This is a genomic window from Bradyrhizobium sp. USDA 4354 (assembly GCF_054060315.1).
The window spans coordinates 6,297,982-6,522,702 of the sequence record NZ_JBSSDC010000001.1 but is presented as its reverse complement, the minus strand read 5'-3'; the positions used below and the strand labels follow the sequence as shown (position 1 = coordinate 6,522,702).

216 protein-coding genes and 4 pseudogenes (2 of these 220 cut by a window edge) are annotated in these 224,721 nt (G+C 64.8%); 118 read left to right on the top strand and 102 right to left on the bottom strand.

Annotated features, from left to right (window positions below):
- A protein-coding gene (locus ACVIIV_RS30490) for a TonB-dependent receptor (RefSeq protein WP_456747479.1) crosses the window boundary here: on the top strand, positions 1 to 1,564 show its 3' portion. 749 nt of this gene lie to the left of the window's left edge; 1,564 of the gene's 2,313 nt are visible here — the last part of the coding sequence; its start codon lies beyond the left edge, outside the window; the stop codon is at positions 1,562 to 1,564.
- Positions 1,565 to 1,629: 65 nt separating this feature from the next.
- On the opposite strand, the gene ACVIIV_RS30485 is transcribed toward ACVIIV_RS30490, so the two are convergent.
- From ACVIIV_RS30485 to ACVIIV_RS30415, 15 genes are all read right to left on the bottom strand, one after another.
- Complete coding sequence (locus ACVIIV_RS30485; RefSeq protein WP_456747478.1) at positions 1,630 to 2,694, bottom strand: UDP-glucuronic acid decarboxylase family protein; 1,065 nt, start codon at positions 2,692 to 2,694, stop codon at positions 1,630 to 1,632.
- 11 nt (positions 2,695 to 2,705) lie between these two features.
- Positions 2,706 to 3,830 (bottom strand): CgeB family protein, encoded by a 1,125-nt coding sequence (locus ACVIIV_RS30480; RefSeq protein ID WP_456747477.1) that lies wholly within the window; start codon positions 3,828 to 3,830, stop codon positions 2,706 to 2,708.
- Complete coding sequence (locus tag ACVIIV_RS30475; RefSeq protein ID WP_456747476.1) at positions 3,827 to 4,915, bottom strand: CgeB family protein; 1,089 nt, start codon at positions 4,913 to 4,915, stop codon at positions 3,827 to 3,829. The genes ACVIIV_RS30480 and ACVIIV_RS30475 overlap by 4 nt, the downstream gene beginning before the upstream one ends.
- Positions 4,912 to 6,042, bottom strand: a complete 1,131-nt coding sequence (locus ACVIIV_RS30470; protein WP_456747475.1) for a CgeB family protein — start codon at positions 6,040 to 6,042, stop codon at positions 4,912 to 4,914. The genes ACVIIV_RS30475 and ACVIIV_RS30470 overlap by 4 nt, the downstream gene beginning before the upstream one ends.
- Positions 6,039 to 7,151 carry a glycosyltransferase family 4 protein gene (locus tag ACVIIV_RS30465; RefSeq protein WP_456747474.1) on the bottom strand — a complete coding sequence of 371 codons (1,113 nt, stop codon included), beginning with the start codon at positions 7,149 to 7,151 and terminating at the stop codon, positions 6,039 to 6,041. The genes ACVIIV_RS30470 and ACVIIV_RS30465 overlap by 4 nt, the downstream gene beginning before the upstream one ends.
- Positions 7,148 to 8,434, bottom strand: coding sequence for a TIGR04295 family B12-binding domain-containing radical SAM protein (locus ACVIIV_RS30460; RefSeq protein WP_456747473.1), 1,287 nt, complete (start codon positions 8,432 to 8,434; stop codon positions 7,148 to 7,150). Before ACVIIV_RS30460 ends, ACVIIV_RS30465 begins: the two co-directional genes overlap by 4 nt.
- Positions 8,431 to 9,492: an SDR family NAD(P)-dependent oxidoreductase gene (locus ACVIIV_RS30455; protein WP_456747472.1), complete on the bottom strand. Its 1,062-nt coding sequence runs from the start codon at positions 9,490 to 9,492 to the stop codon at positions 8,431 to 8,433. The genes ACVIIV_RS30460 and ACVIIV_RS30455 overlap by 4 nt, the downstream gene beginning before the upstream one ends.
- A complete protein-coding gene (locus ACVIIV_RS30450) occupies positions 9,492 to 10,604 on the bottom strand; it encodes an NAD-dependent epimerase/dehydratase family protein (RefSeq protein ID WP_456747471.1) in 1,113 nt (370 codons plus the stop codon). Before ACVIIV_RS30450 ends, ACVIIV_RS30455 begins: the two co-directional genes overlap by 1 nt.
- A 198-nt stretch (positions 10,605 to 10,802) precedes the next feature.
- Positions 10,803 to 12,008: a phosphopentomutase gene (locus ACVIIV_RS30445; protein WP_456747470.1), complete on the bottom strand. Its 1,206-nt coding sequence runs from the start codon at positions 12,006 to 12,008 to the stop codon at positions 10,803 to 10,805.
- The gene (locus tag ACVIIV_RS30440) at positions 11,996 to 12,946 is read right to left on the bottom strand and encodes a beta-xylosidase (RefSeq protein ID WP_456747469.1); all 951 of its coding nucleotides are present in this window, start codon (positions 12,944 to 12,946) and stop codon (positions 11,996 to 11,998) included. The genes ACVIIV_RS30445 and ACVIIV_RS30440 overlap by 13 nt, the downstream gene beginning before the upstream one ends.
- Positions 12,943 to 13,710: a TIGR04290 family methyltransferase gene (locus ACVIIV_RS30435; RefSeq protein ID WP_456747468.1), complete on the bottom strand. Its 768-nt coding sequence runs from the start codon at positions 13,708 to 13,710 to the stop codon at positions 12,943 to 12,945. Before ACVIIV_RS30435 ends, ACVIIV_RS30440 begins: the two co-directional genes overlap by 4 nt.
- A complete protein-coding gene (locus tag ACVIIV_RS30430; RefSeq protein WP_456747467.1) occupies positions 13,707 to 14,507 on the bottom strand; it encodes a nucleotidyltransferase family protein in 801 nt (266 codons plus the stop codon). The genes ACVIIV_RS30435 and ACVIIV_RS30430 overlap by 4 nt, the downstream gene beginning before the upstream one ends.
- A 2-nt stretch (positions 14,508 to 14,509) precedes the next feature.
- Positions 14,510 to 15,613, bottom strand: a complete 1,104-nt coding sequence (locus ACVIIV_RS30425; RefSeq protein WP_456747466.1) for a CgeB family protein — start codon at positions 15,611 to 15,613, stop codon at positions 14,510 to 14,512.
- The gene (locus tag ACVIIV_RS30420; protein WP_456747465.1) at positions 15,610 to 16,206 is read right to left on the bottom strand and encodes a histidine phosphatase family protein; all 597 of its coding nucleotides are present in this window, start codon (positions 16,204 to 16,206) and stop codon (positions 15,610 to 15,612) included. Before ACVIIV_RS30420 ends, ACVIIV_RS30425 begins: the two co-directional genes overlap by 4 nt.
- A complete protein-coding gene (locus ACVIIV_RS30415; protein ID WP_456747464.1) occupies positions 16,206 to 17,306 on the bottom strand; it encodes an inositol-3-phosphate synthase in 1,101 nt (366 codons plus the stop codon). The genes ACVIIV_RS30420 and ACVIIV_RS30415 overlap by 1 nt, the downstream gene beginning before the upstream one ends.
- Before the next feature lie 329 nt (positions 17,307 to 17,635).
- On the opposite strand from ACVIIV_RS30415, the gene ACVIIV_RS30410 reads away from it, so the two are divergent.
- The 6 genes from ACVIIV_RS30410 to ACVIIV_RS30385 all read left to right on the top strand — a co-directional run bounded on the left by ACVIIV_RS30410 (position 17,636) and on the right by ACVIIV_RS30385 (position 23,302).
- On the top strand, positions 17,636 to 17,923 hold the full coding sequence (locus tag ACVIIV_RS30410) for a hypothetical protein (RefSeq protein ID WP_456747463.1): 288 nt from the start codon (positions 17,636 to 17,638) through the stop codon (positions 17,921 to 17,923).
- 15 nt (positions 17,924 to 17,938) lie between these two features.
- Positions 17,939 to 18,859, top strand: a complete 921-nt coding sequence (locus tag ACVIIV_RS30405) for a hypothetical protein (protein WP_456747462.1) — start codon at positions 17,939 to 17,941, stop codon at positions 18,857 to 18,859.
- A 74-nt stretch (positions 18,860 to 18,933) separates the two neighbouring features.
- A complete protein-coding gene (locus ACVIIV_RS30400) occupies positions 18,934 to 20,706 on the top strand; it encodes an SDR family oxidoreductase (protein ID WP_456747461.1) in 1,773 nt (590 codons plus the stop codon).
- Positions 20,707 to 20,905: 199 nt separating this feature from the next.
- Positions 20,906 to 21,124 (top strand): DUF6894 family protein, encoded by a 219-nt coding sequence (locus tag ACVIIV_RS30395; protein WP_456747460.1) that lies wholly within the window; start codon positions 20,906 to 20,908, stop codon positions 21,122 to 21,124.
- Between the two features lie 14 nt (positions 21,125 to 21,138).
- Positions 21,139 to 21,609 carry a metallophosphoesterase family protein gene (locus ACVIIV_RS30390; protein WP_456747459.1) on the top strand — a complete coding sequence of 157 codons (471 nt, stop codon included), beginning with the start codon at positions 21,139 to 21,141 and terminating at the stop codon, positions 21,607 to 21,609.
- A 796-nt stretch (positions 21,610 to 22,405) separates the two neighbouring features.
- Positions 22,406 to 23,302 carry an SIR2 family NAD-dependent protein deacylase gene (locus ACVIIV_RS30385; RefSeq protein ID WP_456747458.1) on the top strand — a complete coding sequence of 299 codons (897 nt, stop codon included), beginning with the start codon at positions 22,406 to 22,408 and terminating at the stop codon, positions 23,300 to 23,302.
- On the opposite strand, the gene ACVIIV_RS30380 is transcribed toward ACVIIV_RS30385, so the two are convergent.
- From ACVIIV_RS30380 to ACVIIV_RS30365, 4 genes are all read right to left on the bottom strand, one after another.
- On the bottom strand, positions 23,299 to 24,309 hold the full coding sequence (locus tag ACVIIV_RS30380) for a patatin-like phospholipase family protein (RefSeq protein ID WP_456747457.1): 1,011 nt from the start codon (positions 24,307 to 24,309) through the stop codon (positions 23,299 to 23,301). The two genes, ACVIIV_RS30385 and ACVIIV_RS30380, sit on opposite strands and share 4 nt — an antisense overlap.
- A 36-nt stretch (positions 24,310 to 24,345) precedes the next feature.
- A complete protein-coding gene (locus ACVIIV_RS30375) occupies positions 24,346 to 24,582 on the bottom strand; it encodes a DUF3551 domain-containing protein (protein WP_456747456.1) in 237 nt (78 codons plus the stop codon).
- A gap of 275 nt (positions 24,583 to 24,857) precedes the next feature.
- The gene (locus tag ACVIIV_RS30370) at positions 24,858 to 26,276 is read right to left on the bottom strand and encodes a cytosine permease (RefSeq protein ID WP_456747455.1); all 1,419 of its coding nucleotides are present in this window, start codon (positions 26,274 to 26,276) and stop codon (positions 24,858 to 24,860) included.
- A 265-nt stretch (positions 26,277 to 26,541) separates the two neighbouring features.
- On the bottom strand, positions 26,542 to 26,985 hold the full coding sequence (locus ACVIIV_RS30365) for a MarR family winged helix-turn-helix transcriptional regulator (protein WP_456747454.1): 444 nt from the start codon (positions 26,983 to 26,985) through the stop codon (positions 26,542 to 26,544).
- A gap of 251 nt (positions 26,986 to 27,236) precedes the next feature.
- Here ACVIIV_RS30365 and ACVIIV_RS30360 point away from each other — a divergent pair, with 251 nt between their 5' ends.
- The 10 genes from ACVIIV_RS30360 (at position 27,237) to ACVIIV_RS30315 (ending at position 38,170) form a co-directional block, all read left to right on the top strand.
- Positions 27,237 to 28,514, top strand: coding sequence for an amidohydrolase/deacetylase family metallohydrolase (locus ACVIIV_RS30360; RefSeq protein ID WP_456747453.1), 1,278 nt, complete (start codon positions 27,237 to 27,239; stop codon positions 28,512 to 28,514).
- Positions 28,515 to 28,523: 9 nt separating this feature from the next.
- Entirely contained in the window at positions 28,524 to 30,917 is a 2,394-nt protein-coding gene (locus tag ACVIIV_RS30355) for a xanthine dehydrogenase family protein molybdopterin-binding subunit (RefSeq protein ID WP_456747452.1), read from the top strand.
- Positions 30,914 to 31,750 carry an FAD binding domain-containing protein gene (locus ACVIIV_RS30350; RefSeq protein ID WP_456747451.1) on the top strand — a complete coding sequence of 279 codons (837 nt, stop codon included), beginning with the start codon at positions 30,914 to 30,916 and terminating at the stop codon, positions 31,748 to 31,750. The genes ACVIIV_RS30355 and ACVIIV_RS30350 overlap by 4 nt, the downstream gene beginning before the upstream one ends.
- Entirely contained in the window at positions 31,747 to 32,931 is a 1,185-nt protein-coding gene (locus ACVIIV_RS30345; protein ID WP_456747450.1) for a xanthine dehydrogenase family Fe-S subunit, read from the top strand. The genes ACVIIV_RS30350 and ACVIIV_RS30345 overlap by 4 nt, the downstream gene beginning before the upstream one ends.
- A gap of 76 nt (positions 32,932 to 33,007) precedes the next feature.
- Positions 33,008 to 34,162, top strand: a complete 1,155-nt coding sequence (locus tag ACVIIV_RS30340; RefSeq protein ID WP_456747449.1) for an ABC transporter substrate-binding protein — start codon at positions 33,008 to 33,010, stop codon at positions 34,160 to 34,162.
- 282 nt (positions 34,163 to 34,444) lie between these two features.
- Complete coding sequence (locus ACVIIV_RS30335) at positions 34,445 to 35,317, top strand: branched-chain amino acid ABC transporter permease (RefSeq protein WP_456747448.1); 873 nt, start codon at positions 34,445 to 34,447, stop codon at positions 35,315 to 35,317.
- Positions 35,314 to 36,360: a branched-chain amino acid ABC transporter permease gene (locus ACVIIV_RS30330; protein WP_456747447.1), complete on the top strand. Its 1,047-nt coding sequence runs from the start codon at positions 35,314 to 35,316 to the stop codon at positions 36,358 to 36,360. The genes ACVIIV_RS30335 and ACVIIV_RS30330 overlap by 4 nt, the downstream gene beginning before the upstream one ends.
- On the top strand, positions 36,360 to 37,142 hold the full coding sequence (locus ACVIIV_RS30325; RefSeq protein WP_456747446.1) for an ABC transporter ATP-binding protein: 783 nt from the start codon (positions 36,360 to 36,362) through the stop codon (positions 37,140 to 37,142). Before ACVIIV_RS30330 ends, ACVIIV_RS30325 begins: the two co-directional genes overlap by 1 nt.
- Complete coding sequence (locus ACVIIV_RS30320; protein WP_456747445.1) at positions 37,135 to 37,839, top strand: ABC transporter ATP-binding protein; 705 nt, start codon at positions 37,135 to 37,137, stop codon at positions 37,837 to 37,839. Before ACVIIV_RS30325 ends, ACVIIV_RS30320 begins: the two co-directional genes overlap by 8 nt.
- A complete protein-coding gene (locus ACVIIV_RS30315) occupies positions 37,832 to 38,170 on the top strand; it encodes a Rieske (2Fe-2S) protein (RefSeq protein ID WP_456747444.1) in 339 nt (112 codons plus the stop codon). The genes ACVIIV_RS30320 and ACVIIV_RS30315 overlap by 8 nt, the downstream gene beginning before the upstream one ends.
- Positions 38,171 to 38,290: 120 nt before the next feature.
- On the opposite strand, the gene ACVIIV_RS30310 is transcribed toward ACVIIV_RS30315, so the two are convergent.
- Complete coding sequence (locus tag ACVIIV_RS30310; protein ID WP_456747443.1) at positions 38,291 to 39,151, bottom strand: alpha/beta hydrolase; 861 nt, start codon at positions 39,149 to 39,151, stop codon at positions 38,291 to 38,293.
- A 381-nt stretch (positions 39,152 to 39,532) separates the two neighbouring features.
- On the opposite strand from ACVIIV_RS30310, the gene ACVIIV_RS30305 reads away from it, so the two are divergent.
- From ACVIIV_RS30305 to cydB, 10 genes are all read left to right on the top strand, one after another.
- Positions 39,533 to 40,585 (top strand): catalase family peroxidase, encoded by a 1,053-nt coding sequence (locus tag ACVIIV_RS30305; RefSeq protein ID WP_456747442.1) that lies wholly within the window; start codon positions 39,533 to 39,535, stop codon positions 40,583 to 40,585.
- The gene (locus ACVIIV_RS30300) at positions 40,582 to 41,142 is read left to right on the top strand and encodes a cytochrome b (RefSeq protein ID WP_456747441.1); all 561 of its coding nucleotides are present in this window, start codon (positions 40,582 to 40,584) and stop codon (positions 41,140 to 41,142) included. Before ACVIIV_RS30305 ends, ACVIIV_RS30300 begins: the two co-directional genes overlap by 4 nt.
- 107 nt (positions 41,143 to 41,249) lie before the next feature.
- Positions 41,250 to 41,750 (top strand): Dps family protein, encoded by a 501-nt coding sequence (locus ACVIIV_RS30295; protein WP_456747440.1) that lies wholly within the window; start codon positions 41,250 to 41,252, stop codon positions 41,748 to 41,750.
- Positions 41,751 to 41,793: 43 nt separating this feature from the next.
- The gene (gene fdhD, locus ACVIIV_RS30290; protein WP_456747439.1) at positions 41,794 to 42,630 is read left to right on the top strand and encodes a formate dehydrogenase accessory sulfurtransferase FdhD; all 837 of its coding nucleotides are present in this window, start codon (positions 41,794 to 41,796) and stop codon (positions 42,628 to 42,630) included.
- Positions 42,554 to 43,327 carry a YoaK family protein gene (locus ACVIIV_RS30285; protein WP_456747438.1) on the top strand — a complete coding sequence of 258 codons (774 nt, stop codon included), beginning with the start codon at positions 42,554 to 42,556 and terminating at the stop codon, positions 43,325 to 43,327. The genes fdhD and ACVIIV_RS30285 overlap by 77 nt, the downstream gene beginning before the upstream one ends.
- Positions 43,328 to 43,472: 145 nt before the next feature.
- The gene (gene fumC / locus ACVIIV_RS30280) at positions 43,473 to 44,909 is read left to right on the top strand and encodes a class II fumarate hydratase (protein ID WP_456747437.1); all 1,437 of its coding nucleotides are present in this window, start codon (positions 43,473 to 43,475) and stop codon (positions 44,907 to 44,909) included.
- Between the two features lie 27 nt (positions 44,910 to 44,936).
- Entirely contained in the window at positions 44,937 to 45,341 is a 405-nt protein-coding gene (locus ACVIIV_RS30275; RefSeq protein WP_456747436.1) for a hypothetical protein, read from the top strand.
- On the top strand, positions 45,236 to 46,927 hold the full coding sequence (gene mqo / locus ACVIIV_RS30270; protein ID WP_456748862.1) for a malate dehydrogenase (quinone): 1,692 nt from the start codon (positions 45,236 to 45,238) through the stop codon (positions 46,925 to 46,927). Before ACVIIV_RS30275 ends, mqo begins: the two co-directional genes overlap by 106 nt.
- Positions 46,928 to 46,946: 19 nt before the next feature.
- On the top strand, positions 46,947 to 48,356 hold the full coding sequence (locus tag ACVIIV_RS30265; protein WP_456747435.1) for a cytochrome ubiquinol oxidase subunit I: 1,410 nt from the start codon (positions 46,947 to 46,949) through the stop codon (positions 48,354 to 48,356).
- Between the two features lie 2 nt (positions 48,357 to 48,358).
- Positions 48,359 to 49,345: a cytochrome d ubiquinol oxidase subunit II gene (gene cydB / locus ACVIIV_RS30260; RefSeq protein ID WP_456747434.1), complete on the top strand. Its 987-nt coding sequence runs from the start codon at positions 48,359 to 48,361 to the stop codon at positions 49,343 to 49,345.
- Positions 49,346 to 49,429: 84 nt separating this feature from the next.
- Here the strand turns inward: cydB and ACVIIV_RS30255 are convergent, their stop codons facing one another.
- Complete coding sequence (locus tag ACVIIV_RS30255; RefSeq protein WP_456747433.1) at positions 49,430 to 50,677, bottom strand: oxalate decarboxylase family bicupin; 1,248 nt, start codon at positions 50,675 to 50,677, stop codon at positions 49,430 to 49,432.
- A 248-nt stretch (positions 50,678 to 50,925) separates the two neighbouring features.
- Here ACVIIV_RS30255 and ACVIIV_RS30250 point away from each other — a divergent pair, with 248 nt between their 5' ends.
- A complete protein-coding gene (locus tag ACVIIV_RS30250; RefSeq protein ID WP_456747432.1) occupies positions 50,926 to 53,238 on the top strand; it encodes an FdhF/YdeP family oxidoreductase in 2,313 nt (770 codons plus the stop codon).
- A gap of 69 nt (positions 53,239 to 53,307) precedes the next feature.
- Here the strand turns inward: ACVIIV_RS30250 and ACVIIV_RS30245 are convergent, their stop codons facing one another.
- Positions 53,308 to 54,849 (bottom strand): ATP-binding protein, encoded by a 1,542-nt coding sequence (locus ACVIIV_RS30245; protein ID WP_456747431.1) that lies wholly within the window; start codon positions 54,847 to 54,849, stop codon positions 53,308 to 53,310.
- 8 nt (positions 54,850 to 54,857) lie between these two features.
- Positions 54,858 to 55,232 carry a response regulator transcription factor gene (locus tag ACVIIV_RS30240; protein WP_456747430.1) on the bottom strand — a complete coding sequence of 125 codons (375 nt, stop codon included), beginning with the start codon at positions 55,230 to 55,232 and terminating at the stop codon, positions 54,858 to 54,860.
- A gap of 177 nt (positions 55,233 to 55,409) precedes the next feature.
- Here ACVIIV_RS30240 and ACVIIV_RS30235 point away from each other — a divergent pair, with 177 nt between their 5' ends.
- Both ACVIIV_RS30235 and ACVIIV_RS30230 read left to right on the top strand, forming a co-directional pair.
- A complete protein-coding gene (locus tag ACVIIV_RS30235) occupies positions 55,410 to 56,930 on the top strand; it encodes an ATP-binding protein (RefSeq protein WP_456747429.1) in 1,521 nt (506 codons plus the stop codon).
- Complete coding sequence (locus ACVIIV_RS30230; protein ID WP_456747428.1) at positions 56,927 to 57,577, top strand: response regulator transcription factor; 651 nt, start codon at positions 56,927 to 56,929, stop codon at positions 57,575 to 57,577. Before ACVIIV_RS30235 ends, ACVIIV_RS30230 begins: the two co-directional genes overlap by 4 nt.
- Positions 57,578 to 57,598: 21 nt before the next feature.
- Here the strand turns inward: ACVIIV_RS30230 and ACVIIV_RS30225 are convergent, their stop codons facing one another.
- The 5 genes from ACVIIV_RS30225 to ACVIIV_RS30205 all read right to left on the bottom strand — a co-directional run bounded on the left by ACVIIV_RS30225 (position 57,599) and on the right by ACVIIV_RS30205 (position 63,330).
- Complete coding sequence (locus tag ACVIIV_RS30225; protein ID WP_456747427.1) at positions 57,599 to 58,015, bottom strand: thioesterase family protein; 417 nt, start codon at positions 58,013 to 58,015, stop codon at positions 57,599 to 57,601.
- A complete protein-coding gene (locus ACVIIV_RS30220) occupies positions 58,002 to 61,145 on the bottom strand; it encodes an efflux RND transporter permease subunit (RefSeq protein WP_456747426.1) in 3,144 nt (1,047 codons plus the stop codon). The genes ACVIIV_RS30225 and ACVIIV_RS30220 overlap by 14 nt, the downstream gene beginning before the upstream one ends.
- Positions 61,142 to 62,314: an efflux RND transporter periplasmic adaptor subunit gene (locus ACVIIV_RS30215; RefSeq protein ID WP_456747425.1), complete on the bottom strand. Its 1,173-nt coding sequence runs from the start codon at positions 62,312 to 62,314 to the stop codon at positions 61,142 to 61,144. The genes ACVIIV_RS30220 and ACVIIV_RS30215 overlap by 4 nt, the downstream gene beginning before the upstream one ends.
- Positions 62,315 to 62,335: 21 nt before the next feature.
- On the bottom strand, positions 62,336 to 62,803 hold the full coding sequence (locus tag ACVIIV_RS30210) for a hypothetical protein (protein WP_456747424.1): 468 nt from the start codon (positions 62,801 to 62,803) through the stop codon (positions 62,336 to 62,338).
- 167 nt (positions 62,804 to 62,970) lie between these two features.
- Positions 62,971 to 63,330 carry a hypothetical protein gene (locus ACVIIV_RS30205; RefSeq protein WP_456747423.1) on the bottom strand — a complete coding sequence of 120 codons (360 nt, stop codon included), beginning with the start codon at positions 63,328 to 63,330 and terminating at the stop codon, positions 62,971 to 62,973.
- Between the two features lie 254 nt (positions 63,331 to 63,584).
- Here ACVIIV_RS30205 and ACVIIV_RS30200 point away from each other — a divergent pair, with 254 nt between their 5' ends.
- From ACVIIV_RS30200 to ACVIIV_RS30160, 9 genes are all read left to right on the top strand, one after another.
- The gene (locus tag ACVIIV_RS30200; RefSeq protein WP_456747422.1) at positions 63,585 to 64,370 is read left to right on the top strand and encodes an alpha/beta hydrolase; all 786 of its coding nucleotides are present in this window, start codon (positions 63,585 to 63,587) and stop codon (positions 64,368 to 64,370) included.
- Between the two features lie 108 nt (positions 64,371 to 64,478).
- A complete protein-coding gene (gene mdcA, locus ACVIIV_RS30195; protein ID WP_456747421.1) occupies positions 64,479 to 66,125 on the top strand; it encodes a malonate decarboxylase subunit alpha in 1,647 nt (548 codons plus the stop codon).
- A gap of 9 nt (positions 66,126 to 66,134) precedes the next feature.
- On the top strand, positions 66,135 to 66,452 hold the full coding sequence (gene mdcC / locus ACVIIV_RS30190; RefSeq protein ID WP_456747420.1) for a malonate decarboxylase acyl carrier protein: 318 nt from the start codon (positions 66,135 to 66,137) through the stop codon (positions 66,450 to 66,452).
- The gene (locus ACVIIV_RS30185; RefSeq protein WP_456747419.1) at positions 66,449 to 67,387 is read left to right on the top strand and encodes a biotin-independent malonate decarboxylase subunit beta; all 939 of its coding nucleotides are present in this window, start codon (positions 66,449 to 66,451) and stop codon (positions 67,385 to 67,387) included. Before mdcC ends, ACVIIV_RS30185 begins: the two co-directional genes overlap by 4 nt.
- Entirely contained in the window at positions 67,374 to 68,096 is a 723-nt protein-coding gene (gene mdcE, locus ACVIIV_RS30180) for a biotin-independent malonate decarboxylase subunit gamma (protein WP_456747418.1), read from the top strand. The genes ACVIIV_RS30185 and mdcE overlap by 14 nt, the downstream gene beginning before the upstream one ends.
- Positions 68,071 to 68,751, top strand: coding sequence for a malonate decarboxylase holo-[acyl-carrier-protein] synthase (mdcG, locus tag ACVIIV_RS30175; protein WP_456747417.1), 681 nt, complete (start codon positions 68,071 to 68,073; stop codon positions 68,749 to 68,751). Before mdcE ends, mdcG begins: the two co-directional genes overlap by 26 nt.
- Complete coding sequence (gene mdcB / locus ACVIIV_RS30170; RefSeq protein ID WP_456747416.1) at positions 68,748 to 69,629, top strand: triphosphoribosyl-dephospho-CoA synthase MdcB; 882 nt, start codon at positions 68,748 to 68,750, stop codon at positions 69,627 to 69,629. Before mdcG ends, mdcB begins: the two co-directional genes overlap by 4 nt.
- Positions 69,626 to 70,576, top strand: a complete 951-nt coding sequence (locus tag ACVIIV_RS30165; RefSeq protein WP_456747415.1) for an AEC family transporter — start codon at positions 69,626 to 69,628, stop codon at positions 70,574 to 70,576. The genes mdcB and ACVIIV_RS30165 overlap by 4 nt, the downstream gene beginning before the upstream one ends.
- Before the next feature lie 9 nt (positions 70,577 to 70,585).
- Positions 70,586 to 71,524, top strand: coding sequence for an acyltransferase domain-containing protein (locus ACVIIV_RS30160; RefSeq protein ID WP_456747414.1), 939 nt, complete (start codon positions 70,586 to 70,588; stop codon positions 71,522 to 71,524).
- 241 nt (positions 71,525 to 71,765) lie between these two features.
- Here the strand turns inward: ACVIIV_RS30160 and ACVIIV_RS30155 are convergent, their stop codons facing one another.
- From ACVIIV_RS30155 to ACVIIV_RS30130, 6 genes are all read right to left on the bottom strand, one after another.
- Complete coding sequence (locus ACVIIV_RS30155; protein WP_456747413.1) at positions 71,766 to 73,043, bottom strand: biotin/lipoyl-binding protein; 1,278 nt, start codon at positions 73,041 to 73,043, stop codon at positions 71,766 to 71,768.
- 11 nt (positions 73,044 to 73,054) lie between these two features.
- Positions 73,055 to 73,258 carry a DUF1656 domain-containing protein gene (locus ACVIIV_RS30150; protein ID WP_456747412.1) on the bottom strand — a complete coding sequence of 68 codons (204 nt, stop codon included), beginning with the start codon at positions 73,256 to 73,258 and terminating at the stop codon, positions 73,055 to 73,057.
- A complete protein-coding gene (locus ACVIIV_RS30145; protein ID WP_456747411.1) occupies positions 73,255 to 75,111 on the bottom strand; it encodes an FUSC family protein in 1,857 nt (618 codons plus the stop codon). Before ACVIIV_RS30145 ends, ACVIIV_RS30150 begins: the two co-directional genes overlap by 4 nt.
- A 169-nt stretch (positions 75,112 to 75,280) precedes the next feature.
- Entirely contained in the window at positions 75,281 to 75,658 is a 378-nt protein-coding gene (locus ACVIIV_RS30140) for a response regulator transcription factor (RefSeq protein ID WP_456747410.1), read from the bottom strand.
- A 106-nt stretch (positions 75,659 to 75,764) separates the two neighbouring features.
- Positions 75,765 to 76,436, bottom strand: coding sequence for a response regulator transcription factor (locus ACVIIV_RS30135; RefSeq protein WP_456747409.1), 672 nt, complete (start codon positions 76,434 to 76,436; stop codon positions 75,765 to 75,767).
- The gene (locus tag ACVIIV_RS30130) at positions 76,433 to 78,310 is read right to left on the bottom strand and encodes a PAS domain-containing sensor histidine kinase (protein WP_456747408.1); all 1,878 of its coding nucleotides are present in this window, start codon (positions 78,308 to 78,310) and stop codon (positions 76,433 to 76,435) included. The genes ACVIIV_RS30135 and ACVIIV_RS30130 overlap by 4 nt, the downstream gene beginning before the upstream one ends.
- A 461-nt stretch (positions 78,311 to 78,771) precedes the next feature.
- Between ACVIIV_RS30130 and ACVIIV_RS30125 the strand changes: the two genes are divergently transcribed.
- The gene (locus ACVIIV_RS30125) at positions 78,772 to 79,626 is read left to right on the top strand and encodes a helix-turn-helix domain-containing protein (protein ID WP_456747407.1); all 855 of its coding nucleotides are present in this window, start codon (positions 78,772 to 78,774) and stop codon (positions 79,624 to 79,626) included.
- Complete coding sequence (locus ACVIIV_RS30120) at positions 79,623 to 79,877, top strand: hypothetical protein (RefSeq protein WP_456747406.1); 255 nt, start codon at positions 79,623 to 79,625, stop codon at positions 79,875 to 79,877. Before ACVIIV_RS30125 ends, ACVIIV_RS30120 begins: the two co-directional genes overlap by 4 nt.
- A 40-nt stretch (positions 79,878 to 79,917) precedes the next feature.
- On the opposite strand, the gene ACVIIV_RS30115 is transcribed toward ACVIIV_RS30120, so the two are convergent.
- Together ACVIIV_RS30115 and ACVIIV_RS30110 are read right to left on the bottom strand one after the other, a co-directional pair.
- Positions 79,918 to 81,285 (bottom strand): amidase, encoded by a 1,368-nt coding sequence (locus ACVIIV_RS30115; RefSeq protein ID WP_456747405.1) that lies wholly within the window; start codon positions 81,283 to 81,285, stop codon positions 79,918 to 79,920.
- A complete protein-coding gene (locus ACVIIV_RS30110) occupies positions 81,266 to 82,462 on the bottom strand; it encodes an MFS transporter (RefSeq protein WP_456747404.1) in 1,197 nt (398 codons plus the stop codon). Before ACVIIV_RS30110 ends, ACVIIV_RS30115 begins: the two co-directional genes overlap by 20 nt.
- A 26-nt stretch (positions 82,463 to 82,488) precedes the next feature.
- Here ACVIIV_RS30110 and ACVIIV_RS30105 point away from each other — a divergent pair, with 26 nt between their 5' ends.
- Positions 82,489 to 82,824, top strand: a complete 336-nt coding sequence (locus ACVIIV_RS30105) for a hydroxyisourate hydrolase (protein ID WP_456747403.1) — start codon at positions 82,489 to 82,491, stop codon at positions 82,822 to 82,824.
- Here ACVIIV_RS30105 and ACVIIV_RS30100 read toward each other — a convergent pair whose 3' ends face one another.
- From ACVIIV_RS30100 to ACVIIV_RS30085, 4 genes are read right to left on the bottom strand one after another with little or no spacing between them, the layout of a single operon-like run.
- Complete coding sequence (locus tag ACVIIV_RS30100; protein ID WP_456747402.1) at positions 82,825 to 83,640, bottom strand: ABC transporter permease; 816 nt, start codon at positions 83,638 to 83,640, stop codon at positions 82,825 to 82,827.
- Positions 83,640 to 84,503: an ABC transporter permease gene (locus tag ACVIIV_RS30095; protein ID WP_456747401.1), complete on the bottom strand. Its 864-nt coding sequence runs from the start codon at positions 84,501 to 84,503 to the stop codon at positions 83,640 to 83,642. The genes ACVIIV_RS30100 and ACVIIV_RS30095 overlap by 1 nt, the downstream gene beginning before the upstream one ends.
- 19 nt (positions 84,504 to 84,522) lie before the next feature.
- Complete coding sequence (locus tag ACVIIV_RS30090) at positions 84,523 to 85,569, bottom strand: ABC transporter substrate-binding protein (RefSeq protein ID WP_456747400.1); 1,047 nt, start codon at positions 85,567 to 85,569, stop codon at positions 84,523 to 84,525.
- A gap of 45 nt (positions 85,570 to 85,614) precedes the next feature.
- Complete coding sequence (locus ACVIIV_RS30085; protein ID WP_456747399.1) at positions 85,615 to 86,709, bottom strand: ABC transporter ATP-binding protein; 1,095 nt, start codon at positions 86,707 to 86,709, stop codon at positions 85,615 to 85,617.
- A gap of 96 nt (positions 86,710 to 86,805) precedes the next feature.
- On the opposite strand from ACVIIV_RS30085, the gene ACVIIV_RS30080 reads away from it, so the two are divergent.
- A complete protein-coding gene (locus ACVIIV_RS30080) occupies positions 86,806 to 88,194 on the top strand; it encodes an amidase (RefSeq protein ID WP_456747398.1) in 1,389 nt (462 codons plus the stop codon).
- On the opposite strand, the gene ACVIIV_RS30075 is transcribed toward ACVIIV_RS30080, so the two are convergent.
- Together ACVIIV_RS30075 and ACVIIV_RS30070 are read right to left on the bottom strand one after the other, a co-directional pair.
- Positions 88,195 to 88,944: an aspartate/glutamate racemase family protein gene (locus ACVIIV_RS30075; protein WP_456747397.1), complete on the bottom strand. Its 750-nt coding sequence runs from the start codon at positions 88,942 to 88,944 to the stop codon at positions 88,195 to 88,197.
- Positions 88,945 to 88,946: 2 nt separating this feature from the next.
- Positions 88,947 to 89,657 (bottom strand): GntR family transcriptional regulator, encoded by a 711-nt coding sequence (locus tag ACVIIV_RS30070; protein WP_456748861.1) that lies wholly within the window; start codon positions 89,655 to 89,657, stop codon positions 88,947 to 88,949.
- Positions 89,658 to 89,855: 198 nt separating this feature from the next.
- Here ACVIIV_RS30070 and ACVIIV_RS30065 point away from each other — a divergent pair, with 198 nt between their 5' ends.
- From ACVIIV_RS30065 to hydA, 5 genes are read left to right on the top strand one after another with little or no spacing between them, the layout of a single operon-like run.
- On the top strand, positions 89,856 to 90,860 hold the full coding sequence (locus ACVIIV_RS30065) for an ABC transporter substrate-binding protein (protein WP_456747396.1): 1,005 nt from the start codon (positions 89,856 to 89,858) through the stop codon (positions 90,858 to 90,860).
- Positions 90,844 to 91,695 (top strand): ABC transporter permease, encoded by an 852-nt coding sequence (locus ACVIIV_RS30060; RefSeq protein ID WP_456747395.1) that lies wholly within the window; start codon positions 90,844 to 90,846, stop codon positions 91,693 to 91,695. Before ACVIIV_RS30065 ends, ACVIIV_RS30060 begins: the two co-directional genes overlap by 17 nt.
- A complete protein-coding gene (locus ACVIIV_RS30055) occupies positions 91,695 to 92,471 on the top strand; it encodes an ABC transporter ATP-binding protein (RefSeq protein WP_456747394.1) in 777 nt (258 codons plus the stop codon). The genes ACVIIV_RS30060 and ACVIIV_RS30055 overlap by 1 nt, the downstream gene beginning before the upstream one ends.
- 10 nt (positions 92,472 to 92,481) lie before the next feature.
- Positions 92,482 to 93,213 carry a maleate cis-trans isomerase family protein gene (locus ACVIIV_RS30050; RefSeq protein WP_456747393.1) on the top strand — a complete coding sequence of 244 codons (732 nt, stop codon included), beginning with the start codon at positions 92,482 to 92,484 and terminating at the stop codon, positions 93,211 to 93,213.
- Positions 93,174 to 94,634: a dihydropyrimidinase gene (hydA, locus tag ACVIIV_RS30045; protein ID WP_456747392.1), complete on the top strand. Its 1,461-nt coding sequence runs from the start codon at positions 93,174 to 93,176 to the stop codon at positions 94,632 to 94,634. Before ACVIIV_RS30050 ends, hydA begins: the two co-directional genes overlap by 40 nt.
- A 27-nt stretch (positions 94,635 to 94,661) precedes the next feature.
- On the opposite strand, the gene ACVIIV_RS30040 is transcribed toward hydA, so the two are convergent.
- The 22 genes from ACVIIV_RS30040 to ACVIIV_RS29935 all read right to left on the bottom strand — a co-directional run bounded on the left by ACVIIV_RS30040 (position 94,662) and on the right by ACVIIV_RS29935 (position 118,984).
- Positions 94,662 to 95,288: an FMN-dependent NADH-azoreductase gene (locus tag ACVIIV_RS30040; RefSeq protein ID WP_456747391.1), complete on the bottom strand. Its 627-nt coding sequence runs from the start codon at positions 95,286 to 95,288 to the stop codon at positions 94,662 to 94,664.
- A 3-nt stretch (positions 95,289 to 95,291) separates the two neighbouring features.
- Complete coding sequence (locus ACVIIV_RS30035) at positions 95,292 to 96,866, bottom strand: isochorismatase family protein (RefSeq protein ID WP_456747390.1); 1,575 nt, start codon at positions 96,864 to 96,866, stop codon at positions 95,292 to 95,294.
- 19 nt (positions 96,867 to 96,885) lie between these two features.
- Complete coding sequence (locus ACVIIV_RS30030) at positions 96,886 to 97,734, bottom strand: MBL fold metallo-hydrolase (protein WP_456747389.1); 849 nt, start codon at positions 97,732 to 97,734, stop codon at positions 96,886 to 96,888.
- Positions 97,735 to 97,764: 30 nt separating this feature from the next.
- Positions 97,765 to 98,649 (bottom strand): amidohydrolase family protein, encoded by an 885-nt coding sequence (locus ACVIIV_RS30025; RefSeq protein WP_456747388.1) that lies wholly within the window; start codon positions 98,647 to 98,649, stop codon positions 97,765 to 97,767.
- The gene (locus ACVIIV_RS30020; protein WP_456747387.1) at positions 98,646 to 99,764 is read right to left on the bottom strand and encodes a vWA domain-containing protein; all 1,119 of its coding nucleotides are present in this window, start codon (positions 99,762 to 99,764) and stop codon (positions 98,646 to 98,648) included. Before ACVIIV_RS30020 ends, ACVIIV_RS30025 begins: the two co-directional genes overlap by 4 nt.
- Complete coding sequence (locus tag ACVIIV_RS30015) at positions 99,761 to 100,642, bottom strand: AAA family ATPase (protein WP_456747386.1); 882 nt, start codon at positions 100,640 to 100,642, stop codon at positions 99,761 to 99,763. Before ACVIIV_RS30015 ends, ACVIIV_RS30020 begins: the two co-directional genes overlap by 4 nt.
- 10 nt (positions 100,643 to 100,652) lie before the next feature.
- Complete coding sequence (locus ACVIIV_RS30010; protein WP_456747385.1) at positions 100,653 to 101,675, bottom strand: xanthine dehydrogenase family protein molybdopterin-binding subunit; 1,023 nt, start codon at positions 101,673 to 101,675, stop codon at positions 100,653 to 100,655.
- Position 101,676: 1 nt separating this feature from the next.
- Entirely contained in the window at positions 101,677 to 103,269 is a 1,593-nt protein-coding gene (locus ACVIIV_RS30005) for a xanthine dehydrogenase family protein molybdopterin-binding subunit (RefSeq protein WP_456747384.1), read from the bottom strand.
- 9 nt (positions 103,270 to 103,278) lie between these two features.
- Positions 103,279 to 103,755, bottom strand: coding sequence for a 2Fe-2S iron-sulfur cluster-binding protein (locus ACVIIV_RS30000; RefSeq protein WP_439400829.1), 477 nt, complete (start codon positions 103,753 to 103,755; stop codon positions 103,279 to 103,281).
- 6 nt (positions 103,756 to 103,761) lie between these two features.
- A complete protein-coding gene (locus tag ACVIIV_RS29995) occupies positions 103,762 to 104,580 on the bottom strand; it encodes an FAD binding domain-containing protein (RefSeq protein WP_456747383.1) in 819 nt (272 codons plus the stop codon).
- A gap of 3 nt (positions 104,581 to 104,583) precedes the next feature.
- Positions 104,584 to 105,027: an SRPBCC family protein gene (locus tag ACVIIV_RS29990; RefSeq protein ID WP_456747382.1), complete on the bottom strand. Its 444-nt coding sequence runs from the start codon at positions 105,025 to 105,027 to the stop codon at positions 104,584 to 104,586.
- Positions 105,028 to 105,029: 2 nt separating this feature from the next.
- Positions 105,030 to 105,467: an SRPBCC family protein gene (locus ACVIIV_RS29985; RefSeq protein ID WP_456747381.1), complete on the bottom strand. Its 438-nt coding sequence runs from the start codon at positions 105,465 to 105,467 to the stop codon at positions 105,030 to 105,032.
- 10 nt (positions 105,468 to 105,477) lie between these two features.
- Positions 105,478 to 108,396, bottom strand: a complete 2,919-nt coding sequence (locus ACVIIV_RS29980; RefSeq protein WP_456747380.1) for a flotillin domain-containing protein — start codon at positions 108,394 to 108,396, stop codon at positions 105,478 to 105,480.
- A gap of 27 nt (positions 108,397 to 108,423) precedes the next feature.
- Entirely contained in the window at positions 108,424 to 109,257 is an 834-nt protein-coding gene (locus ACVIIV_RS29975) for a phosphoenolpyruvate hydrolase family protein (RefSeq protein WP_456747379.1), read from the bottom strand.
- A gap of 3 nt (positions 109,258 to 109,260) precedes the next feature.
- Positions 109,261 to 111,471 carry a Tm-1-like ATP-binding domain-containing protein gene (locus ACVIIV_RS29970; RefSeq protein ID WP_456747378.1) on the bottom strand — a complete coding sequence of 737 codons (2,211 nt, stop codon included), beginning with the start codon at positions 111,469 to 111,471 and terminating at the stop codon, positions 109,261 to 109,263.
- Entirely contained in the window at positions 111,464 to 112,246 is a 783-nt protein-coding gene (locus tag ACVIIV_RS29965) for an ABC transporter ATP-binding protein (protein WP_036023786.1), read from the bottom strand. The genes ACVIIV_RS29970 and ACVIIV_RS29965 overlap by 8 nt, the downstream gene beginning before the upstream one ends.
- Positions 112,239 to 113,321 (bottom strand): branched-chain amino acid ABC transporter permease, encoded by a 1,083-nt coding sequence (locus tag ACVIIV_RS29960; RefSeq protein ID WP_456747377.1) that lies wholly within the window; start codon positions 113,319 to 113,321, stop codon positions 112,239 to 112,241. The genes ACVIIV_RS29965 and ACVIIV_RS29960 overlap by 8 nt, the downstream gene beginning before the upstream one ends.
- Before the next feature lies 1 nt (position 113,322).
- Positions 113,323 to 114,333, bottom strand: coding sequence for a branched-chain amino acid ABC transporter permease (locus tag ACVIIV_RS29955; protein WP_456747376.1), 1,011 nt, complete (start codon positions 114,331 to 114,333; stop codon positions 113,323 to 113,325).
- Between the two features lie 451 nt (positions 114,334 to 114,784).
- Positions 114,785 to 115,612 (bottom strand): AraC family transcriptional regulator, encoded by an 828-nt coding sequence (locus ACVIIV_RS29950; RefSeq protein ID WP_456747375.1) that lies wholly within the window; start codon positions 115,610 to 115,612, stop codon positions 114,785 to 114,787.
- 124 nt (positions 115,613 to 115,736) lie between these two features.
- Complete coding sequence (locus ACVIIV_RS29945; protein WP_456747374.1) at positions 115,737 to 116,987, bottom strand: ABC transporter substrate-binding protein; 1,251 nt, start codon at positions 116,985 to 116,987, stop codon at positions 115,737 to 115,739.
- A gap of 199 nt (positions 116,988 to 117,186) precedes the next feature.
- Positions 117,187 to 117,921, bottom strand: a complete 735-nt coding sequence (locus ACVIIV_RS29940; RefSeq protein WP_456747373.1) for an SDR family NAD(P)-dependent oxidoreductase — start codon at positions 117,919 to 117,921, stop codon at positions 117,187 to 117,189.
- 10 nt (positions 117,922 to 117,931) lie between these two features.
- Entirely contained in the window at positions 117,932 to 118,984 is a 1,053-nt protein-coding gene (locus ACVIIV_RS29935) for a LacI family DNA-binding transcriptional regulator (RefSeq protein WP_456747372.1), read from the bottom strand.
- Positions 118,985 to 119,175: 191 nt separating this feature from the next.
- Here ACVIIV_RS29935 and ACVIIV_RS29930 point away from each other — a divergent pair, with 191 nt between their 5' ends.
- The 8 genes from ACVIIV_RS29930 (at position 119,176) to ACVIIV_RS29895 (ending at position 127,510) form a co-directional block, all read left to right on the top strand.
- Positions 119,176 to 120,477 (top strand): ABC transporter substrate-binding protein, encoded by a 1,302-nt coding sequence (locus tag ACVIIV_RS29930; protein ID WP_456747371.1) that lies wholly within the window; start codon positions 119,176 to 119,178, stop codon positions 120,475 to 120,477.
- A 62-nt stretch (positions 120,478 to 120,539) separates the two neighbouring features.
- A complete protein-coding gene (locus ACVIIV_RS29925) occupies positions 120,540 to 121,427 on the top strand; it encodes a carbohydrate ABC transporter permease (protein ID WP_456747370.1) in 888 nt (295 codons plus the stop codon).
- A 4-nt stretch (positions 121,428 to 121,431) separates the two neighbouring features.
- On the top strand, positions 121,432 to 122,259 hold the full coding sequence (locus ACVIIV_RS29920; RefSeq protein ID WP_456747369.1) for a carbohydrate ABC transporter permease: 828 nt from the start codon (positions 121,432 to 121,434) through the stop codon (positions 122,257 to 122,259).
- 7 nt (positions 122,260 to 122,266) lie between these two features.
- Positions 122,267 to 123,271: a zinc-dependent alcohol dehydrogenase family protein gene (locus ACVIIV_RS29915; protein ID WP_456747368.1), complete on the top strand. Its 1,005-nt coding sequence runs from the start codon at positions 122,267 to 122,269 to the stop codon at positions 123,269 to 123,271.
- Positions 123,272 to 123,277: 6 nt separating this feature from the next.
- Positions 123,278 to 124,351 carry an ABC transporter ATP-binding protein gene (locus tag ACVIIV_RS29910; RefSeq protein WP_456747367.1) on the top strand — a complete coding sequence of 358 codons (1,074 nt, stop codon included), beginning with the start codon at positions 123,278 to 123,280 and terminating at the stop codon, positions 124,349 to 124,351.
- The gene (locus tag ACVIIV_RS29905) at positions 124,348 to 125,307 is read left to right on the top strand and encodes a sugar kinase (RefSeq protein ID WP_456747366.1); all 960 of its coding nucleotides are present in this window, start codon (positions 124,348 to 124,350) and stop codon (positions 125,305 to 125,307) included. The genes ACVIIV_RS29910 and ACVIIV_RS29905 overlap by 4 nt, the downstream gene beginning before the upstream one ends.
- The gene (locus ACVIIV_RS29900) at positions 125,304 to 126,341 is read left to right on the top strand and encodes a tagatose 1,6-diphosphate aldolase (RefSeq protein WP_456747365.1); all 1,038 of its coding nucleotides are present in this window, start codon (positions 125,304 to 125,306) and stop codon (positions 126,339 to 126,341) included. Before ACVIIV_RS29905 ends, ACVIIV_RS29900 begins: the two co-directional genes overlap by 4 nt.
- A 44-nt stretch (positions 126,342 to 126,385) precedes the next feature.
- Positions 126,386 to 127,510 (top strand): mandelate racemase/muconate lactonizing enzyme family protein, encoded by a 1,125-nt coding sequence (locus ACVIIV_RS29895; RefSeq protein WP_456747364.1) that lies wholly within the window; start codon positions 126,386 to 126,388, stop codon positions 127,508 to 127,510.
- Positions 127,511 to 128,395: 885 nt separating this feature from the next.
- On the opposite strand, the gene ACVIIV_RS29890 is transcribed toward ACVIIV_RS29895, so the two are convergent.
- The 6 genes from ACVIIV_RS29890 to ACVIIV_RS29865 form a co-directional block, all read right to left on the bottom strand.
- On the bottom strand, positions 128,396 to 129,232 hold the full coding sequence (locus ACVIIV_RS29890; RefSeq protein ID WP_456747363.1) for an ABC transporter substrate-binding protein: 837 nt from the start codon (positions 129,230 to 129,232) through the stop codon (positions 128,396 to 128,398).
- A gap of 71 nt (positions 129,233 to 129,303) precedes the next feature.
- Complete coding sequence (locus ACVIIV_RS29885) at positions 129,304 to 129,786, bottom strand: MaoC family dehydratase (protein WP_456747362.1); 483 nt, start codon at positions 129,784 to 129,786, stop codon at positions 129,304 to 129,306.
- 9 nt (positions 129,787 to 129,795) lie between these two features.
- The gene (locus ACVIIV_RS29880) at positions 129,796 to 131,379 is read right to left on the bottom strand and encodes an acyl CoA:acetate/3-ketoacid CoA transferase (RefSeq protein ID WP_456747361.1); all 1,584 of its coding nucleotides are present in this window, start codon (positions 131,377 to 131,379) and stop codon (positions 129,796 to 129,798) included.
- A 16-nt stretch (positions 131,380 to 131,395) separates the two neighbouring features.
- Complete coding sequence (locus ACVIIV_RS29875) at positions 131,396 to 132,538, bottom strand: acyl-CoA dehydrogenase family protein (protein ID WP_456747360.1); 1,143 nt, start codon at positions 132,536 to 132,538, stop codon at positions 131,396 to 131,398.
- Between the two features lie 14 nt (positions 132,539 to 132,552).
- On the bottom strand, positions 132,553 to 132,921 hold the full coding sequence (locus ACVIIV_RS29870) for a tautomerase family protein (protein ID WP_456747359.1): 369 nt from the start codon (positions 132,919 to 132,921) through the stop codon (positions 132,553 to 132,555).
- 3 nt (positions 132,922 to 132,924) lie between these two features.
- A complete protein-coding gene (locus ACVIIV_RS29865) occupies positions 132,925 to 134,022 on the bottom strand; it encodes a LacI family DNA-binding transcriptional regulator (RefSeq protein WP_456747358.1) in 1,098 nt (365 codons plus the stop codon).
- A 187-nt stretch (positions 134,023 to 134,209) separates the two neighbouring features.
- On the opposite strand from ACVIIV_RS29865, the gene dapA reads away from it, so the two are divergent.
- From dapA to dusA, 23 genes and pseudogenes are all read left to right on the top strand, one after another.
- Entirely contained in the window at positions 134,210 to 135,115 is a 906-nt protein-coding gene (dapA, locus tag ACVIIV_RS29860; RefSeq protein ID WP_456747357.1) for a 4-hydroxy-tetrahydrodipicolinate synthase, read from the top strand.
- 16 nt (positions 135,116 to 135,131) lie between these two features.
- Positions 135,132 to 136,322, top strand: coding sequence for a CaiB/BaiF CoA transferase family protein (locus ACVIIV_RS29855; protein WP_456747356.1), 1,191 nt, complete (start codon positions 135,132 to 135,134; stop codon positions 136,320 to 136,322).
- The gene (locus ACVIIV_RS29850; protein WP_456747355.1) at positions 136,319 to 137,482 is read left to right on the top strand and encodes an acyl-CoA dehydrogenase family protein; all 1,164 of its coding nucleotides are present in this window, start codon (positions 136,319 to 136,321) and stop codon (positions 137,480 to 137,482) included. The genes ACVIIV_RS29855 and ACVIIV_RS29850 overlap by 4 nt, the downstream gene beginning before the upstream one ends.
- A gap of 11 nt (positions 137,483 to 137,493) precedes the next feature.
- Positions 137,494 to 137,901: a MaoC/PaaZ C-terminal domain-containing protein gene (locus ACVIIV_RS29845; RefSeq protein ID WP_456747354.1), complete on the top strand. Its 408-nt coding sequence runs from the start codon at positions 137,494 to 137,496 to the stop codon at positions 137,899 to 137,901.
- Between the two features lie 3 nt (positions 137,902 to 137,904).
- Positions 137,905 to 138,336 carry a MaoC family dehydratase gene (locus tag ACVIIV_RS29840; RefSeq protein ID WP_456747353.1) on the top strand — a complete coding sequence of 144 codons (432 nt, stop codon included), beginning with the start codon at positions 137,905 to 137,907 and terminating at the stop codon, positions 138,334 to 138,336.
- Complete coding sequence (locus ACVIIV_RS29835) at positions 138,333 to 139,286, top strand: dihydrodipicolinate synthase family protein (protein ID WP_456747352.1); 954 nt, start codon at positions 138,333 to 138,335, stop codon at positions 139,284 to 139,286. The genes ACVIIV_RS29840 and ACVIIV_RS29835 overlap by 4 nt, the downstream gene beginning before the upstream one ends.
- Positions 139,287 to 139,297: 11 nt before the next feature.
- On the top strand, positions 139,298 to 139,600 hold the full coding sequence (locus ACVIIV_RS29830) for a hypothetical protein (RefSeq protein ID WP_456747351.1): 303 nt from the start codon (positions 139,298 to 139,300) through the stop codon (positions 139,598 to 139,600).
- 121 nt (positions 139,601 to 139,721) lie between these two features.
- Entirely contained in the window at positions 139,722 to 140,558 is an 837-nt protein-coding gene (locus ACVIIV_RS29825) for an ABC transporter substrate-binding protein (protein ID WP_456747350.1), read from the top strand.
- 19 nt (positions 140,559 to 140,577) lie between these two features.
- Positions 140,578 to 141,309 (top strand): amino acid ABC transporter permease, encoded by a 732-nt coding sequence (locus tag ACVIIV_RS29820; protein WP_456747349.1) that lies wholly within the window; start codon positions 140,578 to 140,580, stop codon positions 141,307 to 141,309.
- A complete protein-coding gene (locus ACVIIV_RS29815; RefSeq protein ID WP_456747348.1) occupies positions 141,306 to 142,106 on the top strand; it encodes an amino acid ABC transporter ATP-binding protein in 801 nt (266 codons plus the stop codon). The genes ACVIIV_RS29820 and ACVIIV_RS29815 overlap by 4 nt, the downstream gene beginning before the upstream one ends.
- Before the next feature lie 9 nt (positions 142,107 to 142,115).
- Positions 142,116 to 143,045, top strand: a complete 930-nt coding sequence (locus ACVIIV_RS29810; RefSeq protein ID WP_456747347.1) for a dihydrodipicolinate synthase family protein — start codon at positions 142,116 to 142,118, stop codon at positions 143,043 to 143,045.
- 468 nt (positions 143,046 to 143,513) lie between these two features.
- On the top strand, positions 143,514 to 144,026 hold the full coding sequence (locus ACVIIV_RS29805; RefSeq protein WP_456747346.1) for a sigma-70 family RNA polymerase sigma factor: 513 nt from the start codon (positions 143,514 to 143,516) through the stop codon (positions 144,024 to 144,026).
- Between the two features lie 107 nt (positions 144,027 to 144,133).
- Entirely contained in the window at positions 144,134 to 145,108 is a 975-nt protein-coding gene (locus ACVIIV_RS29800; RefSeq protein ID WP_456747345.1) for a FecR family protein, read from the top strand.
- Positions 145,109 to 145,187: 79 nt separating this feature from the next.
- Positions 145,188 to 146,000 (top strand): annotated as a pseudogene (locus tag ACVIIV_RS29795) (TonB-dependent receptor); the annotation flags it as partial.
- Between the two features lie 754 nt (positions 146,001 to 146,754).
- The gene (locus tag ACVIIV_RS29790; protein WP_456747344.1) at positions 146,755 to 148,665 is read left to right on the top strand and encodes a TonB-dependent receptor domain-containing protein; all 1,911 of its coding nucleotides are present in this window, start codon (positions 146,755 to 146,757) and stop codon (positions 148,663 to 148,665) included.
- 151 nt (positions 148,666 to 148,816) lie between these two features.
- On the top strand, positions 148,817 to 149,629 hold the full coding sequence (locus ACVIIV_RS29785; protein WP_456747343.1) for a hemolysin: 813 nt from the start codon (positions 148,817 to 148,819) through the stop codon (positions 149,627 to 149,629).
- A 12-nt stretch (positions 149,630 to 149,641) separates the two neighbouring features.
- Positions 149,642 to 151,465, top strand: coding sequence for a type I secretion system permease/ATPase (locus tag ACVIIV_RS29780; protein WP_456747342.1), 1,824 nt, complete (start codon positions 149,642 to 149,644; stop codon positions 151,463 to 151,465).
- Positions 151,452 to 152,762: an HlyD family type I secretion periplasmic adaptor subunit gene (locus tag ACVIIV_RS29775; RefSeq protein ID WP_456747341.1), complete on the top strand. Its 1,311-nt coding sequence runs from the start codon at positions 151,452 to 151,454 to the stop codon at positions 152,760 to 152,762. The genes ACVIIV_RS29780 and ACVIIV_RS29775 overlap by 14 nt, the downstream gene beginning before the upstream one ends.
- A 5-nt stretch (positions 152,763 to 152,767) precedes the next feature.
- Positions 152,768 to 153,391: a biliverdin-producing heme oxygenase gene (locus ACVIIV_RS29770; RefSeq protein ID WP_456747340.1), complete on the top strand. Its 624-nt coding sequence runs from the start codon at positions 152,768 to 152,770 to the stop codon at positions 153,389 to 153,391.
- 264 nt (positions 153,392 to 153,655) lie between these two features.
- Complete coding sequence (exbB, locus tag ACVIIV_RS29765) at positions 153,656 to 154,618, top strand: tonB-system energizer ExbB (protein ID WP_456747339.1); 963 nt, start codon at positions 153,656 to 153,658, stop codon at positions 154,616 to 154,618.
- Positions 154,619 to 154,623: 5 nt separating this feature from the next.
- Positions 154,624 to 155,110 (top strand): annotated as a pseudogene (exbD, locus tag ACVIIV_RS29760) (TonB system transport protein ExbD).
- On the top strand, positions 155,107 to 155,925 hold the full coding sequence (locus ACVIIV_RS29755) for an energy transducer TonB family protein (protein ID WP_456747338.1): 819 nt from the start codon (positions 155,107 to 155,109) through the stop codon (positions 155,923 to 155,925). The pseudogene exbD and the gene ACVIIV_RS29755 overlap by 4 nt, the downstream one beginning before the upstream one ends.
- Positions 155,926 to 156,188: 263 nt before the next feature.
- The gene (dusA, locus tag ACVIIV_RS29750) at positions 156,189 to 157,181 is read left to right on the top strand and encodes a tRNA dihydrouridine(20/20a) synthase DusA (RefSeq protein ID WP_456747337.1); all 993 of its coding nucleotides are present in this window, start codon (positions 156,189 to 156,191) and stop codon (positions 157,179 to 157,181) included.
- A 6-nt stretch (positions 157,182 to 157,187) separates the two neighbouring features.
- Here the strand turns inward: dusA and ACVIIV_RS29745 are convergent, their stop codons facing one another.
- From ACVIIV_RS29745 to ACVIIV_RS29725, 5 genes are all read right to left on the bottom strand, one after another.
- Positions 157,188 to 157,742: a TIGR02281 family clan AA aspartic protease gene (locus tag ACVIIV_RS29745; protein ID WP_456747336.1), complete on the bottom strand. Its 555-nt coding sequence runs from the start codon at positions 157,740 to 157,742 to the stop codon at positions 157,188 to 157,190.
- 28 nt (positions 157,743 to 157,770) lie between these two features.
- Positions 157,771 to 157,974, bottom strand: a complete 204-nt coding sequence (locus tag ACVIIV_RS29740; protein ID WP_456747335.1) for a DUF1289 domain-containing protein — start codon at positions 157,972 to 157,974, stop codon at positions 157,771 to 157,773.
- A gap of 44 nt (positions 157,975 to 158,018) precedes the next feature.
- Positions 158,019 to 159,614, bottom strand: coding sequence for a sensor histidine kinase (locus ACVIIV_RS29735; protein ID WP_456747334.1), 1,596 nt, complete (start codon positions 159,612 to 159,614; stop codon positions 158,019 to 158,021).
- A 164-nt stretch (positions 159,615 to 159,778) separates the two neighbouring features.
- Positions 159,779 to 161,182 (bottom strand): sodium:proton antiporter, encoded by a 1,404-nt coding sequence (locus ACVIIV_RS29730; RefSeq protein ID WP_456748860.1) that lies wholly within the window; start codon positions 161,180 to 161,182, stop codon positions 159,779 to 159,781.
- Positions 161,183 to 161,408: 226 nt separating this feature from the next.
- Positions 161,409 to 162,281 (bottom strand): NAD(P)-dependent oxidoreductase, encoded by an 873-nt coding sequence (locus ACVIIV_RS29725; protein ID WP_456747333.1) that lies wholly within the window; start codon positions 162,279 to 162,281, stop codon positions 161,409 to 161,411.
- A gap of 201 nt (positions 162,282 to 162,482) precedes the next feature.
- Here ACVIIV_RS29725 and ACVIIV_RS29720 point away from each other — a divergent pair, with 201 nt between their 5' ends.
- From ACVIIV_RS29720 to ACVIIV_RS29700, 5 genes are all read left to right on the top strand, one after another.
- Positions 162,483 to 162,920, top strand: coding sequence for a VOC family protein (locus ACVIIV_RS29720; protein ID WP_456747332.1), 438 nt, complete (start codon positions 162,483 to 162,485; stop codon positions 162,918 to 162,920).
- A gap of 53 nt (positions 162,921 to 162,973) precedes the next feature.
- Positions 162,974 to 164,110 (top strand): Mrp/NBP35 family ATP-binding protein, encoded by a 1,137-nt coding sequence (locus ACVIIV_RS29715; RefSeq protein ID WP_456747331.1) that lies wholly within the window; start codon positions 162,974 to 162,976, stop codon positions 164,108 to 164,110.
- A 206-nt stretch (positions 164,111 to 164,316) separates the two neighbouring features.
- A complete protein-coding gene (locus tag ACVIIV_RS29710) occupies positions 164,317 to 165,405 on the top strand; it encodes a TRAP transporter substrate-binding protein (protein ID WP_456747330.1) in 1,089 nt (362 codons plus the stop codon).
- A 167-nt stretch (positions 165,406 to 165,572) separates the two neighbouring features.
- Positions 165,573 to 166,661, top strand: coding sequence for a TRAP transporter substrate-binding protein (locus tag ACVIIV_RS29705; protein WP_456747329.1), 1,089 nt, complete (start codon positions 165,573 to 165,575; stop codon positions 166,659 to 166,661).
- A gap of 261 nt (positions 166,662 to 166,922) precedes the next feature.
- Entirely contained in the window at positions 166,923 to 167,273 is a 351-nt protein-coding gene (locus tag ACVIIV_RS29700; RefSeq protein ID WP_456747328.1) for a YunG family protein, read from the top strand.
- A gap of 74 nt (positions 167,274 to 167,347) precedes the next feature.
- Here the strand turns inward: ACVIIV_RS29700 and ACVIIV_RS29695 are convergent, their stop codons facing one another.
- Both ACVIIV_RS29695 and ACVIIV_RS29690 read right to left on the bottom strand, forming a co-directional pair.
- A complete protein-coding gene (locus ACVIIV_RS29695; RefSeq protein WP_456747327.1) occupies positions 167,348 to 167,557 on the bottom strand; it encodes a hypothetical protein in 210 nt (69 codons plus the stop codon).
- Between the two features lie 436 nt (positions 167,558 to 167,993).
- Positions 167,994 to 168,185, bottom strand: a pseudogene (locus tag ACVIIV_RS29690) (TRAP transporter large permease subunit); the annotation flags it as partial.
- Between the two features lie 273 nt (positions 168,186 to 168,458).
- On the opposite strand from ACVIIV_RS29690, the gene ACVIIV_RS29685 reads away from it, so the two are divergent.
- Both ACVIIV_RS29685 and ACVIIV_RS29680 read left to right on the top strand, forming a co-directional pair.
- The gene (locus ACVIIV_RS29685) at positions 168,459 to 169,133 is read left to right on the top strand and encodes a response regulator (RefSeq protein WP_456747326.1); all 675 of its coding nucleotides are present in this window, start codon (positions 168,459 to 168,461) and stop codon (positions 169,131 to 169,133) included.
- Position 169,134: 1 nt separating this feature from the next.
- The gene (locus tag ACVIIV_RS29680; protein ID WP_456747325.1) at positions 169,135 to 170,571 is read left to right on the top strand and encodes an ATP-binding protein; all 1,437 of its coding nucleotides are present in this window, start codon (positions 169,135 to 169,137) and stop codon (positions 170,569 to 170,571) included.
- 161 nt (positions 170,572 to 170,732) lie between these two features.
- Here ACVIIV_RS29680 and ACVIIV_RS29675 read toward each other — a convergent pair whose 3' ends face one another.
- The 4 genes from ACVIIV_RS29675 to ACVIIV_RS29660 all read right to left on the bottom strand — a co-directional run bounded on the left by ACVIIV_RS29675 (position 170,733) and on the right by ACVIIV_RS29660 (position 175,266).
- The gene (locus tag ACVIIV_RS29675; protein WP_456747324.1) at positions 170,733 to 172,388 is read right to left on the bottom strand and encodes a TRAP transporter large permease; all 1,656 of its coding nucleotides are present in this window, start codon (positions 172,386 to 172,388) and stop codon (positions 170,733 to 170,735) included.
- Between the two features lie 27 nt (positions 172,389 to 172,415).
- Positions 172,416 to 172,997 (bottom strand): TRAP transporter small permease subunit, encoded by a 582-nt coding sequence (locus tag ACVIIV_RS29670; RefSeq protein WP_456747323.1) that lies wholly within the window; start codon positions 172,995 to 172,997, stop codon positions 172,416 to 172,418.
- Positions 172,998 to 173,166: 169 nt separating this feature from the next.
- Positions 173,167 to 174,201: a GTP 3',8-cyclase MoaA gene (moaA, locus tag ACVIIV_RS29665; RefSeq protein WP_456747322.1), complete on the bottom strand. Its 1,035-nt coding sequence runs from the start codon at positions 174,199 to 174,201 to the stop codon at positions 173,167 to 173,169.
- 372 nt (positions 174,202 to 174,573) lie between these two features.
- Entirely contained in the window at positions 174,574 to 175,266 is a 693-nt protein-coding gene (locus ACVIIV_RS29660; protein WP_456747321.1) for an HAD family hydrolase, read from the bottom strand.
- Positions 175,267 to 175,423: 157 nt separating this feature from the next.
- Here ACVIIV_RS29660 and rpiA point away from each other — a divergent pair, with 157 nt between their 5' ends.
- Genes rpiA through gor form a run of 3 tightly spaced genes read left to right on the top strand, consistent with a single transcriptional unit; the run spans position 175,424 to position 178,123 of the window.
- On the top strand, positions 175,424 to 176,128 hold the full coding sequence (gene rpiA / locus ACVIIV_RS29655) for a ribose-5-phosphate isomerase RpiA (RefSeq protein WP_456747320.1): 705 nt from the start codon (positions 175,424 to 175,426) through the stop codon (positions 176,126 to 176,128).
- Positions 176,129 to 176,139: 11 nt separating this feature from the next.
- Positions 176,140 to 176,688, top strand: coding sequence for a DUF2059 domain-containing protein (locus ACVIIV_RS29650; protein WP_456747319.1), 549 nt, complete (start codon positions 176,140 to 176,142; stop codon positions 176,686 to 176,688).
- Positions 176,689 to 176,734: 46 nt separating this feature from the next.
- Positions 176,735 to 178,123: a glutathione-disulfide reductase gene (gene gor, locus ACVIIV_RS29645; protein WP_456747318.1), complete on the top strand. Its 1,389-nt coding sequence runs from the start codon at positions 176,735 to 176,737 to the stop codon at positions 178,121 to 178,123.
- A gap of 3 nt (positions 178,124 to 178,126) precedes the next feature.
- On the opposite strand, the gene ACVIIV_RS29640 is transcribed toward gor, so the two are convergent.
- Together ACVIIV_RS29640 and ACVIIV_RS29635 are read right to left on the bottom strand one after the other, a co-directional pair.
- Positions 178,127 to 179,266, bottom strand: coding sequence for a hypothetical protein (locus ACVIIV_RS29640; protein WP_456747317.1), 1,140 nt, complete (start codon positions 179,264 to 179,266; stop codon positions 178,127 to 178,129).
- A 349-nt stretch (positions 179,267 to 179,615) separates the two neighbouring features.
- Positions 179,616 to 179,801: a hypothetical protein gene (locus ACVIIV_RS29635; RefSeq protein WP_456747316.1), complete on the bottom strand. Its 186-nt coding sequence runs from the start codon at positions 179,799 to 179,801 to the stop codon at positions 179,616 to 179,618.
- 510 nt (positions 179,802 to 180,311) lie between these two features.
- Here ACVIIV_RS29635 and ACVIIV_RS29630 point away from each other — a divergent pair.
- The 5 genes from ACVIIV_RS29630 to ACVIIV_RS29610 all read left to right on the top strand — a co-directional run bounded on the left by ACVIIV_RS29630 (position 180,312) and on the right by ACVIIV_RS29610 (position 182,871).
- Positions 180,312 to 180,785 (top strand): tellurite resistance TerB family protein, encoded by a 474-nt coding sequence (locus ACVIIV_RS29630; protein ID WP_456747315.1) that lies wholly within the window; start codon positions 180,312 to 180,314, stop codon positions 180,783 to 180,785.
- A 2-nt stretch (positions 180,786 to 180,787) separates the two neighbouring features.
- The gene (locus ACVIIV_RS29625) at positions 180,788 to 181,150 is read left to right on the top strand and encodes a hypothetical protein (RefSeq protein WP_456747314.1); all 363 of its coding nucleotides are present in this window, start codon (positions 180,788 to 180,790) and stop codon (positions 181,148 to 181,150) included.
- Entirely contained in the window at positions 181,147 to 181,785 is a 639-nt protein-coding gene (locus tag ACVIIV_RS29620; protein ID WP_456747313.1) for a TerC family protein, read from the top strand. The genes ACVIIV_RS29625 and ACVIIV_RS29620 overlap by 4 nt, the downstream gene beginning before the upstream one ends.
- A 32-nt stretch (positions 181,786 to 181,817) precedes the next feature.
- Positions 181,818 to 182,402 carry a TIGR00645 family protein gene (locus ACVIIV_RS29615; RefSeq protein ID WP_456747312.1) on the top strand — a complete coding sequence of 195 codons (585 nt, stop codon included), beginning with the start codon at positions 181,818 to 181,820 and terminating at the stop codon, positions 182,400 to 182,402.
- Between the two features lie 205 nt (positions 182,403 to 182,607).
- Complete coding sequence (locus tag ACVIIV_RS29610; RefSeq protein ID WP_456747311.1) at positions 182,608 to 182,871, top strand: hypothetical protein; 264 nt, start codon at positions 182,608 to 182,610, stop codon at positions 182,869 to 182,871.
- Positions 182,872 to 182,878: 7 nt separating this feature from the next.
- Here ACVIIV_RS29610 and ACVIIV_RS29605 read toward each other — a convergent pair whose 3' ends face one another.
- A complete protein-coding gene (locus tag ACVIIV_RS29605; RefSeq protein WP_456747310.1) occupies positions 182,879 to 183,775 on the bottom strand; it encodes an alpha/beta hydrolase family protein in 897 nt (298 codons plus the stop codon).
- 181 nt (positions 183,776 to 183,956) lie between these two features.
- Between ACVIIV_RS29605 and ACVIIV_RS29600 the strand changes: the two genes are divergently transcribed.
- From ACVIIV_RS29600 to ACVIIV_RS29590, 3 genes are read left to right on the top strand one after another with little or no spacing between them, the layout of a single operon-like run.
- Entirely contained in the window at positions 183,957 to 185,345 is a 1,389-nt protein-coding gene (locus ACVIIV_RS29600; RefSeq protein ID WP_456747309.1) for a class II 3-deoxy-7-phosphoheptulonate synthase, read from the top strand.
- Positions 185,346 to 185,349: 4 nt separating this feature from the next.
- On the top strand, positions 185,350 to 185,703 hold the full coding sequence (locus ACVIIV_RS29595) for a diacylglycerol kinase (protein WP_456747308.1): 354 nt from the start codon (positions 185,350 to 185,352) through the stop codon (positions 185,701 to 185,703).
- A gap of 22 nt (positions 185,704 to 185,725) precedes the next feature.
- Positions 185,726 to 187,483, top strand: coding sequence for an NAD+ synthase (locus tag ACVIIV_RS29590; RefSeq protein WP_456747307.1), 1,758 nt, complete (start codon positions 185,726 to 185,728; stop codon positions 187,481 to 187,483).
- A gap of 227 nt (positions 187,484 to 187,710) precedes the next feature.
- Here ACVIIV_RS29590 and ACVIIV_RS29585 read toward each other — a convergent pair whose 3' ends face one another.
- From ACVIIV_RS29585 to ACVIIV_RS29565, 5 genes are all read right to left on the bottom strand, one after another.
- Positions 187,711 to 188,103, bottom strand: coding sequence for a cytochrome C oxidase subunit IV family protein (locus ACVIIV_RS29585; RefSeq protein WP_456747306.1), 393 nt, complete (start codon positions 188,101 to 188,103; stop codon positions 187,711 to 187,713).
- Positions 188,104 to 188,112: 9 nt separating this feature from the next.
- Positions 188,113 to 188,835, bottom strand: coding sequence for a heme-copper oxidase subunit III family protein (locus tag ACVIIV_RS29580; protein ID WP_456747305.1), 723 nt, complete (start codon positions 188,833 to 188,835; stop codon positions 188,113 to 188,115).
- Positions 188,836 to 188,849: 14 nt separating this feature from the next.
- Entirely contained in the window at positions 188,850 to 189,554 is a 705-nt protein-coding gene (locus ACVIIV_RS29575; RefSeq protein WP_456747304.1) for a cytochrome c oxidase subunit 3, read from the bottom strand.
- The gene (locus ACVIIV_RS29570; RefSeq protein WP_456747303.1) at positions 189,551 to 191,329 is read right to left on the bottom strand and encodes a cbb3-type cytochrome c oxidase subunit I; all 1,779 of its coding nucleotides are present in this window, start codon (positions 191,327 to 191,329) and stop codon (positions 189,551 to 189,553) included. Before ACVIIV_RS29570 ends, ACVIIV_RS29575 begins: the two co-directional genes overlap by 4 nt.
- A 77-nt stretch (positions 191,330 to 191,406) precedes the next feature.
- On the bottom strand, positions 191,407 to 192,240 hold the full coding sequence (locus ACVIIV_RS29565) for a cytochrome c oxidase subunit II (protein WP_456747302.1): 834 nt from the start codon (positions 192,238 to 192,240) through the stop codon (positions 191,407 to 191,409).
- A gap of 508 nt (positions 192,241 to 192,748) precedes the next feature.
- Here ACVIIV_RS29565 and ACVIIV_RS29560 point away from each other — a divergent pair.
- Positions 192,749 to 193,651, top strand: a complete 903-nt coding sequence (locus tag ACVIIV_RS29560) for a DUF2189 domain-containing protein (protein ID WP_456747301.1) — start codon at positions 192,749 to 192,751, stop codon at positions 193,649 to 193,651.
- 165 nt (positions 193,652 to 193,816) lie between these two features.
- Here the strand turns inward: ACVIIV_RS29560 and ACVIIV_RS29555 are convergent, their stop codons facing one another.
- Together ACVIIV_RS29555 and ACVIIV_RS29550 are read right to left on the bottom strand one after the other, a co-directional pair.
- Positions 193,817 to 195,001 carry a DUF2865 domain-containing protein gene (locus tag ACVIIV_RS29555; protein ID WP_456747300.1) on the bottom strand — a complete coding sequence of 395 codons (1,185 nt, stop codon included), beginning with the start codon at positions 194,999 to 195,001 and terminating at the stop codon, positions 193,817 to 193,819.
- 141 nt (positions 195,002 to 195,142) lie between these two features.
- Positions 195,143 to 195,448: a hypothetical protein gene (locus ACVIIV_RS29550; protein WP_456747299.1), complete on the bottom strand. Its 306-nt coding sequence runs from the start codon at positions 195,446 to 195,448 to the stop codon at positions 195,143 to 195,145.
- Between the two features lie 291 nt (positions 195,449 to 195,739).
- Between ACVIIV_RS29550 and cysS the strand changes: the two genes are divergently transcribed.
- The 4 genes from cysS (at position 195,740) to ACVIIV_RS29530 (ending at position 199,837) form a co-directional block, all read left to right on the top strand.
- Positions 195,740 to 197,122, top strand: coding sequence for a cysteine--tRNA ligase (cysS, locus tag ACVIIV_RS29545; protein WP_456747298.1), 1,383 nt, complete (start codon positions 195,740 to 195,742; stop codon positions 197,120 to 197,122).
- Positions 197,123 to 197,237: 115 nt separating this feature from the next.
- Positions 197,238 to 197,729, top strand: a complete 492-nt coding sequence (locus ACVIIV_RS29540; protein ID WP_456747297.1) for a GNAT family N-acetyltransferase — start codon at positions 197,238 to 197,240, stop codon at positions 197,727 to 197,729.
- A complete protein-coding gene (cimA, locus tag ACVIIV_RS29535) occupies positions 197,726 to 199,324 on the top strand; it encodes a citramalate synthase (protein WP_456747296.1) in 1,599 nt (532 codons plus the stop codon). The genes ACVIIV_RS29540 and cimA overlap by 4 nt, the downstream gene beginning before the upstream one ends.
- Positions 199,325 to 199,459: 135 nt before the next feature.
- Positions 199,460 to 199,837: a VOC family protein gene (locus ACVIIV_RS29530; RefSeq protein WP_456747295.1), complete on the top strand. Its 378-nt coding sequence runs from the start codon at positions 199,460 to 199,462 to the stop codon at positions 199,835 to 199,837.
- Here ACVIIV_RS29530 and ACVIIV_RS29525 read toward each other — a convergent pair.
- Positions 199,834 to 200,439, bottom strand: coding sequence for an LOG family protein (locus ACVIIV_RS29525; RefSeq protein WP_456747294.1), 606 nt, complete (start codon positions 200,437 to 200,439; stop codon positions 199,834 to 199,836). The genes ACVIIV_RS29530 and ACVIIV_RS29525 overlap by 4 nt on opposite strands.
- 201 nt (positions 200,440 to 200,640) lie before the next feature.
- On the opposite strand from ACVIIV_RS29525, the gene ACVIIV_RS29520 reads away from it, so the two are divergent.
- The 4 genes and pseudogenes from ACVIIV_RS29520 (at position 200,641) to ACVIIV_RS29505 (ending at position 205,180) form a co-directional block, all read left to right on the top strand.
- Positions 200,641 to 202,599 (top strand): ABCB family ABC transporter ATP-binding protein/permease, encoded by a 1,959-nt coding sequence (locus tag ACVIIV_RS29520; RefSeq protein ID WP_456747293.1) that lies wholly within the window; start codon positions 200,641 to 200,643, stop codon positions 202,597 to 202,599.
- A gap of 68 nt (positions 202,600 to 202,667) precedes the next feature.
- Positions 202,668 to 203,375: pseudogene (locus tag ACVIIV_RS29515) on the top strand (phosphatidylserine decarboxylase); the annotation flags it as partial.
- An 80-nt stretch (positions 203,376 to 203,455) separates the two neighbouring features.
- Positions 203,456 to 204,337 (top strand): CDP-alcohol phosphatidyltransferase family protein, encoded by an 882-nt coding sequence (locus ACVIIV_RS29510; RefSeq protein ID WP_456747292.1) that lies wholly within the window; start codon positions 203,456 to 203,458, stop codon positions 204,335 to 204,337.
- Between the two features lie 123 nt (positions 204,338 to 204,460).
- On the top strand, positions 204,461 to 205,180 hold the full coding sequence (locus tag ACVIIV_RS29505) for an RraA family protein (protein ID WP_456747291.1): 720 nt from the start codon (positions 204,461 to 204,463) through the stop codon (positions 205,178 to 205,180).
- Positions 205,181 to 205,197: 17 nt separating this feature from the next.
- On the opposite strand, the gene ACVIIV_RS29500 is transcribed toward ACVIIV_RS29505, so the two are convergent.
- Positions 205,198 to 205,491, bottom strand: coding sequence for a hypothetical protein (locus tag ACVIIV_RS29500; RefSeq protein WP_456747290.1), 294 nt, complete (start codon positions 205,489 to 205,491; stop codon positions 205,198 to 205,200).
- A 303-nt stretch (positions 205,492 to 205,794) separates the two neighbouring features.
- Here ACVIIV_RS29500 and ACVIIV_RS29495 point away from each other — a divergent pair, with 303 nt between their 5' ends.
- The 8 genes from ACVIIV_RS29495 (at position 205,795) to ACVIIV_RS29460 (ending at position 214,837) form a co-directional block, all read left to right on the top strand.
- Positions 205,795 to 206,568, top strand: a complete 774-nt coding sequence (locus tag ACVIIV_RS29495; protein WP_456747289.1) for a motility protein A — start codon at positions 205,795 to 205,797, stop codon at positions 206,566 to 206,568.
- A 24-nt stretch (positions 206,569 to 206,592) separates the two neighbouring features.
- A complete protein-coding gene (locus ACVIIV_RS29490; RefSeq protein WP_028145261.1) occupies positions 206,593 to 207,423 on the top strand; it encodes an OmpA/MotB family protein in 831 nt (276 codons plus the stop codon).
- A gap of 249 nt (positions 207,424 to 207,672) precedes the next feature.
- Complete coding sequence (locus tag ACVIIV_RS29485; RefSeq protein WP_456747288.1) at positions 207,673 to 209,574, top strand: potassium transporter Kup; 1,902 nt, start codon at positions 207,673 to 207,675, stop codon at positions 209,572 to 209,574.
- Between the two features lie 138 nt (positions 209,575 to 209,712).
- Positions 209,713 to 211,647, top strand: a complete 1,935-nt coding sequence (locus ACVIIV_RS29480; RefSeq protein WP_456747287.1) for a potassium transporter Kup — start codon at positions 209,713 to 209,715, stop codon at positions 211,645 to 211,647.
- 158 nt (positions 211,648 to 211,805) lie between these two features.
- Entirely contained in the window at positions 211,806 to 212,132 is a 327-nt protein-coding gene (locus ACVIIV_RS29475; RefSeq protein ID WP_025035596.1) for a rhodanese-like domain-containing protein, read from the top strand.
- Positions 212,133 to 212,140: 8 nt separating this feature from the next.
- Positions 212,141 to 213,319 carry an aminotransferase gene (locus tag ACVIIV_RS29470; protein ID WP_456747286.1) on the top strand — a complete coding sequence of 393 codons (1,179 nt, stop codon included), beginning with the start codon at positions 212,141 to 212,143 and terminating at the stop codon, positions 213,317 to 213,319.
- Between the two features lie 7 nt (positions 213,320 to 213,326).
- A complete protein-coding gene (locus ACVIIV_RS29465; RefSeq protein ID WP_456747285.1) occupies positions 213,327 to 214,433 on the top strand; it encodes a polyamine ABC transporter substrate-binding protein in 1,107 nt (368 codons plus the stop codon).
- Positions 214,434 to 214,489: 56 nt separating this feature from the next.
- The gene (locus ACVIIV_RS29460; protein ID WP_456747284.1) at positions 214,490 to 214,837 is read left to right on the top strand and encodes a DUF433 domain-containing protein; all 348 of its coding nucleotides are present in this window, start codon (positions 214,490 to 214,492) and stop codon (positions 214,835 to 214,837) included.
- Between the two features lie 101 nt (positions 214,838 to 214,938).
- Here ACVIIV_RS29460 and ACVIIV_RS29455 read toward each other — a convergent pair whose 3' ends face one another.
- The 6 genes from ACVIIV_RS29455 to ACVIIV_RS29430 form a co-directional block, all read right to left on the bottom strand.
- Entirely contained in the window at positions 214,939 to 215,871 is a 933-nt protein-coding gene (locus tag ACVIIV_RS29455; RefSeq protein ID WP_456747283.1) for a lipid A biosynthesis lauroyl acyltransferase, read from the bottom strand.
- An 8-nt stretch (positions 215,872 to 215,879) separates the two neighbouring features.
- Entirely contained in the window at positions 215,880 to 217,157 is a 1,278-nt protein-coding gene (locus tag ACVIIV_RS29450) for a beta-ketoacyl-ACP synthase (RefSeq protein WP_456747282.1), read from the bottom strand.
- 21 nt (positions 217,158 to 217,178) lie between these two features.
- A complete protein-coding gene (locus ACVIIV_RS29445) occupies positions 217,179 to 218,384 on the bottom strand; it encodes a beta-ketoacyl-ACP synthase (protein WP_456747281.1) in 1,206 nt (401 codons plus the stop codon).
- Entirely contained in the window at positions 218,381 to 218,851 is a 471-nt protein-coding gene (locus ACVIIV_RS29440) for a 3-hydroxyacyl-ACP dehydratase FabZ family protein (protein WP_122403819.1), read from the bottom strand. The genes ACVIIV_RS29445 and ACVIIV_RS29440 overlap by 4 nt, the downstream gene beginning before the upstream one ends.
- A 10-nt stretch (positions 218,852 to 218,861) precedes the next feature.
- Positions 218,862 to 219,149, bottom strand: a complete 288-nt coding sequence (locus ACVIIV_RS29435; RefSeq protein ID WP_007592476.1) for an acyl carrier protein — start codon at positions 219,147 to 219,149, stop codon at positions 218,862 to 218,864.
- A gap of 234 nt (positions 219,150 to 219,383) precedes the next feature.
- Positions 219,384 to 219,725: a hypothetical protein gene (locus ACVIIV_RS29430; RefSeq protein WP_212370723.1), complete on the bottom strand. Its 342-nt coding sequence runs from the start codon at positions 219,723 to 219,725 to the stop codon at positions 219,384 to 219,386.
- Positions 219,726 to 220,059: 334 nt separating this feature from the next.
- On the opposite strand from ACVIIV_RS29430, the gene ACVIIV_RS29425 reads away from it, so the two are divergent.
- Entirely contained in the window at positions 220,060 to 220,683 is a 624-nt protein-coding gene (locus ACVIIV_RS29425; protein ID WP_456747280.1) for a ParB-like protein, read from the top strand.
- 33 nt (positions 220,684 to 220,716) lie between these two features.
- Here ACVIIV_RS29425 and ACVIIV_RS29420 read toward each other — a convergent pair whose 3' ends face one another.
- Positions 220,717 to 220,872 (bottom strand): hypothetical protein, encoded by a 156-nt coding sequence (locus tag ACVIIV_RS29420; RefSeq protein WP_192859585.1) that lies wholly within the window; start codon positions 220,870 to 220,872, stop codon positions 220,717 to 220,719.
- Between the two features lie 265 nt (positions 220,873 to 221,137).
- Here ACVIIV_RS29420 and ACVIIV_RS29415 point away from each other — a divergent pair, with 265 nt between their 5' ends.
- Positions 221,138 to 221,281, top strand: coding sequence for a hypothetical protein (locus ACVIIV_RS29415; RefSeq protein WP_456747279.1), 144 nt, complete (start codon positions 221,138 to 221,140; stop codon positions 221,279 to 221,281).
- Positions 221,282 to 221,311: 30 nt separating this feature from the next.
- Here the strand turns inward: ACVIIV_RS29415 and ACVIIV_RS29410 are convergent, their stop codons facing one another.
- Positions 221,312 to 221,509 carry a hypothetical protein gene (locus ACVIIV_RS29410; RefSeq protein ID WP_456747278.1) on the bottom strand — a complete coding sequence of 66 codons (198 nt, stop codon included), beginning with the start codon at positions 221,507 to 221,509 and terminating at the stop codon, positions 221,312 to 221,314.
- Between the two features lie 131 nt (positions 221,510 to 221,640).
- A complete protein-coding gene (locus ACVIIV_RS29405; RefSeq protein ID WP_456747277.1) occupies positions 221,641 to 222,237 on the bottom strand; it encodes a hypothetical protein in 597 nt (198 codons plus the stop codon).
- A 429-nt stretch (positions 222,238 to 222,666) separates the two neighbouring features.
- Here ACVIIV_RS29405 and ACVIIV_RS29400 point away from each other — a divergent pair, with 429 nt between their 5' ends.
- A complete protein-coding gene (locus ACVIIV_RS29400) occupies positions 222,667 to 222,834 on the top strand; it encodes a hypothetical protein (protein ID WP_456747276.1) in 168 nt (55 codons plus the stop codon).
- Positions 222,831 to 224,721: the 5' portion of a cation-translocating P-type ATPase gene (locus ACVIIV_RS29395; RefSeq protein WP_456747275.1), read on the top strand. It continues 674 nt past the right edge of the window; only the first 1,891 of its 2,565 coding nucleotides appear in the window; its start codon is at positions 222,831 to 222,833; its stop codon lies off the right edge, out of view. The genes ACVIIV_RS29400 and ACVIIV_RS29395 overlap by 4 nt, the downstream gene beginning before the upstream one ends.

Sequence of the window (224,721 nt, the reverse complement as noted above, 5' to 3'; positions counted from 1 at the left end):
GATCGGTACCTATAACGGCCCGTGGGACCATCCGGACAATGTACGAAAGCTCAACGGCCTCGTGCGCTACAGCCAGGGCACCGCGACCGACGGCGTGTCCGTGACGGGCATGGCCTACGCCAACACATGGAATTCGACCGACCAGGTGCCGCAGCGCGCCATCACTGGCGGCCTGCTCGACAGGTACGGCTCGGAAGACCCGAGCGACGGCGGCAAGGCCAACCGTTTCGCGCTCTCCGGCCGCATCGCGCAGACCGACGACGTCGGGTCCTGGAAAGCCAACGGCTATGCGGTGAAGAGCCAGCTCGACCTCTTCAACAATTTCACATATTTCCTCGACGATCCCGTGCTCGGTGATCAGTTCCACCAGCACGACGACCGCCTGATGGCGGGCGCCAACGTCTCGCGCACGCTGAACGGCTCGTTGGCCGGCCTGCCGATGCAGACCACCTTCGGCCTGCAATCGCGTTATGATGCGATCGACCTCGCGCTCACCAAGACTTTCCGGCGCGGCTTCCTTGCGAACGTTCGCAGCGACAAGGTCGGCGAGGGCAGCGTCGGGGTCTATGCCGAAAGCACGGTGCGCTGGACCGACTGGCTCAGGACGACGGTGGGTTGGCGCGGCGACTATTATGCTGCGGACGTCACCTCTCTCTTCAATGCCAACAATTCCGGCCGCGCCGACGCCGCGCTCGGCAGTCCGAAATTCAGGATGGTGCTCGGCCCATTCAATCAGACCGAGTTCTTCCTCGGCGCCGGCTACGGCATGCATTCCAACGACGCCCGCGGCGCGACCACGACGGAGGACCCCACCGATCCCGCGACAAGGCTCACGCCGTCGCCGCTCCTGGTGCGCACCAGAGGCGCGGAGGTCGGTGTTCGCAGCAGGATCGTTCCCGGCCTCGATACCTCGCTCAGCCTCTTCATTTTGGATCAGGATTCCGAGATCCTGTTCGCCGGTGATGCCGGCGACACCTCGGCGACCCGCGCCAGCCGCCGCTACGGCTTCGAGTGGACCAACCACTACCGGCCATGGTCCTGGATCGACATCGACGCGGATCTTGCAATGACGCATGCGCGCTTTCGCGGCTATGACAGCGAGCAAGCGGAGGTCTATGCCTCGCTCGCCGGCTATCCCGAGGCGCAGATCGGCAATGCGCCTGGCAACTACATTCCCAACGCTCCGGCGATGGTGGCATCGGCCGGCGTCACGCTGGGCGAGAAGACCGGCTGGTTTGGAAGCTTGCGCTGGCGCTATCTGGCCTCGAGCCCTCTGACGGAGGACAATGCGTTCCGGTCTTCCGCGACCAGCATCTTCAACGGCCGCCTCGGTTATCGCATCGACAATGGCTGGCGGCTTCAGCTCGACGTGCTCAACCTCTTCAACACGAAGGCCAACCAGATCACCTATGCCTACGGCTCGCTGCTCAAGACCGACACGCTCTACAATCTCTGCACATCGGGCACCGCGCCGGCGGCCGTTTGTCAGAACGGCGTGATGGACTACGTGCTGCATCCGGTGGAGCCGCTGACGATCCGGGTCACTGTGGCCGGGACGTTTTAGGTTTGGTCAGGTCGCAGACCCTGCGCTAGCGCTCTGCGGCGGGGCACCCACCTCATGATCTGTCGTCACGCTTGATCGGACATCGTCAGCCGGTCGCGTGCCGGATGGCGCGCCTTGCGTGGGGCGATGGCCGGCACGAGCGGGGGCGACTCGCCGGCGAGACGTAGCGCAAAATAGGCAATGGTCGCTTGAAGACCGTCCTTCAGTGCCACCCGCGGACGCCATCCCAGAATCTTCTCTGCGGCATCGATCACGGGCTTCCGTCGCTTGGGATCGTCCTTTGGCAAGGCTTCGAAGCGCAGCGGGGAGGGCGATTCAGTGCAGGCCAGCACTTCGCGAGCGACCGCCTCGATCGTGACCTCGTGCGGATTGCCGAGATTGCATGGACCGGTGACCGAGGCGGGGCTCTCCATCAAGAGCTGAAGCCCCCGCACCAGATCGTCGACGAAGCAGAAGCTGCGGGTTTGCGTGCCCTGGCCGTAGATCGTGATCGGCTCTCCGCGCAAGGCCTGCACGATGAAGTTGGAGACGACGCGGCCGTCATTCTCGAGCATGCGCGGGCCATAAGTGTTGAAGATGCGCGCGACCTTGATCTCCGTCCCGTGCATGCGCCTGTAGTCGAACATCAGCGTCTCCGCGGCGCGCTTACCCTCATCGTAGCAGGCCCGCGGCCCGATCGGGTTGACGCTGCCGAGATAGGATTCCGGCTGCGGATGCACCTCCGGGTCACCGTAGACCTCGCTGGTGGAGGCTTGAAGGACCCGGGCGCGCTTCTGCCGCGCGAGTTCGAGCAGGTTGATCGAGCCGAGCACGCAGGTCTTCATCGTCCCGATCGGATCGGTCTGATAGTGCCGGGGTGAGGCCGGGCAGGCGAGGCTGTAGATCCGGTCGATATCGCCCTCGATCTCGATGGGATCGCGAACATCATGCTCGATGAAACGGAAGTTCGGGTGATTGAGCAGCGGCCGGATGTTGTCGGCCGTCCCCGTGAACAAATTGTCGAGGCAGATGACCATGCTGCCGCGTTGCAGGAGCGCGTCGCAAAGGTGCGATCCGATGAAGCCGGCACCGCCGGCGACCAGGATCGTCGGCGAGCGGCGGGAGGCGTGGATGCGGGTCTGGAGTGTCATGATATGGCCTTTCAGAGTTCTGCGACCTGCATGGGGCGAGCGACGGGAAGAGGCGCCGTCTTGCGGCGGCGCCGCGCGAATGCCTCGGCGTAATAGGTCTCCAGCTGCCGGGCACGATGCTCGGGGGTGTGATCGGCGAGAACCCGCCGTCGCGCGTTGTGAGCGATCGTGTGCCGTTGCTCGTCCGGCATGTCGCGCAGGATCTCGATGACCTCGCGTGGGCTGGATGCCAGCAGGATTTCGCGCGACGGCGCGAAGATCGTCTCGATCCCGGGCCATCGGTCCGAGATCACGGGCGTGCCCCAGGCGGCGGCCTCGAACAAGCGGACGCTCGGCGAGAAGCCCAGCGCCTTCATGTCTGCGCGGGTGGCGTTCAGGGAAAAGCGTTGCGCCGTGTAGAACGCCGGATGCTGCTTTGGCGGGAGATGCTCGATCCGGGCCACGTTGGCGGGCCAGGCAATATGCTCGGGATACTGCGCGCCGGCGACGACGAATTGTTCCGACGATAGCGTGCGCGCCGGTGCAAGCAGCAACTCGTCGAGAACCGGCTGTCGGTCCTCGCTGTAGGTTCCGAGATAGCCGAGTGCCCATTTCGGCTGCGCCCGCTTCGGTGCGTGGACCTCCGCATCTGCGCTGCAATAAAGGACACGCGCGAGCGGACTGCCGTAGCTCTGCTCGATCATTCCGGGCACCGGTCCGCCGGTGAAGGACAGATAAAGATCGAAGCGCGGGATCATTGCGGCGGAAAGATAATTGAGGCCCTGCTCGAGCCTCGCCAGTGTGACCGGCGTGTCGATGTCGTAGAATGCCGTGACGCCCCTCGCATGGGTCGTCGTCCATTCGGCAATTGGGATACCGTCAGGAACATAGGAGCCGATGATCACCAGATCGGCATCGCGGATCAGCTTGCCGAACCGGCGCGGAATATCCTTCAAGGATTGGTACAGCTCGACAGTCCAGGCAGAGGGCTTGGTCAGGTCGCGGTGATCCCGATACCAGGGCACGTCCCGCTCCAGAAACGTGACGCGGTGACCTCGTCGCGCCAGGGCTTCGATCAGGGCGCGGTAGGTCGTGGCGTGACCGTTGCCCCAGGACGACGTGACCGAAAGTCCGATGACGACGATGGAGAGGTTCATTCTGCTGCCTCGATTCGCGAGCTGCTGGCGACGAAGAGATCGTTGAACTGGCGGGCGCGCTGCCGATAGGTGTGCTGGCTCAGGATGCGCGCGCGGGCGCGGCGCGCGATCGACCGGGCCAACTCTGGATCCAGCGCGGCGAGGTGCTCTGCGACCTCGGCTCCGTCAGCGGCGACCAGCACCTCGCGGCCGGGCTCGAGAAAATGATCGATGCCGGCCCATTGATCGGTGATCAGGCAGGCGCCGGCGCCGATCGCTTCGAACACCCGGGTTGGCGGGGAGAAACCGTAGCGAGCCATGCTGTCGCGATTGACGTTCAGCGTCGCGAGAGCGGAGCCGAAGAACGCGTTGTGATCGGCGGTGCCGACATGGCCGACCTTGCGCAGATTGGCGGGGGCGTCCTTGTCGTCCCAGCCGGCGCCGCCGAGCACGAAGGATTTTTGGGGCAGGCGGCGCGCGACGTCGAGGAAGAATTGCTCGACGCGTGTCTCGCGATCAGGCAGACGGTTGGCCAGCAGGCTGAGATCGCATGCGAAGCGGGGATTGGGCGGCGCCGAAAAATGCGTGGCAGGATCGAGCGCATTGTAGATCGGCAAGCAGTCTCGCGCGCCCATCGCTCGGTAGGCCGACACGACGCCATCGCCGCCGCCATAGGTCAGGACCATATCATAGGACGGGATCGCGCGACGCAAATGATGCTGCGGGTCGCTCTCCATCGCTTCGAGCGTCGCGGGAGCATCGACATCCCAGAAGATCCGGATCAGCCGGGACGGCAGCGCAGCAATGGCGTTCTCCAGCTCTTGATCAAAGACGCCGACGCCGCTGGCCTTGACCAGCATGTCGGCCGATTGAGCCGCGGCATCGAGCGAGCGGCGCCAGCCGTCCGGGGTGGCGGGATAGACGATCACTCTGGCCCAATCCGGGTCGTCGATGTCGCGATGCGCCTGGCGCGCGAAGGCGTCAGGTTCGTAGAAGGTGATCTCGTGGCCGAGCGCCGCGATCTCCTTCAGCATGCCGCGGTAGTAAGTGGCGGCGCCGTTCCAGTAGGACGAGACGAGGCTGGACCCGAAGAAGCAGATCTTCATGCGACGGCTCCGATGTGATGCTGAGGCCGCGACGGGCGGCTTGAACTCCGGATGTCCGCCACGATGCCGACAAGCTGCTCCGCCCGATGGCGGCAAGTGTGACGCTCCCGGATCGTCTTCAGGCCGGTATCCACCATTGCGGAAGATAACTCCGGATCGTCGATAACCGCGCGAAGCGCACGCTTCATCTGCGCACCATCGGCGACGCTGAGATAAGCGTCATCCGGGAACAGCCCTTCCGCATCCGACCAGGGTGCCGAAACCAGGGGAATGCCGCAGGCCAGCGCTTCGAACACGCGGATGGTCGGAATGCCCGGAAGCAGGGCTACGTAAGGCCCGCGCGGCACATGGATCGTTGCGCGCGCGCCGGCGAAGGCGACGGGAGCCCAGTGCGCCGGCAGCCAGCCGCCATAGCGAATACCTGCGCTCCTGATGGTGTGCAGCGCATCGTCCGAATAGCGCACGCCATGGACGCTCGCGCGGAGCTTCAGCCCGGCCGCGGGCTCGACCAGAAACTCGATCAGTTCGGTGCTGCGCTCGCCATCTCCCCAATTGCCGATCCAGACCAGATCGTCTGTACGCTCAACCTGCGGCAGCGGATGATACAGCGCGACATCGGCTGCCTCGTGCCAGGTGAAGACCCGGTCGGCCCAGCCGAGCTTCAGATAGATCTGCCGAAGCACCTCGCCGAAGGCGAGCACGCCGTCGAATCCGTCGAGGTCGAATTGCGCAAGCTCTTCGGGCGCGCTGACGGCGCGGTGATGGGTGTCGTGGAACAGCAGGGTGAAGGGCGCGCCTTGCGCCCGCCTGCGCCCCATCTGCGCGATGAGATCGGGCGAATTCCATTCATGCACGATGACGAGATCGGCACCGTCCAGCGCCCGCTCGAGATCGAGGCTGGCCCCGTAGCGGCGGATGTCGATGCCGGGAAAGAGGGCGGGAATATCCTCCATCGCCTGACTGCCGCCTTCGCGGATGGCGTTCAGCCGGCTCCAGCCGCCAATGGGTTCGAACACGACGACCTCGTGCCCGAGCGCACGAAGCTCGCGCGCGTAGCCGCGCAGGAAATGCGCGTTGCCGTTGTTCCAGCAGGAGGTGAACGCATGATAGAACAGGACGCATTTCATGCGCGCACCTCGATCTGGCTGGCCGCCGCGCTCGTCCGGCTCGATGCGATCAGGTCCTGATAGAGACCAAGATAGGCGCTCGTCATGCGCGTCAGCGAATAGGTCAGGGATTGCTCATAGGCGGCGCGCTGCAGCCGTGCTCGACCCTTTTCGTCAGCGCAAAGCTCCGCGAGATTCCGATGCAGCGCATCGCTGTCGGCCGGATCGAAGAACAACGCGGCCCCGCGCCACAGCTCGCGGAAGGTCGGGATGTCGGAGAGAACCAGAGCGCAGCCCGCGGCAGCTGCTTCCAGCACCGCGAGGCCGAACGGCTCATAGAAGGCGGGGCTGACGAAGATCGCCGCGTGCTGCAAGCGCGCACCCATGACCTCGTGCGGCAGCTCTCCGAGCCAAGTGGCGCCAGATGATGGCCGTGCGTCGATAGGACCGGCCACCTCGACCGGCCAATCCAGTCCGGGTGTGGCCGCGGCGAGAGCCTCGATGTTCTTGGCGCGGTCCCACAGCCGTCCGGCCGCGAAGATCAAGTCCTGCTTCCGTCCAGAGGGGTCGCGAGGTGCAATTCCGTTCCAGATCACCGCGCCGCGCGATCGGGGACGGTAGATCGTCGTCATGTCGTCGTAGAAGGCCCGGCTTGGACACACCCAGGCCTGCGTCATGTCGAGGGCCGCGGCGACCCGTTCGGTATAGCGGCGCCATCGCAGCTCGCCGAGCCAGGCCGTATCGCGGCAGGCCACTGCCCAGGAATTCACGCAGGAATGCGCCACCAGCACCGTCGGAGCATGCCAGGCAAAGGTCGCTTCGCGAAAGCTGTTCAGATGCACGACATCAGGCATCAGCCTGGCTTCGAGATTGGCGAGCACGCGCCTTGCGTCGGAGACGTTCCGCCCTTCCGGGTCCTGCCATTCGAGTGCGAGGTCCGTTTCGATCAGATGGACCCGGGCGTCACACAGCATCCGGCGCTGATCGACGCGCGCTCGCGGGCCCAGCGTCACGAGCGTGACGTCGTCGCCCGACGCAGCGAGGCTGGATGCGAGGGCGCAGGAATAGGTCCATACGCCGCCAACCGTGTCGGTCGTCATCATGATACTGATGTCCGCGCCACGACTCATGAGGCCACCTGGAGTTCGAGAGTGTCGAGCGGGACCGGGCGATCGTTCTGCACGTCGCTGAACTGGTCGAACATCGCGAGATAGTGCCGGTGCGCACGCTCCCAGGCGAAATCGTCGGGCTCGCCCCAGAGCTTGCGGTAATCGGGAGAGCCGGGATAGGGATAGAGCGGCACCGGATCGTTTGCCCAGACGCCGGCATCCTGCATGGTGCGGCGCCAGCGCTGCACGACGGGATCGTCGTCCTCGGGCACCTCGATCAGATTGGCCTGCACGAACGGGATGTGGTGGCGGGCCTCGACCAGCCGGTCGGCGAGCTGATCGGTGGTCATCTTGCAGTTCTTGGCGAGTGCTGCGCGCCCCTCGACGGTCAGGCTCTCGATGCCGGCTTCGATCGAGACGCAGCCGGCACGGCCGAGCAGGGCGAGCATGTCGGGCTTCCACAGGTCGATACGCGTCTGCACGCCGAACTTCAGCCCGCGGGTTGTCAACCCTTCCAGCAGCTCGCGATTGGGAAGAAAGATCTCGTCGATGAAGTAGACGTACTCAATTTCCTGATCGCGCAGACGATCGATCTCATCGAGAATGACCGCTGGCGGCCGCTTGCGGTAGGCGTTGCGGAAATTCTCCTTGGCGCAGAACGTGCAGTTGTAGGGGCAGCCGCGCGAGGCCTCGACCTCGGCGCCGGGAGCTGCCGGCTCGGCCTCGAAGCGGTGATGGTGGTGATGGTGGCGCCGGATCATCTCGTCCGGCCAGTCGAGCGCGGGCTGGTCGCTGAACGCGACCGCCTGCGGGCCGCCATTGACCCGGAGCGCAGCACCGTCGGCGAAGCACAGGCCCGGAAAGTCCCGCTCGCCATTGGCGAGACGCAGCAGGGACGCCTCGCACTCGCCCATCACGACGATGTCGACGCCGAGCTTCCTCAAGGCGGTCTTCGGCGTGGTCGAGCCATGCGGGCCCACCGCGATCAGCGTCGGCGCAAGGTCCCGCGCCGCCAGTGCGAGCTGTTGCGGCACGCGAAGCTCCGGCGGCGCGCAGCGCCAGAACAGGTATGTCGGCGCGGTGGTGAAGACGATCTGGTCGGGACCGAAGGCGCGCAGCTCGGCTTCGATCTCGCGGACCGAGAGATCGAACATGTGCGCATCGAGCAGCAGCGTCTTGTGGCCAGCCGCCTTCAGATAGTGCTCGGAGATGCCGAGCTCGAGCGGAAGGTGAGGGGAGCGGCAGCCGAAATAGATGCTTCCGGCAAAATCCCAGTTCGGATTGATGAGGGCGATGCGCGTCATGCCAAGGCCTCGCGGTTGCCGGGTGATCCGAAGCGGCTGTCGAGCCAGGCGTGGAGCGAGCGCAGGCCGTCGGCGAGGGAGATTTGCGGCGTCCAGCCGAGCGCGGTGGCGAGCGCCCTTGTATCGGTCACGTACCAGGGCTGATCGCCCGGTCGCCAATCCGCAAAGCGGTAGGCGACATTGCGGCCGGTCAGCCCGGCGATGCGGTCGATCAACTCGAGCAGGCTGACCGCATTCGCCGGACCGCCGCCGAGGTTGAAGATGCGCCCGCGGGCCAGCGCGATGTGGTCGAGCGCTGCGAGCCAGGCGTTCGCCGCGTCCGACACGTGCAGCGCGTCACGGACCTGCTTGCCGTCACCGTAGATCGTCAGCGGATTGCCGCGGATGGCGCTGAGCAGGAAGTGTGCGATCCAGCCCTGGTCCTCGGTGCCGAATTGCCGCGGCCCGTAGATGCAGCTCATGCGCATCACCACGGTCTGGAGCCCGAACACCCGGGCGTAGTCGTGGACGTATTGATCGGCCGTGCCCTTGGAGCATCCATAGGGGCTGTAGAAATCCAGCGGGGCGTTCTCCGAGATGCCGCCGCTGAGCAAATCGCTGACTGGCGTGTAGCGGAGGCCTTTGGGCGTAATCTCGCTGTCCTCGATCAGGCGCCCGTAGACCTTGTTGGTCGAGGCAAAGATCACCGGCGCCGAGCTGTTATGCAGGCGAACGGCTTCGAGCACGTTCAACGTGCCGCGCGCGTTGATCTCGAAATCGGCCGAGGGATCGCTGACGCTGTCGGTGACGGCGACCTGGGCTGCGAGGTGCAGCACGGCCCGCGCCTCGCGCACGGCGTCGATCACCGGGATCGGGTCGCGGATGTCAGCCACCGTGATCGTGACGCGGTCGCCATGCCGGGATCTTAGCCATTGCGCGTTCTCGCGCACGCCGGCGCGGGCGAGATTGTCCAGCACCAGCACGCGATCGCCCCGCTCGGCGAGGCGGTCGGCGAGATTGCAGCCGATGAAGCCGCAGCCGCCGGTGACCAGGACGTGTCTGATGTCTCGTTCGTTCATCACGCGACCAACCCTCGTTGCAGCAGCTCACGGGTAGCCCGCTCCGCCTGATCGTCGGCGATCTGGCCGGCGAGGTACTCGGCCAGCTCTTCAAGACCGTCCTTGAACGCGACATGCGGCTCGAAGCCGAGCAGGTCGCGTGATTTGCCGATATCGGCAAAGCAGTGCCGGATGTCGCCGGCGCGGTATTTCCGCGTGATCTCGGGGGCGATCTCGCGCCGTCCCATCACCTGGGCCAGATCCTCGGCCACCGACAGAATGGTGCGGCTCTGACCCGAGCCGACGTTGAAGACGTCCTGGCTGTGGTCGGCTTCGAGCGCCATGCGGCAAGCGCGGGCGACGTCGTGCACGTGAACGAAGTCGCGCCGCTGCTGGCCGTCTTCGAAGACGAGCGGCGGCCGACCGTTGAGCAGCCGTGCGGCGAAGATGGCCAGCACGCCGGTATAGGGATTGGACAGGGCCTGGCGCGGACCGAACACGTTGAAGAAGCGCAAGCCGACGGTCGCAATGCCGTAGGCTTTGCCCGTGATCAGGCACATGCGCTCCTGCGCATACTTGTTCAGCGCGTAGATCGAGCTCAGCGACGGCTGCTTCGTTTCAGGGGTGGGCACGGGCTCGAGCGAATGGCCTGCGGTATCCCGCAATTCCCACTCTCCTTTGCGAAGCTGCTCGACCGGCCGTTCGTCGCACGCGACGACGCTCCCGGCGCCGTCACGATAGAGGCCCTCGCCGTAGATGCTCATCGAGGATGCCGCCACCAGCCGCGCGGCCGGACGCTTGGCCAGCGCCTGCAGCAGCACCGCGGTGCCGAGCTCGTTGGTCCTGACATAGGGCTCGATGTTGTACATGCTCTGGCCGACGCCGACGGCGGAGGCGAGATGCAGGACCATGTCGACCCCGCGCAAAGCCTGTTCGACGGCAACTGCATCGGTGACGTCGCCGACCACGAGCTCCGCATCGTCGGCGAGATAGGCAGGCCGCTGACGGTTGCCGCCGTGGACTTGCGGAGAGAGATTGTCGAGAAGGCGGACGTCATAGCCGGCCGCAAGCAGCACGTCGGCCGTATGCGAGCCGATGAATCCCGCGCCTCCAGTAATCAATACTCGCGTCATTCACCGCTCCGTGCCGCATTGGACCGATCCGTTCGGGATCGGTCGATGATGAGAGTTGAAGCGCGCTTTTGCTCGGTCGGGGCGACCCGCGCGCCAGTCACGTCTGGGAGTTAGAAGCGGTGCAAGGAATGTTCGTTCCTGCGAAGCGTACAAACGAAAGTTTCTCTAACCTGGATCAATAACTCAGGTGAATCGCGGCTAGAAATGCGCGCCATGAAGCGGCGCGGGCAGATCGAGATGTCTTGCTACGGTCGCACCGATATCGGCAAACCCCGCGCGTCGGCCAACCGGAGACGTTGATTGCGCGGTCGAGGCCAGGATCGGGACCTGCTCGCGCGTATGATCGGTGCCGTTCCAGGTCGGGTCGCAGCCATGATCGGCGGTGATGATCAGGAGATCGTCGCTTCGCAGCCGGCTCAGCAGTTCGGGAAGGCGGGCGTCGAAGGCTTCGAGCGCTGCTGCGTAGCCGGCGACGTCGCGACGGTGGCCGTACAGCGTGTCGAAATCGATGAAGTTCGCGAACAGCAGCCCGCCCTGTGCAAGGCTTGCCAGCCCATCGAGCGTGGCATCGAAAAGTGCCGCATTGCCGTCGCCGCGCAGGTTCCGCCCGGTGCCGCGATGGGCGAAGATGTCGTCGATCTTGCCGATCGTCACGATGTCGCGGCCGGAGATGTCCGCGAGGTCGAGGATGGTTCGTTCGGGCGGCGGAACGGAGAGATCTCGCCGGTGCGAGGTGCGCTTGAAGTTGTGCGCGTTTGATCCGACGAACGGACGCGCAATGACGCGGCCGATGTTCAGGGGATCGACCAGCCGCCTTGCAACCGTGCAGACCTCGTAGAGTCGCTCGAGCCCGAACGTCTCTTCGTGCGCCGCGATCTGGAACACGCTGTCGGCCGAGGTGTAGCAGATCGGCTCGCCACTTCGCATGTGGTGCTCGCCGAATTCGGCGATGATGTCGGTGCCGGAGGCGTGGCAGTTCCCGAGGATGCCGGGCAGTCCGGCTTGTTCGCACAGCTTCTCCACGAGATCGCGGGGGAAGCAGGGTTGGATCTTCGGAAAATAGCCCCACTCGAACGGAACAGGCACGCCGGCGATCTCCCAATGGCCCGACGGCGTGTCCTTGCCCCTCGATATCTCGCTGGCGCATCCAGAGCGCGCATGTTGTGTCCGGCCGTCGAGCCCGGGCGGGACCCGGCCTGTGGAGAGGCGGCAGGCCTCGCCAAGGCCAAGCGCCACGAGATTTGGCAGGCGTAGCGGCCCCTCCCGTTGCGGATTATTGGCATGGCCAGCCATGCACGCATCCGCAATGTGGCCGACAGTGTCAGCACCTTCGTCGCCGTAATTGGCAGCGTCGGGCGCCGCGCCGATTCCGACGGAATCCATCACCAGGATCAGGGCACGCATGTCGGCTCCCTGAGCGGCGGAGAGGCGCCAGCGGAGGAGGCGAGGCCGGTCTTCGTGCAGTAGCGCTCGACCATCAGCGCGCAGAAATCGGCGAACTCGTTCACGTCCTGCGGTGGGCTGGTGTGATGGGGTTCGAGGCCGCGGTGTTCCGGCGTGAAGCAGAAGGTCACCGTGACCTCGAACTCGGCCAACGCGTCCATCTGGCGGTCGAACCAGTCGAGCGCGTTGGGACGGAAGCTGTCGGCCCAGGACAGACCGGTTCGCAAGTGCCTCACGCCGAGGCGGCGCATCCAGCGCACGGCGTCATCAAGTCGATGGTCCTCGAAGTGAAACCACTGGCACAGGCCCATATCAGGCGCATATTGGCCGAACAGCTCCGCTGCGGCTTTCGGCGTTCCATCCTCGCGCAGCAGGCCCATGTGGAAATGCCGGTAATAGGAGGACCCCTCCGCCTCCTTGTGCCGGGTGGTCGCCTCCCAGGCCGAAGGGAGATCGTAAAGGCTGTACCAGTGGATCCGCGGCGCGCGGCCGATCAAGAGATCGGCGGTGCGCGACAGGCCCCAGGCCTGCACCTCCTCGGCGCCGAACGAAGAGACGCCGACCTCGGTCACCCAGACCGGGAGCGAGGTCACAGCCTTGATCTCCTCGATCTTGACGGGCCATTCCCCGATCTGCCACAAATTCCAGTCGAGCGGAAAGCCGTGCACGGCGACGGCGTCGACGTGATCGAGCACGCCGCGCGCCTGCATGCTGCGCACGAAGGATGGATCGATCGGCGAGATGCCGCCGAGCACGCGCGGCAATGTCGAATTCGCACTGCGGATGGCCCTGCCGGCGGCGAGCGCCAGGTTTGCGAACATCGCCCAGTCCGGGTCGATCAGGAGGTCCCAATGCGACTTGTTGTTGGGCTCGTTCCAGATCTTTGCGGCCTCGATCATTGGCCCGCCTCCCGCGACGGATAGACCGGGCCATCGGCCTGCGGCCGTGTCGTGCGCCTGCACAGATAGACTTCGTCCTCCGGATGGGCCGCGATGGCAAAGCCCGCGCTGCGCAGCATAGCCTCGACGCAGGCGCAATTGGGCACCCACCAATTGGTGGGGTCGTCGGCATATTTGTGCTCGATGAAGTGCAGCTTCGGGTAGCCTGACGAGTCGAATTGGTCGGTGGTCCAGAAGTCGTAATTCTTCTCGATCGGGTCGACGCGGCTGTCGCCGCGCTGCATCGATTGGAACAGCAGGAGATCGCTCGCGACGTGCTCATGGATCAGGTCCAGCGCGAGCAGCGGGTGCCGCAGGTGGTAGAGCACGCCCATGAAGATCACGAGGTCGAACCTTTCGCGGAGCTGCCCGACATCATAGGCCGACATCTTGCGGAACTCGATCCTGAGCCCGTTCACCTCGGCCGCGAAGCGGGCTTGCGCCAGGTATTCTTCGTCGGTATCGAGGCCGAGCACGCGTTCGGCGCCGCGCCGCTTCATTTCCATGGCATAGAAGCCGGCATTGCAGCCGATATCGAGCACGGTCTTGCCTTCGAGGCGGTCCGGAATGATGCCGGAGAAGCGTTGCCACTTCACGTTGGGATAGTCGCCGAGAAAGTGCGACGGCGCGGTCGGCACGCCCTTGAGGTCGAGATTGTGAAACCATGGTCCCAGCGCGTCGACGCGCTGGCGGATCTCCTCACGGGAGAGGGCACCTCCGGTCATGCAATCGCTCCGTTGTTCACTGTGACCGGACGGGTGCCGTCCGATGACGCGCGGGCTCGCAGCCTCGAACGGCCCTCGGCGCTCTCGGCGAGCAGAGCCATCGCCGTGCGATAGCCGTCGATGGTGCCGACATCGACGTAGGATTCGCCGGCCTTGACGCCGACGCCGCGGCCGCCGGCCGAAAGATAGGCGTTGACCAGCGTCCCGAAATATTCGTCGCGACGTTCGCGTGCGTTCCACAGCGACTGAAGCTCTCGGAAGCCGCGTGCCGACATCTTGAAGGCGCCCCAGATCCAGCGCGAGGTTGCGTTCGGCTGCTTGACCTGGATCTCCGTCACCTGCTCGCCGTCCAAGACCACTGCATCGAAGAATTCGGGATGCTCGACCGGGAACAGCAGGAACGAGAGGTCTGTATCGGGCAGGGATTGCAGGGCCGTTTTGGGAAACCACACGGTATCGGGCAGGCCGACCATGACCTCCTCGTGCTGCCCGACGACTGTGCTTGCCCTGAACACGGCGTCGCACAGGCCGGATGCCTCGGGCTGCACCACATAGGCGAGCTCGGCGCTGCCGTAATGGTCGCCGAAATATTCGAGGATGTCGGATTTGCCCGGCGAGATCACGAAGCAGATCTTGTCGGCGCCGCCGATGATGAGGCGCTCCAGGAGATATTCGGAGACCGCGCAGGGGCGGTCCGTACCGTCGTCACGTCGGCTGCCGACCGGCAGCAATTCCTTGGAGAAGGCGAGCGGCTGGATACGGCTGCCGCGGCCAGCGGCCGGAACGATGCCCCACATGATCAGGCCTCCTCGGGCTGTTGCCGGCCCACGCGGCTCGATGCCGTCTGCTCGAGCAGCACGACCAGTTCGTGCGCACGTTTGTCGGACGTATGCTGGTCCATGGTGCGTTCATAGGCGCGCCGGGCCATGCGTCGGAGTTCGGCATCCGTCATCGCGAGTGCGGCGAGCGCGTCATGCTCGTCGCGTGCGATCAGGATCTCCTCTCCGGGTGCGAAGAAGTCGGCTATTCCCGGCCAATCGTCGCTCAGCAGCGGCGCGCCGCAGGCCGCGGCCTCGAACAGCCGGCCGGACGGACACCAGCCCATTTCGGCCATGGCCCGCCGCGTGACATTGAGCGTCAGCCGCGATGAGGCAAAGAATGGTGCGTGCTCAGGCGGCGGCAGGTGCCGCACGAAATAGATGTTCGGCGACCATGGAAAGTTTTCGGGATACTGCGCTCCGCCGATCAGGAAACGGAGATCCCAGCGCGCCCGCGCGGGCGCGACGAAAAGCGTCTCGAGCGTGCGCTGGCGATCTTCGGAGTAGGTGCCGAGATAGGACAAATCGGCGCGATAATGCGGCTGGGACGCGACCGGCCGATGGATGTCGGTGTCGACATGACCATAGAGCGGCCGGGTGTCGCGTGCGCCCAGCCTGTCGCGGAATTCATCCGCGACGCGAGGTCCGCCGGTAAAGCTGAGCACCAGATCGAAATCCCGCAGGCCGCGCGGGCCGACATAAGGAACGGCTTCGCCGGCCAGGAGCCTTGCCAGCGTGATCGGAGTATCGAGGTCGTAGAACACGGGAACGGCGCGATCTTCGGAGAGGATCAGATCGGTTGCCGCAATCGCATCGGGGCAATAGGAGGTCACAATCGCGACGTCGGCGCTACGGACGTCGGCGCTTGCAGTCTGCCGCACATCGTCCCAGCTCGAGAACAGCCGGAGCTCGCCGCCGGGCAGTTCGTAGAGATCCCGGGCACCGGCATAGTAGGGAACGTCGCGCTCGAAGAAGACGACGCTATGTCCCGACCGTGCAAGATGCTTGCAGAGGCCGCGCCACAGGGTGGCGTGCCCGTTGCCCCAGGATGAGGAGATTGTCAGGCCGAAGATGACGATCTTCACGCCGGCACCCGCTGGTTGATCCCGGTGATCTTCATGCCGCGGCTGTCGGCGCGGAGCGTGCTGATGCTGGCAGGATCGATCTCGATCGCGAGAAACTCGTCGAGCGGCATCCGTGAATAGTGCAGGAGCGCGGCGCGGATCGGCTCGGCGTGGCTGACGGCGACGACGATGTCGAGATTGCGATCGCTGCGCAGTTGCTCCAGATGAGCAACGATGCGATTTTGAAGCGACCGCATGCTCTCGCCGCCGGGCGGTCGGCTCGTGCCGCGTCGCCCGTTCCAGCGCGACCATCGTGAATCAGGCGCCAGATCGTCGAACGATCGTCCGGTCCATTCGCCATAATCGAGCTCGTCGAGGGCGGGGACGATCTCGACCGGCAGTCTGAAATGCGCGGCGAGGATGCTGGCCGACTGCATGCACCGCCGCTGCGGGCTGGATTGAATGAGCGTTGGTCGGGGCGAAAGGGTCCCGACACAGCGAGCCATTTCCTCGCAGCCGAGATCGTCGAGCTCGACGCCCTTCATCCGGCCGCACAGAACGCGGCCGAGCAGGGCATGATGACCGTGCCGGGCGAGATGGATGATCCTGGCCATCACGCATACGCCTTGTCGTCGATGAAGGCGCGCGTCCGCCGTCCGGCCTCCTCGTCGGTAAACTGCTGCGGCGGCGACTTCATGAAATAGCTCGAAGGGCCTGTCAGCGCTCCGGCCTGGCCGCGATCCATGGCGAGCTTGGCGCAGCGCACCGCGTCGATCACGACGCCGGCCGAGTTCGGGGAATCCCAGACCTCGAGCTTGACCTCGGCGCTCAGGGGAACGCCGCCGAACGTCGTTCCCTCCAGGCGGATGAAGGCGAGCTTGCGATCGGTGAGCCACGGCACGTGGTCGCTCGGCCCGACATGGATGTTGTCTGGATCCATGGGGACGTCGAACTGGCTGGTCACGGCCTGGGTCTTGGAGATCTTCTTCGAGGTCAGGCGCTCCCGTTCGAGCATGTTCTTGAAATCGGTATTGCCGCCGACATTGAGCTGGTAGGTGCGGTCGAGCCGCACCCCGCGCTCGCGGAAGAGATTGGCGAGCACGCGATGGAGGATGGTGGCGCCGACCTGACTCTTGATGTCGTCGCCGACGATCGGCAGCCCAGCCTCCTCGAAGCGGCGCCGCCACCCCGGATTGGAGGCGATGAAGACGGGAATGCAATTGACGTAGCCGCAGCCCGCTTCGATGGCACGGGCCGCATACCACTCGCTGGCGCGTTGCGAGCCGACCGGAAGATAGGACACCAAAACATCAGTGCGGGACATCGCCAGGACTTCGGACACATCGGCCTGCGGCACGTCCGCAATCGGAACGTCGTCCGTCAGGTAGTGCCCGATGCCGTCCATGACCGGTCCGCGCTGCACGATCACGCCGGTGGGCGCGACGTCGGCGAAACGGTGCGTGTTGTTGGGCGGCGCGAAGATCGCATCGGCGACATCGCGCCCGACCTTGCTGGCGTTGACGTCGAAGGCGGACGCGATCTGGATGTCGCTGATATGGTAACCGCCGAGGTCGGCATTCATCAGTCCCGGGACCGGCTCGTTCGATTTGGCGTTCCGGTAATAGGCGAGGCCCTGGACGAAGGAGCTCGCGCAATTGCCGACGCCGACCAGCCCGACGCGAACGCGGCGCCTGTCTTGAAGACGGGAATGCATGGAATGAAGCCCTCCGGAAAACACGCGGCGTCGGTGTAAGTACGTCGGCGAACGTGCGGAAGGTTTGTTCGTTCCTGGGAGGAAGATGAGAGCGTCGCGTCGCGAGCAAATCAGGCCGTGAAAATGCGCCGAGCTTAACATGGGATAGAATCCGGGGCCGCCTGCAGGGAACGAAGAGCTTTCATGATGAAGATGAAGAAGATGATGCTGCGCGCACGAGTGTGCGTCGAGCTTCGAAAGAACAAATCCATGTGAGACGCGTTTGTTGGTCAACGGGCGGCGCGATGGCGATGCTCATCGCGCGGCTGTAGCAGCAAGCGAGGTGCGAAATGGCGTCCAGAGCACAGACTAGCGAAGGGCAACAGACAACCAATCATGACGTCATCCGGAAATGGACCGAAGAGCGGGGCGGCAAGCCGGCGACGGTGAAGGCAACGGAAGAGGGTGGGCATGCCGGCATCCTGCGCATCGATTTCGATCCGCCGGATGAAGCGCTCGACCGTATTGGCTGGGACGAATTCTTCGAGAAGTTCGATGCCGCCGGAATTGCGTTCCTGCATCAGGACCGGACCAAGGACGGCAAGCTGAGCCGATTCCACAAATTCGTGCGGCGCTAGCTCGGCAGCCGCGCGGTGACCGGTGGTTGGGCCGAGGCGATGCGGGCGGGTGACTTCGCGCGCGCCTGGGCGATCAGCGATCGTGACCTCGTGCAGATCGCGCATCCGCCCAAGCACACCGGCCCGAGGCATCTTCAGCGGATCTGGCGCGGTGAGGATCTGCGTGGCAGGCACGTGCTGGTTCGCTGCTACCACGGGCTTGGCGACACGATTCAGTTTCTGCGGTTCATGCGCCCGCTTCATGCGATCGCGCGCAGCGTCACCTTATGGTGTCAGGCCGAGCTGTTGCCGCTCGCTGCGCGGGCGGCGGGAGTGGACCGGGCCATTCCGCTCCATGATGGTGCGCCCGAGGTCGATTTCGAGGTCGACATCGAGATCATGGAGGTGCCGCACGCCATCAGGGCGCGAAGGGAGCAGGTCGAGATGTCCGCACCTTATGTCACGTTGCCCCCAGCGGGCGGACGCGTCTCGCCAACCGGGCGAGATCTGGCCGTCGGCCTGGTCTGGGAGGTTGGCGATTGGGACAAGCGGCGCGTCGTTCCCGTCGCGCTGTTGGGTCAGCTCGCCTTGGCGGGCGTCACGCTGTACTCGCTGCAGCGCGGGGCGCGCGCCGAAGAGCTTGCCGGGATCGCAGCGCGGGACCTCAGCACACCCGATATCGTGGCCCTCGGCCATCGCCTGCGGCGGCTCGATCTCCTCGTTTGCGTCGACACCATGGTCGCACATCTTGCGGGCGCGCTCGGATGCGAAGCCTGGATCTTGCTGCATGCGGATTGCGACTGGCGCTGGCCTCCATCCGGCGCGCACTCGCTTTGGTATCCGAGCCTGCGGCTGTTTCACCAAAGACGGCCAGGCGATTGGGGCAATGCCATCGCCGAGGTGCGCAACGCGCTGCGGGCGCGCCTTGAAGCGGATCAAGCGACCGCGGCGATGTGATTGGCAGGATATTGAGGAGGAACGAGGGTCGCCCACGCGATTTGGAGCAAAGTCCTCGCAATGGAAAGACGCGCATGCAAAGTTCCGACGCCGGCGTGTCGACTGCGTGCCTGTCGCGGGTGACAGACGACATCTGGACCGTGGACGATCAGCCGATCATCGCGGCCGGCCTGCAACTGCCCGTCCGCATGACCGTCATCCGCCTGTCGAACGGCGACCTCGTGCTGCATTCGCCGGTCAGGTATTCGCCGGATCTGCGCCAGGAGCTGGAGCGGCGGCTGGGCCCGATCAGGTACCTGCTGGCGCCGAACGTCGCGCACTGGATGTTCCTGCCCGGCTGGCAAAGGGAGCTGCCGCAGGCCGCCACATTTGCGGCGCGCGGCCTTGCGGCGCGCAAGCAGGTTCGAGCGGCCGGCCTCCGTATCGATCGCGAACTCGGTGACACGACACCTAAGGAGTGGACCGTCGACCTCGAGACCGTGTCGGTGAATGCCCCGATGTTCTCGGAGGTCGAGCTGTTCGACAAGCGGAGCCGGACGCTCGTCCTGACCGATCTCGTGCAGAACCTCGAGGCCCATCGCCTCAGCGCGTCCAATGCGGCCGCGGCGAACCTGCTCGGGATTACCAAGCCGGACGGGAAGGCGCCGGTCTATCTACGGCTTCTGCTGCGCCTCGGCGGCCGTTCGGCGCAGGCTGCGGCCGAGCGGCTGGTGAAGCTGGCTCCGGAGCGGGTGATCTTCGCGCATGGCGACTGGTTCGAAACACAGGGAACCGCGCGCCTGCGGCGATCGCTGCGCTGGCTGCTTCCCGCGGGCATCTCGGGAGCCGAGCCGGGGCGGATGGTCGGCACGCGCGTCGTCATCGCCGGCGCCTCCAGTGGAATCGGCCGTGCCGCGGCGCTGGCTTTTGCCCGCAACGGCGCAAGCGTGGTCCTCGCGGCACGTCGCGGCGAAGTCCTGACGCGCCTTGCTGGCGAATGTGAAGCGCTCGGAGGCCGCGCCTTGGCCGTTCCGACCGACGTCACCGATGCGGAAGCCGTGCAGCGTCTGGCCAGAGCGGCCGAAGAGGCGTTCGGCGGCATCGACGTCTGGATCAACAACGCCGGCACAGGCGTGTTCGGGGCCTATCAGGACGCGGATATCGCGCTTCATCGCAGGACGATCGAGGTCAATTTGCTCGGCACCATGCATGGCGCCTACGCCGTGCTTCCGATCTTCCTCCGCCAGAACCGCGGTGTCCTGATCAACAACATCTCACTTGGCGGCTGGGCGCCGACGCCCTTTGCCGCAGCCTACAGCGCCAGCAAGTTCGGCCTGCGCGGCTTCACCGCAAGCTTGCGTCAGGAGCTCCGTGCCCATCCCAATATTCACGTCTGCGGCGTCTTCCCCGCCATGGTCGATACGCCAGGCTTCGTCCACGTCGCCAACACCACCGGGCGGCGGCTCGATCCGGGTCCGCTGCTATATCAATCCGAGGACGTGGCGCAGACGTTCGTGCGCCTCGTCCGCGCGCCTCGTGACGAGGTGGCCGTTGGGTGGCCAGCGCGTGCTGGCCAATTGGCCTATGCGATTGCCCCTGAGATCACCGAGAACATCCTCGGAGCGGCATTCCGCTGGCTGCTGTCGCGCGCGCGTCCTGCACCGAGGAGCGAAGGCACCTTGATCGACGCTGGTCCGCAGGGCACCTCGGTTGAGGGCGGTTGGCTGGCGCGGAGGCAAATTCCACCCGCCGGCGTGCTCAGCATCGGGCTGGTGGTCATCGGGATCGCTGGCTGCCTGGCTCTCGCGGCATCGAGGGCGGGACGCTCGTCCGCACCTCGCGCCAGACTGAGGCGGCACCGCGCGTGAGGCGAGCAGCTCGGCTACGGCCGCCGCTCCGGCAAGGCGTAGGCCCGGACGCCGCGAGGTTGCGGCCGGTGCCGATGCTCGCTGTTGCAATGTCTTGGGATCCGCGATGTTCCTGTTGGCGGTCATAGGACCGTAGATGGCTCGTACGCCGGAACGAAGCTTCGAGACCACGCGTTCCTGCGGGAAACCGAGGCCAGACGTGCCGCGCTATCATTTTGATTTGGTGGATTCTAAAACCGTCGCAGACGAAGAAGGCGCCGAGCTGCCGGATGACATCAAGGCCATGGATGTCGCCGAAGAGATCGCCAGGCGCCTGCTCGAGAAGCGTCCCGAGCTCAAGGGCCGTCACTTCTCGATTTTAGTCACGAACGAGGATGGTGAGGAAATTGGCCGGCTGCCGCTGGACGTGCTGCATTGAAGCGATGATCTGACATGACGTTCAGGATTGGCGTGATCTCCGATACGCATGGACTGCTGAGGCCGGAAGCGGAGCGCTGCCTCGCCGGCGTCTCCCACATCATCCACGCCGGCGACATCGGCGCCCAGGCTGTCATCGACGCGCTTTGCCGGATCGCGCCGGTGACTGCGATCAGAGGAAATGTCGATTGCGGCGGGTGGGCTGAACGTTTTCCCGAAACGCAAACGGTCCGCCTCGGCGGCCGCTGCTTCTACGTCCTGCACGATCTCAAGGAGCTGGCGATCAGTCCGGCGGAGCTTGGGATCGACGTCGTGGTTTCGGGCCATTCCCACCGCGTGCGGATCGAGACCGCCGAAGGCGTGCTCTACCTGAATCCGGGGAGTGCAGGGAAGCGACGCTTCAAGCTGCCGATTACGCTGGCAACGCTCGAGCTCAATCGGCGCGGCCCGCTGCGGCCGATCATTCATGATCTCGACAGCTTATAGGAGCGTGCCGCTCATTGGCGCGCATTCGAGTTCTGCCGACGCTCCAGGTGACCGCCGGCCGCTCGTGTCGATCCGATCCTTTTCGGAATTCCTTGCGCCTTTTTATTCGTTCGCGCTGCGACGATTGGCTCGGGAACGACCCCACTGCCCAACTCATTGCTCCATGTGAAGGCTGCCCCACAAGTGGCCGTCGCCACGGGAGCTAAGAGCGATCAGGCCGGAGAAGTTCGATGCGGATACCGAATTCGGGTCTCATGCTGCTCGTTGCCCTGGCGACCGCTTCGACTGGCCCGGCGTCGGGGCAGGGGGACGGTAGCGGAGGAGCGAGTACGGGCGGCGGCGCAGCCACGGGTCCCGGAACCAACGCGGCCGGAACCGCCCAAGCTGGCGGTGGCGCTGGCCCACGGGGATCGACCACCGTGGGGCGACCCGGCAATCCAGCGGGGGGCGCCAACATCGGACGCATTGACGGCACCGTCACCGCGGGTCCCTCGCTGCAAGGCGACGACGAGATTCGGTCGGAGAGCTCGCGGGACTCCGACGTTGGTCGAAAGATCAAAAGCATCTGCAAGGGATGCTAGCGGATGATTGGGATGCCGGTATGTCAGCTGTCCAATCGTGATCTGCATCGTCGTAAGGTTCGGGCTCGGCAGAGCGGCGCGTCTGGTGCACAAGGCGTAGGTCCGCCGCATGCGCGTTCGCTTCGCGGCGCAAACGGAGGAACGCGTCCTCGCCGCCAGGCGGCAGCGGTGGTCATGCTCTAGGAACCCGCCGCCCGCCCAGTCATTCAAGCTGGATGGACCAACGAACCAGAGAGCTCATATCCGAGCAGCGGCCGCCCCATGAAATCCTGGCAACGGCGATCGAGCGACGCCGCGCGGTCTTGTTCGTCGGCGCCGGCGTCTCGATGACGGTCGGCCTGCCGTCCTGGCAGTACCTGATCGACCATCTGTTGGACGATCTCGGTCTCGAACGCAATGTCATCGACGGCATGCACGGCGGCTATCAGATGCTCGCGGAATACTATCGGCTGAAGCGCGGCGGAATCGGCCCGCTCCGCAGCTGGCTCGACCGCAATTGGCGTGTCGATCCCGAGAAGATCGCGGCATCAGAGCTTCACCGGATGATCGTCGAACTGGATTTTCCGGTCATCTACACCACCAACTACGACCGCAATCTCGAAACCGCCTTCGATGTCCTGAAAAGACCCTACACGAAGATCAGCAACGCGAAGGAGATCGCGAGCGCCGGCGCCGGTGTCACTCACATTATCAAGTTCCACGGCGACTTCGACGACGATGCCTCGCTCGTTCTGACCGAGACCGACTTTCTCAATCGGCTGGCCTTCAATTCCCCGCTCGATATCCGGTTTCGCGCCGATGCGCTCGGAAGCACGCTGCTCTTCATCGGATACAGCATGTCCGACCCGAATATCCGGCTACTGCTGCATCGGATCTGGCAGATCTGGGACGAGTCCGGGTACAGCCAGGACCGGCCGAAATCCTTCGTGTTCGTCGGGCAGCGCAACCCGGTGCAGGAGGCTGTGCTCGCGAACTGGGGCATCACCACCATTGCGCCGCCCGACGGCATTGCGGCCGATGACGGTCTCACGCGGCTGCTGCGCGACATTCGCCAGTGCCTCGACCGAAACATAGAGAGCAGCTCGCTCCCTGCCGTTGAGCGACATCGCTAAGGCCGCCGCACACTGCAGATCCCGTTCGGGATCGGGGCGAGGCGTGCCGCATACTGCATGTCCAGAAAGCCGGCCCGCCAGCGCTGTGCCATGGCCTCCTCCGACAGATCGAAGGATTTTTCGGGGCCTGCTTCCTCGCGGCCCGGCCGGTAACTCAGCAGATAGACCTCGTCGTCGTAGTCGAGGTCCTGAAGTTCGGCACGGAGCTGACGGGCCTCCAGGGCGTAGCCAAGGCGCTGGAAGGTCTGGTTGCCGAAGGTCAGGTCGCTCTTGCGCTCGGCCGCGGCCTCCAGCCCGTCAGGGACCTTGCCGTCGCGCGGAAAGAGATCGATGACATAGAGGCGGAGCGGGCCCGCAGTTTCGAGGACCGGGTCGAATGGCGCATTCAGCGAGAACCCGCCATCGCCGAGCCATCGGCCGGCGATCTGCACCGGAGCGAATTCAGGAAGGAATCCGCAGCTGGCCAGGATATGGTCGATTTCGATCCGCTCCGACGACGAGTCGAACAGCACGGCATCGCCGCTTTCGACGTCGGTGGCGCAGATCGTGATGCGCGGATCGCCGCCGTTCAGAAGCCCGAAATCGATCAAGCGCTGAAGGCGTTCGCGGGTCGGGCCGAGATCGTACAGGCCGCTGAAGTGAGATGCCGGAATCGGAAGGCGGGGATGGAAGAAGCCCGAGTGACCCAGCACGCGCGTGTTGATCGAGCTCAGCCAGGCGAACGTATGGCGGCCCGCGTTCGGCACTCTGGCTGGACCGCTTGGCGCATGCCAATAGCTGCGCAAATTGCGCAGCCGATCGGCGCTCGGGCTCCCCGCGATCAGTGCGGCGGTGATGGCCCCTGTCGATGACCCGGTCACCCAATCGATCGGCAACAAAAGGGAGGTAAGCGCTTCAAACACACCGCCATGATACGCGCCGAGGCCGAGACCGCCGGAGAACGCGATGGCGGTGAGAGGGCGCTCTGCGGCCGTCACGCCGCCCGGCTCAGCTGCACGGTCAGTCAAGACGGGCGCCAATTGCCGGTGTGGAGGCCGGGCTGATCACCGGTATCCCCAGTAACGGCGTGCATAGGCGTAGCGAGGATTGACGCCGCAATAGGCGTCCGTTCCCGATGCGCTTGCCATGCACTGACCGTAGCTGGCGAACTGGCAGTTGCCTGGATAGCCCCAGATCCGGCCCTGGAGGCAATAGCGATCTTGCGCGACCGCGGCACTCGAGGAGGCGAAGCCGGCCATGATCGCGAGAGCGGCGGTAACAGTGCGCAATCGATATTTCATCTCAAGTCTCCAATTTGGAGATTGAACGCCGCTCATGGCGCGGTGTTCCAAACGCGCGGCGCGCGTGCCCCGCCATTTGAGGCGAGACGACCGCGGAGCCTGTCATCGGGCCGCGCTCTGCGCGGACCCGGTGGCGGTCTCCCCGGGGATGAGGCTCCGCAGCATCGGTGCTCGTCGAGACGCTGCCACGCACTCGGCAGCACCTGGGCCCGGCGACATGATCGTGAGGCTTGGCCGGAAGGCCTGATCGCAGGACGAGGTCCCGTGCCCTGCCGCTACCTGCCGGCACTGCTCGCAACGACCGGTGAGGGGGAGGTCGCGAACTTGCCGAGCCCAAGATAGACGAGGCCCGCCACGCCAATTCCGAACAGCCAGCTCAGATCGGCGCCGCCGAGCAGGTTGATCGAGATCGGTCCCTGCAGCGCACCGACGAGGCCGTCCTCCACCAGCCATCCGGCAACGAGGCCCGCAAAGAAGGCGATCATGCCGGCCCAGTTGATGTCGCCATAGGCGCTGGTCTCCGGCGAGCGATAGAGCTCGGCGACGTCGATCTTGCCCTTGCGCTTGATGAAGAAGTCCGCGAGCACCACGCCGGCCCACGGGCTCATCCACAGCAAGAGGCTGATCATCCAGTTGTCGAACGCCTTCGCAAAGGACGGCGCGAAGATGAAGTAGAGCGTGACCAGATAGCCGGCGACGCCGACGATGACGGTGAGCCAGAAACGCGAGAACTTCAGTCCCGCGCTCAGCGCCGCCAGTGTCGCCGAATAGACGTTGAGGATGTTGGTGGCAATCGGGCCGTGCAGCACCATCAGCAAGACGAGGATGCTGACCGGCCCGCCGAACACCGCGCTGACCATTTTTGCGGGGTCTGTGTCCAGCGTCGTCGAGGCGATGGTCGCACCTAAGATGCCGAGCCAGACCGTCGGCACGAACATGCCGACATAGCTGTACCAGAACACGGACTTCGAGGATGTGCTGCGCGGCACGAAGCGCGAATAGTCGGAGGCCCAGGTGACCCAGGAAATGCCCCAGCCGACGCCGATCGCGGTCATCAGCAGCGTCAGCATCGCAAGATGCGCGCCCGGCGGCAGCGAGGTGGTCAGGCTCCAATTGACGACGCCCGGCCGCGTCCAGGCCAGCACGCTCATCAGCACCATGATGGCGATGGTCGGCGGCACCGTGTATTTCTCGAAAGTGCGGATTGCGTAGAAGCCGTAGATTCCGATCAGCACCTGCACTGCCATCACCAATGTGATGACGACGATCTCGACCAGCCAGGTGTCGGGCACGCCGAACTGGCCGAGGATGCCCATCGAGACCTTCACCGGGAAATAGGTGTTCACGCCGATCCAGCCCAGCGTCATCAGGAACATTAGGATGCTGGGCAGATAGGCGCCGCGGACGCCGAAGGCGGACCGGCTCAGCACCATCTGGTTGACGCCGGTCTTGTGTCCCATCACCGTGAACGTCGCGAAGATCGCGCATCCCACGATGTTGCCGAGCACGATGACCGCGATGGTCTCCATCAGGCCGAGCTTGAGGATGATGCCGAGCGCGCCGAGCGCCCAGTTGACCGGCGCGATGTTGGCGCCCGCCCAGATCCACATCTGCTGCGGCCCGGTCGAGTCCCGGTCCGCATCGGGAATTGGCTCGATGCTGTGAATATCAGCGCGAAGTTCGGAATCCGTCATGACATCCCCCAATACGAAGCACGCTTCGCATCATCGCAGCATAAATCGTGCCATTGAATTGAGGTGCAATCGAGCAGGCGGGATCGAAGCCGGCGGTCGCGCGCGTCGCGCCGGATTGCTCCTGCGTTTTCAAGCGCTGGCGGATCCCACGCGCCGGCTCGCCGCGGCACATCCGATGTGCAGGTGAGAGGCGGCGGACGTTGCACGCGCGGGCAGCGGTACGATGATAAATTGAGCAGCCCAACTCAAAAGCGCAGCAGCGCGTCTAGTCGAATAGGGCAGCGGAACTGTCGCGACTTGGGTTGCCGGCCACGATGCGCTGCATCATCTCGATGAAGAGGGCCCGTTCCCGCTGGCTCAAATCGCCAAGCGTCGCGCGATGCGCCCGCCGCGCTGCACCCTCGATCTTGACCAGCAGCGCGGCGCCTTCAGGTGTCAGGCGGCACAGGCGCGCGCGGCGATCGTCCTTGTTCACGGCGCGCTCGACCAGGTTCCGTGCGGCCAGCCGTTTCAAGGCTCCGGTCGTTGTCGTGCGATCCAGCGCAATATCGGCCGCCAAAGTGGTCTGATCGGCGGTTTTACGCACCGCCAGCGCCGAGAGCAGGCTGTATTGCAGCGGCGTGACCTCGAACGCGCCGCAGGCTTCCTGAAACAGCGCGACGTGAATCTGGTGCAGCCGGCGGATCAGATATCCGGGCCGTTCCGCCAATGGCCAGGGGCGGTGCCTGCTCCCGCTGCGACTTTTCCCGGCTTGCCGCAATGCACGCTCTCCCAACCCAAAACTCCGTCGCGCATAGCTCGATTCGGACGCGCTCGCCACAACAGGATCATGGCACGAAGCTTGCTTTTGTCAAAATACGAAGCATGCTTCGTATTGTCAAAATGCGAAGCATGCTTCGTAATGGAGCATGCTTCGTAACTCGGGCGAAGCCACTGCCCGTGCAAGGAGAGGAGAACGCCATGTCCGTCACAGCCAGCTTCGACCTTCTGCTGCGAGGCGGTCGCGTGATCTGTCCGGCCTCCGGCGTCGATGGCCTCAAGGACGTCGCCATCCGCAACGGCAAGATCGCGGCGGTCGCAGCGGACATCCTGCCGACCAGCGCGAAGGAGGTCGTCGACGTCGGCGGCAAGCTGGTGCTGCCCGGGCTGATCGACACCCACGCCCATGTCTATCAATATGTCTCCGGCCGCTTCGGCATGAACCCCGATATGGTCGGCGTGCAGTCGGGCGTGACGACGCTGGTCGACCAGGGCGGCCCGTCCTGCATGACGCTGCCGGGCTTTCGTCATTTCATCGCCGAGCCTGCTGCCTCGCGCGTCTATGCGTTTATCTCCGCCTATCTGGTCGGCGGCCTCGAAGGGCATTTCTATCCGCAGCTCTACAGCCCCGACGGCGTCGATATCGATGCGACCGTCAAGGCGGCGACGGCCAATCTCGACCTCGTGCGCGGGATCAAGGCGCATGCCGAGATCGGCGGCTTCGCGCGCTGGGGCATTCGCGTCATCGAGATGGCGGCGGAGATCGGCAAGCGCGCCGACCTGCCGGTCTATGTGCATTTCGGCCAGCTCTGGGGTCTGCCCGAGAGCGGCGCCAATGGGGAGGATGCCGACACCATTCTCACCCGCGTGATCCCGCTTTTGCGCGAAGGCGACATCCTCGCCCATCCCTTCACGCGCCATCCCGGCGGCTTCGTCAACCGCGAGGGCGAGGTGCATCCGGTGATCCAGGCCGCGCTCGACCGTGGCCTGAAGGTCGATGTCGGCCACGGCAGCCACTTCTCCTATCGGCTCGCCAGGAAGGCGATCGCCGCCGGCATCATTCCGACCACGCTGGGTGCCGACATCCACGGCTACAACACCCATGTGCCCGCGCCGGCCGGAACGCCCGACCAGCATGAGGATGACGAGAATCATCCCTTTGCGGGCCAGGCCAAGTTCAGCCTGGTGCAGGCGATGAGCTCGATGATGGCGCTCGGCCTGTCGTTGGAGCAGGTGGTGCCGATGGTCACCTCCAATCCCGCCAAGATGCTCGGCCGCAGCGCCGAGATCGGCGCACTCAAGGTCGGCATGGACGCCGATGTCTCCGTGCTCGCGGAGCAGAACGGCCGTTTCGTTCTCAAGGACAACGAGAAGAACGAGGTGATCGCCGAGCGTCTGCTGCAGCCCGCCTTCTGCCTGCGCGCCGGCACGCGCTTCGACGCGGTCGCGCCGATCCTGCCGCAAGCCGTTGCGGCATAAGGCCATGCGGTGAAGGAGGACGCGGAGTTGCGCAACGAGCGAGAGTTTCCTTCGGGCAAGTCCGGGCAGGGCGTGGGCGCACGGCTGCCATGCAAGGAGGACGACCGCCTGATGCGCGGCCGCGGCCAGTATGTCGGCGACGTCAGGCTCGCCGGCCTTCAGGACGTTGCTTTCGTGCGCAGCCCGCTGGCGCATGCGCGGATCCGCAGCATCCACGTGCCCGAGCGTCATCGCGGCAGTGTTTTCACTGCCGCGGACCTCGTCGGCATCAAGCCGATCCGCGCGGTGTCGGGACTGCCAGGCTTCAAGATTTCGGAGCAGCCGGTGCTGGCGACCGACAAGGTGCGCCAGGTCGGCGAGCTCGTCGCGATGTGCCTCGCGCCGACGCGCGCCGAGGCGGAGGACATCGCGGCCTCCGTGACGCTCGAACTGGAGGAGCTGCCGGCGATCCATGACATGCTGAAGGCGCGCGAGCCCGGCTCGGCGCTGGTGCACGAGCATTGGGGCGACAACGTCTTCCTCGAGACCAACTACGAGGTCGACATTTCCGCCGCCCTCGACGCGCCGATCAAGGTGTCGCGCGAAATCTCGACCGCGCGGCAATGCATGTCGCCGCTGGAAGGCCGCGGCGTAGTCGCGACCTTTGCTCGCCGGCTCGACCAGCTCACGCTGCATTCCGCGGCGCAGATGCCGCACATCACCCGCAGCGGCCTTGCCGAATGCCTCGGCATGGAGGAGGGGCAGATCCGCGTCATCTCGCCCGACGTCGGCGGCGGTTTTGGCCACAAGGGCATTTTGCTGCCCGAAGAGGTCTGCCTGTCCTGGCTGACCATGCGCTGCGGCCACCCGGTGCGCTGGCTCGAAGACCGACGCGAGCACCTCGTCGCCAGTTCCAATTGCCGCGAGCACCACTACAAGATCACGGTCTATGCCGACCGTGACGGCACGCTGCGCGGTATCGATTGCGAGGCGACCGTCGATTCCGGCGCCTATTCGTCTTATCCGTTCTCCGCCTGTCTCGAGGCTGCCCAGGTCGCGAGCATCCTGCCCGGTCCCTACAAGATGCCGGCCTATCGCTGCCGCACCTTCTCGGTCGCCACCAATAAATGCCCTATTCTGCCGTACCGCGGCGTGGCGCGCACCGGCGTCTGTTTCGCGCTGGAGCTGATGCTCGACCTCGTGGCGGCGGAAGCCGGCCTCGAGCCCGGTGAAGTGCGGCTGCGCAATCTGGTGCTGCCCGAGCAGATGCCGTTCGATAACATTACCAAGAAGCATTTTGACAGCGGCGATTATCCGGAAGCGATGCGTCGAGCGCTCACCGCGATCGACATCGATTCCGTTCGCGCAAAGCAAAGCCTGGGCGAGGCCGACGGCCGCCGCATCGGCGTCGGTGTCTCCATCTATTGCGAGCAGGCGGCGCACGGCACATCGGTCTATGCCGGCTGGGGCATTCCGATGGTGCCAGGCCATGAGCAGGCATCGGCCCGGTTGACGCCGGACGGCGGCCTTGAGCTCCGCGTCGGCGTGCATTCGCACGGGCAGGGCATGGAGACCACGCTCGCCCAGGTCGCGCATGAGATCCTCGGCGTCGACATCGCGAAGATCCGCATCATCCTCGGCGACACCGCGATGACGCCCTATTCGACCGGCACCTGGGGCTCGCGCTCGATGGTGATGGCGGGCGGCGCGGTCGCGACCGCCTGCCGCGAGCTCGGCGAACGCGCGCGGCGCATCGGGGCCAAATTGTTGCAGCATGATCCCGCGTCCGTGGTGTTGCATAACGGCGAGGTGCGCGGCGTCAACGGCAGCGTCAGCCTGAAGGCGATCGCCCACACCTGGTATCGCCGCCCGCAGGATCTGCCGGCCGACGTCGATCCGGGCGGGCTTGAGGTGACGCAAGGCTACAAGCCCGTACGCGACAGCGGCACCTTCAGCTACGCTGCCCACGCAGCGGTCGTCGCCGTCGATCCCGATCTCGGCGAAGTCGAGATCCTCGACTACGTGATCGTCGAGGACGGCGGCGTGCTGGTCAATCCGCTCGTCGTCGATGGCCAGATCTATGGCGGCCTCGCGCAAGGCATCGGCACCGCGCTCTACGAGGAAATGCCGTTCGATGCCTCCGGCCAGCCGCTGGCGACGACGCTCGCGGATTACCTGCTGCCCGGCCCGACCGAGGTCCCGGCCGCGCGCCTCGATCACATGGAGACGCCGTCGCCTTATACGCAGTTCGGTGTGAAAGGCATCGGGGAGGGCGGAGCGATCGCGCCGCCGGCCGCGATCGCCAACGCCGTCAATGACGCGCTGCGCCCGCTCGGCGTCGAGCTGATGCAGTCGCCGATCACGCCGCGTCGGATCGTCGCGGCGGTGCTGGCCGCGCGCGCGACTGAGAGGAGCGCGGCATGAAACCGGCTCCCTTCGCTTACGAGCGTCCGCGCGATCTCAATGCGGCGCTATCGATGCTGGCCGCGAGCAACGGGTCGGCGAAGATCATCGCCGGCGGCCAGTCGCTCGGTCCCATGCTCAATCTGCGGCTGGTGCAGCCGGAGCTGATCGTCGACATTTCCGGCCTTGCCGAGCTCAAGCGCGCCGAGATGTCCGGCAGCGAGCTTGTGCTCGGCGCCCTGGTCACCCATGCAGACATCGAGGACGGCCGCGCGGCCGACGTGACCCGCGGCGCCATGCGCGGCGTCGCGGCCAACATCGCCTATCGCGCCGTGCGCAATCGCGGCACCATCGGCGGCTCGCTCGGCCATGCCGATCCCGCCGCAGACTGGATCTCGGCGCTGGCGGCCTTGGGCGCGCGCGTGAGGCTGCGCAGCCTTGCCGGTGCGCGCTCGTTGGCGATCGAAGCCTTCATCGTCGGTGCGCTGGAATCCGCGCTGCACGCCGGCGAGATCGTGGAGGCGATCCACGTGCCGACGCGCGCGGCCTCGGCGCATTGGGGCTATGCCAAGAGCTGCCGCAAGACCGGTGAGTTTGCCCATGCTATCGGCGCAGTGCTGATTGATCCGGCCGCTGCCTCGGCGCGCGTCGTGATCGGTGCCATCGATACGGCGCCCATCGTCTTGACCGATGCAGCGGAGCTGTTCGGCGGCCGGATCGCCGCCGACTACAAGCAGCGTTTCGATGTCCGCGTCGCCGACGCCCTTCTCGCAAAAGCCGGCATCGACGACGCCGCGCGGCGCCATATCCATGTCAGCGTGTTGAAGCGCGCCGTGCAGGAGGCCGCGGCATGAATACGATCGCGCTTCAGGTCAATCGCCACGCGGTGGAGCTATCGGCCGAGCCGCGCACCAGCCTTGCCGATTTTGTCCGCGACAAGCTCGATCTCACCGGCACGCATCTCGGCTGTGAGCACGGCGTCTGCGGCGCCTGCACCGTGCTGCTCGACGGCGTGCCGGCGCGCTCCTGCATCACCTATGCGGTGGCCTGCGAGGGCGCCCACGTCACCACGATCGAAGGCCTCGACGAGGACGAGGTCACGGCCGAGCTGCGCGCCGCCTTCACCCGCGAGCATGCCCTGCAATGCGGTTATTGCACGCCCGGCATGCTGGTCTCTGCGCGCGACCTGGTGCTGCGTCTGCCCGACGCCGACGAGCGCCGCATTCGCATCGGCCTCAGCGGCAATCTCTGTCGGTGCACCGGCTATGTCGGCATCGTGCGCGCGGTGCAGTCCGTGATCAAGGCACGGCGCGCGCGCAACATCGCGCCGCAGGCAGGTAGCGGACGGACCTGCCTCGGCCCCGTCGGGTCGGGGCGCGCCACAACTGGCCGCAGCGAGCGGCCTGCGCAGCAGGCGTTGGCTCCGGCATCAGAGAGTGCCGCGCCGGGCAGCATCCCCGACTTCATCCCAGCAACCGTTCTCGACCAGCGTTTCATGCTTGCGCATCCGCCGGCCAACGTGTTCGCGATGTTTGAGGACATCGCAGGTATCGCGGCCTGCCTCCCCGGCGTATCGCTGACGGGAACACCGAGCCCTGAGCGCGTGGAAGGATTGATCCGCGTTAGGCTCGGGCCGATCGCCGCAGCCTTCGCGGGCGCCGCGCGGGTCGAGCGCGATCCCGCAACACTGTCCGGCCGCATCGTCGGCATCGGCACCGACCAGCGCAGCCATTCGGCGACGCAGGGCGAGATCCGCTATCGCCTGCTGCCGCTCGAAGGCGGTGCGGCGACCGCGGTCGAACTGTCGATCGGCTACACGCTCACGGGAATGCTGGCCCAGGTCGGCCGGCCCGGCCTGGTGCGCGATCTCGCCCGGCGCCTGACCGCGGACTTCGCCGCCAATCTCGATCGCCACATGTCCGGTGTGCCGTCAGGGCAGGGGACGCCGGCGGAGCTCAGCTTCTGGTCGATTGCATCAGACGTTTTGCGCGCACGGATCGCCCGCATCCTTGGCCGCCGGAGCGGGGCGGGGTGACGGTGTGCTCGCACATTGGGAAGCGACGAAGCCTGGACTGACTAGACATCAACAGCGTGGGATTTGGAGAGACAACATGACACGAGCACTCGGACTGGTTCGGACAATCGCGCTGGCGACGGCGTTGTTCGGCGGGACAGCAGGGGCGCAGACCATCAAGATTGGTGTCAACGAGCCGCTCACCGGCGCGTTCGCGGCATCGGGCACTTACGTCGTCAACGGCGCCAAGATCGCCGCCGACGAGATCAACGCCAAGGGCGGCATCCTCGGCAAGAAGATCGAGCTGGTGATCGAGGACAACAAGAGCAACCCGACGGAAGCTGCCGCTGTCGCCGAGAAGCTCATCACCAGCGACAAGGTGCCGGTGCTGATGGGCGCCTGGGGCTCGAGCCTGACGCTCGCGGTAATGCCGAAGCTGATTGAGTACGAGACGCCGATGGTGGTGGAGACCTCGTCCTCCGGCAAGATCACGACGACCGGAAATCCCTTCATCTTCCGCATTTCGCCGCCGTCAGCGGTGGAAGCGGCCGCGTTCAAAGGCATCGTCGACAAGCTCGCGCTCAAGAAGGTCGACTTCCTCGTCATCAACAACGACTGGGGCCGCGGCACCGCCGAGGATTTCAGCAAGATGATGAAGGACAAGGGCATCACCATTGGCCTCATCGAAACCATGGATCAGGGCGCGCAGGACATGAGCGCGCAGCTCTCCAAGATCAAGAGCTCGGATTCAGAGACGGTGATCGTCACCACCGCGGTCGATCAGCTCACCCTGATTTTCAAGCAGGCGGCTGCGCTCGGCCTGAAGAAGCGCATCATCACCACCGGCGGCTCGCAGAACCCGGATCAGATCATCGCCCAGGCGGGAGCTGCCGCCAACGGCACCATGCATCTGACGACCTTCCTGCCCTGGTTCCCGGACAAGACGCCGAACCCGGAAGCCACCAACTATTTCATCACGGAATGGAAGAAGCGCGGCTTCGAGTTCGCCGGCTGCACCGAGAGTTTTCGCGGCTATGACGGCATCCGCACTGCTGCAGCGGCGATCGAGAAGGCCGGCAAGGCCGAGCCTGCTGCGATCAAGGCCGCGCTTTGGCAGATCAACATCAAGGGGTTGAATGGCGACATCGTGTTCCGCAAGTCCGGGCCCGAGGGCAAGGAGAGCGGGCAGAGCCAGCCGAACGTCTATCTCATCGAGATCAACGACGGCAAGGTCGAGATGAAGACGCTTTAGAGCGCGATGAGATTGGGTTCGATGCAGCAACCAAGGAGGTGCGCTCCCTCGCCCGCTTGCGGGAGAGGGTTGGGGAGAGGGTGTCTCCGCAATGGGACAATCGCCAAGAGGAGAAAGCCCTCACCCGCGCCTTCGGCGCGACCTCTCCCGCAAGCGGGAGAGGTTGCACCGAGCCTCTGGCAATCGATCCAACCTAGAGCCATTCCGCTTTAGCATCAATCAATGCCGGCGAGGACGGCACGTCGCGGCCCTCGCCGACATCCAAAATATCCGGGAACGGCCTTGAGCGAATTCCTCCAGCATCTGATCAACATGCTCGTGCTCGGCGGCACCTATGCGCTGCTGGGCATCGGGCTGACCTTGATCTTCGGCATCATGAACGTCGTGAACTTCACGCACGGGGTGCTCTACACGTTCGGCGCCTACATCATGTTCATCGTGGTGCAGCAGCTCGGGCTCAACTTCTTTCTCGCTTTGCCCGTGGCCGTGCTGGCTGGATGGCTGTTGGGAGCGGCGATCGAATTGACCTTGCTGCGGCCGCTGCGCGGCTCCGATATCGACACCACCATGCTTGTCCTGATCGGCGCCTGGATCGCGATGCAGTCGGGCACGCTATGGATCTGGGGCGGCGTCGCCAAATCGGTGACGACGCCATTCCCTGAGGCGCCGCTGGTGCTCGGGCCGGTGTCGGTATCCTGGCTGCGGCTGTTCGTACTCGCTGCGGCGGCCATGTTGATCCTGGTGACGTATCTCCTGATCAACAAGACCAGCCTCGGCCGTGCGATGCGGGCGACGTTCCAGGATCACGACACGGCCTCGCTGATGGGCGTCAATGTCGACATGATCTACACCTCGACCTTCGCGATCGGCTCGAGCCTTGCCGCCGCCGCGGGCGCGCTGCTCGGGCCGGTCTACGTCATCTTCCCGCAGATGGGAGATCTCGCCGCCGTTAAGGCCTTCGCCATCGTCATCCTCGGCGGCCTCGGCAACATCACAGGCGCCGTGATCGGCGGCTTCATCCTCGCCTTGGCCGAAGAGCTCGGCGCCGGCTACGTTTCATCAGGCTACCGCGATGCCATGGGCTTTCTGATCATCATTGCCGTCCTGATCTTCCGTCCGACCGGCTTGTTCGCACGCGCGGAGCGGGTCGGATGAGGGCGATCATCACCATCCTCGCCGTCGCGGCGCTTGCCTCGGTGCCGCTCTGGCTACGTGATCCCTATCTGCTCAACGCGCTGATCACGACCGGCATCTTCGTCATCGGCGCGATGAGCCTCAACCTGCTGCTCGGCTTCACCGGCCAGCTCAGCCTCGGCCACATCGCCTTCTTCGGCATCGGCGCCTATGTCAGCGCGTTGACCTCGCTCGGCTTCGATATCGGCCTGCCCGGAGGTTTGCGGCTGGTTCACACGCCCTGGCCGCCGATAATAGGCTTCGTGCTCGCGATCCTGGTCGCCGGATTGTGCGGCTATTTCGTGGGTCTGCTCTCGTTCCGCGTCCGCGGCGCCTATTTCGTCATCGTGACGATCTCCTTTGCCGAGGTCGTCCGGCTGGTCGCGCTGAACTGGGTCGAGCTGACGCAAGGCCCGCTGGCGCTGACCAACATTCCCTCAATCGCGCTGCCCTTGGCCGGCATCGGCGAGCTGACGCTGCGTACCAAGATGCACAACTACTATCTCGTCCTGGTCGTGGCGCTCATGGCTTATCTCCTGATCGCGCGTCTCGTTCACTCCCATTTCGGCCGTTCCATGCGCGGGTTGATGGAGAACGAGACGTTGGCGGTCTCCGTCGGCATCGACGTCACCAGGACGCTGACGATTGCGGCGGTGATCTCGGCCGCGATCGCGGGTGCGGCCGGCAGCCTCTATGCGCATTACATCCGGATCATCGACCCTGAAGTGTTCGCCTTCATCAACACCGTCACCATGGTGATCATGGTCATCAGCGGCGGCAAAGGCTCGCTGGCGGGGCCCGTCGTCGGCGGCCTGATCTTCGGGCTGCTGCCGGTCGCGCTACGGCCGGTCATGGCGCCGGAAGCGCAATGGATCGCCTATGGCGGGGTGCTGATCGCGATCCTGTTCATGCTGCCGCGCGGCATCGTGCCTTCGCTTGCACAGCGGTTGACCCGGCGACGGAGCGGGACGGCGGCGCTGTCGCCCGTCACTTTGGCCGAGACTGCTGCCAAGGAGCCGGCGTGATGACGGCGCGCAGCATTGCCATGACCATCGATCAGGTCGCCGTCCGTTTCGGCGGACTGGTCGCGATCTCCGACATGAGCTTTACGGTCGGCGAGGGCGAGATCGTCAGCCTGATCGGTCCGAACGGCGCCGGCAAGACGACCGCCTTCAACGTCATGACCGGCTTCCTGACGCCGAGCGCGGGCCGTGTCACCTATCAGGGCACCACGCTGACCGGATTGAAGCCGCACAAGATCGCCGATCTCGGCCTGATCCGCACTTTCCAGCGCACCAGCGTGTTCCCCAACGACACCGTGTACGACAATCTCCTCATCGGCCTGCACCGTCAGGGCAGGGTGCGCCTGCTCGATGCCATCCTAGGTCTCCCGGGCGCGCGCGCCTCCGAGCGCAAGCTACGGCAGCGGGCGAGCGAGCTGCTCGAATGGGTCGGCCTCGAACGCCGTGCGCACGACGCAGCCGGCTCGCTCTCCTATGGCGAGCAGCGCCTGGTCGGCGTCGCGCTGGCGCTGGCGGCCGAGCCTTCGATGCTGCTGCTCGACGAACCCGTCTCCGGCATGAATGCCTCGGAGACGCATCGTTTCGTCGAGCTGATCCGTAGCATCCGCGACCGGGGCATCACCATTCTCCTGGTCGAACACGACATGCCCATGGTGATGACGGTGTCGGACCGCATCGTGGTGCTCAACTACGGCCGCATCATCGCGGAAGGCGCGCCCGATGTGATCCGCAACGATCCGGCGGTGATCGAAGCCTATCTCGGACATGGAGCGGGACGTGCTTGAGATCCGTGACATGGTCTGTGGCTATGGCGGCGTCACCGCGCTACGCGGCATTTCGCTCGACGTGAAGGCCGGCCAGCTGGTCGCCCTGATCGGCGCCAACGGCGCCGGCAAAAGCACGACGCTGCGGGCGATTTCCGGCCTGGTGCCGCCGCGCTCCGGGCAGATGCGGTTCGAGGGCATTGACATCACCGGCGCGAGGCCGCCGCGCGTGCTGGCGAGCGGCATCGCGCATTGCCCGGAAGGGCGGCGGGTGTTTCCGCACATGAGTGTCGAGGAAAATCTCGACATGGGGGCCTACCTCCGTCGTGGTTCGGGTGAGATCGCGGCCGATCGCGACCGCATCTACGCGGAATTTCCGCGGCTCGCCGAGCGGCGCCGGCAGGCCGCGGGCACGCTGTCCGGCGGAGAGCAGCAGATGCTCGCGATCGGGCGCGCCCTGATGTCGCGGCCGCGGCTGATCCTGTTCGACGAGCCCTCGCTCGGGCTCGCCCCCAACATCGTCGAGCGCACCTTTGCGATCATCCGCGGCATTCGCGATGCCGGCACCACGGTGCTGCTGGTGGAGCAGAACGCCTTCGCCGCGCTCGAGATGTGCGACCACGCCTATCTGCTCGAGAACGGCCGCATCGTGCTGTCGGGAGCCGGCACCGAGCTGATCGCGAACGAGCATGTGCGCAAGGCCTATCTCGGTGGATGATGCGGCCGGGTGGACTCCGGTCTGTGAGCTCGACCGGCTGAAGGCGGAAATGATCGTCCGCGTACACGTCGCGAGCCTCGACATGCTCGTGATCTGGAACGACGGCGATGTCGTCGCCTGCGATCGCGCGTGCCCGCACGAACAGGCGGATCTCGGCTTGGGGCAGGTGAAGGCGGGGCGGCTGCATTGCCCGCGTCACGCGGCATCGTTTGATCTGCGCGATGGAGCAATCACCGCGGGATGGCCGAGCCCGCCGCTGCGGCTTTATCCGGTGCGGATCACGGGCGAGCAAATCTGGATTGAAGTGCAGGAGCGGCAGCCGGGGCGATGATGGCACTATGCCCCTGTTTTGCCCGACGAGTCAAAGCGGCGGCAGCGTCGATCTGCCTTCAAGAATTTGCCTTTGAAAACAACGGCGTCTCTACTGTGCATGGGGTTGTTTTCGCGGTTTTTAGTCCAGCAGTCGCCGAACGGCGTCCACCAGGATGCCGTCTGGCCGCCGCAGCGCTTCGAGAATGGTGAAATGGTCGGCGCCTTCGACCGAGATGAGCTTGCCGGGCGCCTGCGCGGCCGCGCGCTTGTCGTAGAGATTGATTGAATCGCAGACGAGGGCCGGCAGCTCGTTGCTGCCATAGGCGATGTCGAGCCGCTTTGGCGTCACGGGCAGGCGCAGCGGCGACAGCCCGGCGATTTCCGCATCCGTCAGCTTCAGCGCGTTGTTGAGCCCGGTATCGCGGATCGGCGCGAGATCATAGACGCCTGATATCGCGAGCCCCGCGTGGACACGCGGATGATCCAGCGCCATCGCAACGAGGTGGGCACCGGCGGACCAGCCCGACAGCACGATCGGCCCGGCGATGCCGTAGGACGCGCCATGCGCGGCGAGCCAGTCGAGCGCGCGCGGGATCTCGGCGACGATGTCGGTGAGCGACACCTCGGGCGCCAGCGAATAGCCGGGGATCGCAACCGACCAGCCATGCGCAGCGACACCTTCGACCAGCGTGGCGAACAGCTGGCGCGAATTGCGCTGCCAATAGCCGCCATGCAGGAACACCAGGCAGGGCGCGTCAAGCGTCGCGGCCGGATAGAGATCGATCTTGTTGTTGGCCCGCTCGCCGTAGGGCAGGTCGAGATGGGACTTCAGCGTCCCCCGCATCCGCGCCGAAGCCTCGTTGCGCTCGGCGATCAGAGCCGCGCTGTTCTTGACGGCCGCATTGTTGTCATAGGCGGCGCTGCGTTCCGCCTGCGACAGCTCGGCCCACCTGCTGCGCGGATCGAGCGACTGAACTGTCGGGTGAGCGTCTTCAACCATGAAACTCTCCATTACGGCCCTGGATGGCGCGCCTGTCCAATTGGATCGGCGATTCCGTGCGTGGATGCAATCCGGCTCGCCTCACGCGATGCATCCGGCATGCCAGTATCCTCCAAAGATGACGCACAGGTGTCATCTGCGGCTGTCGGATCGGCCCGTCAAGGACCTCTAGAGGATCCCGACCGCGCGACGACCCGACCACGCGAGGTGATGGCGAGGGTGTGCGTCTCTCACGTCGGAGCATCGGCCGTGCCTTCGCGAAATTGACGGGGCGTTTGAGAAGATCGGCATAGCAGCGGCTCGCTAAGTTCGCCGGGTGTCATTGAGCGGAGGGCTGCGCGCGTCCGAGCGCAGGCGGCCGACGCGTTGCGAGGGGACTTGATGAATCAGCCGGGTAGATTGGAGCGTTCGAGCCTTGGATGGCTCATTTTGATTGCCGCCGTCCTTGGCGGCAGCGCTGCCGCCTTCGCCTACACGGCGGGGTGGCTCGCGCCGGGGCGTCTCACGCCGGATCGCATGATTGCAGCGTTGACGCCTCCGAGCGGCCCGCCGCTCGGACACCGGCGCAATCATGCCAAGGGAATCTGCTTCAGCGGCGCGTTCGAAGCGAACGGGAATGGTGTCGAGCTGTCCCGCGCCAAGGTGTTCGTGCAGGGCCGCTATCCGGTCCTGGGTCGCTTCAATCTCGGCACGGCCGATCCGAATGCGGTGGACGCGACTGTGCGCGTGCGCGGCATGGGGCTCCAGATATCGGCGGCGGACGGAGAGGAGTGGCGAATGGCGATGATCAACCCGCCGTTCTTCGCGGTGTCCACGCCTGAGGCGTTTCATGACCTGCTGGTTGCGGCTGGCAAGAAGGATCCGGAGGCGATGAAGACGTTCATCCGCGCAAATCCGGAGTTCGCCGCTTTCGCGGCCTGGTCCAAGGCCGCGCCCTGGACCGGAAGCTACGCGGAGGAGCCGTATAACAGTCTCAACAGTTTCGTCCTCACCAATGCGAAGGACGAAGAGCGTGCCGTGCGGTGGTCGCTGGTGCCCACCGCAGAGCCAACTTCCATCGCGCAGGCGGAGCTGCAAAAGCGCGGTCCGGATTTCCTTGAGCAGGAAATCACGGATCGGGTGCAGTCCGCGCCGCAACGATGGACCATGGTCATCACTGTGGCCGATCCGGGCGATCCGACCGCTGATCCCAGCAGAGCCTGGCCGGAGAACCGGCGCAAGGTGCAGGTCGGAACGCTCGTCGTGCAGCGAATTGAACCCGAGCGGGATGGGCCCTGCCGCGACATCAACTTTGATCCGACCGTGTTGCCGCAGGGGATCCGGGTGTCGGACGATCCCTTCCCGGCGGCACGCTCCTCGGTCTACCGCAAATCCTACGATCTGCGCGCGGCCGAAGCCCGCGACTATCCGAGAACCGAGGTTGCCAAGCCATGACCAGTGTCCCGCATCGTTTCGCCCCGATCCAGCGGCTGCTGCACTGGCTGATGGCGCTCTGCATCATCGCCATGCTCTTCATCGGTGTCGGCATGGTGTCCACCGTGGCGCCGAAATACCTGCCGCTCGTCCTGATCCACAAGACGCTCGGCGTTGCGCTTCTCGTACTCGTCCTGGTCAGGCTGGCACTGCGGCTTCATTTGGGCGCGCCGCCACTACCGGCCGACCTTCCGCCGGCGATGAAGCTGGGAGCGCGATTGTCGCATCTGCTGCTGTATGGCCTCATGATCGTCATGCCGTTGCTTGGTCTCGGCATGCTCTGGGCCGCCTCCTATCCGGTCGTCCTGTATGGCGGGATTCAAGTTCCGGCGTTGCTGCCGCAGAGCGACCGCGTGCATACGCTGCTTTGGAATGTCCATGTCTCTCTGGGCCTCGCGTTCTTCGCCCTCGTGCTGCTGCATCTGGCGGCAGCTTTGTTCCACGCCTTGGTCCGTCGCGATGGCGTGTTCGCGACGATTTCGCCCCTGCCGCAGCGGGAACGGACGAAGGCCGAATGAGCCACCGTGCCGGTAGGCGTGCAATCCGGAAACGATCATTCGGGACGGAAAGACCGGTTGCCCGCCGTCTGGCTAGAAATTTCCTACCTCCAGCAAGGATATCGACCATGACCAAAGCAGACCTGCAAAGCCCGACCGATCTGGGAGCCAATGCGAACCGGGACGTTCCGGCCGCGCTCCGAGCATTGCTGGCCGACGTTTTCGCGCTGTACCTGAAGACGAAGAACTTCCATTGGCATGTATCGGGCAGTCACTTCCGCGACTACCATCTCCTGCTCGACGAGCAGGCCGAACAGATCTTCGCCATGACCGACGACATCGCCGAACGCGCGCGCAAGATCGGCGGCACCACGCTGCGCTCGATCGGCCACATCGTCCGCGAGCAGCGCATTCTCGACAACGACGCGGATTATGTCGATCCGCAGGACATGCTGGCCGAGCTGCGCAGCGACAATCAGCAGCTGACACGGGAAATGCGCCGGGTCCACGAGCTCTGCGACGAATATGGCGATGTCGCCACCGCAAGCCTGCTGGAGAACTGGATCGACGAGACGGAGCGGCGGATCTGGTTCCTGTACGAGACCGGGCGGAGCGGCCCTAATTCGTAAGCGCAAGGAGCGAGCCATGACGGATCTATCGACGGTGTGAGCGATGATGACGGGTTCGACTTTCACGCGACACTCGGAGATTGCCTGGCGCGGCGGTCAGACGCGGTCGACCTCGCGGCTGATTGCCGAGGAGACGGCGATTGCGCTCACCTATAATGGCTCGACCCATGCGGTGATGATGGGAACGCCCGCTGATCTCGAGGATTTCGGTATCGGCTTCAGCCTCACCGAAGCCATCGTCGGACGAAGAAGCGAGATCAGGAGCATCGATCTGATCCCGAACGAACTCGGCGTCGAGGTGCGGATCTGGCTCGATGGCGACCGCGCGGCGTTCCTGGCCGCCCGCCGCCGCGCCATCAGCGGTCCGGTTGGGTGTGGGCTATGCGGCATCGAAAGCCTCGAACAGGCGCGCCGCGCCCCCTCGCGGGTGAAAGATCGTAGCATCGTCTTTCACGCACGGGATCTTCTGAACGCGATGCAGGCGCTGTCTCCGCTCCAGACATTGAATCAGCACACACGATCCGTTCATGCGGCGGCCTTCTGGACTCCTCGCACCGGCATCGGTCCGGTCAGGGAAGACGTCGGCCGGCACAATGCTCTCGACAAGCTCGCCGGTGCGATCCTCCGCGACGGCGGTTCGGCCTGCGAAGGCGCCGTGCTCCTGACGAGCCGCGTCTCGGTCGAGATGGTGCAGAAGGCGGCGATGATGGGCGCGCCGGTCGTCGTGGCCGTATCCGCTCCGACCGCGCTCGCCATCCAGACTGCGAAGGAAGCGGGCATCACGCTTCTGGCGATTGCCCGCGATGACGGGTACGGCGTGTTCACACACCCGCGACGCGTTCTGCTGCCCGACGAGGCTGCTCCGCGCGCGGAGGGCTGATTTTTGGGTCAATCAGCATGGCGATGCAAGCCGCATCTCCGGATCCCGTGGCCGAGCTGCGCGCAGTCGCTCATGCTCCGGAACGATCGCTCCTCGTTGCCGCTCTGCTAACCTTTTCGGGCGGCTTTCTCGTGCCTTCACCTGGCTCTCGCTCGGTGGTGTGTTCGCGAGCTCGCAGACCGGCAATGTCGTTTTCCTTGGCATCGACGCCCTGTCCGGGCGATGGCAGCAAGTGGCGCACCATCTGCTGCCGATCGCGGGCTTTCTTCTCGGCGCCTGGGTGGCGATCCGCATCCAGGCGCCGCTGCGTTGTCTCGTTGCGCATGTCGTCTGCCTCGCGGCAACAATGTTGTTGCTGCATTGGATCCCTGATCCGATCGTCATCTTCGGAATCTCCTTTGGTATCGCACTGCAGTCGGCCAGCTTCAGGCGCGTCGAGCGCTGGAGCTATCTCTCCGTCACCGTGACCGGCAACATGCTGCGCGCCATCGATGAGTTCGTGTCGACATCCGATCGCGACGCCTTGCGTGGCGCCGCGGCCATGCTCGTGCTCTGCCTCATGTTCCTCTGCGGCGCGGCAATCGGCGGCTATGCGACGACGCTGCTGGGCGCGGGCAGTCTTGCGGTGCCGATCGCCTCATCGGCATGCGCGCTACTGGTGTGTTGGCGGAACCGGATCTGTCGCGGTCCGGACTGAGAGGTCTCTCTTCGCGTGCGCTGTCACACCATGCCATTCGGCAAAGCGACGTTCGATCGTGGAAGTGGTCTCGCCGTGCGCGGCGTATCATCTTCAGCAAGTGCCGGGATGGGCGCTTCGACATGAACTGCCATGAGAGGCAAGGATGAACGACCTCCGCAAAGAGACAGACAGCCTCGGTGAAGTGTCCGTTCCCGCGGACAAGCTCTGGGGCGCGCAGACGCAACGTTCGCTCGAACATTTCAGCATTGGCAAGGACCTCATGCCGCGTGAGATGATCCAGTCCTATGCAATCCTGAAAAAGGCCGCGGCAATCACGAACTACGCTGGCGGTCGTCTCGACGGCGAGCGCCACAAGCTGATCGTCCAGGTCTGCGACGAGATCCTGGCCGGCCAGCACCACGACATGTTTCCGCTTCACGTCTGGATGACCGGCAGCGGAACGCAATTCAACATGAACGTAAACGAGGTGATCTCGAACCGGTGCTGCGAGCTTGCAGGCACCGCGCTCGGCAGCAAGCTGCCGGTTCATCCGAACGACCACGTCAACATGTCGCAATCGTCGAACGACAGCTTCCCCTCGGCCATGTATATCGCGGCCGCGCTGAACGTGACGGAACGCCTCGTTCCTGCTGTCGAGGCCCTGCATGACGCGATCGCGGCAAAATCGAGCCAGTGGAACGGCATCGTCAAGATCGGCCGCACCCACATGCAGGATGCCACCCCGCTGACGCTCGGGCAGGAGTGGTCGGGTTACGCAGGCATGCTCGCCGACGATCTGACGCGCATCGACGATGCGCTCAAGGGCGTCTTCCGGCTCGCGCTCGGCGGCACGGCCGTCGGCACCGGGATCAATGCGGCGCCGGGTTTCGCGGAGGCCGTCGCGGCCGAGATCGCGCGGTTGACCGACCTGCCGTTCGTCAGTGCCCCCAACAAATTCGCCGTGCAGGGCGCGCACGATGCCTTGGTGCAGCTGTCCGGCACGCTGCGCACGCTTGCCGGCTCGCTCTACAAGATCGCGAACGACATCCGCCTGATGTCCTGCGGACCGCGCGCGGGCTTTGCCGAATTGCTGATTCCCGAGAACGAGCCCGGCTCGTCGATCATGCCGGGCAAGGTCAACCCGACGCAGGCGGAGGCGCTGACGATGATCGCCGTGCAGGTGATGGCGAATGACGTCGCCGTCGGCTTCGGCGGCGCCGGCGGCTATCTCGAGATGAACGTCTACAAGCCGCTGATCATTCACAACATCGCGCAGTCCATCACGATACTCGCGGATGGCTGCACGAACTTCCGCACCTTCCTGGTCGAAGGCGCCGAGCCGAACCACAAGAAGATCCAGGAATATGTGGAGAGGTCGCTGATGCTGGTGACCGCGTTGGCGCCGGTGATCGGCTACGACAAGGCGTCGCGGATCGCGCACTACGCGATGGACAACGATCTCACGCTGAGATCGGCGGCGTTGAAGCTCGGCTTCGTGACCGAGCCGGAGTTCGACCGCATCGTCGATCCCGCCAAGATGGTGAGACCCTATGTCGCCGAGATCAAGGTGCCGCTCACGATCGGCGCCAAGGCCCTTTGAAACAAGACTGGCTGAAAGGAGACAACGATGATCCGTTGTGTACGCCTATGGACCGGACAGGACAACAACTCGCATTTCGAGGAAGGTGTCATCGAGCTGGAGGCCGGCCAGCGCGGCGACTTTCTCACCGGCAAGATCGATGCCGTCAGCGTCTCCTTCCAGGAGACCGAGTCGGGCGGCGCCTTCTCCTGGCACACCGCGCCGGTGCGCCAGCTCGTGATCACGTTGAGTGGAACGCTCGATTTCCAGACGCGTGACGGCCACCACTTCCTCATTCATCCCGGCAACGTCCTGCTGGCGGAAGACACCGCGGGCTCGGGTCACAGCTGGAAGCTGACGGACGATTCGTCCTGGCGCCGCGCCTACGTGGTGCTGCGGCCGGGAGCCGACGTGCCGTTCCGCGCCAAGGCGCGTCAGCCGGCGCGGGCCTGACCGAGCCCATTGAGAGCACAACATCGCCCACCAACCAAACGAAGAGAACTGCCATGCAAGGAACTTCCGAATCCGACGTCGTTCTCATTGGCGCAGGCATCATGAGCGCAACCCTCGGTGTTCTTCTCAAGGAGTTGGAGCCCTCGCTCACGATCCAGATGCTCGAGGTCCTCGAGGATTGCGCGCTCGAAAGCTCGGACGCATGGAACAATGCCGGCACCGGGCATGCGGCCAATTGCGAGATGAACTACACGCCGGAACGGCCCGACGGCAGCGTCGATATCTCGAAGGCGCTCCAGGTCAATGTCGAGTTCGACCTGTCTCGGCAGTTCTGGTCCTATCTGGTAGGGCGCGGCGCGATCGCCGATCCCAGATCCTTCATTCATCCCGTGCCGCATATGAGCTTCGTGTACGGTGGCGACAACGTCGCCTTCCTCAGGAAGCGGTTCAAGGCGATGGCCGCCCATCATTGCTATGAGGGCATGGAATACAGCGAGGATCCGGCCAAGATCGCCGAGTGGGCGCCGCTGGTGATGGAGGGCCGTGCCGGCGGCGATCCCGTGGCGGCCACGCGTATCGTCACGGGAACCGACGTCGATTACGGTTCACTGACTCATCTACTGGTCCATCATCTCGTCAGCCAGCCGGGCTGCGCCGTGCACTACAAGAGCTGCGTCACCGATCTCGTTCGCGAGCAGAACGGTCACTGGCGCATCGAGGTGCGCGACACCGACAGCGGCGAGACGCGGTCTGTTCGCGCGAAGTTCGCCTTCATCGGCGCCGGCGGCGGTGCCTTGCCGTTGCTCGAGAAGTCCGGGATTCCGGAAGGGCGCGGCTATGGCGGTTTCCCGGTCAGCGGGATTTGGCTGCGCTGCGACGACCCGGAGATCAACCGGCGTCACCATGCCAAGGTTTACGGCAAGGCCGCGGTCGGCTCACCGCCGATGTCGGTGCCGCATCTCGACACGCGCGTGATCGGTGGCCAGCGCTCGTTGCTGTTCGGTCCCTATGCCGGCTTCTCGAGCAAGTTCCTCAAGCACGGCTCGCTGCTCGACCTCTTCGAGTCGATCCGTCCCGCGAATGTCAAGCCGCTGCTTTCGGTGGCGCGCGACAATTTCGATCTTACCGAATATCTGGTCGGGCAGGTGCTGCAGTCCGAGAGCCACCGGCTGGCGGCACTCGACGAATATTTCCCGAAGGCCGATCCGAAGGACTGGAGGCTGCAGGTCGCGGGCCAGCGCGTCCAGATCATCAGGCCCGACGTCAAGCGGGGCGGCCTGCTCGAGTTCGGGACTGAGCTGGTCGGCGCGGAAGATCATTCGCTGGTCGCCCTTCTCGGCGCCTCGCCGGGCGCCTCCACCGCGGCATTCATCGCCATCAGCGTGCTGGAGAAATGCTTTGCCGGCGAGCTGACGGCGAGTGCCTGGCTGCCGAAGCTCAAGCAGATCATCCCGTCCTATGGCGTGTCGCTGATCGAGGACGCGGATTTCTGCCGCCAGATCCGCGCTGCGACGGCGGAGGTCCTCAAGGTCGACAACATCCCGCAGCCGGCCGCACGCGCGCCGGCGCTCTCGAAGCGAGCGTGAGAAGAGAGGGGGCTTGCCCATGGACCCGACGGCGCTTCTCCTCTCGCGGCTGCAATTCGCCTTCACCATCTCGTTCCACATCATCTTCCCGGCATTCACGATCGGGCTTGCCGCCTGGCTCACCGTGCTCGAAGCGATGCACCAGTACAGTGGCAGGCCCGTCTACCGGACCCTGTTCGAGTTCTGGCTCAAGATATTCGGCGTCGCCTTCGGCATGGGCGTCGTATCGGGCGTGGTGATGGCGTTCCAGTTCGGAACGAACTGGAGCGTGCTCTCGAAGATGTCGGGTCCGATCCAGGGGCCGCTGCTGTCCTACGAGACCTTCACCGCCTTCATGCTGGAGGCGGGCTTCATTGGGATTCTTATCTTCGGACGGCCTCGCGTGCCACCCTGGTTCTACCTGTTCTCGACAGCGATGGTCGCGCTCGGAACCACGCTGTCGGCGTTCTGGATCATGGTCAACAACAGCTGGATGCAGGTGCCGACCGGCTATGTCCTGCAGAACGGCCAGTTCGTGCCTGACGATTGGGCGCAGATCATCTTCAATCGTGTGGTCTGGGTTAGGTTTCCGCACATGCTGCTCGCCTCCTATCTCACCGGCGCGTTCTGCGTGGCGGCGACCGGCGCGTGGTATCTGCTGCGGCGGACCTATCGGGTCGAAGCGCATGTGATGCTGCGCATGGGCCTTGCGCTCGCGGCGGTGCTGCTTCCGGCCCAGCTCTTCATCGGACATCTCGTCGGCGACTATGTCCACGACTATCAGCCGGCCAAGTTCGCCGCGATCGAGGCGCGCTGGCATGACGAGCAGCCAGCCTCCGAGGTGCTGATCGCGATCCCGGATTCGAGCACTGAGTCGAACAGATACGCCGTCTCGATTCCGGTGCTCGGCAGCATCATCGCAAGCATGAGCCTGAACTCGAAGGAGGTAGGCCTGACCAGCTTCGCGCCGCAGGACCGGCCGCCGGTGGCGATCCCGTTCTTCGCCTTCCGCATCATGGTCGGCTGCGGCTTCGTGATGCTGGGGCTGGCCTGGCTCGGGACCTGGCTCGGGCTCAAGCATCGGCTCGCGCGCAGGCGCCTGCTGCTCTGGGGCATCTTCCTCAGCTTTCCATTGCCCTGGATCGCCATCCTCACGGGCTGGTACACCGCAGAGGTCGGCCGCCAGCCGTGGACCGTCTACGGCGTGCTGCGCACCGCCGACGCCGTGACGCCGTCTCTGACCGCGGCCGCCGCGACGGCTTCACTGATCCTATTTGTTGCGGTCTATGCGTTCATCTTCTCGTTCGGGACTTACTACATCTACCGGCTGCTGCGCGCCGGCCCGGCGGGACTCGGTGGCAAGCCCTTGCACGTTCCCGTCCTCAATCGGCCGATGTCGCTCGCCGATCAGGTGCCGGCCTCGCATAGCTATCTCGAAGCGGGAGAATAGACATGGTGATGTTCTGGGTTGCGCTGCTTGCCATCAGCATTCTGATCTATCTTCTGCTGGACGGGTTCGACCTCGGCGTCGGCATGCTGTTCGGCCTCGCCGATGGCGAGGCGAGGCGCGAGGAGATGCTGCGCACGATCGCTCCGGTCTGGGATGGCAACGAGACCTGGCTGGTCGTCGCCGGCGTGATCATGTGGGGTGCGTTCCCTGCAGTCTATGCCATGCTGATGCCGGCCTTCTACATCCCGGTCGTGGTCATGCTGCTGGGATTGATCCTGCGCGGTGTCGCGTTCGAATTTCGCGGCAAGGCCTCGCGCTCGCGTCGGATCTGGGACGTCAGCTTCACCGTGGGATCGTTCGCCGCAAGCTTCATGCAGGGCGCGATGGTCGGAGCGCTCGTCGAAGGACTGCAATTTTCGAACGGCGAATATGTCGGCGGAACATTCGGCTGGCTGACCGGCTTTTCGGTCTTGTGCGGGATCGGCCTGTGCTTCGGCTACGCGCTGCTCGGGGCCTGCTGGCTGGTGAGGAAGTGCGAGGGCCCGATCCGTGACGCGACACGGCGTCAGATCCCATTGCTCGCAGTCGCTGTGCTGGCCTTCCTCGTCGTCGTCTTCACGCATGCGCTTGTCGAGCATCTGCCAATCCTGCGTCGATGGATCGAGCGACCCTATCTGTTCGTGTTTCCCCTCATCGGCGCCGGTGCCGCCGCAATGCTCGCCACGAGTATCCTCCGCCAAGACGATTACTGGCCTTTCCACATGGTCGCACTGATCTTTGCGTCGGCCTTCGGCACGCTTGCCTTGTCGTTCTGGCCCTACATGATCCCGTTCGTCGTCACGATCGAGGAGGCGGCCGCGCCTCATGCGAGTCTCGCCTTCATGTTCTGGGGTGCGGGCCTGTTCGTGTTTCCGCTGATGCTGCTCTATGTCGCGGTGGGTTATCGCGTTTTTCGCGGCAAGACGGCTGCGGCGGCGGATCACTACTGACGGCTACAGGCTCGAACCGCGAATGAAAAGAAAGGCGCCGTTTCCGGCGCCTTTTCGTTGAGGGCTGTCGTTGAGCGGCGTCATTCAGGACTTGGGCATGACGCCCGGACTGTTGTCCGGCCATTGGGCGATCAGCTTCTCGTCGATGTTGAAGTGCTGGGCAACGAGCTTGGGCGGCGTGTGTGTCAGCCAGTTGGAGAGCGAGACCTCCTCGTAGCGCGGCGCGCGGAACACGCCGACGAACTGCAGGTCGGTGTCGCCGACATTTTCCACATAATGGCCGAGATTCCGCCTGACATAGCCGATGTCGCCCGCCGAGAAATCCGTCGTCAACGCGTTCGGACCGGTGTCGAACACCGTCATCCGCGCCTTGCCCTTGATGTAGTACTGCCATTCGTCGGCGTTCGGGTGCCAGTGCATTTCCCGGACCGCTCCCGGCGGCATCGTCACCAGGGCCGCGGCGATCGTGGTGGCCACCTTGAAGTTGCTGCTGTCGGCAACGCGAATGCTTCCGGCGGAGCTCTCCTTGACCGGGGTCGAGCTGCCGAGCGGGTGGACGAAGGGGTAGGGCGGCGCTTCGGCGTGCCTGGCGACTGCAGCGCGATCGGCGGCGAGATCGCCGGGCAACGTCCCCTGGAAGATCCAGAGATTGTGCAGCGGGATCTTCGCGAAGGCCTCGGCCGGGACGCCGAAATTCTTGGCCAGCACCTCGGGCGGGGTATGGGCGAGCCAATCCGTCACCAGCAGCGTGTTGAACTCATTGGCGTGGCCGTCATCGAAGCAGATCACGAATTCGCAGCCGTCGGGACCCAATCCCTGCAGCGAATGCGGCGCGCCCGGCGGAAAATACCAGAGATCGCCGGCTTTGAGGTCGGCGACATAGGGGCGTCCCTGGGTGTCGAGCACCGTGATGCGGCAGGTGCCATAAGTCATGATTGCCCATTCGGCGGCCTGATGCCAGTGCAGCTCGCGGATGCCGCCGGCGGACAGCCGCATGTTGACGCCGGAGATCTCCTTGGAGATGGCGAAGTCCTCGACGGTGACCTGACGGGCCCAGCCGCCATTCTGGATGCGCTTCGGTGCATTGTTGAATGAGGTCCAATCCATCGGCAGCCCGCCGACGTCGGTCGCCGGCGGGGTTTGCGCGGAGGGGAATTGCTTGGCCAGTGCGGGATTCTGCGGACCGGGATCGGTCAGGCTTCCCGGGCTCCTGGCGTTTACGGCGCCTTGCGGCGGCTCGTCCGGATTGCCGAAGGTTGCGGCTTGCGCGCTGGAGCCGACCATGGCGGCACCTGCCGCGGACATGGCCAGCAAGTCACGTCGTGAAAACATGTTGGGTCGCTCCTGAAGATTGTCGGAAGCCCTCTGTGGCGCTGGGGCTCCAACCGCCAACCCTAGCTTCCAGTTGTCGTTTCAGCTTCCGGGAACGGCGCTCTTTTTGCCGGAATGCACTGGCGCTGCGGCCGACCGTCCGGATTCGAACGTGTGCAATTGAGAAAATCGGCTTCGTTTTGAAAAGACGGTTTTGCCCGCACCATCCTTAACTGGCCCGGACAAGCGCAAGATCGAGAGATATCGAGATGAGTACGAAATCGGTTCGTCCCTACCGTGAACCCGCCGGCGGCTGGGGCGCACTCAAGGCGCTCAGCGAGGCGCTTCTGGTGCAGCGCGTGCCGCTGAAGGGCGCGGCGACGCTGAGCAGGATGAATCAGCCGCAGGGCTTTGATTGTCCCGGCTGCGCATGGCCCGATCCGAAACACACCTCCTCGTTCGAGTTCTGCGAGAACGGCGGCAAGGCAATCGCCTGGGAGGCAACCTCAAAGCGCTGCACTCCCGAATTCTTCGCCGAGCATACCGTCACCGAGCTCGCAAGCTGGAGCGACTATGATCTCGAAATGGTCGGGCGGCTCGCGCATCCAATGGCCTACGATGCCGCATCAGACCGGTACCTTCCGGTGGAATGGAGCGATGCGTTCGACATGATCGGACGTGAGCTAAAGGCGCTGCCGGATCCGAACATGGCGGAGTTCTACACCTCGGGACGGACCTCGAACGAGGCAGCCTTCCTCTATCAGCTCTTCGTGCGCGAATACGGCACCAACAACTTCCCCGACTGCTCGAACATGTGCCATGAGGCGACCAGCGTTGGCCTGCCGCAATCGCTCGGGGTCGGCAAGGGCACCGTGCTGCTGGAGGATTTCGACAAGGCCGATTGCATCTTCATCTTCGGCCAGAATCCGGGCACCAACAGCCCGCGGATGATGACCAGCCTGCGCAATGCGGCGCGCCGCGGTGCGTCGATCATGTCGTTCAACCCGTTCCGCGAACGAGCGCTGGAGCGATTCCAGGCGCCGCAGAGCCCGGTCGAGATGATCACGCTGACGTCGACGACCATCAGCTCGAAACTCTTCCAGGTGCGGGTCGGCGGCGATGTCGCCGTCCTCAAGGGGATCATGAAGATCCTGGTCGAAGCCGACGAGGCCGCCCGCGCTGCCGAGCGGCCGGAGATCCTGGACTGGGATTTCATTCGCGGTCACACCGTCGGCGTTGAAGCGCTGATCGACGACCTTAAGCGCACACAATGGCCCGACGTCGAACGTCAGTCCGGCCTGGCGCGCGAGGATATGGAGTATGCGGCTCGCGCGTACATGAAGGCGGAGCGTGCCATCATCGTCTACGGCATGGGCATCACCCAGCACTGGCGCGGCGCGCACAACGTGCAGCAGATCGCCAATCTCGCGCTGTTGCGCGGCAATGTCGGGCGCGAAGGCGCCGGCGTCTGCCCGGTTCGCGGTCATTCCAACGTGCAGGGCGATCGCACCGTGGGGATCACCGAGGTTCCCAAGGCCGACTTCCTCGAGCGCGTGGAGCAACGCTTCGGCTTCAAACCGCCGTCCGCGCCGGGACACAACGTCGTGACCGCGCTGGAGGCCATGATCCGCGGCGAGGTGAAAGCCTTCTTCGCGATGGGCGGCAATTTCGCCGCGGCCATTCCGGACTGGCAGGCGACCCAGGCGGCCCTTGGCAAGCTCGATCTCACCGTCCATGTCTCGACCAAGCTCAACCGCAGCCACCTGATCCATGGCCGCGCCGCGTTGATCCTGCCATGCCTCGGACGCACCGAGATCGACGTCCAGGCATCGGGACCGCAGTCGATCACGGTGGAGGACTCGATGTCGATGGTGCATGCATCCGGCGGCCGCAACAAGCCTGCGTCGGAGCATCTGCGCAGCGAGGTCGCGATCATCGCCGGCGTCGCCAAGGCGACGCTGGGCGAGCGCACGGTGGTCGACTGGGACGGCTTCGTTGCCGACTACGACCGGATCCGCGATGCGATCGAGGCGGTGTTCCCGATCTTCCAGGGCTATAATACCCGCATCCGTGTCCCCGGCGGTTTTCACCTTACCTCGACGGCGCGCGAGCGGATATGGGCGACGCCGTCGGGCAAGGCGAACTTCCTGGTCTTCCCGGGGTGCGGCGAAGACCCGCCGCAGAGCGATCCCGATTTCCTTTGGCTCACCACCATACGCAGCCATGATCAGTACAACACCACGCTCTATTCGATGTCGGATCGTTACCGCGGAGTGTTCGGCCAGCGCGACGTGGTCTTCCTGAACGAGTATGAGCTGAAGAAGCGAGGACTAGCCGACGGCGATCGCGTCGACCTGATCACCGCATCGACCGATGGGGCCGAGCGGATCGTGCGCAACTTCCGCGCCGTGGCCTATTCGTTCCCGACCGGCTGCTGTGCCGCATACTATCCGGAGACCAATCCGCTGGTCCCGCTCTATGCCCGGGACCCCCTCAGCTTCACGCCGTCATACAAAGGCGTTCCGATCCGGATCGTGCGCAGTGGCAACGTCGACGCAGATCAGCTTCCCACCGGCGAATAGGCTGAGATCGGGGTCTGACGCGTTCGCGGCATTGGACCGGCAGTACGTGATCGGGATCGCGCCCGAACATCAACCAATCGCGCCGGATGCAGATAAGTACGGCGGCGGCGATTGGCGCTCCGGGTTTCGGTCTCGCGCCTTCTCGAGCGCATAGGCTCGGGTCGAGTTGAGCAGCCGATACCGCGCACCGCTGTCGTCGACTTCAAACGAGATCAACGATTTCGCGACCAGCTTGTCGATGACATGGAACTCGCGCGAGGGTTCCCGCAGGGCCTGGCGCGCAATTTCGCACGCAGTATCGAGGCTGGAAAATCCGTCACGGGCGGAGAGCTGCTGCAGTACCGCGCGCTCGTCGTCACCGAGCAGGTCGTAGCTCCAGTCAATTGTTGCCGATATAGTCAGGTGGCGCGGCTGTGCTGTGCGTTGACCGCGCCAGAACAGCCAGATGGGGGTCTCCAGGGAGCGCGCGACTTCGGAAAGACCAAATGCCGGCACTCGCGCCGCCGCCATGTCGATTGCCAGTGGAAGGCCGTCCAGCTTGCGACAAATCCGCGCCACGGTCGGCGCGTCGGCGTCTTTCAACCGGAATCGATATCCGCTCGTAACGACGCGCTCGGCAAACAGGCGAGGCGCATCAAACGAAAAGATTCGCTCGGCCGACTGTTCTTCCTCATCCGATGGACAGTCGAGGCCCGAAAACCGAAACACGTGCTCACCGTCGACCCGCAGTATTTCCCTGCTGGTCGCAAGGATGTGTACCTGCGGCGCTGCATGGAAGAGTCTTTCAATCAACGCCGCCGCCGGTTCGATCAGGTGCTCGCAACTATCGAAGATCACCAGCATGCGACGATCTCGCAGGAGATCGAGCAGGTCCCGCGTCGGATCGTCGGATTGCACAGACAGTCCGAAGATTGATGCGATCGCGCCCGGCAGGAGACTCGCTTCCTTGATCTGCCCGAGATCGACAAAGTGAACGGCGTCCCCGAACAACGCAAGCTGGTTGTGGCCCACCGCAACAGCCGTCGTCGTCTTTCCGGCGCCTCCCGGGCCGTGGATGGTGACGAAGCGACTTGCCGCCAGCAGATCCGAAATCTTGCGGACAGCTTCGCCCCCGCCGATCATCTGACTCAACTGCATCGGGAGGCGCGGCGTGTGGCCGACCCTTATTTCCGCCTGTCGGCCGCTTTCGCCGGACAACTCCGGGCCACCGGCGGTCGCGACCAGGCAATATCCTCGCGCCGGGACAGTCTTGACGTAGGAGGCGTTCCCGCCTCCCTCGCCGAACGCCTTGCGCAGCCCGGCAATGTGAACCCTCAGGCTCCCTTCATCCACGGTAACGCTGGGCCAGACGCGGGCGATGAGCTCATTCTTGTCGACAACATCGCCCTGGCGCCGCGCAAGCGCGATCAGGATGTCAAGCGATCTGCTTCCCAGCTGAACGGGCTGGCCGTCCCTGAGCAGGAGCCTCCGGGAGGGGAAGAGCTGGAACGGGCCGAAGGAAAAGAAACTCCCGGCAACCTTCCCGGCTGCCTGCGCCTCCGGAAGTGTATTGACATGTCCCACCGGGCCTTCCACCAATACCTGCCGGGTTGTGACAGTGGCCGCGGTCATGGTAAGTCCTACGTTTGCCTGCCGAGCGCTGTTTGAATGCAGCCGAGCAGATCGTCCCGTCCAAAAGGCTTAGACAGGAAGCAGACGCCGCCTGCATGCATGGCTCGTTCGCGAATGCGCTTGTCGGGAAATGCGGTGACGAAGATCGTCGGGATCTGACGGCCCCTGGCAATCAGCTTGCCATACAGTTCGAGACCGCTCATGCCGGGCATCTGGACATCCAGGATCAGGCAGGATGCATCGGACAACTTGTCGGACTTCAAAAAATCGTCGGCCGATTCAAACGTGACAGGGGAGTATCCGAACGACTCAATCATGCCGCCCATGGCGAACCGCACCGATTCGTCGTCATCCACGATCGCGATCAAGAGTTCGTCTTTCAAGACACTCTCCTAAGCTTCCACGTTGGCGACGATCGGGGGGTGAATCCATTGACGAAGACGCACTCTAGTTGCCGAAATTATCATCGGAATTAACCAAAAGAACGCCGGACTATCGTTTCGTTTAGCTGCGTTGCCGCATTTCGTGATTTTTGTTAGGAAAGGGGTCCTGCCTCGCGAATGGGGGAGGCTGTACAGGCGTGGACGCCGCAAAGGCGTCATCCGGGCCTGATCCTCGGGCGGCGCGGACAGATGAAACACAACCTTTTCGATCGCGAGAGCGCCCGCGTGCCCTTCACGATCGGCATTTTTGTTCTCGCCATCGTCATCTTCGCCGTCGACGCCGAAACACCGCTCGAGGTTTCGGTGTGCGTTCTCTACGTGTTCGTCGTGCTGCTCGCGTCGGCGGCCTATCGGTGGCGCGGCATCGTGTTGGTCGGGCTGGCTTGCGAAGTCCTGACCCTGACGGCTCACATGCTTTCCCCCGGCGATCCCTGGTCGCACTGGTCGCTGCTCGACCGCGCCATCAGCGTCGTTGGTATCGCCATGTCGACGCTGCTGGTGGTGCGCAATCGGATCGCAACCGACGCGCTCCGGGAGAGCGAGGCCTATCTCATCGAAGCCCAGCGATTGAGCCGCACCGGAAGCATCGGCTGGCGCGATCCGCGCGCGGAGCAGTTCTGGTCCCGCGAGACCCACCGCATTTATCAGTATGAGCCGGAGGGGATGAAGCCCTCCCTCGCGATGATGATCGCGCGTACCCATCCGGACGACCGGCCGCTCGTCGAGCAGACGATCGGCAAGTCCTTCCGGGACGGGACCGGCTTCGAGTTCGAGCATCGTTTGTCGATGCCCGACGGTACGATCCGGTTTGTTCGGCTTGTGACGCGCGCCGAAGAGCAGGGCGACGGCGTCAGCTTCGTCGGCGCCGTGATGGATATCACCGCAGCCAAGCGGGCGGCAGACGAGCTGCAACGCGTTCATTCTGACCTTGCCCGCGTCTCGCGGGCGACAACGATGGGCCAGTTGGTGGCATCGATCGCCCATGAGATCAACCAGCCCCTGACGGGCGTGGTCACCAACGGCCACACCGTCCTTCATTGGCTCAACGAGCGTTCGTTGAACCTCGACAAGGCGCGCGTGACGGCGGAACGGATATTGCGCGATGGCGAGCGCGCCAGCGGCGTGATCCGTCGCATCCAGGGATTGCTGACGAACACGCCGCCGCAGACGAGGGACATCGATATCAACGACCTGATCCGCGAGGTTGTCGATCTCCTCCAGACCGAGTTGCGCCTGCGCGACGTCGCCGTCAACACCGAGCTTGCACTGGGGCTTCCGCGTTTTCCCGGCGATTCCATCCAGCTTCAGCAGGTCCTCCTGAATCTCGTCGTCAACGGCGCCGACGCCATGAGCGACGTGACCGGCCGGCCCTTGCCTCTGGTCATCGGTTCGCGCCTTGAACCAGACGGCGATGGGTTGATTTTCGTGCGCGATCACGGTGTCGGTCTTGATCGGGACACGGCCGACAGGATTTTCGATCCGTTCTTCACGACCAAGGCAAAGGGCATGGGGATGGGGCTGGCAATCTGCCGCTCGATCGTCGAGGCGCATGGCGGACGCCTGTGGGCTTCGCCCGCCGAACCTCACGGCGCGCTGTTCCAGTTCACCTTGCCGAGCAAGGCGGAGGCCGACCTATGAGCGAGGAATCCTCCATCGTTGCGGTCATCGATGACGACGTGTCGGTGCGCGAATCGATTCAGGGATTATTGGAAACGGCGGCGCTGCGCGTCGAATTGTTTTCATCACCGCGCGAATATCTTCAGGCGAGGCGGAAGGACGACCCGAGCTGCGTCATCCTGGATGTGCGCCTGCCAGGTTCCAGCGGGCTCGATTTCCAGCGCGAGATGGCTGCAAGCGGCATTCGCGCCCCGATCATTTTCATCACGGGCTATGCCGATGTGCACATGTCGGTGCAGGCCATGAAGGCGGGCGCGGTGGAGTTTCTCACCAAACCCTACCGCGATCAGGATCTGCTCGAGGCGGTGCTGGCGGCGATAGAAAAGGACCGGCAAAGGCGAACCGACCAACGTGCCCTTGACGACATCCAGCGGCGGTTCGAGGCACTGACATCCCGCGAACGCCAGGTCATGGCTTCCGCGGTCTCCGGCCTTCAGACCAAGCAGATTGCGGGCGCGGCTGGTATCAGCGAAGTAACGGTGAGGGTCCACCGTCGCGAAATCATGCGCAAGATGAATGCAAGATCGCTGGCCGACCTTGTCAAGATGGGCGAAGCGTTGCGGGGCCGGGGTATTGCGCTTGCCCCCGAGTCGCCGCCTGACGACTAGACGCTGTCTGCTTGGCCTGTATCAGGCAATCGCCATCGTAGGCTTTGTCACGCCGAACCGTCTCTCGAACTCGGCGCGATCGACGACGCCGCGGCGATGCGTGCCATCGCCGATCTTGCGGCCGCCGTCCCAAGCCTCGACCTCGAACAGCACGCTCTTGGCCTCGACCGCGACGACCCGCGCGATCGCGCGCACCGTGCGCCCAACCGGTGTTGCTGCGAGGTGGCGGATATTGACCATCATCCCGACGCTGACATGGTTTGTCGCCAGGTACGGCTGGATCGCGCTCCCCGCGGCCATCTCCATGTGCAGGATCATCATCGGCGTGCCGTACACGGCCGGCATACCCGGCACCACGTGACCGACCGTCATCTCCGGCGTGACGGTCACCAGTTTTTCGGCGGTCATGCCGGTCGTCACTCTCTCAAGCGGATTCATGGCTCAATCCCGTCTCTGCCTCGGTTGTGGATGGAGTGGATGTCTTGGCTGCCTGCGGCTTGCGTCCGGTGAGCCAGTTGCCGAGCCGATCGAGATAGAGATAGACGACGGGCGTGGTGTAGAGCGTCAGGATCTGCGACAGCATCAGGCCGCCGACGATCGTGTAGCCGAGCGGTTGGCGCAGCTCCGCGCCGGTGCCGGAGCCGATCATCAGCGGCACGCCACCGAGCAGCGCCGCCATCGTCGTCATCAGGATCGGGCGGAAGCGCAGCGTGCAGGCCTGGTAGATCGCCTCTTCAGGGCTAAGCCCGTGCTGGCGCTCCACCTCGAGTGCGAAATCGACCAGCATGATGCCGTTCTTCTTGACGATGCCGATCAGCAGGATGATTCCGATGATGGCGATGACGCTGAGGTCCATGTGGACCGCCAGCAGCAGCAGCAGCGCGCCGATCCCCGCCGAAGGCAGCGTGGACAGGATCGTGATCGGATGGATCAGACTCTCATAGAGGACGCCGAGAATGATGTAGATCACGATCAGCGCGGCCCCGATCAACAGCGGCGTGCCTGACAGGGAGGACTGGAACGCCTGAGCGTTACCCTGGAACGAGGTCGACAGCGAGGCGGGCTTGCCGGTGTCCTTCTCGATCTTCTGGATCGCCGTCACCGCATCGCCCAGCGCGACGCCCGGCCGCAGGTTGAACGAGATCGTCACCGAGGGAAACAGGCTCTGGTGATTGATCAGGATCGGCGCAGGCTTGATGACGGCGTGAACCAGCGTGCTCAGCGGGACCTGCTGGCCGGTGGCCGAGTTCAGGTAGATGTCCTTGAGCGCTTCGGGTCCGTACTGGAAGCGTGGGTCGACCTCCATCACGACGTGGTACTGGTTCAGCGAGGTGAACATGGTGGAGACGATGCGCTGGCCGAAGGCGTCGTCGAGCGCATTGTCGATCGTCGCAGGCAGAATACCGAAGCTCGAGGCGACCTCGCGATTGACGGTGACCTCCAGCCTCGGGCCGGCATTGGCCTGGTCGCTCGCGACATCGGTGATGAGACCGAGCGCGCGCAGCTTCTCCAGGAAGATCGCCGACCAGTGCGTGAGCTCGTTGGAATCGGCATCCGTGAGGGTGTACTGATACTGCGTCTTCGACAGGCGCGCGCCGATCGTGATGTCCTGGGCCGCCTGCATGTAGAGCGTGATGCCCTGGATATGGGCGAGTCGCGGGCGTAGCCGGTTGATCACCTGATCGGCGCTCGCCTTGCGCTCCGGCTTCGGCTTCAGCACGATGAAGATGCGGCCCTGGTTGAGCGTCGCTGTCGGGCCGCCCGGACCGATATAGCTCGCGACCGACTGGATCGCCGGATCCTTCGACAAGATGTCGACGATCGCCTGCTGGCGTTCGGACATGGCCGGGAAGGAGATGTCCTGGGCGGCCTCGGTGATGCCGACGATCTGTCCGGTGTCCTGCTGCGGGAAGAATCCCTTCGGGATGATCACGTAGAGGTAGCCGGTCAACGCGATGGTCGAGAGCATGACGAGCAGCGTTGCGAATCGATGCCGCAGCACCACGCGCAAGCCCCGCGCGTAGAGCGCAAGCAGGGCATCGAAGCCGCGCTCGAACAGCAGATAGATCCGGCCGTGCTTCTTCCGTGAATCGTCCTTCAGCAGGCGGGCGCACATCATCGGCGTCAGGGTGAGCGAGATGACCAGCGACAGCAGCAACGAGGCGGTGATGGTGACGGCGAATTCCTGGAACAGCTTGCCGACGTAACCGCCCATCAGGAACAGCGGAATGAAGACCGCGATCAGCGACAGAGTGATGGAGACGATCGTGAATCCGATCTCACTGGAGCCCTTGAGTGCCGCCTCCATCGGGGTCATGCCCTGCTCGAGATGGCGCACGATGTTCTCGATGACGACGACGGCATCGTCGACCACGAAGCCGACCGCGATCGACAAGGCCATCAGCGAGAGGTTGTCGAGGCTGTAGCCGAGCACGTAGAGAACCGCGAACGTTCCGACCAGCGCCAGGGGAACGGTGACCGCGGGGATGACGGTGGCCCAGAAATTCCGCAGGAACAGGAATATGACCATCACCACCAGGGCGACCGTCAGCAATAGCGTGAACTGAACGTCGGAAACCGCGGCGCGAATGGTGGCGGTGCGATCGGCGGCGATCGTCACCTTGATCGCGGGCGGAACGGAAGCCTGCAGCTGCGGCAGCAGCTTCTTGATCCGGTCGACGGTCTCGATAACGTTGGCGCCGGGAACGCGCTGGACTGCGAGGATGATGGCGGGCTCCTTGCCGTACCAGCCGGCCAGAAGATCGTTCTCGGGTGCCTCGACCGCCGTGCCGACGTCGCGGATCCGCACCGGCGAGCCGTTGCGATAGGCGATGATGAGATCTTCGTAGGCGGAGGGCTTCAGCAGCTGGTCGTTGGTGTTCAGCGTGTAGGTGACGCGCGGGCTGTTGAGCGTGCCCTTCGGCAGATCGACATTGGCGCCCGCGATGACGCTGCGGACGTCCTCGAGGCCGATGCCGCGGGCGGCGAGCGCCTGCGGATTGACGCGAACACGGATCGCGGGTTTCTGCTGGCCGCCGATGCCGACGAGGCCGACGCCGGGCACCTGCGAAATTTTCGGCAGCAGGATGTTTTCGGCATAGGCGTCCACCGTCGTCAGCGGCAGCGAATCCGACGTCAGCGCGATCAGCATGATCGGCGTCTCCGCCGGGTTCACCTTCCTGATCGTCGGCGGGTAGGGGATGTTCGGCGGCAGGAAGGGGCTGGCGGCATTGATCGCGGCCAGCACGTCCACCGCCGCGCTGTCCACCGTCCGCGACAGCTCGAACTGGACCGCGAGCTGGGCCACGCCGAGCGCACTGGATGAGGTGAGCTGCGTGATGCCGGGGATCTGGCTGAGCTGCTGCTCGAGCGGTGTGGCGAGCGACGAGGCGATGGTGCCCGGATCGGCGCCGGGCAATTGCGCGGAGATCTGGATCGTCGGATAATTGACGTTCGGCAGCGCGCCGACCGGCAGCAGCGGATAGGCCGCAAGTCCGCACAGCAGCAGGCCGGCCATCAGCAGGGCGGTTGCAATTGGCCGCAGGATGAAGGGCGCGGAGAGATTCATGGGATCGCGTCCTGCACGGCGCTCTGCAGGTCGGCTTCCTGCGCGGCCTTGCCATGCAGCTCGCGGACGCGGCTGCCTTCCGTCAGCCGATACTGGCCGTCGACCACGACGACGTCACCAGACTTCAGCCCCTGGTCGATCAATGCCTGGCCATCGCTGATCTGTGCGACGTGAACGGGACGCAGGGCGGCCGTCTGACCCTCGGTCACGACATAGACATAGCTGCCGTTCGGTCCCTGCTGCACGGCCGAGCCCGCGACCGTGAGCGCGTCCTTCTGGATCTCGAGCAACAGGCGCGCATTCACCAGCTGGCCCGGCCACAGCCGGTGCTCACGATTCGGGAACACCGCCTTGAGCTGGACGGTGCCCGTCGTTCCCGCGATCTCGTTGTTGACCAGCAGCAGCGTGCCTTCGTCGAGCTTCATCTTGTTGTCCTGGCTATAGGCGATGACCTTCAGTGATCCCTTTGCGGCGTGCTCCTGGATCACCGGCAGGTCGGTCTGGGGCAGGGTGAACAGCAGCGAGATCGGCTCGATCTGGGTGACGACGACCAGTCCGTTGGGGTCGGTCGGATGGATCACGTTGCCGACGTCGATCTGGCGCACGCCGGTGATGCCGGGGATAGCCGACGTCAGGCGCGTGTAGCTGAGCTGGACGTTGGCCTGATCGATCTGCGCCTGGTCGGCCTTCACCGCAGCCTTGAGCTGCGCCACCTGCGCCGTCTGCGTCTCGATCAGTTGCGGGGTCGCATAGCCTTTGTCGCCGAGCTGATTGTAGCGCGAGAGATTGGCCTCGGCATTCGCGAGCTGCGCCTGGTCTCTATCGCGATTGGCCGTCAGCTGCTCGATCTGCGCTTCGTAGGGACGCGGGTCGATCTGGGCGAGGAGGTCGCCGGCCTTGACGGTCTGTCCCTCGGTGAAGGCGATCTTGACGATCTGCCCCTGAATCTGGCTGCGCACGACGTCGGTGTTGTAGGCGATCACGGTGCCGATGCCGCGCAGGTAAATCGGAACGTCCTTGCCGGTGACGGTGGCGGCGACGACCGGCACGACGACCGGCACCGGCGTGGCCGCCACGGCCGGCCTGCGGTCGGTGCCGAAGAACCAGAGGCCTGCGCCGATCAGGACCGCTGCGAGAGCGACCAGTGCAATGGTGACGTTCCGTTTCACGGTGATGGTCCTTCTTTGATGTCAGGGATTGCCGGAACCGCTGATTGAGCTCGTGCTGCCCATGGACGTTGGGCCGGGCACCGGCACGGAGGGACTGATTCCGCCGCCGCCGAGCTCGGTAGATCCGAGCGGAATCCCGACGCGTCCGACCATCGACGTCGAAGGAGGCAACGGCGACTGAGTCGTCGTGCCATTGGGGCAGCCGAGTGACGAGCTTCCGGAAAGCCCGCCGCCGTCGAACAGGGCTCCTGACGAGCCGCCATTGCCGGATACGGCGCAGTTCGTCATCCCTTGCGAAGGGTTGATCGGGGATATGCCGGGCGTGGCGATTTCGGTCGAGCCTAGCGGAATGCCTTCGGGCCGCGTCGAGCTTAGGTTGAGCGGCGAGGTCGCGGACATGCCGACCGGAGGCTGCGTCGTCGGAAGCGTCGTTTGCGCATTTGCTGCGACCGGGATCAGCCAGATTGCGAGCGCTGCGCCCAGATGCATCGATGCGAACCGGCGGCATCTGAACCTGTTCGATGAGAGCTGTTCTCGCATGGCTGCTCCGAATCCTTTCATTTGCGCGGACGATAGGGAGCGGCCGGCGCGCCGGTATTCCCTGAACGCACGTCCCGCTGTCGGGCCGCACGATCGAAAAGGCGTCTCCTCCGGGATCAATGGGCCCGCTTCTGAAGCAGCAGCGTTGCCTCGGACAGCTCCCGGCGGCATGTCGCGATGTCGTTAGAACGGTCGGCGGCGCGTGCGCGGTCGAGTGCATCGAGCGCGAGCTGAAGGTGCACTCCGCTTTGACCTTCCGCCCGCGCCAGCGACCGCGGCGTGGGCTGATGACCGCGCAGTGCATCGAGGCTTTCCGGGCCCCAGCCATGTGCGCCGGCATTCTTCTCAATGGCTGCGTCCAGCTGTGCCTGGACGCGTCCGATCGACTTCTCGCAGGATGCAGCACGAGCCGGGGATGCCGCCCCCAGGAGGATTATAGTGACAGCTGCAATCCAGATGAGTGAATTCGATGTCATTCTCGGTTCCTTCGTGTCGGTAACGAACGTCTGTCTTGAATGACAGAACCGATATGCGCCGTCTTTCGCTTGCGAACGCCGGCCGCTTTGCCTGCGCACGAGGTCGTGCCATCAGAGAAATCGGACGAGAGCTGGATCAGAGCTGCGGCGGGCACGTCCCGGGCGTGCGAAGTGGCAAGGGCCGTTGTTTGCCGAAATACATGAGCGAGCGGCCAACCTAGTGTCGCATCATTCCAACCCGGAGTGATCCCGAAATGAAACACCTCAATGCAGGCCTCGCCTTTGCTGCCGCCCTTTCCGTGTTCGCGAGCGTCGCCCCGGCGCGTGCAGAACCCCTGAAGAACATCGTCCTGGTCCACGGCGCCTGGGTGGACGCGTCCGGCTGGAAGCCTGTTTACGAGATCCTGACCAAGGAAGGTTTCCACGTCACGATGGTGCAGGAGCCAGAGACGTCGTTCGCCGATGACGTCACGGCGGCCAAGCGGGTTCTCGATCTTCAGGACGGTCCGACGCTCCTCGTCGGCCACAGTTACGGCGGCTCGATCATCACCGAAGTCGGAGTTCACCCCAACGTCGTCGGTCTCGTCTACGTCGCCGCGCATGCGCCTGACGTCGGCGAGGACGAATCCGCGTTGGGCAAGAAGACGCCGAGCGTGCTCGGCAAGACCGAAGGCGTCATCAAGGTCACGCCGGACAAGTTCACCTATCTCGATCCCGTGCAATTTCCGAAGCTGTTCGCACCCGATCTGCCGCGTGAGCGTGCTGAGTTCGTCGCACGCTCCCAGGTCCCGGCTGCGGCCCAGGTGTTCAGCACGCCGCTGACGGCGGCCGCGTGGAAGACCAAGCCGAGCTGGGGGATCGTTGCCGGCGGCGACCAGATCATCAATCCGGATCTCGAACGCTGGTACTACGAGCGCGCCAAGAGTCAGACCACCGTGATTCCAGGCGCGAGCCACTCGGTCTACGAGTCGCATCCGAAGGAAGTGGCGGCGATCATCACCCGCGCAGCGCGTAGCGTCCAGCAGCAGGCGGCGCGCTGACGACCTCTTTCTCACCGGTCCTGACGCACGGCCGGCAGAGGGAAGGTCGGCGGGAGCAACAGCACTCCCGCCGGCCCGACCGACTAACACTGTGAAGGAGCAAGGGTCATGACGGGCTGGCAGAGCAACCGCGCTACGCGTGACGCCCGCATCGCGGCCGGTGCCGGGCTCGCCCGCGGCAAGGTCGTGGAGGCGCGCGACGCTACGCGCCTGCTTGAGGCCGTGATCAGGCCGGGCGACCGGGTTTGCCTCGAGGGTGACAACCAGAAGCAGGCTGATCTGCTCAGCCGCGCGCTGCTCGCCGTCGACCTCTCCAGGGTCAACGATCTGCACATGGTGCAGTCCGGCGTCGTTCTTCCCGAACATCTGGACCTGTTCGACCGCGGCGTCGCGAAACGCCTTGACTATGCCTATTCCGGGCCGCAATCGGCGCGCATCGCCCGCATGCTGTTCGGCGGCAAGATCGAGCTGGGTGCGGTTCACACCTATCTCGAACTGTTCGCCCGCTACTTCATCGACCTCACGCCGCACGTCGCGCTGATCGCCGCCGTCAGCGCCGACCGCGAGGGAAATCTCTACACCGGCCCGAACACCGAGGACACCCCGACCGTGGTCGAGGCGACGGCGTTCAAGGACGGCGTCGTGATCGCCCAGGTCAACGAGATCGTCGAGACGGTCCCGCGTGTCGACATCCCGGCGGACCGCGTCCACTTCATCGTCAAGTCCGACAAGCCGTTCTTCGTCGAGCCGCTATTCACGCGCGATCCGGCCGCGATCACCGAGGGACAGATCCTGACCGCGATGCTCGCGATCAAGGGCATCTATGCGCCCTATGGCGTGCAGCGGCTCAATCACGGCATCGGCTTCAGCACCGCCGCCATCGAGCTCCTGCTGCCGACCTTCGGCGAAAGGCTGGGACTGAAAGGCAGGATTGCAACCCATTTCGCTCTGAACCCGCATCCCGCGCTGATTCCCGCGATCGAGTCCGGCTGGGTGCGACAGATCCACTCGTTCGGGTCGGAGGTCGGCATGGATGACTACATCCGAGCCAGATCCGACGTCTACTTCACCGGCCCCGACGGCTCGCTGCGTTCCAATCGCGCCTTCTGTCAGATCGCCGGTCTCTATGCCTGCGACATGTTCATCGGCTCCACCTTGCAGATCGACCTGCAGGGAAATTCGTCGACCGTCACCACGTCCCGCATCGCCGGGTTCGGCGGCGCGCCGAACATGGGAGCCGATGCCCGCGGGCGCCGTCATCCGAGCGAGCCCTGGCTGAAGTCGGGAGCCGAGGCCGACCCTGACAGCGCGGCCCTGATGCGCCGCGGCCGCAAACTGGTCGTGCAGATCGGCGAGACGTTCGGAGACAAGAACGTGCCGCTGTTCGTCGAGAAGCTCGACGCCCTCGAGCTCGCCGAGAAGCTGAACCTCGATCTTGCGCCGATCATGATCTATGGCGACGACGTCACGCACATCGTCACCGAGGAGGGCGTGGCCAACCTCCTGCTGTGCCGCACCGCGCTGGAGCGTGAGCAGGCGATCCGCGGCGTTGCCGGCTACACCGATATCGGCCGCCGGCGCGATCGCGGCATGGTCGCGCACTTGCGCGAGCGCGGGGTCATCCGTCGCCCGGAGGATCTCGGCATCAATCCGCTCGATGCCAATCGCAGCCTGCCGGCGGCGCGCTCGATCAAGGATCTCGTGCGCTGGTCGGGCGGCCTCTACGCGCCGCCGTCAAAATTCAGAAACTGGTGAGGACGGTCCATGGAAGATCTCAGGTTCCAGCACAGGGTTCTTGCCCGGGCCGGCGGTACCAGGCAGAGCGCAATCGTCGGCGTGGTCGCCTCGGGCAATCTGGAAGTGCTGGTGGAACGCGTCGTACCCGATGCGGAATGCGTTATCGACATCAGGACCGCGGCAGTTGGCTTCGGAGAGGTGTGGACCGCCGTCATCGGCGATTTCGTCGAGCGCTATTCGCCCGGCGGGCTGAAATTCTCGATCAATGACGGCGGCGCGCGCCCCGATACCGTCTCGCTTCGGCTGGCGCAGGCGGTCCGGTTGATCGCGGAGAACGGCCAATGACCGCGCCACTCAAGGACATCACGCCGGCCGAGCGCGCCCGCAGCACCAGCTTCTATGAAGCGTCGGCCCGCACGCGGCTGGAGCTGCTGCTCGATGCCGGCAGCTTCGTCGAGTTCATCGGGCCGGAGCAGCGGGAGGTCAGTCCTCACTTGAAGATTTTTGATCTGCCCGAGCAGTTCGATGACGGCATCGTCGTCGGTCGCGGCCGCCTCGACGGCTCGCCGGTGTTCGTCGCCGCTCAGGAGGGCCGCTTCATGGGCGGCGCCTTCGGCGAGGTGCACGGTGCCAAGCTGACGGGGCTGCTCCGCGCCGCGCGCCAGATCGGCTCGATCCCGGTCCTGATCCTGTTCGACACCGGCGGCGTGCGGTTGCAGGAAGCCAATGCCGGCGAGCTCGCCATCGCCGAGATCATGCGTGCGGTGATGGAGGCGCGTAGCGCCGGCGTGAAGGTGATCGGCCTGATCGGTGGCAGGTCCGGATGCTATGGCGGCGGTGGATTGATCGCAGGCTGCTGCTCGGCGCTCGCCGTCTCGGAGCCCGGGCGCATCGCAGTGTCGGGCCCCGAAGTGATCGAGACCAATCGCGGTGTCGAAGAGTTCGACTCCCGCGACCGCGCGCTGGTCTGGCGCACCATGGGCGGCAAGCATCGCCGGCTGCTCGGCGCCGCCGACGTCTTTGCCGATGACAATGTGCAGGATTTCCGCGAGGCCGCGCTGGAGCTGCTCGGTCTGGTCGGCCCCTTCGGCCTAGACAGCTTGAAGGCGGAGCAGGAGCGGCTTGCCGACCGATTGCGCCGCTTCAGTACCTGCTTCGATGCCGTCGACATCTGGACGGCGGAAGGCATCGCGCATGCCGAAACCGTTCCAGAGCTGCCGGCCGACCAGTTCATTGCGCTCGCCGACAGGATCGGGAGGACCGGCCGTGACGCTCGATGACATTCTCGCCTCGCTGTTTCCGGACGGCCATGAGGTCAGCAACAACAAGGGCATCATTGCCGGCACGGCGACGCTGCGGCCGCACGGCCGAGTTCTCGTCATTGGCGTTGCGGATCGGACAGCACTCGGCGTCGACGAGGCGATCAGGCTTTCGGGCGATGTTCTGGAGTCGATCGGCCAGGACACCGGGCCGATCCTGGTCCTCGTCGACAGCGACAGCCAGCGCATGAGCAAGCGCGACGAGCTGCTCGGGCTGAACGAATTCCTGGCGCATCTGGCCAAGACGCTGATCTACGCGGACATGAACGGCCGTCCGACCATTGGCCTGCTCTACGGCCATTCGGCGGCGGGAGCCCTGCTTGCAACGGGGCTCGCAACCCGCGTGTTGGTCGGATTGCCCGGGGCCGATCCCGCGGTGATGGATCTGCCGTCGATGGCGAAGGTCACCAAGCTGTCGATCGAAGCTCTACAGGAGAAAGCGAGGTCGACACCGGTCTTCGCCCCGGGTTTGTCGAATCTTGCGCGAATGGGCGCCGTTCACATGACATGGCGCAACGACGTCTCGCTCGCCGGCCAGATGGGGGCACTGTTGGCCGACATGCCGGCCGCGCAGGATCGGCGGGATGCGCTCGGCACGCACCGTGGGGGCAGGCTGAAAGCCGCCGATATAGCGGAGCGCGTTCATGACCTGGCCCTGCAAGTACAGTGAGCGCCCACCGGGCCGCCATGACCTCGTCTTCGTCAGCCCGGCAGGGTGGCGCGCGATGCTGGATGCGCGCGGCGATCTCGCTACCGATGCGCTGGTCGCACGTTGGCCCAAAATGGGCTGGCCGGTGATCAGGCGGCGCGCTCTGCCAGGCGAGGCAAACGGCCTCGCTTTGGGCCTGCCCTTGCCGCCCTCGGCCGGCAAGAGGCGGATCTCCCTCCTGGTTGATAGCGACCACGTCACCTCCGTCGCGAGGCCGCTCTTGCTGCGGCAGGCGCGGGCTTACGCGCCGCGCAACTGGTGGCCGACGCTCGACCGGCTCGACGCGCTGGCGCATCGCCATGCGGTGGACGCGCGCGTCTTCGGCAGCCTGGCCTGGCAGTCGCTGACCGGGCTCGACTATGTCACTGCTCGCTCCGATCTCGATGTCCTGTTCGAGTTTCGAGCCGAGACCGACATCGATCGCTTCGTCGCCGATGTCGCCGCGATCGAGACCGATGCGCCGATGCGGATTGATGGCGAGCTGATGGATGCCGACGGCGCTGCGGTCAACTGGCGCGAATTCCACGGCGGCGCGAGCGAGCTTCTGGTCAAGAGCATCGAGCGCGTTGTCCTGCTCGGCAGGCGTCAATTCATGTCGGGGGCCATGGTATCATGATCACCACAGCCGCAAGAGGCGTGGAACGGACGGCGCTGCGCCGCGCGCAGATTGCGCCCGATATTTCCGCCATCGGTGCCGTCGCTGCGGATTGCCTCGTCAAGGAGCTGGAAACCTGGCCGAAGCCGGGGCTCGTGAGCCACGTCGACAACGGCAGTCACGACGACATGGATGCGGGCACGTTTCGCCGCAGCGCTGCGGCGATCAGGCCTTATCTGCAACGCCTGGCCGATGCCGGCGCGCTCGGTTGCGGCATGGGACGGCTGCGGATCATCGGCCTCGAATCCGAGCGCGCGATGTTTGCAGCGACCTCGGGGATCAACACGCACCGTGGCGCGATCTTCGGGCTCGGGCTGCTGTGTGCGGCGGCCGGTGCGAAATCCGGTGGGCTGGTCGAGCCCGAGCTTTCGCTTGGTGAGGTCGTGACGCGGCTGTGGGGCGAGAGCATCCTCGATGGTCCCGTGTTGCTGCACAGCCATGGCAGCGTTGCCCGCCGCCGCTTTCGCGCCGGCGGTGCGCGTATCGAGGCCGCGAAGGGCTTTCCAAGCATCTACCGGATTGGATTGCCGGCGCTGCGCAGAGCGGCGTATGCAGTGCCGGAAGATACCGAAGCTGCCCGGGTCGAGGCATGCTTTGCCCTGATCGCCTCCGTCGAAGACACCAACCTCCTGCATCGTGGTGGGCTCGACGGCCTTCGCTTTGCACATGATGCGGCGCGCCGCTTCATCGATGCCGGCGGCGTCAGAGCGCCCGGCTGGCGTACGCGGGCACAGGCGATCCATGACAGCTTCGTCGCCCGCCGTCTCAGTCCGGGCGGATCGGCCGATCTGCTTGCCATGACGCTGTTCGTCGACGCCCATGAGGGGCTGAGCCCGTGACCTCCAATGTAATCCTGATGGCGCTAGTGCCGGTCTTCTTCGTCCTGCTGCTGGGCTTCGTTGCCGGCAAGGCCCGCATTGTCGACAACAGTCACGTCGCGGGTCTCAATGCACTCGTGATGGATTTCGCCCTGCCGGCCTCGCTGTTCGCCGCGACTGCATCGGCCCCGCGCGACCGGATCATCGAGCAAGGTCCGGTCTTCCCAGTGCTCGGCGTGACGATACTGGTCGTCTATGTCGGCTGGTACTGGTTCGAGCGCACTTTCTTCGCGGTGACGAGGTCCGACGCATCGGTGCAGGCTCTGACGGTCGGTTTCCCAAATCTTGCTGGTGTCGGTCTGCCGATCCTGTCGACCGTACTCGGGCCGACCGGCGTCGTCCCGGTCGCCGTCGCGCTCGCAACCGGCTCGATCCTCGTCAGCCCCCTGACCCTCGTGATCGTGGAGATGAGCACAGCGAAGACCCGCGGCGCCGATGCGCCGTCGCAGCCGGTTCTGATGGCGGTGCGGCGCGCGCTCGCGAAGCCTGTGGTGTGGGCACCCGCGCTTGGCATTGTGCTCTCGTTGCTCGATCTGAACCTCGATGCACTTGTCCATGCCTGTCTCACCCTGATCGGGAACGCGGCTGCAGGCGTTGCGCTGTTCCTGACCGGTCTCGTTCTATCCGCCCAGTCGCTCCGTCTGGACTGGGGAGTGATTGTCGCAACGGGAGCTGCCGACATAATACGTCCGCTGCTGGCGGCCGCGATTGTCTACGGCTTACACGTTCCGCCCGATGCCGCGAAGACGGCAATTCTGCTCGCGGCATTGCCCTCGGGCTTCTTCGGTATCCTGTTTGCCGTCAATTACCGGCTGGACTCCGCGACAATCGGCTCCATGGTCATCGCCAGCACTGGATTCAGCATCGTGACCCTCGCGATTGCGATCGCGATGCTCTCTCCCCATTAGGTCGTGATCATGACACTCGCGATCCTGTGCGCGGGACAAGGCAGGCAGCACCGGGAGATGTTCGCCCTCACGGGAGATGCGCCGGCGGCCGCGTCCTTGTTTGCGCACGCGGCGACATTGCTCGGCGGCAGGGATCCGCGCGAATTCGTGCGCCGCGAACCCGATGAGGCCCTGCACCGCAATCGTGCCGGCCAGGTTCTGTGTACCTTGCAGGCGCTCGCCGCGACGGCAGCGCTCGGCGATGCCATTCCACGTGGCGCTATCATTGCCGGCTACAGTGTCGGCGAGGTCGCGGCCTGGGGCGTCGGCGGCCTCTTTGGGGCGACCGCCACGCTCGACCTCGTGGCGCGTCGGGCGGAGGCCATGGATGCAGCGACGCGCGCCGGCGATGGACTGGTCTTCGTCCGCGGTCTCTCGCGAGAGCAGGCCGATCGCCTTTGCGAGCGCCACGGCGCAGCGATCGCCATCGTCAATCCAGGCGATGCTTTTGTCGTCGGCGGTGACCGGGAGGCGCTTGGACAGATCGCCGGAGACGCGCGGGTGATGCACGGCGTTAGGATCGTCGTGTTGCCGGTTGAGGTTGCCTCCCACACCGAACGGCTCGCTGGAGCGTCGGTCGCATTTCGCGAGGCCTTGCGCCTGGCGCCAGTGCGGTTCCCGCCGAGCACCGGTGCGCGCATTCTGAGCGGGGTCGATGCCGCTCCGATCGTCTCGCGCGAGACCGGTCTCGACAAACTCGCCGCGCAGATCTCGCAAACCGTGCAATGGGCAGATTGTCTGCAAGCCTGTGTCGAAGCGGGTGCGACGGGGTTTCTCGAGCTCGGGCCGGGACATGCGCTGAGCGCCATGGCTGCGGACATCGCGCCCGGACTTCCGGCGCGCTCGGTGGATGATTTTAGGAGTCTTGAGGGCGTCCGCAGCTGGCTTACGGAACATATCAGTCGCTAAAGCCGGAAAGTCCTGAACGGACGGTGCGCTCGATCGTGCCTTGTGCTGTCGAAAAAAAGGGGGCCGTCCCTTGGGGGAGGACGGCCCCTGAATGCTCGTATGCCCAGGGAGGAGGGAGGCACGAGCCGTGACTTGGGGGTCTCAGTCACTTCACATGTACCATCGTCGATCCCGCCGCCAGAGTATTTCGCGATCCCCCGCTGTTTCTCATTTTGCATGATTCAGGAGAGGCCCGTGCGCTTCAGGGCAGCCGTGGCGAGGCGTCGATGCCAGGTGTCAAGCCGGGTGCGATCTTGTCTGCCGGCGGAACCGCAGGCTCGCGCGCATGGGGGAGTGCTTCCACCTCGGGCCGCTGCTGCGACGTCGCCTGCAGGCAGTTCGCACGAGGCGGAGGCCCCGCACCGAACAAGCCGGAGACTGGATCGACGAAGTTCTCGCGGAGCCGGTCGAGCCAGGTCTGGCCCTCGCCCACGGAGGGCTGCCGGATCGTCACCGTCGCTGTCATGCCGGAGACGAGCGGCACATCGGGTGGCACGGTGTCGATGGCGAGGCGAACCGGTACGCGCTGCGCGAGCCGCACCCAGGTGTAGATCGGATCCACGTTGGGCAGGCCCTGTGTGCCCGCGGCGGCGTTCGAGACGCTGATGCCGCGCGTCACGGTCTTCACATGTCCCAATATCGGCTTGGAATATCCGACCAGTTGTGCTTCGGCACGATCGCCGACGCAAACCCGCGCCATCTTGGTTTCCTCGAAATAGCCGTCGATCCAGAAACTGTCGGAGTCGATCACGGAGATGTTGCTGACGCCGGTGACGGCATAGTCTCCCGCGCGCAGCAGGAGGTTGGTGACGTAGCCGTCGACGGGGCTGACCACGCTGGTGCGCTTCAGGTTCAGCTCCGCCTGTGCGAGCTGGTGCGCCGCAGCCTCGTAGGCAGCTTTCGCCTGCGCCGCATTGCCTGCATAGATCTGCTGTTCTTCGGGTGTCGTTGCAAGATTGGACAGATGCTGCCGGCGGTCGAACTCGGCCTGCTTTACCACGAGGTCCGCGGCCCGCTGGTCGACCAGAGCCTTGTCGATGCGAACGGCCACCTCGAAGTCGAACGGATCAATCACGTAGAGGACGTCGCCTTTGTGGACGAACTGGTTGTCGGCCACCCGCAGCTCCACGATCTTGCCGGCAACCTGCGGCGCAACGTTGGCGACCTGGACGCGGACACTGCCGTTCCGCGTCCAGGGCGCGGTGACATAGTGCTGCCAGGTCGCAGCCGCCATGACAACTGCGACAAGCGCGATGCCGAGGGTCGCAAGATGCTTGCCGGCACTTCGCATGAAATGGCCGATAGCTTGGCGCAGCGGCCTTGTGGTGGGCGTCGCCCGTGCCGAAGGTCCGAGGCTGTCCGGTGCGCGATCGCTGGTGTCGCGCGCCACGGTCTTCGGCGCGCCGTTCACGGCGTCTGCGGCATCGGCTGGCGGCTCGCCATGAAGCGGGGCGGCGTCCCGGGGCAGGGTAGCTTCCATGACACGTCTCCTCAGAAGAACAGTGCGAGCATGCCGAACATCGACACGTAGAGGCAAAGTTCGGCCAGCGACGGGTTGCTGAAGACTCTCGCGAAGCCGACGAAGCGCAGCAACGGGCGAAGCATGAGGAACGCAAGCAGCGCGATGGCCGCATAGGAGACGATGGGAGCAATGAGCACGCCACCGACGACGAGCTCCCGGTAGGTGTTCGTCATGGCCGTTCGCCCTGGCTGGGGGATTGTGACGGTGCGAATGCGCTGCTTGCCGGAATCAGCATGGCAATGGCCGAATTGGCAGACAGGTTGTTCTGCACTGCCGCCTGGCGCAGCGCCTCGGCAGCCGCAAGGATCGCGGCGCCGTTGTGCTGGGCGAGGGCCTCTCGCGCCTCCTGCGCCACATGGGCGAACGGCTCCTGTGTCAACCGATCCAGTTCGGCGCGGCAACGGCGCAAGGTTTCCGCCTGCTCGAAACAGCGCATCGCTTTGGCCGTGATCGGACCGTTAAGAGCCGAGATGCCGTTTGCGGTCAGGATCTGTTCGATGCGCGCGGCGTCGCGAAACGCGGCTTCTTCTGGCGCGAGGTCTCGTGCTCGCCCGCTGTAGCGGTGGCTCAGCTCGCTCCTGGCCTCTCCCAGCAGCTGCCGCACGCGCCGATCACCCGACAAAGGAGGCAGCAGCGTCTGCGCCGCGAAGACGAGCACCGACGACAGGCAGGCGAACAGGCTCGTCACCAGAAACACTTCGGGGTCGTAGCTCTGCGGATTGGTCGGCGCGAGCACGGCGATCGTGAACACCAGGACGAGCCGGCCGAGCGACGACAGCATCGGGTTCGGCAATGAGATCAGCAGCGCGAGACCGATGACGACAGGCGCAAGGCCAATCGCCAGCAGCTGAAATTCGGACACACCGTTGAAGACGAGGTATTTCAGGATGCCCGCCAGCAAGCAGGCGATCGGCATCGCCGTCATTGTCACCAGCGTGAAGTTCCGTGGCGCGGGCGTCGTCGCGCTGAGGCCGATGATGACCGCAACGAGCGAGAGGCAGAGCTCGGTGCTCGGCCAGCCTATCAGCACGAAGAAGACCGCAATCAGCGTGAATGAGATCGCGGCCCGCGCGCCGGTTTCGGCCGCAATGCGGCGCGAGCCATAGAGCGGCGCGCGCCATACACGATATGGGCGCGTTCCTTCACGCAGGGCATCGAGGCTGCTGCGCACCTGCGCGTTCTTTCGGCTGATCTCGGTCTGGAGCCAGGATCGGGACATCGCTATCAGCCTGGCTGTATCTGTGGAGGGGGCTGGGAGCGCCGCGAGCATGCGGCCGAGAGAGAACGCGCTGACGAGGTCGACCAGCGCGGTGCGCGCGGCCTCGGCTCTCGCCGTCCCGATGCTCGATTCCGTCGTAAGGCTGGCGATCTCCGGACGCACCGCCGCGATGTCATGCAACAGGCTCGCAGCAGCCGGTGCGGAGGCATGCTCGGCAGCCTGCGCGAGGTCCGTGACGCGGCGGTGCAGCGCCTCGATGCGGCTTGTTAGCACCGGATGATAGTTCGGCGCGGCCAGAATCTCGTTCACAAGCGCCACCGCAAGGACCCCGATGCCGATGGCGGCGCCGCGCGCGAGCCCGGTCGGGAACACCTGCAGGGGCGTGTCGATCTGCTGGATCTCGATCAGGGCGACGGTGATGCAGCAGAGCGCGGCCGCATAGGCGCGATTTCCGTCCAGCATAGTGGCGACATAGACGCAGAGTCCGACCCAGATGCCGAGCACTGCGAGCAGGAGACCGTCGGTCTGCGAGAACATGCCCGCGATGGCGATGGATGCCGCAACGCCGATGGTGGTTGCGAGCAGCCGATAGCCTGCCTTTTCCATACCCTGACCGCGTGTCGGCAGCGCCAGAACGGCAACGGTAAGGGCGGAGGACGACGGGGATTCGAGCTCGAGCCAGAAGCTCACATAGAGTGCGAGCAGCATCGCGAGCCATATCCGCAGCGCGAAGGCCCAGGAGCTCGCCGGGAAGCCGGCGAAAATCAGCGGGCGCGGTGCGGCAGCACTGGTAGCATTCACGGGCATGGTGCCTCATCCGCTTCCGGCAGAGCGTGCCGCCCGGCCGAAGTCGATAAAATCGAAGCCGACTATGAGGTTTGCCGGGCCTGCCGGTATTTCCGGTCCGCCAACCCGGTTGCCGGAATGCACGTCTGGTTGGGGAGAAGGGCCGTCGCGCGCGAGACGGACGGACGGGCTACGCCGCCTGGCCGGCCAGCGCCGCTTCGAGACAGCGGATGATCTCGTCGCCGCTGGAGGGCTTGCCAAGGTAGGAATGCGCGCCTGCGGCCATCACGCGCTGGCGTACGGATTCACTTGGAAACGCCGTCATGAAGATGATCGGGAAGCGGCGACCGGCGGCAATCAGCCGTGCCTGCAACTCATCGCCGGTGACGACCGGCATCTGTATGTCGGCAATCATGCATGCCGGATCATCTCCCGGCGCATGCCGCAGGAAGTCCATGCCGGACTCGTAGGCATCGGCCTCGTAGCCGAGCGAACGCACCAGGCTCGCAAGCGAAGTGCGCACGCCTTCATCGTCGTCCACAATCGCAATTACAGGGGTCTTGGCCATTCGCGCACAATCCTGACCGCGGTATTCCGCAAGGCAAAGAGGATATCTCCCGTTGCGCGGCCGATGACGCCTTATGCACCCGAGGGCGGGCCCGCCGAAATTATACTCAGGTTTGATCCGTGGTCCTACGAGTTTGGGAAACTCCGAGCGCCTCGGCCTTGCGAACGAGGTCGGCCAGTGACCTAACCCCCATCTTGCGCATGACGTTCCCGCGGTGGATCTTGACCGTGATCTCGCTGAGGCCGATCAGGGCTGCCACCTGCTTGTTCATCAAGCCGGCGGTGACATGGCCCATGACCTCGCGCTCGCGCGCCGTCAGGGTCTCGTACTGGGCGCGGATGTCCTCCCTGGCCGCGGCTTCGGCACGGTGCTGCGCATCGCGCTCGAGCGCCGCCGTCACCGCGTCAAGCATGTCCTGGTCGCGGAACGGCTTGGAAAGGAAGTCGACGGCGCCAGCCTTCATGGCACGCACCGACATCGGAATGTCCCCGTGGCCGGTCATGAAGATGATGGGATAGCTGATACCCTGCCGGACGAACTGGCTCTGCAGATCGAGCCCGCTCACGCCCGGGAGGCGGACGTCCAGCACGATGCAGCCGGGACCGTCGGGCAGCGAGCCGCCGAGCAATTCGGCCGGCGAGCCGAACAGGCGTGTCTGGAGGCCGACGGATCGGAACAGGCTGTCGAGCGAGGCGCGGATGCCTTCATCGTCGTCGACGACGATGACGATTGCGCTGGAGGGCTGGGCCGGTGGCTGCGCCTGGTTTGGTCGTGTCATGGCAAGGCGTGTTCTTGGCTAAGTGGCAATGTCAGGTGGAATGTCGTTCCCGAGCCCGGAGTGCTCGCCACCGACAATCGGCCGCCGTGAGCTTCCACCGTGGTTCGGCAGATCGCAAGCCCCATGCCCATTCCGCCATCCTTTGTCGTGAAGAACGGATCAAACAGGCGCGGCAGGTCGTCAGGCTGGATGCCCGGGCCGCTGTCCTGCACCGTGATCCCGAGGGTTTCGCTGTCCGCGCTGCCGGCACGCAGGGTGATGGTGCGGGAACCGGGCTGCCCGGACATGGCCTGGCTGGCATTGATCAGAAGATTGACCAGGACCTGTTGCAGCTGAACCCGGTCGCCGCGAATCGGCGGCAGGCCGTGCTGCGACTCGACGGTGAGGGCGACCTCGTCCTTGGCGAGCTCGCGCGCGACCAGTGCGGTCGCCTCCTCGATGATCTCGCTGATTTGCAGAAGATCCCGCTGAGGCGGGGCCTTCTTCAGGAAGGTCCGGATACGGGTCACGATCTCGCTGGCGCGGCGGCCCTGAGCGACGACATGGCCGATCGTCGTCGTAACCTCCTTGAGATCGGGTACGTCGCGCCGCAGCCACCGCAAGCCGGCCTCGCCGCTGGTGACGATCGCCGCCAGCGGCTGGTTCACCTCGTGCGCAATCGACGCGCTGAGCTCGCCGAGTGTGGCAACCCGCGCAGCATGAGCGAGCTCGGCTTGCGCCGCGAGCAGCGCGTCCTGCGCCTGCCGGCGCTCGGTAATGTCGACGACGAAGATGAGCACGTTGTGACCTTCGTCGGATCGAGGCGGAAAGGTGATCGTAAACAGCACGGGGACCTTGCGTCCGTCGAGGCGCACGAGCTCGGTCTCCCCCTCGTGAAACCGCTCTCCTTCCGCAAATGCCACCAGCGCGTCGAGGAAATTGCGATCGTTCTCGCATAGCAGCTTGTCTACGTTCTGGATGAAGGCCGCAGAGCTGCTTGCCCCCGCCATCTTCTGCAGGGCAGGGTTGACGTTGATGATTCTGGCAAGCCCGCGGGCATGCCGGATGAAATCGGGATATCGTCCCAGATAATCGCGCAGGTCCGCACCTCCCGTCGGTAGCGAATCCAGCGCGGTCCGCAGTCCGCTCCAGTCTTCCTCGGCGACGCCGATCCGGCTTGCATCGAACATTCGGCGGTATCGCTGCTCGCTCTGCACCAGCGCGCTGTGCGCCGCCACGCGGTCCGTGACGTCGGTGTGCGTTTCGAGCACGCCGACGGGCTTGCCGAGATGGTCGCGCTGCAAGGCCCATCGGGCATCGACGGCGAGTGCGGCGCCGGCCTTCGTCCGTTGCTCCACCCTGCCTTCCCATCGTCCGGTCTCGAGCAGGCTGGCCTCGATGACTTCCCTGCGGTCGGGATAGCTGGTTCGCAGAAGCTTGTCGGCGAGCTGCCCGAGCGCCTCGTCGGCCGACCAGCCGTAGGTGTGTTCCGCGGCCTTGTTCCAGAAATTGATCACGCCGGCGCGATCACGGACAAAGATCATGTCGTGCGAAAGGTTGAGCAGGCGCGCCTGCGCCGCGAGGCGATTGGTTGCGGCATGATTCTGGAGCGCCAGCAGCGTGGTGATGGCGATGGCTGCGAGGCTCACCAGGGCACGAAGGGCCGGTGAGGCGATGGGCTCGAGATCATGTGATATCAGATACGCGGTGATCGTCAGGGCAGCACAGCCGATCGCGGCGACGATGATGTCGTTGCGCCGATTCGTCCGCGCCGCGAGCAGGATCGCAACCACGTAGAGAACCGCGACCGCGCCCTCGAGCGGCGTCAGCACGTCGACCATGAAGACCACGAGGGCGAAGACGGCGGACCAGAATCGCAAGCCGGCGCGGCTCATGGATGAACCCGTGGGCCGATCAACGTTCGTCATCGTCGCAGGAGCTTCTTCTCATTACCAGCCGCGTTGATGCCGCGATTTGATCGCGCCCACAATATCCCGCCAGCTGATTTTCGTGCTCTCGTGGAAGACTTCGTGGATAGTTGAATTGGCGTGAGTGCCGGCACGGAGATTCCCCTGCGGAACAAGGCTTATCGGTGATTTTGCCGATCGTGGACGCGTCAACTTACCGCAGGCCGGCAGAGCCGTAGGGCTCGAGCGTCAGTCAATGCAGGCGAAGTGTTCCGCTCGCCCTCTCGCCCGGGGATCATACTTACGTATGACGCGGTTAACCCGAGACCTTATCAATGCACCCGCGCGTAGAATGGAGCGCGCGGATCGCCGAATTACTCTGCTCCCATCGCATCCGGACACGCCGGCCAGGCATTTCCCGGTGCGAAATGGGACAAGGAGATTCGACGATGTCGCTGCAGATATCATACCCGCAAAGTGCCAAGGATCATGTCGCCGCCGCAATCGACGTCTCGTCCATCGAGGGCCCGCAGCTGCGGCCATCGAGACGTTCGCCACGCTCCGGCGAGGAGGCAGTGTTGCTCTCCCTCGTGCATCTGGATGTTGCGCTGGCCATTGAACCGCCTGCGCCGGAGGCGCGAGGATCTGGCGATAGCGGGCCGAGCTTCAGGGTGTCTGCGAAATGTCTTGCGCACGCATCCACGGGGGCCGATCGGGAGCCGGGTGCGGACGGGCTCGCGGACCCTGTGATGCGGCGCCTGTCGGATGCACTCGTGGCCACCAGAGCCATGCACCATCCCCATTCCGCCATTCTCGTCGACGCATTGCGTCTGGCCATGTTGACCCGCAAGGCCAGCCGTCGGACGGTGGACGGACGAGGCCAGTCCGAGCCGGCTGAGGGCGATCGCGAAGGGCAAGCCTGCCGGGTGGTGCGGTCGCTGCAAAAATGGCGCCTCAAGCGCGTCATGCAATATATCGACGACAATCTGGACGCGAAGGTCACTCTGCAGCATCTGGCCGCCGTTGCCGGCCTGAGCCGGATGCATTTCGCCGCGCAGTTCCGGGCGGCCGTCGGCATCCGGCCGCACGACTATTTGCTGAAGCGGCGGATCGAGCGAGCTCAGGAATTGCTGCTGCGGGCTGACGGGTCGCTTGTCGACATCGCCTTGAGCGTCGGGTTCCAGACGCAGGCTCATTTCACGACAGTGTTCAAACGCTTCGCCGGCAATACGCCATATCAATGGAGGAGTGCTCGTCTCGCGCAATCTCAGCCGCTGCCGCGCCTAGAGGCGAGGGTGTCATGAGCAGCGTCGGTCTGCAGGCCCTGTTGCTGCCGCTGCTCGGCATTCACTCGACGCTGGCGCACCACGAGCTCATGGGATTGTTCGAGATTACTCGGGTTCTCGGCGCCTCCTATCGCTTCGCATCATCGGGATCCGGGTTAGGCGCCCTTTACGGTCGCTTCACCCTGAACTTCTGCAGGATCATTGTCGGAGGCGTCGTACACCATGCATTAATGGAGCGCTCGATCCAGGGAGCGGTCCCGCAGACTTGAAAGAGACAGGCACTGGACTGATACCGGTCGACGGCAGGACTTACGTTCGCAAGATGGCCTCGATCCCTTGCGCTGCTGTGAGGAGCGAGCGGTCTTGTCCGCGCGCGGCGATGATCTGAAGGCCGAAGGGGAGCCCGCGCCGATCCGTTCCGCACGGAATCGAAATCGCCGGCAGGCGGGCATGATTGACAAAGGGCGTGAACACCGCGTGGGCGCGCGGGCTTACGGCTTTTCCGCCGATCATGTCCGGGCCGAGCTGCGTCAGCGGCCACGCGACGCAGGGGACGGTGGGCGTCAGCAGCAGGTCAATTTCGGTGAAGAAGGCCGCGAAGGCATTGGCGATCGCAGCGCTCGCGAGCAGCGCTCCGGCAACGTCCGCACCCGACCAGGAGAGACCTCGCTCGATCTGCTTGGCGACATCGGGATCGAAGACAGTCGGATCCGTGTGGAAGGTCTCGCCATGGAGCGCCGCCAGACCCGCATGCTGAAGTGGCATAATGGCATCCTCCGTGGCGCCTGACGGCCAGACGGGATCGCGCTGTGTGATGCGCAAACCTGCCGCGAAAAGCCGGTCGACAGCGGAGGCGAGCCCATTCGCGACGACGTCGTCAATCGCGACGTCGAGACCAAGCCGCGGCGAGAACGCGATGCGCTGACCATCGATGTCTTTGGCCTGCTGCGCAACGACGGCAGAGTCCGGATCGCGCGGATCGGCGCCGACCATGGCTTCGAACGCCAGTGCGATATCGGCCGCATCGGATGCGATCGGTGCAATGACGGAGAGGCCGAAGAAGGGCTCGGCGAAACCCGGCCCATAGGGGATTGCGCCATAGGATGGCTTGAAGCCGGCGACCCCGACATGGGCTGGCGGCCTGCGGCTCGAGCCGCCCGCATCGGTGCCGATCGCAAGCGGCACGAGGCCGGCCGCAACCGCAGCGGCCGGGCCGCCCGATGAGCCGCCGGGCGTCAGCGAGGGATCGAGCGGATGCCGCGTTGGCCCGTACAGAGGCGAGGTCGTGACGCCCTTGCAGGCGAACTCGGATGTTGCGCCGATGCCGACGATGACAGCCCCGGCCTTGCGCAGTCGTTCGATCGCAATGGCATCGCGTGGCGCGATGAAATCGCAAAACAGGCGCGAGCCCTGCGTCACGCGCCAGCCGCCGACCCAGATGTTGTCCTTGACGACGACGGGAACGCCGGCGAGCGGCATGGTCTCGCCCATATGCAGGCGATCATCGACCGCCGCGGCGTCGGCCAGCGTGCGTGCAGGATCGGTCGTGACGACCGCGTTCAACGCCTTGGCGGCCTCAATGCGCGCGAGTGCGGCCTTCGCGGTTTCGGTAGCACTCGTCCGCCCGGCCACGACATCGGCCACAATCTCGCGAGCACTATGCGCTGGCATTGTCATGGCCTCCCCAGATCAGTGCCAATGTGCCGCCGAGAGCAAGGCACGCCAAGGCGAAGAAGGCCACGCCAAGGCTGGCCACACCATCCAGGATCGACACCAGCGCCGGCGCCGCAAGGAGGCCGGCGTAGGATGCGGTCAGCACCGCGCCAGTGGTCTCGCCGATCCGCTCCTGCGGGGCGAGGCGCGCGATCTCGGCGATGAAGACGCCGTTCCAGCCCGACGCCGTCAGGCCGAACAGCGCCGCAACCGCGAATTGCCAGGTGCGGCCGAGCGATCCGCCGCCGAGGCCAAGCAGCGCAGCGCAGAAGGCCATGCCGAGGCCGATGACGATAAGCACGGCGCGGGAAGCATCAAGGCGCATGGCAACATAGCCCCAGCCGAGCCGGCCGATCAGGCCGCCGGCTTGCGCGCTGGCGAGCGCCATGCCGGCCTCGATATGGCCAAGGCCGAGCTCGCGGGTGCCGAGCGTGACGAAGACGGTGTTGAGGGATACCTGCATCGCGCTGAACGGCATCGAGGCCAGCGCCAGCGTCGCGATCCGACGATTCGCAATCACCAGCGCCAGCCGCGCGCGCAGATCGAGCTTTGGGGGCGGAATGACCTTGACGGCGTAGGCCGGCCGCAACCATTCGAACAGCAGGATCGCGAGTAGCGCGCAGATGCCCACCACCGCGTAGCACCAGGCCGGTCCGAACGCGATGGCGATCGCGGGCAGGGCCAGCGAGCCGCAGACCGCGCCGATCTGGTTGCCGGTCTGACGCACGGAGAACACGAAGGCGCGCCGCTCGGCGGTGACGAGCCGCGCCAGCAGCGCCGCGCTCGCGGGCGTCTCGGGGCCCATCGCAAGGCCGAGGCAGAGGCCTGCGGCCAGCAAGGCGGCGCTCGATCCGAGCGAGGCCAGTGCCATCCCGACGACGATGGCCGCGGCGCACAGGCTCGCGATCCGCAGCGAGCCAAGGCGCGCAATGAAGCCGCCGCCCCAGAACGAGGCGGGGATGCCGACCGCGAACACCGCGCAGGAAAACATCGAGAGCTGCCAGACCTCGATATGGGCGCGCGGGGCGACCACGCCGGGCGCGAACAAGGCCAGCGCGACGAGGGCCTGCAGCGCGGTCATCGCCCCAAGGGCCGGCAGCAGCGCCGGTGCTGGCCGAGCGGCCGTGTTTCCGTCTACCATGACGGCGTGCTCATGGGAGGAACATTGTGGCAGGCGGCATTTCCATTCACGCGGTCGATGTGGCGAGCGGGCGCCCGGCGCAGGGGCTGCGCGTCGAGATCTGGCGGATTGATCCGGATTCCTTGCGCATCGCCGACGGGCGGCTCGGCGCCAATGGCGTGCTCGATCATTGCGTCGCGCAAGGCGTTGGTGTGACGGAAGGCGAGTACGAGGTGCTGTTTCATCTCGGCGCGTTCTTTGGCGAGCGCGACGGCTTCCTGACCGTGACGCCGTTCCGCTTCCGCATCAAGAACGTTGACGAGCATTTTCATCTGCCGCTGAAATTCACACGCTGGGGCTATTCGCTGTTCCGCGGTGCCTGATCAGTTGGTCAGGCGCCGCGACAGGCCGGTGACGCGCTCCATCACTGCGACCAGCGCGACGGTGGCGATGATCAGCACGCCCGACAGGGCCGCGATGGTGACATCCAGCTTGCCTTCGAGATCCTGCCACATCCGGATCGGCAGCATGTCGGTCGCGGCATCGCGCAGGAACAGCGACACCGGCACGTTGTCGAACGACGACATGAAGGCGATGAAGGCGCCCGCGATGATGCCCGGCCGGATCAGCGGCAGCACGATCCTGCGGAAGGTATAGAGGCGGCTCGCGCCGAGCACGGCCGAGCTTTCGAGCAGGGTCGGCTCGAGCTGGGCGAGGGCTGCGACCGTGTTGCGCACGACATAGGGCACGCAGACCACGGTGTGGCCGATCACCAGCGTCAGCGGCGACACCGGCAGGCCGACCAGCGAGAACAGCATCAGGGCGGCGAGGCCGAAGGCGAGCGCCGGCAGCACCAGCGGCGAGATGAAGAGGGAATCGAGCAGCCGCGCCGACAGCGTCCGCGACCGCGAGATCGCGAGCGCCGCAGCGACGCCGAGCGCCACGGACAGCCCCGTCGCCCACAGCGCGACGATCAGGCTGTTCTTCGCGGCGAAGTGCAGCTGCCAGGCATTCCACAGCTCGGCGTACCAGCGCAGCGAATAGCCCGGCGGGGGGAAGCGCAGCGAGAAGCCGCTGGTGAAGGAGACGATCAGAACCACGAGCGACGGCGCGATGATGATAACAAGCGCGATCACCGCGATCACGATCATGACGAGCTCGAAGCTGATCGCCTCGAGAGTGCGCTTGCGGCCAGCCATCATGCGCCTCCATAACCGCGCGACATGCGGCCGAGCGTGGTGAAGACCGAGACGACCGCGAGCACGGCGAGCAGGAAGATGATCGAGATCGCGGCCGCAAACGGCCAGTTCTGCAGTGTCGAAGCCTGCTGGTAGAGATACATCGGCATGAACAGCATCTGCCCGCCGCCGATCAGCGACTGGGTGATGAAGGCGGTGATCGCGGCGGCATAGGTCAGCGTGCAGCCGGCGATGACGCCGGGCAGCGACAGCGGCAGCACAATCCGGAAAAAGGTGCGCCAGCTTCCGGCGCCGAGCGAGCAGGAGGCATCGTCGAGATTGGGATCGATGCGGCCGAGCGCGGTGATCAGCGGCAACGTCATCAGCGGCATCTGCACCTGCGCCAGCGCGATCACCACGCCGAACTGGGTGTAGAGCAGTTTTAGCGGCGTATCGATGACCCCTAAGGATTGCAGCGTCGCGTTGATGATGCCCTGGCGTCCCAGGATAACGATCCAGGCGAAGGTGCGGACCACGACGCTGGTGAGAAGCGGCAGCAACACGATCAGGATGATGATGGTCTGAAGCTTTGGTCCGACCCGCTGATACAGCCAGGCGATGGGAAAGCCGAGCACGAGGCAGACCGCCGTCACCTCGGCACCCAGCAGCAGCGTCGAGCCGAGCACGCCCAGGCTGAAGGGATCGGTGAGGAAGTGCAGGTACTGGCCGAGCCCCCACTGGAGCCCGGCCGTGTCGTTGTGCAGCGAGAGCCAGAACAATTGCAGCAGCGGCGCGACGAAGAAGAACAGGAAGAACAGCGCCAGTGGCGCTGCCAATCCCATTCCGTAGGACGTCACGTCCCGTGATGCCGGTGCCGCGCCCATGACTCAAACCTTCAACGTCTTAGATCTTGATCTCGCGGTTGAAGCGCTCGATCCAGGCCGAGCGCTGCTCGTTGATCTTCTTCCAGTCCTGGAACACGAACTTCTTCTTCAGCTCGGCCGTGTCCTTGGCCAGCACGCGCGCGATCTCGCCGCCCATCGTCACCTTGGAATTGGTCGGCACGATCAGATAGGGCGGGTTCATCAGCGTGGTCTGCACCTCCGGGGTCAGCGCCGCCTCGATCAGCTTGAAGGCGAGCTCCCGGTTCGGCGAGTTCTTGACGATGTGGATCGTGGTCTTGAAGGCGATGGCGCCTTCCTTCGGGGCCACGAACTCGACCGGAACGCCGCGCGCTTTCAGGATCTGGATGGCGTTGAAATTGCCGGGCGAGATGTCGATCTGGCCCTGCTGGAACAGGGTCGCGAGCGCGCCGGGATTGGCGGCGACCGCGGCGAGGTTGGGCTTGAGCTCTTCCAGCGCCTTGAAGCCGGGATCGACATTGGCCTCGGAGCCGCCGCGCATCTTGGCGATCTCGACCAGCCAGCCGGTGCCGAGGGTCGAGTTGAGGTTGGTGATGCCAACGCGGCCCTTGAACTCCGGCTTCCAGAGATCGGCCCAGGAGGTCGGCGGCGTCTTGACCGCTTCCGGATTGTAGGTGAGGCCGACGACCTGGAAGAACGGGGCGGGACCCATCGGCTCCTGCGCCTCGGCGATCAGGTCCTTGTAGTAGGCGCTCTTCTCGACCGGATATGGCTCGACCAGATCCTGGCCGATCGCGACGAGGGCGGGGCCGGGATCGTGCAGCATGACGTCGATCGGCGGATTGGCCTTGGCGGCGTTGACCTTCGCGATCTGGTCGACCGAGAGCATGGGGTCGAGCACGATGGCGGCGTCCGCATTGGCTTTACGGAACGCCGGCACCAGCACGGCCTTGTGAGCTTCCTCCCAGCTACCGGTGAAGGTCGCAAACACCAGCGGTCGGGCCTGGGCGTAGCTGAGGCCTGGAAACGCCTTCATGGCGCCGAGTGTGAGCGCCGTGGTCAGCAGGCTTCTGCGGTTCATAATCATGTCGAACTCCCCTCTGGACTGGATCTAAAGCGTTCTGGACTGGATCTAAAGCGTTGCGGGAAAGGCGTTGGCGAGCGATGGGGCGAGCGGCGCAAGGCGCACCGCAGCCCCGTTCTCCAGCGCGCGCGTCTCGCCGATGCGCGCCTGGGAAACCTTGACGCCGGAGCCGTCGGCCGTGGTGACTTCGTGCACGACGGTGGCGCCCAGCGGCAGCGACATGCCGACTACGCCGGCAAAGCCGGTCTGGTCGCCGACGAATTGCAGATGCTCGGGGCGGATGCAGACTGTGACGCGGCCTCCCTCGGCGAGGGCGCCGCCCGCCGGCCTTGCGATGATCTCCGCGCCGGCATCGAGCCGCACCTTTGCGGCGGTGCGATCCGCCGAGACCACGACACCCGGCATGCGGTTGGTGGAGCCGACGAAGGTGTTCACGAACAGTGTCTGTGGGCGGTCGTAGACGTCCGACGGCGAGCCGAACTGCTCGAGCTTGCCATGGCTCAGCACGGCGACACGATCGGCCATCGACAGTGCCTCTTCCTGGTCGTGGGTCACGATCAGCGTGGTGATGCCGGAGACGCGTTGCAGCCGCTTGACCTCGATCTGCATGTCGAGCCGCAGATTCTTGTCCAGCGCGGCGAAGGGCTCGTCGAGCAGCAGGATCGACGGCTTGATCGCGAGTGCGCGGGCGAGCGCCACGCGCTGCTGCTGGCCGCCGGAGAGCTGCCGCGGCAGCCGCTCGGCCATAGCAGGCAGCTGCACCAGCTCCAGCAGGCGCTGCGCCTCGCGCTGGCGCGTCGCCTTGTCGATGCCGCGGGCAGCGAGGCCATAGGCGACGTTCTCGCTGATCGACAGGTGCGGGAACAGCGCGTAGTTCTGGAACACGATGCCGACCGCGCGCTTGTTCGGCGGCAGCGCATCGACGATGTCGTCGCCGATGATGATCCTCCCTTGCGTCTGCGCGATGAAGCCCGCGATGATGCGCAAGAGCGTTGTCTTGCCGCAGCCGGACGGGCCGAGCAGGGCAATGATCTCGCCGCCCTTGATGTCGAGATTGATGTTCTCGACCGCGAGCGTGCCACTCGGATACCGGTGGGTGACCGCATCGACGACGAGCGATCGGCCGCTTGGCGCATCAGCCATGGTGTTGCCTCCCGTTGCCCCAGAGGAGAAAGCAAGTCTCGTGCCCGCGTGCCCGCGCCTGTCGCTTTTCGGCGTGCGCTCGGGCATGGTGGCCCGATGACATCGGATCGATCGATATGCGACCTCAACGCCACGGAGCTTGCGCGCGCCATTGCGAGGCGCGAGCTGTCCTCGTCTGAGGCCGTCGAAGCGCATCTTGCGCGGATTGCAGACCACGATAGCCAATTGGCGGCATTCGTGACGGTCGATGCGGACGGCGCCCGCCGCGCCGCGCAGATATGCGATGCGGCAGCTGCGCCAATCGGCCCGCTGCATGGCGTGCCCATTGGGATCAAGGATCTCACCGACACGGCGGGACTTGCGACGACTTACGGATCCGCGCTGTTTCGCGATCACGTGCCACGCGAGGATGATCTCGTGGTGGCGCGGCTGCGGCGCGCCGGCGCGATTGTTCTCGGCAAGACCAACACGCCGGAGTTTGGCTTCGGCGCGGTCTGCACCAACAAATTGTGCGGGCCGACACGCAATCCATTCGATCCCGCGCTCACCTCGGGCGGATCGTCCGGCGGCTCTGCCGTCGCGGTCGCGGCCGGCATGGTGCCGCTGGCGCATGGCACCGATTTCGGCGGCTCGGTGCGCACGCCCGCCAGCTTCTGCGACGTCGCCTCGATCCGGCCGACGCCCGGCCGCATTCCGTCGCCACGCCGGCCGCTCGGCTGGGACATGCTGGCCACCCACGGCTTCCTCGGGCGCGGTGTGGACGATCTCGAACTTGCGCTGTCCGTCTGCGCCGGAAGCGATGCGAACGATCCGATCTCGACCAGTGTCGTCAGCGACGACCGGCCACTTGCTGGACGTCCGCGGATTGCAGTCACGCCCGATTTCGGCGTCGCGCCGGTTGCGCGCGAGGTTCGTGCGCGCTTCGCTGCGGCTTGCGAGGCGCTCGCGCATGTTGCCGATATCGTGCCGTCCTCGCCCGATTGTGGCGGCGCGATCGAAACTTTTCGCGCCCTGCGCGCCGCGCACATCGCCAACAGCTATGGCGAGTTGCTGAGGACGCGACGTGCGGAGCTCACGCCGACGGTGATCTGGAACATCGAGGCCGGCGCAAACCTGTCCGCGCAGGACTACCTTAACGCCGAACGGCGCCGCACCGCGATCTACCGCAGCTTCCGCGAGCTGTTCACCGGTGCCGATTTCCTCGTGGCGCCGGTGGCGTCCGTCTTGCCCTGGCCGAATGAGATCAGCGACGTCACCGCCATCGATGGCGCCGTGCTGGAGACGCCGATCGACTATCTCGCCGTCACCTTCATCGTGTCGCTGGCCGGTTTCCCGGTGCTGACCCTGCCGGTGCCGCGAGGGGAAAATGAGCTGCCCTTCGGTGTCCAGATCGTTGCGCCGCCGGGATGCGAATCCCGCTTGTTTGCCTTCGGCCGCATTCTCGAAAACGAACTGGGTTTTTCGCATCGCCGGCCGCCTCTCTGATCAGCTGTCGCGATGCTCGAGCCGGGCGGCAAGGGCGTCGGCAAGGCCAATGGTCGGCTTGGCGGCAGGCCGGCGATACGTGCCCGCGGTTGCCTTGCGGAGCCGCAGCGCATGAAGCGCTTCGGCTTGCTTCACGGAGGCTATGACCTGATCGACCACGGGGACGGGGATCCGGTCGGCGACGCGCTCGGCAAGGCCCGAGAGCGGGGCGCCCGCAAAGATCAACACATCGGCCTCGTCCTCGACGATGGCGCGCCGGGCGAGCTCGACCAGCACATCTTCCTTCTCGGTGCCGACCTCGGAGATCGCCTGAAAGGGCGTATCGAGCATGCGGATGCCGGCGCAGCGCTCCCAGAGCCCGTGGGCGCGCACGCATTCCTCGTACCAGGGGCCCAGCGCCTGGGCGAAGGTGACGATGGCAAAGCGGCGTCCGACCATGCAGGCGGTCAGCATCGCGGCTTCCGCCATGCCGATCACGGGAATGTCGAAGGTCTCGCGTGCGGCGAACAGGCCGGGATCGCCGAACGCCGCGATGATCGCGGCATCAACCTTGCTGTGCTGCTCGGCCAGCATCTCCAGCGCGATGGCGCCGCCGATCTGCGCCTCGGTGCGCGTCGCGATATAGGGCACGCCGCGGGTCGCGGTGCACGGGATCAGCTCGGTGCCTGATGAGGCTGCGCGCTGCCCGACCCCCATCATCAGTTGCGTGACCTCGGTGCTGGTGTTCGGATTGAGCAGCAGCAGCTTCATGACTACGCCGCCGTCCGCTTGGCCTGAGGGTCGGCGAGGACTTCGAGCAGCGCCGTGCCGGTGCGCGCGACATGGGCGCCGAGCAGGCGGCCGGCAGCTTCGCCATCGCGCGCTTCGAGCGCGGCGAGGATATCGGCGTGCTCGTCGACTGAATTGCTCCAGCGCCTGTCGGCGCCGAGCGCGAGATAGCGCGCACGTTCGGCGCGGGAGATCAGCGTCTCGTGCGCCTCGCGCAGCGGGGTGTTGCGGGCCATGCGGACGATGATGTTGTGGATCTCGCCGTTGATGGCGAAATAATCGTCGAGCTTGCCGTTGCGATGATGACCCTCCATCCGGGTCTGAAGCGTGCGCAAGCGGGCGAGATCACGTGCGGTGGCGCGCTCCGCGGCGAGCTCGGCGGCGAGCCGCTCGATGCCGGCCAGGGCCTCGAACAATTCCGAGATGCCTTCCACCGCGATATCGGCAATGCGCGGGCTGCGGTTGGGGCGAAGCTCGATCAATCCTTCCGCCGCCAGCACCTTCATCGCCTCGCGCAACGGGGTGCGCGACACGCCGAGCTCCTTCGACAGCTTGGTCTCCTGGGTCTGGGACCCCGGCGGCAACTCGCCGCGAATGATCATCGTCCGCATCCGCGCGGCGGCTCGCTCATGCAGGCCCATCCGCTTGAGTTTGGGCGACTTTCGTCCCTTTGGCGCTTCCGATTTTGCCTGCACGCGTTCCTCGCTTCTCACGTTGATCCTAGCCGTTTCCGGCCCCTTGGCCTGCCTAGAATACTGACGTATCTCGCTGAAAACAATGGCATAGCGCGTAAATTGTATGCAGCATGCAGAAACTGGATTGCGTTGCGGCGAAGAGCGACGGATGATCCTGCGCGACGCGCGAGATCTCGCGCCTTCGAAACGGAGTAAGCGATGCGGACGAGTTTGCGACTGGGCCTCGTGGCGATGGCGGCAATGCTTGGCGGAAGCGATCCTGCCTCGGCGCAGACCGCGAAGATCAAGCTCGGCTACGCCAAATGCGCGCACTGCCTGCCGATGTCGCTGATCCCTGGTTTGGCCAAGACCATCGAGGTCGAGGCCACCGGCTTCAACTCCGGCAATGATGTGCTCACCGCGCTGGTGTCGAAGAGCATCGACGTTGCGCAGGTCACCTACCTCCACTACATCACCGCGCTCGACAAAGGTTTTGACGTCGTCGCCGTGTCGGGTCAGATCAATGGCGGCTCGGAATGTCTCTCCTCCGCGAAGCTGAACCTGCCGCCCGAGGACTGGGCCACGTTCAAGACGACCGTTGCGAAGGCGAAGAGCGACGGTCAGCCGCTGAAGGTCGCAGCGTCCCGCGGCAATGCGCAGGACATCCACATGCGCGGCGCGTTCCTCAAGCAGGGCGTCGATCCCAACAAGGACATCCAGTTCATCAACATTCCCAATCCGTCCGACCATCTCGCAGCGCTCCAGCGCGGCGAGGTCGACATGATCTGCTCAGTCGAGCCGTTCGCCTCGCAGATCCGGCTCGCCGGCGCCGGCAAGCATTTTGTGCTGCCGTATGAGCAGGCTGCCGGAAATCTCACGAATCTGATCGTCACCCGTTCCGACGTGATCGCGAGCCAGCGGGCCGGCGTCCAGGGCGTCGTCGGCGCGGTGGTCGAGCTCGACAACAAGCTGATCGCCGACAAGGCGCCGTGGGTCGACGTCATCAACAAGCTCACCGGCCTCGACAAGAATGTGGCGACCGAGGCGCTGAAGAATGCCTCGCCGGATCCTGCGATCCATCGGTCGCAGACGCTGGCGATCGCCGCGATGATGCGCGACCTCAAATATATCTCGAAGGATGTCTCCGCGGACGCGGAGAAGAACATGGACTATTCGTTCCTGGAGCGGGCCACCGGAAAGGCCAAGAATGACCTCGGTTACTGACCTCTCGCCCGCAAGGCCGGCGTTTCGGCTGACGCGGGCATTCCAGGGGTTCGAACGCCTCGTCGTGCCTGCGCTGCTGATCGCGGGCTGGGAGGCCTTTGCCCGCAGCGGAATGCTTCCGCCCGCGCTGCTGCCGGCGCCGAGTGCGGTGCTGCATGCGCTCGGCGACTGGGTGTTCGGCTTCGACGAGACTACGCAGACCTATTCCGGGCACTGGCTGCGCGATGCGCTCGCCAGCGCGCTTCGCGTGTTTGGTGGGTTTGCGCTGGCAAGTCTGCTCGGCATCCTCGCCGGTGTCGCCATCGGCTGGTCGCGCCTGTTCGAGAAGACGCTGGAGCCGACGTTGCAGATGCTGCGTCCGATCCCGCCGGTGTCCTGGATTCCGCTCGCGATCATCTGGTTCGGCATCGCCGACAAGCCGGCGATCTTCCTCGTCTTCCTCGGCGCCTTCTTTCCCGTGCTGATGAACAGCATCCATGGCGTCAAGACCGTGGACCACAATCTCGTGCGCGCCGGCGCGATGATGGGCGCAAATGGCCGGCAAATGCTGACCGACATCGTGCTGCCGGCAGCGCTGCCGTCGATCTTTGCCGGCTTGCGCATTGCGGTCGGCTCGGCCTGGATGCTGACGGTCACGGCCGAGATGGTCGCGGTGAAGAGCGGCCTCGGCTATGTATTGTGGGATTCCTATTACTTCCTGCGCTACGACATCGTGCTGGCGGCGATGATCTCGATCGGGCTGCTCGGTTATCTCTCCGACCTCGGCCTCAAGGCGATCATGGCGCGCGCGCTGCGCTGGCAGCAGACAACCACCGTGCAGGGCAGGGCGAGCTGATGGCGGCAATCGAGCTTCGCAACATCGTCAAGGTGTTTTCGGACAAGCGTCGCGGCCGCGACCTCTTGACGTTGGACAACATCAATCTCGACATCGAGGCCAACGACTTCATCTGCCTGCTCGGGCCCTCCGGCTGCGGCAAGTCGACACTCCTGAACATCATCGCCGGCTTCGAGCAGGCGACCTCCGGCCGGACGCTGGTCGACGGCAAGCAGGTGGAGCGGCCCGGTTCGGACCGCGGCGTGGTTTTCCAGCAGCCGACGCTGATGCCGTGGCTGACGGCGATCGACAACATCGCCTTCCATCTCAAGCTCAAGGGCGTCGCAAAGGCTGAGCGCCACCACCGCGCCATGGAGTTCATCGATCTCGTCGGCCTGCGCGGTTTCGAGCACCACCATCCCTCCGAAATGTCCGGCGGCATGAACCAGCGCGTCGGCATCGCCCGCGCGCTGCTGATGAACCCGAGCGTCATTCTGATGGATGAGCCGTTCGCGGCGCTGGACGCCCAGACCAAGCTTGAAATGCAGGAGGAGCTGGTCGCGATCTGGCAGAAGCGCCGCTGCACCATCGTGTTCGTCACCCACAGCGTCGACGAGGCGCTGGTGCTCGGCAACAAGATCGTGGTGATGACAAGGCGGCCGGGACGGATCCGCGAGGCCGTCAATTTCGACTTGCCGCGCCCGCGCGACATCACCAGCCCGGAGTTCAACGACGCCAAGCGCCACATCCTGGCTTTGATCCGGGAGGAGTCGACGCGGCTTGCGCAGGCGTCGTAAGGTTAAGGCCATGCGCAAGCGTCTCGGCATGATCACGCCGTCCTCCAACTCGGTGCTCGAACCCATCACGAGCGCTATGCTGGCGGGCGCCCCCGGCATCACCGCGCATTTCTCGCGCTTCCGCGTTACCGAGATTGCGCTCGACGCTGCCGCGCTCAGCCAGTTCGACGCATCCGTGATGCTACCGGCCGCGGACCTGCTGGCGGATGCCAAGGTTGACGCGATCGCCTGGAATGGCACGTCCGCAAGCTGGCTCGGGATCGGCCGCGACAGGAGCCTGTGCGAGGCTATCACGGCGCGCACGGGCGTGCCTGCGACGACGTCGACGCTCGCCTGCATCGATGCAGCCCGCGCGCTCGGCGCCAAGCGCGTCGGCCTGGTCTCGCCCTATACGGACAATGTACAGCGGCGCATCGCCGACGTCTGGGCCGAGGAGGGTGTTGCCCCTCACGCAGAGCGGCACCTCGGTTTGCGCGACAACTTTTCCTTCGGCGAGGTCGAGCCCTCGACGATTGCGGACATGATCCGCGCCGTGGCAGCGGAGCAGGCGGACGCCGTCGTGATCCTCTGCACCAATCTCGATGGTGCGGCGCTCGCGGCCATGCTGGAGCGGGAGCTGAATATCGCCGTGCTCGATTCGGTCGCGGTGACGCTGTGGCGATCCCTCGGCCTCGCCGGCGGCGACGTTACGGCCCTTGCGCAATGGGGCCGGATCTTCCAGACATCAGCGGTCATCAAGTGACGGAGACATCAGTGACGCAGCTCGATCTCGCCATTCGCGGCGGCACAATCGTGACGGCCAGCGATGAGTTCCGCGCCGATATCGGTATTCGCGACGGCCGCATCGTGAGCATTGCCGATCATCTCGAGAGCGCGGCGCGCGAGATCGATGCGACGGGCCTGCTGGCGCTGCCGGGCGGCATCGACAGCCATGTCCACATCTCGCAAGCCTCGGGCCCCGACGTGGTCATGGCCGACGACTTCGCCTCGGCGACGCGCGCGGCGGCGGCCGGCGGCAACACCATGGTGCTGCCCTTCGCGCTGCAGGAGAAGGGGACGTCGCTGCGGACCTGCGTCGAGAGCTACCGCAAGCTCGCCGAAGGCGAATGCTATATCGACACCGCGTTCCACCTCATCATCTCCGACCCGACTGCGGTCGTGCTCGGGCAGGAGCTGCCGGCCCTGGTCAAGGACGGCTACACCTCCTTCAAGGTGTTCATGACCTATGACGACCTCGTGCTCAGCGACAAGCAGTTGCTCGAAGTGTTCGAGGTCGCGCGCCGCGAGGAGGCGCTGGTGATGGTCCATTGCGAGGGCTATGACGCCATCCGCTTCCTCACCAGCAAGCTGGAGCGCGAGGGCCACATCGCACCCTATTTTCACGGGGTGTCGCGGCCCCAGGCGGTCGAGCGCGAGGCGACGCACCGTGCCATCAGCCATGCCGAGGTGATCGGCGTTCCCATCATGATCGTGCACGTCTCCGGGCGCGAGGCGATGGAGCAGGTGCGCTGGGCCCAGCAGCGCGGCCTGCCCGTTCATGCCGAGACCTGCCCGCAATACATCACGCTGACGGCCGACGACATGAAGGGCCTCAACATGGACATCACGGGCGCGAAATATGTCTGCTCGCCGCCGCCACGCGATGTCGAGAGCCAGGAGGCGATCTGGGAAGGCATCACGTCAGGCGTGTTCCAGACCTTCTCGTCCGATCACTGCCCGTTCCGCTACGACGATCCCAAGGGCAAGCTGACGCCGAATTCCCGCACCTCGTTCCGCTGGGTGCCGAACGGCATCCCCGGCGTCGAGACCCGGCTGCCGATCCTGTTCTCCGAAGGCGTCTCGAAGGGCCGCATCACCCTGCAGAAGTTCGTCGAACTGACGGCGACCAATCACGCGAGGATTTACGGTCTCTATCCGCGCAAGGGCTCGATCGGCGTCGGCTTCGATGCCGACATCGTTCTCTGGGATCCCAAGTTGAAGAAGCCCATCCGGCAGGCCGATCTGCATCACGGCTCGGACTATACGCCCTGGGAGGGTTTCGAGGTCACGGGATGGCCGGTGACGACGATCGCCAGGGGACAGGTGGTCTGCAGCCAGGGTCGGATCGTCGGCACCAAAGGCGCGGGCCAGGTGCTGAGCCGGGGCAAGTCGAGCCTGATCTGATCCAGCTCGACACGCCGCCATCGCGCGTCAGAAGGTCGCGGCGATGGCGGCGAGGCGTTGATGGGCCCGTTCACGGGCTGCATCGATCGGCTGCTGCGGTCCGGTGGTTGGACCGATCAGCACGAAACGGACATTGCTGATTCCGATGAAGCGCAGGATTTCCCTTAAATAAGGCGTCGCCATATCGATGCGGCCGCGGTTCATTCCGGTGGCAAAATCGCTGCCGCTGGCGATGATGACCAGCGTCGGCCGATCCTGCAGCAGCGGGAAATATCCCTGGGACGGATCGAACCGGAAGGTGAGCCCCGGCTGGACGATGATGTCGAACCACTGCTTGAGCTTGTAGGGAAGGCCAAAGTTCCACATCGGGGTCGAAATCAGCACGCGGTCGGCGAGCGAAAAGCGCAGCGCCAGTCGCTCCGCCTCGGCAAAGCTGTCGCGTTGCACCTCGGTGAAGGCTTCAGCCTTCATGCGCGCATATTTGGCCTCGACGATGGGGCCCGTGAATTCCGGCATCCGCTCGCGCCAGATGTCCACGACATCGACGTCCCAATCCGGACGAGCCTGGCGGAATCCGTCGAGAAAGATGCGCGCGCCGGCAGTCGATTCGGACTCGGCGCGTGGCGAGCAGGACAGGTGCAGGAGCTTTGCCACAGCTCATCCTAGCGCTCTGATGACGCTATCGGCCCTGGTCACGACCGCGACGTTCTGCATGGCAAAATTGATCGAGGCGTTGTGCCAGTCGGCATTCATGGTCGAGCAGCAATCCTCGGGCACAATCATGAAATAGCCCTTGTCGGCGCCGGTCCGCGCCGTGTGTTCGACCGACATGTTGGTCCACGCGCCGGTATTGATGATCATGTCGCGGCCGGTGGCCTTGAGGATCGTCTCCAGCCGCGTGCCTTCCCAGGCGCTCATCCGCATCTTCTCCACGACGAAATCGCCGGGCCGCGGCTCGAGGCCGGAGACAGGCGATGCGCCCCAGCTTCCGCGCACCATCGCCTTGCTGTCGACGAGACCCTCGAACAGAGGAGCGTTGAGCGTAACACCGGGTGCACCGGGTTCGACGACGAACCAGACATGGATGATGGCGACGCCGCGGGCGCGTGCGGCCTCTGCCAGACGGCGCACATTCTCCACGACACGCTGTTGCTTGGCGTGACCCGGCGCGCCTGACTCGGCGAAAGCGCCGCCGTCCATGATGACGTCGTTCTGGAGATCCTGGATGATCATGGCGCAGCGTTGCGGATCGAGCCGCATCTCGCCCTCGGTCAGAATAGGCGAGGATGGCGATGAGCTCGGGCCCGTTCCGCCGCCGCTTTGCCGGCCGCTCATATAGGGCTCATGCCGCGGGCCGACCCGGGTCGGGATCGCATACACCGAATGCGTCGAGGTGAGATAGAGCGTGCGGAAATCCGGCCCGCCCCAGGCGAGGTTGGCGACCAGCTCCGGCCCGCGGACCTTGCCGAGCAGTTCGCCGCGCGGCGAATAGACCCAGACGCCGCCGGGTGCGGTGACCCAGATATTGCCGTGCTGATCGCACTTCATGCCATCGGGCAGGCCGGGTTCGAGCTCGGACTTGATGCCACTCGCAAACACCCGCGCGTTCGACAGCGAGCCATCGCTGTTGACGTCGAATACGCGGATCAGGGCTTGCACGGTGTCATTGACATAGAGCAGCTTCTCGTCCGGCGAGAAGCACAGTCCATTCGGCTGGTCGAACAGGTTTCGTTCGACCATGAGCTTCGGTTCGCCGCCGGGCACGACGCGATAGACACCCTGGAAGCCGAGCTGGCGCGGTCGCTCGACGCCGTAGACCGGCATGCGGCCATACCAGGGGTCCGAGAAATAGATCGCGCCGGAGGATTGCACGCAGACGTCATTCGGACTGTTGAGCTCCTGACCGCCGAAATGCGAGGCCAGCACCTCGCGCCGTCCGTCCGGCCGTTCGCGGACCAGCGACGAGGTCGTGTGCTCGCAGACGATCAGGTTGAGCTCGGCGTCGTAGGTCATGCCGTTGCATTTGTTCGCGGGGCGTTTGACCTCGACGACGCCGCGCCGCGCATCCCAGCGCCGGCGTACGTCGCCGGGCATGTCCGAGAACAGCAGGTAATGATCGACCGGATGCCAGATCGGTCCTTCCGTGAAGTCAAAGCCGGTGCCGATCTGTGCGACCGGCGCATAGGGGTCAATCAGGGTCTCGAATTCGCTTCGCAGGGTGACGTGCGTCATCGGTCGATCCTCGACAACATCAGGCCGGGAACCAGTTACGCGTGGGCAAGGATTGCACGATCGGTCCGGGGACCTGATCGTGCAGCCGGCCGACGACATTGCCGCCTTCGATCTTGGCGGGGCGGTCGTGGACGGGGAGCAGGTAGCGGGAATTGCTGAGCAGCTTCTTGATCGCCGCCTTTTCCGCGCGCTTGCTGGTGCCATGGTTGCCGGTGGTGCGCGGCTCCCAATCGTGGATTTCATGGAAAGGCGTGACGATCTGGTCGTTGAAATCGTAGATCACGTCGCCGCAGATGGTCGCGATGCCATCGGCCGTGTGGACGATGATGTTCATCGAGCCCTCGGTATGGGCGTTGGCGGCGTCGCAATAGACTCCGGGCATCAGCTCGATCGGGCCGGTGATCTCCAAGTCGAGGAAGCGGAGCGCGCTCTTGGTGTGCAGGCGGTCGATCAGGTGCTTGATGTCAGGTGCGGGATATTGCGGATGCATCAGCCCTGAGACGGAATATTCGAGCTCCCGGCGGTTGAGAACGACGGTCGTGTTCATTGGGAACAGATCGTCCTTGCCGGCATGGTCGATGTGCAGATGGGTGTGGCAGACGAAGCGGACGTCGCCCATGCGGACGCCGTGACGCGCGAGCTGGTTCTCGATCATGTTCTCATGGTACTGGAGCCCCCGCATGCCCAGCGTCTCCATGATCTGGTTGGAGCGGTAGCCGGTGTCGACCACGACCGGATAGGGGCCGCCGAGGATCAGGAAGCCGAGGGTGAGGACGCGGCGGGTGCGGCCGCAGTCGCGGCCGAGCACCAGGAAGCTCGATTCCAGCTCGATATCGCCGTAGTCCAGGATCTTGATCTCGAGCGCCATTCGGTTCCCTCCTGTCTTGTTTCTTGTCTGTCAAAGCCGATAGACGCGCGTCGCCGTCGTCCTGAAGATCGCGTCCTGCTGCTCCGCACTGAACGGGGCGGCGGCTGCGCGAAAGGCTCCGACGAGCTCGCGATAACTGGTCCACAATTTCTCGATCGGGAAATTGGAGCCGAACAGGCAACGTTCGGCGCCGAAGATCGCAACCGTGTCGGTGAGCACAGCGGCGATGTGCACGGGATCGTTGCGATGGATGAAGGTGCCGAGCCCGGACAGTTTTGAGACCACGTTCGGACAAGTCGCGAGCCGGGCCATCCCGGCCCGCCAGGCCGTGCGTCCCGCCGGCGAGAGATCCTCGGGCATGCCGGCATGCTGGAGAATGAACGTCACGTCGGGACAGGACTCGGCGAGCTGCGCCGCATCCGGCATCTGCGGTGTGAAGACCTGCAGGTCGAAGCTCCAGCCGTAATCGGCCAGACGCGCGACGTTGCGACGGATCACTGGATCAGCGCAGAGATCCGGACGCGCCGCGAAACGATAGAGCGGGTTCTCGTGCCAATGCAGCTGCATACGTACACCGCGCAGCAGCGAATAGCGCTTGAGGCGGTCGAGCTGCGGGCGGACGTCGTCGGCCGCGAAATTGGCGTAGGCGACGATGGCGTGCGGCCAGCCGTGTTCGTCGGAGGTGCGCTGTACCCAGGCTGCCTCCTCCTCGAACTGCTCGGGCGCCCAGTTGGTCTGCACATAGACGGAACGGGTGACGCCGCTGTCCTTGAGATCGTCGAGATATTCCTGGATCGGGTAATCGCGCCGGATCGGCTCGTACGGTCCGAAGATGCGGGGCTGCATGGGACCGGTCAGCCAGGGCAGGTCGGCCTGCCGCCAGATGTGGTGATGGCCGTCGACAATATCGTTCACGCAGCTCTCCTTCCCAGTGCCAGGACATGGGCGACGATCGAGGCGCTCGATCCGCCGTCCACGAGATCATCGACGAAGCGCTCGATCGCGACGAGTGCTTCGGTCTGCGGGCGGAACGCGGAACCTGTCGCGAGCGGCGTCAGCCAGCTCAGGCGCCAGGCCCGCCGCGACAATTTCGCGACGGCGTCGCGAAGGGCGTCGGGGTCACCGCGCTCGAGTCCGTCCGAAACAATGACCACGGCGGCGCCACGAGCGTATCCGCCGAACCGAGGCACCGCGAGGAAGGCTTGCAGCGCGTCGCCGATCCGGGTGCCGCCGTCCCAGTCGCTGACCAGATGCGCCGCGGCATTCAACGCCTGCTCGCGGCGCTTCAGCCGCAGCGCGCGGGTGACGCGGGTGAGCCGAGTGCCGAAGGTGAAGACCTCGACATTAGGCGCAGCCTGCGTCAGCGCATGCGCGAGCTTCATGTTCTCCTCGGTGCGGCTTTTCATCGAGCCGGAGACGTCGATCAGCAGCAGGATCTTGCGCGGGCGCTGCCGCCGCTTGAGGTGACCGAGTCGCAAGATCTCGCCGTCGCTGCGGATGCTGTCGCGCAAGGTGCGGCGGAGATCGGCGAAGGGGCCGCGACGCGCCCGCATGCGGCGGTGCCCGCGCCGTCGCGGCAGACGCCGCGGGGCCTCGCGCATCAGGCGGCGGAGCGCATCGGTCGTGGAGAGCTGCGCGAAGTGGCGCTCGACCAGCGCCTCGGTGCGCGTTGCGGTGAGGCCGGACTCGTTGGCGTCGTCGGAGAGCAGGGGCTCCTCGTCACCGCGACCGTCCTCCTGCAGACGGACGGTCTCCTCGTCCTCGCTGCCTTCGGCATGCTCGATCGCCTCGCTGCCGCGGAAATGAAGGTCGAACAGCCGGTCGAAAGTGGTGCGGCGCTCGGGCGGCGGAGCGAGGGTGGCGAGCGCAGACTGCCTGATATCGCCGAGGTCGCGCGGGCCCAGCAGTGCGATCGCGGTGAGGAATGCGGTGGTCTGCTCCGGCGCGACGGCGAAGCCGTTGGCGCGCAGCAGCGCGACGAAGGAAATGAAGATGCGGGCAGCGCGCGGGAGCTGCAGCTCGGTGCTCATGCGGTCGCCTCCGCGAGCATGGCATCGAGCCGCGGCGCGATGAAGTGCAGGTCCTCTTCGTCCTTCAAGGCTACGCCGATCGAGCGCTTGAAGGCGTCCGGCCAGCGCGCGCCGCCCTTGTTGAGGAGCGTCGCGGCCTCGGCCCAGTCGACGGCCTCGGCGATGCCGGGCGCCTTGCTCAACGGCTCGCGCCGCAATTTCTCGACGGCCGCGACGACGGCGCGGGCCGTGGCTTCTGCGACGCTGGATGCGCGCATCATGATGATCCGCGCCTCCCGCTCGGCGCTGGGATAGTCGATCCAGTGATAGACGCAGCGGCGGCGCAACGCTTCGTGCAAGTCGCGTGTCCGGTTCGACGTCAGCACGACCACGGGGCGTTCAGCCGCGCGAACCGTGCCGCGCTCGGGGATGGAGATCTGGAAGTCTGAGAGGAATTCGAGCAGGAACGCCTCGAACTCCTGGTCGGCGCGGTCGATCTCGTCGATCAGCAGCACGGTGGAATCGGGGGCGCGTAGCGCCGCCAGCATCGGCCGCTCGATCAGGAAGGTCTCGCCGTAGATGTCGATGCTGTCGTCGCCGGCCTGGCGGATCGCGAGCATCTGGCGCGGATAGTTCCACTCATAGAGCGCGGCAGATGCGTCGATGCCCTCATAGCATTGCAGACGGATCAATTGCCGGCCGAGCACGGCAGCGATGGCCTTCGCCGCTTCCGTCTTGCCGACGCCGGGCGCACCCTCGAGCAGCAGCGGCTTGCCGAGTGCGAGCCCGAGATAGGCGGCAGTCGCAAGCCCTTCGTCGGCGAGGTAATAGGCTGCCCGCAGCGCCTTCTCCAGCGCTTCGGGGCTGTCGATGCCGACGATGTTGCTGCGAACAGCCACGGCATTTCCCTCAGCGCCGTGCCTGCGGCCGCGCGCCGCCCTGGGCCTTGATCGCCCGCAGCACCTTTTCGGGCGTGATCGGCAGCTCGTCGATGCGCACGCCGACCGCGTTGAAGATCGCATTTGCGACGGCCGGCAGCACCGGATTGGCGCACATCTCGCCGGGACCCTTGGCGCCAAAGGGACCATCGGGAGCAGGGCGTTCCAGCACCGCGATGTCATGCGGACAGATGTCGCCGGGACCGGGCATCAGATATTCGACGAAATCGCGAGGCCCGTGGGCCGGATCTGGGTAGTACGGCTCGGGGGTCTCGTAGAGCGCGTGGCTGACGCCCATCCAGGCGCCGCCGACGAGCTGCTGCTCGACCAGGCGCGGGTTGAGCGCGCGGCCGAGCTCATAGGCGGAATCCATCCGGACCATCGTGACCTCGCCGGTCTCGTCGTCGACCTCGACCTCGGCGACGAGGCAGGCATGGGCGTAGCAGGTCGCCGGCGACATCTCGCCGGTTTCGGGGTCGACGTCCGACAGCGGCACGAGGAAGATGCCGCGGCCGGAGATGGTCTTGCCCTGCTTGAACTGCGCGGCGACTGCGACGTCCTTGGTCGAGATCGAGCGATGCGGCGCGCCCTTGACGTGGATGTTGCCGCGGCCGTCGGTTTCGAGATCGGCGGCGTTGACCTCGAGCTCCTCGGCGGCGGCCTCCATCATCACGCCGCGCGCCTCGCGAGCAGCGGCCATCACGGCGTTGCCGACGCGATGGGTGCCGCGAGAGGCGAACGAGCCCATGCAGTGCGGGCCGGTGTCGGAATCCGCCGTGTCGACATAGACGTCCTCGACCGGCACGCCCAGCGTCTCCGCGCAGATCTGCCGCGTCACCGACTTCATGCCCTGGCCGAGATCGATCGACGACAACGCTACGGTGAACTTGCCGCTGGGGTTGGAATGCACCAGCGCCTGGCTCGGATCGCCGCCGAGATTCATGCCGATGGGATAATTGATCGACGCCATGCCGCGTCCGCGATGCCTGGTCATCTCAGCGCCTCCTTGTCCCGAACACGGATGAGAATCGAGTGGCACCGTGGGATGGCGCGGGTGGACGGGGCGTAGCAGGCGGCGGCGACGGCGGGGGCGGCTCCCGCGGTGGTTCACGGGTGACGGTGGGCGGGAGCCGATCATAGCTCGTGCGCTGCTGTGCCGGAGCCGTCGGCCTTGCGCGCGAGTCTGTCGGTGTCGGCGGGATCACGGCGCGGCTGCCGCCGCCGTCCTTGCGCGAGGAGGCGCGCCTGAACTCGTCGCGGATCGGCCATTTGGCCTTCTCGGCTGCAACCTGCACGCACTCGATCAGCGCGGTGTTCTTGGCCTCGCGCCGGTGCGCCTTCATGTCGCCATCGCGATAGGCGTTCAGGATCCGGAACTCCATCGGGTCCATGCCGACCAGGCCCGCGAGCTTGTCCATCTGGCATTCGATGGCAAAGTCCATCGCGGTGACGCCGAAGCCGCGCATGGCGGTCGCCGGCGTGCGGTTGGTGAAGACGCAATAGACGTCGCCATAGACGTTCGGGATGGTGTAAGGCCCCGGCAGGTGCGCGGCGCATTTCACCGCGGCGTAGCTCGACAGCCGCGTATAGGCGCCGCTGTCGAAATAGGCGCGGATCTTGCGCGCCATGATGCGGCCGTCGCGCATCACGCCGTCCTTGATGTAGATGCGCTCGGCGCCGCGCGGCGGGCCGTATTGCATCTCCTCCTCGCGGCCGAACACATAGCGCACGGGACGCCCGGTCAGCATGGCGCCGAGGATCGCGAGCGGCTCGGTCAAGGTGTCAACCTTCCCGCCAAACCCGCCGCCCACCGTCCCGCCGATGAAGTGGAAGGTGTTGGAGGGCACGTCCAGGATCTTGGCGCAAGTGTCGACCGAGAAGAACAGCGCCTGGGTCGAGGTGTAGACGACATAACGGCCGTTGGTGTCGGGGGCTGCGATCGCGCCGTTGGTCTCGGTCGGCGCGTGCTCGATCGGTGACATCTGGTAGCGCTGCTCGAGCACGTGGTCGGCACTCGCGAGCGCGGCATCGGCATCGCCAAACCGCAAGCGCTGGTGATCGTAGACGTCGTGATAGATGAAGGCGTTCTTCGGATAGGTCTCGTTGACCACCGGCGCACCCGGCTTCAGCGCATCCTCGACGTCGAACACGGTCGGCAGCGGCTCGTAGTCGACCCTGACTTTCGCGATCGCCTCGAACGCCTCGCGTTCGCTGTCGGCGACGATGGCGAGGATCGGCTCGCCCTTGTAGCGAACCTTGTCGACGGCCAGCGACGGCTCGTCGTCCTTGCCGAAGTTGATCAGGCTGAGCAGCGTGTTGAGGTTGCGTGGCACGTCCGCGCCGCGAATGATCCGGCGCACGCCGGCCGAACGCTCGGCCTCGGTGGTATCGATGCGGCGCAGCCTTGCATGGGCCTGGGTCGAACGAACGACCTTCAGGTGCAGCATGCCCTGCAGCTTGTGGTCATTGAAATAGCTGGACGTGCCCGTGATGTGGCCGAGCATGTCCTGGCGCTGCGTGCCCTTGCCGATTTCCTTCAGGTTATCGTCACGTTCGTCGGCGAAGATGTCCTTGCGAAGTTCCAGCATGGTCTGACCTCAGGCGCTGGCCCGGCCGCCCGCGGCGGCGAGGATGGCATTGATGATCGGCTCGTAGCCGGTGCAGCGGCAGATGTTGCCGGAGATCGCCTCGATCACGTCGGTCCGGCTCGGTGCGGGATTGCGGTCGAGCAGCGCCTTGGCGGCCATCAGCATGCCTGGCGTGCAATAGCCGCACTGGGCGGCAAAGTTGTCGGCGAAGGCGCGCTGGAGCGGATGCAGGTTCGGGCCTTGCTTCATGCCGTCGAGTGTCTCGACCGAGCGGCCCGCGACGGTCTCGGCGAGCGTCAGGCAGGAGAGGTGAAGCTCACCATCGATTAGGACGCTGCACGTGCCGCAGCCACCCTGGCCGCAGCCGAATTTCGGCGTCATGTCGCCGATGAGCTCCCGCAAGGCGACGAGCAGATTGGTTCCGCCGTCGACGAAGATCGCGACGTCGCGGCCGTTGTGGCGAAATTGCAGGGGTATTTTTGTCATGGCGAGCTATTCCTGTCCTGACAGCAGGCGCCGCAAATGCACGCCGACGATCTCGCGGCGATACCAGGCACTGCCGAGCGCGTTGTCGGACGGCGATGTTCCTTCCGTTGCCGCCGATGCGGCGGTCGCGATGGTCGCGGCATCCAACGAGCGGCCTTCCAGAGCGCGTTCGGCCGCGCGGGCGCGGATCGCGGTCGGGGCCATCGAGCCCAGCGCAATCCGTGCGCCGGCGATCCGTCCGCCGCTGACCGGCAGATGCGCGGCGAGCGTGATCACCGAGCCGCCCTTCGGTTTGATGCGCGCGATCTTGCGATAACGGAACGCCTCGCTGCTAGCCGGCCGCGTACAGGACACCGACAGCACCAACGTCCCGGCCTGGCGCTCGCGCCCTTGTAGAAACTCCTCAATCGGAATATCGCGCGAGCCGAAGCCGCCTTGCACCGCAATAGTGGCATCGAGCGCCAGCAGCGCCACGGTAAAATCGCCGTAAGGGTTCGGCGCGAACAGATTGCCGCCGACGGTGCCCATGTTGCGCACGGCGGGACCGCCGATCGAGCGGGCAGGGGCATGCAGGAAGGCGAGGTCGCGCTCGGCGAGAACGCGTGCGAAGGTGACACCGGCGCCCAGCGTGATGCGCGGGCCTGACGCATCGATCCGGGCCAACGCCTGGTCTTGCGCGCGGACGATCGTCGAGATCGAGACATCGCCTTCGTTCAGCGCGCGCATCACCAGCGTGCCGCCGCCGAGATAGCGCGCGCTACGGTCCGAGGACAGCGCTCCGGCCGCCTCGCTCGCATTCGCAAAGGTCTTTACCGTCACGGCCATGGCTTAAGCGGCCTCCTTCAGATGGCGGCGGATCGCTTCGAATCCGGCCTGATAGATGTCTTCGGCGACCATGTGGGTGATGCGGTCGGTGTCCTCCGGCTTCGTGGTGAAGCGCGATTCCCAGTGCCAGAAGGTGCGGTCGCCGTCGGTCACCGGCAGTAGACGGACATGGGCGACGTAGTTGAACATCGGGATCGGCGTATCGAGCAGGCAATAGCTGAAGGTCTGCTCGAGGTCGGACAGCGCCAGCAGCTGCTCGCGCAGCTCGGAGCCGTCCTTGAGCTTGAACCGCCTGATACAGCCGATCTTGTCGGCGGATTGCGCGCGTTCGATCGCGGAGGTCGCAACCGCGGGGTGCCAGCGGTCGTGCCCGTTGAAATCGCGCAGCACGTCCCACACCGCATCGGTCGGTGCGTTCAGGATCGTGCTCTTGACGATATGCGGCACGGCTAGCCTCCGAACACGCGCTTCAGCGCGTCGAAGCCGCCCTGGAACACGCCGCCGCCGATATTGTTGACGAGCTCGGTCTCCCGTTCCGGCGGGCAGTCGAACTCGGCGGTCCATTCCACAAAAGTCTGGTCGCCATCGGTGACGGGAGTCAGCCGCAGCGTCGCGACGTAATTCTCGACACCCATCGGGGATTCCAGGATCGAGTAGGTGCAGAACATGTCGTAGTCCGAGAGGCCGAGCAGCTTCTCGCGGATGCGATCGCCATTGCGCAGGCGAAAATCTCGCACACACCCGATCTTGTCCGAGGGCTCGCCGCCCTCGATCCGACTTTCGGCGATGGCCGGATGCCAGTTCGGCAGACCGTTGAAATCGCGTACCCGCGCCCAGACCCGGTCGTTCCGGGCGTTGACGACGGTGGAGATGTAGACACGGGCCATGGCTCAGACCTCAGCTCTTCTTCCTCGGCCCGCGTTCGGCCGGCGGTTCCCCGCCCTCGGCCGACGGCGGGGAGGCAGCCGGCTTGTCGGCACCGCCACCACCGCCGCCGCCGCTCTTGCGCGCGGCATCCTTGATGCCCTGCATGTCGCGGGCCTCGCGGATCAGGCCGGGCATCTTGGCGAGACTGCCGCCCTCGACGCCGATGTCGGACAGGATGGAATCGATCAGCGGCGCCTGGACGCGATAGCGCAGCGCGGAGTCGATCACCTCGTCGGTGGCGCTGCGGCCGCCATTGCCATTTCCGTGGCCGTTGCCGTTGAGGCCATCGACCTGGAGGATGCGGATGCCCTCGATTTTCTCCATCGGCTTGACGCTCTCGCGCACGATGCCCTCGATGCGGTCGAGCAGCTTGCGACGGAACAGCGAGTAGCGCGCCTGGTCGGTGAGCACGTTCTCGGCTTCGTTGAGCATGCGCTGCGCCTCCGCCTCGACTGCCGCGCGCACACGCTCGGCTTCGGCGGCGATGCGGGTCTCTTCCGCCTGTTTCTCCGCCAGCAGGACCTCGACAGTCTTGCGCCGCTTGGCGATCTCGCTCTCTCGTGCGGTGATGACGCGTTCGGTGGCTTCCGTCGCACGCATCCGGGCTTCCTCGGCAGAGGCCTTAGCTGCGGACTCTTCCAGGGATTTCGTGTGGATCGCGATCGCCTTCTCCATCAGTACCGTCTCGACGTCCTTCTCGCGATTGACTTCGAGCTTGCGCAGCTCGCGTTCGCGACCGATGCGGGCTTCGTCGAGGCCGCGATCGGACGCGATACGCGCACGCTCGACCTCCTCGCGCGCGGCGATTTCGGCCTCCTGGAGCGACTGAACTCGGGCGACCTCGAGTTGCTCGATCGCGCGGCGGCGTTCGATCCGGGCCGCCTCGAGCGCCTGCTCACGCGAGACGTCGGTGGTCTCGACCTCCTTGCGGGCGACGATCTCGGCCTGCTTGACTTGGCGGTCGGCATCGATCCGTTCGGAGCGCTTGGTCGAGAGGGCAATGACCCGGTCCTCGTCGGCGATCTCTATCGCCTTCTTCTGCTCGATGTTGAGCACCTCACGCTTCTTGGAGGAGTTGATGCGCTCGGCCTCCAGCGCCAGATCGACCGTGATGCGCTGACGCTCGATGGCGTCGCGCCGCTTCAGCTCAGCCGCCTCCAGCACGCCGGTCCGTTCGATCTCCAGCGCACGGGTGTCGCGTTCGGCCTGGATGCGCTCGGCCGCAACCGCCTTTTCCTGGGCGATGCGGGCTGCCTCGATCGCCTCGCGGGAGGCGATGTCGGCCTCTTCGACGGCCCGGTTGCGGGCGATCTCCAGCGAACGCACGCGCTCCTCCTGGGCGATGCGGCTCGCCTCCGTGGTCTCGCGCGCGGCGATGCCGGCGACGTCGAGCGCCTGGTTGCGCTCGATCTCCAGCTGCCGGGTATTCTGCTCGGCGGCGATGCGCTCTGCGGCCAGCGTCCGCTCGCGGGCGATGCGGGCGGCCTCGACCGCGCGCTGCGCCTCGATCTCGGCCTCCTGGATGGTGCGCACCTGCTGGATCTCCAGTGCGCGGGTGCGCTCGTCGGAGGAGATGCGCTCGACATTGACGATCAACGTCTGAGCGATGCGGGCCTTTTCGGTGGCCTCGCGTGCCGCAATCTCGGCCTCGTCGACCGCGCGCGTCCGCTCGATCTCGCGGCGGCGCGTCTCTTCCTCGTTGGCGATGCGGGCGTCGGTGACGACGCGGTCCTGCTGGATGCGGGCCTTTTCGATGGCCTCGCGCGCGGCGATCTCGGCTTCCTCCACCGTGCGCATCCGCTCGATCTCGCGCTGGCGGACTTCGCGTTCGGAGGCGATGCGGGTGGTGTCGATCGAGCGCTGGTTGGCGATCCGGGTCTTCTCGATCTCCTCGCGTGCCAGCAGCTCCTTCTCCTCGATCGTGCGGGTCCGCTCGATCTCCTTCTGGCGGGTCTCCCGCTCAGAGGCGATGCGGGCCTCGGCGATTGCCTGGTCATTGGCAATGCGCGCCCGCTCGATGGCCTCGCGGGCGGAAATCTGCGCCTGTTCGGCCTCGGTCTCGCGCAGCGCCCGCTCGCGCGCGACTTCGGTGCGCTGAAGCGCACGGCGCATCTCGATGTCGCGTTCCTGCTCGAGGCGCGCCGTCTCGCTCTCGCGCTCGATCTCGAGCGCCTGCCGCTCGGCTTCGAGGTTGCGGGAGCGGATCTTGATCATCGAATCCTGCTCGATGTCGTTGCGCAGCTTCCGCTTGGCCTCGATGTCCTCCATCAGGCGGGTCAGGCCTTCGGCGTCGAACCGGTTCGACGGGTTGAAGAATTCGAGGTCGGTCTGGTCGAGATCGGTGATCGCGACCGATTCCAGCTCGAGGCCGTTCTGCGCGAGGGCCTCGGCTGCATTGGTCTTGACCCGCGCGACATAGTCGCCGCGCCGCTCGTGCATCTCCTCCATGGTCATTTCGGAGGCGACCGAGCGGATCGCGGAGATGAACTTGCCGGCCAGCAGGGCGTGCAGCTGCTCTGGCTCCATGGTGCGGCGGCCGAGCGTGGCCGCGGCGATCGAGACGGCCTCCCGGATCGGCTGCACCCGGACATAGAAGTCGGCCTCGATGTCGACGCGCATGCGGTCGCGGGTGATCACGGCATCCTGCCTGGAGCGGACGATGCCCATCGGCAGCACGTTCATGTTGACAGGCGTGTAATCGTGGATGAACGGCAGCACGAAAGCGCCGCCATTGATCACCACCCGTTCGCCCAGGAAGCCGGTCCGGACGAACGAGGTCTCCTTGGAGGAGCGATGGTAGAGCCAGTTCACAATGTAGACGCCAACCACGATCACGATGATCGCGACGATCAGCCAGAGGATCAATTCACCGACCAACATCCCTGACATCTTTCCCTCCCTCAAACCCTTCAGGCGTTAGCGCGCGCCGATCGCCTTGAATTGCCGTACCTGCTCCGTCAGCGCCCGCTCCACGGGAAGCCGCTCCATCGAGGACGCGCCGTAGAAGCCGTGGCAATGGCGGGTGCTCTTCATGATGAAATCGGCGTCCGCGGGATCCGCGATCGGGCCGCCATGCGCCAGCACCAGGATGTCCGGATTGACGCTGAGCGCGGCGGTCGCCCAGGTGTCGATCTGCGCGGGGCAGTCCTTGAGCTTCGGCGCCGTCTGCGCACCGATCGTGCCGCCGGTCGTCAGGCCCATGTGGCAGACGATGATGTCGGCGCCGGCAATCGCCATCGCGGCGGCCTCCTTCTCGCTGAACACGTAGGGCGTCGTCAGCATGTCCTTGTCGTGCGCTTTGGCGATCATGTCGATCTCGAGCGCGTAGGACATGCCGGTCTCTTCGAGATTGGCGCGGAAGGTGCCGTCGATCAGGCCGACCGTCGGAAAGTTCTGGACGCCGGCAAACCCGAGCGCCTTCAATTGGTCGAGAAAGACGTCCATGTCGCGGAACGGATCGGTGCCGTTGACCCCCGCGAGCACCGGCGTCCGGGTGACCACGGGCAGCACTTCGTTTGCCATGTCGACCACGATCGCGTTGGCATCGCCGTAGGCCATCAGACCCGCGAGCGAGCCGCGGCCGGCCATGCGATAGCGGCCGGAATTGTAGATGACGATGAGGTCGACGCCGCCGGCTTCCTCGCATTTGGCTGATAGCCCGGTGCCGGCGCCGCCGCCGACGATCGGCTCGCCGCGCCGCGCCATGTCGCGAAACCTTTTCAGCAGCGCTGCGCGTTCAAACCTGGCCATCGGTCACCTCGCTAGTCTCCGCCGCGCGCCGATGCGACCGAACAGGGTCCGGAACGCACTGACGATGGCGGCGGCAAAGTCGGGATCGTTGATGTTCTTTGGCACGCGAATGAGCTGGCGGTTGCCGGTCTGCCGCACGGTGCGCTCCAGCGTGCGGAAAAGCGCCGCGTCGGCCTCCGGGTCCCAGAACGGCTGGCCCCGCGCATCGAGCGCGGAAACGCCGCCCTCGGGCAGGAAGAAGCGCACAGGGCCGTCCATCTGGTTGAGCCGCTCGCCGATCCAGCGGCCCATGCGCTCGTTCTCTTCGGCCGTCGTCCGCATCAAGGTCACCTGCGGATTGTGAACGTGGAATTTGCGGCCGCGGTAGCGCTCGGGAATGGTCTCGGGCGCGCCGAAATTGACCATGTCGAGCGCCCCGACCGTGCCGACATAGGGCAGCCGGCTGCGGATGATGGCGCCGAAACGGTCTTCCGTCGCCGGAAACACGCCGCCCATCAGCAGGTCGCAGATCTCGGTCGTGGTGAGGTCGATCACGCCGGCGAGCTGGCCGGACTCGACGAGCTTCTCCATCGAACGACCGCCGACGCCGGTGGCGTGGAAGACCAGGCATTCGAAATCGTCGCGCAGCTCCGCGGCGATCTTCTGCACGGCCGGCGTGGTGACGCCGAACATGGTGATGCCGACCGCAGGCGGCCCGCTGGCCGTGCGCTCGGTCGCGGCACGCGCTGCGAGCCGCGCCTTGACCATGCCGGCGAGCGCATTGGCCCCGTTGGCCAGCACCGCGCGCGAGATCGAGTTCAGCCCCTGCACGTCGGTGACCGAATACATCATCGTGATGTCGGCGGGACCGACATAGGGCCCGACGTCGCCGGAGGCGACCGAGGAGATGATCAGCTTGGGCAAGCCGACGGGCAGCGTGCGCATGCCGGGGGCGACCAGCGAGGCCGCACCGGAGCCGCCGGCCGAGATCACGCCGGCGACATTAACCTGGCGCCGCAGCCAGTTGGCGAAGGCATCTGCCATCGCGGTCACGGCTGCGCCGCGGTCGGTGCCGAATACGGCGGATCCGCCGCGGCCGTGATTCAGGGCGATCTCCTGCGCAGAGACGTCGCACGACGAATGCTTGCCGCTCGTGGAAACGTCGACCAGCCGCGTGCGCAGGCCGCTTTCCGCGATGATGTCGCGGATGTAGCGCAGCTCCACGCCCTTGGTGTCGAGCGTGCCGACGACGAGCACGACAGGCGGGCCCGAGGCCTGGGCCGCCACCGGCTCGCGCTTGCGCCGCGCCGTCTCGTCGAGCCGCGCGACTTGCGTCGAGAGCGTACGCGCTGCAGCCTCGATGCGCGCAATCGGCACCGGTTGCGACCATCGCGTCGGGAGCGTCGGGTTGGAGATGTAGATGCGAACCGGTCCGTCGCGGCGTGGCGCCGGCGCCGGTTTGGGCTCGACGTCCGATGCGGCGACGTCGATTTCCGGCTCGAGCTCGGCGTGAAGCCCGACGCCGAGCAGGCGCTGCTGGAGCTCGCGGTCCGCGGCAAGGCGCGCGGAGTCGATGATGCGGTTGATGCGGCCGTTGACCATGATCGCGACATTGCGCGAGATCGCGGTGGCGACGCCGATGTTCTGCTCGATCACGAGCACGGACATGTCGCCGTCTTCGCCGAGCTGCAGCAGCATCTCCTCGACCTGGGCGACGATGACGGGCGCAAGGCCTTCGGTCGGCTCGTCCATGATGAGCAGGTGCGGATTGGTGAGCAGCGCGCGCGAGATCGCCAGCATCTGCTGCTCGCCGCCGGAGAGCTGACCGCCGCCGTGATCCCTGCGTTCGGCGAGGCGCGGGAAGGTGTCGTAGATGCGCTCGACGGTCCAGGCGCCGGAGCGCATGCTGCCAGCGAGCCGCAAATGCTCATCGACACTGAGCGAGCGCCACAGGCGGCGTCCCTGCGGCACATAGCCGACGCCAAGTCGGGCGATCTGGGCCGGCGGCCGCCGTGTGACATCCTCGCTGCGCACGCGGATCGATCCGCCGCTCACGCCCACCAGCCCCATGATCGCCTTGCACAGTGTGGTCTTGCCCATGCCGTTGCGGCCGACGACCGAGAAAACGCCGCTCTCCAGCGTGAGATCCACGCCTTGGAGGGCGTGGGAGTGGCCGTAATAGACGTCGAGGCCACGCACCTCGAGCGCAGCGCTGGTGCGGCGAGCTTCATTCATGGCCGCCTCCGAGATAGAGCTCCTGCACCTCGGGGTCGGACTGAATCTCCTCCGGCAGGCCCTCCTTGAAGACGCGACCATTGTGCATCATCGTGACGCTCTCGACGACGCGTAGCGCGACATCCATATCGTGCTCGATGATGATGTAGCCGATATGGGCGGGCAGCGAGGTCAGGATCTCGATCAGCTCGGCCCGCTCCGTCGGCGACAGGCCCGCAGCCGGCTCGTCGAACAGGACGAAGCGCGGCGCGCCGGCGAGTGCGAGCGCGATTTCGAGCTGGCGCTGCTGACCGTGCGCGAGCTCGGCCACGCGCTGGTCCTTCACGGCTGACAGATGCACGGCCTGCACGAGATTGTCCGCCGCGTGCATCAGGGCATCGTTCTGTCCCGGACGCAGGAACGAGAAGCGTCCGCGCGAGACGCCACGGCAGGCGAGATAGACGTTGTCCTGCACCGTGAGGCCGGGGAATAGCGCCGAGATCTGGTAGGTCCGGCGCAGCCCGCGGCGGATACGTTCATATGGCGGGAAGTGCGTGACGTCCTCGCCGAAGAAGCGGATGGTGCCGGAGGAGGGCGGGAAGTCGCCGGTGATGCAGTTGAACAGCGTGGTCTTGCCGGCGCCGTTGGAGCCGAGCACGGCGCGCCGTTCGCCCGGACGCACCGTGATGGTGACGTCGGTCAGCGCTGCCAGCGCGCCGAACAGCCGCGTCACACCGCGCAGCTCCAGCGCGGCGCCGGCTCCGACGGCGGAGAGGCGCTGGGCGACGCTATCCATGGCGGCGCCCTCCGCCGGAATGGTCGGCGTCGCGGAGCTGACGCTGGCGCCAACGTTGCCACAGGCCGATGACGCCGTCCGAGGACCAGAACACGATGGCGAGAAAGCCGAGCCCGATCAGCAGGCGGAAGCGGTTGCCGTCGAGCCCGAGCCTGACCAGGAAGTCGAGCGCGAAGGTGCGCAGCAGCACGAAGATCAGCGCGCCAATGAAGGGGCCGATCGGGCGCGTGATGCCGCCGACGACGGCGATGATCAGCACATCGATGCAGGCGCCGACACTTACCGTGCCCGGTGAGATCTGGCGGTAGTTCCAGACCTGAAGCACGCCGGCGAGCGCCGCCACGAACGACGCGAACGCATAGGCGGCGATGCGGTGTGCATTGACGTTGAAGCCGAGCGCCGCCATGCGCCGCGGATTGTCGCGTACGCCCTGAAGTGCAAGGCCGAAGGGCGCGCGCGAGAGATATTCGACCGCGAAATAGCAGAGCGCGGCGACCGCGAGCACGAGATAGTAGAATGGGATGTCCGCGCGCCAGTTCACGCCCCAGAAGTGCGGCGTCGCCACGGTGTTGATGCCGGTATGGCCGTTGAAGATCGCCCAGTTCTGGTTGGTGAAATAATAGAAGGCGGCTCCAATCGCGAGCGTGATCATGATGGTGTAGATGCCTTCGGTGCGCACCGCGAGCGCGCCGCCGAGCGTGCCGAAGGCGGTCGCCAGCGCCAAGGCCATCGGCACCGCGAGCCACCACGGCCAGCCCAGGCTGATATTGGCGTTGCCGCTGACGCCGAACACGGCGACCATGTAGGCCGAGAAGCCGGCGATGGTGAGCTGCATCAGGCTGACCATGCCGCCATAGCCGGCGAGGAACATCAGGCTCAACGCCATGATGCCGAGGATCAGCGTGGTCGCGAAGATCTCGATCAGGAAGAAGTTGCTCGCGATCAGCGGCATGATCAGGAGAATGGCCGCAACGATCCACGCCGCGGGATTGTTGACCTCGGGCCATGTCCGTACGGGACGCTGCGCCCCGGCAGCGGGGCGTAGGGCGACGCGGGCATCGTGGGCGAGCGACATCTCAGCGCCTCGCCAACAGGCCTTGCGGCCGGATGGCCAGCACAAGCACCATGATCAGGAAGGTCACGACGATGGCGTAAGTCGGGATGTAGACCGAGCCGAGCTGTTCGGCGAGGCCGATGATCAGCGCTCCGAGCGCGGCGCCGGGGATCGAGCCCATGCCGCCGACGATCACGACGACGAGGGATGCCAGCAGGAAGCGGATGTCTTCGCCGGGCGACAATGACTGGAAGGTGCCGCCGACCACGCCGGCGATGCCGGCAAGTCCCGCGCCGAACGCGAACACGGCGACGAAGACGAGCTGGATGCGCACGCCGGTCGCGGCCAGGATATCGCGGTCGTCGACGCCGGCGCGGATGATCATCCCGATGCGGGTGCGGTTGAGCGCGAGCCACATCGCGACGCCAATCACCACGGAAGCGACGAAAATCACGAGCCTGACCAGCGGATATCTGAGATAGACCGGCTCGCCCGAGGATTTGATCGCCGTCACCAGCGGCAGCTCTATGGGGCCGATCAGCCAGCCCGGGGTCTGGATCTGGTAGAAATCGCCACCGCAGGCCCAGAGCATGAGATCGGCAAACACGATCGACAACCCGATCGTCACCATGGTTTGCCTGAGATCCTGGCCCTCCATCCGGCGGAACACGATGACCTGGAGCAGGACGCCGACCAGGGCGGTCAGGATAAAGGCGACGATGAAGCCGAGGATCCACGAGCCGGTCGCAGCGCTGATGGCGTAGCCGACATAGCCGCCGAACAGATAGAGCGAGCCGTGTGCGAGGTTGACGTTGCGCATCAGCCCGAAAATTAAGGTGAAGCCGCTGGCCACGAGGAAGTAGAGGCCTCCGAGCGTGATGCCGTTGAAGAGCGCGTTGAGGAAGACACGCTTGCGGCCGATCGCCTCTTCGAGCCCTGGCGGCCAGACTGCGAAGATCAGCCAGAGCGCGACGGCAATGGCAATGATTGCGATCAGCGCCCAGGCGGGATGGCGTTCGACGAAGCGGCTCATGCTCTCGCCTCGTTTCGCTTGCGGCAGGGCAATCGCATGTCGGAAGTGGATTCTCCGCAGCCCATCCTTCGAGACGCCCGCTTTGGCGGGCTCCTCAGGATGAGGGCATCGTATGCGGCAGCAGTTTCAGCGGGGCCGATGCCGATTAGCCTCATCCTGAGGAGACTGCGGAGCGGCCGTCTCGAACGACGAGGCGCTTGCTCAGGCCGTTCCAAGATATCTGCGATTGCTCTCCCGCATGCTGGGAGGGTTCGCGCCGAAGACGCGGGGTCACTCCGACCCTCTCCCCGCAAACGGAGCGAGGGGGCATGCAAGCCGTTGCCGGCTGCGAGCCCTACCATGGACGAACGTCCTCCCTGGACTCGCGATCCTCTACCGGATCGCGTTGCCCGCATCCTAGCCAGGCGGCGAGGGCGACGTTTGATCGTGAGTATCTTTTCGTGGCCCGCGGTCAGGCGCGCAAAACCTTGGCTGCGCGACGATAATCGGTCGGGGCCATCCCCACATTGGCGGCGAAGAAGCGGGTGAAGCCGCTCTGGGAGGAGAAGCCGAGATCGAAGCCGATGTCGGCGATCGGCGTTTCGCTGGCCACCAGCGCTTCCAGCGCCTGTTCCATGATCAGCGTGTTGAGATAGAGGTTCGGCGTGACGCCGGTCTGGACGCGGAACAGCCGATAGAAGTGCGGCCGCGACAGGCCGGATTCGCGCGCGATCGTATCTAGCTCGATTTCGGCGCCGGGGCTTTCCGACATCATCTTGATGCATTTGCGCACGCGGAAATCGGTGACGGAGCCGCTTGTGCGCGGATCGCGCGCGATCTCCGCCTGCTGCCAGCTTTCGTCGTAGCAGATGTCGATCAGCCTCCTCAGCTCGGAATCGAGACTGGAGAGCGATGGTGCGCCGCACACGAGCGCGGCGGTCCTCCGGATGTGCTTGTCGAGTGCAGGCGTGCGCCTGAACTGGGTGCGGCCGAAACGCAAGCGGTCGGAGCCGGAGCCGTCCGGCGCAAACCATTCGGCATTGACGTAGAGCACGAAGAAGATGGCGCCGCCGTCGAGATCAGCCGGTAGGAAGTTGTGCGGCTCCCATGGATTGACGGCGACGACGGAGGATTCGGTGAGATCATAATGCCCGTTGGAGACGTCGATGCATGCGGGCATGCCGCCGACATGGAAGATCAGATGACCTTCGCGATGGGCGTGGATATTGAAAGGGCGGTTCAACTGATAAACCGTCGCCCGGCCGAACCGGCCGTGGAAGACGGCGAGCGCACGGCTCATGCCTTCCCCTCCCGAATGTTCTTGTCTTTTCGGCCAGCGTTCAACAACGCCGCCGAGATTGCAAGAGCGGAGAGCGACCGCGTCAGCAAGTCGCTCTCCGCCTGCGCCGCGCAGACGTGATGCGTCAGTACTTCTTACATTCCGGCACCGTGCGGCTCGGCAATCCGATCTTCGCGAACACGGCCGGATCATAGCCGAGCGTCTGGTTCACGTTCGGGATCACCTTCACGACCTTGCTGAACAGCGCACCCTTGCCGTCATCGACGACCTCGGTGACGAAGTTCGTGCCGATCGCCTGGCGGTTGGAATCGAGCTTGATCTTGCCGTTCGGCGCGTCGATCTCGATCTTCGCCAGCGCCTCCTTGAACTTCGCCTGATTGTTGGAGAGATCGCCGTTGACCTGACGCAGTGCGAGGATCAGCGCCATGGTTGAATCATAGTAGTTGGTGGCCAGCAGCGACGGGCTCGGGAAGCGCTTGTTGGGCGGGAAGGCGTCCTGATAGGCCTTCACGAACTTCTGCCAGCCGGGATCCTCCCAGGTGTCAGCCTGACCGCTCGCCGCAATGGTGCCGATCAGCGCGTTCTTGGCGTTCCCCTTCGACGACAGGATGGTCTGGTCGATCATGATGGAACCGCCCATCAGATGCGCCTTGCCGCCGGCCTGCTGATATTGGTTGAGGAAGTTGACGGCGTCGGCGCCGCCGAGCCCGAGATAGATGGCGTCGACGTCGTCGGGCAGGGCGGCGATGACGGAGGCGAAATCCTTCGTGCCCAGCGGCACCCATTGCCGGTTGGTGACCTGTCCGCCCATGCCGCAGAATTCGAGCACCAGCCCGAACACCTGGGTGTAGATGAAGGAATAGTCCTCGCCGACGGTCGCGATCTTGCGATACTTCTTTTCCTCATAGGCGTATTTGCCGAGGCCGACCTGCCATTGCGCGCCGTCCATGTTGTAGCGGAAGAAGTTCGGCGCAGGATCGACATAGGTGGTCTCCTGCGCGCCGGACGCCGCATTGATGAAGGTTAGCTCGGGATGGGTCTTGGCAAAGTTCTTCACGGCGATGCCTTCGTCGCCGGAGAGCGGCGAGAGCAGGATCTGCACCTTGTCCTGCTCGATCAGCTTGCGCACGGCGCGCACGGCGGAGTCCGGCGTTGCGTCGGTCGAGGCGACGATGAATTCGAGCTCCTTGTCGCCGACCTTTTTGCCGAGCACGTTGAGGGCCGTCTGGTGGCCGCGCATGCCGTCCTCGCCGAGCACCGTATAGGTGCCTTCGAGCGTTGCGGTCACGCCGACCTTGATCTTTTCCTGGGCGATCGCGGCGCCTGAAAGAAATAGGCTGCTCAGCGCGAGCAGTCCCACACTGCATTTCGACATTGTGCTCCTCCCCTGTGTCGTCGATTTGCCGCCAACCGGCGCGACGCCCGCGGCTCTCGAGGCTCGCGGATTTGACGGGAAAGCTAGCCGAAGTTGCACGCGGCGCATGCGTGGACGCCTCGTTCGGCTTGACGGGCAGTCTCATTTTGGATGTTGCGGCGCAAATGGTTTCGCGGTGCAGCAGGTGCTGGTTGCGGGTTCATCCCGCGAGGAATCCTCCGTCCACCGCGACCACGGTGCCGGTCGCATATTGCGAAGCCGGCATGCACAGGAAGGCGACTGCCCCGGCGATGTCCTCGGGCCGTCCCCAGCGCTTGAACGCGGTCCGGTCGGCGATGCGCTGATAATGGGCGCGGTCGGTGCGGCCGGCGGCGTTGATCGCGGTTTCGATATAGCCGGGCGCCACCGCATTGACGCGGATGCCTTCCTCGGCCCACTTCAGAGCCAGCGCCTTGGTCAGCATCACGACGCCGCCCTTGCTGGCGCAATAGGCGGGAATCCGCGGCAGCGCCAGCATTGCGTTCATCGAGGCGATGTTGACGATCGAACCTTTCTGCCCCGCGAGCAGGGGGTGGAACGCCATGCACGTCCGGAACGTGCCGGTGAGATTGACGTCGAGCACCTTCATGAAGGTCTCGATCTCGAATTCCTTGTCGCGCGCGAGAATTCCGGCGCAGTTGACCAGCGCGTCCACGCGCGTTTGCTGCCGCGCGAAGGAGTTCACGGCCGTATCGTCGGTGACATCGAGCGTCGCGAGCGTGAGCCCGGTGCGCGGCTTGAGCAGGGTGCGGGCGAGATCGGCCTCGTTCGCGCCGGTTGCGGTCACCGTCGCGCCGAGCTCGCAAAACTGGTTACTGATCGCCGCGCCAATGTCGCCGGCGCCGCCGATCACGACGGCATGAAAGCCGGGCGCGAGGGAGAAATTCGAATTCATCCGTAGGGTCTCACTTCAGGGATTTCGGAGGCGGAGCCGTCGATTCACGGACCACCAGCGAGAAGTCGATCTCGCGATGCATGATGGTCTGCTCGCCGGCAAGGCTGCGCACCAGATATTCCCCGGCGCGCTGCCAGGTTTCTCCGGTCGGAACGTGGATCGTCGTGAGGCTCGGGCGCAAATGGCGGCTCCAGTCGAGGTCGTCGAAGCCGACCACCGACAGATCGCGCGGCACGGAGAAGCCGTCCCGCTCCGCCTCGAGCAACACGCCATAGGCGATGACGTCGTTGCCGCACACCACCGCGGTCGGACGGTCCTTGAGATTGAGAAGATGACGCGCAGCCTCGCGCGCGTCATCGAGCGTATAGGGCACCTCGACATGCCATTGCGGTGGAAGTTCGAGCCCGCTCTCGGCGAGCGCGCGGCGAAAGCCGGAGACGCGCGCGCTGGCGCGGTCGTTGTTGCGCTGGAGCGCCGAGACGATCCCGATGCGCCGGTGACCGAGCTCGATGACGTGCGCGGCCGCACGATGGGCGGCCGCCTCATTGTCGGTGCCGACGCAAGGATAGGGCCGGTCAGGCTGGTAGATGCCGACATTGATGAAGGGCACTGCATTGTCGGCCAGCAGCTTGCGCAGTCCCTCGTGGTGGCAGTCGCCGCGCAGCACGAGGCCGTCGACGCCGCGGCTGATCAAGTTGCGCGCCTGCTGCAGTTCGACATCGAGGTCATAGCCGCTCGTGGTGAGGAACAGCATGTATCCGACCGACGACAGATACTGCTGGAGCGAAGCAATCCCGCGCGCGAACATCGTATTGTCGATCGTCGGCACGATCGCGCCAAGGGTGCGAGAGCGGCGCGACGAGAGGATGCGCGCCGGCGCGTGCGGAATGTAGCCGAGCGCTTCGATGGCCTGCTCGATCCGCGCGCGCAGAGATGGGCTCACCGCATCCGGATTGTTGAGGGCGCGCGACACCGATGCGGTTGAAACGCCGGCCCGGGCCGCGACGGCCCGTATTCCCTGTTTCATCGACTTGTTCATCGACTTGGCGTTGGTCAGCCGCATGAATGTAACGTTACATTGGGTAAGCAGCCGCTTGATAGCGGCGATATCGTAAATTTGCCGCAGATTTCGCAGGTTGTCCATCGCTTGACACGGCCAATGCGAAGTCTAGATTGTAACCGTTTTCAGATCGCGTTCAAACGCGTTCAAGAATTGTCTGCCGACTCAAGGCAGCCAGCCGGGAGGAGAGTTCGATGAAGGCCAGGATGCTCGCGACGCATGTCGCGTTGCCCGTTTTCGTGATTGCGGCCGCCTGCGCGCAGGCGCATGCGGCCGATTTCGACTGGATGAAGTTCAAGGGCAAGACCGTCACCTTTCTCGCCAACAACAATCCGGTCGCGCAGGCGCTGCTGACCTACAAGGCCGACTTCGAGAAATTGACCGGCATGACCCTGAAGGTCGACGGCTACCAAGAGCAGCAGATGCGCCAGCGTCTGGTCACCGTCATGAACGCGAACAGCGACGAGGTCGACGTGTTCATGACGCTGCCCTCGCGCGAGGGCGAGCAGTTCGCCGCGGCCGGCTGGTACGCCGATCTCACCGCCATGGCCAAGAACGAGGTGGCCAAAGAGTACGACCCGGCCGGGCTCAGCCAGGCCTTGCTGAAGGCCGCGACCTTCAGCGGCAAGCTGACCAGCATGCCCATGAACATCGAAGGTCCGATCTTCTATTACCGCACCGACATCTTCAAGAAGTGCGGCCTCGATGCGCCGAAGACGATCAAGGATGTCGAAACTGCGGCTGCAAAGATCAAGGCTTGCGACAGCGCGGTGACGCCGTTCGTCTCGCGCGGCCTCAAGCCCGCGGTCGCCTACACTTTCAGCAACATGTTGCACAATATCGGTGGCAGCTATATCGCAAGCGGCAAGTCGAACCTCTGCTCGGCCAAAGGCAAGGAAGCGCTCGACACCTATAGCCGGCTGCTGCGCGATTTCGGACCGCCCGGCGTCGTCAACTACAGCTTCCAGCAGATTTCGGCACTCTACCGCAGCGGCCGTGCCGCGATGGCGTTCGAATCCTCCAATGAGCTGCGCACGGTGATGGAAGGCGGCGCCCGGCTGAAGGACACCGGCCTATTACCATTCCCGGCGGGCGAGGCCGGCCAGGTGCCGACCACGATCGGCTGGGGCATCGCGGTGTCCTCGCACAGCAAGCAGCCGGAGGCGGCCTGGTATTTCGTGCAATGGGCGACCAGCCCCGAGGTGCAGAAGAAGATGGCGCTGCAGGGCATTGCCCCGCCGCGTCCGTCGGTCGCCAAGGATCCCGAATATCGCAAATGGATCGACGAAGAGCCGGTCCGCAAGGAATGGCAGGCCGCGCTCGACGTGCTCGCCACCAAGGGCTCCTCCGAGGTCGGCTATCCCATTGTCGCGAATCCGCAATCACGCGAGTTCATCGGGCAGGCGGTGCAGGATCTGATCCTGAAGCAGAAGACGGTCGATCAGGCTTGCGCCGATGCCGACAAGGCGCTGGACGCGCTGATCGCGCTCAACTAGCCGCCCGATGCCGGCTGGCTTGCGCGCCGGCCGGCAGCTAACTCGATCGAGGACACGAACACATGTCCGATACGGCTGCGACACTCACGCAGGACCGGCAGCGGCTGGAAGTGGCGACACTTTCGGCGCCGGCCGTGATCTTCACGGTCGCGATGATCGCGTTTCCGGTCGTCTATACGATCTGGCTTGGCTTCCAGAATTTCTCCTCGACCGGCAAGCAGTCCTTTGCCGGCCTCGCCAATTATTCGAAGCTGATTTCCGACTACGAGTTCTGGCACGGGCTGTGGGTCACGATCGCGCTCTATGTGCTGTCGCTGGTGCTCCAACTCGTCTTCGGCGTCTGGCTTGCGCTGGTGTTGTTTCACGCCAAGCGCCTGCCGGGAATTGTGCGCTCGCTGTTCATCTCTCCCTTCATGATGCCGCCGGTGGTGGCGGGCATGATGTGGCTGGTGATCCTCGATCCCTCGCTGGGGGCGGCGAACTATATCCTGCAGTCGTTCGGCCTGCCGCCGTCGGACTGGCTGGCCTCGCCGGCCCTGGTCATTCCGACCGTGGCGCTGATCGACAGCTGGCAGTGGACGCCTTACGTCGCCCTGATCGTGCTGGGCGGCCTGCAATCCCTGCCGCCGAGCGTCTACGAGGCCGCGCAGATCGACGGCGCATCTCCGTTCAGGACGTTCCAGCGCATCACGCTGCCGCTGCTGCTCCCGACCATCGTCACGGCCGCGATCCTGCGCAGCGTCGATCTGCTGCGCTTCTTCGATATCATCTATATCACCACCCAGGGCGGCCCGGGCAACGCCTCCAACACGCTCAACATCTACGGCTTCCGCGTCGGCTTCGAGTTCTTCAACATCGGCTATGCCAGCGCGCTGATGCTGACGCTGACGGCGATCGTGTTCGGCGCTGTGCTCGCCTTCAACCGCCTGCGCGGCGCAGTCGCCTGGTGACGCGATGACGGACGCTGCCACCACCGATCGCTGGATCCGCTGGCTCAACCTGGTGCAGCTCGTGCTGGCCGGCGTGCTCATCATGGCGCCGACGGTTTGGATGGTGCTGTCTTCGTTCAAGCCGTCCTTCGAGGTCACAGCCTATCCGCCGACGCTGATCTTCACGCCGACGCTCGACAATTATGTCGAGCTGACCAGGACGACGCCGTTCCTGAGTTACGCACTCAACAGCCTCATCGTCACCGTCGGCTCGACCGCGCTTGGACTGCTGTTCGGAATTCCCGCGGCTTTCGCCGTCTCCTGGACGCGGATTTCGTGGCCGGCGATCCTGACGCTGGCCGCCCGAATGGCGCCCGGCACGCTGTTTCTGCTGCCGTGGTATGTCATGTTCCGGCAGGTCGGCATGATCGGCTCCTACACCGCGCTGATCCTCAGCCACGCCGTGATCACGCTGCCCATCGTGATCTGGGTTCTGCTGCCCTCCTTTGATGGCATCCCGCGCAGCGTGTTCGAGGCAGCGCAAGTCGATGGATGCAGCGTCACGCGCATCCTCTGGCGCATCGCGCTGCCGCTGGTGGCCTCAGGCGTCGCCGTGTCGGCGATCCTCGCCTTCGTGTTCTCGTGGAACTACTTCCTGTTTGCGCTGGTGCTCTCGAATGGCGACACCAAGACGCTGATCGCGGCGGCCTTCAACTTCATCGGTGAAGGTTCGACGCAATGGGGTGCCCTCATGGCGGCGGCGACGCTGATCGCGTTGCCGCCGCTGGTGCTGGCGGCTCTGGTTCAGCGCTGGCTGGTCTCCGGACTGACCCTCGGCGCGGTGAAAGGCTAGATCTCTGATGAACGTGTCACCCCGTCCCAATTCGATCATGCAAGCCGCAGTCTTCCACGGCAACGACCGCATCACCATCGAGCGCGTGGCGATGCCCGACGTCGGCGCAGGCGAGGTGCTGGTGCGCGTCTCCCGCACCGCGCTGTGCGGCTCGGATTTCAAGCTCTGGCATAAGGGCGCCGAGTTCACTGCAGGTCACGAGATCTTTGGCATCGTCGAGCAGCCCGGCCATCGCCTGCACGGGCGGCGCTGCGCCGTCTATATCCCCTTGCACTGCGATCACTGCGCGGCCTGCAGGCGCGGCGATACCCAGATGTGCCTGGAGGTCTCCAGCCTGATCGGCTGGAACAGGCCGGGCGGTTATGCCGAATATGTGCCGGTGCCGGAAAACTGCCTGCTGCCGGTGCCCGACGACATCGAGGACAGTCTGGCGCCGCTGCTGCTCGACACCATCGGTACGTCCGGCCATGCCGTGCGCTTCGTCAGCCGTGTCGTGCCGCCGGCTGAAACCGGCCCGGTTCTCGTGATGGGGGCAGGCCCGGTCGGCCTCGGCGTCGTGCTGGCGCTCCGCGCACTCGGCTACGACGACGTCTACGTCGCCGATCCCAATGCCGCGCGCCTCAAAATCGCGCAATCCTTTGGCGCGAAGGCGCACGCCGTCGGCGATACCTCCAAGCGCTTTGCTCTCATCATGGAGTGCTCCGGCGCGCATGCGGCACGGAATCTCGGCATCGAGCTGGTCCTGCCGCGCGGTGCCTTGGTGTTGGTCGGCGAGAACGCCGCGCCCTGGACCATCGAGGAAGGCAAGGTGTTCCGCCGCAAGGATTTCTACATGATCCGAACCTTCTACTTCCCGGTCTCGGATTTCGAGCCGAATGTCGAGCTGCTGCGCAAGTACAAGGACGAATACCGCGTTCTCGTCGATGGCGAGTTCAGCCTCGCGGCTCTCCCTGAGAATTTCGCCCGCTTCGCCAAGGGCGAGCTGATCAAGCCGGTTCTGGCGCTGGACTGAGCGATCATGGCCTCGATCTCGATCCGCAATCTCGTCAAGCGTTACGGCAATTTCACCGTGATCCCCGATCTCAACCTGGAGATCGCGGACCATGAATTCGTCGTCTTCGTCGGTCCGTCCGGCTGCGGCAAGTCGACCTTGCTGCGCATCATCGCGGGCCTCGAGCCGATTTCGTCGGGAGACCTCTACATCGGCGACAAGCGCGTCAACGGCGTGCAGGCCGCGCAGCGCGACATCGCGATGGTGTTCCAGGACTATGCGCTCTATCCGCACATGAAGGTCTACGACAACATGTCGTTTGCGCTGGAGTTGCGTGGAGTGCCGAAGGCGGAGATCGACGCGCGCGTGAAGCGCGCCGCGGCGCTGTTGCACATCGAGCCTTATCTGGATCGCAAGCCGAAGGAGCTGTCGGGCGGCCAGCGGCAGCGCGTCGCCATGGGCCGTGCCATCGTGCGCAATCCCAAGGCGTTCCTGTTCGACGAGCCCCTGTCCAATCTCGATGCCAAGCTGCGCGGACAGGTGCGGGCCGAGATCAAGGCGCTGTCGCAGGAGCTGAAGACCACCATGGTCTTCGTGACCCACGACCAGATCGAGGCCATGACCATGGCCGATCGGATCGTGGTGCTCCAAAGCGGCACGATCCAGCAATACGACACGCCGGAGACGGTTTACGAGCGGCCCGCCAACCAGTTTGTCGCCGGCTTCATCGGCTCGCCCGCGATGAATTTCTTCGCGGTCGAATGGCAACAGGAGCGTGCGATCCTTTCGCAAGGTGGAGCGGCAGTGCCGCTGGACAGTAAGGCCGCGGGCCGCCTGCGTCAGGCCCGCAATGCCGTGCTCGGCATCCGCCCTGAACATTTCGTCGTGGCCGCGGATGGCGCCGACGGACTCGCCGTCAACGTCAAGCTGGTCGAACCGCTCGGCTCGGACACGTTGATCCATTTCGATCTCGCCGGCGCCTCCGCGATCGCGAGGGTCGATCCGTCGCTGCGGCCGAAGGTCGGCGATCGACTCAGCCTTCGTCCGCAACCGGGCAAGACGCATTTGTTCGATGCGGCCAACGGGCAGGTGCTGCGGTGAGTGCACCCGCGCATATTGGTGATCTCTCGGCGCTGTCGGACGTGGCGGCAAAGGCGAGGTCCGTGCACGTGATCTGCCTCGGCCTGTCGGCGCTCGACCAGGTCTGGCGCGTCGACCGTCTGTTCGCGGGTAGAAGCGAAAAGATCAAGGCTGTCGGTTACGGCACGCTTGGCGGCGGCATGGCTGCCAACGCGTCGGTCGCGATAGCAAGGCTCGGCGCGTCCGTCACGTTCTGGGGGCGGGCAGGGAACGATGCCGCCGGCCACGAGATGAAATCGTCCTTCACGGCCGAAGGCGTCGATGTCGAGAACTTTCGGCTGTTTCCCGATGGGCGCTCGTCCGTCTCCGGGATCATCGTCGACAGCTCCGGCGAGCGGCAGATCGTCAATTTCCGCGGACTTTATCCGGAAGCTGCGGATTGGCTTCCGCTCGAAGCCGTCGCGCGCGCATCCTCCGTGCTGGCCGATCCGCGCTGGGTCGAGGGCGCAGTGACGCTGTTCCGCGAGGCGCGCGCGCGCGGCATTCCGACGGTGCTGGACGGCGACATGGCCGACGCCGAGGTGTTCGAACGGCTGCTGCCGCTGACGGATCATGCGATCTTCTCCGAGCCCGCGCTCAGATCCTTTGCTGGCTCGGCCGAAGACAAATCGCTCGCGGCGCTCGCGCGCTTCGGCTGCGAGGTCGTGGCCGTCACGCGCGGCGAGAACGGCGTGAACTGGTACGAGAACGGCCAGTCGCATCGGCAGGCCGGCTATGCCGTCGAGGTCGTCGACACCACGGGCGCTGGTGATGTCTTCCATGGCGCCTATGCGCTTGCGATCGGCGCCGGCCTCGATGTGCGCGCCGCCATGGCGTTCTCGGCAGCCACGGCTGCCATGAAATGCCGCCATGCCGGCGGCCGCAACGGAATCCCCGATATCAACGAGTGTCTTGCATTCATGAGGACGATGCCATGAGAACGATTGGAAAGAACCGCGGCCTGGCACGGCTTGCTGACGCGGATGGCCATTTTCGCATGGTCGCGCTGGACCAGCGGCCGCCACTGTTCGACGCCATCGCCAAAGCAAAGGGCATCACGCGGGATCAGGTCGAATATTCCGACGTCACGACAGCCAAGCGCCTTCTCGTCGAGAACCTCGCGCCGCATTGCAGCTCGATGCTGTTCGACCCGAACTTTGCCGTGCCCGCGGCGATCGATCTGCTGCCGCCGCGCTGCGGCCTGATCATGACGCTGGAAGAGCACCGCGTCGAAGAAACCGCAGGCGGCCGCAAGTCGCGCGCAATCACCAACTGGAGCGTGGAGAAGATCCGCGCCATGGGCGGCGATGCCGTCAAGGTGCTGGCCTGGTACCGGCCGGACGCGGACCCCGACGTGAACGAGCACCAGAAGCGCTTCGTGCGTGAGATCGGCGAAGACTGCGCCCGCCACGACATTCCGTACGTCCTCGAGCTTCTGGTCTATCCGTTCCTCGGCAGCGCCAATCACACCGCCGACTACGTGGAATCCCCAGGCAAGCTTCCCGGTCTCGTTATCGACAGCGTGCGCGAGTTCGCCAAGCCCGAATATGGCGTCGATCTCCTCAAGCTGGAGAGCCCGCTTGCGGCGGGCAGCCTGCCGGCCCGAGACGGCAGCGCCGAAGCCAAGGCCGCGCAAAAGGAGTTCGATGCGATCGGCGATATCTGCCGCGAGCACGGCATTCCCTGGGTGCTGCTGTCGGGCGGCGCTGCGCCGGAAAAGTTCGAGCGTGTCCTCGATTTCGCCTATGCGGCGGGAGCGGGCGGTTTCCTGGCCGGGCGCACCATCTGGCTCGATGCCGTGCTGAAGAACTATCCGGATCGCGCGGCGGTGTCGGCGAGCCTGCGCAAGGACGGCCTCGGTGTGCTGGAGCGGCTCAATAAGCTGACCACGGCCAAGGCCGCGCCGTGGAAGGCACGTTTTCCGGTGTTCGCTGATATCAAGCAGGAAGGTGACTTCGCGCGCGCCTACTGAGATAGTGGCTTTCAGCGGTTGATCCCGATCGCAGGATTCGCACCATGACTGACGGCTTCGCCATCCGCTCGATTGAGGCGTTTTGCTATCGCTATCCGCTGGCGACGCCGGTGGTGACCTCGTTCGGCAGGATGCTCAACCGTCCCGCCGTCTTCGTTCGCGCTGTCGACGAAGACGGCGTCGAGGGATGGGGGGAGGCCTGGTCGAACTTTCCAGCGCCGGGCGCGGAGCATCGCGCCCGGCTCGTCAACGAGGTGCTTGCGCCCGGCCTTGTCGGCCGCAAATTCGACAGTCCTGCTCAGGCCCTCGACACCCTGGCCAGGGGCACCGAGGTGCTGGTGCTTCAATGCGGCGAACCCGGTCCGTTCGCTCAGGCGATTTCGGGCATCGATCTCGCGCTGTGGGACATCTGCGCGCGCCGTCAGCGGTTGCCGCTATGGCGGCTTCTGGGCGGGCAGTCCGACATGATCAAAGTCTATGCCAGCGGCATCAATCCTGGGGGAGCCGCGCAAACGGCCGAAGCTGCGCTCGAGCGCGGCCATCGCGCACTGAAGCTGAAGGTCGGCTTCGGCACCGAAACCGACCTCGCCAATTTGGCCGCGCTGCGCGGACTTGTCGGCGCCGGCATGCTCGCCGCCGATGCCAATCAGGGCTGGTCAATGGCGCAGGCGCTTCAGATGCTGCCGCGACTTGCCGACTTCGAGCTGCGCTGGTTGGAGGAGCCGATCCGCGCCGATCGCCCCCGCGAGGAATGGCGCAGTCTGCGCGCCGCAGCGCAGATGCCGATTGCCGCCGGCGAGAACATTTCGGGCGTCGAAGCCTTCAAGGATGTTCTGTCCGAAGGCGTGCTTGGCGTGGTTCAGCCTGATATCGCGAAATGGGGCGGCCTCAGCCTCTGCGCCGGGCTGGCTCGCGACATCCTGGTGGCGGGCAAGACGTTTTGCCCGCACTATCTCGGCGGAGGTCTCGGCTTGCTTGCGTCCGCGCATCTTCTTGCCGGTATCGGAGGTGATGGCTGGCTTGAAGTCGATGCCAACGACAACCCGCTCCGCGATCTGTTTTGCGGCTCGATCATCGACGTGAGGGAAGGGACAGTTAAACTGGGCGAAGACCCCGGGCTCGGAATAGTGCCCGATCTTGCCTCTATCGAGCGCTATCGCAGCATCTAGATCAGAGTAAAGAGACCTGTTGGCTTCCGGCCGCAAGCTCTCGCTTGATTGGCCTCGTTCTCTCTGGCCGTGACTTCCTCAAAGTGACCCATGATGGACTGGAGCCGAGACCTCAGTATTCGGAGCATTGAGTACATTGTGGTGATCGATCGGAGTGTGTGCCTTGCCAATCTGGCGAGGGGCCCGTTTCGTCCTCCGTCAACCCCTTCCCGTAAAAATATTCCACTTTACCGAAATTCGGAAATATCGTATACCGCGAGTCATTCCGGCTCATCCTTGAGGGGCGATCATGAGGTCGTCATGTTCGCGAGCCGGGTTTGCGGTGGACGCGGCAGCGTCGGGCGCGAGTGGCCAAGGGCAGGGCGGATTGCTCTCCGTGAGCCCTGGGCATCGCGCGGACGAACGGCGCTGCTAGGCTTCGTCTCGTCTGTAAGTTTCCGGCTCCGTCGACAGGGCTGGGAAAACTGCGGCGAAATGGCGGGCCGTGCGTACGGCAAAACCGTGTGGTCCTGGCCGTCGTTGCTACGGTCAAGCTCTTGCGGAGGCGGCATTCGCGTCAACCGGCGCGGTGACGGCGACTTTCGCAAGGACGAGGGAGGCCAGAAGGAACTCGGCTCCCGGGAGAGCACGGCATAAGCCGTCCGACCATCGCGCAGGGAAGGCCGAGTGATTGGCACCACCTGTATGCTGCTGTGCGGTTCTTCCTGCGTGTGCTTCTCGCGTAGCGGACCGCGGGTGCGAGGTCAGCACCCGGCCTTCCCTGCGCCCTCTTGGCTTTCAGAGGGTGGAGCGATCAAGCAAAGCTCGGGTGAAATCAGCCGCGAGGATGCGGAGGTGTGTCCTTGAAGGATGTGTTGGCGCATCGCGATGCTGCCGCTCGCTTCGTCAATTCGTCGGTCCGTCGCCGCGAATGGCGAACGTCGTCGCCTTCAGCTTGGTCATGCCGAACTTGTCGAACAGCTTGTCATAGCTGCCGTCGGCGCGGATCGCGGTGAGGGCATCGGCGACGGCCTGGGCGAGCTGCTTGTCGCGGAAGGCGAAAGTGATGTCGGTGCCGGCGATGTCGCGGACCCAGATTTTTGCGATGCCCTTCTGCTCGAGCGAGTTGGCGGTTTCGTTGATGTTGAGCGCCGCCTCGAGCTGGCCGGCGCGCAGCGCCGCTGAGGTGGCGGTGACGGTGGTGAAGGTGCGCAGCTCGATCGGCTTGAGGCCCTTGGCCTCCATCGCCGTGCTGAACTCGCGCGCCTTGCGCTCGGTGTAGGTTGCCGATTCCACGCCCACCACGCGGCCGGCGAGATCCTCGAACTTTTCGAGCTTCAGGCTGGAGGAAGGATCGGTGTAGATGCTGATCGCCTGCTGCGCGTAAGGCACGAGGTAGAGCATCTTCGAGCGCTCCTCGGTCCAGAACAGGCCGGTGTTGATGGCATCGAAGCGCCCCGAGCGCAGCGCCGGGATCATCGGCGGGAAGTCCATGCGCAGGAACACCGCCTCGATGCAGATACGTTTGGCGATCTCGCGGGCGAGCTCGACGTTGAGGCCCTGCAGCTCGCCCTTGTCGTCGACGAATTGCTGCGGCGGCAGCGTCGGGTTGATCGACATCTGCCATTTCGGCGCCTCGATCAAGCTCGAGGCCGGCACTTTCGGCGTGCAGGTCTGGGCAACGGCGGCTTGCGTCAGGCCGACCAGAAGGAAGAGGGCGGAGAGGGTTCGTGGATATCGCATCTGAATACTCCGATCAAATCGTGGGTGGCAGAGGAGCCGTTCTCCGGTCCGACGTCTTCTTCATTGTGTCCTCACATGGCTGCCGATGCGTCGGCTTGCCGGGTCAGGATCAGCGAGATGTGGCGGGCCGCGGTCACCACCTCGTCGCGCTGGTTGATGAGGTCGAGCGTCTCGATGACGATGCCGCGCGCGGGGTTTTTGGTCGGGCGCTTCTCGACGAAGCGGAAGCGCACACGCAAGGTATCGCCGGCGACGATGGGACCCTTGAACCTCACCTCGTCCCAGCCGAGCGAGGCGACCGAGGTCTCCTCATACAGCTTCAGCTCCGATTTCAGCCCTTCCATCAGCGACAGGCCGAATAGCCCGTGGCCGATCACCGCGGGAAAGCCGCGCGAGCGCGCATAGGGGCCATCGACATGGAGCGGGTGATGATCGCGCGTGACGTCGGCGAAGGCCGTGATGTCGGATTCCGTCACGATGTGCACGGCGGTCTCGAACTCCGCACCGAGCGCGATATCTTCGTAACGGAGATTGATCGGGCCGCTGGCGTTCATGCTGATCCCTCAGGCAACCTTCCGTGGCCGCGCCGGCAGCGCCTTGAACCTCTGCGCGATCCCCATCGGCCCGGAGCGGAAGATGCGCGGATCCATGTCTTTCAGCTGCGGGCTGATGCGCGGCTTGAAGCCCATATGGGCAAGAATGTCCTCCTCCAGCCGCACGCCGGGTGCAATCTCGGTCAGGGTCACACTGCCGTTCTCGAGCTCGAACACGGCGCGCTCGGTGACGTAGCTGACATGCTGGCCGCGCTGTGCGGCAAACGAGGCGCTGAAGCTGATCTGGCCGACTTGCGGCACGAATTTGCGGAAGGCACCGTCGCGCCGGATCGCGAGGCGGCCGTTCTCGACGCCGATGTCGAACTTGCCGCCGGTCATGGTGCCGCTGAAGATCAGCCGCCTGGCGTTCTGGGTGATGTCGATGAAGCCGCCGGAGCCGTCGCGGCGCTCGCCGAAGCGGGTGACGTTGACGTTGCCGGCCTCGTCCACCTCGGCGAAGGAGAGGAAGGCGCAGGAGAGGCCGCCGCCGTCGTAGAAGTCGAACTGATAGGCCTGGTCGAGAATGACGCGCGGATTGATGGCGGTGCCGAATTCGCGAGCATGACCCGGCACGCCGCCAACCACGCCGGATTCCACCGTCAGCGTGATCAGGTCGGAGATGCCTTCCTCGGCCGCGACATTCGGGATCATCGCGGAGATGCCGACGCCGAGATTGACGACGTCGCGAGGGCGCAATTCGAACGCGGCGCGGCGGGCGATCACCCGGCGTTCGGTCAGCGGATCGGGCGTGATCATCGCCACCGGCACCCGCGTCTCGCCGCAGCGCGCGGGATCGTAGGCGGTGCCATAGGTCTGCATCTGTTCGGGCTCGAGCACGACGTGGTCGATCAGGAATCCCGGAATCTTCACCAACTGCGGATGGATCGAGCCGCGCTTCACGATGCGCTTGACCTGGCAGATCACGGTGCCGCCGGCATTGTGCACGGCCTGGGCGATCGAGAGATCCTCGCGCGTCGTGCCCTCGTGCTCCATGCTGATATAGCCGTCCTCGTCGGCCGAGGTGCCGCGGATGATGGCGACGTCGGGCGGGGCAGGGACGCGGTAAAGCAGCCAGGACTGGCCGTGCAGCTCGAGCAGGTCGACCAGCGGCGCTGTGGTGCGCTTGTTCATGCGCCCGCCGTCCTGGCGCGGGTCCATATAGGTGTTGAGGCCGACATGGGTGAGCACGCCCGGATGCTTCGCCGCCATGGCGCGGCAGAGCTGGCTCATGACGCCCTGCGGGAAATTGTAGGCGTCGATCAGCTCGTCGCGGACGAGGCGCATGAACGGCACCTGCAGGCCGAAATTGCCGCCGATCACGCGCGCGATCAGGCCTTCATGGGCGAGATGGCAGAGGCCCTTCTCGGTCACGGCGCCGACGCCGGTGATGTTGATGAGCGTCAGATTGTGCGGGCCCTGGCCGCCGAGAAATCGCCGTTCCAGCGCATCGAGGATGGCTTCGGCAGCGCCCGTGCCGCCATTGCCGCCGACGATCAGCGTGTCAGTGTCGCGGATGAGGCCGGCGGCCTCTGCCGCCGTGATGATGCTCAGCATGACGGCGCTTCCCGCATCACGCGGCCTCCTTCTCGACCTGGCGGGCGATGATCAGCCGCTGGATCTGGTTGGTGCCCTCGTAGATCTGGGCGAGACGGACGTCGCGGAAGATCCGCTCGATGCGGTATTCGCGCGAATAGCCGTTGCCGCCGTGGATCTGCAGCGCGTTGGAGACGTGCTTCATCGCCATGTCGGTCGTGAACAGCTTTGCCTGCGCCGCCTCCTTGGCGATCGGCTCGCCGGCATCGTGCAGCCGCGCGGCATGATGAATCAGGAGGCGCGCGGCGGCGATGTCGGTCGACATGTCCGCGAGCATGAACTGCACCGCCTGGAAGCCGATGATGGCCTGGCCGAACTGCCTGCGGTCGCGCGCATAGGCGGTGGCGTCCTCGAACGCCGCCTGCGCCATGCCAAGCGCCATCGAGGCCATCATCAGCCGGCTGAAGTTGAAATTGCTCATGGCCATCTTGAAGGCCTGGTTCTCCGGCCCCATCACGCTGTCCGCAGGCAGCTGTACGTCGGAGAAGGTGATCTGGCAGTCGTCGAGGCCGTGCATGCCGAGCAGCTCCTCGTTCCTGCCGCGGGCGATGCCGGGCAGGGCGCCGTCCACGAGCAGGCAGGAGATGGCGCGATGGCCTGCGTCAGACTCGGTGCGCGCGAACACCATGATGCGGTCGGCGACGCCGCCGAGCGTCACCCAGGCCTTGGTGCCGTTGAGCCGCCAGCCATGGCCTTCGCGCACCGCGTTGGTGCGGATGCTTGCCACATCGGAGCCGTGGTCCGGCTCGGAGACGGCGGTGGCTGGAATGATGTCGCCGCTCAGGATCTTCGGGATCAGCGCCTTGTGCGCGTCGGTGCCATGATGATCGAAGAACAGCACGGCCTCGACGGGGATCGCAAAGGCATTGGCGACCGCGCCGGAGCAGCGCGCCAGCTCCTCCATTGCGATACAGGCCGCGACCGCATCGAGCCCGGCGCCGCCGGCGCCTTCACGCAGGCAGATGCCGAACAGGCCGAGATCGGCCATACCCTTATAGAGGCTGCGGTCAAAGCGGTCCTCGCGGTCGATCGCGGCGGCGCGCGGCAGGATCTCGCTTTCCGCGAAGCGGCGGGCGGTCTCGCGCAGGGCTTTCTGGTCTTGGCTGTAGAAGCGGTCCATGAGTGCGGCTCCCGTCAGTCGCTGGCGAGCTTGGAATCGTGGGAGACTTCGCTGCGGTCGCGATCGAGGAAATAGACGGCGACATCGTCGCCCGGCACGCCATAGGCGCTGCATACGGCGCGGGTCAGCGCGATGGCGGCGGCGCGCCGCTCGGCCTCGCTGCGGCGGAAGGCGTGGACCTTGAGCAGGATGCGCTGGCCGCTGGCCTGGGCGCCGAACGTGCCGGCATGGGCGTAGTCGTCGGGCGAAATGGGCAGAAAATAGAGCGTGACCGTATCCGCGGTGACGCCGAAGGCAGACATCAGGCCATCGGTGACCGAGTGCGCCAGCGCGGCCTTGCGCTGGATTGGGACTTGCGGGGCGAACACTTCGACATAGGGCATCGATCAGACCTTCGCGGATTTGGCCACAGACGATTTGGGTGAAGACGATTTGGACTTCCCGGATTTCGCAAGGGCCGGGGTGTCGATCTGGCGGCAGGAGTCGCGCTTGATCAGCCGGGCACCGACACGGTATTCGCGGACGCCGTCATTGCCGTTGCCCTTGCTGTTTCCCTTGGCGTCCATGCGATGCAGCAGCCGGTCGACGGCGAGATTGGCAAGGTCCCGCGCGCCGTTGTCGACGATGCTGATGGCCGGGCGATGCCATTCGAACCAGGGCATGTCCTCGTAGCAGAGCAGCGAGAGATCCTGGGGAATCGCGATGTTCCGCTCCGCGGTGACGCGCAGCACGCCGAGCGTGGCTTCGTGATTGGCGACGAAGATCGCGCTCGGCGGGCGGGGGAGATCGAGCAGCTTGCGGGCACAGGTCGCGCCGGTCTCGGGCACGTAATGGCCGGCATGAATCAATGTGTCGTCCTTGGCAATCCCCGCCTCGCGCAGGGCGCGGACATAGCCGGAGAGCCGTTCGCGGCCCGACGTGGTGTCCTGCCGGCCGACGATCAGTCCGATGCGCCTGTGCCCGAGCTCGATCAGGTGACGCGTGCCCAGATAAGCGCCTTGCGGATCGTCGGCGAGCACGGTCTCGAGATCGGTCGCGTCATCGCGCCGCACCAGGCAGACGATGGGCACGTCCTTGGAGAGCGCCTTGAGCTGCGCGCCGTTCTTGCCTGTCGGCACCACGATCAGCCCGTCGATGCGATGGTCGACCAGCGTGGTGAGGGTGTCGCTCTCCTGCTGCGGATCGTCGCCGCCGATGCACAGAAGCATCTGATAGCCCAGCGCCTTCAGGCGTGCCTGCACCACTTCGGCCATCACCTGGAACGAGGCGTTGGTGAGATTGTGGACGAGAAGCGCTACGAGCCGCGATTGCCCGGTCTTCAATCCGCGCGCGATCGGGTTCGGCCGATAGCCGAGCTCGCGCGCGATGCGCACCAGGCGCTGCTGCGTACGTTCGCTGGTGAGGCCGGTTCCCGTCAGCGCTCGGGAAGCAGTGCTGACTGAAACACGGGCCGCCTGTGCCACATCTTTGAGCGTGACGCTCATCAAACCTGCCGATAGACTGCAAACGATTGCAGAAACGCTAAGAGCTTATTCCACACGGGGCAAGCTCAAAAAATGGATGGTGTTGCCCAATGCAGAGCCAGTTATGCAATCGATTGCAAAAAATATGCGGATATTCCGCAGGCGGCACCCATCGCCTGAATTCACTCGAGCGCCTGGCCGTACCCCGATGAAGACGTTCCGCGGCACCTACACCGTCATGATCACCCCGTTCACGGCAGCGGGCGAGGTCGATGTCGCGGCATTGCGCGCCTTCGTCGACTGGCAGATCGCGCAGGGTATTCACGGGCTGATCCCGCTCGGCTCGACCGGTGAGTTCCTGTCCATGGACGATGACGAGAAGGCGCTGGTTGCCGAGGTCGTCATTCGCCAAGCCGCGGGCCGGGTTCCCGTGCTGATCGGCACCGGCGCGGAGGATACGCGTGAGGTGGTGCGTCTTAGCCGCCGTGCCGAAAAACTGGGCGCTGACGGCGTGATGATCATCCCGCCGTTCTATTCGACGCCGACCGACGACGAGCTCGTCCATCACTACAAGACGGTTGCCGACGCGATCGCGCTGCCGATCATGGTCTACAACAATCCGGCAACCGCCAATGTCGATCTCAAGCCGCCGCTTGTGGAGCGGATCGCCGAGATCGACAACTGCCTCTACATCAAGGAGTCGACGCTGGAGGTGACGCGCGTGCGCGACATCATCCGCCTCTGCGGTGACAGGATGACCGTGTTCGGCGGCATCCTCGGCTTCGAATCCTTTGTCGAAGGCGCGCAAGGTTGGGTGGCCGTGGCCTCCAACGTGGTTCCGGCGGAGATGGCCCGGATCTTCAGCCTCGTCGCCGACCACGGCGCGATCAAGGAAGCGCGCGAGCTCTATCTCAAATACCTGCCGGTGATCGAATTCGTCGGCGGCCAGGCTTACGTTGCCGGCAGCAAGACATTGCTCAGCCATATGGGTTTTGCGGCCGGCAATCCGCGACCGCCGCGTTTGCCACTTCCGGCTGCGCAGGATGTGGCCGCACGCGCTCTGGTCGAGAGATTCGATCTCGCGTGGCGCGGCGCGCCGATTGCGGCTGCTTGAACTGGGGTGTGAACGGATGAACCTGCTCGATGGCGTCAAGATCCTCAGCTTCAACCACTATCTCGCGGGACCACTGGCCGCGCAGACGTTGGCCGATCTCGGCGCCGACGTCATCGCGGTCGAGCCGATCGAGGGTGCGTTTCAGCGCAACTGGGCGGTCGCCAATCACTTCGTTGCAGGCGACAGCGTCAATCATCTGGCGACCGGCCGCAACAAGCGCAGCCTCGCGGTCGATCTCAAGCATCCCGACGGCATTGCCGCGGTGAAGAAGCTGGTCGCGACCGCCGACGTCGTGATGGAGAACTTTCGGCCGGGCACTATGGCCAAGCTCGGTCTCGGCTACGACAAGCTCAAGGCGATCAACCCCGGCCTGATCTATGCGGTCGCGACCGGCTTCGGATCGGAGGGGCCGTACAAGGATCGTCCGGGCCAGGATCTTCTGCTCCAGGCAATGTCGGGTCTTGCGATGCGGACGGGGCGCGCGGACGGCGAGCCGACAGCGGTCGGCGCCGTCATCGTCGATCAGCATGCTGCCTCGCTCTATGCCATGAGCATTCTCGCGGCGCTGTTTGCACGAACGAAGACGGGAAAGGGCCAACTTGTCGAGGTCAACCTCTATCAGGCCGCACTCGATCTCCAGGTCGAGCCGCTGACCGCCTGGCTCAACGGCGCGCAGTCGCCGACACCGCGGGGTCCGGCCGGCATCGCGGCTTGGTTCAGCCCCGGTCCCTACGGCATTCACGCGACGGCCGACGGCCATCTCGCAATTTCCATGGCGTCGCCCAAGGCGCTCGCGGTCGCGCTCGAGAGCGAAGCGCTGAGGCAGTTCGGCGACACCGACAGTTTTTCGAAGCGCGAGGAGATCACCGGGATCGTTGCAGCACGGCTGAAGCAGAAGTCGACGGCAGATTGGTTGCCCTTGCTTGAAGCCGCGCGCATCTGGCACGCGCCGGTGCAGGACTATCGCGACCTCGAGTCCGATCCCCAGCTCAGGCACCTCGGTGTGTTCAAGAGCGCCGAGAGCGCAGGCGGGACGCCGATCCGGATGGTCGCGCATCCCGCGCGCTACGACGGCCGGACGCCTGAGGTGCGGCTGGTACCGCAGCGGCTGGGTGCGCAGACGCGGGAGGTGCTCGGCGAGATCGGCTACGACGCCGCGGAGATCGACGCGATGGTTGCCGGCAAGGCCGTCGGAGTGGCGCGATGATCGATTTTTCAATTCCCGAGGAGACGCGCCTCCTGGTCGAAACCGTTCGCCGCTTCGTCGAGACGGAGGTGCAGCCGCTCGAAGACGTCGTGGAGCAGACGGCCACGGTGCCAGCCGACGCGCTGGCGGTCACCAAGGCCAAGGCACAGAAGCTCGGCCTTTACGCCATGAACATGCCGGCGGATGTCGGCGGCGGCGGGCTAACTTGCGTCGAGCATTGCCTGGTCGAGGAGGAGTTCGGCAAGACCTCCGATGCCCTGATCCGCCGCGTGTTCGGCCAGGTCTATCCGATGCTGATGGCCTGCAAGGGCGATCAGGTCGAGCGCTATCTGCTGCCGACGGTGAAGGGCGACAAGATCTGCGCCATGGCGATCACCGAGCCGGGCGCCGGTTCCGACGCCGCGTCGATCAGCACGACCGCGCATCTCGTCGGCGACGAATGGGTGCTGAACGGCACCAAGCATTTCATCAGCGACGGCGATATCGCCGACTATGTGATCCTGATGGCGCTGACCGACAAGGACAAGCGTGCCCGCGGTGGCATCACTCTGTTCCTGGTTGATCGCGGCACACCCGGCTTCAAGGTCGCGCGCACCCAGCCGATGATGGGTCATCGCGGCTATGGCCATGCCGAGCTAATCTTCGAAGATTGCCGCATTCCGAGGGCGGCCGTGCTCGGTGAGGTCGGCGGCGGCTTCAAGCTGATCATGCAGAGCGTGCTCCAGATCCGGCTTGCCCATATCGGCGCGCGGGCCGTCGGCATGGCGCAGCGCGCGCTGGAGATGATGCGCAAGCACGCCGGCGAGCGGCGCCAGTTCGGCCAGCTGATCGGCGATTTCCAGATGGTGCAAAAGCTGATCGCCGACTCCGCCACCGAGATCTTCGGCGTGAAGATGATGGTGATGAACGCGGCCTGGGACATCGATCAGGGCAAGGATGCACGCGACAAGGTCTCGATGATCAAGGTCGCGGCGTCCGAGATGCAGGGCCGCGTGGTTGACCGCGCCATCCAGGTGTTCGGCGGCATGGGGTTCAGTAAGGACCTGCCGCTGGAGCGAATGTATCGCGACGCCCGCGTCACCCGCATCTATGACGGCACCTCCGAAATCCACCGCATGCTGGTTGCGCGCAGCACCATCAAGAACGGCTTGCAGCTCTAGGGAAGCGATCCATGTCTCACGCACCTCTCAAGCCCGGCGCCGCCTTCGCCTTCCGCAAGACCATGACGGTGGCCGAGCAGGCGATGTTCACCGGCATCAGCGGCAATCTCGGCGGTCTCTATGTCGACGCCGTTCGTGCCAGGAAAGCTGGCGCGTCGAACATGGTCGCCTTCGAGCTCGCCGTCGGCGGTCTCGCCACGACGTGCCTCAGCCAGCTCGGTGGACCGACACGGCGGATCGGCAGCATCGCGCTGAATTTTGCCGCGCCCGTGATCGTCGGCGAGTCCGTCGAGGCCAAGGCCGAGATCGTCTCGGTTGACGGCGACGACGCGGTCTGCCGCGTCACCTGCACGCTGTCGCCGTCTGGCGCCACCGTGGTGGACGGCACTGCAACGCTGGTTCCGTTCGCGAAGGGCTGAGCCATGTACGAGCCGAAATCCTTCGACGATCTCAAGGTGAATGACAGGGTAAGCCTGAGCAAGACCATCACCGAGGCGGATGGCGCGCTCTATATCGCCGCGACCGGCGATTTCGGCCCCGTTCATGTCGACGAGGTCTATGCTGGCGCGACGCGTTTTGGCCGCAGGCTGGCGCCGGGCATCATGGTCGCGGGCCTCTGCACCAGCATCCTCACCAGCGAGCTGGTCGGCACCATCGGCGTGTCGGTGGAGGACCGCTTCTGGTTCACCGGTCCCGTGTTCTACGGCGACACGCTCACCTTCGATGTCTGGATCGCCGAGCAGCACGACGAGACCCGCACCATCGTTTGGGAAGCGAGCGCGCGCAACGAGGGCGGCCTCGAAGTGCTGAAGGCACGCGCGAGCCTGAAATTTCCTCGGCGGAAACCGTCATGAGCAAGCCGATGAAGAAGCCAGACTTGCGCGGCGTCACGGTCGCGACCGTGCTGCCCTTCAGGGACGACAGCTCGATTGATTGGGACGGCTATGCCCGCGTGCTGGACTATTGCGCCTGCCCGGATGGCATCGCGGCGGTGTTCGTGAACGGACATGCCGGCGAGGGCGGATCGCTATCGGACGACGAGCGTCAGGCGGTGATTGAGCGGACACGTCGGCAGATCGGCGCCAAGCCGCTGCTAACAGGCATCATCGCGCATTCCACCGCGGAAGCCATCCATCAGGCGCAGCTTGCGGAAGCGGCCGGCGCCGATTGCGCCGTGTTGTTTCCGCCCGCGCCGCTCGGCGGCGGCGCCTCGGCGACCTCGCGCGCGCCGGTGGCTTTCGTGCGGGCTGTCAGCTCCGCGATCGGAATACCGGTCTCGATCTTCCAGTATCCGCTGGCGTCCGGGTTTGGCTATTCGCCCGAGACGCTGGCGAAGATCGCAGCCCTCGACAGCGTCATCGCCGTCAAGGAAGGCAGCGATACCATGCTGGCCTACGACGAGAACCGGCGGGCGGTGAGGCAGGCCGATCCCGCCGTCGCGATCCTGCCATCGAACTTCAACTGGTTCCTGCCCCAGCTCGCCGTCGGCGGTGACGGCATTCTCTCCGGCCTCGTCAGCCTCGCGCCGCATCTGTTCGCAGAGCTGTGGCAGGCCTCGCTTGCCGACGACCTCAAGGCGATGCGCGCCGTCAACGAGCGGCTCTATCCGATCGTCCGCGCCATCTACGGGCCTGCGCCGATCATGGACATGCACACCCGCATGAAGGTCGGGCTGAAGGCGCTTAGCCTGATCCGCAACGCCGATCCGCGGCCGCCGCTGCTCCCGGTTCTGCCTGCGCTGTGCGACGCCATCACAACCACGGTCGGCGCGGCGCGCGCGGCCGGCGATATCCGTCTGGCATGAGAAGCGAGCCGATGCCGGACGAAGCCTTCATCCATATCGTGCGGGTCGACATCGATCCCGAGCACGAGGCTGCGTTCAACGCCTGGTACGAGCAAAAGCATTTCCCTGATCTGCTCGCCTGTCCCGGCTGGTTCTCGGCGAAGCGCTTCGTCTCCATCGGCGACGGGCCGAAATACGCCGCGATGTATGAAGTCGCGGGGCGATGGGCATTCGAGACGCCGGAGTTCCTGAAGGTGAGGGGCTTTGGTCCGTTCGAATCCCTGGTGAAGAATTTCATGCGCATCCAGCTCAGGTCGATGTCGGGACCGGCTTGAGCAGATCGAAGACGATGCTGCCTGCCGGCTCACGAGATCCGGCCGGCCGCATCCAAGAAACGTCGAGGGGAATCCCGGGCGAGGAACTGCATCGGTCATTGGCGTCTTACTGGAGGTATCCATGGTCTCGACACTGCTTCGCCTGAGTGCTGTTGCCGCGCTCGTTCTCGCTTCCGCGTCCGCGCATGCGGCCTGTACGCCCGCGATCACCGACGACAATCTGATCGCGCCCGGCAAGTTGCAGCTCTCCATCAACCCGACCAATCCGCCGCAGCAATTCGTCGACAAGGACGGTCAGTTGCAGGGCCTCAATGTCGAGCTCGCCGCCGAGCTCGGCAAGCGGTTGTGTCTTGCCGTCGAACTCGTCCGGATGGATTTTCCGGCGATGATTCCCGCGCTCAATGCCGCCCGCATCGACGGCATCGATACCGGCATGTTCTGGACCGAGGAGCGCTCCAAGCTGATGTACATGGTGCCTTACGCCATCCAGGCGATTTCGGTCGTGGTGGCCCCCGACAGCGGCACAAAAATTGCTACCGAGAATGATCTGATCGGAAAATCATCCGCCGTCGAGGTCAGCAGCTACCAGATGAATTGGCTCAAGAAGCTCAGCGATGCCAGCGTTGCGAAAGGCGGGGCCGCCGTCGAGATGCGGACGTTTCCCACCGCGACCAACGTCGTCAGCGCGCTGCTTGCGGGACAGGTCGACAATGCGCTGCTGGTCGACAGCGTGGCACGCGATCTCGTCGGCCGTGGTCGCGTGAAGGAAGTCCTGAGCGGGCTCGGCACTGCCAGGACCACGCTTGGTTTCCGCAACAAGACGGTCGCCGATAGGGTCGTCAAGGCGCTCAACGCGATGCGGGCTGACGGGTTCTATCAGGCGCTGTTCGACAAGTTCGGCCTGACCGCCATGCCGGCCGACCAGCCGCTCGCGATCGCCGGCCCCGGTCCGGCCTGAACCTTACGGAGACGAGCCGATGAGCCATTTCAGTCCGACGGCCGCCGTCAGCTACTTCTTCAACTACTTCCTGATGAAAGGAGTTCTCGTCACCATCGGCTTGACGGTGGCGGCGGTGGTCGGCGGATTGATCCTCGGCATGGGCATCGCATTGCTGCGCATGTCGTCCAATCCGCTGCTCGCGGGGGCGGCGCGCTTCTACATCTGGTTCTTTCGTGGCACCCCGCTCCTGATCCAGCTCGTGGTGATCTACAGTGGCTTGCCGCAGCTCGGCATCAAGTTCAGCGTGATCACCTGCGCGCTCGTCGGCCTGATCCTCAATGAAGCGGCCTACCTCGCCGAGATCGTACGTAGCGGCTTCATGGCGGTGTCGGCCGGGCAACGCGAGGCCGCCTGGGCGCTCAGCCTATCGCCCTGGGTGACGTTTCGCCGCGTGACCCTGCCGCAGGCGTTCCGGCTGATGATCCCGCCGCTCGGCAACTCCATCAACTCGCTCCTGAAGGCGACCTCGCTTGCCTCCGTGATCTCGGTCGAGGAGCTCATGCGCCGCAGTGACATGCTGATGCAGGAGCATTTCCAGATCCTCGAAGTCTATGCGGCGGCAACGGCGTATTACCTGATCCTCACATCGGTCTGGGATGCGGTTCAGCGCCGGCTCGAGAAGCATTTCGGTCGATCGAGCGTTGCAAAATCCAGGAAGGTCGCGACGAGGGCGCCGGTCGCACAGGCGAGCGTGGAGGCCCGGGCATGAGCGAGATGTCGATGAATATTGCGAGTGGTGCCGAAGGTGCAGTGGCGCAACCGCAGCTCCGCGCGGTTCCCGCCGTTCGCATGGAGGCTGTCTACAAGCATTACGGAGACTTCACCGCGCTGGATCAGATCGATCTCAAGGTCGCCAAGGGCGAGAAGATCGTGGTCTGCGGTCCCTCCGGCTCGGGCAAGTCGACGCTCATCCGCTGCATCAATCACATCGAGAAACACGACGAGGGGCTGATCTACGTCAACGGCACCGAGCTCGATCGCCAGCGCAAAAACATCGACGCCGTCAGGCGCGACACCGGCATGGTGTTCCAGAGCTTCAATCTGTTCCCGCATATGACGGTGCTCGAGAACTGCATCCTGGCGCCGATGACGGTGAACGGCATGTCGGAGGCGGAGGCGAAGGATCTCGCCTTGCATCTTCTCACCAAGGTCCGGATCCCGGACCAGGTCGAGAAATTCCCCGGGCAGCTCTCGGGCGGCCAGCAACAGCGCGTCGCCATCGCACGCGCGCTGTGCATGCGCCCGAAGATCATGCTGTTCGACGAGCCGACCTCGGCGCTCGACCCCGAAATGGTCAAGGAGGTGCTGGAGACCATGAAGAAGCTGGCGGAAGAGGGCATGACCATGCTGTGCGTGACCCACGAGATGGGCTTTGCCCGCGAGGTCGCCGACCGCATCGTGTTCATGAACGAGGGCAAGGTGGTGGAGCAGGCCGCGCCGGAGGAGTTCTTCAACCATCCGAAGTCGGAGCGGGCGCGGACGTTCCTCGACCAGATCATTCACTGATCGGCCAAGATGCGGACATTCAGCGATCGCCTGCGCGGCATTCACGCCGCCACCATCGTGCCGATGACGCCCGATTTCGAGATCGACGAGGCGCAACTCGCGGAGCATCTCACGTCGGTTTCGTCTACACCCGGCATCAATGGACTCCTCGTCAACGGCCACGCCGGCGAGAATTTTGTGCTCTCGCTGGCCGAGAAGCGGCGCGTGGTGGAGCTGGCGCGCCGGCACGCGCCGAAGGACTTCCTGATCGTTTCCGGGGTCAATCACGAATCGAGCTTGGAGGCGGCGCGCGAGGCGGCTGCGCTGGAGCAGGCCGGCGCGGACGGGCTGCTGGTGTTTCCTCCCAACAGCTGGGCGCTCGGCCATGCCGACGACTGCGTGATCGAGCATCACCGCCGCATTCGCGATGCGACGGCCGCACCATTGATGCTCTACGCTGCGCCCGTCGGCGCCGGCGCGATGGCCTATGCGCCACCGCTGCTGGAACGGCTCGTGGCCGACCCTCGCTTCATCGCGATCAAGGAGGGGAGCTGGGAGGTCGCCACCTACGAACAGAATCTCAGACTGATCCGCAAGCTGCGCCCCCAATTCGTCGTGCTCGGCTCGGGCGACGAGCATCTGTTGACGAGCTATCTCGTCGGTTCGGCCGGCAGCCAGGTCAGCCTCGCCTGCGTCGTTCCGGAGCTGGTCGTGAGCCTCTGGACTGCGGCGGAAGCCGGCGATTGGGAGCGGGCGCGCGCCGCGCACGATGAGCTCTATCCGGTGGCGGCTGCGATCTATCGCGACCCGCCCGGAGGACGCGCGACCGTGCGGCTCAAGGCCTGCCTGAAACTGCTTGGGCGTCTGTCATGCGACGTGGCACGGCCACCGCAGCCGCCGGCCACGCCAGACGAGGTGCGGGCGCTCGAACAGGCGCTGCGGATCGCCGGCGCGCTCTAGGTGTGGTCTCTCAGGAGGTTGTCCATCTGGTCTGAACCGAGGAAGCTGAGGTTGCGAAGCTTCAGTGTTCCATGGAAAGACCAGATGAACGTACACAAGATTGCGCCTTTGACGCCCAAAGGTCGAGAGGCGATGGTGCGGAGCGTGGTCGAGGGCGGGTTGACCCAAGCCGCCGCGCGACCAGAAATACGTGGTGGACGATAGCAAGGCGGCCGCAACTCGATAGCCAAGATCGAGCTCAAGTACAGAAAAAACGATCAGGAACGCCGATGGTCGCGTCACCTTGAACAAGATCTGATGTCAGGCGGCATCTAACACGTTCGAAGGTCGGATAACGCTATTGATACGCGGATTCCACGGTGCGCAACTTGGAAGCCCTCTAACATGCTGAACTTGCGTGTTTAATCTTCAAGCCTGTAAGAGATGGAGGTCCGTGGGAAATTTGCGGACGTTGTATGCTTCGGGTTCATGATGTCCGACGTAGTGATTGCTCCGATTTCAGCGCTCATAGATGCGTATTACGGAGAGCTGCGATCTTACGCCTCCCGCAAGCTGCGTAATCCCGTTGCTGCCGAAGACGTGGTGCAGGAAGCGTGGTTGCGCTTTGCAAGCTCCGGTAACGACAAGATCGCCAATCCGCGCGCATATCTCTACCGGCTCGTCGGCAACCTCGTCATCGACCAGCAGCGCCGCGAGCAGACCCGCCTCGGTGCGGCCGTTCAGCCTTCCGATCATCTCGATGTGGTCGATGAGACGGCCGACACGGAGCGGCAGCTCATGGCGCGACAGCGGCTGGCGCTATTGACCAAGGCGGTTTTCGAGCTGCCGCCTCGGTGCCGCGATTGCTTCATCCTGCGGCGCTTCGACGACCTGGATCCTGACGAGATCGCCAAACGTATGGGAATCAGCCGGAATATGGTTGAAAAGCACCTTCGTCAGGCGCTCCTTCATTGTGCCAGGCGTCTGCGCGAAGGCGATTGATTTTTTCTCCCAGTCGACCTCCTCTGTTTTAGAATTGCTCCGTCATAGAGGGTGGCGGGGGACCGCCACGCTTAGGGCGCTGTTTTCATGGGACCGACGAATTATTCATGAATGAAGGAGAGAAGCCGACTGCCCTGGACGAGGCGGCGGAATGGTATGTCCGGCGGGACGCCAGGGCGCTCGATGCCGGCGAGGAGGCGTGCTTCCGCGCGTGGCTGACGCAGCCGGCCAATCGCGCTGCCTTCGAGGAAATCTCCGGCATCTGGGACGATCTTGGCCGCATTTCCCGTCCCGCGCTGAGCATGGGATCGCCGCGACGTGGTGGCGCGGGGGCGGTGCTTCGACGGCATCCGCCTCGATCCCCGATCCGCCGCTGGGCGCTCGCCGCCACCGCGGCCGTGATCGCGGCTGTCGCCGGCGGCTATGCGTTCGATCTTCCCGTGCGGCTCGAGGCAGATGCCATGACGACGACTGGCGAGGCGCGAACCGTGACGCTGGAGGACGGCAGCAGTGCCGTCTTGAACACCGCGAGCGCCATCGCCGTCGACTATTCGCGTGAGCGGCGGCGCATTCGTCTTTTGCGCGGCGAGGCCGTCTTCACCGTGGCCAAGGATGCCGCGCGCCCGTTCGTCGTCGCTGCGGCATCAGGCGAAGCGGTCGCGCGGGGCACGGTGTTCGCCGTCCGCAAGGAGGACGAAGCCGCCACGGTCACGGTGCTGGAAAGCCGGGTGGGCGTGTCCTATCCGGCAGCTGGCCGGCCTGCGGTCGAGCTTTCGCCGGGAGAGGCCGTCGGCTATTCGCGCCGTGGTCTCGGCGAGTTGCGGGCGGTCGATGCCGATGCGGCGACGGCCTGGCGGCGCGGCAAGCTGATCTTCGTCGATCGCCCGCTCGGCGAAGTGATCGCGGAGCTGAACCGCTATCATTCTGGACGGATTCAAATCATCGACGGCGCCATCGGCAGCCACCCGGTCAGCGGTGTCTTCGATACCAAAAATCCCCTGCAAGCGCTGGACGTTATCGAGCAGACACTCGGTCTGCACTCGACCCGGCTGAGCGGCCTGCTGATCCTCTTGCATCGCTGAGCGAGAAATCTTCGCTCAAACGACCTCCTCTTTTCCAAGGCTCCTGCGTCTCACTGTCGGAAGGCAACTGCACCGGCCCATGGCCACTGAGTTGCGACGGACAGGTGACGAGGGCGTGGTGTTGGGGACGGGTACGAGAATGAGAACCGGGATCGAGATTGCGTTCCTGGCGACGACGGCGATGTTTGCGGCGAGGCTGGCTTCGTCGCCAGCTATCGCGCAGACATCGAATGTGACGAGCGCCGCCGTTCGCACCTATGCCATTCCGGCCGGACCTCTCGCCTCGGCACTCAATCGCTTTGCCGACGTCTCGCAGCTCCAACTGGTTTACAGCGCCGCCGTCACGCGCGGACGCCAGACCGGCGGCATCGACGGTTCGTTCACGCCGCAGCAGGCGGTGGCACGCCTGCTGGCCGGCTCCGGTCTGTCCTATCGCTTCACCGGCGGCAACGCGGTCACGATCTTCGATCCCGCCAACGCGGATGCAGGCGCGCCGCCGCCATCCTCCGACGGCTCGCTTCTCCTCGACACCATCGACGTCACGGCCAAGCGGTCCGACGGCTTCACGCCCGATACGCCCTATGAGACGCCCGGTTCCGTCTCGCACATCTCGCGCGAGCAGATTGATCGCGTGCCGCCCACTTCCGCCGGTGACGTGTTCGTCAACACGCCGGGCGTCATTTCGGCGGGCAGCCACGTCGGCACCTCGATCAATCCCAATATCCGTGGTCTTCAGGGCATGGGACGCGTCGCGACCATGATCGACGGCGCGCGACAGACCACGAGCTCCTACCGCGGCTATATCGGAAATCGCGACGAGACCTATGTCGATCCCGACCTGATCGGCGGCATCGACATCTCCAAGGGGCCGAGCACCGGCGTCGGGGTCGGCGGTATCGCTGGCACAATTAATCTGCGCACGCTCGATGCTGGCGACATCGTCAAGGAGGGCCAGTCGTACGGCGTGCGCCTCAAGGGCAGCATCGGCACCAACGCTGTGACGGAACGCGCGCCGAGCTTCCTGTCCAGCACCACGGTCAACCCGGCAGCCGAGGGGCGTCCGTCTTTCTTCAACGGCGGCTCCCAGTCGGGCAGTGCGGCCGTTGCGGCGATCAAGGAGAATTACGAGTTCGTGGTCGCCTATTCGAAGCACGTCCAGGGCGACTATTTCGCCGGGACGGACGTGCCGGCCGGCATCACCTTCAAGCCGGCGACGAACGCCAATGCACTCATCGGCCCCGGACGGGAAGTCTTCAATACGTCGGAAAATACCGACTCGTTCCTGGCGAAGGGAAAGATGAAATGGGGTGACGGCCAGTCGCTCGAACTCGGCTATCTCTCCTACAACTCGCGCTATGGCGAGCTCGACGAACTCAGTTACCAGTTCGCGCTGAATTCGGGCATCCTGCAATATGGGCAGTTTCCGCTGTCGGAAACGCATGTCGACACCTACACGGCCAAGTACAAATTTCAGCCGTCGGACAATCCCCATGTGAACTTCCGGGCCAATCTCTGGCTGAGCGACGTGGCATCGGAACGCCATGGCCTGCTGCCCGGGCCCTCGGGGATGACAACTCTCGGCGGCGATACCGGCAACACGTCCGTGTTTGCCACGCCGCTCGGCCAGCTCACACTGGGACAACGGCGTGGAGTTCACGCGCGAGCACGCCACGGCGGAGCAGTTCGCGAGCTCGATTACCGGATCGGAAGGCTGGGAGACCAACGGCCCCTCGGGCGTGCGGCTGATGACCGGGACGTTCAGCAACGCAAGCCTGAAGCCGATGGACTGGCTGACGCTGTCGGCCGGACTGCGCTACGACCACTACAATTCCGAGGGAGAGGGATATCTCACCAAGTTTCCGGACCGCTCCGGCGGGCGCGCGAGTCCCAACGCTGGCATCACCATTTCGCCGGTTGAAGGCATTCAGTTCTACGGCCAGTACAAGGAAGGCTATCGCCCTCCGAGCCTGCGTGAATCGCACTGGCACTATCAGGGGCTGCTCTGGAACAACCCGAACCTGCAGCCCGAGATCTCCAAGAACTACGAAGGCGGCCTGAACATCCTGCGCAATGACGTCGTTCGCGCCGGTGACAAGCTTCGCGTCAAGCTATCCTATTTCGACAATCACTACGACGACTACATCGTCCGCTTCCAGATGGGGGACGAAGGCGTCACGGGCGATCACAAATATCAATGGTACAACATCGACGGCGCGAACTTCCGCGGCTTCGAGATCTCCGGCGGATACGACGCAGGCTCGCTCTTCCTCGAAGGCAACTACACCAAATACACGAAGATCGAATATTGCGAGACCGCGTCCACTTGCGCGCCGCCGCTCTCCACGGCGGTTGCCAGCGCCACGGGGGCGCTCAAGAACGACTACGCCGCAAACTATATCCCGCCGGAATATTCCGGAAGCGTCACAGCGGGCATCCGGCTGTTCGACCAGAAACTGACATTGGGTGCGCGGACGCAATTCTCCTCGGCGCGCTCGGGCAGCGTCTGGCCGCCATCCGGCACTGCGACGTTCACGTGGCCGTCGTACCGCGTGTATGACCTCTTCGGCAGCTACAAGATCGATGCCAATTCGATCGTGAACTTCAGCATCGAGAACATCACCGACCAGTATTATTTCGGTGCGCTCACCTCGATCGGCGTCCCGTCTCCGGGCCGCACGGCCCGCGTCAGCTACACGACGACGCTGGACGACACCAGCCCGCTGGTTCGCAAGCTCCCAGAAGCCAAACTGGGCAATGCCTCGCTCGGCGCCCCCGGGAGCGACTGGACCGGCGTCTATATCGGCGGGCATCTCGGCTACGGGCTGGGCAAGAGCCGGGGAATGACCGCGACCGGCAACGGAACGCCTGGCGCCGTCGCCGCGACGGAGTCGGCCAACGTCGACGTCTCCGATCTCACGAGGGGGTTCCAGGGCGGTTTCAACTATCAGTTCGCCAACCGCGTGGTGATCGGTGCCGAGGGCGAATTCTCCTGGACCAAGCTGAGGGCGACGCAGGGCGCGATCACAACCGAGTCGGCGCAGCTGGCGGCGGGCAGCTTCCTCCAGGCCAAGACCGACTACAGGTTCGACTGGACGGCATCCCTGCGCGCGCGGCTCGGCTACGCCTTCGATCGCACCTTGCTCTATGCGGTGGGCGGCGTTGCGTTCCTGAATGAGACCGAGACTCGCACGCAATATCTGGCGCAGTCCGGAGCGGTGCCCAGCACCCAGGTGAGGTTCATGGAGCAAGCCTCGGCGATCCGCCGCGGCTGGACCGTGGGCGCGGGCTTCGAGTACGCGCTGACCAGTCATTGGACGCTGAAGGGCGAGTATTCCTATGACCACTTCGGCAATCAGGATTTCCTTTTCCCGAGTGCCACCGCCGGCGCCATGGGTCCATCGACCGTGAGGGTCTGCGTTGTGTTTCTGCCGAACGGCACATGCCGGGTCTTCACCAACCGGACAGTTCCGGGCTCCTCTCAAACCACCAACGGACGCAAGGCGGAGAACGACCTCGACCTGCATGCAATCAAATTCGGCGTGAACTACCGCTTCTGACCGTGATGGTGAAGACATTGATCCGGATCGGCCTCGACATGACGAGCAAGCGAATGGGCCAAGTTTCGAAACGCGAGAATTCTGCGGCAACTCACCGCAGAAGTGAGGGCACGCCGGGTGGCGGCCGATACAGCAAGCAAGGAGACATCCTATGTCTGTCGAAATCAATCTGACCAACAACAGTCATGATCTCTTGGACTATTTCAAGAACACCTGGCAGGCGGACTTCGCCTACAACGGCAATGGCAGCTTTTACGATTCGTCCGCGGCACAGCCGTTTTCGCAATGGGGCGCGGGAACCAATGGCCACAGCGGGGTCGTCCTCGAGGGTGATCTCTACTACCCGATCGGGACTGGCGGCGGTCTCTCGTCGAGCAGCACGCTGGACAGCCTGGATTTCGGCCACGGCTATGCCGGCGGTTCGACCGGGCCGTTCAGCGTCACCTCCGATCTCCACATCGATCTCGGTGGCGCGGCTCCGGATGCCCTGTTCAACGAGGCGATTTACGCGATGTCTCATGGCGGCAATCTGCAGCAGACCACGCTGCCGGTCGCCCCGGGAGTAAGCGTTCCGTTCCGTGGTCTCTACGACTATTTCGCCGAGGTCGGCACCCATCAGGTCGGCACCACCGGCGATGACGTGCTCTACAGCTTCGCCGGCAACGATACGCTGACGGGCAACGGAGGCAACGACATCTATACCTTCGACCTGCACGGGCTCGGTACGTTGACCACCGATTTCACCAAGGTCGGCAACGACGTCGTCAGCGATTTCGCCGCCAGCAACGACTCTCTGATCTTCGGTCTTCAGAGCAGCGCTTACGACACCTATGCCGAGGTGCTCGGTGCGGCGACCCAGCAGGGCGCCAACACCGTGTTCGATTTCGGCTCGCTGGGCACCGTCACGCTCGACAACGTCAACAAGACGGATCTGGTCGGTGGCACCAACCTGTTTCTCGTCTAGGTCCGGAGCCTGATGTCGCTCTTCTCGAAACAGACACCGCCGCAGGCCATGCCTGCGGCGGTCGTCGCGCCGCTCAGGCGCGCTGCGGTCGGGCTCGCGTTCGTCAGCGGTGCCATCAACATGCTGATGCTGACGGCGCCGCTGTTCATGTTGCAGGTCTACGATCGCGTCCTGGCAAGCCGCAGCATTCCGACGCTGGTCGGTCTTGCCTGCCTGGCGCTCGGGCTCTACCTCTTCCAGGCGTTCTTGGACGTCGTCCGCGCTCGTATTCTTCTCCGGGTCGGCGAACGAATCGACCGGCAAATCTCGGCCAGGGTTCACGAAGCCATCATCCGGCTTCCGCTCGAGACGCGAACCGTCGGAGACGGCCTGCAGCCGCTTCGCGATCTCGACAATGTCCGAACCTTTCTCGGCACCCAGGCGCCGACCGCTCTGTTCGATCTGCCCTGGATGCCGCTCTACCTCGCGATCTGCTTTCTGTTTCACGTCTGGATCGGCGTGACGGCCCTGAGCGGCGCGCTCATACTGATGTCGCTCACCATTGCAACCGAGTGGCTCACCCGCGGCTCGCTGCGCGAGACCACCAGACAGGGGATGGAGCGCAACGCCCGGATGGATGCCGGCCGTCGAAACGCCGAAGTCGTCCGTGCCATGGGCATGAACGACGCGCTCGCCGCACGCTGGTCTGCCGTGAACGGCACGTACCTGATCTCCAACCGGCACACGGGCGACGTTGCGAGCGTCTTCAGCGCAAGCTCGCGCGCGATCAGGCAAATCCTCCAGTCGGCGATCCTGGGCGTCGGCGCGTATCTCGTCATCGGACAGGAGGTGACGGCCGGTGTAATGGTCGCGAGCTCGATCATGATGGGGCGCGCGCTTGCGCCGGTCGATCTTGCGATCGCCGGCTGGAAGCCTTTCATCGCGGCGAGACAAAGCTGGCGGCGGCTGTCGGATCTGCTGGTCCTCGTACCGTCGTCCTCTCCGGTTTTGGCGCTGTCCGCCCCCGCCGGGAGCCTGACGGCCGAAGCGCTCACCATCATTCCGCCGGGGAAGAAGACTCCGACAGTCACCGGCGTCAGCCTGAGCCTTTCGGCCGGCAGCGCCTTGGGGGTCATTGGGCCGAGCGGCAGTGGGAAATCGACGTTGATCCGCGCGCTGGTCGGCGTCTGGACGCCCGCTGTCGGGAGAATCCGGCTGGACGGGGCGTCGCTCGATCAATGGGACCGGCGTGCGCTCGGGAGCCATGTGGGCTACCTGCCTCAGGGCGTGGACCTGTTCGAAGGCACCATCAGTGAGAACATCGCCCGCTTCAGCGATAATCCGGATCCCGCTGTCGTCGTCGCTGCGGCGAGGTCTGCGGGCGCCCACGATCTGATTACCCGGTTCGAGCAGGGATATCAGACCAATATTGGGGAAAGCGGCTCCGCGCTTTCGGCCGGACAACGCCAGCGCATTGGGCTGGCCCGCGCGCTCTACGGTGATCCTTTCCTCGTGGTACTCGACGAGCCCAACGCCAACCTCGACGCCGACGGCGAACGGGCCGTGATCCAGGCCATCGCGGCGATCCGCGCGCGCGGGGGTATCGCGATCGTTGTCGCGCACCGCCCGAGCGCACTCGGCGCTGTCGACCATGTCCTGATGATGGAAGGTGGACGTTGCAAGGCGTTCGGTCCGCGCGATGCGGTGCTGTCGCACGTCCTGCGTCGCGGTTCCGGGGGGATGGCGGCGTCAGCCGACGGCGAGCCGCGCGCAGGCGCACTCATGCCGCTTCGTGTCGTGGCGGGCTCCACCGAAACGCTTGAACGAGCCGACGAGAGCGACAATGCCGAACGATGATGTCGTGGAGATATCAGGCGTGATCAGGCGCCAGTTCCTGCTGGGCGGTATCGCCTGCCTCGTGCTGTTCGCCGGATTTGGCGGATGGGCGACGGCGACAAAACTCGCTGGTGCCGTCATGGCCGACGGCACCTTCGTCGTCGAGACCTACGTGAAGAGCGTGCAGCATCCGACCGGCGGCGTGGTCGGTGAATTGCTGGTGCGCGAGGGGCAGCGCGTCAACCGCGGCGACGTCCTGATCCGGCTCGATGCGACGCAGGTGAAAGCCAATCTCGCCATCGTCAGCAAGCGCCTCGATGAGCTGACCGCGCGCGAGGCCCGGCTCGAGGCCGAGCGCGATGACCAGGAGGCGATCGTGTTTCCGCCGATGCTCGTGGCGCGGGCCGACCTCGCCGAGGTGGGACGTGTCATGCAGGGCGAGAAGAACCTGTTCCTGTCCCGTCGTGCAACCCGGGACAGCAAGAAGGCGCAACTGAGGGAACGCGTTGCGGAGTACGAGCATCAGATTGACGGCCTGAGGACGCAACAATCGGCATTCGAACGCGGCCTCGAGGTTCGCCGGCGGGAGATGACCAGCCTGCGCGATCTGTTGCAGCGTGGGATCACGACCGTCCAGCGTCTGAACGAGCTGGAGCGGGACGAGGCGACGCTGGATGCCTATCGTGGCCAGGTGGTTGCGGGGCAAGCGCAGGCAGCGGGCAGCATCGCCGAGGCCAGATTGCAGATCCTCCAGGTCGATCATGACCTCAAGGCCGAGGTCACGCGCGATTTGCGCGATACGCAGGCCCAGATCGGCGAGTTCTCGGAGCGCAAGATCGCCGCCGAGGATCAACTGCGCCGCATCGACATGATCGCGCCGCAGGACGGATGGGTGCATAACCTCACCGTTCATACGGTCGGCGGCGTCGTACCTCCGAGAGAAACCGTCATGGAGGTCGTTCCCGACGAAGACCGCCTGACGCTCGAGGCGCACATCGCGCCGAGGAACATCCACGATGTCCGTCTCGGGCAGCAGGCAAGTCTGCGCCTGACCGCCTTCAACCTGCGCACGACCCCGCAGATCGAGGGAACGGTGAGCCGCGTTGGCGCCGACCTCACGCAGGACCAGCGGACCGGAACGTCCTTCTATGTCATCCGCATCTCCATTCCGCCGGAGCAGCTGGCCCGGATTGCCGAGCTGAAGCTCGTTCCGGGAATGCCGGCCGAAGCGTTCATTCAGACCGGCGAGCGCACGGCACTGTCATACCTCGTCAAGCCGCTTTCGGATCAGATCAATCGCGCCTTCAGGGAGAACTAGCGAACATGAGCACTGCCGACATTGACACGACGCTCGAGACCAGCCGGGCCAGACGTCTGAAGGCCGAAACCGAGGGGCAGCACAACAGTCTCGATGAATCGATCATGGCGCGAAACCCTTTCGCCAGCCGCGAAAGCTATGGCCGCTTCCTCAACGTGCAGCATGAATTCCATCGGATGATCGACGCGCTCTATTCTAGTCCCGAACTCGGTCGATTGTTGCCCGATCTCGCAAGCCGGCGGCGGCTTGGATTGATCGCACAGGATCTGAACGATCTGGGCATCGCGCCAATCGTCAACCGCGACGTGGCCGAATTCGGTCGCGCAGACACCGACATCGATAGGCCGACGGCGCTCGGCTGGCTCTATGTCGCGGAAGGCTCGAATCTCGGCGCGGCATTCCTGCTCAAGGCAGCCGGAAAACTTGGGCTGTCGGAGTCCTTTGGTGCGCGCCATCTGGCGGCCGCTCCGGAGGGGCGTGCCTTGCATTGGAGGAAGTTCACGGGTGCGCTCGATGCCGTGAAACTCTCCGGTCCCGAGGAGGAACGTGCCGTCGCCGGAGCGCGAGCTGCCTTCTCCCGCGTGCAGGGGCTGGTGTCCGACCTGCTGAGACCGACGGCGGAGAAATGACGGTGAGCATGTCGATGGCCGTCGCACGTCTATCCGAAGCAAGCCTCTTTGGAGTATGTGGCGGCCGTCGTCCCGCCGATGGATTCGCCGCGAAGAGCTTTCCTCCGCATGAGGATGGGCAAGCCGCCAGCCAGCGAAAACTGATCGTTTCAGAAGCTAGCCAGCCAGCGGGGCGCATCATCTGCCAAGCGGTGGATAGCGGAGAATACGAGGACGTGGGTGCTCCGCAGATAGAACAGAGAACCGACGATAGGAGGACCTGACATGGCTCGCCCGGAGAAGCGGCGTTGGACGATGACGGCGATGATGCTGATCATCGTCCTGGCGTCGGGACTATCCTGCGCAAGGGCGCAACAGGCGGACACGCCGCCTGCCGCGAGCCTCGCTACGCCGGCCGGCCCACCCGCTTCGGGAGAGGCTGCAGAAACCGTCAAGCCGTCCTCCGCCGGGGCCGTCCCCGCTGCTCGCTCCGAGAGCCTCTCGCGGAGCACGGACCCGCGCGCCGGCCTGCCGCATGACCTGTCGCCGCTGGGAATGTTTGCTGCGGCCGACTGGGTGGTCAAGGCTGTGATGATCGGGCTTGCATTTGCTTCGCTCGCGACCTGGATGGTGCTGTTTGCAAAAGCGGTCGAGATTGCCTGCGCCCGGGCTCGGGCGAAACGCGCGTTCGAGATCATCATGGCTTCCGACAACCTCGCCACAGCCGAATATGCGCTGGTCGAGCGCGGTGGGCCTGCCGCGTTCATGGTGCGGTCGACCAGTGAGGAAATGGCGCGCTCGGCTGTGGTGCTGGACTATGCCGGCGATGGCGGTCTCAAGGAGCGTGTCGTTTCCAGCCTCGCTCGCATCGAGGCCCAGGCGGGCCGGCGCCTGACGCGGGGCACCGGGCTGCTGGCGACGATCGGTGCGACCGCGCCCTTTGTCGGCTTGTTCGGAACCGTGTGGGGCATCATGAACGCCTTCATCGGCATCTCGCAGACGCAGACCACGAATCTCGCGGTGGTCGCGCCCGGGATAGCCGAAGCCTTGCTCGCCACGGCGATGGGCCTCGTCGCGGCAATTCCGGCGGTGGTCGTCTACAATGTGTTCGCCCGCGCCATCACCGGCTACCGGCAATTGCTCGCCGATGCGGCGGCCGGCGTCGAACGTCTCCTGAGCCGGGATCTCGATCTCCGCAAGGTTCCGGCCGTTGCAAACCGCACTTCGCCTCCGCTTGCGGCCGAGTAGACGCCATGGCCGGAAGGATACGCGACCGCTTCGACGATGCGCTCGAGGAGAACCACGACATCAATGTCACGCCGTTCATCGACGTGATGCTGGTGTTGCTCATCATCTTCATGGTCGCGGCCCCCTCTCGCGACGGTCGATATCCAAGTCGACTTGCCGGCATCGACTGCCCAGCCCGTCCCGCGCCCGGACAGGCCTCTCTATCTGTCGCTGAAGGAAGATCTGACGCTCGCGCTCGGCAATGACCCGGTGGTGCGCGAGGGCCTGCAGGCGGCGCTGGACGCCGCTGCGCAAGGCAACAGGGATACGCGCGTCTTCGTGCGAGCCGACAAGACGGTTGACTACCAGCACCTCATGGAAGTGATGAACCTGCTGCGGGGAGCGGGCTATCTGAAGATCGCGCTGGTCGGCATCGAGATGACCTCCGCCCCGGCGCGGTTCGACATCGACGTTCCCGGAAATGCTCCGAAGCCGTCGCCGAGGGCACCGTGAATCAGTCCGGCGGCTTCGTCACGCGCGAGATCAGGCTGGCTGAGACCGCGCTCTGGGTCTCCGGCGCCGCCTTCACGCTTGCGCTCCACGCAGCGATCGCAGCCTGGCTGCTGCGATCCGAACCGGTCGTTGCCGCGGCCGATGCGCCGCCCACCGCTGTGATGATCGAATTGGCCGACACACCGCAGGCGGCGATGACGGAGATGAACGAGCTCACGCCGGCGCTGAGAACCGTCGAGGAAAACGTCGCCCAGCTCGAGCAAAAGCAGGAGGAGGTGCCCAAGGATCCGCTGCCTGAACCGACGGTTGAACCCGAGCCCGAGCCGGTCGAGCAGGTGATCAAGGAGAAGCCACACCTGGAGAAAGTCGAGGTTTCGCTTCCGCTGGCGGCGCCGAAAATGGAGAAGCCAAAGCAGAAGCCCAAACCGCGCAAGGAGAACGCCGCGACAGCCGAGGCGGCGATCCGGGCGCAGGCCCGGGCTCAACAAGCGAGCCGCACGGCCGCAGCACAGACGGCGTCTGGTGCCTCCTCTCTGTCGCCGGCGAACTGGCAATCGCTCCTGATGGGTCACCTCGAGCGGTACAAGCGCTATCCATCGGGCGCGCAGTCGCGGGGCGAGGGCGGCGTTGCCTATGTGCGCTTCACCATCGACGAAAGAGGCAATGTGCTGTCCGCAAGCCTGGCTCGCTCGGCGGGCTCAGCCGAACTCGATCGGGAGGTGGTCGCACTCGTGCACCGTGCCTCGCCGGTGCCGGCACCTCCGGCAGGCGCCAAACGATCCATTACGGCGCCGGTACGATTCAGCACGCGATGAAAAACCAAGATTCTGTCGCAAGATTCCTCGCCGTCCTTGCGTCGACGAAAGGTCTCTGACACGTAGCGGTTCTTGCGCCGGACCTGGACGCGCCAGTTCCCGGAAGGCAACTGAGTGAAGCTGGCTACGGCCGTGTGCACTCCCCAATTCGTGTGCGCTACGTGTGCAGTGAGAGGTCAAAACAGGTACAAACGTGTGCAATTTCGGCTAGTTTGGAGTGCACGCGTTCATGCTTCATCCCATTGAGAGCATAAGGTAAATCATTGAAATCGCAGCGCTATCGTTTTTCCGTGGCTCCCATGATGGATTGGACTGACCGGCATTGCCGGGTGTTCCACCGGCAACTGACGCGGCGGGGGCTGCTCTATACGGAGATGCTGACCACGGGCGCAATCATTCATGGCGACCGGGAGCGGCTGCTTGGGTTCGACGCGTGCGAGCATCCGGTGGCGCTTCAGCTTGGCGGGTCGGATCCGCAGGAACTGGCGCAGGCCGCACGGATCGGCGAGGCGTTCGGCTATGATGAGATCAATCTCAATGTCGGCTGCCCGTCCGATCGTGTGAAGGACGGCCGTTTCGGCGCTTGCCTCATGGCGGAGCCGGAGTTGGTGGCGAGGTGCGTTGACGCCATGAAGCGCGTGGTCGCCGTGCCCGTCACGGTGAAGTGCCGCATCGGGATCGACGACCAGGATCCGGAGGTCGCGCTCGATGCGCTCGCGCGTGCGGTGGTGGCATCCGGCTGCGATGCGCTGATCGTGCATGCGCGCAAGGCCTGGCTCAACGGCCTCTCGCCGAAGGAGAACCGCGATCTCCCGCCGCTCGACTATGATCGCGTCTATCGGCTCAAGCGCGCGATGCCTGGTGTGCCCGTCATCATCAATGGGGGCATTCGGAGCATTGACGAGGCAAAGGCGCATCTTGCCCATGTCGATGGTGTCATGCTCGGCCGCGCCGCCTATCAGGAGCCGTGGCGGCTGCTCAGTGTCGATGCCGACATCTTCGGCGCGCCGGCGCCGCACACGACCATGCAGGACGCGCTCGAGGCGATGATGCCCTACATCGAGGAGCAACTCGCGCACGGCACGCGGCTGCACGCCATCACGCGGCATTTCATCGGCGCCTTCCACGCCGTTCCCGGTGCGCGCGCATTCCGGCGGCATCTTGCCGAGCAAGGGGTGAAGCCGGAAGCCGGTCTCGACGTGCTGCGCGATGCGATTGCGCGTGTCGGTGTACGCACGCCCGCGGAGGCGGCGTAGATTCGTTTATTCGACCGCCGCGCGGGAGCGGCGAGGACCGCTCTGGAGCTCTGGATACCCTGTCAGCATCAGCGTGTCCGCGCGCACGCCCCAGCTTTCCAGGCGGTCGAGGAAGCTCATGCCGAGCAGATTGGTCTTCATCTGGCCGCGCTGCACGACGAGAGCCGGCACCGACTTCTCGACCAGCTTGCCGACGGCGAGACGGTCGAGCGTGAGCCGGGCCGCCTTGGTGTGGCCGCCCGCAGTCTCCAGGTCGACATCATATTCCAGCATCTCGAGCGGCAGCCCGATCGCCTTCGCGGTTTCCCAGGTCAGCACCACCGACGTCGCGCCGGTATCGATCACCATCGGTGCCGTGACGCCATTGATCTTCGCGCGCAGCGTGAATTCGCCGCCCTGGCCGCGCGGGATCTGGACGGCCGGCGCCGGAGAGGCGGCCTGTGCGCGAAAAATGTGCGACACCTTGTGGCTGGCTCGCGCGATCTGGTCGGGATGGCCATAGGCGACGACGGCACCTGCCGTGCCGGCGAGCATGATCAGAACGAGCAGGAGGCGGATCATCGCGCGCCTCCGAAGGCACGCAGGCGGATCAGATTCGCTTCTGCGATCCTGCGATCGGCGCAAGTCCAGCTTCCGTCATGCGCGCCGGCAAGAGGGCCATGATTGCGAGCCGGTCCGCCCTTTCCATGGCATGCCAGCGTGCGATCTCGGGCAAGGTCCGGCCGCAACCGAAGCACAGCTTGGTCTTGGGATCGATCATGCAGACGGCGACGCACGGCGTTTCTTTGCTCATACGGACATAGTGAGGGATGGTCGGGCATCTCTGCAAGCATCTCGTTAGGAGCCTGTGCCAGCGCTCATGATCGGCTTGTGGCGCGGCCGGCGTTTCTCGTCAGGCAGGACGGAACTTTCCGGCTGGAGCGGCGGAGAATCATCCGACAGCGGCGCAAGCGCGCTCATCACACGCTCCGGCGGGAACGTGACGATCACCTCGGTGCCGATGCGCAGCTTCGATTTCAGCGTGAACGTGCCGCCATGCAGGTCGATCAGATTCTTGGCGATCGGCAGGCCGAGGCCGGCACCCTGTTCAGCCGACTTGATCGAATTTGAGCCCTGGCCGAACGAGGCGAGCACGACCGGAATCTCGTCCTCGGGGATGCCGGAGCCGGAATCCTTCACCGAGAGATATTGTCCGCCCGAGGCGGTCCATCCCGCCTTGAGCCAAATCTCGCCGCCCTGCGGCGTGAACTTGATCGAGTTGGAGAGCAGATTGAGCACGACCTGGCGGATCGCGCGCTCGTCGGCCCAAAGCCGCGGCATCGCCTGCTCGAACACTTCGTGGATGGTGATGCCGCGGCTCGAGGCACGCAGCTTCATCAAATGATGGCAGTCGGCGACGATGCCGACCAGCGACACCGCTTCCTCGTTGAGTTCGTAGCGGCCGGCCTCGATCCGCGACAGATCGAGAATCTCGTTGATGAGGTTGAGCAGGTGCACGCCGGAATTATGGATATCGGCGGAATATTCCTTGTAGACCGGTACCGCGTGCGCGCCGAAAATCTCGCTCTTCATCACCTCGGAGAAGCCGAGGATGGCGTTCAACGGCGTGCGCAGCTCGTGGCTCATCTGCGCCAGGAAGCGCGACTTGGCGACGTTGGCGGCTTCGGCGCGGTGGCGCGCTTCGTCCGAGATTGCCTTGGCCTGTTCCAGCTCGCCGATCAGCGCGTCCTTCTCTGCGCGCGCTTCCAGCGTGGCAAAGGTGGAGGAGTGCAGGCGGTGCGCCAGCAGGACGAAATATCCTTCGGCGGCGAGCGCCAGCGCTGCCAGGATGTAGTTGTCGAGCGAGCCGGTCATTGCAAAGCTCAGCGCCATCGCGACCGCAACCGGCGCGGTGGCGGCAAGAGCTGCGATCGGCAGATTGGCAGCGAGCATGCTCGATACTGCGATCACCAGCAGCATCAGGAACATCATCAGCGTTTCCGTGACCATGTCGAGCACGGGATGGATCAGGATCGCCATCCAGCACAGGCCATAGAGCAGGTCGAGCACGACGAAGCGCGTCCGCCATGCGCGCGTCGCGGCGGGCGAGGCGGGCTCGGTCAGGAAGCGCCGGCAACTGCGGATCATGGCGCTGTGGATGCAGAGCATGCCGGCGGTCCAGGCCGCGGCCGGGATCGGCTGCATCCACAGCCCGAACAGCACGCCGGTAGCCACCACCAGCAGCATCACGACATAGGAGGCAGACAGCCGCGTCTGGGCGTATTGCCGCAGCATCTCGGCGTCGAAAGCCGGCCGGGTTCCGCTGGTCGACGTTAACTTGTCGCGCGCCTCGCGAACCCGCTGCGCCGCAGCCCTTCGGCTGCTCGCCGATGGCGCGCTCACCGGCTCGGCCGGAAGCTGCACAACCTCGGGCTTTTCAGCGGGGTTACTCATCAAGCAACACGATTCCTGCCCACGCCGGACGCGGGCCTTCTGCATTGTCTATCTGTGGCAAGAAATCCTTAAGAGCTGACTTAAGGAGCTAAAGAATTACGTTAACCGGGCGTTAATCCACGCCTGGTCCCGGCCTCACTCTGCGCAGAGGCGCGGGGCCCCTTTCACCTGAAGAAAACGAGCGTAACCAACGCGAACACAGGCAGCAGCAGGACGGAGGTCCAGGCCATGTATCCGAAGAAGCCCGGCATTGCGACGCCGCCCGCTCGCGCGATCGCGTACACCATGAAGTTGGGCGCGTTGCCGATGTAGGAGTTTGCGCCCATGAACACCGCACCTGCAGAAATCGCGGCAAGAGTGAGGGCGCCGTTCGTCATCAGATGCTTGGCGTCGCCCCCGGCAAGCTCAAAGAAGACCAGATAGGTCGGCGCATTGTCGAGAAAAGATGAGAGCACGCCGGTCAACCAGAAATAGGCGGCATTATTCGGCGTGCCGTCGGCGTTGGTGACCATGTTCACGACGGAGGCAAACGCGCCGGATTTGCCGGCATTGAGAATTGCAAGCACGGGAATGATGGTGATGAAGATGGCGGCGAACAGCTTTGCCACCTCGATCATGGGGCCCCAAGAGAAGCCGTTCGCGTCGTGGTCCTCCTTCGAGGTGACGGCAAGGGATGCGAACACGACGCCGATCATCACGGCATCGCGCAGAAGATTCTGCAGCTGGAGATGCGTGCCGAGAACCTCAAATCCGCCGAGGTCGAGCTTGGCGCTCAAGAGGATCGCAGCAATGATGACTCCCATCAGAGCGAAGTTGAGGCCGCCGCTGATCCGCAAGGGATTGTCCGGAGTCGGGTCGGGTTTGACGCGGCCTTCCTTGCGATAGAGATAAGTATCGATGCAAAAGAACAGGGCGAGCAGAATCCAGGCCGCGAACGTGGTCTGGGGGAACAGGTGCGTCGTGGTCCAGAAGAAGTCCACGCCGCGCAGGAATCCCAGAAACAACGGCGGATCTCCCAACGGTGTGAGCGAGCCGCCGATGTTGGACACCAGAAAGATGAAGAAGATGACGACGTGCGCGTTGTGCCGCCGGTCGTCATTGGCGCGGATCACCGGCCGGATCATGACCATCGAAGCGCCGGTCGTGCCGATGACGCTCGCGAGCAGGGTGCCTAGGGCGAGCAGGACCGTATTCAGAAGCGGAGAGCCGTGAAGATTGCCACGCACCACGATGCCGCCGGCCACAGTGAACAAAGCAAGGAGCAGCAGAATGAAGGGGATGTATTCGAGCAGCGCGGTATGAACGAGCGCTTGGATGGTCGGAAGGGGGCCGTACCAGATTGCAAGCGGCAGCACGATCAAGGCGGCCCATATCGCAGCAATCTTACCCTGATGATGCTCCCAGAAGTGAGGTGCCGCGAGCGGAAATATCGCGATCGACAGCAGCATGCCGGCGAATGGGAGCGCCCATTGCGGGCGAAGGGTCGCCCCATCGAGCGATGCGGCCAGCGCTGGCGAAGGTGATGCAGCCAGGATCAGGATGGCAAGGAAGAGCAGGCTGGCAACCAGCGGGAAGCGCCGCCGAAAGAGCTGATGCCCGGCGATCTCGGTGCCTCCCCGTCGAACCGGCGCGACGCCGACACAGGTAACGAAAAGGATGGCAGCGATCACGCTAAGCAAGACTCCCCCCGAAGACCATGGTTGTTTCAGTTCGCCGCCCGGCAGAAGCTTCGTCGCGGCCGAGGTCGCGACGAAGTTTGGATGCTGCGACTGCCGATGAGGCGGCAGCAGAGCGTCAGCGTTGCAGGCGCGCAAGCAGGCTCGACGTATCCCAGCGCTTGCCGCCCATCTTCTCGACCTCGGCATAGAACTGGTCGACCAGCGCGGTGACAGGCAGAGTGGCGCCGTTGCGGCGGGCCTCGGCGAGCGAGATCGAGAGGTCCTTGCGCATCCATTCGACCGCGAAGCCGAAATCGTACTTGTCCTCGTTCATGGTCTTGTAGCGATTTTCCATCTGCCAGGACTGCGCAGCCCCTTTCGAGATGGTCTCGATCACCGCCGCGACGTCGAGACCACTCTTCTTGGCAAAGTGGATACCCTCGGACAGGCCCTGCACCAGACCCGCGATGCAGATCTGGTTGACCATCTTCGTCAGCTGGCCGGAGCCTGCGGGCCCGAGCAGTTTGCACATCCGCGCATAGGCGCCCGTGATGATCGGCTCGGCACCGGAATAGGCGTCCTGCGCACCGCCGCACATCACCGTCAGCACGCCGTTCTCGGCGCCGGCCTGGCCGCCGGAGACCGGGGCGTCGACGAATTTGAAGCCAGACTTGGTGGCGGCCGCGTCGAGCTCGCGTGCGACCTCGGCGGAGGCAGTGGTGTGGTCGACGAAGGTCGCATCCTTCTTCATGCCGGCGAACGCGCCGTCGGGGCCGATCGTGACCGCGCGCAGATCGTTGTCGTTGCCGACGCAGCACATCACGAAATCCTGACCTTCGGCGGCGGACTTCGGCGTCGGGGCAGTCTTGCCACCGAACTTGTCCGCCCATTCCTTCGCCTTGGCCGCGGTGCGGTTGTAGACGGTGACCTCATGGCCCCCTTTTTTCACGAGGTGTCCGGCCATGGGGAAGCCCATGACGCCGAGACCGAGGAAAGCGACTTTAGCCATTGTGGTGCCTTGTCCGTAGTTTGGGTTTTACGGTTCTTGCCAAGCGAGGGACGCCTGGGTTCCGCGGTGAGGGCGGATCGGAGGCGCACCATAAACCGTTAGGCCGGGAGGGCAACGGCTTCGTTTGGCGGCCTCCTGTGCCAGGCGGCCTCCTGTGCTAGGATGGCGGACCTAAGGACTTCAAAACAAGGGAGCGAGAGCATGGGCGGCGTGAGCGTTGGCGTCCTCGATCATTTCAACATCCGGACCCGGAATCTGACCGAGACGGTCCGCTTCTACGAGGACGTGCTGGGCCTGGAAAAAGGCGCCCGGCCGAATTTCGCCTTCCCGGGCGCCTGGATGTACAGCGAGGGTAAGCCGGTGGTGCACCTCGTCGATATTTCCGCGACCGCCGAGCCACAAAAGCCGGATTCCGGCGTTGTCCACCACGTCGCCTTCGTCAGTCGCGGCTTTGACGGCATGAAGCAGCGGCTGGCGTCAAAAGGAATGAAGTTCGAGTCCCGCCAGGTGCCCGGCGGCGACCTCTGGCAGATTTTCGTCCACGACCCCAACGGGGTCATGATCGAGCTGAATTACGAGGCCGCCAGGGAGCAGGGGGCGGCGCCTGCCGAAAAAGCTGACGACATCGGCAGGCAGTAGCCTTTTGGGCGTTTCCGCTCTAATGGGGCATCCTCAACTCTAGGAGATGCGCTTTGAGCGTGACGCAGCAACAGGTTCTCGACAGCCTCGCCAGGGTCAAATCACCCCGCGGGGTCGCGCTCCCCCATGCCAATGTGCTGAGCGCGATCAGCGCGTCGGACGGCAAGGTGTTCTTCTCGATCAATGTCGATGCCGCCGAGGCAAGGGCCTGGGAATCTGTCCGGGCTGAAGCGGAGGCCGCCGTGCGCACCATTCCCGGCGTCACCACCGTCATGGTGGCGCTGACTGCCGAGCGCAAGCCGGGCTCCGCGCCGCCGCCACCCCCGCAGCCGAGCCGCGGCACGCCCGGCGTGCAGCCGGCCCATGCCCACAAGCCGCCGCAGGGCGGTGGGTCGCCGATGGCGCGGCAGTCGGAAATACCCGGCGTTGCCGCCGTGATCGCGGTCGCCTCCGGCAAGGGCGGGGTGGGCAAGTCGACCACCGCGCTCAATCTGGCGCTCGGCCTGCGCGACCTCGGCCTGAAGGTCGGGCTGCTCGATGCCGACATCTACGGCCCCTCGGTGCCGCGCCTGACGGGCCTGCGCGACAAGCCGGAGCTGAACGACGAGCGCAAGATGATTCCGCTTCGGCGTTTCGGCCTCGCCATCATGTCGATCGGCTTCCTGGTCGAGGAGGAGACCGCGATGATCTGGCGCGGTCCCATGGTGATGTCGGCGGTGACGCAGATGCTGCGCGACGTCGAATGGGGCAAGCTCGACGTGCTGGTCGTCGACATGCCGCCGGGCACCGGCGATGCCCAGCTCACGCTGGCGCAGAACGTGCCGCTCAAGGGCGCCGTGATCGTCTCGACCCCGCAGGACCTGTCCCTGATCGACGCGCGGCGTGGGCTTGCCATGTTCAAAAAGGTCAACGTGCCCGTGCTCGGCATCGTTGAGAACATGAGCTACTTCCAGTGCCCGCATTGCGGCACGCGGTCGGACATTTTCGGCCATGGCGGGGCGCGGCACGAGGCCGAGAAGCTCGGGGTAGCGTTCCTGGGCGAGATTCCCCTGCACATGGCGATTCGCGCCACCTCGGACGCCGGCAATCCCGTCGTCGACAGCGAGCCGGACGGCCCTCATGCGACGATCTACCGCGCCATCGCCGGCCAGGTCCGGGACCAGCTCAAGGGCGTCATCGCGGCGGCCTGAACCGGTCGACAAAGCAAGCTGCGGGGACATGCGACTTTCGTAGAGCCCCGTCATGCCATTGTCGCGTTCCGCAAGCGGGACTTCCGTGTTAAAGGCCCACGGCAGTCAAGCCCCTTCGGTTCGACGCGGTCCCAATGCGTCGCCGGAATGAGCGGCGGCAAGAAGAGAAGTCAAGGGGAAACGCCCCAGCAAGGAGAGACCTGAAGATGAAGCGTCGTGATTTTCTCAAAGTGTCGGCAGCAGGCGCGGCGGCGACCGCGGTGGCCTCGCCGGCGATCGCGCAGTCCTCGCCCGAGGTGAAGTGGCGCCTGACTTCGAGCTTCCCGAAGTCGCTCGACACCATCTATGGCGGCGCCGACCAGGTGGCGAAATACGTCGCCGAGATGACCGACAACAAGTTCCAGATTCAAGTGTTCGCGGCCGGTGAAATCGTGCCCGGCCTCCAAGCCCTCGATGCGACCTCGAGCGGCACGGTCGAGATGTGCCATACTGTCTCGTACTACTACGTCGGCAAGGACCCGACGTTCGCGATCTTCGCCTCGGTGCCGTTCGGCCTCAACGCGCGCCAGCAGAATTCGTGGCTGTATCAGGGTGGCGGCAACGAGCTCGCCAACGAGTTCTTCAAGAAGTCGAATGTGATTGGCTTCCCCTGCGGCAACACCGGCACCCAGATGGGCGGCTGGTTCCGCAAGGAGATCAAGACCGTTGCCGACCTCTCCGGCCTGAAGATGCGCATCGGCGGCATTGCCGGGCAGGTGCTGCAGAAGGTCGGCGTGGTGCCGCAGCAGCTCGCTGGCGGCGACATTTATCCGGCGCTGGAAAAGGGCACCATCGACGCTGCCGAGTGGGTCGGCCCCTATGATGACGAGAAGCTCGGCTTCGCTAAGGTCGCCAAGTACTACTATTATCCAGGCTTCTGGGAAGGCGGTCCGACCGTCCACGCCTTCGCCAACCTGGAAAAGTTCAATGCGCTGCCGAAGAACTACCAGGCGATCCTCACCAACGCGACGGCCAATGCCAACGCCTGGATGGCGGCGCGCTACGACATGCAGAACCCGGCGGCGCTGAAGCGTCTGGTCGCCGGCGGCACCCAGCTTCGTCCCTTCACCAACGAGGTGCTGGAAGCCTGCCTCAAGGCCACCAACGAGCTGTGGGCCGAGATCTCGGGCAAGAACGCCGACTTCAAGAAGTCGATCGACGCCATGCAGGCCTACCGCTCCGACGAATATCTGTGGTGGCAGGTTGCCGAATACACCTATGACAGCTTCATGATCCGCTCGCGCACCCGCGGTTGATCTACGGCTTAAGTCGTAAGACCGGATTGCCCGGCCTCCCCAGGAGGCCGGGCTTTTTCTTTCTGATCGCAGTGCGATCGGGATGGCATTCGGCTCGGCGATGTTCCATGCTGGCGGAAAGCCTCGGCAAGAAGGCTCCACAAGCAGATTCATCAGGGTAGGAAATCATGAAGAGAAGAGACTTCATCAAGGTCACAGGACTTGGTGCGGCCGGTGCCGCCACGCTCGCGGCGCCCGCGATCGCGCAGTCGATGCCGGAAATCAAATGGCGCATGCCGACGAGCTGGCCGAAGTCGCTCGACACGCTGTTTGGCGGCGCCGAGATGATGTGCAAGATGGTCGCGGAGGCGACCGACAACAAATTCCAGATCCAGATCTTCGCAGCTGGCGAGATCGTGCCGGGTCTCCAGGTCCTCGACGCCGTGCAGAACGGCACCTGCGAGATCGGCCACACCGCGTCCTACTATTATTTCGGCAAGGACCCGACCTTCACTTTCGGCTCGGCCGTGCCGTTTGGTCCCAACATGCGCATCAACCAGGCCTGGTACATGCTGGGCGGCGGCCGCGACATTCTCAACGAGTTCTACAAGAGCTACAATGTTATCTCGCTGCTCGCTGGCAACACCGGCTGCCAGATGGGCGGCTGGTTCAGGAAAGAGGTCAACACACCCGAGGACCTCAAGGGCATGAAATTCCGCATCGGCGGCTTCACCGGCCGCGTGCTCCAGAAGCTCGGCGTGGTGCCGCAGCAACTCGCCGGCGGCGATATCTATCCAGCGCTGGAGAAGGGTACCATCGATGCCGCCGAATGGGTCGGCCCCTATGACGACGAGAAGCTCGGCTTCTACAAGATCGCGCCGCACTACTACTATCCCGGCTGGTGGGAAGGCGGGCCGATGCTGCTGGCCTTCGTCAATCTCGACAAATGGAACGCGCTGCCGAAATATTACCAGAGCGTGCTGGAGCAGGCCGGCCACTACGCCAACAACTACATGATGGCACGCTACGACAACGCCAATCCGCTGGCGCTGAAGAAGCTGCTCGCGGGCGGCACCAAGCTGCACGCCTTCTCGCCCTCGATCATGGATGCCTGCCACAAGGCCGCCAAGGAGCTGCACGCCGAAGTCGCTGCGACCAACCCCAACTTCAAGAAGGTAAACGACTCGCTCGCCAAGTTCACGAGCGACGGCTATGCCTGGTTCCAGGTCGCCGAGGTCGGCTACGACATCTTCATGGCGCGGCGGTCGCAAAGCTGATCGCCCTGTCCGTCGCATGGAGCGCCCCGGAGCAAAGGCTCCGGGGCGCTGTCGTTTCAGCGTTCCGAAGGACGTCCAAACAAAAACATCGAAAACAACCCCATGCACAGTAGGCGGGGACAGCTTTATCAATGACTTGGCGGCGTAGCGCGAGCTTCTGCGGAATTGCCGAACTCACTTGATGCGTCGGGCAAAACAGTGGTAGAAGGTCATAATCGTATAATCCGAATTTTCGGCTCGGTGCCGGGCCCGGGGAATCCGATGAGCTTCGATCCCGATCAAGTCCAAAGCGCACTGCGCAGGGCGTGGTCACTGTCGACGGCCAGCCAATGGACGGCGAGCAATCCGGCGGCAGGACAATGCAACGTCACCTCGCTGCCCGTTCACGAGCTCTTCGGCGGTGACTTGCTGAAGACGCCTCTTCCGGCCGGCGATCATTTCTACAATCGGATCGGAGGCAAGCGATACGACTTCACGGCGTGCCAGTTCGATCAGCCGATCGCGTACGTGGACGTGCCGACGAACAGGGCCGACGCACAGTCGGGGGCAACGAGCGACCAACTGGCTGAACTCAGAGCAGCGTTTCGGGAGCACTGGGCCGGACCAGGCTAGCTGCAGCAGCCGAGATTGCTCTTGCCGTTATCGGAGGTTCGCTTCCCGGCAATTTCCGAGCATCAGGAAAGCGGCTAGCGGATGACGCCCGCAGCGTCTTTCGCGCTTGGCATGAGCCAATCGAGTCCGAGCAGGCCAGCTTCGAGGATAACGAAGGCGGCAATGCCGCCGAGCCAGCCGAAAAAGGCGATCGAGAAGGTAGCGAGCAAGATCGCACAAAAGACGTCAGAGAGCACCTTGCAGATGCGGAGGTCTCGGTCTTGGCCAGTTTGAAAGTACGACATCGGGCTGCTCCAGGCGCCAATCCTGAGCCTTGGATCAACTCCGTTCAGAAGCAGATGTTCCGCGGATCAATTGTTCGGCCGGCCGAAATCGAGTGGCGGTGAAGCCGAAGGGGGATGCAGGAAGGAGGTCTGCATGTTGACGTAGAGCATGAGACCAAACCAGATCAAGGCAGCATCCGCGCCGACGACAGGCAGGGCTATCGCATATGGCGTGCACGATGCGGCGGCATCGGCACTGGGCTCCCTCCCCCGCTTGCGGGGGAGGGTTGGGGAGAGGGTGTCTCCGCGTTGGGGTTGTCGAGAATTTGCCGAGTATGTCCCTGCGCGGTGAGAGCCCTCACCCGCCGCGCTCTGCGAGCGCGTCGGCCTCTCCCGCAAGCGGGAGGCGGAGCAAGCCCGCGGACAGTCCCCGTGAAAGCATATGCGATAACCCTGCGACGACAGGGGTGAGCAGCTTGTGCGCGATCGGCGCGATCATGGGGATGATGATGAAGGCGATCTCGAAGAAATCGGGGAAGAAGGCGATGAAGAAGATGAACAGGTTGATGAAGATCAGGAAGCCCCAGACGCCGCCCGGCAGCGACGTCAGCATGTGCTCCAGCCAGACGCCACCGTTGCAGCCGAGCCATGGGGCTCGTCCGTTGGTCAGGGGGAGAAGCTTGCTGGAGCCGAAACGCTAGCAAACAACTTTTCGCCAATGAAAACGCGGCGTGGGGGTAGGGATGGATCCCCGGCGCGGCGCGGTCGAGACCGAAATCCGCCAGCGATGATTAGCTTACACGAACCTGACAGGCGGATGGCCGCCGGACACTTTTTCGCTGGCCGCGCCGGCCAGAATGGTGGAAGAGAGCGAAGATGCCGCCGGGGCTGTGCGGCGAGCCAGGTATCCATCGGGACTGTGATGCGTCTTCTGATCGTCGAGGACAATGCCGAGCTGTCGCGGCTCGTTGCGGCGGGGCTCGCGGCGGCCGGCTACCAGAGCGATATCGTCGGCAGCGCGGCCGAGGCGCGCGAGGCGGTGAGCAGCGTCAGCTATGCCGCGATGATCCTCGACCTCGGCCTGCCCGACGGCGACGGCCTGTCGGTGCTGCGCGAGCTGCGCCTCAAGATGGAGCCGCTGCCGGTGCTGGTGCTGACCGCGCGCGGCGGCTTGCAGGATCGCGTCACCGGCCTGCGCAGCGGGGCCGACGACTATTTGGCAAAGCCGTTCGCAATGGAGGAACTGGTGGCGCGGCTGGAGGCCATCCTGCGCCGGCCCGGCCAGCTGCTCGGCCGCTCGCTCAGTCTCGCCAACCTCGTCTACGACACCGAGAGCCGCCAAATCTTCGTCGACGACCAGCCGCGGATCATCTCCGCGCGCGAGACCTCGGTGCTCGAGATCCTGCTGCGCCGGCAGGGGCGAGTGGTGCCGAAGAAGAACGTCGAGGATCACATCTTTGGGCTCGAAGGCGAAGTCGCCTCCAACGCGGTCGAGGTCTATGTCTCGCGGCTGCGCAAGCAGCTGGCCGAGCACGGGGCCAAGGTCGTGATCCACACCGTCCGGGGCGTCGGCTATCTCATGACCGAGGAGAAATAGCGTGCCCGCCGGGGGCCATGTCAGATCGCTCACGTTCAAATCGCTGATCTCGCGCATCGTGTTCCTGCACATCGTCGCGGTCGCGGTGGTCGCGATCTTCCTGCCGCTGGTGCTGTTCTGGCTGCTCAATTCCGAGATCGACCAGCTGCATCGCGATGCCATGCGCGCGCAGGCCGAAGTGCTGGCGGAGCGCATGGTCGCGCAGCCGGACGGCACCCTGACCTTCAACCTGCCCGACAGCCTCAAGGGACTTTATTCGGACGCTTACGGCCGCTATCAGTTCGACATTCGCGATGCTGACGGAAGGTTGCTGTTCTCCTCGCACCGGCGCTCCGCCTCTGCGGCGCCACCGCGATTCTCGGAGACCATCTCCGGTGCGAGCGTCACCCGCGATATTGCCGGCAGGACGGTGCGCATCCAGGTTGCCGAGGACCTCGCGCACCGCGACGTCATCATCGACGACATCGTCTCGAACTTCTTCCGGCGGGTAGGGTGGATCACCATCCCGATCCTCCTGGTCCTGCTTGCCACCGACATCATCATCTTCCGCCGCGCGATTGCGCCGCTGTGGAAGGCCTCGCAGGAGGCCAGCAATATCGGCCCGGCGCGCACCGACATCCGCCTGCCGACGGCGCAGATCCCGCGCGAGATCGTGCCGCTGGTCACCGCCGTGAACCAGGCGCTCGATCGCCTCGAGGCTGGCTTTCGCGTGCAGCGGCAGTTCACGGCGGATGCCGCGCATCAATTGCGGACGCCGCTCACGATCCTGCGCACGCGGATCGAGACGCTCGATGACCGTGCGGCGCGGACGGCGCTGCATGCCGACATCGAGGCCATGAGCCGCATCGTCGCCCAGCTGCTGGAGATCGCCGAGCTCGACACGCTGGTGCTCGACCCCGGCGAGGCCGCCGATTTGCGCGCCGTCTGCGCCGAGGTGGTCGGATCGATCGCGCCATTCGCGATCGCGCAGCACAAGGACATCGCATTGAAGGGTACCGACGCGCCGGTCCTGATCCACGGCAATTCAGAGATGCTCCAGCGCGCGGTCTTCAATCTCGCCGAAAACGCCATCAAGTTCACGGCGAAGGACACCTCCGTCGAGATTGAGGTGCGCGACGACGGTTCGGTGCGCGTGCGCGACCACGGCCCGGGCATCCCGGAAGCCGAGCGCGAGCTGATCTTCCAGCGCTTCTGGCGCGCCGACCGCCGGCGCAGCGACGGCGCGGGACTGGGACTCTCGATCGTGCGCGCCGTGGCGGATGATCACGCCGCGACGATTGCGGTGGAGAATCTTCCGGGGGGCGGGGCCGAGTTCACGCTGCGGTTTCGGCTGGCAGATGCGCCAAAGCCTGTTGAGAAGAACTGGCGCGGCAGCGACGCTGCACACTCTCCCCTTGTGGGAGAGGGTGGCTCGCCGCGATTGCGGCGAGACGGGTGAGGGGGTCTCTCCGCGAGTCCCACTCTCAATTGAGCGCGTGGAGAGAACCCCTCATCCGGCGCCGTAGCCGACGCTACGCGTCGGCATCTTCTTAAGACGGCGGCCGTAGGCCGCCTATGCCACCTTCTCCCACAAGGGGAGAAGGAACAAAGCGCGCTCCGCTACTTCTGCGGCGGGCCGAGATCCAGCGGCGGGAGCTCGATCTGCGGCACCTCGATCTTGATCGTGCTGGGATCGACGTTGGTCTGGACGCCCTTGTAGTGCATCACCATCGCAGGGAACGCGATCACGAGGCCAACCATGATGATCTGGATGACGACGAACGGCACCGCACCCCAGTAGATCTGGCCCGTGGTCACAGGGTCCATCCGCTTGCCGGTGACGCGATCTGTGTATCGCTCCTTCGGTGCGACCGATCGAAGATAGAACAGGGCGAAGCCGAACGGCGGGTGCATGAACGAGGTCTGCATGTTGACGCCGAGAATGACGCCGAACCAGATCAGGTCGATGCCGAGGTGTTCGGCGGCAGGTCCGAGCAGCGGGATCACGATGAAGGCCAGCTCGAAGAAGTCGAGGAAGAAGGCCAGCACGAACACGAGGGCGTTGACGAAGATCAGGAAGCCGACCTGGCCGCCGGGCAGCGAGGTCAGCAGGTGCTCGACCCAGACGTGCCCGTTGACCCCGTAAAAGGTGAGCGAAAAGATGCGGGCGCCGACCAGGATGAAGACGACAAAAGCCGACAGCTTGGCAGTCGATTCTGTGGCCTGCCGGATCAGGTCCCAGCTCAGCCGGCGCTTCGCGGCGCCGAGGATGAGGGCACCGGCGGCACCCATCGCGCCGCCTTCGGTCGGGGTCGCGATGCCGATGAAGATCGTGCCCAGCACCAGGAAGATCAGGAACAGCGGCGGCACCATGACGAAGGTGGTCTGCTGGGCCATCTTGGACAGGAAACGGAAGCCTGTCAGCTTGTCGACAATCCAGTTCAACACCGCGACGGCGAAGGCGAAGATGATGCCGTAAAACATGCTGAGCACGACGTAATCGGCGCCATGCACGTTCGAATTGCGCATCATGAACCATCCGAACACGCAGCTCGCGAGGAACAGCATGCCGAGGGAGACGAGGCCGCGGCTGCCACTCTCCTCGCGGAAGCCGATGGCCTCCTTCGGCAGGCCCGGCGCGGCCTTCGGGAAGATCATGCTGACGAGGAATGCGTAGACGGCATAGAGGCCGGCGAGCACGAGGCCCGGGATGAAGGCGCCTTCGTACATGTCGCCGACGGACTTGCCGAGCTGGTCGGCCATCACGATCAGGACGAGCGAGGGCGGAATGATCTGCGCCAGCGTGCCGGACGCGGCGATGACACCAGCTGCGACGCGGCGGTCATAGCCATAGCGCAACATGATCGGCAGCGAGATCAGGCCCATCGAGATCACGGACGCCGCAACCACGCCCGTCGTCGCGGCAAGCAGTGCGCCGACGAAGATCACGGCATAAGCGAGGCCGCCGCGGATGGTGCCGAACAGCTGGCCGATGGTGTCGAGCAGATCCTCCGCCATGCCCGACCGCTCCAGCACCAGTCCCATGAAGGTGAAGAAGGGAATTGCGAGCAGGGTGTCGTTGTTCATCACGCCGTAGACCCGCTCCGGCAGCGCCTGGAGGAAGTCGGGGTGGAACTGGCCGAGCTCGACGCCGACGATGGCGAAGAACAAGCCGACGGCGCCGAGCGAGAATGCTGCCGGGTAGCCAAGCAGCAGCATGACGACCAGCGACGCGAACATGATGGGCGCCATATTGGCGATAATGAATGCGGTCATGAATTCCCCCTACACCGTCGCCAACGGCTACTTCTTCTCGATCGCTTCGACGAGATGCTCGACTTCGGCCTCGAGCGCCGACACCTGGGATTCATGCGGATCTGGTATCAATCCGCGCATCACCGCAATCCGCTTGATCAGCTCGGAGATGGCTTGCACGAGCAGGAAAGCGAAGCCGATCATGATCAGGGATTTGGCGGGCCATTGCGGCAGGCCGCCGGCGTTACCGGATTGCTCGTTGATGTGGAAGGAGCGCTGGAAGAACGGCACTCCGGTGACGATCATGACGATGCAGATCGGAACGAGGAAGAATAGGTGACCGATCACGTCGATCACGTTGCGCGTCTTCTTCGGCAGCGTGTTGTTCACGATGTCGATTCGGATGTGCTCATTGTCGAGCAGCGTCCAGGGCGCACAGAGCAGGAAGACGATGCTGAACAGCACCCATTGCAGCTCGAGCCACGAATTGGACGAGGTGTCGAACGTCTTGCGGACGATCGCGTTGACTGCCGAGATGATCACGGCGAGCACGATCAGCCACGCAATGCGTTTGCCGGTCCAGCGCGTGAACGCGTCGATCCTGCTGCTCAACTTAAGGAGCGCTTGCAACGATAGGTCCTCCCCCGATTGTGCCCCGGCCGTCTTGACTGCGCCGAGATGGCGCGTGGCTTGTCTCGCCGCGCAGGCATGAGGCAGCCGCACCAAACCAGCGGGCGTGCCGCCAGTCAATCGGAAGTTTGTTGATAGTTAAGGGGAATAAGACCGTAATCCGACGGTGTCAGCCGCCGGTCACGCTCATGTGCCTGCTGACGCTGGGGCGGTCGTGGCGGCGGTCGATGATGAAATCGTGGCCCTTGGGCTTCAGCCCGATGGCGCGATCGATCGCATCCGCAAGCAACAGGTCATCGCTCGATGCACGCAGAGGTTTGCGCAAATCGGAGGCATCCTCGTGGCCGAGGCAGGTGTGCAGCGTTCCCGTGCAGGTGATGCGGACCCGGTTGCAGGATTCGCAGAAATTATGGGTCATCGGCGTGATGAAGCCGAGCTTGCCGCCGGTCTCGGCGACGCTGACATAGCGTGCCGGCCCGCCGGTGCTCTCGGCGAGATCCGTCAGCGTGAATTGCTGGGCGAGGCGGGCGCGCACCAGCGATAGCGGCAGATACTGGTCGATCCGGCCCGAGCCGATCTCGCCCATCGGCATCACTTCGATCAGCGTCAGGCCCATGCCCTTGCCGTGGGCCCAGCGCATCAGCTCGGGCAGCTCGTCCTCGTTGAGGTTCTTCAGGGCGACGGCGTTGATCTTCACGGCAAGCCCTGCGGCGCGCGCGGCCTCGATACCCTCGAGCACCTTGTCGATCTCGCCCCAGCGGGTGATCTCGCGAAACTTCTTGGGATCGAGCGTGTCGAGCGAGACGTTGATGCGGCGGACGCCGCAATCGGCGAGCTCCCCCGCGTGTTTCGCAAGCTGGGTCCCGTTGGTGGTCAGCGTCAGCTCGTTCAGCGCGCCGCTCGACAGGTGCCGCGACAGCGAGCGCACCAGCGTCATCACGTTGCGGCGGACCAAGGGCTCGCCGCCGGTGAGTCGCAGCTTCTTCACGCCCTTGGCGATGAAGGCCGAGCAGAGCCGGTCGAGTTCCTCCAGCGTCAGCAGGTCGGCCTTGGGCAGGAACGTCATGTCTTCCGACATACAGTAGAAGCACCGCAGGTCGCAGCGGTCAGTGACCGACACTCGCAAGTAGGTGATGGTCCGCCCGAACGGATCGGTCATCGCGCTCGACAGCGCGGCGCGGGGGCTCGCGGAAAGTCCGTTCATACCAAATGCCTTGTCACTTACGGCGACGGGCGCACCTTCAGCGGTGCCGTCGACGCAATCTAAGCATCGGACGCGGCTAGGACAATCGGGTGGTATCCGTAACTCAGCGCTTGCCTGCGTTCGGATCGGGGAAGGGCGAGCTAGAAGCGGGGGCAGCATCGGCCGGCGCTGCGGTCGGCGCGGCCGGCTTTGGCTTCTTCGGCCGGGGCGGCTTGCGGACCGGCTTCGGCGGCACCGCCGGCTGGCGTGCCGTGCGGCGAACCGCCACATCCCCGCACCGACCTTAGGAGCGTCGATCGGGGCATGCAATTGGCGCGTGGCGCATGGATAACAGATGGTTAATGCAGGGTTCCGCGAAATAACTTAGCTATATCAGTCGGTTGTGAGGGGTGAAGCCGTCATCAGGCTGCTGGCGGCCGATGGCAGGTCGCGCATGTGATGGATCAGCCGGTCCGGCTTCAGCTCGGCGATCGGCACGTCCGTGTAGCCGAAGCTCACCCCGATCACGGGAACCCCGGCTCGCCGGGCGACCCCGACATCGGTTCCAGCGTCGCCAACCATGATGCTGGCCCTCACATCCCCGCCGGCCCGGGCCACCGTCTCCCGGAAAATGGTCGGATCGGGCTTCTGGACGCCAAAAGTGTCGGCGCCGCAGATCGCCGCGAAGCGGCGGCTGAGGTCGAGCTGGTCCAAGAGGCGCTTGGACAGCCATTCCAGCTTGTTGGTGCAAACCGCAAGGCGATGGCCCTGCGCTGCGAAATGATCGAGCGCGGCCTCGAGCCCCTCGAAGGGGCGGGATTCCACTGCGATATGGTCGGCGTAATAGGCAATGAAATCCGCTGTCATCCGGTCCATGTCGGCGGGGGTGACGGTGCGGCCCTCGGCCTCCAGCCCTCGCTCGATCAGCTTGCGGGCGCCGGCCCCGATCATGTTGCGGGCCGACGCCATCGGCACCGGCGGCAGGCCTTCGCGGTCGAGCACGTAATTCAGGGCAGTGATCAGGTCGGGCGCCGTATCCACAAGCGTGCCGTCGAGATCGAAGACGATGGTGTGAGACGAGGTCATGATCCAAGCGCTACCGGCCCGGTCGTATCCGCGCAAGGGGCGGGCCCATAAGATCACCTTATAGGCCTGTTCCCGCGAGAAAAACGAGGCTACATAGGCCGCCGAAAGCGGCCGCGATCGGCGGCGCATCCTTCCGAATTCAGAGGCGGGCGCACACGTGACTATGGACCAGTTGAAGCGGCAGGCTGCTGCGCGCGCCCTCGAGGAGGTGCGCGACGGCATGCAGCTCGGGCTCGGCACCGGCTCGACGGCCAAACATTTCGTCGAGCTGCTCGGCGAGCGCGTCGCCGCCGGGCTCAAGGTGATTGGCGTGCCGACCTCCGAGGCGACGCGGGCCGATGCGGAGCGTTGCGGCGTGCCGCTGACGACGCTGGATGAGATCGACCATCTCGACATCACCGTCGACGGCGCCGACGAGATCGATCCCGAGCTCAATTTGATCAAGGGCGGCGGCGGCGCGCTGCTGCGCGAGAAGATCGTGGCGGCCGCCTCGGATCGCATGATCGTGATTGCCGACGACAGCAAATGGGTGCCGACGCTCGGCAAGTTTCCGCTGCCGGTCGAGGTCATCCCGTTCGGGCTTGGCGCGACGCACCGTGCGATCGAGAAGGCATTTGCCGAATGCGGCGTTTCCGGGCAAATGGCGGTCCGCAAGGCCAAGGACGGCCACGTTTTCGTCACCGATGGCGGCCACTGGATCGTCGATGCCCAGCTCGGACGTATTGTGGATCCCCCCGGTCTCGCCAAGGCGTTGAGCGCCATCCCCGGGGTGGTCGAGCATGGCTTGTTCATCGGCTTGGCCAGCTCGGCTGTTCTGGCGGGCGGCGACGGAATCCGCGTGATTGAACGGCGAAAGCCCTAAGGAGACCAGGAATGAAGAACGTGTTGAAATTTTTGCCGGCCGCGACTCTCGCTGTGGGACTGGCCCTATCGGCCGCCCCGGCCATGGCGCAGCAGCCGGCGCCGGCCCCCAAGGCCGCCGCGGCACCGGCTCAGCCCAAGGCCTCGCCTGCGGCGATCGCAGCGGCCAGGGAGATCCTGCAGATCAAGAACGCCACCGCGATGTACACGGGCGCCGTGCCCGGTCTCGTCGAGAAGACCAAGATCGCGCTGATCCAGCAGAACCTGAACTACCAGAAGGACCTCAACGAGGTCGCGGGGGTCGTGGCCCAGCAGCTCAACGGCCGCCAGAATGAGATCGGCGAAGGCATGGCGCAGATCTATGCCAGCGAGTTCACCGAGCAGGAGCTGAAGGACCTCGTCACCTTCTACAAGTCGCCGCTGGGCAAGAAGCTGATCGAAGCCGAGCCGCGTGCCATCGGGCTCAGCATGGCCTTCATGAATTCCTGGGCCCAGAACTTCTCCGAGACCGTGATGGGCGCCTTCCGCGCCGAGATGCGCAAGCGTGGCAAGGAGATCTGATCGATCCTATCTGATCAGAGATCGTTGAAAGGGGTCGGAGTGGACAATGGCTGAATTCGACGTCGACCTCTTCGTCATCGGCGGCGGCTCGGGCGGCGTGCGTGCCGCCCGTATCGCGGCCGGCCATAGCGCGCGCGTGATGATCGCGGAAGAGTACCGCATGGGCGGCACCTGCGTGATCCGCGGCTGCGTGCCGAAGAAGCTGTTCGTGATCGGCTCGCATTTTCGTCAGGAACTCGAGGACGCTGCGGGCTTCGGCTGGACCGTTCCGCCCGCCAGCTTCGACTGGCCGACGCTGATCGCCAACAAGGACAAGGAGATCGCACGGCTGGAGGCGGCCTACACTGCCAATGTCGAGAAGTCGGGCGCGCAGATCGTCAAGAGCCGCGCGATGATCGAAGACAGGCACACCGTGCGCCTGCTCGAGAACGACAGGAAGATCACCGCGAAATACATCCTGATCGCCACCGGCGGCGCACCGAACCACGGCGCGGCGATTCCCGGCATCGAGCACGTGATCTCCTCCAACGAGGCGTTTCATCTCAAGGAGCTGCCGAAGCGGATCGTGATCCAGGGCGGCGGCTATATCGCGCTGGAATTCGCCGGCATCTTCGCCGGCTTCGGCTCCGACGTCACCGTGATCTATCGCGGCGACAACATTCTTCGCGGCTTTGACGAGGACGTGCGCACCCATGTGCGCGCCGAGATGGAGAAGCAGGGCATCACCATTCTCACCGGCTGCACGGTGACCAAGGTCGATCGCCACGGCGAGGGCCTCACCACCCATCTGTCGAACGGATCGAGCATTGGCTCCGATCAGGTGATGTTCGCGATCGGCCGCCATCCCAACGTCGCCAACCTTGGCCTCGAGAAGGCCGGCGTCGCCATCAACCCGAACAACGGCGGCATTGCGGTCGACCATTTCTCCAGGAGCTCGGTCGACAGCATCTATGCGATCGGTGACGTCACCCACCGCTTCAATCTGACGCCGGTTGCGATCCGCGAGGGCCATGCCTTCGCCGACACCGTGTTCGGCAAGCGCGAGGTGCAGGTGGACCATGCCAACATCCCCACGGCCGTGTTCTCGCAGCCGGAGGTCGGCACGGTTGGTCTCACCGAAACCGAGGCGCGCGCGCAATTCAGCCACGTCGACATCTACAAGACGACGTTCCGCCCCATCAAGGCGACGATGTCAGGCCGCGACACCCGCGTGCTGATGAAGCTCGTGGTCGACGGTGCGACCGATCGCGTGCTCGGCTGCCACATCGTCGGCGACGCCGCTGCCGAGATCACGCAAGCCGTGGCAATCGCGGTGAAGATGAAGGCGACCAAGGCCGATTTCGACGCGACCATCGCGCTGCATCCGACCGCGGCCGAAGAGCTCGTCACCATGCGCACGCCGACTGCACGCCACGTGCGTCAGGCGGCGGAGTAGCTTTCAGCCGTACAGATATCCGACCGGCTTGCCTTCGGTGCGCAGGGGACGGATGTCCTTGTGCGTGATGATCTGGCCGGCGAGGCCGTCGATCTCGTCACGCTGCGTCGGTGTCCAACTGCGCAGCTCGTTCATGCCCTTGAGCAGGCCGAGCCGCAGGACCTGGGTGTTTTCGCCGGCACCCGTGAGGCTGATAGAATCCTTGCCCGCCGTCACCACGTCGCCGGCCGAAAGCTCGAAGCTCCCGCCGGCCTTCTTCCGAAATTCGGCCGTGCCGCGAATGATGCGGTAGATCACGACCTCGCCCTTGGCGAAACAGCTCGCGTCCGCAGCGGCCGACGTGGACTTCGGCAGCAGCGAATGACCGCGCGGGTCGGTTGCGATGATATGGCCGGTGACGAGATGACCGCTGGGAATCTCGATGCCGATATCGCGCACGTAAACCGGCATCGCCGATTTGACCGCACCGCCGGCGAGCGGCTTGTACAGCGCGTCCAGCGCCAGGGGATCCTGAAGCCAGAAGCCGGCATCGGCCGGCCGGTTGTGCAGCGGATGGCTCCAGGCCACGCGCGGCGTCTCGGCTTCATTGATCTGGTCCGGACCGACGATGGTCGGGTTCGGAAACGTGGTGGGATCGGTGATGAAGGCTTCGAGGAATTTGCCTGAATAGCCCATCGAGATCGGGTCGGGCACCACCGTCTGCGGCGTCTTCAAATTCTGTTCGGTCGACAGGCCCGACCAGGTGTAGAACAGCTGGCGGTGCACGATCGCGCTTTGCAGCATCACGGCGCCGGGGCCGACGTTGTAGAAGCGGCCATCATAGTCGAAGGTGAACGCGCCCGAGGTGACCAGCACGAGCTGAAACCCGCCCGGCGGCAGATGCAGATGGAAATCGGTGGGGCCGGTGTCGGGCCGGTAGATCGGCAGATTGGTCGCGACCTCGTGCAGGAGGAAGGTCTCGTTGTTGGCGTGAAAGCCCTCGTCGGCGCGGTTGTAGAGCGCTTGCGGCCGGTACGTCGCCTCGAACTTCGCATCCCGGTCGCGATCGATCGCCACGAAATCCTGATCGTTGAGGCGCAGCCGCGCGCCGTTCGGATGGGTGAGACCGGTGAATTTGAGATCTCCGGCAGCATGCACGTTCATGGCATTCTCCGACCTGAGGCCATTCATCCCGGAGCTGGGCGCACGTAACTTGCCGCCCCTTGTCATGGCAGGGCAGGGAATTGGGCCTAATGCTGTCTTGCGAATTTTAGGCCAGTCGGAGCGCGGCGCGGCGCTGCAGGCTCGCCGGCTGCACGCGGCGCGAAAATAATCGAGATTGCACCTGAGGTTAGACGACAGGGGTCGCCAGCATGCCTGGCCTATCCGCGCAAGCCGCAAGTCGGATGGAGCGACTTATCTTGTCTAATTTGTCGGCATGTCCTGCAAGGGGCATGCAGCCGTGCCGGTTGCGGCAACCGGCAAATGCCGGCGGCTCAGCGTCTGACGCGGCTCATTCGAACGATCGACGGACGGTCCGCTCGGGCTTGCCGAACGGGCTATCGGCCCACTTCGCCATGTCCAACGCGCGCGCGTCGAAGCCCTCGCACCAGAGGCAGATCAGTTCCGCGCGGCCATTGGCCGTCAGCATCGGGACAAGCGCGTGGCCGCAGCCGGTGCAGGATGTGATGCGATTCATGCGCTTCTCCGCGATCGTCGAATTCATGAATGGCATTTTCGTTGCCGAAGCTTGCCCGGGCGCTATGACGGCGCGGGAGCGCTGCGTCCGACGAGGGCGCTCATTCCCAAGATCGCAGATGTAGCAATCCATCGTGACACTGCTGCGATGCCGTCGCTTTTTGTCGCGGAGGCGGAACATATCGCCTTCCGGATCCCGGCTCTGCGCCGCAACGTGAAGAGCGTTGCAACGCATCCCGCGACACATTTCGCCATGAGGGAACCGATGCGGCGGCTGGTCGCAGTCGTATCGCCTTGATTCCGACAGACCCCCCTTTATCTCTGAGACGAACAAGAATCCGGGCCCCTCTGGCGAGAACGCCGACAGATGTCGGCAAACCTCGTGATGTCGGATGACCTGTCCCGCGCGAATGCGATGGATCGGCCGATTGTCGGGCCTCTGTTAGTTCTCTCCGACCATTCGTCTCCATCGCAGCTCCGTGCGGCCATTTCGCAAGTTAAGGGAGCTACGATGTCTGACGCCCAAACCCCAAATCCGATCGAGATCGAGATCACGGAGCCGTTCAGCTTGAACGAGCAGGCGGCGGCCGCGTTGGTGATCGTAGGCGCGCTGGTTGCGGTTGCCGACCGGCGCGTCTCGCCGGTCGAGCGCGACGAGGTGATTCGTTTCATCAGGGATCGCAAGCTGGCGCCGCACATTTCGGACGAACGGCTCCGTGCGATGTTCGATGAACTCGCCGAACGGCTCGAAGAGCCGGATTTTGCCAATGTCGTGATCGACACGCTGCGGCCGGTTTCGAATCTGCCGCTCTCGTCCCATCTGGTGGAGCTATCGGAGCGCGTTGCTGCCGCAGATGAGGACGTACATCCCCACGAAGTGCAGGCGATCAAATTGTTGCGCTTGCTGACGCTGGTGCTGCCGCGCGCGAAGCCGGTCGTGCCGCGTGCAGCGGGCGCCGAGCTGCAGGCCACCTTGAAGGAGTAAGCATGAGCAGAGTTCCGGACGAGCGCACCATGGAAACCGAGGGCCCCACCGACCAGATGGCCGGTGGAGACCCGCGCCTGGCCAAGCTCGTCCACCGCCTGCCACCGCGCATGGGCGACACCTTTACCTATCTGCTCAAGCCGTCCAGCCGCTGGGTCAGGATTCCTTCGGGCACGCTGCTGATCGTTGGCGGTGTGCTCTCCTTCCTGCCGGTGCTCGGCGTCTGGATGCTGCCGCTCGGCCTCGCGCTACTCGCCGAGGACGTGCCTGCGCTGCGCTCCTCCCGTTCAAAGGTCTTCGACTGGATCGAGCGCCGCAAGCCGCATTGGTTTGATCCGTCGGTATCGAAGAATGGTCAAACATGACTGAATTCATCACCCCCGACGCGCTGACCGCGCTGTTCCAAGTCGTCCTGATCGACCTCGTGCTCGCCGGCGACAACGCCGTCGTGATCGGTCTCGCCGCGGCGGGCCTGCCGGCCGGGCAGCGCCGCCGGGCCATTATCGTCGGCATTGCCGCCGCCACTGCGCTGCGCATCGTCTTCGCCGGCGTCGCAACCCAGCTCCTGCAGGTCATCGGCCTGCTGCTCGCCGGCGGCGTGCTGCTGCTCTGGGTGTGCTGGAAGATGTGGCGCGAGCTGCGCGAGCAGTCTGCGCATTCCCGGCAACTCGCGTTCGGCCATGGCGGCGGCCCGGATGCTGCGCCCGTGCAGCGAAAGACCTTCGGCCAGGCGGCGGTGCAGATCGTCGCGGCCGATGTCTCGATGTCGCTTGACAACGTGCTCGCAGTCGCGGGCGCTGCGCGCGAGCATCCCTACATTCTCGTCTTCGGCCTGTTGCTGTCGGTCGCGATGATGGGCGTCGCCGCCGATTTGCTCGGCCGCGTGCTCCAGAAGCATCGCTGGGTCGGCTATGTCGGCCTCGCCATCATCATTTACGTCGCCTTCGAGATGATCTATCGGGGCTCGCTCGAGCTCGCGCCTGTTATCGCGAGTCTCTGAGGCGCTTTCCTGTCTGCAATCCGGAGTGATCAATGACGTCTGAACGCAAAGCACTTTCGGCGCCGGCCGCGCCGCAGCCGCCGATCGGCCTGTTTCCGAAACTGATCTTCGGCTCGCGCTGGCTGCAATTGCCGCTTTATATCGGCCTCATCGTCGCGCAAGCGGTCTATGTGCTGTTGTTCCTGAAGGAGCTCTGGCATCTGGTCGTGCACTCGTTCGACGCCAGCGAGCAGCAGATCATGTTGGTCGTGCTCGGGCTGATCGACGTCGTCATGATCTCGAATCTGCTGGTGATGGTGATCGTCGGCGGCTACGAGACCTTCGTCTCCCGCCTCAACCTGAGTGGACATCCGGACGAGCCGGAATGGCTCAGTCACGTCAATGCCAGCGTGCTCAAGATCAAGCTTGCGATGGCGATCATCGGCATTTCCTCGATCTCGCTGCTCAGGACCTTCATCGAGGCCGGCAATCTCGGCACCACCCGCAGCAATTTCACCGAGACCGGCGTGATGTGGCAGGTGCTGATCCACATGACCTTCATCATCTCCGCGATCGGTATCGCCTGGGTCGACCGTCTCAGCGAGAGCGGCCATCGCAAGGAGGCCGGCCACGGCTGATGAACCTGGCCGCCAGAATACCTCCCGAGCGGCCAATCCTGGAGCCCGCCTGATCGTCCGGTCGGGCGGGCGCTTTTTTCGAGATCGATAAAATTGTCCGCAATCCGTTCAGCGGCGACAAACGCTGCGGACAAGAAGAACGGCGCTTTAAACCGGGCCTTTGGAACCGATCTGCATCCTGCCCGCAAAAGGGCAGGGCATCAGCATGTCAATTTTCAGGGAGATCGTCGCAGCGGTCGCAGGAGTCTACGCGCTCCTGTTCGTCTGCGACGCATTGTTCGGTGTCGGCGAGGTGCGCTTCGACGACGCCTATTACCGCGCCAGCTTCTACGCGCCGCGGCCGAAGGAGTTTCGGTTCGCGAGCGACACGCCGCCGGCGGTGCGCGTCAGCGACGCCTTCGCACAGTTTGCGCCGGGTGAAGCCAACCCGAACAGGCGCTACTCGTCTCTGACGACCATCATCCGCTAACGCAGCCTCATTCCCCCTGAATCCATTCCGCGACGCCGCGCCACAGCGTGTCGCGGTGCTCGGGGCGGAAGAAGCCGAAATGGCCTATTCCCTTGGCGCCGACGTCGGACGGTTCGACCATGAGCACCTCCGGCTTGATCGCGGTGAATCCGCTCGCGAGCAGCTCGACCGCGGGGCGCGTGGCCCAGGGATCGTCGGAGAAGCACAGCGCGCGCAGCTCGCCCTTGAACTTGGCAAAGTTCTCGAGAGCCGGCAGTTTTGAATCGAAGAGATAGCGCGGGCTCGAGACCCATTCGGCCCATTGCAGGAAGACGCCCTTGGGCAGGTCCTCGCCGACGCCGGCCCAGCCCGGTGCGTAGCCGAGCGTGTGGGCCAGCGGCACGCCGACAAAATTCATGAAGGCGTAGACACGGTATTTCTCCGGCGAGGTCATCAGCCGCCAGGTTGCCGCCTGCGAGGCCACGAAGGCGGCGCGCGAGATGTCGCTGTTGTTCGCGATCAGCCCAAGCGCCTGGCCGCCGAAGGAATGGCCGACATAGGCAAGCGGCAGGGTGTTGTAGCGCTCGCGCATCCAGCGCACGGCGGCGGTGACGTCGAGCGCGGCCCAGTCGGACATCGAGGCCTCGAAGCCGACCAGCGATTTCGACCGGTTGTAGCCGACCACCGCCGGCAGCCGGGAGTCGCCGATGCCGCGATAGTCGTAGGTCAGCACCGCGCAGCCGCGATGGGCGAGGTAGGAGGCAAAGCCCCGATAAATCTTGCGTGGCACGGCGGTCGCTGAATTGATCAGGACGGCATGGCGCTTGGCGCCGCGCGGCAGGAACAGGGTACCCGTCAGCGCATAGCCGTCGGTCGCCGGGAAGCTGATCTCGTCGATAAAAACGTCGTCCAGTGCCGCGTCCATGGGCGGTCAGTGTCCTGTCAGTTTCTTTGCCTGCCCCAAGCAAATGCGAATTCGGCTTTGCCCGCAAGGGTTTGCGGTGCCAAATGGATTTACAACTGGCGGCCGGAAGCCAGCCTGTGTATAAGGCGGCCCTCGCAACCCCTAGATCAGGTTGTGCTTTTTGCTTCACGGAGAGATTGCGATGTCCGAGCGGTGGACGCCCGAGTCCTGGCGCAGCAAGCCGGTGCTACAGGTGCCCGAATATCCTGACGCCAAGGCTTTGGCCGACGTCGAGGCGCAGCTTGCGACCTTTCCGCCGCTGGTGTTCGCGGGCGAGGCGCGCAATCTGAAGAAGGCCTTGGGCCGCGTTGCGGCCGGCGAGGCCTTCCTGCTCCAGGGCGGCGACTGCGCCGAGAGCTTCGCCGAGCACGGTGCCAACAACATCCGCGACTTCTTCCGCGTGCTGCTGCAGATGGCGGTGGTGCTGACCTATGCCGGCGCGGTGCCGGTGGTGAAGGTCGGCCGCATTGCCGGCCAATTCGCAAAACCGCGATCATCGCCGACCGAGAAGGTGAATGGTGTCGAGCTGCCGAGCTATCGCGGCGACATCGTCAACGACATCGCCTTCACCAGGGAAGCGCGCGTGCCGGATCCGCAGCGCCAGCTGATGGCCTATCGCCAGTCGGCGGCGACGCTGAACCTGCTGCGTGCGTTCGCGACCGGCGGCTTCGCCAATCTTGGCAGCGTGCATCAATGGATGCTCGGCTTCCTGAAGGATAGTCCGCAGTCCCGTCGCTACAAGGAGCTGGCCGACCGCATCTCGGACGCGCTCAATTTCATGCGCGCCTGCGGCCTCGACCTCGAGAGCCATCCGGAGCTGCGCGCCACCGATTTCTACACCAGCCACGAGGCGCTGCTGCTCGGCTACGAGCAGGCCATGACCCGCGTCGATTCCACCACCGGCGACTGGTACGCGACCTCCGGCCACATGATCTGGATCGGCGACCGCACCCGCCAGCTCGATCACGGCCATGTCGAATATTTCCGCGGCATCAAGAACCCGATCGGGCTGAAGTGCGGCCCGTCGCTCAAGCCGGACGAGCTCTTGAAGCTGATCGACGTGCTCAACCCCGACAACGAGCCGGGTCGGCTGACGCTGATCGGCCGTTTCGGCTCCGACAAGATCGGCGAGCATCTGCCGAACATGGTCCGCGCCGTGAAGCGCGAAGGCCGGGTGGTGGTCTGGTCGTGCGATCCCATGCACGGCAACACGATCACCTCGACGTCTGGCTACAAGACGCGCCCGTTCGACCGCATCCTGTCCGAGGTGAAGTCGTTCTTCGCGATCCACGCCGCCGAAGCCACCCATGCCGGCGGCGTGCATCTGGAGATGACCGGCAAGGACGTCACCGAATGCCTCGGCGGCGCCCGCGCGATCACGGACGAGGATCTCAACGACCGCTACCACACGGTCTGCGATCCCCGCCTCAACGCCGAGCAATCCATCGATATGGCTTTCCTCGTCGCGGAGCTCCTCAAACAGGAGCGCGCCGGCAAGGCCCAGCCGATTCCGGCCGCAGCGGGGCTCTAAGACCTTGCTGCGGATTTGGAAGGCCACGATCAATTCCCGCAACGGTCTGGCCTTTGCGTTCCGGTCCGAGCAGGCCGTCCGCGAGGAGATCTTTGCGCTCCTGCTGTCGGTGCCGCTTGCCTGGTTCATCGGCGCGACCGCGATGCGCGCGGTCGAATTGGTGTGCTCCGTCGCGTTCGTGCTGACGGTCGAGCTGCTCAACACCGCGATCGAGAAGCTCGCCGACCGGCTGACCATGGATCACGACAAGCAGATCGGCCGCGTCAAGGACATGGGCTCGGCCGCGGTTGGCGTTGCGCTGTTGATGGCCGGCGCGTTCTGGATCTTTGCCATCGTCGAGCGATTGGGTTTCGTCTAACGCGGATCGAACAGGGGCGGCCATGACCGAACGTCTCAACACATTCGCGGTCACGCTCGCCCAGCTCAATCCGACCGTGGGCGACGTGGAGGGCAATGCTAGCAAGGTGCGCGCGGCGCGTGCGCGGGCAGCCGCTGACGGTGCCGATCTCGTGCTGTTTCCGGAACTGTTCATCGCCGGCTATCCGCCGGAAGACTTGGTGCAGAAGCCGGTCTTCCAGGCCACCTGCCGCGCCGCGATCGAAAGCCTCGCGCGCGACACTGCCGATGGCGGGCCCGCGATGCTGGTCGGCACGCCCTGGGTCGAGGACGGCAAGCTCTACAATGCTTGCGCGCTGCTCGACGGCGGCCGCATCTCCGCGCTGCGCTTCAAGTGCAACCTGCCGAATTACGGTGTGTTCGACGAGAAGCGGTTGTTTTCGCGCGGCCCTGCCGCAGGTCCCGTCACCGTGCGCGGCGTGCGAATTGGTGTGCCGATCTGCGAGGACATCTGGCTGGAGGAATCCGAGGACTACGAGAACGTGGTCGAGACGCTGGCCGAGACCGGCGCCGAGATCATCCTGGTGCCGAACGGCTCGCCTTACGCCCGGGACAAGAACGACGTGCGCCTGTCAGTGGCGGTCGCGCGCGTGACCGAGAGCGGGCTGCCGCTGGTCTATCTGAATCAGGTCTGCGGCCAGGACGAACTGGTGTTCGACGGCGCGTCCTTCGCGCTCAACGGCGATCTCTCGCTCGCGGCGCAACTGCCGGCATTCGAGGAAAACGTCACCACGCTGCGCTTCACCAGAAACGGCGACGACTGGCGCTGCACGGGGCCGATCGCGGAGCAGGTCGAGGGCGACAAGGCCGACTACGCCGCCTGCGTGCTGGGCTTGCGCGACTATGTCGCCAAGAACGGCTTTCCCGGCGTTCTGCTCGGCATTTCCGGCGGCATCGATTCCGCGCTGTGCGCCGCGATCGCGGTCGACGCGCTCGGCGCCGACCAGGTGCATGGCGTGATGCTGCCCTATCGCTACACGGCGGCACACTCGATCGCGGACGCCGGCGAGCTCGCCGGCCATCTCGGCATCCGCTACGAGGTCTTGCCGATCGCGGAAGCCGTGAACGGGTTCGAGACCATCCTGTCCGGCCTCTTCAAGAACCTGCCGGCTGATATCACCGAGGAAAACCTCCAGGCCCGCACCCGCGGCACGCTGCTGATGGCGATCTCCAACAAGACCGGCCTGATGGTGGTGACGACGGGCAACAAATCGGAGATGTCGGTCGGATACGCCACGCTCTATGGCGACATGAACGGCGGCTTCAACCCGATCAAGGACATCTACAAGAAGCAGGTGTTTCGCTTGGCGGCGCTGCGCAATGTCTGGAAGCCGGATGGCGCGCTCGGCCCCGGGGGCGAGGTGATCCCGCCCGACATCATCACGCGTCCGCCGACCGCGGAGTTGCGCGAGAACCAGACCGATCAGGATTCGTTGCCGCCTTACGACGTGCTCGATGCCATCCTCGAGCGCCTGGTCGAACGCGAGGAGCCCCTGGATGAGATCATCGCCGCCGGCTTCGACCGCGAGATCGTCACCCGCATCGACCATCTGCTCAACGTCGCCGAATACAAGCGCCGCCAGGCCGCGCCCGGCGTGAAGGTGACACCTAAGAATTTCGGCCGCGACCGCCGCTATCCCATCACCAACCGCTTCCGCGACAAGGGCGAGCCGTTGCCGGCGGCGGATGAGGCGCTGCTGTCACGTAGCAGCAAGGCGTCGATCGACGCATTCGAGGGTTAGCACCGGAAAGAGACGGGGGAGTCTCGCTACAAGTCCATCTGTCATCATCCGCGAAGGCGGATGATCCAGTACTCTGCGGCGGACATTGTAAAACCGACTCCTTCCGCGGAGTACTGGATGCCCCGCCTGCCGCCTACGCTAAAGCTTCGGCGCCCCTGGACCCCGACCCCGGCGAAGCCTAGGCGTAGCCGGGTCGCGGGGCATGACAGTGAGAACTCAGATTGCCGCTACGACGGGGTTACAAAGAAGAGCACTCGAAGGAAGTGGGTGTATTCGGATTCGAGCACCATGATCGCCACGAATACCAATACCGCGACCGGCGGCAGCAGGATGGCATAGGTCAAGGCCAGTCGCTCCCAGGCCATATGCATGAAGACGGCGACGATCAGGCCGGCCTTCAACACCATGAACAGCAGGATCAGCGACCACCTCAGATAGCCATGCAGGCCAAAGTAGTCGACGAGGTAGGAGCACGTGCTGAGGACGAACAACCAGCCCCAGACAACGAGGTAGAGCTTGATCGGGTGCTGTTGCCCCTTGGCGTGAACGTCTCCCGTTGCGACTGCGCCAAGCGCCGGAGCGTGGAGCCGTCCTTCCATGTGTACCGCCGCGTTTGTCATGCGCCGACCTCACCAAAGATAGAAGAATGCAAAGATGAACACCCACACGAGATCGACGAAGTGCCAGTACAGGCCCGTGATCTCGACGATCTCGTAGTACCCCTTGCGGCTCGTGAAGAAGCCGCGCCTCTCGACGTCGAAATCGCCGCGAAGGACCTTCCGCGCAATGGCGATCAGGAAGATCACACCGATCGTCACATGGGTGCCGTGGAAGCCGGTGATCATGAAGAAGCTCGCACCAAACTGCGGCGCACCCCATGGATTGCCCCAGGGCCGGACGCCCTCCATGATCAGCTTGGTCCATTCGAAGGCCTGCATTCCGACGAAGGTTGCGCCGAAGGCCGCGGTGACCAGCATCAGGATTGCGGTTCTCACGCGATCGCGGCGGTAGCCGAAATTGACGGCCATCGCCATCGTGCCGCTGCTGCTGATCAGCACGAAGGTCATGATGGCGATCAGGATCAGGGGGATGTGGTTGCCGCCGATATTGAGGGCGAAGACTTCGCTGGGATTCGGCCAGGGCACGGTCGTCGACATGCGCGCCGTCATGTAGGAGAGCAGGAAGCAACTGAAGATGAAGGTGTCGCTGAGGAGGAAGATCCACATCATGGCCTTGCCCCAGGACACGTTCTTGAAGGCGCGCTGATCGGACGCCCAGTCGGCGGCAATGCCGCGCCAGCCTTCAAGCTGCGCAGGCGATTGGCCCGGATTTGTCAGCACGGTCTCAGCCATCTGGTCTCGCCTCCCTAGCTCAGCAATTGGCGGCAGATGTTGACGAAATCGTCGGTCCACCCCGTGAGAAGACCGAGCAGGACAAGCCAGACCAGCAGCAGGAAGTGCCAGTAGATGGCGCACAGCTCCACGCTCAAGCGCATGTCGGCGATCTCGGCGCCGCGCCACATCTTGGCTGAGGTTCGGCCCAAGGCCACCAGACCGCCCGTCAGATGCAGCCCGTGCACTGCGGTCAACAGGTAGAAGAAGGAATTCGCCGGATTGGACGCCACGAAATATCCGGCAGCCCCGAGCCGTTGCCAGGCCAGCAGCTGCCCGGCGAGGAAGATCACGGCAGATGCGCCGCCCGCGAGCAGACCGATGATGACGCCTTCAGTATCGTCTCGGCGCGCGGCCACGTACGAGGATTGCAGCGCGATACTGCTCAGGACCAGAACGCCCGTGTTGACCCACAGCAGCCGCGGTACCGGCAGCGGCCGCCAGTCCACCACGCCCATGCGCATCGAGTAGGCGCTGATGAAGAGGACGAACAATGCGCTCGCGACAGCGAGAAACACGCCAAGTCCGACCTTCGCTGCCGGCCAGGTCATGGCATCCCCGCCAGGGAAGTCTCCGACCGGGCCTTCCTCCAGCCAGGGCTTGGCCGTCAGCCGCTGCTGCGACAGCCACCATCCGGCGATCACCGCAAGCACAGCCAGAAACAGGATAATGGCGCTCACGAAGCAGCTCCCTGAACGAGCTGCGTCGCGCGTGGCGGCTGGTTCTGCGGAATGAAGTCCTCCGCGGCGCCGGGCACACTGTAATCATAGGCCCAACGGTACACGACCGGGAGCTCCTTGCCCCAGTTGCCGTGCCCTGGAGGCGTTTCCGGCGTCTGCCACTCCAGCGTCGTCGCCCGCCACGGATTGCCGCCTGAGGCCTCACCTTTGAAGAAGCTCCAGGCCAGATTGAACAGAAACACCAGCTGGCTGAAGCCGACGGCCAAGGCCACCACGGACATGAAGGCGTTGAGTGAATGGGCCGAGGACGGGATGAACGTCGTATCCCCGAGTTCGAAATACCGGCGCGGAACCCCGAGCAGTCCAAGATAGTGCATGGGGAAGAAGATCAGGTAGGCGCCCAGGAAGGTGACCCAGAAGTGAAACTTGCCCAGGGCCTCATTCAGCATCCGCCCCGTTACCTTGGGGTACCAATGGTAGATCGCGCCGAGCACGACCATGATTGGCGCCACGCCCATCACCATGTGGAAATGCGCGACCACGAACATGGTATCGGAGAGGGGAACGTCCACGACAACGTTGCCGAGGAAGAGGCCGGTGAGCCCGCCGTTCACGAAGGTGATGATGAAGCCGAGGGCGAACAGCATCGGCACCGTGAGATGAATGTCGCCGCGCCACAGGGTTAGCACCCAGTTGTAGACCTTGATCGCGGTGGGGATCGCGATGATGAGTGTCGTGGTGGCGAAGAAGTACCCGAATTGCGGGAACATGCCGCTCACATACATGTGGTGCGCCCACACGATGAAGCTGAGCGCGCCGATGGCCACGATCGCCCAGACCATCATGCGGTAACCAAAGATGTTCTTGCGCGCATGCGTGCTGATCAGATCGGAGACGATGCCGAAGGCGGGCAGGGCGACGATGTAGACTTCGGGATGGCCGAAGAACCAGAACAGGTGCTGGAAGAGCAGCGGGCTGCCGCCGCCATACTTCGACAATTGCCCCATCTCGACGAGGGAGGGCATGAAGAAGCTGGTTCCCAAGAGACGGTCGAGCAGCAGCATGACCGAGGCAACGAACAGGGCAGGGAATGCCAGGAGCGCCATGACGGTCGCCGTGAAAATGCCCCACACCGTCAGGGGCAAGCGCATCAACGTCATGCCGCGGGTGCGCGCCTGGAGCACCGTCACCACATAATTCAGCCCGCCCATGGTGAAGCCGATGATGAACAGGATCAGGGACGACATCATGAGAATGATGCCCCAATCCTGCCCGGGCGTTCCGGAGAGGATTGCTTGCGGCGGGTAGAGCGTCCAGCCGGCGCCGGTGGGGCCGCCGGGCACGAAGAACGTCGAGGCCAGCACCAGGACTGCGAGCAGGTAGACCCAGTAGCTCAGCATGTTGACATAAGGGAAGACCATGTCCCGGGCGCCGACCATCAGCGGGATCAGGTAGTTGCCGAAGCCGCCCAGGAACAACGCGGTGAGCAGATAGATCACCATGATCATGCCGTGCATGGTGATGAACTGGAGATACTGGTTGGCGTCGATGAAAGAGAAGGTGCCGGGGAATCCCAGTTGCAGCCGCATCAGCCACGACAGCACCAGGGCCACCAGCCCGATGGCCGTGGCCGTCAGCGAGTACTGAATGGCGATCACCTTGGCGTCCTGCGAGAACACATAGCGTGTCCACCAGCTCCGCGGATGATAGAGCTCGACGTCAGGCACTTCGGCGGGCGGGATGCCGGGGCTCCCTTCATATGGAATATCGACCATAGAAACCTCCTCGGTCGTTTCCATCGGGGTGAGGCGTTGTCCTCATGCACCCGATCTATCTTCGCGCCGGCAGCTTGTTACTTGCCGCCGGATTCATACCTCGCCTTCACGATGGCTTTTGCCGGCGATAGTTCTGCGAACGTTTTTTGTTGCTCCAGCCAGGCGTGATATTCACCCTCTTCGTCGACGATGACCTTGGCCCGCATCTGATAGTGAGCGGCGCCGCAAAGCTCCGCACAGAGAACATCGAACGTTCCGGTTCGGATCGGCGTGATCCAGAAATAGGTCACCATGCCTGGAACCATGTCCATCTTGGCCCGGAACTCGGGCACGTAGAAATCGTGCAGGACATCAACCGAGCGGAGGAGAACCTTGACCGGCTTTCCCACTTGGAGGTGCAGGTCGCCGTTCTCGATCACGACGTCGTCCTGCGCGTGTTGGTCGTCACGATTGAGCCCCATCGGATTGTCGGAAGCGATGCTGCGGACATCGGATGTGCCCAATCGCCCGTCCTTGCCGGGAAGGCGGAAGCTCCATTGCCATTGCTGGCCCATGACCTCGACCTCGGTGGCATCCGCCGGCACCGTCACGAACTGGTGCCAGACCACGAGGCCAGGCGCCAGCATGGCGGCGACGCCGACGCCGGTCCCGACGCTCAGCCACCATTCGAGCTTTTTGTTTTCCGGATTGTAGTCGGCCCGTCTTCCCTCCTTGTGGTGAAAGCGGAGGACGCAGTAGGCCATGAAGGCGATCACCGCGACGAATACAAAGCCCGTGATCCAGAACGTGATGTTGATGGTGTGGTCGATATAGGCCCAGTTCGTGGCGATCGGCGTCCACCACCACGGGCTGTAGATGTGAAACAGCACCGAGCCGATCGCGACCAGAAGCAATATCAGTGCGACAGCCATCCTGATCCATCCTTGCCATTGAAGGCTACGGATACGAATCCAGGGCGGAGCTCATGTCTGTCGCGATGGCTGGCCTTTCTTGATTGGCACCTATGCCATCGCCGGCCTCTTGCCTCGCCCATTCCACTGGTCGCGAAATCAAGAGAACGCTCGCGACCATCAACTCTAGGGGCGTCCGCGTCTAAAATGATACCAGCCTAATCCGGCGTCAATAGAGCAATGTAGGTGCCCCAAAGTGGTGTGACTGCCGTGCTGGCAAACCGACAAGTCTGGATGATGCAACGCACAAATCCGTGCTGGCGCACAATTCACCCAACCGTGAGTGCAGCCGTGCCCCGCGCGCGCTAAGCTTGCGAGGCAGGTCGCGACGGGTTCCGTCCGGCCAGGCTCGTTTGCTGAACCTGGGTGACCGAACCGATCCATCGCGTTTTCTGCTCATCCGGCGGACACGCGTGGCTGGAAAGCGCGTGTTATCGAAACCGCGATTTTCAGCACGGGAGGTCCGTTCATGGCCACTCTGTACTCCCACGACATCAGGCGGCACGCATTCGGCGAAGCGGCCTCCTATCCCATTCGCAAGATCAGCTTGTCCGACCTGACCGACGCCCTGCGCCTGGGTTGGGAGGATTTCCAGGCGATGCCGAGCCACGCGATCGTCGTGTGCCTGATCTATCCCGTTCTCGGTCTCGTCCTGTTCAGGATGGTGCTCGGCTATTCGGTGCTGCCGCTACTGTTTCCGCTGGCCGCCGGCTTCGCCTTGATCGGTCCTTTTGCCGCGATCGGTCTCTACGAGCTCAGCCGTCGTCGCGAGCGCGGCGAGGAGGTCGAAGCATGGGATGCGATCAAGGTGCTGCGCGCACCGTCGTTCGGCGCCATGATCGAGCTCGGCGTGCTCCTGCTGGTCCTGTTCGGGGCCTGGATTGGTGTCGCGAACGCGATCTATGTCGCAATCTTCGGTCACGCTGCGGCCGCAAGCATTCCCGACTTCGCAACGCGCGTGCTGACGACACCGGAAGGCTGGTCGCTCATCATCGTCGGTTGCGGTGTCGGCTTCCTGTTTGCGCTGGTGGCATTGTGCGTCAGCGTCGTGTCATTTCCGTTGATGCTCGACCGGCATGCGACCGCGATCGACGCGATCCGCACGTCGCTGCGAGCGGTGGCGGCGAATCCGGTTGCGATGGCCGGATGGGGCTTCATCGTGGCGGCGCTGCTCGTGATCGGCTCGCTGCCGCTCTTCGTCGGCCTCGCCGTCGTTCTGCCGGTGCTCGGTCATGCCACCTGGCACCTCTATCGGCGGGTGGTCGAGCCCAATCCGAACCCACCGGACGCACTGCCGCCGCCCCCGAAGGGCAGGCGCTACGCAGCAGACTTTCCGGCCAATCTTTTCCCGTGGAGCCGCGAGGGCGAGTAGTAGCGCGCGTTTGAGGGATAACGGTTGCGAGTGAGACGGGCGATTGTGCCCTTGAATTGCTGTCATCATCCGCGAAAGCGGATGATCAAGTACCCTGCGGCGCTGGGCGTCACGGAGTACTGGATGCCCCGCCTTCGCGGGGCATGACAGTAAAAGCAGGGCTGCCTACTTTTGCTGCTGCGGCAGGAAGGTGGGGCCGACCGAGCGGATCGGCTTGTTCTCGGAGTTGGCAGTTGTGCCGGTATCCGCCGGCGGTGCCGCTGCCGGTGCGGTGGCCGTCGTCGGCGCCGGGCTCGCGCCCTTCTTCGCATTGGCAGGCGTGCCCTTGTTGAGCCGCTGCTGCTGCATCTTCCTGGCGCTCTCCTCGGTGACGATGATGTCGCCCTGCTGCTCGGCCGCGGCCTTGTCGTCGGCCGATTTCAGCGCATCCGCCCAGGTCTGGCCCGCCGCCTTGCAGGAGCAAGACGGGTTGAACTCGCTGCGGAATTTGAACGCGGTCGGCAGCGCGGTGTAGGGCTGACCGCCGATCGAGACCGCCGAGTTCATGTCTTCGCCGGGATTGCGATGGGTGTAGAGCACGGCTTCGGCAGCCGGGCACAGCGCCTTGCAGGTCTTCTCGTCGTCGGGGAAGCGCGCCGGCACGGTGGCGAACGAGATCGGGAAATAGGCGCCATCGCAGGTACGCACGCACACGGTGCGGAAAGTGCCGGATTGCGGGCCGAGATCGGACGGCGGCACGGCTTGCGGGTTGTTCGGGTTATTGCCGCCGCCGAACAAGTTGCTCAGGAAGTTGCCGCCGCCCTGTGACTGCGCGGCATTGGCATATTGCGGGCCGCAATTGTTCTGCGCCAGCGCCATCAGCACCGAGCGGCGCTGGTTGTCGCGCTCCGGGCTGAAGCCCCCCGCGCCGCCGCGCAGGCGTTCGAGATTGCCGGTGATCTGATCCAGATTGGCGCGCATCTGTTGGATCTGGGTATTGACCGGACCGCACTGCGCCGACTGGCCGTTGAACAGCGAAAAGAAGCCGGAGGAATCGCAGCCCATGCGCTTGGCTTGCATGGTGACGCGGTCGAGCTCGGCCTGCTGCTTGGCCTGGGAATCCTGATAGCGGCGGATCTGCTCTTCGCGCGCGGGGTCGCCGCCGCCGCGATCGAGCGCCGCGAGCTGGCCTTCCAGTCGCACGCACATCGGGTTCGGTCCGAGCCCGTTCTGGCCGGGCTGAGGCGGCGGCCCAGGCGGTCCGGCCTGCGCGGAAGCGCCGGTGGCGAGCACGACGGTGCTCAGGAGCACGGTGCAGGCAAGGAGGAAGCGGGCACGGGAGAGCGACAAAATTTCAGGCATATCCGCCATTCTAGCGAGGTCACGGCCCCAAGTGACTTTCCATATGACGTTGGGGGCCGAAGCGCGCCCTCCAATAGCCGCTTCCCGCGGCATCGTCACGTCGTTTCAGGGCCAAGGATTGGGCCTAAGGTCCGCCAGCTCCGAGCGAATTCAGCGCTGGCAGGTGATTGCGACATATTCGTCGCAACGGCCATGGGAGCAGTTTGCGCCGGATTTGGGGACGGAGCCGGTAATTTCGTCGGGATCGACCCGGCGATAGCTTGATGCCTGGGCAAAATCTCGTGACTTGCAGTAGGTGCGCGCGGCGGATGCGCCGCATTTTTCGCCCCTGGCCAGGCACTGGTCGATGCCGTAGCCATCCGCCTGATTGGCAATGATGAAGACGCGGGTCTCGGCGCAAGCGCTGGGTGCTGCAAGGATCGAGGCGCCAAAAATGAGCGCGAGCAGGGATCGCATGAAAATACCGGGGCAAAAAATGAAGGAATCGCCGGTTCCAGAATGGCCTCAAATGGTTAGGGGATCATGAACCATCAGGGCGGGCCGCCGCGCTTTGCGGAGATAAAGCGGCGTTTTCGCGGCTCTCTTGACGTGGGACCGCCTCATAGCCCATATGTCGCCTTATGAACGGTCTCCTCGCCATTTGCGCCATTTGCCGCGAGATTACGAGCTAGCGATTCGCTGGCTGGAGCCGTCTTTTCTCAACCACATTGAGAGCCTTGGACGCCCGGCCGAGAGGGATGGGTTGTCATGGAATTGCGTCTTTACGATACGCTGAGCCGGGAAAAGCGGACCTTTGTGCCGCTCGATGCGAGCAACGTCCGCATGTATGTCTGCGGACCGACCGTCTATGACTTCGCCCATATCGGCAATGCGCGGCCAGTGATCGTGTTCGACGTACTGTTTCGGCTGCTGCGCCAGCTCTATGGCGAAGCGCATGTCAAATATGTCCGCAACATCACCGACGTCGACGACAAGATCAACGACCGCGCCGCGCGGGATTTTCCGGGCCTGCCGCTGAACGAGGCCATTCGCAAGGTCACCGAGCAGACTGGAAAACAGTTTCATGCCGACGTCGATGCGCTAGGGGCGCTTCGGCCGAGCGTCGAGCCGCGCGCGACCGAGCATATTGGGGAGATGCGCGAGATCATCGAGAAGCTGGTCGCCGGCGGCTTCGCCTATGTCGCCGAGGACCATGTGCTGTTCTCGCCGCAGGCGATGAACGCGGCCAATGCCGGGCTGCCGCGCTACGGTGCGCTCTCCAACCGCTCGCTGGACGAGATGGTCGCGGGCGCCCGCGTCGATGTCGCGCCCTATAAGAAGGGCAACACTGACTTCGTGCTGTGGAAGCCGTCCAAGCCGGGCGAGCCGTCATGGCCGTCGCCGGCTGGCATTGCCGCGCAGGGCCGCCCCGGCTGGCACATCGAGTGCTCGGCCATGGCCTGGAAGCATCTCGGCGAGCACTTCGACATCCATGGCGGCGGCATCGATCTCGTGTTTCCGCATCACGAGAACGAGGTGGCGCAGACCTGCTGCGCCTTCCACCAGCAGCGCATGGCGAACACCTGGATGCACAACGGCTTCCTGCAGGTCGAGGGCGAGAAGATGTCGAAGAGCCTCGGCAACTTCATCACCATCCATGAGCTGCTTGCGGACTGGCCCGGTGAGGTGTTGCGTCTGAATATGCTGAAGACGCATTACCGCTCGCCGATCGACTGGACCATGAAGTCGCTGGAAGAGAGCGCCAAGACGCTCGACGACTGGTATCGCGTCGCGGCCGATGTCGCGCCCACCGAGCCGGCTGCGTCCGTGATCGAGCCCCTGCTCGACGACCTCAACACGCCGCTCGCGATCGCGGCGCTGCACGGCCTGCGCGGCAACGATATCGCTGGTCTCGCGGGCTCGTTGCGGTTGCTCGGATTCCTGTCGGAGAGCGCGGCACAGTGGGAAGGGCGCAAGCAGCAGGCGAGCGGTGTCGATGCCAACGAGGTCGAGCGTCTGATCGCAGAGCGGACGGCCGCCCGTAGCCGCAAGGATTTTAAGGAATCCGACCGCATCCGCGATCTGCTCGCTGCGATGGGCGTTGCGATCAAGGATTCCAAGGAAGGGACGACCTGGGAGATCGCGCGATGAAGCGGCCCGACACGCCTTTCCCGCGGCACTGGCTCTATTACATCGCGCTGAAAATCCTGCTGCTCGGCGCCGCCGTTGCGATCGTGCTGAAACTCTATGGGATGTGGTGAGGACGATGGGACAGACTTTGCCAAAGCCCGGCTTGCGGCCGTTCCTGCCTGATGACGTGCCGGTGCTCGCCGCGATCTTCACCGCCAGCATCGAGGAGCTGACCGGCGACGACTATAGCGAGGCGCAGCAGGAAGCCTGGATGGCGGCGGCCGAGGACGAGGAGTTCGGCAAGCGGCTCGCCGCCGACCTCACGCTGATCGCGACGCTGGAAGGCTCGCCCGTCGGCTTCGCCTCGCTGCGCGGCAACGATCACATCCGCATGCTCTATGTCCACCCGGCCGTGGCCGGGCAGGGCATCGCGACCATGCTGGTCGACGCGCTGGAGAAGCTCGCCGGCGGCCGCGGCGCGACGAGTCTCTCGGTCGATGCCAGCGACAACGCGCAAGGCTTCTTCGCCAAGCGCGGCTACACCGCCCAGCAGCGCAACAGCGTCACTATCAACGACGAGTGGCTCGCCAACACCACCATGAAGAAGACGCTTGGAGCGGGGCCATGAGCAAGCAGCGTCTCTATCTGTTCGACACCACGCTGCGCGACGGGGCACAGACCAACGGCGTCGATTTCACGCTGGCCGACAAGCAGGTCATCGCGGCGATGCTCGATGATCTCGGCATCGACTATGTCGAGGGCGGCTATCCCGGCGCCAACCCGCTCGACAGCGAATTCTTCGCGGCCAAGCCGAAGCTCAACCATGCGCGCTTTACGGCCTTCGGCATGACGCGGCGGGCGGGGCGCTCGGTCTCCAACGATCCTGGTGTTGCCGGGCTGTTGGAGGCGAAGGCGGATGCGATCTGCTTCGTGGCAAAATCGTCCGCCTATCAGGTGCGGGTCGCGCTGGAGACGACGAAGGAGGAGAACCTCGCTTCGATCCGAGACAGCGTCGCAGCGGCGAAGACCGCCGGCCGCGAGGTCATGCTCGACTGCGAGCATTTCTTCGACGGCTACAAGGAAGATGCCGCTTTCGCGCTCGCCTGCGCTAAGGCTGCTTATGAAGCCGGCGCGCGCTGGGTGGTGCTGTGCGACACCAATGGCGGCACCATGCCTGATGAGGTCGAGGCCATCGTCACTGAGGTGACGAGGCACATTCCCGGCGATCATGTCGGCATCCACGCCCATAACGATACCGAGCAGGCGGTGGCGAATTCGCTGGCCGCGGTGCGCGCCGGCGCACGGCAGATCCAGGGCACGCTGAATGGCCTCGGCGAGCGCTGCGGCAACGCCAATCTCTGCTCGCTGATCCCGACGCTGAAATTGAAGAAGGGGTTTGCCGACGCCTTCGAGATCGGCGTCACCAGCGAGAAGCTGGCGACCCTGGTAAAAGTCTCGCGCACGCTGGACGACATGCTCAACCGCGTGCCGAACCGGCATGCTCCTTACGTCGGCGAGAGCGCCTTCGTCACCAAGACCGGCATCCATGCCTCCGCCGTGCTGAAGGATCCGCAGACCTACGAGCACGTGTTGCCGGAGTTGGTCGGCAATCACCGCAAGGTCCTGGTCTCGGACCAGGCCGGCCGCTCCAATGTCATTGCCGAGCTCGACCGCGCCGGCATTGCTTACGACAAGAGCGATCCCAAGCTGACGCGCCTCGTCGAGGAGTTGAAGGAGCGCGAGGCGGCCGGCTATGCCTATGAATCCGCCAACGCCTCGTTCGAGCTCCTGGCGCGCCGCACGCTCGGCAAGGTGCCGCATTATTTCGAGGTCGAGCAGTTCGACGTCAATGTCGAGCAGCGCTACAACGCGCTCGGCGAGCGGGTCACCGTGGCGCTCGCGGTGGTCAAGGTCGACGTCGCCGGCGAGCATCTGATCTCGGCCGCCGAAGGCAACGGCCCCGTCAACGCGCTCGACGTTGCCCTGCGCAAGGATCTCGGCAAGTACCAGAAATACATCGAGGGGCTGACGCTGATCGATTACCGGGTGCGTATCCTCAACGGCGGCACCGGCGCGGTCACGCGCGTGCTGATCGAGAGCGAGGACGAGAACGGCGAGCGCTGGACCACGGTCGGCGTGTCCCCCAACATCATCGACGCCTCGTTCCAGGCGCTGATGGATTCGGTGATCTACAAGCTCGTGAAATCGGGTGCGCCGGCGTAAGATGATGACGTAGGGGACGGCGGCGCCACAAATGCCGTCATTGCGAGCGAAGCGAAGCAATCCAGACTGCCTCGGCCGCAAGACTCTGGATTGCTTCGCTTCGCTTGCAATGACGAGGGGAGAGAGCACGGCACAATGATCGACCACATCTCCGTCGGCGTCAGCGATCTCGAGCGCGCCGCAAAATTCTACGAGGCAACGCTCGCCACCCTCGGCCTCACGCGCCTCGTCGCGCGGCCGCGGACGGTCGGCTTCGGCAAGGCCTATCCGGAGTTCTGGATCAACTTGCGCGAAGGGATGCCGCCCGTAGCCCCGGAGAGTGGTGTGCACATCTGCCTGCGGGCGAAAACCACGGCTGAGATCGACGCGTTTCACGCGGCGGCGCTGTCCGCTGGCGGCGCCTCCGACGGCGCGCCCGGCATCCGCCCGCATGACCGTGTGCGCTACTACGCGGCCTTCGTCCTCGATCCCGACGGCAACCGGATCGAGGCGGTGACGTTTCCTGCAGACTAAAGCTTGCGCGCCATTTCCGGGGCGAGCTGCTTTTCCGATTCGGCCACCTGTGCTGCGGCCGCCTTCAGCTTCGGCAGGATCTCCTCGATGCGATCGGCCTTGAGGATGTCGATCGAAAGACCGGCGCGGATGAACTCGGTCTGGCGCATGTGCGACAAGAGCGAGAACAGCGGCTCCCAGAAATTGTCGATGTTGGCGAGGAGAACCGGCTTGGCGTGACGGCCGAGCTGCTTCCAGGTCATCTGCTCGACCAGCTCCTCCAGCGTGCCGACGCCGCCCGGCAACGCCACGAAGGCGTCGGAGCGTTCGAACATCAAGCGCTTGCGCTCGTGCATGTCGGGGGTGACGATCATCTCCTGCACGCGCGTCAGCGCGTTCTCGCGCAGCCGCAGGAAGTCGGGGATGATGCCGGTGACGGTGCCGCCATGGTCGAGCACGGAGGTCGCGACCGCGCCCATCAGGCCGAGCGAGCCGCCGCCATAGACCAGGCGGATGTTGTTTTCGGCGAGCGCCTTGCCGAACGCCTTGGCGCCTTCAGCGAAGCGGGGATTTGTTCCAGGGCCGGAGCCGCAATAGACACAGACGGTTTTGATCGTGCTCATTGGTGCCATGATGCATTGCAGCGAAGAGGCGTCAAGCCCAATCGGTGATTCGATACTCCCGGAAATCTACCGGTAAATGACGATAAACAATCAAAGGTTCGCCATCTGGCGGGGTGCGCGGGCATCGGGAAGGCTCTATATGACGGACGAAAATCGTTAATCGCAGTTGCGCCCGCATCCGGCGGGCTTTCAGGCTTCTTGATGGACCAACCTCAATCGTTCGACGGCGCCGACGTTCCTGATCCTCCCGCCGGAGGACCGCAGGCCGGGGCCACGCTGATGGGCACGCTGGCGCATCTGTGGCCCTACATCTGGCCGGGCGATCGCTTCGATTTGAAGATGCGGGTGGTCTGGTCGCTGGTGCTGCTGCTCGCCGCCAAGCTGATCACGCTCGTGGTGCCGTTCAGCTTCAAATGGGCGACCGATGCGCTGACCGGCGCCAACACCGCGCCGGTGCAGGCCGACAACTGGCATCTCTGGGTGATCGCCTCACCGCTGTTGCTGACCGCGAGCTACGGCGCGATGCGCATCCTGATGGCGGTGCTGACGCAATGGCGCGACGGCATCTTCGCCCGCGTCGCCATGCATGCGGTGCGCAAGCTCGCCACGATCACCTTCATCCACATGCACGAGCTGTCGCTGCGCTTTCACCTGGAGCGCAAGACCGGCGGCCTGACGCGCGTGCTCGAGCGCGGCCGCGAGGGCATCGAGGTCATCGTGCGCATGGTGATCCTCCAGCTGATCCCGACCATTGTCGAGGTCTCGCTGCTGCTGGCGGTGCTGCTCTGGCAATTCGACTGGCGTTACGTGGTCGCCACCCTGATCACGGTCGCGCTCTACATGTACTACACCTACATCGCGACCGAGTGGCGGATCGGCATCCGCCGCAAGATGAACGATTCAGACACCGAGGCGAACACCAAGGCGATCGACTCGCTGCTCAATTACGAGACCGTCAAATATTTCAGCGCCGAGGCGCGTGAGGCGCAGCGCTATGACAAATCGGTGGAGCGTTACGAGGAAGCAAGCGTCCGCACCTACACCTCGCTCGCGGTGCTCAACACCGGGCAGGCGGTGATCTTCACGCTGGGCCTGACCGCGACCATGCTGATGTGTGCGATCGGCGTGCGCAACGGCACCAACACCGTCGGCGATTTCGTGCTGGTCAACGCCATGATGATCCAGCTGTACCAGCCCCTGAACTTCATGGGCATGGTCTATCGCGAGATCAAGCAGGCGATCATCGACATCGAGAAGATGTTCAATGTGCTGGGCCGCGAGGCCGAGATCAAGGATGCGCCTGACGCGAAGCCGCTGGTCATCTCCGCCGGCACGGTGCGCTTCGAGGACGTGCGCTTTGCCTACGAGCCGACGCGCCCGATCCTGAAGGGCATCAGCTTCGAGGTGCCGGCCGGCAGGACCGTTGCCATCGTCGGCCCGTCGGGCGCGGGCAAGTCGACCATCTCGCGGCTGCTGTTCCGCCTCTATGACGTCTCCGGCGGCAAGATCCTGATCGACGGCCAGGACCTCCGCGACGTCACACAGGCCAGCTTGCGCGCATCGATCGGCATGGTGCCGCAGGACACCGTGCTGTTCAACGACACCATCCGCTACAACATCCGCTATGGCCGCTGGGACGCCGGCGATGCCGAGGTCGAGGAGGCGGCGCGGCTGGCGCAGATCGACCACTTCATCCGCATGGCGCCGAAGGGCTACGAGACCCAGGTCGGCGAGCGCGGCCTGAAGCTGTCGGGCGGCGAGAAGCAGCGCGTCGCGATCGCGCGCACGGTGCTCAAGGCACCGCCGATTCTGGTGCTGGACGAGGCGACGTCGGCGCTCGACACCCACACCGAGCACGAGATCCAGGGAGCGCTCGACCGCGTGGCCAAGAACCGCACCTCGCTGGTGATCGCGCACCGGCTTTCGACCATCGTCGGCGCCGACGAGATCATCGTGCTGGACCAGGGCCGCATCGCCGAGCGCGGCACCCACGCGAAACTGCTCGCGCAGGGCGGCCTCTATGCCAGCATGTGGAACAGGCAGCGCGAGGCCGAGGCGGCGCGGGAGAAATTGGCCAAGATGGCCGACACCAGCGTGGCGCCCAACCGGGAGCCGCCGCCGGTTGATGACACCCTGACGACGCCCGCGGCGGCGGAGTGACCTTGTCTCCGGTCCCAACTCTGGCCTAAACAACCCGCGCGACGACCCGTGCCAATAACCCCGACCGGCAGATAGCGATGTCCATTCTCGATTCGATCCAGCGTCAGATCCCGCCGATCCACAAGGAGGGCTATCCCTTCATCGGCGGCTTTGCGCTGGCAAGCCTCGCCCTGTTCTGGCTGTGGTCGCCTTTGGGGTGGATCGGCACGATCCTGACCGTGTGGTGCGCGCTGTTCTTCCGCGACCCCGTCCGTGTGACACCGGTGCGTGAGGGGCTGGTGGTGTCGCCGGCCGACGGCCGCGTCTCGATGATCACCATGGCGCTGCCGCCGGCCGAGCTGGGGCTCGGTGACCGGCCGCTGCCGCGCATCTCGGTGTTCATGAGCGTGTTCAACTGCCACGTGAACCGCGCTCCCTTGGCGGGCAGGGTGGACCGCATCGCCTACCGCCCGGGTCTCTTCATCAATGCCGAGCTCGACAAGGCGAGCGAGGACAATGAACGCAACTCGCTGGTGATCACGACGCCGACGGCGCGGATCGGTGTGGTCCAGATCGCCGGTCTCGTCGCCAAGCGCATCGTCTGCTTCGTCAAGGAAGGGCAGTCGATCGGTGCCGGCGAGCGCTTCGGCCTGATCCGCTTCGGCTCGCGCCTCGACGTCTATCTGCCCGTGGGCACCAAGGCGCTGGTCTCGGAAGGGCAGACCGCGATCGCCGGAGAGACAATCCTGGCCGACCTTGCCGGTGACGACCCGAGCCGCGCCTTCCGCGCCAATTAACCAATAGTCGGTGCTTATGGGCCTTCCGCCGCAATGGCGGAGGGGGGCGCGGCTTGCTATATCTCGTCTCGAGGTGAGCAATGACGCCCTATGACTTCAAATATCCCGATACGCGCCGCCGGCGGTTCCGCCCGATCCCAGTGCGGATGCTGGTCCCCAACGTCATCACGCTGCTGGCGATCTGCGCCGGCCTGACCTCGATCCGACTGTCGATCGAGGGACGGATGTCGCTCGCCGTCTACGCCATCGTGTTCGCAGCCGCGCTCGACGGCATCGACGGTCGTATCGCGCGCATGATCAAGGGCCAGTCCAAGTTCGGTGCCGAGCTCGACAGCCTCGCCGACTTCGTCAATTTCGGGGTGGCGCCCGGCCTGATGCTGTATTTCTGGCAGCTGCACGAGCTCGGCAACGCCGGCTGGATCGCCGCGATGGTGTTCGCGATCTCCGGTGGCCTGCGGCTCGCGCGCTTCAACGCCACCATGGATGATCCGAACAAGCCGGCCTTCGCCGCCAATTTCTTCACCGGCGTGCCGGCGCCCGCCGGCGCGATCACGGTGCTGCTGCCGATCTACATCGCGTTCCTCGATCTTGGTCGCACCCCTGCGGCGGTGACGGCGGCCTATACGCTGCTGATCGCCTTTCTGATGGTGTCGCGCCTGCCGGTGTTCTCCGGCAAGACCAAGCGCATGCGCGTTCCGCCGGAGCTGGTGCTGCCGGCCTTCGTTGCGGTGATCGTCTTCATCGCGCTCCTGATCGCCTATCCCTGGCACGTGCTGTCGATCGGCACGGTGCTGTATCTTCTCGCTTTGCCGCTCGGCTACAAATCCTATCGCGACCAGGCGCGCGCGATGGAAGCCACCGCGCCGTCAGGAGGCGAAGTTCCGTCGCCGCCGTCAGCACCGACACTGACGAATTTGTCGGAGCCGCCGCACGACGACGAACGGCCCGGACGGCTGCATTGAGCAGCCCCGCGCGGATATCTGCCATGAGGCCTGCCTGAGTTGGGTTGAGGCCTGATCTCGGCTATATCGCCCTGTGCCGGCGGCATCGCGCCAACAGCGACCGCCAATCTGGGAGAGAACGCCGTGACTGATACCGCGACCGGGCCGCTGCCCGCTTCCGTCCTCGAGGCGCTGGGCCGCTACGATACGCCGACGATCTGCAATGCCATGGAGATCGTGGCGCCCGAGCGGCGGCTGATCGGTTACACCACCAGGCAATTGGTCTGCCCGTTCCCAGACCTGCCGCCGATCGTCGGCTATGCCCGCACGGTGACGATCCGCTCGGTGCTGAAATCATCGCTCCCGGCCGAGGAGCAGTCCAAGCGCCGCATCGAATATTACGAGTATGTTGGCACCGGCCATGGCCCGCGCATTTCGGTGATCCAGGACATCGACGGGCCCGACGTCGGCTATGGCGCGTTCTGGGGCGAGGTGCAGAGCAACGTGCACAAGGCGCTCGGCTGCCTCGGCGTGATCACCGACGGCTCGATCCGCGACATCCCGCAATGGGCCCCTAGCTTCCAGGCGCTGGCCGGCTCGATCGGCCCGTCGCATGCCTGGGTGCATGCGGAAAGCTTTGGCGGCGAAGTGCGCGTCGCCGGCATGACCGTGAAGTCGGACGATCTCATCCACGCCGACCGGCATGGCGCCATCGTGATCCCGCGCGACGTCGCCGCGAAGCTGCCGGAGGCAGCCGAACTCTGCGGTCGCCGCGAGACGCCGATCCTGGAGATCGCCCGCAGCCCCGACTTCTCGCTGGAGAAGCTGAAGGCCGCGCTGAAGCGCTCGGCGGAGATCCACTAAGCGCGTGATTGAACGACCTACGGCCGCGACGCCGGCCGTGGGTCGCCTTGTTCCGCCAGGAACAGGGCCGCCTGATCCGGCTCGCCAAACATTGCGGCGGCGCACCCGATCAGCGTGAAGCCGCCTGCAAGATCCCATAGCGTGATGTCCTCCGCATTGTCCGGGAGGTGAATCAGGCGCGCTGCGATGACCGCGAAGGCGGCTTCGATAAAGAGCAGGATACTGAAGGCCGGCAGGACGAGTTCCGGCTCGAGCAGGTGGAACGCCAGCGCCGCGGGCAGCGCAGTGAGAAGGCTGAACAGCGTCAACATCGCGATGACTCCCGCGATCGAGCATGCCGCCCCACTGCAGAATAGCAATTCATCCTTCGTTCCGGATGTGGCGGAGGGCCGCAGCCGATGTGGCGTCGTGGCGCGCCGGCTTATGGTTAGCGAAGTGTTTAAATTCCTATCGCTGGACGGCAGCCGCAGCAGGCGCAGCGGCGGGCAGCACACCGTCCAGACTTAACCTTTACGCGGCTTTAAGGGCGGCGCTCTAGGGTTTCAGATGCGGTTCGGGGTTGGGCCGCGCCAGCGGCCAGGACGGCCGTTGTTGCGTACGCGTTGGAGTCTCCCATGGATATCATGACGAGCGTTGGGCTCACGGCCGGCACGATCGTCATCGTCGCGATGATTTTCATGGGCGGCGACCTGCACATGTTCATCTCCGAACATGCGATGATCATCATCTTCGGTGGCTCGATCTCCGCCACCATGATCCGCTTTCCGCTCTCAGCGCTCCTGCACGGCCTTCCGCTCGGCGCCAAATTCGCCTTCACCATGAGCCGGCTGTCGGCGCACGACCTCGTCGACGAGCTCGCCCGCATCGCCGAGATCGCCCGCAAGCAGGGCCCGGTGGGTCTTGAAAAGGTCGAGACCGACGAGCCGTTTCTCGCCAAGGGCATCCGCTTCGTCGCCGACGGCTACGACCTCGACTTCATCCGCGACAATCTCGAGCGCGACCGCGACAACTTCCTGATGCACCTCGACGAGGGCAGCAAGATCTACCGCGCCATCGGCGACTGCGCCCCGGCTTTCGGCATGATCGGCACCCTGATCGGCATGGTGCAGATGTTCGCCAACATGACCGACCCCTCCAAGCTCGGCCCGTTCATGGCGACCGCGCTGCTCGCCACCCTCTACGGCGCGCTGGTTGCGAACCTGTTCTGTCTGCCGATCGCGGACAAGCTGCACGGCAAGCTGCTGGATGAAGAGACCAACCGCACCCTGATCATCGACGGCATCCTGATGATCCGCGACTCCAAGAGCCCGACCTTGGTGCGCGAAATGCTGCTGGCCTATCTGCCGGAGAAACATCGCCACGCCGAGGGTGAACCGGTGCCGGCGTAAGACCGCCCGCCGGGATTTGCAGCCATGGCCAAGAAGAAACGCGGCGATGCGCATGGAGGCGGTCACGGCTGGTTCGTGACCTTCGCCGACCTCATGGGTCTGATGATGAGCTTCTTCGTGATGCTCGTCGCGTTCTCGACGCAGGACGCCAACAAGCTGAAGATCGTCGCAGGGTCCATGCGCGACGCGTTCGGCGTGCAGAGCGAAGCGCGCTACGCCGGCATCGTCGAGTCTGACGGTCTGCCGACCCGTCCGCGGCTGAAGAACGTCGACCACATCCAGCCTGAAGATGCCTCGAACACGCCGACGCCGGATCAGGAGGACCGCGACAAGACGTCCGGCGCGAAGATCAAGGTCGACCGCAATTTCGCGCTGGCCGCGGCCTCGCTGCGCCAGGCGTTGCAGGACATGCCGGAGCTGACCGAGATGTCCAAGCACATCATGTTCGAGGAGACCAAGCAGGGCCTCAACCTGGAGATCGTCGATCAGGACGGCCGCTCGATGTTCGCCGACGGCTCCAAGGTGCCCTATGACCGCACCCGGCGCCTGGTCGAGAAGCTCGCGATCCCGCTCAAGGCCACGCCGCTCCGCGTTTCCATCGCCGGCCACACCGCGGCGGGCTTCGTGCCGACCCGCAGCGACTACGGCGCCTTCGATCTGTCGGCCGACCGTGCCAATGCCGTGCGCCAGATCCTCGAACGCGAAGGCCTGCCGCCGTCGCACATCTTCGCCGTCTCGGGCAAGGCGGATACCCAGCCGCTGTTTCCGGACGACCCCTCGCTCGCCGCCAACAGGCGGGTGACCATCACCCTGATGCGCGAAGATCCGCCGCTGCCGCCGAATCTGAAGCCGTGAGCATGATCCGGACCCGGAGGGCCGCGTTAGCGCAAGGCGGGCACCGGTCTTCCGACGAGATCATGCCCGGAAAATAGGCCTCTTGCGCTACCATCTTACCTGAGGCATGACGTCGCGCAGGCGATGAACGTTGCTGCGGCGTCACAGCTTCTGTCCCGGTGCCTGCTATGGTGGAGGCCGATTGACAGCCGCGCGGGAAGCGTCAAAAGGCGCCGGATCAAATTCAGGGACGAAGCGTTTTCCACCCTCATGACGGCGAGCATCACATCGACCGAGACCCAAGATGGGCAACCGGTCACATCAGGCTTTTGGGCCCTCACGCTCGGGAGCATCGGCGTCGTCTTCGGCGATATCGGCACCTCGCCGCTCTACGCATTTCACGAGGCGGTCAAGGCCGCGGCGCATGGCGAGCCGGTCTCGCGCGTCATCGTGCTCGGCGTGCTCTCGCTGATCCTGTGGGCGCTCCTGATCGTCGTCACCGCCAAATATGTCCTTTTGCTGCTGCGCGCCGACAACAACGGAGAGGGCGGTACGCTCTCGCTGATGGCGCTGGGCCAGCGCGCGCTCGGGCGCCGAAGCTGGGTCCTGCTCGCGCTCGGCGTGATCGGCGCTTCGATGTTCATCGGCGATTCCATGATCACGCCGGCGATCTCGGTGCTCTCGGCGGTGGAAGGTCTGAAGCTCGCAACCCCGGCGCTCGAGCACTATGTCGTGCCGGTCACCGTCCTCATTCTGGTGCTGCTGTTTGCGGTCCAGAGCAAGGGGACCGCGCTGGTCGCCTCGGCCTTCGGGCCGGTGATGGTGATCTGGTTCACCGTCATTGCCATCATGGGGGCTGTCCACATCGCCGACGACCCCTCCGTGCTGGCGGCCATCAATCCCTATTACGCTGTGCAGTTCGTGCTGTCGCACGGCACGATCGGCCTCGTGACCCTCGGTGCCGTGTTCCTGGCGGTGACGGGCGGCGAGGCGTTGTACGCCGATCTCGGCCATTTCGGCCGCAAGCCGATCCAGTCGGCTTGGGTGTTCTTCGTGCTGCCCGCGCTCTTGATCAACTATTTCGGGCAGGGTGCGCTGGTGCTGTCCGATCCCAGCGCCATCGAGCATTCCTTCTATCGCATGGTGCCCGAGAAGCTGGTGCTGCCGCTGGTCGGGCTTGCGACTGCCGCAACCGTGATCGCGAGCCAGGCGGTGATCACGGGCGCCTATTCGCTGGTCTATCAGGCCGTGCAGCTCGGCCTCTTGCCGCGTTTCGAGGTGCGTTACACCTCCGAATCCCATGCCGGCCAGATCTATCTGCCGCGCGTCAACCGCTTGCTGCTGATCGGCGTGATGCTGCTGGTGCTGCTGTTCCACACCCCCAGCAATCTGGCCTCGGCCTATGGCATTGCGGTCTCAACCACCATGGTCGCCGACGGCATCATGGGCTTCGTCGTGATCTGGAAGTTGTGGAACTGGCGTGCGGCGGCGGCCGCGGCCGTGATCATGCCCTTTGTCGTCGTCGATTTGAGCTTCTTCAGCGCCAATCTGCTCAAGCTGCTCGAAGGCGCCTGGGTGCCGCTGCTGTTCGGCATCGTCATGGCAGGGACGATCTGGACCTGGCGCAAGGGCTCGGCAATCCTGGTCCAGAAGACCCGCCGGATCGAAGTGCCGCTGGACGATCTGATCCGGAGCCTGGAGAAGCGGCCGCCGCACATCGTCAAGGGCACCGCCGTGTTCCTGACCAGCGATCCCGCTTTCGTGCCGACCGCGCTCTTGCACAATCTCAAGCACAACAAGGTGCTGCACGAGCACAACGTGATCCTGACCATCGAGACCGCACATACGCCGCGGGTCGATCTGTCGGAGCGGTTCAGGATGGAGAAGATCAGCGACAAGTTTTCCAAGGTTCGCCTGCGCTTCGGATTCATGGAGCAGCCGAACGTGCCCAAGGCGCTCGCGATCGCGCGCAAGCAGGGCTGGCAGTTCGACATCATGTCGACGTCGTTCTTCGTGTCGCGACGGTCGCTGAAAGCCTCGGCGCAGTCGGGCATGCCGCTTTGGCAGGATCATTTGTTCATCGCGCTGAGCCGGTCCGCCAACGATGCCACTGACTATTTCCAGATACCCACGGGGCGGGTGGTTGAAGTCGGAACCCAAGTCACTATTTGAGCGCAACTGGTGAATCCATGCAAAATAAGCATGGCTAGGGCCCGGATTCGGGCTAGGCTATGCCGGCAGCGCAGGACTATAAGCCGCGCGCTCTCCGCCGTTGTGCCGTGAAGCGTTGTAGAGGCCATAGGCTCTTCCATGACCAGTGACGTAGCAGTTCCCGCCCCGGAGACGGCGGCGGTCAACGGGCATGGCGAGGCCCATACCACCGCCGGATTCGGCGCGCTCACTCTTGGCAGCATCGGCGTCGTCTACGGCGATATCGGCACCAGCCCGCTCTACGCGTTCCGCGAGGCGGTGATGGCAGCCTCGGGCGCGGAGGGGGTGCCTACGCCGGCGGCCGTGCTCGGCGTGCTCTCCCTGATCCTGTGGGCCCTCATCGTCGTGGTGACGCTCAAATACGTCGTGATCCTGCTCCGGGCCGACAACAACGGCGAGGGCGGCACGCTCGCCCTGATGGCGCTGGCGCAACGGGCGGTTGGCACCGGCCCAGGCGGGGCGATCATCGTCCTGCTCGGCATCATTTCCGGAGCGCTCTTCTACGGGGATGCCGTGCTCACGCCGGCGCTCTCGGTGCTGTCGGCCATCGAGGGCATGAAGGATGTCACCCTGAGGTTCGAGCATTACATCGTTCCCCTGACCTTGGTGATCCTGGTCGCTTTGTTCGCCGTGCAATCCCGCGGCACCGCCCGCGTTGCCGCCTTCTTCGGCCCGATCATGTGTGTTTGGTTCGCGGTGCTCGCGGCCGCAGCGATCCATCCGATCATCCAGCAGCCGCAGGTGCTGTACGCGCTGAACCCGCTCTATGCCGTGTCCTTCATGCTGCACCATGGCATCATCGGCTTCATCACGCTGGGCGCGGTGTTCCTGGCCGTGACCGGCGCCGAGGCGCTCTATGCCGATCTCGGCCATTTCGGCAAGCGGCCGATCCAGACCGCCTGGCTGTTCATCGTGCTGCCCTCGCTGGCGCTGAATTATATGGGGCAGGGGGCGCTGGTGCTCGGCGACCCCGGTGCGATCGTCAGCCCGTTCTTCCAACTCTTCCCGCAAGGTTTCGTCCGTGGCTGCATGGTCGTGCTCGCCACCATGGCGACCGTCATTGCGAGCCAGGCGGTCATCACCGGCGCCTATTCGCTGACGCGCCAGGCGATTCAGCTTGGGCTGCTGCCGCGCTTCGAAATTCGCCATACGTCCGAAGCCCATTCCGGCCAGATATTCATCCCGCGCATCAACCAGCTGCTGCTGATCGCCGTGGTGCTGCTGGTGCTGCTGTTCCGCTCTTCCAGCGCGCTCGCATCCGCCTACGGCATTGCCGTCACCGGCACCATGGTGGTCACGGCGATGATGGGCTTCGTCGTCGTCTGGAAGGTCTGGCGCTGGTCGCCGCTCGCCGCCGGCGCGCTGATCGCCCCGTTCCTGTTCCTCGACGTGACCTTCCTTGCTGCGAACCTGCTCAAGGTGTTCGAGGGCGGCTGGGTGCCGCTGGCGCTCGGCGCGCTCATGATCATCCTGATGTACACGTGGCGGCGCGGCAGCCGCCTCTTGTTTGAGAAGTCGCGCAAGCTCGAATTCCCGCTCGCCGACCTCGTGGCGATGTTGGAGAAGCGGCCGCCGCAGCGGGTGCCGGGCACTGCCGTGTTCCTGACCTCGGATCCCGTCAGCGCGCCGACGGCGCTGATGCATAGTCTGAAACACTACAAGGTGCTGCACGAGAAGAACGTCATTCTCACCATCGAGACCGCGCAGACACCGCGGATCGATCCGGCCGAGCGCGTCAGGCTGGAGCAGATCTCACCGACCTTCTCCAAGGTGACGCTGAAGTTCGGCTTCATGGAATCGCCCAACGTGCCGAAGGCCCTCGCGATCGCCCGCAAGCTCGGCTGGCAATTCGACATCATGTCGACCTCGTTCTTCCTGTCGCGCCGGGCGCTCAAGCCCGCCGCCCATTCCGGCATGCCGCGCTGGCAGGACCGACTGTTCATCTCGCTGAGCCGCTCCGCCAACGATGCCACCGACTATTTCCAGATCCCGAGCGGCCGCGTCGTCGAGGTTGGCACCCAGGTGACGATCTAGGGCCAGGATTCAAAGCGCGCTTCAAGTCGCTGCGATTTAGCTTTAACTTGCGCCGCGCGGCTCAAGCCTTTGTGGCGCTTGATTTTCGTCTCCCGAGAGGCGAGGTTGCCGCCGGCCGGGATCGCCCCGGCATGCGGCTTGCGACGTTGGAGGATGAAGTGGCAAATCAGGTGCAGGATCTGACCCCGGACGAGGTCGCCAAGGGTGTCGCGGAAGGGCGCTATCTGCTCGTCGACGTCCGTGAGCCGAACGAGGTCGAGGCCGAGGCTTACCCTTACGGCGTCGTGGTTCCGCTCTCGACCTTCGATCCCAAGGCGATTCCTGATCCCGCCGGCAAGGAGGTCGTGTTCGCCTGCCGCTCGGGCAAGCGCTCGGTGACGGCCTCGCTGGCGGCGCAGGCGGCGGGCCTGCCTTACGACAAGCATCTGGCCGGTGGCATGCTGGGCTGGAAGGCGGCGGGTCTTCCCAGCAAGGTCGGTGGCTGATCGGCCCGATGTCCAAAAGCTCGTCCCTGAACAAGGTCTTCGCCGACCTTCCCGTCACCATCTTCGAGGCGATGTCGCAGGCTGCGCGCGACAACAATGCCATCAATCTCGGCCAGGGTTTTCCTGACGATCCCGGGCCTGAGGACATCCGCCGCGCCGCGGCCGAGGCCTCGCTGAACGGCTACAACCAGTACCCCTCGATGATGGGCCTGCCGGAGCTGCGCCAGGCGATCGCGACCCATTACGGCCACTGGCACGGCCTCAAGCTCGATCCGATGAGCGAGGTGATGGTCACCTCCGGCGGCACCGAGGCACTGACCTCGGCGATCCTCGCCGTCGTGCAACCCGGCGACGAGGTGGTCTGCTTCCAGCCGGTCTATGATTCCTACCTGCCGATCATCCGCCAGGCCGGTGGCATTCCGCGCCTCGTCCGGCTCGAGCCTCCGCATTGGCGGCTGAATGAGGACATGCTGAAAAGCGTCTTCAATTCAAAGACCAAGGCGGTGCTGTTCAACAATCCTCTGAATCCTAGCGCGGTGGTCTATCCGCGCGAGGACCTCGAGCTGCTCGCGCGCTACTGTCAGGAGTTCGACGTCATCGCGATCTGCGACGAGGTCTGGGAGCACGTCACCTTCGACGAGCACAAGCACATCCCGCTGATCACCATCCCCGGCATGCGCGAGCGCACCATCAAGGTCGGCTCGGCCGGCAAGATCTTCTCGCTCACGGGGTGGAAGATCGGCTTCGTCTGCGCGGCGCCGCCGCTGTTGCGAGTGGCGGCCAAGGTGCACCAGTTCCTGACCTTCACCACGGCACCGAACCTGCAGGCCGCCGTCGCCTACGGCCTCGGCAAGTCCGACGACTACTTCCTGTCGATGCGCAAGGATCTGACGCGGAGCAGGGACCGCCTGACCAGGGGGCTGGAGAGCCTCGGCTTCCCCGTACTGAAGTCGCAAGGGACCTATTTCCTCACCGTCGACCTGTCGCCGCTCGGGCTCAACGAGAGCGACACCGAGTTCTGCTGGCGCATCGTGAAGGACTACAAGGTCGCCGCGATCCCGGTCTCAGCGTTCTACGAGCAGGACCCCGTGACCTCGGTGGTGCGCTTTTGCTTTGCCAAGAAGGACCAGACGCTCGACACCGCGCTGGAGCGGCTGTCGGACGCGGTGCGTGGACGCAAGAGGTAGACGAGCGATGACGAACGTCAGCCGCCCTGGGCTTGGTTTCGCGATCGCCGCGGCACTGACGTTGCTCTCCGTCCCCGCCGGGGCCGAGGAGCGGGTCGTCAACTTCTACAACTGGTCCAACTACATGGCGCCGGACGTCCTTGAGAATTTTACCAAGGAGACCGGCATCAAGGTCGTCTACGACACCTTCGACGCCAACGAGACGTTGGAGACGCGCCTGATGGCCGGCAAGTCCGGCTATGACGTCGTGGTGCCCACGGCCTATTTCCTGCAGCGCCAGATCAAGGCCAACATCTTCCAGAAACTCGACAAGTCGAAGCTGCCGAACCTCGCCAATGCCTGGCCAATGGTGACCAAGCATCTGGCGACCTACGACCCCGGCAACGTCTACGCCGCCAACTACATGTGGGGCACGACGGGCATCGGCTACAACGTCGCCAAGGTGAAGCAGATCCTGGGGGCTGATGCGAAGATCGATAGCTGGGACATCGTGTTCAAGCCGGAGAACCTCGCCAAGTTCAAAGGCTGCGGCGTGCACATGCTCGACTCCGCCGACGACATCTTTCCGGCGGCGTTGAACTATCTCGGGCTCGATCCGAACTCGACCAAGCAGGCGGACCTGGAGAAGGCTGCCGACGCCGTGGCAAAGGTTCGCCCGTCGGTGCGCAAGTTCCACTCGTCCGAATATCTGAGTGCGCTCGCCACCGGCGAGATCTGCTTCGTGGTCGGCTGGTCCGGCGACATCATGCAGGCCCGTGCTCGCGCCGCCGAGGCCAAAAGCGGCATCGAGATCGGCTACGCGATCCCGAAGGAGGGCGCGCAGATGTTCTTCGACAATCTCGCGATCCCCGCCGATGCCAAGAACGTCAGCCAAGCCTACGAGTTGATCAACTATCTCTACCGGCCCGACGTCGCCGCCAAGAACTCGGACTTCCTATCCTACGCCAATGGCAACCTCGCCAGCCAGAAGCTGGTCGATCCAAAGATCCTGAACGACAGGAACATCTATCCGGACGAGGCGACGCTCGCCAAATTGTTCGTCATCACAGCGCGCGAGCCGGCGACGCAGCGGATCATCAACCGACTCTGGACCAAGGTGAAGACAGGAAGGTAAGAGCGGCAGTTCCAAATTCGCTATCGCGTCCAGTTAGGTAGATTGGGTCCTGATCAATGACAGAGCATCCTCGCATTTCGCTTGCGCCTGATGTGCTTGCGGGCAAGCCCGTGATCAGCGGGACGCGCATCGCGGTCGAGTTTATCATCGGGTTGATGGATGACGGCTGGAGCGAAGCCGATATCCTCGCAAATTATCCTGGGCTGTCAAATGAAGACGTGCTCGCTTGTTTGAACTACGCGGGAGGCAGTCAAGACAGCCAGACCGTCACCCTGAGGTTCGTGCTCTGTGGCGCGTTGCGCCGCAGAGCAAGCCTCGCGTCAGTCCGGTGGCATCTCGGCCGCTCATCCTTCGAGGCTCGCCGCGCAGTGCAAATGCACTCCGCAGCTCGCACCTCAGGATGAGGGGACCAATAGTGCCGTCATTGCGAGCGCAGCGAAGCAATCCAGAATCTCTCCGTGGACGCAGCCTGGATTGCTTCGCTGCGCTCGCAATGACGGAGCAACTACCGCCACCTTCTATGCAGCCACAGCCACTGCTCGGGATGCTCGCGCACCCAGCTTTCCACCACGCTCGTGATCGCCTGCGTCGTGCCCTGGATGTCGATCTTGCCGTCCGCATCGCGCACCGGCTTGATCTCTTCGGTGAGCTCGCCGCGGAAGCGGCCGCCGGGCAGGCGGATGATGCGGACGCCGTGGATCGGGCATTCGACCTGACGCAAGAGGCGCGCCAGCATCGGGTTGGCGCGGGTCTTGCGGCCGAAGAAGGTGACCTCGACGCCGGCGGTGAGATACTGGTCGATCAGCATGGCGACGTGCTTGCCGTCCTTGAGCGCCTGCGCGAGCCGGAAGGGCGCGTCGCGGCCCGCCGGGATCAGCGTGCCCATGTTGACCTGGCGCATCTCCTGGATGATGCGGTCGGCGGAGGCGATGTTCGGGCGGCGATAGAGAATCGCGGTATCCAGTTCATGCGCGACGGCGGCGAGCGCCGGCAATTCCCAATTGGCCAGATGAGCGGCGAAGATCAGCGCCGGCTTGCCGTCGTCGCGGATCTGGTCGAACAGCTCGATACTGCGCGGGGGAATTTCGATCCGACTCTTCTCCGGGGCATCGCGGTCGTAATTCCAGACATGGTCGATATGGGCGAACTCGGCGCCGACGCGGCCGAGATTGTCCCAGACGCCCATCAGGATCTGTTCGATCTCCTCCGGCGATTTCTCCGGAAAGGCGGCGGTGAGATTGGCGCGGCCGATGCGGTGCTCGCGCAGGCGCGGGCCGATCAGCTTTACGGCGCGCGCGAAAAAGTCCGAAGTCTTGACCGGGTCGAAATAGCGCGTGGTGCGCAGCATCGCGACGGTTGCGGCGCCGATCAGGCTTCCGCCGAGCGATTTGGCAGCCTCCCGCGCGCGGGCCTTCATGCTCGCAGGAAGCAGTGCCATGCGTCCGGTCAGGCCGGTTCGCGGGTCAGGATCAGCGAGGCGTTCTGGCCGCCGAAGCCGAACGAGTTCGACATCACGGCGGTGACGCGGGCGTCGCGCGCCTTGTTGCCGACGACGTTGAACAGGATCGTGGGATCCGGGGTCTCGTAATTGATCGTCGGCGGAATGCGCTGATGCTCGAGCGTAAGCAGCGAGAAGATCGCTTCCACCGCGCCGGCGGCCGAGATGGTGTGGCCGACCATCGACTTGTTGGAGGTGACCGGAATCTTCTGCGCGAGCTCGCCGAACACGGCCGATGTCGTGTTGAACTCCATCTTGTCGTTTTCGGGTGTCGAGGTGCCGTGCGCGTTGATGTGGTCGATCTGGTCCGGCGTCATGCCGGCATCGGCCAGCGTCTTGTTCATGCAGCCGATGATCGGCTTGCCGTCGGGCGAGGAGCGGGTGCGATGGAAGGAATCGGTGAGCTCGCCGCAGCCGGCGATCACGCCCAGGATCTTTGCGCCGCGCGCAGTCGCCGCCTCGTAGCTTTCGAGCACCAGGGCGCCGGCGCCTTCGGCCATCACAAAACCGTCGCGGTTCTTGGAGAAGGGGCGGGAGGCCGCCTGCGGCGGATCGTTCTGAGTCGACAGCGCCGAAAGCAGCGAGAAGCGCACCAGCGCTTCCGGGTTCACGGTGCCGTCGGTCGCGACGCACAGCGCGGCGTCAGTCTCGCCGCGGCGGATCGCCTCGACGCCGAGCTGGATCGAGGTTGCGCCCGAGGCGCAGGCCGTCGACAGCGAGATCGGCGAGCCCTTGGTGCCGAACGTCTCGGCGAGATACGCGGCAACCGAGCCGAACATGAAGCGATGATGATAGGTGTTGTACTTGCCGCCGCCGGAAATGCGCAGCAAGTCGTCATAGGTGATGTCTTGCTGGCCGACGGCGCGACCGAGTTCGCGACGCTGCGGCCATTCGACCTCGACCGGCGCAACCGCAAGGAAAAGGGGACCCGGGAAATCGGCGTTGGCGCCGATGCCGGCCTGCTCCAGCGCTTCCTGCGTCACCAGCTCGGCCATCCGCTCGGAGAGGGCGGTAGAGGAGAACGGATCGACGCTGACGAAATCGACCGTGCCAGCCATCGTGGTCTTGAGGCCGTCGATCGGAAAGCGCGTGATGGTGCGGATGCCGGATTCGCCGGCAACGAGCTTTGCCCAATTGTCGGCCTTGCCGGCACCCAGCGAGGTCATGATGCCCATGCCGGTGACGACGACGACCGGACGCCCGAGTTTGTCGCGTGGTGCAGTCATGTCGATCCCCGCTTGAGCTAACTAAACCGCCTCGACCAGCGCCATGCCTTCGCCGCGCCAGTGTCCGGCTCCCACCACCACGATCTGGGTAGGCACGCCCTTCATTTCAATCTCGGTCCCGGTCGAATCGTTCGGCGGGAACAGAGCACCACGCGAGATCGACAGCGCAGCGAGGGCAATTCCGAGCGGGAATTGCGTCTCCATGGCGTGGCCAAACACCGTGCCGGTCGAGCGCACCGGGAGGTCGGCATGATTCTTCAGGAAGCCACGCTCTTCCGAGGTCGCGGGCTCGGCGCCGGTCGCTCCTGATATGATCGCACCCTTACCCTCGCGCTTAGGCAGCTTTCCCCAAAGCTTCTCCAGCGTCGCGGTCATGTCGCCGGGCTGCTTGCGGCGGGCGAGGTCGGCAACGACGCTCGTGAGCTTGGCGAACGGCTTTGCGCCGCGCGCTTCCGCATGCGCCCGCGATTCCAGTACCAGGAACGCGCCGGCCGAGCCGAGCGCGAAGCCGGGATGGTCCTTGCGCGCCCACACGGGAGCGAACTTGTCCTTCAGATTAAAGTCGCCGAACTCATAGAGGACGAGCAAGTCCTTGCGTTCGCCATTGTGCGAGCCGCCGACCAGCGCGATGTCGCTCTCGCCCGAGGCGATGCGCGCAAGCGCAATGCGGGCGGCATCGGCGCCGGCGACCTCTTCGCCCATGAAGGTGCGCGATGTGCCCCCCAAGCCGTGCACGATGGCGATGTTGCCGGCGAGCAGGTTGGAGAGTTGGGCCAGGAACAACGTCGGCCTGAGATCGCTCATCAACCGTTCGTTGAGGAAGCCGGGCGCGTTGGCGCCCTTGGCCTCGGCCGTCAGCACGCCGCTGTCGACGTTGAGATCACGCTCTCCGCCGCCGGCGGCGATCACCATGTCGATCTTCGACAAGATGTCCTTGTTGCCCTTGATGCCGGCGGAATCGAGCGCAAGACCAGCGGCATAGGTGCCGATGCGCTGCCAGGCTTCCATCTGGCGCTGGTCGCCTTTCTTCGGGATCTGGCTGTCGAAGGCAACAGGCATCAGCGGATGCACGATGTAGGGTGCAAAGCCCTTCTCGTCGACATTGATGCGCTTCTCCTGAAGCGCGGCCCAGTTGGCGTCCAGGCCCTCGCCGAGCGAGGTGGCTAATCCAATGCCGGTGATCCAGACTTCGGTCTGGCCTGGCTTTGAAGCGGGAGTGTCAGTCATGGCGATACGGCCTGTTGCGGAAATCCGACGCGCTTGGCGATCGCGTCCATGTGAGAGCGCATATCCGCATTGGGGAAGGGGATCAGCGTGAAGGTGAGCGCCGAATTCGCGCGCAGCTTGCCGCCGACCCTGATCTTGGCCTCGGTCATGGCGTAGCCGGAGCCTTCATGGGTGAGGCTCGCCTCGATGCTCATGAGATCACCCGGAAAGACCGAGCCGCGGACCTTGGCTTCCTTCACGGCGGCCAGGATCGGCATGCGTTCGAACTTGAACACGCCGAGCTGAAGCCAGCCCGAGGCCTGCGCCATCGATTCGATCAGGAGCACGCCGGGCATCAAAGGATAGCCCGGGAAGTGCCCCTCGAAGATGGTGCTTTCCTGCGGGACCTGCGCTTCGACGACGATCGTCTTCTCGTCGACCTTGAGGTCGACGATGCGATCAATCATGTGGAAGTATTCGAGTTGCATGACTGCGCCCTTAGGCGCTCGCGCCCTTGGCCGCAACCAGTTCGTCGATGCGGGCGCACAGGTTCTTCAGCACGAAATACTGCTCGGTGGTCGCCTTGCCGTCGTTGACCTCTTGAGTCCACTTCTCCAGCGGCAGCTTGATGCCGAACTGCTTGTCGATCGCGAACGCGATATCAAGGAAATCGAGGCTGTCGATACCGAGGTCATCGATGGCATGGCTATCCGGCGTGATCGTGTCGCGCGGGATGTCGCAGGTTTCAGCGATGATCGTGGCGACCTGATCGAATGTGGAAGACATCACTAAGCCTTTGATATATTGCGGATATTTTTCAGATTGTCCAGAGTGGCACGGTGGGTGGGCATCGCGCCCCTGATGACGCCCTCAAACCCCCCTCTGGCCGGGTCGAAAGCCCGTATATCGGAGCGCCGCCCTGAGTTCAATGGAGCCGGGCGGGCCCGGGGAGACAGCGAGGCACAGGGTTGGGGATGCCCGCTGGGACCTTTCCGCCGAGCAGCCAGCGCCGGGCCGGTCCTAAATATGCGGCGTCGTGATCTTGACGCAGTCGCGGCGGCCCATCAGCACGCAATCCTGGGTCCGGCGCAGGTCGGCGATGCTGACCGCGAGCCAGATCCCGATCGCGGTCAGCGCGATGGTGAAGGCCAGCGCTGCGATGTTGGCAAGCATGCGTTGGCGGAAATTGTCGGGCTCGGCGCGGGGCTGCTCGTAGCGCGACAGGTCCAGCCGTTCGGGTGCGACGCGCAGCGGTTGCACGGTGCCGCTGCCGCGCTGGACCGCCGGGGAAGGCGGGGTGCGCGGCCTGAACTGGAGCACCCGGTGCTCGTCATCAGAGCTTATGGGCCGCTGGTTGTTCATGGGGCGGGGATCACTCCGAAGCAACAATTTAGATAGCATAGGTGAGGAGCGCGTTGCAGAAAATCTTCTCAATGCCCGCGTGCATTTGTGCAATTTAGCTATTTGTGCGCGGACTGGCGTGGAGCGACCGGGGAACGGGCGTTCGAGCCAGCGGCGCGGGGGTTGCGCTGCAACGACAGGCACAACAACAGCCACGGAGTTCGTCCCATCGTCCCGTCGCTATCGACTTGTGATCTCCGCGTCCTTTCCGAACGGATTTTGTCCCCGCAGGGCCCATGGCATAGTCGCGAGAAGTCGGGGCCATCAGCTGCAACCATGTGAGGACCTTTCGATCATGACCAATACGCGCGAGCCGCGAGTGCATCCTGTCGCGATCCTGTCGCTCCGGCCGACGCAGCTGACGGTGGGCATGCGCGAGGTCAGGGAGAAGCGCAAGCGCTGGCGCGAGCACGACAAGAAGAAGCAGGCCGACCTGCTCGGCAAGCACATGATCCCGGTCGTCTACGGCCCCGACTTGCGCTACTATGTGATCGACCATCATCATCTCGGCCGCGCGCTGCACGATGAAGGCGTCAAGGAGGTGTTGGTGACCATCGTCGGCGACCTCAGGATGGTCGAGCGCGAGGCGTTCTGGGGCGTCATGGACAACAAGCGCTGGGTCTACCCTTACGACGCCAAGGGCGAGCGGCGGTCGTTCCGCGATCTGCCGAAATCGGTCGCCGACCTCAAGGATGATCCGTTCCGCAGCCTTGCCGGCGAATTGCGCCGCATGGGCGGCTTCGCCAAGGACACCACGCCGTTCTCCGAATTCCTGTGGGCCGACTTCCTGCGCCGACGGGTGTCGCGCAAGGTGGTGGAAGCCGATTTCGACAAGGCGATCGAGAAGGCGATGGCCGCGGCCAGAAGCAAGAATGCGGTCTATCTACCCGGCTGGTGCGGTCCGGCGGACGACGATTAGGGCAGCGGGAATCTCGTGTCGTGATGCTTCACATCAGTCGCGTTGGAAGATCCTGGCGCCGGGGTAGGCGCGGCGGGCGTAAGTGATCACCAGCGCGCGGTCCTGGGTGTCCAGGAAAGGCGTTCGGATCTGGCACGATCCAACAATGAGGTGCCACAAGCCATTGAGCTTCTGGATCACGATCTTCATTTGCGTCGTCCTTGATGACTCCCATTCCAGCGAATGCGCTGGTCGCCGCAGTGCTTAGGATCGTGTCCGCGGATGTAAAGTCCCAACACGGCCGCGCTCCGCTGCAAAACAGGTCGACCATTGTTAGTTGGTTACGGAATGCGCAGAGATAAGCTGGATCTCATCACAGCCGCTTGAGCGAAATCAATTTCTGCGCCCATGAAACCGTCCTGAAACAGAGCCGTCCCATCTCTATGGAGTAGTCGAGCTCACACAGGAGGCGAACATGCGCCGTCTGGTTTTCGTACTTGCCTTGCTCGCGGTCGCTTCGGCAGGAATCTCGGCATCCTTTGCCGCAGTCCATCACGCCAAGACGTTGACGTTCGCAGAGCGCTTTGCTCCGGCGCTCGAGTTGATGGCAAAGCGCTAGCGGCAACGCGCCTTGCGCGCGTGTATGGCTTCAACCGGCCAGTTCGCGTTCGATGTCCCGAAGCCGCACGAAGGCTGCCCAAGCCTGCGGATATTCCTTGTCCGCGGGATCGATCGCAAGCAGCGCGCAACGTGCCTTCCTGATGTCTTCCGACAACACGCGCTTGGTCGAAGCCTCCGATATTCGCGGCTGCGCCCAGCGGGCTTCGACCTCCTTCGCAAGAGCCAAGGTTTCAGCGGTCGTCCGCTGTTGCGCCGATTTCGCCGGGCATTGGTCTGGCAGGAGTGCCGGCCATGCGGCTGGAGGCCGATCGGCCTGCCAAGTGACGTCGCTTTCCGGGGCCGCCTTCACCTCGGAGCTTAAGGCCGCCCTGCAAGCTGCCCCATCAGCGCCGGTCCCGTCGCGGCCGGACTCGAAGACTGCCCCGATCCCGGCGCGACTGCTGCTGTCTGCGCGGCCAGCTGGCCAAGCTGCTGCTCCATCGTCCCGCCGCTGGATTGGGGGATGATCTTCCCGATGGCCTTGGCCGCCGCCAGCGTGCCGGGTGCTATCGGCACTTGTTGTTCGGCAATCCTGACCTCGGCCGCGGTTGGGCACGATTTGTAGGGGGAGTGTTGGGATGTAATGCGGCCGTCGTCGTCGACCCGGGCGAAGTCGCTGGCGACGGTGTAAACGAACGCCGCATCGATATAGTGGCCGCGTTTGCTCTTCGCTTTCACGGCGCCGCATACGTATCTCGCAGCGTCTGCTTCGACCGTTCGCAGGCCGCTGAAGTAAGCCGAATCGGGCTCGATGAGCATGCGAGAGACCGCCGCTCGGGCCATGCGATGCTCAGACTGAAACATGCTCCATATTTCATCGGGATTGATGATGTCCGGCTGGTAGTTCCACGCGTAGCCAACTCCGAAGAATGCTGCGCCAATGCACGTCGCGATGATGGATGCTCGCAGGTTCATGAGATGGCGCCCTCTAGCAGGCACGACTCCTCCGCGTCTCCGTCCGTGGTCTTGACGGAAAACTATGGAGGTTGTGCCGAAGTGTTTGCGCCAGTAACGCGAGAGACTCTTAATAAAACGTGTGAGATTGTGAAATCATTCCGGTTCCCGTCTTGCGGGAACTTTATCTCCGGTCCTGGCGTGTTCATTTTCACATGCAAATCACGCGCTGGTCGTCTCCGGCCGTGCTGCTCGCGGATATGTCTTGAAGCAAGCAAGGGGCGGCGGAATTCGCGGGGGCAGCGACATCGCGTCCCAGGCACGCTTTGACCTGCCGCAAATGCGTGTCGGTACCGGCCGGTACTGTCCGCCTGCATGATTGCCGAAGAGCGTTGCGCCCGATGTCGAGGGTGAGGCGGGCTCTAGGTCATGCTGATCGGAGACATGACCATGAGCATCATCTTTCGCGTCATCTTTGTCATCGCCGGCGCGGTCACTGCGCTGTTCGTCGCCCGTGATGCCCTGAACTTCACCATCATCCAGACCTTCGTCGCCGTCCTGCTTGTGACGGCCATCGTGGGAGCTGGAAGTCTCTGGAGCCTGCGGCGGAAGACGTGAGCAAGGCAGAACGCGGCGCTTCGGTCGGGCTGAGCGAAACCGAGGCTCGGCTGCGGCTGCAACAGGAAGGTTACAACGAACTGCCTCGGCCCGACCGCCGCACCCCGCTGCACATCGTGCTCGAGGTGTTACGCGAGCCGATGCTCGCGCTCCTCCTGTGCGGCGGGCTGGTCTATCTCCTGCTCGGTGACCTCCGCGAGGCACTGCTTCTCCTGGCATTCGGTGCCATCTCGGTCGTGATCACGATCGTGCAGGAAACCCGCACCGAACGCGTGCTGGAAGCGTTGCGAGAGCTGACCAGTCCGCGAGCGCTCGTGGTCCGGGACGGGGAACGCCGGCGGATCGCAGGCCGGGACGTCGTTCGTGGCGATCTCCTCGTCCTGGCCGAAGGCGATCGGGTTCCGGCAGATGCGGTGCTCGTCAGCGCGCGAGATCTGGCTGTCGATGAGTCCTTGCTGACCGGAGAGTCGGTTCCGGTTCGCAAGCAGCTAGTCAAGATAGCGTCCGCAGAAACGGCCTTGGTCGATCATCGCCCGGGCGGCGATGACCAGCCCTTCGTGTATTCGGGCTCGCTGGTCGTGCGAGGTGAGGGCCTGGCCGAGGTCGAGGCCACCGGCCCTCGCAGCGAAATCGGCAAGATCGGACTGTCGCTGCATGGCTTGCAGCCGGAGCCGCCGCGGCTGCAGCAGCAGACCGCGCGGCTCGTACGGCTTTGCTTTCTCGGCGGCGTGGCGATCAGCCTGGCCGCTGTCCTGCTTTACGGAACATTGCGCGGGGATTGGCTGCAGGCGATGCTCGGGGGCATCGCAATCGGCATGTCCATGCTTCCCGAGGAGTTTGCCGTCGTCCTCACTGTGTTCATGGCCATGGGCGCCTGGCGCATCTCGAAGGTGCGCGTGCTGACGCGGCGCGCTGCCGCGATCGAGGTGCTTGGCTCCGCCACGGTGCTGTGCACCGACAAGACCGGCACGCTGACGCAGAACCGGATGTCGATTGCGGAGCTGAGATTGCGCGACGGCACATGCCTGCGGCTTGCGTCCGCGCAGCCCGCTCCTGTGGGAGCAGAGTTTTTCGAGCTGGCGCGTTGCAGCGTTCTGGCGAGCTCGCCAGAACCGTTCGATCCGATGGAGAAGGCCCTACACGCGTTCGTGCAGGCGAGTCTGCCGGAGGATGACGAAACCGAGGGCGCTCGGACCATGATACGCACCTACGGCCTGCGGCCCGAACTGCTGGCGATGACCCAGGTTTGGCGGTTGCCGCATCGCCAGGGAGTCCTCGCCGCGGCGAAAGGTGCCCCCGAGGCGATTGCGCGGCTCTGCAAGCTGGATGGTGCGGACCAGGAGGCGATGCGGGATGCGGTCGCAGCGATGGCGAAGCATGGTCTTCGCGTGCTGGGCGTAGCCGCCGCAACTTACGACGGTGAGGTCCTGCCGCCGTCACAGGAGGGCTTCGCCTTTCGTTTCATCGGTCTCGTCGGGTTGGCCGATCCGCTTCGCCCGGGCGTCCCCAAGGCGGTGGGTGAATGCCGTTCGGCCGGCATCCGCGTCGTCATGATCACGGGCGACTATCCGGCGACCGCCATGGCGATCGCCGGGCAGGCCGGGCTCGACGTCAACGCGGTCGTGACCGGCGAGCAGGTCAAGCTCGCGGACGACCGCGCGCTCGAGGCACTCGTCAGCAACGTGAACGTCTTCGCGCGGGTTCTGCCGGAGCAGAAGCTGCGGATCGTTCAGGCGATGAAGCGCAACGGCGAGATCGTCGCGATGACGGGCGACGGCGTCAACGACGCACCGTCACTGAAGGCCGCCCATATCGGGATCGCGATGGGGGGCCGGGGCACCGACGTCGCTCGCGAGGCATCCTCGATCGTCCTGCTCGACGACGATT

Excerpts from the sequence above, each read along its gene's own strand:
- ACVIIV_RS30445 (WP_456747470.1), bottom strand. The coding sequence starts at position 12,008 with ATGCGTGCCCTGATCCTGGTGATGGATTCCGTCGGAATCGGCGCGGCG.
- ACVIIV_RS29845 (WP_456747354.1), top strand. The coding sequence starts at position 137,494 with ATGTCTCACGCACCTCTCAAGCCCGGCGCCGCCTTCGCCTTCCGCAAG.
- ACVIIV_RS29640 (WP_456747317.1), bottom strand. The coding sequence starts at position 179,266 with ATGAACGTGCATGCTGCCGGAGATCTCAAATTCACCGGTCTCACCCAT.
- ACVIIV_RS29925 (WP_456747370.1), top strand. The coding sequence starts at position 120,540 with ATGTCCGATACGGCTGCGACACTCACGCAGGACCGGCAGCGGCTGGAA.
- ACVIIV_RS30200 (WP_456747422.1), top strand. The coding sequence starts at position 63,585 with ATGAAACACCTCAATGCAGGCCTCGCCTTTGCTGCCGCCCTTTCCGTG.
- ACVIIV_RS29420 (WP_192859585.1), bottom strand. The coding sequence starts at position 220,872 with ATGAAGATCGTGATCCAGAAGCTCAATGGCTTGTGGCACCTCATTGTT.
- ACVIIV_RS30330 (WP_456747447.1), top strand. The coding sequence starts at position 35,314 with ATGAGGGCGATCATCACCATCCTCGCCGTCGCGGCGCTTGCCTCGGTG.
- ACVIIV_RS30465 (WP_456747474.1), bottom strand. The coding sequence starts at position 7,151 with ATGAGTCGTGGCGCGGACATCAGTATCATGATGACGACCGACACGGTT.
- ACVIIV_RS30480 (WP_456747477.1), bottom strand. The coding sequence starts at position 3,830 with ATGAACCTCTCCATCGTCGTCATCGGACTTTCGGTCACGTCGTCCTGG.
- ACVIIV_RS30095 (WP_456747401.1), bottom strand. The coding sequence starts at position 84,503 with ATGGGCGCGGCACCGGCATCACGGGACGTGACGTCCTACGGAATGGGA.
- ACVIIV_RS29650 (WP_456747319.1), top strand. The coding sequence starts at position 176,140 with ATGAAGAACGTGTTGAAATTTTTGCCGGCCGCGACTCTCGCTGTGGGA.
- gor (WP_456747318.1), top strand. The coding sequence starts at position 176,735 with ATGGCTGAATTCGACGTCGACCTCTTCGTCATCGGCGGCGGCTCGGGC.
- ACVIIV_RS29975 (WP_456747379.1), bottom strand. The coding sequence starts at position 109,257 with ATGGCCAGGTTTGAACGCGCAGCGCTGCTGAAAAGGTTTCGCGACATG.
- ACVIIV_RS30295 (WP_456747440.1), top strand. The coding sequence starts at position 41,250 with ATGACCAAAGCAGACCTGCAAAGCCCGACCGATCTGGGAGCCAATGCG.
- ACVIIV_RS30275 (WP_456747436.1), top strand. The coding sequence starts at position 44,937 with ATGATCCGTTGTGTACGCCTATGGACCGGACAGGACAACAACTCGCAT.
- fdhD (WP_456747439.1), top strand. The coding sequence starts at position 41,794 with ATGATGACGGGTTCGACTTTCACGCGACACTCGGAGATTGCCTGGCGC.
- cysS (WP_456747298.1), top strand. The coding sequence starts at position 195,740 with ATGGAATTGCGTCTTTACGATACGCTGAGCCGGGAAAAGCGGACCTTT.
- ACVIIV_RS29570 (WP_456747303.1), bottom strand. The coding sequence starts at position 191,329 with ATGGTCGATATTCCATATGAAGGGAGCCCCGGCATCCCGCCCGCCGAA.
- ACVIIV_RS30130 (WP_456747408.1), bottom strand. The coding sequence starts at position 78,310 with ATGAGCCGCGCCGGCTTGCGATTCTGGTCCGCCGTCTTCGCCCTCGTG.
- ACVIIV_RS30035 (WP_456747390.1), bottom strand. The coding sequence starts at position 96,866 with ATGACGCACGTCACCCTGCGAAGCGAATTCGAGACCCTGATTGACCCC.
- ACVIIV_RS29615 (WP_456747312.1), top strand. The coding sequence starts at position 181,818 with ATGACGTCTGAACGCAAAGCACTTTCGGCGCCGGCCGCGCCGCAGCCG.
- ACVIIV_RS30350 (WP_456747451.1), top strand. The coding sequence starts at position 30,914 with ATGAAACCGGCTCCCTTCGCTTACGAGCGTCCGCGCGATCTCAATGCG.
- ACVIIV_RS29780 (WP_456747342.1), top strand. The coding sequence starts at position 149,642 with ATGTCGCTCTTCTCGAAACAGACACCGCCGCAGGCCATGCCTGCGGCG.
- ACVIIV_RS29710 (WP_456747330.1), top strand. The coding sequence starts at position 164,317 with ATGAAGCGTCGTGATTTTCTCAAAGTGTCGGCAGCAGGCGCGGCGGCG.
- ACVIIV_RS29745 (WP_456747336.1), bottom strand. The coding sequence starts at position 157,742 with ATGATCCGCCTCCTGCTCGTTCTGATCATGCTCGCCGGCACGGCAGGT.
- ACVIIV_RS30475 (WP_456747476.1), bottom strand. The coding sequence starts at position 4,915 with ATGAAGATCTGCTTCTTCGGGTCCAGCCTCGTCTCGTCCTACTGGAAC.
- ACVIIV_RS30010 (WP_456747385.1), bottom strand. The coding sequence starts at position 101,675 with ATGACCAGGCATCGCGGACGCGGCATGGCGTCGATCAATTATCCCATC.
- ACVIIV_RS29685 (WP_456747326.1), top strand. The coding sequence starts at position 168,459 with ATGCGTCTTCTGATCGTCGAGGACAATGCCGAGCTGTCGCGGCTCGTT.
- ACVIIV_RS29400 (WP_456747276.1), top strand. The coding sequence starts at position 222,667 with ATGAGCATCATCTTTCGCGTCATCTTTGTCATCGCCGGCGCGGTCACT.
- ACVIIV_RS29970 (WP_456747378.1), bottom strand. The coding sequence starts at position 111,471 with ATGAATGAAGCTCGCCGCACCAGCGCTGCGCTCGAGGTGCGTGGCCTC.
- ACVIIV_RS30285 (WP_456747438.1), top strand. The coding sequence starts at position 42,554 with ATGACGGGTACGGCGTGTTCACACACCCGCGACGCGTTCTGCTGCCCG.
- ACVIIV_RS29785 (WP_456747343.1), top strand. The coding sequence starts at position 148,817 with ATGTCTGTCGAAATCAATCTGACCAACAACAGTCATGATCTCTTGGAC.
- ACVIIV_RS29425 (WP_456747280.1), top strand. The coding sequence starts at position 220,060 with ATGACCAATACGCGCGAGCCGCGAGTGCATCCTGTCGCGATCCTGTCG.
- ACVIIV_RS30245 (WP_456747431.1), bottom strand. The coding sequence starts at position 54,849 with ATGACCGCGGCCACTGTCACAACCCGGCAGGTATTGGTGGAAGGCCCG.
- ACVIIV_RS30150 (WP_456747412.1), bottom strand. The coding sequence starts at position 73,258 with ATGACGAACACCTACCGGGAGCTCGTCGTCGGTGGCGTGCTCATTGCT.
- ACVIIV_RS30460 (WP_456747473.1), bottom strand. The coding sequence starts at position 8,434 with ATGACGCGCATCGCCCTCATCAATCCGAACTGGGATTTTGCCGGAAGC.
- cimA (WP_456747296.1), top strand. The coding sequence starts at position 197,726 with ATGAGCAAGCAGCGTCTCTATCTGTTCGACACCACGCTGCGCGACGGG.
- ACVIIV_RS30415 (WP_456747464.1), bottom strand. The coding sequence starts at position 17,306 with ATGCATTCCCGTCTTCAAGACAGGCGCCGCGTTCGCGTCGGGCTGGTC.
- ACVIIV_RS29740 (WP_456747335.1), bottom strand. The coding sequence starts at position 157,974 with ATGAGCAAAGAAACGCCGTGCGTCGCCGTCTGCATGATCGATCCCAAG.
- ACVIIV_RS30115 (WP_456747405.1), bottom strand. The coding sequence starts at position 81,285 with ATGACAATGCCAGCGCATAGTGCTCGCGAGATTGTGGCCGATGTCGTG.
- ACVIIV_RS29470 (WP_456747286.1), top strand. The coding sequence starts at position 212,141 with ATGTCCAAAAGCTCGTCCCTGAACAAGGTCTTCGCCGACCTTCCCGTC.
- ACVIIV_RS29830 (WP_456747351.1), top strand. The coding sequence starts at position 139,298 with ATGCCGGACGAAGCCTTCATCCATATCGTGCGGGTCGACATCGATCCC.
- ACVIIV_RS29440 (WP_122403819.1), bottom strand. The coding sequence starts at position 218,851 with ATGCAACTCGAATACTTCCACATGATTGATCGCATCGTCGACCTCAAG.
- ACVIIV_RS29705 (WP_456747329.1), top strand. The coding sequence starts at position 165,573 with ATGAAGAGAAGAGACTTCATCAAGGTCACAGGACTTGGTGCGGCCGGT.
- ACVIIV_RS29870 (WP_456747359.1), bottom strand. The coding sequence starts at position 132,921 with ATGCCCTATGTCGAAGTGTTCGCCCCGCAAGTCCCAATCCAGCGCAAG.
- ACVIIV_RS29620 (WP_456747313.1), top strand. The coding sequence starts at position 181,147 with ATGACTGAATTCATCACCCCCGACGCGCTGACCGCGCTGTTCCAAGTC.
- ACVIIV_RS29600 (WP_456747309.1), top strand. The coding sequence starts at position 183,957 with ATGTCCGAGCGGTGGACGCCCGAGTCCTGGCGCAGCAAGCCGGTGCTA.
- ACVIIV_RS30225 (WP_456747427.1), bottom strand. The coding sequence starts at position 58,015 with ATGAATCCGCTTGAGAGAGTGACGACCGGCATGACCGCCGAAAAACTG.
- ACVIIV_RS29980 (WP_456747380.1), bottom strand. The coding sequence starts at position 108,396 with ATGTCAGGGATGTTGGTCGGTGAATTGATCCTCTGGCTGATCGTCGCG.
- ACVIIV_RS29815 (WP_456747348.1), top strand. The coding sequence starts at position 141,306 with ATGAGCGAGATGTCGATGAATATTGCGAGTGGTGCCGAAGGTGCAGTG.
- ACVIIV_RS29950 (WP_456747375.1), bottom strand. The coding sequence starts at position 115,612 with ATGAGCCGTGCGCTCGCCGTCTTCCACGGCCGGTTCGGCCGGGCGACG.
- ACVIIV_RS30145 (WP_456747411.1), bottom strand. The coding sequence starts at position 75,111 with ATGCCCGTGAATGCTACCAGTGCTGCCGCACCGCGCCCGCTGATTTTC.
- ACVIIV_RS29895 (WP_456747364.1), top strand. The coding sequence starts at position 126,386 with ATGACTGACGGCTTCGCCATCCGCTCGATTGAGGCGTTTTGCTATCGC.
- ACVIIV_RS30485 (WP_456747478.1), bottom strand. The coding sequence starts at position 2,694 with ATGACACTCCAGACCCGCATCCACGCCTCCCGCCGCTCGCCGACGATC.
- ACVIIV_RS29840 (WP_456747353.1), top strand. The coding sequence starts at position 137,905 with ATGTACGAGCCGAAATCCTTCGACGATCTCAAGGTGAATGACAGGGTA.
- ACVIIV_RS29630 (WP_456747315.1), top strand. The coding sequence starts at position 180,312 with ATGTCTGACGCCCAAACCCCAAATCCGATCGAGATCGAGATCACGGAG.
- ACVIIV_RS29675 (WP_456747324.1), bottom strand. The coding sequence starts at position 172,388 with ATGACCGCATTCATTATCGCCAATATGGCGCCCATCATGTTCGCGTCG.
- ACVIIV_RS29900 (WP_456747365.1), top strand. The coding sequence starts at position 125,304 with ATGAGAACGATTGGAAAGAACCGCGGCCTGGCACGGCTTGCTGACGCG.
- ACVIIV_RS30340 (WP_456747449.1), top strand. The coding sequence starts at position 33,008 with ATGACACGAGCACTCGGACTGGTTCGGACAATCGCGCTGGCGACGGCG.
- ACVIIV_RS30210 (WP_456747424.1), bottom strand. The coding sequence starts at position 62,803 with ATGCATCTGGGCGCAGCGCTCGCAATCTGGCTGATCCCGGTCGCAGCA.
- mdcC (WP_456747420.1), top strand. The coding sequence starts at position 66,135 with ATGGAAGATCTCAGGTTCCAGCACAGGGTTCTTGCCCGGGCCGGCGGT.
- ACVIIV_RS30370 (WP_456747455.1), bottom strand. The coding sequence starts at position 26,276 with ATGACGGATTCCGAACTTCGCGCTGATATTCACAGCATCGAGCCAATT.
- ACVIIV_RS29495 (WP_456747289.1), top strand. The coding sequence starts at position 205,795 with ATGGATATCATGACGAGCGTTGGGCTCACGGCCGGCACGATCGTCATC.
- ACVIIV_RS29800 (WP_456747345.1), top strand. The coding sequence starts at position 144,134 with ATGAATGAAGGAGAGAAGCCGACTGCCCTGGACGAGGCGGCGGAATGG.
- ACVIIV_RS30205 (WP_456747423.1), bottom strand. The coding sequence starts at position 63,330 with ATGACATCGAATTCACTCATCTGGATTGCAGCTGTCACTATAATCCTC.
- ACVIIV_RS29915 (WP_456747368.1), top strand. The coding sequence starts at position 122,267 with ATGAACGTGTCACCCCGTCCCAATTCGATCATGCAAGCCGCAGTCTTC.
- ACVIIV_RS29590 (WP_456747307.1), top strand. The coding sequence starts at position 185,726 with ATGACCGAACGTCTCAACACATTCGCGGTCACGCTCGCCCAGCTCAAT.
- ACVIIV_RS30110 (WP_456747404.1), bottom strand. The coding sequence starts at position 82,462 with ATGGTAGACGGAAACACGGCCGCTCGGCCAGCACCGGCGCTGCTGCCG.
- ACVIIV_RS30055 (WP_456747394.1), top strand. The coding sequence starts at position 91,695 with ATGGCGGCAATCGAGCTTCGCAACATCGTCAAGGTGTTTTCGGACAAG.
- mdcG (WP_456747417.1), top strand. The coding sequence starts at position 68,071 with ATGACCTGGCCCTGCAAGTACAGTGAGCGCCCACCGGGCCGCCATGAC.
- ACVIIV_RS29530 (WP_456747295.1), top strand. The coding sequence starts at position 199,460 with ATGATCGACCACATCTCCGTCGGCGTCAGCGATCTCGAGCGCGCCGCA.
- ACVIIV_RS30065 (WP_456747396.1), top strand. The coding sequence starts at position 89,856 with ATGCGGACGAGTTTGCGACTGGGCCTCGTGGCGATGGCGGCAATGCTT.
- ACVIIV_RS29450 (WP_456747282.1), bottom strand. The coding sequence starts at position 217,157 with ATGACTGCACCACGCGACAAACTCGGGCGTCCGGTCGTCGTCGTCACC.
- ACVIIV_RS30125 (WP_456747407.1), top strand. The coding sequence starts at position 78,772 with ATGTCGCTGCAGATATCATACCCGCAAAGTGCCAAGGATCATGTCGCC.
- ACVIIV_RS29435 (WP_007592476.1), bottom strand. The coding sequence starts at position 219,149 with ATGTCTTCCACATTCGATCAGGTCGCCACGATCATCGCTGAAACCTGC.
- ACVIIV_RS29625 (WP_456747314.1), top strand. The coding sequence starts at position 180,788 with ATGAGCAGAGTTCCGGACGAGCGCACCATGGAAACCGAGGGCCCCACC.
- ACVIIV_RS30085 (WP_456747399.1), bottom strand. The coding sequence starts at position 86,709 with ATGGCTGATGCGCCAAGCGGCCGATCGCTCGTCGTCGATGCGGTCACC.
- ACVIIV_RS29555 (WP_456747300.1), bottom strand. The coding sequence starts at position 195,001 with ATGGCGGATATGCCTGAAATTTTGTCGCTCTCCCGTGCCCGCTTCCTC.
- exbB (WP_456747339.1), top strand. The coding sequence starts at position 153,656 with ATGGCTCGCCCGGAGAAGCGGCGTTGGACGATGACGGCGATGATGCTG.
- ACVIIV_RS29880 (WP_456747361.1), bottom strand. The coding sequence starts at position 131,379 with ATGCTGAGCATCATCACGGCGGCAGAGGCCGCCGGCCTCATCCGCGAC.
- ACVIIV_RS29695 (WP_456747327.1), bottom strand. The coding sequence starts at position 167,557 with ATGTCGTACTTTCAAACTGGCCAAGACCGAGACCTCCGCATCTGCAAG.
- ACVIIV_RS29935 (WP_456747372.1), bottom strand. The coding sequence starts at position 118,984 with ATGCGGCTGACCAACGCCAAGTCGATGAACAAGTCGATGAAACAGGGA.
- ACVIIV_RS30440 (WP_456747469.1), bottom strand. The coding sequence starts at position 12,946 with ATGATCGAGGCCGCAAAGATCTGGAACGAGCCCAACAACAAGTCGCAT.
- cydB (WP_456747434.1), top strand. The coding sequence starts at position 48,359 with ATGGTGATGTTCTGGGTTGCGCTGCTTGCCATCAGCATTCTGATCTAT.
- ACVIIV_RS30310 (WP_456747443.1), bottom strand. The coding sequence starts at position 39,151 with ATGGTTGAAGACGCTCACCCGACAGTTCAGTCGCTCGATCCGCGCAGC.
- ACVIIV_RS30030 (WP_456747389.1), bottom strand. The coding sequence starts at position 97,734 with ATGGCGCTCGAGATCAAGATCCTGGACTACGGCGATATCGAGCTGGAA.
- ACVIIV_RS30385 (WP_456747458.1), top strand. The coding sequence starts at position 22,406 with ATGGACCAACGAACCAGAGAGCTCATATCCGAGCAGCGGCCGCCCCAT.
- ACVIIV_RS30090 (WP_456747400.1), bottom strand. The coding sequence starts at position 85,569 with ATGATTATGAACCGCAGAAGCCTGCTGACCACGGCGCTCACACTCGGC.
- ACVIIV_RS29455 (WP_456747283.1), bottom strand. The coding sequence starts at position 215,871 with ATGGCACTGCTTCCTGCGAGCATGAAGGCCCGCGCGCGGGAGGCTGCC.
- fumC (WP_456747437.1), top strand. The coding sequence starts at position 43,473 with ATGAACGACCTCCGCAAAGAGACAGACAGCCTCGGTGAAGTGTCCGTT.
- ACVIIV_RS29445 (WP_456747281.1), bottom strand. The coding sequence starts at position 218,384 with ATGACTGACACTCCCGCTTCAAAGCCAGGCCAGACCGAAGTCTGGATC.
- ACVIIV_RS29660 (WP_456747321.1), bottom strand. The coding sequence starts at position 175,266 with ATGACCTCGTCTCACACCATCGTCTTCGATCTCGACGGCACGCTTGTG.
- ACVIIV_RS29825 (WP_456747350.1), top strand. The coding sequence starts at position 139,722 with ATGGTCTCGACACTGCTTCGCCTGAGTGCTGTTGCCGCGCTCGTTCTC.
- ACVIIV_RS30135 (WP_456747409.1), bottom strand. The coding sequence starts at position 76,436 with ATGACACGACCAAACCAGGCGCAGCCACCGGCCCAGCCCTCCAGCGCA.
- ACVIIV_RS29725 (WP_456747333.1), bottom strand. The coding sequence starts at position 162,281 with ATGGCTAAAGTCGCTTTCCTCGGTCTCGGCGTCATGGGCTTCCCCATG.
- ACVIIV_RS30155 (WP_456747413.1), bottom strand. The coding sequence starts at position 73,043 with ATGGAAGCTACCCTGCCCCGGGACGCCGCCCCGCTTCATGGCGAGCCG.
- ACVIIV_RS30250 (WP_456747432.1), top strand. The coding sequence starts at position 50,926 with ATGAGTACGAAATCGGTTCGTCCCTACCGTGAACCCGCCGGCGGCTGG.
- ACVIIV_RS29500 (WP_456747290.1), bottom strand. The coding sequence starts at position 205,491 with ATGTTGACGCTGTTCAGCCTTCTCACTGCGCTGCCCGCGGCGCTGGCG.
- ACVIIV_RS29560 (WP_456747301.1), top strand. The coding sequence starts at position 192,749 with ATGGCCACTCTGTACTCCCACGACATCAGGCGGCACGCATTCGGCGAA.
- ACVIIV_RS29585 (WP_456747306.1), bottom strand. The coding sequence starts at position 188,103 with ATGACAAACGCGGCGGTACACATGGAAGGACGGCTCCACGCTCCGGCG.
- ACVIIV_RS29465 (WP_456747285.1), top strand. The coding sequence starts at position 213,327 with ATGACGAACGTCAGCCGCCCTGGGCTTGGTTTCGCGATCGCCGCGGCA.
- ACVIIV_RS29850 (WP_456747355.1), top strand. The coding sequence starts at position 136,319 with ATGATCGATTTTTCAATTCCCGAGGAGACGCGCCTCCTGGTCGAAACC.
- ACVIIV_RS30265 (WP_456747435.1), top strand. The coding sequence starts at position 46,947 with ATGGACCCGACGGCGCTTCTCCTCTCGCGGCTGCAATTCGCCTTCACC.
- ACVIIV_RS30305 (WP_456747442.1), top strand. The coding sequence starts at position 39,533 with ATGAATCAGCCGGGTAGATTGGAGCGTTCGAGCCTTGGATGGCTCATT.
- mdcA (WP_456747421.1), top strand. The coding sequence starts at position 64,479 with ATGACGGGCTGGCAGAGCAACCGCGCTACGCGTGACGCCCGCATCGCG.
- ACVIIV_RS30050 (WP_456747393.1), top strand. The coding sequence starts at position 92,482 with ATGCGCAAGCGTCTCGGCATGATCACGCCGTCCTCCAACTCGGTGCTC.
- ACVIIV_RS30430 (WP_456747467.1), bottom strand. The coding sequence starts at position 14,507 with ATGTGGGGCATCGTTCCGGCCGCTGGCCGCGGCAGCCGTATCCAGCCG.
- ACVIIV_RS30410 (WP_456747463.1), top strand. The coding sequence starts at position 17,636 with ATGGCGTCCAGAGCACAGACTAGCGAAGGGCAACAGACAACCAATCAT.
- ACVIIV_RS29605 (WP_456747310.1), bottom strand. The coding sequence starts at position 183,775 with ATGGACGCGGCACTGGACGACGTTTTTATCGACGAGATCAGCTTCCCG.
- ACVIIV_RS30100 (WP_456747402.1), bottom strand. The coding sequence starts at position 83,640 with ATGGCTGGCCGCAAGCGCACTCTCGAGGCGATCAGCTTCGAGCTCGTC.
- ACVIIV_RS29855 (WP_456747356.1), top strand. The coding sequence starts at position 135,132 with ATGAACCTGCTCGATGGCGTCAAGATCCTCAGCTTCAACCACTATCTC.
- ACVIIV_RS30160 (WP_456747414.1), top strand. The coding sequence starts at position 70,586 with ATGACACTCGCGATCCTGTGCGCGGGACAAGGCAGGCAGCACCGGGAG.
- ACVIIV_RS30420 (WP_456747465.1), bottom strand. The coding sequence starts at position 16,206 with ATGGCCAGGATCATCCATCTCGCCCGGCACGGTCATCATGCCCTGCTC.
- ACVIIV_RS29945 (WP_456747374.1), bottom strand. The coding sequence starts at position 116,987 with ATGTCGAAATGCAGTGTGGGACTGCTCGCGCTGAGCAGCCTATTTCTT.
- ACVIIV_RS29885 (WP_456747362.1), bottom strand. The coding sequence starts at position 129,786 with ATGAACGCCAGCGGCCCGATCAATCTCCGTTACGAAGATATCGCGCTC.
- ACVIIV_RS29965 (WP_036023786.1), bottom strand. The coding sequence starts at position 112,246 with ATGGATAGCGTCGCCCAGCGCCTCTCCGCCGTCGGAGCCGGCGCCGCG.
- ACVIIV_RS29960 (WP_456747377.1), bottom strand. The coding sequence starts at position 113,321 with ATGTCGCTCGCCCACGATGCCCGCGTCGCCCTACGCCCCGCTGCCGGG.
- ACVIIV_RS30140 (WP_456747410.1), bottom strand. The coding sequence starts at position 75,658 with ATGGCCAAGACCCCTGTAATTGCGATTGTGGACGACGATGAAGGCGTG.
- ACVIIV_RS30230 (WP_456747428.1), top strand. The coding sequence starts at position 56,927 with ATGAGCGAGGAATCCTCCATCGTTGCGGTCATCGATGACGACGTGTCG.
- ACVIIV_RS30360 (WP_456747453.1), top strand. The coding sequence starts at position 27,237 with ATGTCCGTCACAGCCAGCTTCGACCTTCTGCTGCGAGGCGGTCGCGTG.
- ACVIIV_RS29940 (WP_456747373.1), bottom strand. The coding sequence starts at position 117,921 with ATGAATTCGAATTTCTCCCTCGCGCCCGGCTTTCATGCCGTCGTGATC.
- ACVIIV_RS29810 (WP_456747347.1), top strand. The coding sequence starts at position 142,116 with ATGCGGACATTCAGCGATCGCCTGCGCGGCATTCACGCCGCCACCATC.
- ACVIIV_RS29580 (WP_456747305.1), bottom strand. The coding sequence starts at position 188,835 with ATGGCTGAGACCGTGCTGACAAATCCGGGCCAATCGCCTGCGCAGCTT.
- ACVIIV_RS30450 (WP_456747471.1), bottom strand. The coding sequence starts at position 10,604 with ATGACGCGAGTATTGATTACTGGAGGCGCGGGATTCATCGGCTCGCAT.
- ACVIIV_RS29955 (WP_456747376.1), bottom strand. The coding sequence starts at position 114,333 with ATGAGCCGCTTCGTCGAACGCCATCCCGCCTGGGCGCTGATCGCAATC.
- ACVIIV_RS30255 (WP_456747433.1), bottom strand. The coding sequence starts at position 50,677 with ATGTTTTCACGACGTGACTTGCTGGCCATGTCCGCGGCAGGTGCCGCC.
- ACVIIV_RS29610 (WP_456747311.1), top strand. The coding sequence starts at position 182,608 with ATGTCAATTTTCAGGGAGATCGTCGCAGCGGTCGCAGGAGTCTACGCG.
- ACVIIV_RS30400 (WP_456747461.1), top strand. The coding sequence starts at position 18,934 with ATGCAAAGTTCCGACGCCGGCGTGTCGACTGCGTGCCTGTCGCGGGTG.
- ACVIIV_RS29875 (WP_456747360.1), bottom strand. The coding sequence starts at position 132,538 with ATGGACCGCTTCTACAGCCAAGACCAGAAAGCCCTGCGCGAGACCGCC.
- ACVIIV_RS30470 (WP_456747475.1), bottom strand. The coding sequence starts at position 6,042 with ATGAAATGCGTCCTGTTCTATCATGCGTTCACCTCCTGCTGGAACAAC.
- ACVIIV_RS30345 (WP_456747450.1), top strand. The coding sequence starts at position 31,747 with ATGAATACGATCGCGCTTCAGGTCAATCGCCACGCGGTGGAGCTATCG.
- ACVIIV_RS29405 (WP_456747277.1), bottom strand. The coding sequence starts at position 222,237 with ATGAACCTGCGAGCATCCATCATCGCGACGTGCATTGGCGCAGCATTC.
- ACVIIV_RS29985 (WP_456747381.1), bottom strand. The coding sequence starts at position 105,467 with ATGGCCCGTGTCTACATCTCCACCGTCGTCAACGCCCGGAACGACCGG.
- ACVIIV_RS29480 (WP_456747287.1), top strand. The coding sequence starts at position 209,713 with ATGACCAGTGACGTAGCAGTTCCCGCCCCGGAGACGGCGGCGGTCAAC.
- ACVIIV_RS29490 (WP_028145261.1), top strand. The coding sequence starts at position 206,593 with ATGGCCAAGAAGAAACGCGGCGATGCGCATGGAGGCGGTCACGGCTGG.
- ACVIIV_RS30300 (WP_456747441.1), top strand. The coding sequence starts at position 40,582 with ATGACCAGTGTCCCGCATCGTTTCGCCCCGATCCAGCGGCTGCTGCAC.
- ACVIIV_RS29920 (WP_456747369.1), top strand. The coding sequence starts at position 121,432 with ATGACGGACGCTGCCACCACCGATCGCTGGATCCGCTGGCTCAACCTG.
- ACVIIV_RS30075 (WP_456747397.1), bottom strand. The coding sequence starts at position 88,944 with ATGAAGCTGCTGCTGCTCAATCCGAACACCAGCACCGAGGTCACGCAA.
- ACVIIV_RS29635 (WP_456747316.1), bottom strand. The coding sequence starts at position 179,801 with ATGAATCGCATCACATCCTGCACCGGCTGCGGCCACGCGCTTGTCCCG.
- ACVIIV_RS30435 (WP_456747468.1), bottom strand. The coding sequence starts at position 13,710 with ATGACCGGAGGTGCCCTCTCCCGTGAGGAGATCCGCCAGCGCGTCGAC.
- ACVIIV_RS30375 (WP_456747456.1), bottom strand. The coding sequence starts at position 24,582 with ATGAAATATCGATTGCGCACTGTTACCGCCGCTCTCGCGATCATGGCC.
- ACVIIV_RS30220 (WP_456747426.1), bottom strand. The coding sequence starts at position 61,145 with ATGAATCTCTCCGCGCCCTTCATCCTGCGGCCAATTGCAACCGCCCTG.
- ACVIIV_RS29510 (WP_456747292.1), top strand. The coding sequence starts at position 203,456 with ATGACGCCCTATGACTTCAAATATCCCGATACGCGCCGCCGGCGGTTC.
- ACVIIV_RS30185 (WP_456747419.1), top strand. The coding sequence starts at position 66,449 with ATGACCGCGCCACTCAAGGACATCACGCCGGCCGAGCGCGCCCGCAGC.
- ACVIIV_RS29865 (WP_456747358.1), bottom strand. The coding sequence starts at position 134,022 with ATGAGCGTCACGCTCAAAGATGTGGCACAGGCGGCCCGTGTTTCAGTC.
- hydA (WP_456747392.1), top strand. The coding sequence starts at position 93,174 with ATGGGGCCGGATCTTCCAGACATCAGCGGTCATCAAGTGACGGAGACA.
- ACVIIV_RS30005 (WP_456747384.1), bottom strand. The coding sequence starts at position 103,269 with ATGCTGGAACTTCGCAAGGACATCTTCGCCGACGAACGTGACGATAAC.
- ACVIIV_RS29930 (WP_456747371.1), top strand. The coding sequence starts at position 119,176 with ATGAAGGCCAGGATGCTCGCGACGCATGTCGCGTTGCCCGTTTTCGTG.
- ACVIIV_RS29415 (WP_456747279.1), top strand. The coding sequence starts at position 221,138 with ATGCGCCGTCTGGTTTTCGTACTTGCCTTGCTCGCGGTCGCTTCGGCA.
- ACVIIV_RS29720 (WP_456747332.1), top strand. The coding sequence starts at position 162,483 with ATGGGCGGCGTGAGCGTTGGCGTCCTCGATCATTTCAACATCCGGACC.
- mdcB (WP_456747416.1), top strand. The coding sequence starts at position 68,748 with ATGATCACCACAGCCGCAAGAGGCGTGGAACGGACGGCGCTGCGCCGC.
- ACVIIV_RS30020 (WP_456747387.1), bottom strand. The coding sequence starts at position 99,764 with ATGAGCACCGAGCTGCAGCTCCCGCGCGCTGCCCGCATCTTCATTTCC.
- ACVIIV_RS30390 (WP_456747459.1), top strand. The coding sequence starts at position 21,139 with ATGACGTTCAGGATTGGCGTGATCTCCGATACGCATGGACTGCTGAGG.
- ACVIIV_RS29770 (WP_456747340.1), top strand. The coding sequence starts at position 152,768 with ATGAGCACTGCCGACATTGACACGACGCTCGAGACCAGCCGGGCCAGA.
- ACVIIV_RS29700 (WP_456747328.1), top strand. The coding sequence starts at position 166,923 with ATGAGCTTCGATCCCGATCAAGTCCAAAGCGCACTGCGCAGGGCGTGG.
- ACVIIV_RS29565 (WP_456747302.1), bottom strand. The coding sequence starts at position 192,240 with ATGGCTGTCGCACTGATATTGCTTCTGGTCGCGATCGGCTCGGTGCTG.
- ACVIIV_RS29550 (WP_456747299.1), bottom strand. The coding sequence starts at position 195,448 with ATGCGATCCCTGCTCGCGCTCATTTTTGGCGCCTCGATCCTTGCAGCA.
- ACVIIV_RS29890 (WP_456747363.1), bottom strand. The coding sequence starts at position 129,232 with ATGCGATATCCACGAACCCTCTCCGCCCTCTTCCTTCTGGTCGGCCTG.
- ACVIIV_RS30080 (WP_456747398.1), top strand. The coding sequence starts at position 86,806 with ATGACATCGGATCGATCGATATGCGACCTCAACGCCACGGAGCTTGCG.
- ACVIIV_RS29540 (WP_456747297.1), top strand. The coding sequence starts at position 197,238 with ATGGGACAGACTTTGCCAAAGCCCGGCTTGCGGCCGTTCCTGCCTGAT.
- ACVIIV_RS29910 (WP_456747367.1), top strand. The coding sequence starts at position 123,278 with ATGGCCTCGATCTCGATCCGCAATCTCGTCAAGCGTTACGGCAATTTC.
- ACVIIV_RS30455 (WP_456747472.1), bottom strand. The coding sequence starts at position 9,492 with ATGAACGAACGAGACATCAGACACGTCCTGGTCACCGGCGGCTGCGGC.
- ACVIIV_RS29735 (WP_456747334.1), bottom strand. The coding sequence starts at position 159,614 with ATGAGTAACCCCGCTGAAAAGCCCGAGGTTGTGCAGCTTCCGGCCGAG.
- ACVIIV_RS29430 (WP_212370723.1), bottom strand. The coding sequence starts at position 219,725 with ATGAACAACCAGCGGCCCATAAGCTCTGATGACGAGCACCGGGTGCTC.
- ACVIIV_RS29995 (WP_456747383.1), bottom strand. The coding sequence starts at position 104,580 with ATGGCCGTGACGGTAAAGACCTTTGCGAATGCGAGCGAGGCGGCCGGA.
- ACVIIV_RS29485 (WP_456747288.1), top strand. The coding sequence starts at position 207,673 with ATGACGGCGAGCATCACATCGACCGAGACCCAAGATGGGCAACCGGTC.
- ACVIIV_RS29460 (WP_456747284.1), top strand. The coding sequence starts at position 214,490 with ATGACAGAGCATCCTCGCATTTCGCTTGCGCCTGATGTGCTTGCGGGC.
- ACVIIV_RS30325 (WP_456747446.1), top strand. The coding sequence starts at position 36,360 with ATGACGGCGCGCAGCATTGCCATGACCATCGATCAGGTCGCCGTCCGT.
- ACVIIV_RS30120 (WP_456747406.1), top strand. The coding sequence starts at position 79,623 with ATGAGCAGCGTCGGTCTGCAGGCCCTGTTGCTGCCGCTGCTCGGCATT.
- ACVIIV_RS30000 (WP_439400829.1), bottom strand. The coding sequence starts at position 103,755 with ATGACAAAAATACCCCTGCAATTTCGCCACAACGGCCGCGACGTCGCG.
- ACVIIV_RS29775 (WP_456747341.1), top strand. The coding sequence starts at position 151,452 with ATGCCGAACGATGATGTCGTGGAGATATCAGGCGTGATCAGGCGCCAG.
- dapA (WP_456747357.1), top strand. The coding sequence starts at position 134,210 with ATGAAGACGTTCCGCGGCACCTACACCGTCATGATCACCCCGTTCACG.
- ACVIIV_RS29835 (WP_456747352.1), top strand. The coding sequence starts at position 138,333 with ATGAGCAAGCCGATGAAGAAGCCAGACTTGCGCGGCGTCACGGTCGCG.
- ACVIIV_RS29820 (WP_456747349.1), top strand. The coding sequence starts at position 140,578 with ATGAGCCATTTCAGTCCGACGGCCGCCGTCAGCTACTTCTTCAACTAC.
- ACVIIV_RS30060 (WP_456747395.1), top strand. The coding sequence starts at position 90,844 with ATGACCTCGGTTACTGACCTCTCGCCCGCAAGGCCGGCGTTTCGGCTG.
- ACVIIV_RS30235 (WP_456747429.1), top strand. The coding sequence starts at position 55,410 with ATGGGGGAGGCTGTACAGGCGTGGACGCCGCAAAGGCGTCATCCGGGC.
- moaA (WP_456747322.1), bottom strand. The coding sequence starts at position 174,201 with ATGAACGGACTTTCCGCGAGCCCCCGCGCCGCGCTGTCGAGCGCGATG.
- ACVIIV_RS29525 (WP_456747294.1), bottom strand. The coding sequence starts at position 200,439 with ATGAGCACGATCAAAACCGTCTGTGTCTATTGCGGCTCCGGCCCTGGA.
- ACVIIV_RS29520 (WP_456747293.1), top strand. The coding sequence starts at position 200,641 with ATGGACCAACCTCAATCGTTCGACGGCGCCGACGTTCCTGATCCTCCC.
- ACVIIV_RS29805 (WP_456747346.1), top strand. The coding sequence starts at position 143,514 with ATGATGTCCGACGTAGTGATTGCTCCGATTTCAGCGCTCATAGATGCG.